Origin of the sequence: Stutzerimonas stutzeri, from assembly GCF_018138085.1 — a bacterium.
Lineage (GTDB): Bacteria > Pseudomonadota > Gammaproteobacteria > Pseudomonadales > Pseudomonadaceae > Stutzerimonas > Stutzerimonas stutzeri_AI.
Window position 1 is genome coordinate 3809228 of the sequence record NZ_CP073105.1, and the last position, 230191, is coordinate 4039418.

Annotated in this window: 197 protein-coding genes, 5 tRNA genes, 1 other RNA gene and 9 pseudogenes (2 of these 212 cut by a window edge); 101 read left to right on the plus strand and 111 right to left on the minus strand. The window is 61.8% G+C overall.

Annotated features, from left to right (window positions below; genetic code table 11):
* The 5 genes from KCX70_RS17575 to KCX70_RS17595 form a co-directional block, all read left to right on the plus strand.
* Window positions 1-880, plus strand: the 3' end of a protein-coding gene (locus KCX70_RS17575; RefSeq protein ID WP_212618291.1) for an FAD-binding and (Fe-S)-binding domain-containing protein. The gene continues 1955 nt to the left of window position 1, outside the view; the window shows 880 of its 2835 coding nt (coding positions 1956-2835); its start codon lies beyond the left edge, outside the window; its stop codon occupies window positions 878-880.
* A 162-nt stretch (window positions 881-1042) separates the two neighbouring features.
* Window positions 1043-1351 carry a hypothetical protein gene (locus tag KCX70_RS17580; protein ID WP_021209144.1) on the plus strand — a complete coding sequence of 103 codons (309 nt, stop codon included), beginning with the start codon at window positions 1043-1045 and terminating at the stop codon, window positions 1349-1351.
* A 169-nt stretch (window positions 1352-1520) separates the two neighbouring features.
* Window positions 1521-1899: a transfer-messenger RNA gene (gene ssrA / locus KCX70_RS17585) on the plus strand.
* Between the two features lie 98 nt (window positions 1900-1997).
* Window positions 1998-4439, plus strand: coding sequence for a site-specific integrase (locus KCX70_RS17590; protein WP_212618292.1), 2442 nt, complete (start codon window positions 1998-2000; stop codon window positions 4437-4439).
* A 163-nt stretch (window positions 4440-4602) separates the two neighbouring features.
* Window positions 4603-5862, plus strand: coding sequence for a site-specific integrase (locus KCX70_RS17595; protein ID WP_212618293.1), 1260 nt, complete (start codon window positions 4603-4605; stop codon window positions 5860-5862).
* Between the two features lie 1017 nt (window positions 5863-6879).
* On the opposite strand, the pseudogene KCX70_RS17600 reads toward KCX70_RS17595, so the two are convergent.
* Window positions 6880-7017, minus strand: a pseudogene (locus KCX70_RS17600) (IS3 family transposase); the annotation flags it as partial.
* Between the two features lie 269 nt (window positions 7018-7286).
* Here KCX70_RS17600 and KCX70_RS17605 point away from each other — a divergent pair.
* A protein-coding gene (locus KCX70_RS17605) for an IS3 family transposase (protein ID WP_085988587.1) occupies window positions 7287-8437 on the plus strand; the annotation gives its coding sequence in 2 pieces (ribosomal slippage) (window positions 7287-7524 and window positions 7524-8437; 1152 coding nt in all).
* A 59-nt stretch (window positions 8438-8496) separates the two neighbouring features.
* On the plus strand, window positions 8497-9390 hold the full coding sequence (locus KCX70_RS17610) for a site-specific integrase (protein WP_212618294.1): 894 nt from the start codon (window positions 8497-8499) through the stop codon (window positions 9388-9390).
* A 236-nt stretch (window positions 9391-9626) separates the two neighbouring features.
* Here the strand turns inward: KCX70_RS17610 and KCX70_RS17615 are convergent, their stop codons facing one another.
* Both KCX70_RS17615 and KCX70_RS17620 read right to left on the minus strand, forming a co-directional pair.
* A complete protein-coding gene (locus KCX70_RS17615; protein ID WP_212618295.1) occupies window positions 9627-10607 on the minus strand; it encodes an IS5-like element ISPa16 family transposase in 981 nt (326 codons plus the stop codon).
* A 211-nt stretch (window positions 10608-10818) separates the two neighbouring features.
* On the minus strand, window positions 10819-11808 hold the full coding sequence (locus KCX70_RS17620) for a zinc-dependent alcohol dehydrogenase family protein (protein ID WP_212620376.1): 990 nt from the start codon (window positions 11806-11808) through the stop codon (window positions 10819-10821).
* A 140-nt stretch (window positions 11809-11948) separates the two neighbouring features.
* Between KCX70_RS17620 and KCX70_RS17625 the strand changes: the two genes are divergently transcribed.
* Complete coding sequence (locus tag KCX70_RS17625) at window positions 11949-12845, plus strand: LysR family transcriptional regulator (protein ID WP_212618296.1); 897 nt, start codon at window positions 11949-11951, stop codon at window positions 12843-12845.
* A 143-nt stretch (window positions 12846-12988) separates the two neighbouring features.
* Window positions 12989-13219 (plus strand): hypothetical protein, encoded by a 231-nt coding sequence (locus tag KCX70_RS17630; protein WP_212618297.1) that lies wholly within the window; start codon window positions 12989-12991, stop codon window positions 13217-13219.
* A gap of 627 nt (window positions 13220-13846) precedes the next feature.
* On the opposite strand, the gene KCX70_RS17635 is transcribed toward KCX70_RS17630, so the two are convergent.
* A complete protein-coding gene (locus KCX70_RS17635) occupies window positions 13847-14149 on the minus strand; it encodes a putative quinol monooxygenase (RefSeq protein ID WP_007182542.1) in 303 nt (100 codons plus the stop codon).
* Between the two features lie 768 nt (window positions 14150-14917).
* Between KCX70_RS17635 and KCX70_RS23520 the strand changes: the two genes are divergently transcribed.
* The 3 genes from KCX70_RS23520 (at window position 14918) to KCX70_RS17650 (ending at window position 16673) form a co-directional block, all read left to right on the plus strand.
* Window positions 14918-15226: a helix-turn-helix domain-containing protein gene (locus KCX70_RS23520; RefSeq protein WP_371106407.1), complete on the plus strand. Its 309-nt coding sequence runs from the start codon at window positions 14918-14920 to the stop codon at window positions 15224-15226.
* A gap of 66 nt (window positions 15227-15292) precedes the next feature.
* Window positions 15293-15688, plus strand: coding sequence for a hypothetical protein (locus KCX70_RS17645; protein WP_212618298.1), 396 nt, complete (start codon window positions 15293-15295; stop codon window positions 15686-15688).
* Window position 15689: 1 nt separating this feature from the next.
* Window positions 15690-16673, plus strand: a complete 984-nt coding sequence (locus KCX70_RS17650; RefSeq protein WP_212618299.1) for an LLM class oxidoreductase — start codon at window positions 15690-15692, stop codon at window positions 16671-16673.
* A 55-nt stretch (window positions 16674-16728) separates the two neighbouring features.
* Here KCX70_RS17650 and KCX70_RS17655 read toward each other — a convergent pair whose 3' ends face one another.
* Window positions 16729-17037 (minus strand): putative quinol monooxygenase, encoded by a 309-nt coding sequence (locus tag KCX70_RS17655; RefSeq protein ID WP_068383095.1) that lies wholly within the window; start codon window positions 17035-17037, stop codon window positions 16729-16731.
* 84 nt (window positions 17038-17121) lie between these two features.
* The gene (locus tag KCX70_RS17660) at window positions 17122-18129 is read right to left on the minus strand and encodes a zinc-binding alcohol dehydrogenase family protein (RefSeq protein WP_212620377.1); all 1008 of its coding nucleotides are present in this window, start codon (window positions 18127-18129) and stop codon (window positions 17122-17124) included.
* A 109-nt stretch (window positions 18130-18238) separates the two neighbouring features.
* Between KCX70_RS17660 and KCX70_RS17665 the strand changes: the two genes are divergently transcribed.
* Entirely contained in the window at window positions 18239-19129 is an 891-nt protein-coding gene (locus KCX70_RS17665) for a LysR family transcriptional regulator (protein ID WP_131700619.1), read from the plus strand.
* 20 nt (window positions 19130-19149) lie between these two features.
* Here the strand turns inward: KCX70_RS17665 and KCX70_RS17670 are convergent.
* Window positions 19150-20356: pseudogene (locus KCX70_RS17670) on the minus strand (cation:proton antiporter); the annotation flags it as partial.
* On the opposite strand from KCX70_RS17670, the pseudogene mobH reads away from it, so the two are divergent.
* Window positions 20349-21869 (plus strand): annotated as a pseudogene (gene mobH, locus KCX70_RS17675) (MobH family relaxase); the annotation flags it as partial. The pseudogenes KCX70_RS17670 and mobH overlap by 8 nt on opposite strands.
* An 80-nt stretch (window positions 21870-21949) precedes the next feature.
* On the opposite strand, the gene KCX70_RS17680 reads toward mobH, so the two are convergent.
* The 7 genes and pseudogenes from KCX70_RS17680 to frmR all read right to left on the minus strand — a co-directional run bounded on the left by KCX70_RS17680 (window position 21950) and on the right by frmR (window position 30613).
* Entirely contained in the window at window positions 21950-24601 is a 2652-nt protein-coding gene (locus KCX70_RS17680; RefSeq protein WP_212618300.1) for an excinuclease ABC subunit UvrA, read from the minus strand.
* Between the two features lie 25 nt (window positions 24602-24626).
* Window positions 24627-26405, minus strand: a complete 1779-nt coding sequence (gene nhaA / locus KCX70_RS17685; RefSeq protein WP_249121659.1) for a Na+/H+ antiporter NhaA — start codon at window positions 26403-26405, stop codon at window positions 24627-24629.
* 143 nt (window positions 26406-26548) lie between these two features.
* Window positions 26549-27861: pseudogene (locus KCX70_RS17690) on the minus strand (replication-associated recombination protein A).
* Window positions 27862-28022: 161 nt separating this feature from the next.
* Window positions 28023-28544 (minus strand): annotated as a pseudogene (locus KCX70_RS17695) (DUF3422 family protein); the annotation flags it as partial.
* Between the two features lie 182 nt (window positions 28545-28726).
* Window positions 28727-29125, minus strand: coding sequence for a VOC family protein (locus tag KCX70_RS17700; protein WP_212618302.1), 399 nt, complete (start codon window positions 29123-29125; stop codon window positions 28727-28729).
* 43 nt (window positions 29126-29168) lie between these two features.
* Window positions 29169-30278 carry an S-(hydroxymethyl)glutathione dehydrogenase/class III alcohol dehydrogenase gene (locus KCX70_RS17705; RefSeq protein WP_212618303.1) on the minus strand — a complete coding sequence of 370 codons (1110 nt, stop codon included), beginning with the start codon at window positions 30276-30278 and terminating at the stop codon, window positions 29169-29171.
* A gap of 59 nt (window positions 30279-30337) precedes the next feature.
* On the minus strand, window positions 30338-30613 hold the full coding sequence (frmR, locus tag KCX70_RS17710; RefSeq protein WP_007182548.1) for a formaldehyde-responsive transcriptional repressor FrmR: 276 nt from the start codon (window positions 30611-30613) through the stop codon (window positions 30338-30340).
* Between the two features lie 428 nt (window positions 30614-31041).
* Between frmR and KCX70_RS17715 the strand changes: the two are divergent.
* The 3 genes and pseudogenes from KCX70_RS17715 to KCX70_RS23340 all read left to right on the plus strand — a co-directional run.
* Window positions 31042-32176, plus strand: a pseudogene (locus KCX70_RS17715) (IS3 family transposase).
* A gap of 53 nt (window positions 32177-32229) precedes the next feature.
* Window positions 32230-32370: a WYL domain-containing protein gene (locus tag KCX70_RS17720; RefSeq protein WP_080558873.1), complete on the plus strand. Its 141-nt coding sequence runs from the start codon at window positions 32230-32232 to the stop codon at window positions 32368-32370.
* Window positions 32371-32670: 300 nt separating this feature from the next.
* Window positions 32671-33078, plus strand: a pseudogene (locus KCX70_RS23340) (hypothetical protein); the annotation flags it as partial.
* A gap of 140 nt (window positions 33079-33218) precedes the next feature.
* On the opposite strand, the gene KCX70_RS17725 reads toward KCX70_RS23340, so the two are convergent.
* The 7 genes from KCX70_RS17725 to KCX70_RS23525 all read right to left on the minus strand — a co-directional run bounded on the left by KCX70_RS17725 (window position 33219) and on the right by KCX70_RS23525 (window position 41015).
* Window positions 33219-35438 carry a DEAD/DEAH box helicase gene (locus KCX70_RS17725; RefSeq protein WP_014597638.1) on the minus strand — a complete coding sequence of 740 codons (2220 nt, stop codon included), beginning with the start codon at window positions 35436-35438 and terminating at the stop codon, window positions 33219-33221.
* On the minus strand, window positions 35413-36708 hold the full coding sequence (locus tag KCX70_RS17730) for an ATP-binding protein (RefSeq protein ID WP_014597639.1): 1296 nt from the start codon (window positions 36706-36708) through the stop codon (window positions 35413-35415). The genes KCX70_RS17725 and KCX70_RS17730 overlap by 26 nt, the downstream gene beginning before the upstream one ends.
* Entirely contained in the window at window positions 36705-39188 is a 2484-nt protein-coding gene (locus KCX70_RS17735) for a TerB N-terminal domain-containing protein (RefSeq protein ID WP_212618304.1), read from the minus strand. Before KCX70_RS17735 ends, KCX70_RS17730 begins: the two co-directional genes overlap by 4 nt.
* A 209-nt stretch (window positions 39189-39397) precedes the next feature.
* Window positions 39398-40051: a 3'-5' exonuclease gene (locus KCX70_RS17740; RefSeq protein ID WP_011914492.1), complete on the minus strand. Its 654-nt coding sequence runs from the start codon at window positions 40049-40051 to the stop codon at window positions 39398-39400.
* Between the two features lie 94 nt (window positions 40052-40145).
* The gene (locus KCX70_RS17745) at window positions 40146-40520 is read right to left on the minus strand and encodes a hypothetical protein (protein ID WP_080505063.1); all 375 of its coding nucleotides are present in this window, start codon (window positions 40518-40520) and stop codon (window positions 40146-40148) included.
* A gap of 52 nt (window positions 40521-40572) precedes the next feature.
* Window positions 40573-40887: a hypothetical protein gene (locus KCX70_RS23345; protein ID WP_003291462.1), complete on the minus strand. Its 315-nt coding sequence runs from the start codon at window positions 40885-40887 to the stop codon at window positions 40573-40575.
* Window positions 40887-41015 carry a DUF6957 family protein gene (locus KCX70_RS23525; protein WP_423836252.1) on the minus strand — a complete coding sequence of 43 codons (129 nt, stop codon included), beginning with the start codon at window positions 41013-41015 and terminating at the stop codon, window positions 40887-40889. The genes KCX70_RS23345 and KCX70_RS23525 overlap by 1 nt, the downstream gene beginning before the upstream one ends.
* A 285-nt stretch (window positions 41016-41300) precedes the next feature.
* Here KCX70_RS23525 and KCX70_RS17750 point away from each other — a divergent pair, with 285 nt between their 5' ends.
* Window positions 41301-42305, plus strand: a complete 1005-nt coding sequence (locus tag KCX70_RS17750; RefSeq protein WP_212618305.1) for an IS5-like element ISPa16 family transposase — start codon at window positions 41301-41303, stop codon at window positions 42303-42305.
* On the opposite strand, the gene KCX70_RS17755 is transcribed toward KCX70_RS17750, so the two are convergent.
* Window positions 42302-43521 (minus strand): IS3 family transposase gene (locus KCX70_RS17755; protein WP_392602239.1). Its coding sequence is split into 2 segments (ribosomal slippage): window positions 42302-43176 and window positions 43176-43521, totalling 1221 coding nucleotides; the frame shifts between segments, so codons are not numbered across the junction. The genes KCX70_RS17750 and KCX70_RS17755 overlap by 4 nt on opposite strands.
* Before the next feature lie 1478 nt (window positions 43522-44999).
* Here KCX70_RS17755 and KCX70_RS17760 point away from each other — a divergent pair.
* On the plus strand, window positions 45000-45617 hold the full coding sequence (locus KCX70_RS17760) for an HAD family hydrolase (RefSeq protein WP_020306044.1): 618 nt from the start codon (window positions 45000-45002) through the stop codon (window positions 45615-45617).
* 510 nt (window positions 45618-46127) lie between these two features.
* Here the strand turns inward: KCX70_RS17760 and KCX70_RS17765 are convergent.
* From KCX70_RS17765 to KCX70_RS23530, 4 genes are all read right to left on the minus strand, one after another.
* A complete protein-coding gene (locus KCX70_RS17765) occupies window positions 46128-46457 on the minus strand; it encodes an XRE family transcriptional regulator (RefSeq protein WP_037038764.1) in 330 nt (109 codons plus the stop codon).
* A 3-nt stretch (window positions 46458-46460) separates the two neighbouring features.
* Window positions 46461-46814: a type II toxin-antitoxin system RelE/ParE family toxin gene (locus tag KCX70_RS17770; RefSeq protein ID WP_049340868.1), complete on the minus strand. Its 354-nt coding sequence runs from the start codon at window positions 46812-46814 to the stop codon at window positions 46461-46463.
* Between the two features lie 47 nt (window positions 46815-46861).
* Window positions 46862-47650 carry a phage integrase gene (locus tag KCX70_RS17775; RefSeq protein WP_212618306.1) on the minus strand — a complete coding sequence of 263 codons (789 nt, stop codon included), beginning with the start codon at window positions 47648-47650 and terminating at the stop codon, window positions 46862-46864.
* Between the two features lie 223 nt (window positions 47651-47873).
* Window positions 47874-48113 (minus strand): Sir2 family NAD-dependent protein deacetylase, encoded by a 240-nt coding sequence (locus tag KCX70_RS23530; RefSeq protein WP_423836253.1) that lies wholly within the window; start codon window positions 48111-48113, stop codon window positions 47874-47876.
* A 57-nt stretch (window positions 48114-48170) separates the two neighbouring features.
* On the opposite strand from KCX70_RS23530, the gene KCX70_RS17785 reads away from it, so the two are divergent.
* Both KCX70_RS17785 and KCX70_RS17790 read left to right on the plus strand, forming a co-directional pair.
* Window positions 48171-48803 carry a TetR/AcrR family transcriptional regulator gene (locus KCX70_RS17785; RefSeq protein WP_015275847.1) on the plus strand — a complete coding sequence of 211 codons (633 nt, stop codon included), beginning with the start codon at window positions 48171-48173 and terminating at the stop codon, window positions 48801-48803.
* Window positions 48804-48848: 45 nt separating this feature from the next.
* Window positions 48849-49829 (plus strand): MDR family oxidoreductase, encoded by a 981-nt coding sequence (locus tag KCX70_RS17790; RefSeq protein ID WP_212618308.1) that lies wholly within the window; start codon window positions 48849-48851, stop codon window positions 49827-49829.
* Between the two features lie 232 nt (window positions 49830-50061).
* Here the strand turns inward: KCX70_RS17790 and KCX70_RS17795 are convergent, their stop codons facing one another.
* The 4 genes from KCX70_RS17795 to KCX70_RS17810 form a co-directional block, all read right to left on the minus strand.
* Window positions 50062-50715, minus strand: a complete 654-nt coding sequence (locus KCX70_RS17795; protein WP_015275845.1) for an oxygen-insensitive NAD(P)H-dependent nitroreductase NfsB — start codon at window positions 50713-50715, stop codon at window positions 50062-50064.
* A 28-nt stretch (window positions 50716-50743) separates the two neighbouring features.
* Window positions 50744-51460: a glycine betaine ABC transporter substrate-binding protein gene (locus KCX70_RS17800; protein ID WP_212618309.1), complete on the minus strand. Its 717-nt coding sequence runs from the start codon at window positions 51458-51460 to the stop codon at window positions 50744-50746.
* A 148-nt stretch (window positions 51461-51608) separates the two neighbouring features.
* Complete coding sequence (locus KCX70_RS17805) at window positions 51609-52790, minus strand: major royal jelly family protein (protein ID WP_249121661.1); 1182 nt, start codon at window positions 52788-52790, stop codon at window positions 51609-51611.
* A gap of 44 nt (window positions 52791-52834) precedes the next feature.
* A complete protein-coding gene (locus tag KCX70_RS17810; RefSeq protein ID WP_212618310.1) occupies window positions 52835-53845 on the minus strand; it encodes a zinc-binding alcohol dehydrogenase family protein in 1011 nt (336 codons plus the stop codon).
* Between the two features lie 111 nt (window positions 53846-53956).
* Here KCX70_RS17810 and KCX70_RS17815 point away from each other — a divergent pair, with 111 nt between their 5' ends.
* Complete coding sequence (locus KCX70_RS17815) at window positions 53957-54883, plus strand: LysR family transcriptional regulator (protein ID WP_212618311.1); 927 nt, start codon at window positions 53957-53959, stop codon at window positions 54881-54883.
* A gap of 73 nt (window positions 54884-54956) precedes the next feature.
* Here the strand turns inward: KCX70_RS17815 and KCX70_RS17820 are convergent, their stop codons facing one another.
* Entirely contained in the window at window positions 54957-55247 is a 291-nt protein-coding gene (locus KCX70_RS17820) for a putative quinol monooxygenase (RefSeq protein WP_138300404.1), read from the minus strand.
* 42 nt (window positions 55248-55289) lie between these two features.
* Here KCX70_RS17820 and KCX70_RS17825 point away from each other — a divergent pair.
* Window positions 55290-55688 (plus strand): annotated as a pseudogene (locus tag KCX70_RS17825) (DDE-type integrase/transposase/recombinase); the annotation flags it as partial.
* A 30-nt stretch (window positions 55689-55718) separates the two neighbouring features.
* On the opposite strand, the gene KCX70_RS17830 reads toward KCX70_RS17825, so the two are convergent.
* Window positions 55719-56702 carry a zinc-dependent alcohol dehydrogenase family protein gene (locus KCX70_RS17830; protein WP_212620380.1) on the minus strand — a complete coding sequence of 328 codons (984 nt, stop codon included), beginning with the start codon at window positions 56700-56702 and terminating at the stop codon, window positions 55719-55721.
* Window positions 56703-56797: 95 nt separating this feature from the next.
* Complete coding sequence (locus KCX70_RS17835) at window positions 56798-57541, minus strand: SDR family oxidoreductase (RefSeq protein ID WP_212620381.1); 744 nt, start codon at window positions 57539-57541, stop codon at window positions 56798-56800.
* 143 nt (window positions 57542-57684) lie between these two features.
* Here KCX70_RS17835 and KCX70_RS17840 point away from each other — a divergent pair, with 143 nt between their 5' ends.
* The 6 genes from KCX70_RS17840 to KCX70_RS17865 all read left to right on the plus strand — a co-directional run bounded on the left by KCX70_RS17840 (window position 57685) and on the right by KCX70_RS17865 (window position 62475).
* Complete coding sequence (locus KCX70_RS17840) at window positions 57685-58599, plus strand: LysR family transcriptional regulator (protein ID WP_212618312.1); 915 nt, start codon at window positions 57685-57687, stop codon at window positions 58597-58599.
* A 107-nt stretch (window positions 58600-58706) separates the two neighbouring features.
* Window positions 58707-59105: a hypothetical protein gene (locus KCX70_RS23425; RefSeq protein ID WP_256437945.1), complete on the plus strand. Its 399-nt coding sequence runs from the start codon at window positions 58707-58709 to the stop codon at window positions 59103-59105.
* 180 nt (window positions 59106-59285) lie between these two features.
* Window positions 59286-60410, plus strand: coding sequence for an alkene reductase (locus KCX70_RS17850; RefSeq protein ID WP_212618313.1), 1125 nt, complete (start codon window positions 59286-59288; stop codon window positions 60408-60410).
* 66 nt (window positions 60411-60476) lie between these two features.
* Window positions 60477-61460, plus strand: coding sequence for an LLM class oxidoreductase (locus tag KCX70_RS17855; RefSeq protein WP_212618314.1), 984 nt, complete (start codon window positions 60477-60479; stop codon window positions 61458-61460).
* Between the two features lie 138 nt (window positions 61461-61598).
* Complete coding sequence (locus tag KCX70_RS17860; protein WP_212618315.1) at window positions 61599-61904, plus strand: ArsR/SmtB family transcription factor; 306 nt, start codon at window positions 61599-61601, stop codon at window positions 61902-61904.
* 283 nt (window positions 61905-62187) lie between these two features.
* Complete coding sequence (locus KCX70_RS17865) at window positions 62188-62475, plus strand: NTP transferase domain-containing protein (RefSeq protein ID WP_249121662.1); 288 nt, start codon at window positions 62188-62190, stop codon at window positions 62473-62475.
* 611 nt (window positions 62476-63086) lie between these two features.
* On the opposite strand, the gene KCX70_RS17870 is transcribed toward KCX70_RS17865, so the two are convergent.
* Complete coding sequence (locus tag KCX70_RS17870; RefSeq protein WP_212618316.1) at window positions 63087-63455, minus strand: hypothetical protein; 369 nt, start codon at window positions 63453-63455, stop codon at window positions 63087-63089.
* A gap of 392 nt (window positions 63456-63847) precedes the next feature.
* On the opposite strand from KCX70_RS17870, the gene KCX70_RS17875 reads away from it, so the two are divergent.
* The 3 genes from KCX70_RS17875 to KCX70_RS17885 all read left to right on the plus strand — a co-directional run bounded on the left by KCX70_RS17875 (window position 63848) and on the right by KCX70_RS17885 (window position 68349).
* Window positions 63848-65584: a tannase/feruloyl esterase family alpha/beta hydrolase gene (locus KCX70_RS17875; protein ID WP_212618317.1), complete on the plus strand. Its 1737-nt coding sequence runs from the start codon at window positions 63848-63850 to the stop codon at window positions 65582-65584.
* Between the two features lie 153 nt (window positions 65585-65737).
* A complete protein-coding gene (locus KCX70_RS17880; protein WP_212618318.1) occupies window positions 65738-67075 on the plus strand; it encodes an MFS transporter in 1338 nt (445 codons plus the stop codon).
* A gap of 17 nt (window positions 67076-67092) precedes the next feature.
* Complete coding sequence (locus KCX70_RS17885) at window positions 67093-68349, plus strand: gallate dioxygenase (protein ID WP_212618319.1); 1257 nt, start codon at window positions 67093-67095, stop codon at window positions 68347-68349.
* Between the two features lie 91 nt (window positions 68350-68440).
* On the opposite strand, the gene KCX70_RS17890 is transcribed toward KCX70_RS17885, so the two are convergent.
* The gene (locus tag KCX70_RS17890) at window positions 68441-69658 is read right to left on the minus strand and encodes a LysR family transcriptional regulator (protein ID WP_212618320.1); all 1218 of its coding nucleotides are present in this window, start codon (window positions 69656-69658) and stop codon (window positions 68441-68443) included.
* Between the two features lie 156 nt (window positions 69659-69814).
* On the opposite strand from KCX70_RS17890, the gene galB reads away from it, so the two are divergent.
* From galB to KCX70_RS17960, 14 genes are all read left to right on the plus strand, one after another.
* Entirely contained in the window at window positions 69815-70549 is a 735-nt protein-coding gene (gene galB / locus KCX70_RS17895) for a 4-oxalmesaconate hydratase (protein ID WP_212618321.1), read from the plus strand.
* Window positions 70546-71262: a 4-carboxy-4-hydroxy-2-oxoadipate aldolase/oxaloacetate decarboxylase gene (locus KCX70_RS17900; protein ID WP_212618322.1), complete on the plus strand. Its 717-nt coding sequence runs from the start codon at window positions 70546-70548 to the stop codon at window positions 71260-71262. The genes galB and KCX70_RS17900 overlap by 4 nt, the downstream gene beginning before the upstream one ends.
* A 1-nt stretch (window position 71263) precedes the next feature.
* Entirely contained in the window at window positions 71264-72358 is a 1095-nt protein-coding gene (locus tag KCX70_RS17905; protein ID WP_212618323.1) for a 4-oxalomesaconate tautomerase, read from the plus strand.
* A 23-nt stretch (window positions 72359-72381) separates the two neighbouring features.
* A complete protein-coding gene (locus KCX70_RS17910) occupies window positions 72382-73272 on the plus strand; it encodes an NAD(P)-dependent oxidoreductase (RefSeq protein WP_102846542.1) in 891 nt (296 codons plus the stop codon).
* 345 nt (window positions 73273-73617) lie between these two features.
* On the plus strand, window positions 73618-74664 hold the full coding sequence (locus tag KCX70_RS17915) for a TRAP transporter substrate-binding protein (RefSeq protein ID WP_102846543.1): 1047 nt from the start codon (window positions 73618-73620) through the stop codon (window positions 74662-74664).
* A 211-nt stretch (window positions 74665-74875) separates the two neighbouring features.
* Complete coding sequence (locus KCX70_RS17920) at window positions 74876-75937, plus strand: TRAP transporter substrate-binding protein (RefSeq protein WP_212618324.1); 1062 nt, start codon at window positions 74876-74878, stop codon at window positions 75935-75937.
* 49 nt (window positions 75938-75986) lie between these two features.
* Window positions 75987-76514 carry a TRAP transporter small permease gene (locus tag KCX70_RS17925; protein WP_212618325.1) on the plus strand — a complete coding sequence of 176 codons (528 nt, stop codon included), beginning with the start codon at window positions 75987-75989 and terminating at the stop codon, window positions 76512-76514.
* On the plus strand, window positions 76511-77833 hold the full coding sequence (locus KCX70_RS17930; protein ID WP_102846546.1) for a TRAP transporter large permease: 1323 nt from the start codon (window positions 76511-76513) through the stop codon (window positions 77831-77833). The genes KCX70_RS17925 and KCX70_RS17930 overlap by 4 nt, the downstream gene beginning before the upstream one ends.
* 111 nt (window positions 77834-77944) lie before the next feature.
* Window positions 77945-79210 carry an OprD family porin gene (locus KCX70_RS17935; RefSeq protein ID WP_102846547.1) on the plus strand — a complete coding sequence of 422 codons (1266 nt, stop codon included), beginning with the start codon at window positions 77945-77947 and terminating at the stop codon, window positions 79208-79210.
* 323 nt (window positions 79211-79533) lie between these two features.
* Window positions 79534-79980, plus strand: coding sequence for a type II 3-dehydroquinate dehydratase (gene aroQ / locus KCX70_RS17940; protein WP_102846548.1), 447 nt, complete (start codon window positions 79534-79536; stop codon window positions 79978-79980).
* Complete coding sequence (locus KCX70_RS17945) at window positions 79977-80834, plus strand: shikimate dehydrogenase (protein ID WP_102846549.1); 858 nt, start codon at window positions 79977-79979, stop codon at window positions 80832-80834. The genes aroQ and KCX70_RS17945 overlap by 4 nt, the downstream gene beginning before the upstream one ends.
* A 70-nt stretch (window positions 80835-80904) precedes the next feature.
* Window positions 80905-81447, plus strand: coding sequence for a TRAP transporter small permease (locus tag KCX70_RS17950; RefSeq protein ID WP_212618326.1), 543 nt, complete (start codon window positions 80905-80907; stop codon window positions 81445-81447).
* Complete coding sequence (locus KCX70_RS17955; protein WP_212618327.1) at window positions 81444-82724, plus strand: TRAP transporter large permease subunit; 1281 nt, start codon at window positions 81444-81446, stop codon at window positions 82722-82724. The genes KCX70_RS17950 and KCX70_RS17955 overlap by 4 nt, the downstream gene beginning before the upstream one ends.
* Window positions 82725-82768: 44 nt before the next feature.
* A complete protein-coding gene (locus tag KCX70_RS17960) occupies window positions 82769-83773 on the plus strand; it encodes a TRAP transporter substrate-binding protein (RefSeq protein ID WP_212618328.1) in 1005 nt (334 codons plus the stop codon).
* A gap of 93 nt (window positions 83774-83866) precedes the next feature.
* On the opposite strand, the gene KCX70_RS17965 is transcribed toward KCX70_RS17960, so the two are convergent.
* The 10 genes from KCX70_RS17965 to KCX70_RS18010 form a co-directional block, all read right to left on the minus strand.
* Window positions 83867-84526, minus strand: a complete 660-nt coding sequence (locus KCX70_RS17965; protein ID WP_102846731.1) for a TetR family transcriptional regulator — start codon at window positions 84524-84526, stop codon at window positions 83867-83869.
* A gap of 75 nt (window positions 84527-84601) precedes the next feature.
* Window positions 84602-86494: a 3-dehydroshikimate dehydratase QuiC gene (gene quiC, locus KCX70_RS17970; protein WP_212618329.1), complete on the minus strand. Its 1893-nt coding sequence runs from the start codon at window positions 86492-86494 to the stop codon at window positions 84602-84604.
* A gap of 256 nt (window positions 86495-86750) precedes the next feature.
* Window positions 86751-87149 carry a 4-carboxymuconolactone decarboxylase gene (gene pcaC / locus KCX70_RS17975; protein WP_102846554.1) on the minus strand — a complete coding sequence of 133 codons (399 nt, stop codon included), beginning with the start codon at window positions 87147-87149 and terminating at the stop codon, window positions 86751-86753.
* Window positions 87150-87186: 37 nt separating this feature from the next.
* Window positions 87187-88530, minus strand: coding sequence for a 3-carboxy-cis,cis-muconate cycloisomerase (locus tag KCX70_RS17980; RefSeq protein WP_212618330.1), 1344 nt, complete (start codon window positions 88528-88530; stop codon window positions 87187-87189).
* A gap of 79 nt (window positions 88531-88609) precedes the next feature.
* The gene (locus KCX70_RS17985) at window positions 88610-89539 is read right to left on the minus strand and encodes an AEC family transporter (protein WP_102846556.1); all 930 of its coding nucleotides are present in this window, start codon (window positions 89537-89539) and stop codon (window positions 88610-88612) included.
* On the minus strand, window positions 89540-90706 hold the full coding sequence (gene zapE, locus KCX70_RS17990; protein ID WP_212618331.1) for a cell division protein ZapE: 1167 nt from the start codon (window positions 90704-90706) through the stop codon (window positions 89540-89542).
* The gene (gene pcaG, locus KCX70_RS17995) at window positions 90636-91241 is read right to left on the minus strand and encodes a protocatechuate 3,4-dioxygenase subunit alpha (protein ID WP_212618332.1); all 606 of its coding nucleotides are present in this window, start codon (window positions 91239-91241) and stop codon (window positions 90636-90638) included. The genes zapE (KCX70_RS17990) and pcaG overlap by 71 nt, the downstream gene beginning before the upstream one ends.
* Before the next feature lie 13 nt (window positions 91242-91254).
* Window positions 91255-91971: a protocatechuate 3,4-dioxygenase subunit beta gene (gene pcaH / locus KCX70_RS18000; protein ID WP_212618333.1), complete on the minus strand. Its 717-nt coding sequence runs from the start codon at window positions 91969-91971 to the stop codon at window positions 91255-91257.
* A gap of 126 nt (window positions 91972-92097) precedes the next feature.
* Window positions 92098-93003, minus strand: a complete 906-nt coding sequence (gene pcaQ / locus KCX70_RS18005) for a pca operon transcription factor PcaQ (protein ID WP_212618334.1) — start codon at window positions 93001-93003, stop codon at window positions 92098-92100.
* A 22-nt stretch (window positions 93004-93025) separates the two neighbouring features.
* Window positions 93026-93481, minus strand: a complete 456-nt coding sequence (locus tag KCX70_RS18010; RefSeq protein ID WP_249121663.1) for a MarR family winged helix-turn-helix transcriptional regulator — start codon at window positions 93479-93481, stop codon at window positions 93026-93028.
* Window positions 93482-93534: 53 nt separating this feature from the next.
* Here KCX70_RS18010 and KCX70_RS18015 point away from each other — a divergent pair, with 53 nt between their 5' ends.
* The gene (locus KCX70_RS18015; protein ID WP_212618335.1) at window positions 93535-94272 is read left to right on the plus strand and encodes a siderophore-interacting protein; all 738 of its coding nucleotides are present in this window, start codon (window positions 93535-93537) and stop codon (window positions 94270-94272) included.
* A gap of 11 nt (window positions 94273-94283) precedes the next feature.
* Here KCX70_RS18015 and pobA read toward each other — a convergent pair whose 3' ends face one another.
* Window positions 94284-95468: a 4-hydroxybenzoate 3-monooxygenase gene (pobA, locus tag KCX70_RS18020; RefSeq protein WP_212618336.1), complete on the minus strand. Its 1185-nt coding sequence runs from the start codon at window positions 95466-95468 to the stop codon at window positions 94284-94286.
* A gap of 161 nt (window positions 95469-95629) precedes the next feature.
* On the opposite strand from pobA, the gene KCX70_RS18025 reads away from it, so the two are divergent.
* Window positions 95630-96571, plus strand: a complete 942-nt coding sequence (locus KCX70_RS18025) for a helix-turn-helix domain-containing protein (RefSeq protein WP_212618337.1) — start codon at window positions 95630-95632, stop codon at window positions 96569-96571.
* Window positions 96572-96629: 58 nt separating this feature from the next.
* Here the strand turns inward: KCX70_RS18025 and KCX70_RS18030 are convergent, their stop codons facing one another.
* Window positions 96630-97580: a PDR/VanB family oxidoreductase gene (locus KCX70_RS18030; protein WP_212618338.1), complete on the minus strand. Its 951-nt coding sequence runs from the start codon at window positions 97578-97580 to the stop codon at window positions 96630-96632.
* A complete protein-coding gene (locus KCX70_RS18035; RefSeq protein ID WP_102846565.1) occupies window positions 97577-98647 on the minus strand; it encodes an aromatic ring-hydroxylating oxygenase subunit alpha in 1071 nt (356 codons plus the stop codon). The genes KCX70_RS18030 and KCX70_RS18035 overlap by 4 nt, the downstream gene beginning before the upstream one ends.
* 160 nt (window positions 98648-98807) lie before the next feature.
* Here KCX70_RS18035 and KCX70_RS18040 point away from each other — a divergent pair, with 160 nt between their 5' ends.
* Entirely contained in the window at window positions 98808-99512 is a 705-nt protein-coding gene (locus KCX70_RS18040; RefSeq protein WP_212618339.1) for a GntR family transcriptional regulator, read from the plus strand.
* 191 nt (window positions 99513-99703) lie between these two features.
* Entirely contained in the window at window positions 99704-101044 is a 1341-nt protein-coding gene (locus KCX70_RS18045; protein WP_212618340.1) for an MFS transporter, read from the plus strand.
* A 101-nt stretch (window positions 101045-101145) separates the two neighbouring features.
* On the opposite strand, the gene KCX70_RS18050 is transcribed toward KCX70_RS18045, so the two are convergent.
* Window positions 101146-102039, minus strand: a complete 894-nt coding sequence (locus KCX70_RS18050; protein ID WP_212618341.1) for a LysR substrate-binding domain-containing protein — start codon at window positions 102037-102039, stop codon at window positions 101146-101148.
* Window positions 102040-102180: 141 nt separating this feature from the next.
* On the opposite strand from KCX70_RS18050, the gene ydiJ reads away from it, so the two are divergent.
* The 3 genes from ydiJ (at window position 102181) to KCX70_RS18065 (ending at window position 109888) form a co-directional block, all read left to right on the plus strand.
* On the plus strand, window positions 102181-105210 hold the full coding sequence (gene ydiJ / locus KCX70_RS18055; RefSeq protein ID WP_212618342.1) for a D-2-hydroxyglutarate dehydrogenase YdiJ: 3030 nt from the start codon (window positions 102181-102183) through the stop codon (window positions 105208-105210).
* Between the two features lie 551 nt (window positions 105211-105761).
* On the plus strand, window positions 105762-107468 hold the full coding sequence (locus KCX70_RS18060) for an amidase (protein ID WP_102853704.1): 1707 nt from the start codon (window positions 105762-105764) through the stop codon (window positions 107466-107468).
* Between the two features lie 191 nt (window positions 107469-107659).
* Window positions 107660-109888, plus strand: a complete 2229-nt coding sequence (locus tag KCX70_RS18065) for an esterase-like activity of phytase family protein (RefSeq protein WP_212618343.1) — start codon at window positions 107660-107662, stop codon at window positions 109886-109888.
* Window positions 109889-109928: 40 nt separating this feature from the next.
* Here KCX70_RS18065 and KCX70_RS18070 read toward each other — a convergent pair whose 3' ends face one another.
* Complete coding sequence (locus tag KCX70_RS18070; RefSeq protein WP_212618344.1) at window positions 109929-110954, minus strand: CNNM domain-containing protein; 1026 nt, start codon at window positions 110952-110954, stop codon at window positions 109929-109931.
* 288 nt (window positions 110955-111242) lie between these two features.
* Here KCX70_RS18070 and KCX70_RS18075 point away from each other — a divergent pair, with 288 nt between their 5' ends.
* Entirely contained in the window at window positions 111243-111698 is a 456-nt protein-coding gene (locus KCX70_RS18075) for a hypothetical protein (protein WP_212620382.1), read from the plus strand.
* A 39-nt stretch (window positions 111699-111737) separates the two neighbouring features.
* On the opposite strand, the gene KCX70_RS18080 is transcribed toward KCX70_RS18075, so the two are convergent.
* Window positions 111738-112196 carry a carboxymuconolactone decarboxylase family protein gene (locus tag KCX70_RS18080; protein ID WP_212618345.1) on the minus strand — a complete coding sequence of 153 codons (459 nt, stop codon included), beginning with the start codon at window positions 112194-112196 and terminating at the stop codon, window positions 111738-111740.
* Window positions 112197-112289: 93 nt separating this feature from the next.
* On the opposite strand from KCX70_RS18080, the gene KCX70_RS18085 reads away from it, so the two are divergent.
* Window positions 112290-113090: a helix-turn-helix transcriptional regulator gene (locus KCX70_RS18085; protein WP_212618346.1), complete on the plus strand. Its 801-nt coding sequence runs from the start codon at window positions 112290-112292 to the stop codon at window positions 113088-113090.
* 222 nt (window positions 113091-113312) lie between these two features.
* Here KCX70_RS18085 and KCX70_RS18090 read toward each other — a convergent pair whose 3' ends face one another.
* On the minus strand, window positions 113313-113933 hold the full coding sequence (locus KCX70_RS18090) for a LysE family translocator (protein WP_212620383.1): 621 nt from the start codon (window positions 113931-113933) through the stop codon (window positions 113313-113315).
* Between the two features lie 265 nt (window positions 113934-114198).
* Here KCX70_RS18090 and dksA point away from each other — a divergent pair, with 265 nt between their 5' ends.
* Genes dksA through KCX70_RS18105 form a run of 3 tightly spaced genes read left to right on the plus strand, consistent with a single transcriptional unit; the run spans window position 114199 to window position 116456 of the window.
* Window positions 114199-114603 carry an RNA polymerase-binding protein DksA gene (dksA, locus tag KCX70_RS18095; protein WP_212618347.1) on the plus strand — a complete coding sequence of 135 codons (405 nt, stop codon included), beginning with the start codon at window positions 114199-114201 and terminating at the stop codon, window positions 114601-114603.
* A gap of 9 nt (window positions 114604-114612) precedes the next feature.
* Window positions 114613-115815 (plus strand): zinc metallochaperone GTPase ZigA, encoded by a 1203-nt coding sequence (gene zigA, locus KCX70_RS18100; RefSeq protein ID WP_212618348.1) that lies wholly within the window; start codon window positions 114613-114615, stop codon window positions 115813-115815.
* Window positions 115815-116456 (plus strand): DUF1826 domain-containing protein, encoded by a 642-nt coding sequence (locus KCX70_RS18105; protein WP_212618349.1) that lies wholly within the window; start codon window positions 115815-115817, stop codon window positions 116454-116456. Before zigA ends, KCX70_RS18105 begins: the two co-directional genes overlap by 1 nt.
* 57 nt (window positions 116457-116513) lie before the next feature.
* On the opposite strand, the gene KCX70_RS18110 is transcribed toward KCX70_RS18105, so the two are convergent.
* Entirely contained in the window at window positions 116514-116843 is a 330-nt protein-coding gene (locus KCX70_RS18110) for a four-helix bundle copper-binding protein (RefSeq protein WP_102853713.1), read from the minus strand.
* 321 nt (window positions 116844-117164) lie between these two features.
* On the opposite strand from KCX70_RS18110, the gene KCX70_RS18115 reads away from it, so the two are divergent.
* From KCX70_RS18115 to KCX70_RS18125, 3 genes are all read left to right on the plus strand, one after another.
* Complete coding sequence (locus KCX70_RS18115; protein WP_212618350.1) at window positions 117165-117755, plus strand: IMPACT family protein; 591 nt, start codon at window positions 117165-117167, stop codon at window positions 117753-117755.
* A 145-nt stretch (window positions 117756-117900) separates the two neighbouring features.
* A complete protein-coding gene (locus KCX70_RS18120) occupies window positions 117901-118191 on the plus strand; it encodes a hypothetical protein (RefSeq protein ID WP_102853715.1) in 291 nt (96 codons plus the stop codon).
* Between the two features lie 502 nt (window positions 118192-118693).
* On the plus strand, window positions 118694-119644 hold the full coding sequence (locus KCX70_RS18125; RefSeq protein ID WP_212618351.1) for an adenosine deaminase: 951 nt from the start codon (window positions 118694-118696) through the stop codon (window positions 119642-119644).
* Window positions 119645-119677: 33 nt separating this feature from the next.
* Here the strand turns inward: KCX70_RS18125 and KCX70_RS18130 are convergent, their stop codons facing one another.
* Window positions 119678-120595 carry a LysR family transcriptional regulator gene (locus tag KCX70_RS18130; RefSeq protein WP_212618352.1) on the minus strand — a complete coding sequence of 306 codons (918 nt, stop codon included), beginning with the start codon at window positions 120593-120595 and terminating at the stop codon, window positions 119678-119680.
* 102 nt (window positions 120596-120697) lie between these two features.
* On the opposite strand from KCX70_RS18130, the gene KCX70_RS18135 reads away from it, so the two are divergent.
* Window positions 120698-121711 carry a zinc-binding alcohol dehydrogenase family protein gene (locus KCX70_RS18135; protein WP_212618353.1) on the plus strand — a complete coding sequence of 338 codons (1014 nt, stop codon included), beginning with the start codon at window positions 120698-120700 and terminating at the stop codon, window positions 121709-121711.
* A gap of 17 nt (window positions 121712-121728) precedes the next feature.
* Here KCX70_RS18135 and KCX70_RS18140 read toward each other — a convergent pair whose 3' ends face one another.
* On the minus strand, window positions 121729-122925 hold the full coding sequence (locus KCX70_RS18140) for a multidrug effflux MFS transporter (protein WP_212618354.1): 1197 nt from the start codon (window positions 122923-122925) through the stop codon (window positions 121729-121731).
* Window positions 122926-123128: 203 nt separating this feature from the next.
* Here KCX70_RS18140 and KCX70_RS18145 point away from each other — a divergent pair, with 203 nt between their 5' ends.
* Window positions 123129-123758, plus strand: coding sequence for a TetR family transcriptional regulator (locus KCX70_RS18145; RefSeq protein ID WP_102853720.1), 630 nt, complete (start codon window positions 123129-123131; stop codon window positions 123756-123758).
* A 36-nt stretch (window positions 123759-123794) separates the two neighbouring features.
* On the opposite strand, the gene KCX70_RS18150 is transcribed toward KCX70_RS18145, so the two are convergent.
* Window positions 123795-123986, minus strand: coding sequence for a heavy-metal-associated domain-containing protein (locus KCX70_RS18150; RefSeq protein ID WP_021206387.1), 192 nt, complete (start codon window positions 123984-123986; stop codon window positions 123795-123797).
* Window positions 123987-124138: 152 nt separating this feature from the next.
* On the opposite strand from KCX70_RS18150, the gene KCX70_RS18155 reads away from it, so the two are divergent.
* The 3 genes from KCX70_RS18155 (at window position 124139) to KCX70_RS18165 (ending at window position 129204) form a co-directional block, all read left to right on the plus strand.
* Complete coding sequence (locus KCX70_RS18155) at window positions 124139-126526, plus strand: heavy metal translocating P-type ATPase (RefSeq protein ID WP_212618355.1); 2388 nt, start codon at window positions 124139-124141, stop codon at window positions 126524-126526.
* Window positions 126523-126933: a Cu(I)-responsive transcriptional regulator gene (gene cueR / locus KCX70_RS18160; RefSeq protein WP_102853722.1), complete on the plus strand. Its 411-nt coding sequence runs from the start codon at window positions 126523-126525 to the stop codon at window positions 126931-126933. Before KCX70_RS18155 ends, cueR begins: the two co-directional genes overlap by 4 nt.
* Before the next feature lie 348 nt (window positions 126934-127281).
* Window positions 127282-129204, plus strand: coding sequence for a methyl-accepting chemotaxis protein (locus KCX70_RS18165; protein WP_212618356.1), 1923 nt, complete (start codon window positions 127282-127284; stop codon window positions 129202-129204).
* 47 nt (window positions 129205-129251) lie between these two features.
* Here the strand turns inward: KCX70_RS18165 and bfr are convergent, their stop codons facing one another.
* On the minus strand, window positions 129252-129719 hold the full coding sequence (gene bfr / locus KCX70_RS18170; RefSeq protein ID WP_102853724.1) for a bacterioferritin: 468 nt from the start codon (window positions 129717-129719) through the stop codon (window positions 129252-129254).
* A 224-nt stretch (window positions 129720-129943) separates the two neighbouring features.
* Here bfr and KCX70_RS18175 point away from each other — a divergent pair, with 224 nt between their 5' ends.
* The 3 genes from KCX70_RS18175 to KCX70_RS18185 are packed head-to-tail and all read left to right on the plus strand — an operon-like array spanning window position 129944 to window position 135577.
* Window positions 129944-131023: an efflux RND transporter periplasmic adaptor subunit gene (locus KCX70_RS18175; RefSeq protein WP_212618357.1), complete on the plus strand. Its 1080-nt coding sequence runs from the start codon at window positions 129944-129946 to the stop codon at window positions 131021-131023.
* Window positions 131024-131027: 4 nt separating this feature from the next.
* Complete coding sequence (locus tag KCX70_RS18180; RefSeq protein ID WP_212618358.1) at window positions 131028-134081, plus strand: efflux RND transporter permease subunit; 3054 nt, start codon at window positions 131028-131030, stop codon at window positions 134079-134081.
* Window positions 134081-135577, plus strand: a complete 1497-nt coding sequence (locus KCX70_RS18185; protein ID WP_212618359.1) for an efflux transporter outer membrane subunit — start codon at window positions 134081-134083, stop codon at window positions 135575-135577. The genes KCX70_RS18180 and KCX70_RS18185 overlap by 1 nt, the downstream gene beginning before the upstream one ends.
* A gap of 200 nt (window positions 135578-135777) precedes the next feature.
* Here the strand turns inward: KCX70_RS18185 and KCX70_RS18190 are convergent, their stop codons facing one another.
* Window positions 135778-136668 carry a PA4780 family RIO1-like protein kinase gene (locus tag KCX70_RS18190; RefSeq protein WP_021206379.1) on the minus strand — a complete coding sequence of 297 codons (891 nt, stop codon included), beginning with the start codon at window positions 136666-136668 and terminating at the stop codon, window positions 135778-135780.
* Window positions 136669-136825: 157 nt separating this feature from the next.
* Between KCX70_RS18190 and ada the strand changes: the two genes are divergently transcribed.
* From ada to KCX70_RS18205, 3 genes are read left to right on the plus strand one after another with little or no spacing between them, the layout of a single operon-like run.
* The gene (ada, locus tag KCX70_RS18195) at window positions 136826-137863 is read left to right on the plus strand and encodes a bifunctional DNA-binding transcriptional regulator/O6-methylguanine-DNA methyltransferase Ada (RefSeq protein ID WP_212618360.1); all 1038 of its coding nucleotides are present in this window, start codon (window positions 136826-136828) and stop codon (window positions 137861-137863) included.
* A 49-nt stretch (window positions 137864-137912) separates the two neighbouring features.
* Window positions 137913-138158 carry a hypothetical protein gene (locus KCX70_RS18200; RefSeq protein WP_102853727.1) on the plus strand — a complete coding sequence of 82 codons (246 nt, stop codon included), beginning with the start codon at window positions 137913-137915 and terminating at the stop codon, window positions 138156-138158.
* 42 nt (window positions 138159-138200) lie between these two features.
* Window positions 138201-138986 (plus strand): TatD family hydrolase, encoded by a 786-nt coding sequence (locus tag KCX70_RS18205; protein WP_212618361.1) that lies wholly within the window; start codon window positions 138201-138203, stop codon window positions 138984-138986.
* A 9-nt stretch (window positions 138987-138995) separates the two neighbouring features.
* Here the strand turns inward: KCX70_RS18205 and KCX70_RS18210 are convergent, their stop codons facing one another.
* The 4 genes from KCX70_RS18210 to nfi all read right to left on the minus strand — a co-directional run bounded on the left by KCX70_RS18210 (window position 138996) and on the right by nfi (window position 143491).
* A complete protein-coding gene (locus KCX70_RS18210) occupies window positions 138996-141026 on the minus strand; it encodes a methyl-accepting chemotaxis protein (RefSeq protein WP_212618362.1) in 2031 nt (676 codons plus the stop codon).
* Between the two features lie 250 nt (window positions 141027-141276).
* Window positions 141277-142110 (minus strand): regulatory signaling modulator protein AmpE, encoded by an 834-nt coding sequence (ampE, locus tag KCX70_RS18215; protein WP_212618363.1) that lies wholly within the window; start codon window positions 142108-142110, stop codon window positions 141277-141279.
* Window positions 142111-142137: 27 nt separating this feature from the next.
* The gene (gene ampD, locus KCX70_RS18220) at window positions 142138-142689 is read right to left on the minus strand and encodes a 1,6-anhydro-N-acetylmuramyl-L-alanine amidase AmpD (protein WP_021206373.1); all 552 of its coding nucleotides are present in this window, start codon (window positions 142687-142689) and stop codon (window positions 142138-142140) included.
* A gap of 73 nt (window positions 142690-142762) precedes the next feature.
* Window positions 142763-143491 (minus strand): deoxyribonuclease V, encoded by a 729-nt coding sequence (gene nfi / locus KCX70_RS18225; protein ID WP_212618364.1) that lies wholly within the window; start codon window positions 143489-143491, stop codon window positions 142763-142765.
* A 171-nt stretch (window positions 143492-143662) separates the two neighbouring features.
* Between nfi and KCX70_RS18230 the strand changes: the two genes are divergently transcribed.
* Window positions 143663-144655, plus strand: coding sequence for a GlxA family transcriptional regulator (locus KCX70_RS18230; protein WP_102846586.1), 993 nt, complete (start codon window positions 143663-143665; stop codon window positions 144653-144655).
* 151 nt (window positions 144656-144806) lie between these two features.
* Here KCX70_RS18230 and zapE (KCX70_RS18235) read toward each other — a convergent pair whose 3' ends face one another.
* From zapE (KCX70_RS18235) to KCX70_RS18245, 3 genes are all read right to left on the minus strand, one after another.
* A complete protein-coding gene (gene zapE, locus KCX70_RS18235; RefSeq protein ID WP_212618365.1) occupies window positions 144807-145901 on the minus strand; it encodes a cell division protein ZapE in 1095 nt (364 codons plus the stop codon).
* A 151-nt stretch (window positions 145902-146052) separates the two neighbouring features.
* Window positions 146053-147411 carry a tryptophan--tRNA ligase gene (locus KCX70_RS18240; protein WP_212618366.1) on the minus strand — a complete coding sequence of 453 codons (1359 nt, stop codon included), beginning with the start codon at window positions 147409-147411 and terminating at the stop codon, window positions 146053-146055.
* Between the two features lie 87 nt (window positions 147412-147498).
* Window positions 147499-148128 carry an alpha/beta hydrolase gene (locus KCX70_RS18245; RefSeq protein WP_021206368.1) on the minus strand — a complete coding sequence of 210 codons (630 nt, stop codon included), beginning with the start codon at window positions 148126-148128 and terminating at the stop codon, window positions 147499-147501.
* 249 nt (window positions 148129-148377) lie between these two features.
* Between KCX70_RS18245 and KCX70_RS18250 the strand changes: the two genes are divergently transcribed.
* On the plus strand, window positions 148378-148809 hold the full coding sequence (locus KCX70_RS18250) for a YhcB family protein (RefSeq protein ID WP_021206367.1): 432 nt from the start codon (window positions 148378-148380) through the stop codon (window positions 148807-148809).
* A 36-nt stretch (window positions 148810-148845) separates the two neighbouring features.
* Here the strand turns inward: KCX70_RS18250 and nadC are convergent, their stop codons facing one another.
* Window positions 148846-149694 carry a carboxylating nicotinate-nucleotide diphosphorylase gene (gene nadC / locus KCX70_RS18255; RefSeq protein ID WP_212618367.1) on the minus strand — a complete coding sequence of 283 codons (849 nt, stop codon included), beginning with the start codon at window positions 149692-149694 and terminating at the stop codon, window positions 148846-148848.
* Window positions 149695-150036: 342 nt separating this feature from the next.
* On the opposite strand from nadC, the gene KCX70_RS18260 reads away from it, so the two are divergent.
* The 3 genes from KCX70_RS18260 (at window position 150037) to KCX70_RS18270 (ending at window position 154026) form a co-directional block, all read left to right on the plus strand.
* Window positions 150037-152340, plus strand: a complete 2304-nt coding sequence (locus tag KCX70_RS18260; protein WP_212618368.1) for a DUF1631 domain-containing protein — start codon at window positions 150037-150039, stop codon at window positions 152338-152340.
* A gap of 156 nt (window positions 152341-152496) precedes the next feature.
* Window positions 152497-152670, plus strand: a complete 174-nt coding sequence (locus KCX70_RS18265; protein WP_021206364.1) for a DUF3094 family protein — start codon at window positions 152497-152499, stop codon at window positions 152668-152670.
* Between the two features lie 60 nt (window positions 152671-152730).
* Complete coding sequence (locus tag KCX70_RS18270; RefSeq protein WP_021206363.1) at window positions 152731-154026, plus strand: NAD(P)/FAD-dependent oxidoreductase; 1296 nt, start codon at window positions 152731-152733, stop codon at window positions 154024-154026.
* A 147-nt stretch (window positions 154027-154173) separates the two neighbouring features.
* Here KCX70_RS18270 and KCX70_RS18275 read toward each other — a convergent pair.
* The 7 genes from KCX70_RS18275 to KCX70_RS23430 form a co-directional block, all read right to left on the minus strand.
* Window positions 154174-154249, minus strand: a tRNA-Lys gene (locus KCX70_RS18275).
* Window positions 154250-154254: 5 nt separating this feature from the next.
* A tRNA-Pro gene (locus tag KCX70_RS18280) sits at window positions 154255-154331 on the minus strand.
* Window positions 154332-154340: 9 nt separating this feature from the next.
* Window positions 154341-154416 (minus strand) — tRNA-Asn (locus KCX70_RS18285).
* 183 nt (window positions 154417-154599) lie between these two features.
* Window positions 154600-157170: an ATP-dependent chaperone ClpB gene (gene clpB, locus KCX70_RS18290; RefSeq protein WP_212618369.1), complete on the minus strand. Its 2571-nt coding sequence runs from the start codon at window positions 157168-157170 to the stop codon at window positions 154600-154602.
* Window positions 157171-157429: 259 nt separating this feature from the next.
* Complete coding sequence (gene pgeF, locus KCX70_RS18295) at window positions 157430-158164, minus strand: peptidoglycan editing factor PgeF (protein ID WP_212618370.1); 735 nt, start codon at window positions 158162-158164, stop codon at window positions 157430-157432.
* On the minus strand, window positions 158161-159135 hold the full coding sequence (gene rluD, locus KCX70_RS18300) for a 23S rRNA pseudouridine(1911/1915/1917) synthase RluD (protein WP_212618371.1): 975 nt from the start codon (window positions 159133-159135) through the stop codon (window positions 158161-158163). The genes pgeF and rluD overlap by 4 nt, the downstream gene beginning before the upstream one ends.
* A gap of 13 nt (window positions 159136-159148) precedes the next feature.
* The gene (locus KCX70_RS23430; RefSeq protein WP_021206788.1) at window positions 159149-159277 is read right to left on the minus strand and encodes a hypothetical protein; all 129 of its coding nucleotides are present in this window, start codon (window positions 159275-159277) and stop codon (window positions 159149-159151) included.
* Window positions 159278-159429: 152 nt separating this feature from the next.
* On the opposite strand from KCX70_RS23430, the gene KCX70_RS18305 reads away from it, so the two are divergent.
* The 4 genes from KCX70_RS18305 (at window position 159430) to KCX70_RS18320 (ending at window position 163771) form a co-directional block, all read left to right on the plus strand.
* A complete protein-coding gene (locus KCX70_RS18305; RefSeq protein ID WP_102853740.1) occupies window positions 159430-160437 on the plus strand; it encodes an outer membrane protein assembly factor BamD in 1008 nt (335 codons plus the stop codon).
* Window positions 160438-160498: 61 nt separating this feature from the next.
* The gene (locus KCX70_RS18310; RefSeq protein WP_212618372.1) at window positions 160499-160735 is read left to right on the plus strand and encodes a PP0621 family protein; all 237 of its coding nucleotides are present in this window, start codon (window positions 160499-160501) and stop codon (window positions 160733-160735) included.
* Window positions 160725-162317 (plus strand): sensor histidine kinase, encoded by a 1593-nt coding sequence (locus KCX70_RS18315; RefSeq protein WP_021206785.1) that lies wholly within the window; start codon window positions 160725-160727, stop codon window positions 162315-162317. Before KCX70_RS18310 ends, KCX70_RS18315 begins: the two co-directional genes overlap by 11 nt.
* 113 nt (window positions 162318-162430) lie before the next feature.
* Window positions 162431-163771 carry a sigma-54-dependent transcriptional regulator gene (locus tag KCX70_RS18320; protein ID WP_102846589.1) on the plus strand — a complete coding sequence of 447 codons (1341 nt, stop codon included), beginning with the start codon at window positions 162431-162433 and terminating at the stop codon, window positions 163769-163771.
* A gap of 105 nt (window positions 163772-163876) precedes the next feature.
* On the opposite strand, the gene KCX70_RS18325 is transcribed toward KCX70_RS18320, so the two are convergent.
* Window positions 163877-164935 carry a DUF2333 family protein gene (locus KCX70_RS18325; RefSeq protein ID WP_102846734.1) on the minus strand — a complete coding sequence of 353 codons (1059 nt, stop codon included), beginning with the start codon at window positions 164933-164935 and terminating at the stop codon, window positions 163877-163879.
* Window positions 164936-165149: 214 nt separating this feature from the next.
* On the opposite strand from KCX70_RS18325, the gene KCX70_RS18330 reads away from it, so the two are divergent.
* Both KCX70_RS18330 and KCX70_RS18335 read left to right on the plus strand, forming a co-directional pair.
* The gene (locus KCX70_RS18330; RefSeq protein WP_212618374.1) at window positions 165150-166763 is read left to right on the plus strand and encodes a response regulator; all 1614 of its coding nucleotides are present in this window, start codon (window positions 165150-165152) and stop codon (window positions 166761-166763) included.
* A 48-nt stretch (window positions 166764-166811) separates the two neighbouring features.
* Entirely contained in the window at window positions 166812-168761 is a 1950-nt protein-coding gene (locus KCX70_RS18335; protein ID WP_212618375.1) for a methyl-accepting chemotaxis protein, read from the plus strand.
* Window positions 168762-168806: 45 nt separating this feature from the next.
* Here KCX70_RS18335 and KCX70_RS18340 read toward each other — a convergent pair whose 3' ends face one another.
* Complete coding sequence (locus tag KCX70_RS18340; RefSeq protein WP_031310733.1) at window positions 168807-171092, minus strand: YgiQ family radical SAM protein; 2286 nt, start codon at window positions 171090-171092, stop codon at window positions 168807-168809.
* A 165-nt stretch (window positions 171093-171257) separates the two neighbouring features.
* Here KCX70_RS18340 and KCX70_RS18345 point away from each other — a divergent pair.
* Window positions 171258-172875: pseudogene (locus KCX70_RS18345) on the plus strand (7TM diverse intracellular signaling domain-containing protein).
* Here KCX70_RS18345 and alr read toward each other — a convergent pair.
* Window positions 172863-173939 (minus strand): alanine racemase, encoded by a 1077-nt coding sequence (gene alr / locus KCX70_RS18350; protein ID WP_212618376.1) that lies wholly within the window; start codon window positions 173937-173939, stop codon window positions 172863-172865. The pseudogene KCX70_RS18345 and the gene alr overlap by 13 nt on opposite strands.
* Before the next feature lie 282 nt (window positions 173940-174221).
* Here alr and KCX70_RS18355 point away from each other — a divergent pair, with 282 nt between their 5' ends.
* Both KCX70_RS18355 and KCX70_RS18360 read left to right on the plus strand, forming a co-directional pair.
* Window positions 174222-174587: a VOC family protein gene (locus tag KCX70_RS18355; RefSeq protein ID WP_102846592.1), complete on the plus strand. Its 366-nt coding sequence runs from the start codon at window positions 174222-174224 to the stop codon at window positions 174585-174587.
* A 59-nt stretch (window positions 174588-174646) separates the two neighbouring features.
* Window positions 174647-175348, plus strand: a complete 702-nt coding sequence (locus KCX70_RS18360) for a helix-turn-helix transcriptional regulator (protein WP_212618377.1) — start codon at window positions 174647-174649, stop codon at window positions 175346-175348.
* A gap of 1 nt (window position 175349) precedes the next feature.
* Here KCX70_RS18360 and dnaB read toward each other — a convergent pair whose 3' ends face one another.
* From dnaB to rnr, 8 genes are all read right to left on the minus strand, one after another.
* Window positions 175350-176744 (minus strand): replicative DNA helicase, encoded by a 1395-nt coding sequence (dnaB, locus tag KCX70_RS18365; protein ID WP_021206775.1) that lies wholly within the window; start codon window positions 176742-176744, stop codon window positions 175350-175352.
* 110 nt (window positions 176745-176854) lie between these two features.
* Entirely contained in the window at window positions 176855-177301 is a 447-nt protein-coding gene (rplI, locus tag KCX70_RS18370; protein ID WP_021206774.1) for a 50S ribosomal protein L9, read from the minus strand.
* Window positions 177302-177321: 20 nt separating this feature from the next.
* Window positions 177322-178215 carry a hypothetical protein gene (locus tag KCX70_RS18375; RefSeq protein ID WP_021206773.1) on the minus strand — a complete coding sequence of 298 codons (894 nt, stop codon included), beginning with the start codon at window positions 178213-178215 and terminating at the stop codon, window positions 177322-177324.
* Between the two features lie 34 nt (window positions 178216-178249).
* A complete protein-coding gene (gene rpsR, locus KCX70_RS18380) occupies window positions 178250-178480 on the minus strand; it encodes a 30S ribosomal protein S18 (RefSeq protein ID WP_019340128.1) in 231 nt (76 codons plus the stop codon).
* A 28-nt stretch (window positions 178481-178508) separates the two neighbouring features.
* Complete coding sequence (rpsF, locus tag KCX70_RS18385; RefSeq protein ID WP_021206772.1) at window positions 178509-178931, minus strand: 30S ribosomal protein S6; 423 nt, start codon at window positions 178929-178931, stop codon at window positions 178509-178511.
* A gap of 175 nt (window positions 178932-179106) precedes the next feature.
* A complete protein-coding gene (locus KCX70_RS18390) occupies window positions 179107-181272 on the minus strand; it encodes a PAS domain-containing protein (RefSeq protein ID WP_212618378.1) in 2166 nt (721 codons plus the stop codon).
* Between the two features lie 192 nt (window positions 181273-181464).
* The gene (gene rlmB / locus KCX70_RS18395) at window positions 181465-182217 is read right to left on the minus strand and encodes a 23S rRNA (guanosine(2251)-2'-O)-methyltransferase RlmB (RefSeq protein WP_212618379.1); all 753 of its coding nucleotides are present in this window, start codon (window positions 182215-182217) and stop codon (window positions 181465-181467) included.
* Window positions 182214-184745, minus strand: a complete 2532-nt coding sequence (gene rnr / locus KCX70_RS18400) for a ribonuclease R (RefSeq protein ID WP_212618380.1) — start codon at window positions 184743-184745, stop codon at window positions 182214-182216. The genes rlmB and rnr overlap by 4 nt, the downstream gene beginning before the upstream one ends.
* A gap of 204 nt (window positions 184746-184949) precedes the next feature.
* On the opposite strand from rnr, the gene KCX70_RS18405 reads away from it, so the two are divergent.
* Both KCX70_RS18405 and KCX70_RS18410 read left to right on the plus strand, forming a co-directional pair.
* A tRNA-Leu gene (locus tag KCX70_RS18405) sits at window positions 184950-185036 on the plus strand.
* Between the two features lie 106 nt (window positions 185037-185142).
* A tRNA-Leu gene (locus KCX70_RS18410) sits at window positions 185143-185229 on the plus strand.
* A 276-nt stretch (window positions 185230-185505) separates the two neighbouring features.
* Here KCX70_RS18410 and KCX70_RS18415 read toward each other — a convergent pair.
* The 11 genes from KCX70_RS18415 to KCX70_RS18465 form a co-directional block, all read right to left on the minus strand.
* Entirely contained in the window at window positions 185506-186801 is a 1296-nt protein-coding gene (locus KCX70_RS18415) for an adenylosuccinate synthase (protein ID WP_212618381.1), read from the minus strand.
* Window positions 186802-186887: 86 nt separating this feature from the next.
* Window positions 186888-188075, minus strand: coding sequence for an ATP phosphoribosyltransferase regulatory subunit (locus KCX70_RS18420; RefSeq protein ID WP_212618382.1), 1188 nt, complete (start codon window positions 188073-188075; stop codon window positions 186888-186890).
* Between the two features lie 275 nt (window positions 188076-188350).
* The gene (gene hflC / locus KCX70_RS18425) at window positions 188351-189223 is read right to left on the minus strand and encodes a protease modulator HflC (protein WP_021206766.1); all 873 of its coding nucleotides are present in this window, start codon (window positions 189221-189223) and stop codon (window positions 188351-188353) included.
* A complete protein-coding gene (hflK, locus tag KCX70_RS18430; protein WP_212618383.1) occupies window positions 189223-190404 on the minus strand; it encodes an FtsH protease activity modulator HflK in 1182 nt (393 codons plus the stop codon). Before hflK ends, hflC begins: the two co-directional genes overlap by 1 nt.
* A 97-nt stretch (window positions 190405-190501) precedes the next feature.
* A complete protein-coding gene (gene hflX / locus KCX70_RS18435; RefSeq protein WP_212618384.1) occupies window positions 190502-191803 on the minus strand; it encodes a ribosome rescue GTPase HflX in 1302 nt (433 codons plus the stop codon).
* A 12-nt stretch (window positions 191804-191815) separates the two neighbouring features.
* The gene (gene hfq, locus KCX70_RS18440) at window positions 191816-192070 is read right to left on the minus strand and encodes an RNA chaperone Hfq (RefSeq protein ID WP_021206763.1); all 255 of its coding nucleotides are present in this window, start codon (window positions 192068-192070) and stop codon (window positions 191816-191818) included.
* A gap of 91 nt (window positions 192071-192161) precedes the next feature.
* Window positions 192162-193133, minus strand: coding sequence for a tRNA (adenosine(37)-N6)-dimethylallyltransferase MiaA (miaA, locus tag KCX70_RS18445; RefSeq protein WP_102853320.1), 972 nt, complete (start codon window positions 193131-193133; stop codon window positions 192162-192164).
* Between the two features lie 58 nt (window positions 193134-193191).
* The gene (mutL, locus tag KCX70_RS18450; RefSeq protein ID WP_212618385.1) at window positions 193192-195072 is read right to left on the minus strand and encodes a DNA mismatch repair endonuclease MutL; all 1881 of its coding nucleotides are present in this window, start codon (window positions 195070-195072) and stop codon (window positions 193192-193194) included.
* A complete protein-coding gene (locus KCX70_RS18455; RefSeq protein WP_212620384.1) occupies window positions 195069-196496 on the minus strand; it encodes an N-acetylmuramoyl-L-alanine amidase in 1428 nt (475 codons plus the stop codon). Before KCX70_RS18455 ends, mutL begins: the two co-directional genes overlap by 4 nt.
* A gap of 5 nt (window positions 196497-196501) precedes the next feature.
* Window positions 196502-196972, minus strand: a complete 471-nt coding sequence (tsaE, locus tag KCX70_RS18460) for a tRNA (adenosine(37)-N6)-threonylcarbamoyltransferase complex ATPase subunit type 1 TsaE (protein ID WP_021206759.1) — start codon at window positions 196970-196972, stop codon at window positions 196502-196504.
* Window positions 196960-198459, minus strand: coding sequence for an NAD(P)H-hydrate dehydratase (locus KCX70_RS18465; RefSeq protein ID WP_212618386.1), 1500 nt, complete (start codon window positions 198457-198459; stop codon window positions 196960-196962). The genes tsaE and KCX70_RS18465 overlap by 13 nt, the downstream gene beginning before the upstream one ends.
* Window positions 198460-198650: 191 nt before the next feature.
* Between KCX70_RS18465 and queG the strand changes: the two genes are divergently transcribed.
* Together queG and KCX70_RS18475 are read left to right on the plus strand one after the other, a co-directional pair.
* Window positions 198651-199724: a tRNA epoxyqueuosine(34) reductase QueG gene (gene queG / locus KCX70_RS18470; protein WP_102853316.1), complete on the plus strand. Its 1074-nt coding sequence runs from the start codon at window positions 198651-198653 to the stop codon at window positions 199722-199724.
* A gap of 176 nt (window positions 199725-199900) precedes the next feature.
* Window positions 199901-201049: an aldose epimerase family protein gene (locus KCX70_RS18475; RefSeq protein ID WP_212618387.1), complete on the plus strand. Its 1149-nt coding sequence runs from the start codon at window positions 199901-199903 to the stop codon at window positions 201047-201049.
* A gap of 74 nt (window positions 201050-201123) precedes the next feature.
* On the opposite strand, the gene dgoD is transcribed toward KCX70_RS18475, so the two are convergent.
* The 13 genes from dgoD to mpl all read right to left on the minus strand — a co-directional run bounded on the left by dgoD (window position 201124) and on the right by mpl (window position 215245).
* Window positions 201124-202272, minus strand: coding sequence for a galactonate dehydratase (dgoD, locus tag KCX70_RS18480; protein WP_212618388.1), 1149 nt, complete (start codon window positions 202270-202272; stop codon window positions 201124-201126).
* Window positions 202273-202296: 24 nt separating this feature from the next.
* Entirely contained in the window at window positions 202297-202920 is a 624-nt protein-coding gene (locus tag KCX70_RS18485; RefSeq protein ID WP_212618389.1) for a 2-dehydro-3-deoxy-6-phosphogalactonate aldolase, read from the minus strand.
* Window positions 202895-203869 carry a 2-dehydro-3-deoxygalactonokinase gene (locus KCX70_RS18490; protein WP_212618390.1) on the minus strand — a complete coding sequence of 325 codons (975 nt, stop codon included), beginning with the start codon at window positions 203867-203869 and terminating at the stop codon, window positions 202895-202897. The genes KCX70_RS18485 and KCX70_RS18490 overlap by 26 nt, the downstream gene beginning before the upstream one ends.
* Window positions 203870-203908: 39 nt before the next feature.
* The gene (gene araH / locus KCX70_RS18495; protein ID WP_021206751.1) at window positions 203909-204877 is read right to left on the minus strand and encodes an L-arabinose ABC transporter permease AraH; all 969 of its coding nucleotides are present in this window, start codon (window positions 204875-204877) and stop codon (window positions 203909-203911) included.
* 21 nt (window positions 204878-204898) lie between these two features.
* Window positions 204899-206413 (minus strand): L-arabinose ABC transporter ATP-binding protein AraG, encoded by a 1515-nt coding sequence (gene araG / locus KCX70_RS18500; RefSeq protein ID WP_212618391.1) that lies wholly within the window; start codon window positions 206411-206413, stop codon window positions 204899-204901.
* Window positions 206414-206498: 85 nt separating this feature from the next.
* Window positions 206499-207503, minus strand: coding sequence for a substrate-binding domain-containing protein (locus tag KCX70_RS18505; protein WP_212618392.1), 1005 nt, complete (start codon window positions 207501-207503; stop codon window positions 206499-206501).
* A gap of 138 nt (window positions 207504-207641) precedes the next feature.
* Window positions 207642-208460 (minus strand): SDR family oxidoreductase, encoded by an 819-nt coding sequence (locus KCX70_RS18510; protein ID WP_212618393.1) that lies wholly within the window; start codon window positions 208458-208460, stop codon window positions 207642-207644.
* A 51-nt stretch (window positions 208461-208511) separates the two neighbouring features.
* Entirely contained in the window at window positions 208512-209384 is an 873-nt protein-coding gene (locus tag KCX70_RS18515; protein WP_212618394.1) for an SMP-30/gluconolactonase/LRE family protein, read from the minus strand.
* Between the two features lie 24 nt (window positions 209385-209408).
* Window positions 209409-210134, minus strand: a complete 726-nt coding sequence (locus KCX70_RS18520) for a FadR/GntR family transcriptional regulator (protein WP_212618395.1) — start codon at window positions 210132-210134, stop codon at window positions 209409-209411.
* A gap of 609 nt (window positions 210135-210743) precedes the next feature.
* A complete protein-coding gene (ftsH, locus tag KCX70_RS18525) occupies window positions 210744-212585 on the minus strand; it encodes an ATP-dependent zinc metalloprotease FtsH (protein WP_212618396.1) in 1842 nt (613 codons plus the stop codon).
* Between the two features lie 117 nt (window positions 212586-212702).
* The gene (locus KCX70_RS18530; RefSeq protein ID WP_212620385.1) at window positions 212703-212987 is read right to left on the minus strand and encodes a YceK/YidQ family lipoprotein; all 285 of its coding nucleotides are present in this window, start codon (window positions 212985-212987) and stop codon (window positions 212703-212705) included.
* 82 nt (window positions 212988-213069) lie between these two features.
* Window positions 213070-213699 (minus strand): flavin prenyltransferase UbiX, encoded by a 630-nt coding sequence (gene ubiX, locus KCX70_RS18535; protein ID WP_212618397.1) that lies wholly within the window; start codon window positions 213697-213699, stop codon window positions 213070-213072.
* A gap of 196 nt (window positions 213700-213895) precedes the next feature.
* The gene (gene mpl, locus KCX70_RS18540) at window positions 213896-215245 is read right to left on the minus strand and encodes a UDP-N-acetylmuramate:L-alanyl-gamma-D-glutamyl-meso-diaminopimelate ligase (protein WP_212618398.1); all 1350 of its coding nucleotides are present in this window, start codon (window positions 215243-215245) and stop codon (window positions 213896-213898) included.
* A 205-nt stretch (window positions 215246-215450) separates the two neighbouring features.
* Here mpl and exaC point away from each other — a divergent pair, with 205 nt between their 5' ends.
* The 6 genes from exaC (at window position 215451) to ppa (ending at window position 222744) form a co-directional block, all read left to right on the plus strand.
* Window positions 215451-216971, plus strand: coding sequence for an acetaldehyde dehydrogenase ExaC (exaC, locus tag KCX70_RS18545; RefSeq protein ID WP_102853303.1), 1521 nt, complete (start codon window positions 215451-215453; stop codon window positions 216969-216971).
* Window positions 216972-217131: 160 nt separating this feature from the next.
* Entirely contained in the window at window positions 217132-218580 is a 1449-nt protein-coding gene (gene eat, locus KCX70_RS18550; RefSeq protein WP_212618399.1) for an ethanolamine permease, read from the plus strand.
* Window positions 218581-218593: 13 nt separating this feature from the next.
* Window positions 218594-219988 carry an ethanolamine ammonia-lyase subunit EutB gene (locus KCX70_RS18555; RefSeq protein ID WP_212618400.1) on the plus strand — a complete coding sequence of 465 codons (1395 nt, stop codon included), beginning with the start codon at window positions 218594-218596 and terminating at the stop codon, window positions 219986-219988.
* A gap of 136 nt (window positions 219989-220124) precedes the next feature.
* On the plus strand, window positions 220125-220919 hold the full coding sequence (eutC, locus tag KCX70_RS18560; RefSeq protein ID WP_212618401.1) for an ethanolamine ammonia-lyase subunit EutC: 795 nt from the start codon (window positions 220125-220127) through the stop codon (window positions 220917-220919).
* Between the two features lie 345 nt (window positions 220920-221264).
* On the plus strand, window positions 221265-222077 hold the full coding sequence (locus tag KCX70_RS18565; protein WP_212618402.1) for a zinc-dependent peptidase: 813 nt from the start codon (window positions 221265-221267) through the stop codon (window positions 222075-222077).
* Between the two features lie 139 nt (window positions 222078-222216).
* Complete coding sequence (gene ppa, locus KCX70_RS18570) at window positions 222217-222744, plus strand: inorganic diphosphatase (RefSeq protein WP_015275614.1); 528 nt, start codon at window positions 222217-222219, stop codon at window positions 222742-222744.
* 214 nt (window positions 222745-222958) lie between these two features.
* On the opposite strand, the gene KCX70_RS18575 is transcribed toward ppa, so the two are convergent.
* Both KCX70_RS18575 and KCX70_RS18580 read right to left on the minus strand, forming a co-directional pair.
* Entirely contained in the window at window positions 222959-223477 is a 519-nt protein-coding gene (locus tag KCX70_RS18575) for a carboxymuconolactone decarboxylase family protein (RefSeq protein WP_212618403.1), read from the minus strand.
* A gap of 293 nt (window positions 223478-223770) precedes the next feature.
* Complete coding sequence (locus KCX70_RS18580; RefSeq protein WP_212618404.1) at window positions 223771-224658, minus strand: manganese catalase family protein; 888 nt, start codon at window positions 224656-224658, stop codon at window positions 223771-223773.
* Window positions 224659-224935: 277 nt separating this feature from the next.
* Between KCX70_RS18580 and KCX70_RS18585 the strand changes: the two genes are divergently transcribed.
* The 3 genes from KCX70_RS18585 to KCX70_RS18595 all read left to right on the plus strand — a co-directional run bounded on the left by KCX70_RS18585 (window position 224936) and on the right by KCX70_RS18595 (window position 228161).
* Window positions 224936-225460, plus strand: a complete 525-nt coding sequence (locus KCX70_RS18585) for an ATP-dependent zinc protease (protein ID WP_212618405.1) — start codon at window positions 224936-224938, stop codon at window positions 225458-225460.
* Between the two features lie 210 nt (window positions 225461-225670).
* Window positions 225671-227131 carry a vitamin K epoxide reductase family protein gene (locus KCX70_RS18590; protein ID WP_249121664.1) on the plus strand — a complete coding sequence of 487 codons (1461 nt, stop codon included), beginning with the start codon at window positions 225671-225673 and terminating at the stop codon, window positions 227129-227131.
* Between the two features lie 31 nt (window positions 227132-227162).
* Window positions 227163-228161 (plus strand): SDR family oxidoreductase, encoded by a 999-nt coding sequence (locus tag KCX70_RS18595; RefSeq protein ID WP_212618406.1) that lies wholly within the window; start codon window positions 227163-227165, stop codon window positions 228159-228161.
* Between the two features lie 6 nt (window positions 228162-228167).
* Here KCX70_RS18595 and KCX70_RS18600 read toward each other — a convergent pair whose 3' ends face one another.
* Window positions 228168-228794: a cation transporter gene (locus KCX70_RS18600; RefSeq protein WP_212618407.1), complete on the minus strand. Its 627-nt coding sequence runs from the start codon at window positions 228792-228794 to the stop codon at window positions 228168-228170.
* A gap of 102 nt (window positions 228795-228896) precedes the next feature.
* On the opposite strand from KCX70_RS18600, the gene cadR reads away from it, so the two are divergent.
* The gene (cadR, locus tag KCX70_RS18605) at window positions 228897-229322 is read left to right on the plus strand and encodes a Cd(II)/Pb(II)-responsive transcriptional regulator (protein ID WP_021206716.1); all 426 of its coding nucleotides are present in this window, start codon (window positions 228897-228899) and stop codon (window positions 229320-229322) included.
* A 118-nt stretch (window positions 229323-229440) separates the two neighbouring features.
* Window positions 229441-230191 carry the 5' portion of a sulfite exporter TauE/SafE family protein gene (locus KCX70_RS18610; RefSeq protein ID WP_212618408.1) on the plus strand. The gene runs 20 nt beyond the window's last position, so the window shows 751 of its 771 coding nt (coding positions 1-751); its start codon is at window positions 229441-229443; its stop codon lies off the right edge, out of view.

Genomic DNA, 230191 nt, shown 5'->3' on the forward strand with positions numbered 1-230191 from the left:
CAACGGCGCGCACCTGATGATTGGCACGCGGCTGTTGAGCAAGACGTCCGCCGCGATCAGCAAGGCCAGCCACGGCCGCGTGCCGCAGTGGACGCCCGCCACGCCGCAGCCGCTGCAACGCCTGCATTTACCCAGCCCACCCGCTGGCGATCAGCGCCCGCGAGTGGTCTATCTCGCCGCCTGCGTGTCGCGCGCCATGGGCCCCGCCGCGCGCGACCAGGAGCAGGAACCGCTGCTCGATACCACTCGCGCGCTGCTGGAAAAGGCCGGCCTCCAGGTCGTCTTCCCCGACGACTTGAACAACCTCTGCTGCGGCCAGCCCTTCGCCTCCAAAGGCTATCCCGAACAGGCCGAGCGCAAGCGTCAGGAAGCGCTGGATGCGCTGCTCAAGGCCAGCCGTGGCGGCCTTGATCCGATCTATTGCGACACCAGCCCCTGCACCCTGCGCCTGGTCCAGGACCTGGGCGACACGCGCCTGCAGGTGTTCGATCCGGTGCGCTTCATCCGCACCCATTTGCTCGACCGGCTGGACTTCGAGCCGCAGGACAACCCCATCGCCGTCCATGTCACGTGCAGTACCCAGCACCTGGGCGAAGCGCAGGCCCTGATCGACATCGCCCGCCGCTGCGCCAAGAACGTGATCGTGCCTGAAGGCATCCACTGCTGCGGCTTCGCCGGTGACAAGGGCTTTACCACGCCCGAGCTCAACGCCCACGCGCTGCGCAGCCTGAAGGATGCGGTGCAGGTCTGCGACGAGGGCATCTCCACCAGCCGCACCTGCGAAATCGGCCTGTCGCGACATGGCGGCATCGACTACCACGGGCTGGTCTACCTGGTTAACCGCAACAGCCGAGCCAGAGCGGCTGCCCCTTTCAGCTGAGGCGTGGCCCGGCGCGCGCCCGGTCACGCCGATGAAACGCTCGAGCGCAGCCGCAGTCCGACATTATGAGCCCAGCATTCACAGAGGCTCATTCGCCTCGGCGCCGCCGCGCAACAGCCGCATTGGCAGGCCCGCCGGGAAGTCAACTCCCTGGAGGATCTCATGAAGAAATTTGCCCTATTTGCCGCAGCCGCCCTGATTGCCAGCCCCGCTGTATTCGCCGCTGACAAAAATCTCTGCCAGCTCAACCTGCAAGAGATCGAAGACAACATGGCCACCAACAAGGCCACTCTGGGCGATCCAGCTCGCGGCGAAGTCCAGGACCTGATCAAGAAGGCGCGCGACGCCAAGCAGTCCGGCGACACCGAGACCTGCATCGCGCAGTCGACCAAGGCGCTGCAAATGCTCGAAGGCCCTGGCAGCACCGGCAGCACCGGCTCGGCCGGAACCGGTTCGGGCGCCAGCAACTAAGCCCGGCCAGGCCACCCAGGCAAGGCCACCCCGCCGTGGTCCTTGCCGGATTTTTTCGCAGTGCTCCTTGAAACCCGATGAAACGACCCTACCTAACGTAAGCAAGTGTTCGACGCAGGCTGAGCTCTGGCGTACACTGCGCAGCACATGAGGCTGCGACACGCTTCATGGGGCCGATTAGGATTCGACGCCGGTAACAAAACTCTAGGTGCATGCCGAGTTGGTAACAGAACTCGTAAATCCACTGTTGCAAACTTATAGTTGCCAACGACGACAACTACGAAGGGTACGCGCTAGCCGCCTAACCTTCATCTGGTCGCTTCGGCGCCAGCGGTCACTAGGGGATGCCTGTAAACCCGAAATGACTGTCAGATAGAACAGGATCGCCGCCAAGTTCGCTGCAGACGTAACGGCTAAAACTCATGCAGCTCGCTCCAAGCACCCTGCCAATCGGGCGGCGCGGAGTTAACTCAATAGATTTGGCTACGCATGTAGTACCGACAGTGGAGAGCTGGCGGACGGGGGTTCAAATCCCCCCGGCTCCACCAATTCAACACTGAAACCCGTCTAGAACGCGGGTTTCAGACCAGATTTGATGGCATTGGATTACTCACAGTCCGTCTGTGAATCCAAAAGGTATGCCATCATGTCCAAGCGTCAAAGCAAAACAGGTGTCCCTCACCTGGTCTATCAAGCCAACACTGGCTTCCAGTACTACCTCACATTCCCGAAGCATTTCGCGGCCAACCCGAAACTGCCTGCGCAAATCCGGTGGTCGCTCAGCCACGACGAAGCGCTTGCCCGCGACCTTGCGAGGTATCTGAACACGGCTTTCGAGCAGTTCCTTGCCAAGGCAACAGAGCACTACGTCGAGCTCTTTTCTGACCGCCTGCTGGTTGACCTCCAAAGGTTTCACCTTGCGGTAGCGGAAGCACTCAAATTCGCCGACCGAGTTTGGAAAGTCCGCCCGTCGCCAATGAAGCTTGCGAACCAAGACCTTTCGGTCGCCCACGCTCGCATGATGAAAGAGAGTGCCGAGCGTGTAGTGCTCTATAGCCACGAGCCAGGGGGCGAAATTTTCTTCGCACTCACACCAACGCCCGCACTTGTAAAAGCGCTTGGGGTCGGGTTCGTACGCTTTGACTGGCCGCTCGGAACCAGCAACCAGAACGTGGCGAGCGACGCTGCCCGGTACATTTACGCCGCCCTTGATGTACTCGAGACCGTCCCACCCTCTCCAGGGCGCTATTCGAAAGAATCTCCTGCGTTTGCAGCGATGACGCTCTATGAATACCTGTGCCATGCCCGTCCAGACCAGGGTCGGAATCTCATGCACATCCCCTCAGCACTACCGCAGTCTCGGCAAGCTTTGCATTTTCATCTTCAGCAAGCCAACGCGATGCATTTGAAGCTGCGCATCATTGACCGTGCGCTCCTGGTGCAGGAAGAGTCCGGGCTTTATGTGATGCTTATCGAACTCGATCCGCTGTGCATGAAAGCGCATCTGAGAGAAAAGAAAAGCTTTCGGATTGAGCTGCTCACTAGCTCGATCATCATTGCGGTCCTCATGCTGACGTATACGCTGCAGAAGGTTGATAAGGTGCTGTTGCGTTACTTTCAGGAAGACGATCACGAAGATCCTTACGCCCAGGCGATGCAGGAGATCGGTGACCTCGTTCGGCGGATGTTGGGCTCTGCTGCAACCACCGAGCCTATGCAGACGATTCCGGAGCTGAACTCACCGACAGATGCTGTGGCACCGCCGCAGGATCCTGGCACGCTCGCGTTGCTGAATGCGCTCGGGAGCGTTCTGCCCGACTCGCAGAAAGCCAGGCTTGAAACCCTATTTACGCAGCCCTCTGTCAATGAACGCATTGTCTCGCCGGTGTGCGGTCCAAACGCAGGGTTGAGCCTCGCAGCTTTGGTAAAGGAATACGAAGAACGGCAAATTCGTGAAGGAGCCTGGGCTAATCCGCGGACTCGCATTACCGCTCGGGCCCGCCTGGAAGGGCTGTGCGAGCTGCTTGGCGGGCACCGGCAAGTCGAAACGCTGACTCGTGCTGAATTCAACACGCTACGCGATCATCTGCGCAGCTATCCGAAGAACCGGCACCGCCTTCGCGCCACCCGTAACCAGCCGCTGAGCAAGATCATCAGCGACGGGAAATTTGAGCCGATCAATCCGCGCACCGCGAAAAAGTTCTTTGAGCTGGCAAGGGCGCTTGTCACCTACGCACATGATCAAGGCCACATCACCGAAAACGTCGCGGCCGGATTGGCATTCAGCACCAAAGGTGCCGAGGCCCCGAGGAAGCGCACCTATAGCCCAAGCCAGATCGAGAAACTTCTTCACGGCCCGGCCTACACACTGACCCAGCCGCCTCGCTGGCGTCTGGACGACTACAAGTTTTGGTTGCCGCTGCTTGGCCTCTATACCGGCGCGAGGCTCAGCGAGCTGTGCCAGCTACGGCTCGAAGACATTCGGCAGGAGCTCGGCGTTTGGATCATCAGCATCAATCGGACAGGGTCGAAGCAACTCAAAACGTCCGACTCTGAACGGCTAGTTCCCATTCACAAGCAGCTGATCGAGACAGGCTTCCTCGAGTATCACCAAGCTCGCCTGGACATAGTAAAGCAGGATATGAAAGCTCCCCTTTTCGAAAACATCCGAGTCTATGGTGATCTTTCTCCTGGGCACGTTGCGAGTCGTTGGTACCTGGGCTCAAGCCAGAGCAGTCATGGCTACTTGGGGCTCTGCGGCCTCGGAGAGGAGGGCCTGACGTATCACGGCCTGCGCCACACCTTTATTAACCAATTCCGCAGACAGAACCTGGACCTCGCGAAAGCTAAAGCACTCGTGGGTCACGCTGATAAAAGTACAACTGGCGGCTATGGCGACTGTTATCCGTCAGACGTCCTTAAGGACGAGCTCGACAAAATCGATTTCGGGCTTGGCTTGGATCATATCCATTACCGGCACTATCAGGAGCTAAAAAAAGCACAAGGTGACTTCAAAGTTGGCCGGCCGGTTGGCACGCCATTTCCGAACGTGCGAGCTCTTAAGCGCCACTGGAAATCGTACGCATAAGGCCTAGCAAAACAGAGGCGGGAGCCCCGCTCCTGCCCTTTTACACATCCTTAATTATTGACAAATTGTCAACAAAAGCTATCGAAAGCAAGACCCCAATAGATTATCTTGACTGTTCATTTATACAGTAATAATCTCAAGCCTCACCCACTGTGAGGTATATATGAATGTAACGTCCCCCATCTCCATTCCTTTTTATAAGGGCCTGAGTCTGATCGTAGAGCCTGGCCATGAAGAGCACTTGCGAATCGCCTTGGCGAATATCTCTGCGGTAACGGACGCGATAAACCGCTTCCACTCTTCACCGTTACTGACTGAGTTCATGGACACTACGCTGTCCCGCTTCCTGCGAGAAAACACTTATGCAGGAAAGTCCGAGCATATGCTGCGGGCGCGGATGGAAAAGCTGAAGGTCATCCTGACCCGAGATAATCCTACACGCCGAGTCGCTGAGCTTGATCGAGCTGATGTGCAGCGTCTAAAAGATCAGCTGCCATTGTTACTGAAGCAGAACTCGGCTTCGGGTAGTAAAGGCGCAAACCTCACGACCTATTACCAGCTGTTCAATCGCATGCTGGACGAGGCGCTGGAGAGCAAGCTGATTACCGATGCGATCAAGGTTGCCACTTGCAGTACCAAACAGGCCGAGGTCACCAAGCCATTTCTGGATAGCAACCTGATTCAGATGCTCGCCGGCTGGCCTTACCAAAAGTACCTCGCGGGCACACTGCCCAAGGTCTACCAGGACGCCAAGCCGTATCGGTTCTGGTTGCTTCCTCTCGGGCTCTACACCGGCGCGCGGCTCAATGAACTCTGCCAGCTTCGTGTGCATGATGTGATCCGGGATGTCCATGGCGTAGAACTCATCGACATAAACGATAACGGCTACAGCAAGTCGCTGAAAACGGGCTCATCGGCACGGCAGATTCCGATCTGCACGAAGCTTGTGGAGATGGGTTTTATGAATTTCGTAGAGGAACGACGTCAGGCCGATGGCAACGATGCATTGCTTTTCGGCGAGCTGAGCTTCGATCCGAAGCACCTATACTCCAGAGATCCGAGTCGCTTTTTCTGCGGGCCATGCACGGGAACAGGCTATATTGGCCAGCATTGTCCACCGGCGGTTAATGGCGGGCTCAATTTTAAAAGTCTCCGTCGCTCGTTTGCCGTGCGGCTGGAACGGTCAGGCATATCTCCATCCACGATCGCCCATCTGCTGGGCCATGAGGGCGGTGCTCCGGAGGTCACAGCAGACCACTACTTGGAAAAGCCGCTGAGTTTGAGATTACTGGAGCAGATGGAGCGCGGCCTGACTTACAACATCCAGACCGACGAGATTCGCTGGGAACATTTTAAAATGCTGCTCCATAGCCAGGCGGGACGCGGAAAGCGCGGGAGGAAAAGTAAGCTGCAGCTTCACTAACGCATAGAGCGGGAACGATCATCGCTTGGAGATGGTTATGAGACAGGATGAATGAAAGGCCGCAGCTAATCTGCGGCCTTTTTGGTTCTCAACACAACAGGAAAGAAACCGAATATTCACGCAACTCCGGGCATCGCTTGCGGCGACGGTTGGCACACCCTATCGCGGAGCACACTCCACCATCGAAGAACTTGCATCCGCTGCGACGAGAATTCCGTGCAGTCAGCTGCTGCCACACAAATCGCACTTGAAGCGTGGGCGCTTTGGCATCAGACCGGACACCGCTTCATAACGCCACTGTGACAGACACACGGCACGGTCACCCGGCGCATCGACACTCACTAACTGCCGCAACCCCTACGAGTGACACGGCGAGACTGCAGCACTCGAGTCATGTGACATGGCGGTCGTAAGACAAGTGTGCCGCGGTGATCGGGCTTATGATTGAGGCCTGGGCGGCAGCGCCCGCGAATGGCGCAGATCACGTCTGTGCACAATCGCCATTTCGGCCAGGCAACGCCTGGCGGCTATGATTTGACAACAAAATTGCGGGGGCATACTTGAAGCAGCGAAGCGTTCCTTCAAGTATGCCCCCGCGCCCCATACTTGAAATCTTCAAGTATGGGGCAGTTGAGCATTTTGGGCGTTTGCAGGTAAGCGAAACGAATGTGGAGCGAGACCGAGCAATAAGACCAAAATGATCAACTGCCTTCGCGAAGCGGCTGCCATTGTTGTCAAAAAAGGCAGCTTTCTTCATTTGCCGCAGGTAAATGGCTAGCTCGAATTTCGATGCTATGCATGGCTACCTCTGCTAAAGCGGAAGAAGCCTGCTCACGTCCGCGCTTCCTCTACGGGATGCGCGACGTTTCTATGCAACGGCCGCCGCTTGGTCACCTACCATTCTGCGAACCCACCACTTCATATGTCAGGAAAGTACGCACATCTCTGGCTGACAAACACTCCGCAGCGCTATCCCTGCCAGCCTCTCGATCACTCGCGAAATCGGTCGGTCGGGTTCTACCCCGTTTCCACGGACGGTTTGAAAAGGGCTGAAAACTTCAGATCTTGCCTGGCGACTCTACGACGCATTCTTGGGTTATGAAACCGCTCGATGTAGTCGAATAAATCCGCCCGTGCTTCATCACGAGTTCGATACGGTCTATGTGCTGCTCCCGGCGGGTCGTCTTGTGGGATCAGGTAACATGGTGCGTCCTTGGCCAACGAACCAAAGTCCAGAATGCGATATAAAGATGATAGAAATTTTCCGCCTTTGCAATACTTAGCTTTTGTGTGATATAAAAAATAAGGTTTTGGTTGTTGATTTTATGTTTTCGTATTTGCAATAATTAATTGTGTGGCATGTGAATCGCCCCTAGTTTCGTAGACACCTCTAAGCCTCATAATGAGACCCAGCAGGAGGTGCCATGAGCAACCAGCGTTACCCCGAAGAATTCAAGATTGAAGCGGTCAAGCACATCACTGAACGCGGCTTGCGCGTTGCTGATGTAGCAGAGCGTCTAGGCGTGTCCGCGCACAGCCTGTACGCCTGGGTAAAGCGCTACAGCAAACCCCAAATACAGCGGCAGCAGGTAGATGATCAGCAGGCTGAGCTGCGTCGCTTGCGCGCGGAACTCAAGCGGGTGACCGAAGAGCGAGACATCCTAAAAAAGGCCGCCGCGTACTTTGCCAAGGAGTCCGGCTGAAGTACGCCGTTATCAGCAAACTGTCGGTGGAGTACCCGGTACGGCGTCTCTGCCAGACCCTCCAGGTACATCCCAGCGGTTACTACGCCTGGCTGGCCGAGCCGAAATCCGCGCGTGCCAAGGAAGATCAGCGTCTGCTCGGATTGATCAAGCATGCCTGGTTGGAAAGCGGCGGGGTCTACGGCTACCGCAAGATCCACGACGACCTGCGTGAGCTGGGCGAGTCCTGTGGCCGGCACCGTGTGGCTCGCCTGATGAGGAGAGAGGGGCTGCGCTCGCAGACCGGTTATCGCCGGCGCCCCGGGTACTACGGTGGCAAGCCGCCGGTGGCCTCGCCCAACCGTCTGGAGCGGCAGTTCAATGTCAGTGAACCGAACAAGGTCTGGGTCACCGACATCACTTACATCCGCACGTATGAGGGCTGGTTGTACTTGGCGGTGGTGCTGGATCTGTTTTCTCGCCAAGTGATCGGCTGGTCGATGAAGCCTCGGATGTGCAGCGATCTGGCCATCGATGCGTTGCTGATGGCGGTGTGGCGGCGCAAGCCCAAGCAGGAAGTGATGATCCATTCCGACCAGGGCAGCCAGTTCAGCAGCTCGGACTGGCAGAGTTTCCTCAAGGCCAACAACCTGATCAGCAGCATGAGTCGACGCGGTAACTGTCACGACAACGCGGTCGCGGAAAGCTTTTTCCAGTTGCTGAAGCGGGAACGCATCCGACGGAAAACCTACGGAACCCGCGAAGAAGCCCGCAGTGATGTGTTCGATTACATCGAGATGTTCTATAACCCCAAGCGCCGGCACAGCAGCGCTATGCAGCTATCGCCAGTGGAGTTTGAAAAGCGCTATTTCCAGAGCTTGGAGAGTGTCTAGGAAAGCTGGGGCGATTCAATGTGTCAGGAAATAATGATGATAATAATAAGAAGAATAGTATGAATGCAGAGACTCAAGGCGCCTACATCAGTTTGGCCAGTAACTTCTATGCGACTCGAATGCAGGGCGTTGAGCTTGATGAGCTCAATATTATTGGTGCTTTGCTTCGGGCGGCTCCTGATTACCGCCCGGACTATTATCGGCGCTTACGTAACGCTTTGGCGTATGATCAAAAGCGTCGAGGCAATTTCTGGGCTGCCCAAGAAATCAATCGGACGCTCAATCCGGTCACTGTGTTAAATCTGCCGCGAAAGAAAAAACAGCGACGTCCGCAGAAGCTTTCTGCCGCTGATTTCGAGACGTGGCTACGGTGCCTGGCTGAACGAGATATGCCTGTCGAAGCGGGAGCGTTAATGGTGATATCTCTTACCGGAGCGCGACCATGCGAGCTTAACGGAATCTCTATTGATGGCCGGCGCATCCATATATCTGGTGCAAAGCTTAGCCACAACGGTTTACGCGGCGCTAGCCGAACGCTTGAGGCTGATGGAGACGTCTGCAATATCTTGAGAAACGCTCTCGCTGCTTTTAAATGTCAGCCGCGCAGTATAGATTCAATACGCATTGCGCTTCACCAAGTCGCTACTGAGCTATTCGGTAGGAGGAAGGTGCCGAGTATGTACACACTTCGTCACCAGTTCGGCTCAAATCTGAAAGCCTCAGGCATGTCCGCAATAGAAATGGCATACGTCATGGGGCACCAGGCTACCGATTCGATTAGCCGCTATGGCGATAAAAGATTTGGACGTGCAGAAGCGGTTAAGGTTAAGCCTGCAAGCGATGCTGACTTTTCAAAGCTGAGAGAGACAGTGCCTGCTCGAATGCGTGCGGACGCGGTGGCCCTTAATGATCAGCGAGACTTGGATCGTAGGTCTGAGGTCGCTGACGGCTGAGGTGATGTGGTCATTTCAGCGGGCAATCAGAGGAATTCCTCAGGCCATAGAGCGTTTGTATCTAGCTTTGGTTTCGATAGCGGCTTCTAAGGAAGGTCTGAAGTAACCCTGTATTTCCGGTCGACTTCAGCCCTCGCTGCTTTTGAAAGCGGGCCGTCGATCAAAATCGACCAGGTAACCCGCTCAGTTCTCCGTTTTTGGCCGCCGCGAGCACCTCGCAGCAGCCATTTTCCGCATTACAGGTGCACCTTTCCTGCGGTAGTCAGCAAATGTCGGCGCGCCATCCATAGGTTCGACAGCGCGAACAGCGACACCAGCTGAGCGGTGTTCTTGGCCAGGCCACGGAAGCGCACCTTCACGTAACCGAACTGGCGCTTGATCACTCGAAACGGGTGCTCGACCTTCGCTCGCACTTGTGCCTTGGCCTTCTCGATCTTGCGCTTGGCTTTGTACAGGGCGCTGCGTTTATCGAGCTTCTTGTAGGTGCTGCGGCGTGCTGCGACCTGCCAGATCACTTCGCGGCCAGCATGTTCGAGGCGCTTTTCGACGCCGGTGTAGCCGGCATCGGCGCAGACGACGTTCTCGTCACCGTGCAGCAGTTTGTCGACCTGGGTGATATCCGCCACGTTGGCTGCCGTGCCTACCACGCTGTGTACCAGCCCCGACTCATCATCCACGCCGATGTGCGCCTTCATGCCAAAGTAATACTGGTTCCCTTTCTTGCTCTGGTGCATTTCCGGGTCGCGCTTGCCGTCCTGGTTCTTGGTCGAGCTGGGCGCGTGGATCAGTGTGGCATCGACGATAGTGCCCTGGCGCAGCGACAGGCCGCGATCCCCCAGGTAGCCATTGATTACGCCGAGGATGCCGGCTGCCAGCTCATGTTTCTCCAGCAAGCGACGGAAGTTGAGGATGGTGGTTTCGTCGGGAATGCGCTCCAGGCTCAGCCCGGCGAACTGACGCAGGATGGTCGTCTCGTAGAGCGCTTCTTCCATGGCCGGGTCGCTGTAGCCGAACCAGTTCTGCATCAGATGGATACGTAACATGGCCATCAGCGGATAGGCTGGACGACCACCTTCACCCTTTGGGTAGTGTGGCTCGATCAGGGCAATCAATCCCTTCCACGGCACCACCTGATCCATCTCGATCAGGAACAATTCCTTACGGGTCTGCTTGCGCTTGCCGGCGTACTCGGCGTCGGCGAAGGTCATCTGCTTCATGGAAAAACTCGGCTGGCGGGATCGGCGTATTTCACCAGATTCGGGAAGTCTTTTTCAGACCTTCCCTAACTTTACGTCGTGGATGCCCGGGTGTCTGTTATGTAATATTGCGCACATGGGTTGCTCACTGGCAGCTTGCGGCCAAAAGCGGTCATCAGGGCTGGCTTGAATCGGGGCCGAAGGATTACGCTCTCAGCCCCATAATTGCTGGTCAGACAGTTACCACGATCTTGCCGATCTGCTGATTGGCTTCAAGGAAACGATGGGCATCCTGGATGTCGCTAAGTGTGAATGTCTTTGCGATGATCGGGCGCAACGCACCGGACTTCAACCCTTGCAGAATAAAAGCCTTTGCTCTCTCTAGGGCTTCAGGGTCGGCCACAATCTCTGCGTAGAGATAGCCCTTCAAAGTCAGGCTTTTGCCCAGCACGGTAAACAGTGGGAATGGTGTCGGTTCAGAGCTAAGTGCGCCGTACTCCAGCAAAATTCCGCCCCGCGCCATGCTCTGCGTGAGAGGTTCAAAGGACGGCCCGCCTACAGGATCGAATACAACGCGAGCGCCTTGACCGGCAGTTATCGTCATAACACGCTCGACGATATCCTCTTCATCGCTGACGATGACATGCGCAGCGCCTGCATCAAGTAGGGCTTGCTTCTTCGCGTGAGTTCGAGTGATCGCAATCGATGTGGCGCCGACCATACGAGCCATTTGGAAGGCGGCCAAGCCAACACTGCTTGACGCGGCGGTAACGATGACAAAATCGCCCTGCCGTAGCTTCGCCTGTTCAATCAATGCCCCCCAGGCGGTGACGTACTGCATCCAAGACGCCGCAGCCTCTTCAAAGGACAAGTTCTCAGGGCTCTTTACCACCAGGTGGGCCGGTACATTGGCCAACTCGCCATAGGTGCCCCAGCGAGTAATATCCAGAGGTGGGATCAGAGCGACCGAGTCACCAATCGTGATCTCGGTTACGTCGCTCCCAACTGCCGTTACGATGCCTGCGGCCTCGTAGCCTAAGCGGCTGGGGAACTCCGCTTCTTGTAGGTATGCGTGATTGCGGAACATCACTTCGGCTCGGTTCAAGCCAATGGCTTTAACACTAATTTGCACCTCGTTTGCTGCTGGTGCCGATACTTCCAGATCTTCCAGCTTCAGAACGCTGGCGTCACCGTATTCATGAATTCTGACAATGCGTGCCATCATAGATATCTCGTTTATCAATGGGCCTCGAAGTACATCCGGAAGGTATCCGGGCACTCGAAAGGTGACGAAAATTTAGTCATTGGTTGGCGCTAGATAAAGGCCTACGATGGCGCATTACTAGAAACAGAGTGTTTATAATGGATCGCCTGACCCAGATGGCCACGTTCGTCAAAACAGTTGAGCTGAGTTCATTCAGCGCCGCTGCGGACGACCTGAATCTGTCCCCTCAATTGGTAGGGAAACAGGTGAAAATGCTCGAACAACATCTGGGTGTTTCCCTGCTGCACCGGACTACGCGCAGGCAAAGCCTCACCGACTTCGGCAGGGCGTTCTACCCGCGAGCAAAACTGATCCTTGCAGACATGCAGTCTGCCGAGAACCTGGCCGCCCTCACTCGGGGCACACCAAGCGGCCGCCTTCGCATCAACGCGCCGGTCACGTTCGGAATTCGCACGCTTTCGCCACGCCTGCTGGAATACATGGTTCGGTATCCTCAGGTGTCTGTTGACCTAACGTTATCGAACGAACTGGTCGATATCGTTGATGATGGTTACGACGCGGTATTTCGCATCGGCGAGCTGGTGAGCAGTGGGTTGAAGGCAGTGCCACTGGAGCCCTATCAGATGGTTTTATGCGCTGCGCCGTCCTATCTTGCACGTCGCCCTCCCATCATCAATCCGTGGGATCTACAGCAGCAGGAGTGTCTGGGGTTTACCTATTCTGATGGCCGCTCACACTGGAGCTTCGACAGCCCGGAGGGGCGTATAGATGTTCCTATTACAAGCAAATTAACGATCAATCAAGGTGATCCACTGCTGGCAGCGGCTGTAGCTGGTCTAGGTGTGGTTCTACAGCCGATAGAGTTGGTTAGCGATGCACTGCGCGATGGGACACTGGTGCGTCTGTTGCCGCAGTACCCAGTGCCGAATACCGCAATGCACATCCTCTATGCCCCTGACCGAAGAATGACTCCAAAGCTGCGCAGCTTCTTGGAGTTTGCGCGTGAGGCTTTTGGGCAGCGAGGCCCTCTCTAACGCACGAAAATCAATGTCTGCGCTATCCGGTATTCGTAAAGGACGACGATTACCGTGGCTCACCGGATATGACCAAGCACCCCTTGCTGAGGAAGTACCTGCTGTAGCACTTCGCGGCGGAAGTCGAAGAACTGAAAGATGCCATGTTCGTTGGCTTGGGGCCGCAGGTCCAGAGCGTGCTGGACCGCCTGATCCAGGAGCGGGTTCTGAATCCCGACCGGGTGATTGGCGGCATGCTGCACCCCTCCGGAAACTGCACCTACCGGATCAACTACCTCATCGGCGACAGAAGCGCGCTGGTCCCGCACGCCACCAGCCCTGTGCCTTACGACCAGGTCCGGCGAGCATTTCGGGAGCGGTTCGTCACCGCCTGATCGAACGTCGGATGAGTGGATGCGGACGCGGGTTCAATTCCGCAAACGGGAATAGAACTGGCGTCCTGTCTGATGCGCTCGGTTGGTGATCCGACCAGAGCAGAACTGGTAGGATTGCGGGCATCAAGGGCCGGATTCCGCACCTTTCCGCAGGAGTTTGCAGCGGTCGTAAGGCGCTGAGTTACATAGGTTTGGCGCAGGGTTCCACCCCACCGAGCCCCTGCAGGAGTTCGAATCGTTACGCACGCCCCCCCAGAAACCCTCACTAGCCCGCACGGCACGATGCTAGGTCGTTGATTTTCAAGAAATCGCTCGATCGATCCGCGCTTGCGGACTGCGGACTTCCAATGGGCCGGAAATCTGGCTCGCCCAGTCGGCTCTCGGTACCGACACGTTGCAAACAGTCGGTACTTCTCGATAACTACCCGACGAATCGGAACATCTCAGCTAGCCCTGATGTTGCCCCTGCTTGCTGACGCAGCTTGGAAGTTCTGGCTGCAATATTGCCCCCCCAATCGCTGTGGAAGGTAGCTCCCTGGGCAAGTGCAATCGAGGGGGGGGGATCGCTGCGTAGGGCCGTGTGACCCCCATCCTGCAGCGTGACCTGATTGGGTCAAGGCCGGGTTGTCATGCAGGCAGTTTGGCTGCAAGCAGTTCGACCTTCTCGATATTGGGCGGAGAACTGAGCAAGGTCGCGGCGTTGGCCATCAAGGCCGCGGCGATCTGGCCGTTCAGATGTGCTTGGCGACCTGCCTCATCGGCAAAGGCATCGAACACACCGAACGTCGAAGGGCCAAACTTCAATGCGAACCAGGCAGTGGTGCCGGACTCGGCGTTGGCGAGCGGCAGTGCGCTGGCCAGGAAGTCGGCAAGCGCAGCCTCCTGGCCGGGTTTGGCTTCGAGGCGAACAAACAGGGCGAGCTTGGTCATACTGTAATCCTTTGGGTAAATGGGTTAGGTGAATGGATCAACGAGCCTGCAGTCTAAGTCGTCATGACAGCCATCTCTATAGACAATAATGACAACATTGATATCATTGTTGCCATGAAACTCCACATCCTTGTTTGTGACGGCGTGTTTGATCTGGGGCTTGCGGCGCTCACCGACACAGTGGGCTTGGCCAATGCGATGGCGGGCTCGCTGCCACAGGCTCCCGCGCACATAGAGCTCACGCTGGTGGGCGTGCGGCGTCGCATCCGAACTGCGCAAGGCTTGACGGTCCCCGTGGTCCCTGCGCGTAGTGTGCCGGAACCAGACGTCGTGCTCGTGCCCGCGTTTGGCGACAAGATGCCTGACACGCTCTCGGCTCGGCTCACACGCCCCGATGTGCCCGACGCGGTCGCGGCGCTACAGCAGTGGTCCACCGCTGGCGCGCACCTAGGTGCCGCTTGCTCCGGTAGCTTCTTGATTGCAGAGAGCGGCCTGCTTGATGGGCATCGTGCGACGACGTCATGGTGGCTGGGGCCGATGTTTCGGCAGCGCTATCCGAACGTCAAGCTGGAAGAGTCACGCATGATCGTGAACTCGACACGCTTCACCACCGCTGGTGCCGCTTTGGCCCACGTCGACCTGGCCTTGCGCATCATCCGGGAGCGCAGTCCGGCGCTGGCGGCCCTGGTGGCACGCTATCTGCTGGTCGAGGCACGCAGTTCGCAAGCCGAGTTCGTTATTCCCGACCACCTTGCGCATGCCGACCCGATGGTGGAGCGCTTCGAGTGCTGGGCCAGAAGTCAGCTCGCGAAGGGGTTCTCGCTGGCCGAGGCGGCCAGCGCCGCGGGCACAAGCGAGCGCACCTTGGCGCGGCGGCTGCAAAGCGTTTTGGGCAAGACACCGTTGTCGTATTTCCAGGACCTGCGCGTGGAGCATGCCGTCCATCTCTTGCGCACCGGAAACGCGAGCGTCGACCAAGTCGCCGCACAGGTCGGGTACTCGGATGGGGTGAGCCTGCGGGCCCTGTTGCGCCGCAAGCTGGGCCGGGGTGTCAGAGAATTGCGACGCGGTGGATGACCAGAGGCGTTTGGTGTATACACGGCTGGAGACCGCCGAGAAACTGACGCAGGCCAAACGGCGCATTTGGACCTGACAAAACTACTGCCCGCCACGGCGCGCAAGCTCCAGTTTGACCCCGGACAAAGTTTTGCTGGCAATGTCGTGGTTGAGCAAATCAATACCTTGATTGAGCAACGCTGTGCACTGACGATTCGGCGGCTCACCGACCCCGCCGCCGACAATGACGCAGCCGCCGAGCCCACCGTTTGGGCTACCGTGCGGACACGGGTTCGATTCAGGGTTTGGGAATTGAACCTACATCCCATCGCAGACGAGTTTGATGCCCGTTTGCGGCGACCAGCATGGCTGAGAAACCTGCTTGCAGGTCTACAATCGGGCAGGCTTTACGATCGAGTTCGCAATGGTTCGCAGCAGCCCGTTGCACTTCTATTGCGTGGTTCTCCCATTGAGGAAGATTAGAATGTATCTGCCGAGCACGATTCCTTATCAGCAGCATCGAGGGTTCAGCCGAACCTTCACTCCGGGTCATTTGAGCCTGGGATTGTTCTTCCCTTTGGAGGCCTTCGGTGGGGACATTCCGAGCATGCTCAACCAGGTCGCATTGGCCAAACGAGCAGAGGAGCTGGGCTTCTCCGCGCTCTGGTTTCGCGACGTGCCTCTTCGGGACCCTAATTTCGGCGATGTCGGCCAAGTCTTCGATCCCTGGGTTTACCTGGGCTATATGGCGGCTCATACGTCAGAGATAGCGCTTGGCAGCGCATCCATTGCCATCCCTTTACACCATCCTCTGCACACGGCCAAGGCGTCAGCCAGCGTCGATCAGTTGAGCGCAGGTCGCTTGATTCTGGGCGTAGCCTCCGGCGATCGCCCAGTGGAGTTTTCAGCCTTTGACGTCGATCCCGAAAGGCGCGGAGAAGTCTTTCGAGAGCACTACGAGGTGATTCGCCGAGCCTACAGCACCAGCTTCGAACCCATCCGCTGGAGCGGTGGTGAGCTGCGCGGCGCAGACCTCATTCCGAAACCCACAACCCAAGTGATTCCGATGCTCGTGACCGGACATAGCCGCCAGTCACTGGATTGGATCGCGAGCGAAAGCGCCGGATGGATCAACTATCCACGCGCGCCGAAAATGCAGCGACTGATCGTGGAAGATTGGCGGATGGAGGTCATGAAGCAATGTGGTTCCGTCTATAAGCCCTTCACTCAGTCGCTTTACATCGACCTCAGTGAGAACCCGTCCACGCCGCCCACTCCCATTCATTTGGGGTTCAGGCTCGGACGCGACCACCTCCGGGCTTTGCTGGAGTCGCTTGAGGAAATCGGGGTGGACCACGTTATCCTCAATCTCAAGTACGGAAAGCGCCCTGCGGCGGACGTCATTGAGGAACTGGGCACTCACATCGTTGCGCAATTCGGAGTAAAGGCGCGTCCTGGAGCAAATTGATCCGCCGGCCGCGTCCAAGCCCGGCCGAGGTGGTGCGGCTCAACAGGCTGAATGATCAGGCCGATACCTGTTCAAGGAATATCAGTTGCAACGGCTCTTGCAGCAGATCATCTGCCGTGGCGGCAAAGCGCTGAAAGTAAGGCATCGAAAAATGCGCATCCAGCGCCGCCTGATCCCTGAAAGCCTCGCGCATGTAGAAAGTGCCCTGCTCGTCACGCTGCTCGAACAACACATAATCGAGATTGCCCGGCTCTGCGCGGGTCGGCTCTATCAGCGTCAGCAATTCTTCTTTCAATGCCTGTTCTTTGCCTGCCTTGGCCTTGAGCACGGCAATTGATACCAACTTGTTACTGGACGTATTCATCGTCAACTCTCCAACATAAAAAACGGCAAGTGATGCCGCAGGCGGTTCAACGGGCCCGCAGGCGAGCCCGTCTGATGAGTGAAATCAAAAACCTTCGAGAACGATCTTGCCCCGGGCCTTGCCGCTCTCGATCAGCGCATGGGCACGACGCATGTTTGCCGCATTGATCGCACCAAAGTGCTCGCCCACGGTAGTTTGCAGAACACCTTGGTCAATCAGAGCGCTGACCCGATTGAGCAGGTGATGCTGATTAATCATGTCCGGGGTTTCGTACAGCGAGCGGGTGAACATCAGCTCCCAATGCAATGACAGCGACTTGCGCTTGAGCGGCATCACATCGAGGGTTTCGGGATCGTCAATCACACCCAGACGCCCCTGTGGCTTGAGCACGTCGATCAGTTGTGCAAAGTGTTGTTCGGTGTGGGTTAGGCTGGCGACATAGTCGATCTCCGGCACACCGAGCGCTTGCAACTGTGCGAGCAGTGGCTGGCTGTGATCGATCACGTGATGCGCGCCCAACTGCCGCACCCAATCAGCGGTTTCCTGGCGTGAGGCGGTACCAATGACGGTAAGGCGGGTCAACTTTCGGGCCAGTTGCACCAGCATCGAACCGACGCCGCCAGCCGCTCCAGTGATCAACAGGCACTTGCCCTCCCCCGTACCCTCGACGACACCGAGCCGGTCAAACAACAATTCCCAGGCCGTGATCGAGGTCAATGGCAACGCTGCCGCATCGGCGGCACTCAATGAATGAGGCTTGTGCCCGACGATCCGCTCATCGACCAAATGGAATTCGCTGTAGCTGCCGGTGCGGGCAATCGAGCCGGCATAGAACACTTCATCGCCCGGCTGAAACAGCGTCACTTCAGCGCCGACCTCGCGGACAATGCCTGTGGCGTCCCAGCCGAGGATTTTCGGTTCTTTTGTGAAAGTTCCGGCGCGCACCTTGGTATCCACCGGATTCACTGATACCGCGCGAACTTCGACCAGCAGATCCCGAGGGCCAGGCGTGGGCCGCGGGAGACTGATGCCGATCAATGCTTGTGGATTGTCGATGGGCAACGCGTGCTGGGTAAAGCTGATGGCTTTCATGGAGACTCGCTGTCGAAGGGTTGATGCATTCACTTGCGGCAATCTTCGACTTCCCATGGACAAAGAAAAACAAGCAGAATGCGCCAACACTTTCACTTCAGGAGTGAAAATGATCCGCATCGATGATCTTGGTTTATTCATCCGCAGCGCCGCGCTGGGCAGTTTCACCGCAGCGGCGCTGGAGGCTGATCTGCTGCCTGGTCAGGTCGCTGCCGCCATCAAACGTCTGGAGCGCGAACTGGACGTGCGCCTATTCGCCCGTACGACGCGCAGCCTGCGATTGACTGCCGAGGGCGAGCAATATCTGCCCACCGCCCACTCAGTGCTAGAGACCCTGCAGCAAGGCAAGGAAAACCTGCGGGGTGAGAACGCCACGCTGCGGGGCGTGCTGCAAGTGACAGCGCCGTCCGATCTGGGGCGCAACATACTGCTGCCGTGGCTGACGCTGTTCCGCCGTCAGCATCCTGAATTGACGTTGCGTTTTTTCCTGTCGGACCAGATGGCCAATCTGTTTCGCGACCCGGTGGACGTGGCGATTCGCTACGGTCCAAATGAAGACGCCAACTACGTGGCACTGCCGCTTGCACCTCGGAACCAGCGGGTGCTGGTTGCCTCGCCGGAGTATGTGCAACGCTGCGGTTCTCCCCAAACACCGGATGACTTGAGCAAGCATGCCTGCCTTCTCTATCTTCAAAATAGCCGGGTCTACGACAAGTGGAACCTGGGCGGGCAAACCGTGCAGGTTTCGGGACCGTTGTTCAGCGATGACGCCGATGTCGTGCGGCGCTGGTCATTGGAGGGTGAAGGTATCGCCTACAAATCCTGGCTGGATGTCAGTGCAGATATCGCCGCAGAGCGTCTGCTTGTGCTGCTGCCGGATTATCCTGGCGAAGCGTCACCGTTGAGTCTGGTGTGCCCGCATCGCAAGCAGATCAGCCCTGCGGTTTCTCAGCTTCACACGTGGCTGAGTAGCCAGTTTTCTGCTCTGGAGCGCAGGTGAACCGATCCTGTGATTGATGCTCACTGAGCATCCCGCGCTTCATGGTTCGGCGGATCAATGCGTTCAATATTCCCCAGTACCAGCGCTCGCCCGGCAAACAGGCCGCCTGCTGTTTCCAAGGCAAAACGTTCGGCGTCGCGTTTGCGCACTTCCTCGATCACTGCGTCGGCTTCGTGCTCAGACGCACCCAGAGTCAGCACGGCCTGACCACCGAGCAGCAGGGCGGCCTCAAAGGTTTCCCGCACTATGTAGTCGGCATCGTGTTTGACCAATTCCAGCGCATGTTCGCGGTCAAAAGCGCGCACCACCAATTTCACCTGCGGGCAGTAGTGCCGCGTAGTTTCGACAATGCGTGTCGCGGCTTTCTTATCATCCACACAAATAATGATGGCGCGGGCGTGAAGGGCACCAGCAGCGTGCAATATTTCATGGCGGGCACCATCGCCGTAATAGACCTTGAATCCATAGGGTGTCACGGCGCGTGATGACCTCCGGATTTATATCAATGATGGAAATTTTCGCTCCCTGGGCGAGCGGTGCCTGGCAGGCAATCTGCCCCACTCGGCCAAAACCGATGATGAGTACATTGCCTTGCAGGTTGTGTGCGGCTTCCACACCGTCCATGGAAACGGTCTGCACGCGCGCAAAGCGTTTGTACAGCAATACAGTCACCGGCGTAATGGCCATGGAGAGCACCACAATAGCCGTCATATTGGCGCTGACTTCAGGACTGATGACCCTGAATTTGAGCGCTTCGGCAAACAGCACAAAAGCAAATTCGCCCCCCCCTGCGCCATAAGCACGGCGCGATCCAGTGCGTCGCTATGGCTGCTTTTCGCGAGGTCGGCGCGCGACCCCATAAATGCACAGCGCCTTGACCGTCATCAGCGCCAGCACACCAGAGGCGATGAGCATCCAGGCCTTGGCCACCACCTGCAGATCCAACGACATACCGACGCCGAGGAAAAACAGCCCCAGCAGCAGGCCGCGAAATGGCTCTATGTCGGCCTCCAACTGGTGGCGGAAGGTGGATTCCGACAGCAGCACACCAGCAACGAAAGCCCCCATCGCCATTGAAAGGCCGCCGATTTCCATCAGCAGCGCGGCACCCAACACAACCAGCAACGCAGCGGCAGTCATGACCTCGCGCGCTTTGGCTCGGGCCAATACCTGAAACAGAGGATTGAGCAGCCACAATCCAATCGCCACCAATGCGCCCAAGGACAATCTGCTGCCCATCGGTGCCAGTCCCGAAGACCAGGCGGCGCAGTCCGAAGCCTGGACCGCCGCCGTTGCCTATGCTGCGCTGCTCCACGATATTGGCAAGATCGCCGTCGATCTACACGTCGAACTGGCCGACGGCAGTACTTGGCATCCGTGGCATGGCCCGCTGCACCAGGCGTACCGATTTCGCTACCGTGACGACCGCGAATACCGCCTGCACAGCGCCGCAACAGGCTTGCTCTATCGTCAACTGCTCGACCGCCACGTCCTGGACTGGCTCAGCGACTATCCGGCTCTCTGGGCACCGCTGCTCTTTGTGCTGGCCGGTCAGTACGAACATGCCGGTGTACTGGGGGAACTCGTCGTGCAAGCAGACCGGGCGTCGGTGGCCCAGGAGCTGGGCGGCGATCCGGCGCGCGCCATGGCCGCGCCCAAGCATGCACTGCAACGCAAGCTGCTGGACGGGTTGCGCTACCTGCTCAAGGAACAGTTGAAGCTGAACCAGCCGGAAGCCTCCGATGGCTGGCTCACCGAGGATGGTTTGTGGCTGGTGAGCAAGACGGTTTCGGACAAACTGCGCGCACACCTCCTGTCTCAGGGGATCGATGGCATTCCTGCGAACAACACCGCCGTGTTCAACGTGCTGCAAGACCACGGCATGCTCCAGCCCACCTCGGACGGCAAAGCGGTCTGGCGCGCGACCGTGACCAGCACGACCGGCTGGTCCCATTCGTTCACCCTGTTGCGTCTCGCTCCCGCGCTGATCTGGGAGTCTGGCGAGCGACCAGCACCTTTCGCGGGCACGGTAGAGATCGACGCGACGCCCGCGGAAAACGACGCCAGCATGTCGGCTCCCGCACCGTCCGTCTCGGTGAACCCAGCGCAGGGAGGTCAAGAGCCTCCGATTTGGGAGGGCGACAGCACCACCATCGTTTCACCGCCCGCAGCCCAGCCCGTGCCCGACGTCATGGAGGATTTGCTCACGATGGTGGGCTTGGGTGAGTCGGCCGGCGTTGGCCAGGATGCCGAGGAGTTCCTCCACACCCCCGCGCCAGCAACAGCCGCGACGTCCATTCCATCGCCTGCACCTGCACCCGCGCCTACGCCTGGGTCATCGGCAACGAAGCCATCCGGGGAACAGTTCATGGTTTGGCTGAAGCAGGGAATCGCCTCACGACGGCTCATCATCAACGACGCGAGGGCACTCGTGCATGCGGTGAATGACACGGCCTACCTGGTCAGCCCGGGTGTGTTCCAACGCTATGCGCAGGAGCATCCCGAAGTGGCCGCACTCACCAAGCAGGAGAATCAACAGGATTGGCAGTGGGTGCAGAAGCGCTTCGAGAAGCTGCAGCTACATCGAAAGCAGCCCAATGGTCTGAACATTTGGACCTGTGAAGTCACGGGCCCGAGGAAGTCCCGCCGACTGCGTGGCTACCTCCTCGAAGATGGGTCCTTGGCACTCGCCGAAATACCGCCCAACAATCCCTATCTTGCTCTGACTCAGGAAGGATGACGCGATTCGGGCATTGATCGCCACCGTCGTGTGGCGACGATCAATGCCCCGCGAAAATTGGCAACATTTGGCGAACTGAGCTACTCGGCCCGCGCCAACTCCTGTGCAAGGAACGGAGCGGTTCTGCTGCCAGACGTTCGGGCCACCTGCTGAGGGGAGCCCGTAACCACGATGCTGCCGCCGGTAGCGCCTGCACCAGGCCCCACGTCGATCACCCAATCGGCCTGGGCCACCGCGCGCATATCGTGCTCGATCATCACCACGGTGTTGCCGGCATCGACCAGGCGCTGCAACTGGATCAGCAGCCGGTCGGCATCCGACGCATGCAGCCCGGTGGTCGGCTCGTCGAGCACGTACAGGCTTCGGCCGCGCTGGCTGCGCTGAAGCTCGGTCGCCAGCTTGATGCGCTGCGCCTCGCCACCGGAAAGCTCGGTGGCCGGTTGCCCCAGGCGCAGATAGCCCAGTCCGATATCGCGCAGCAGTTGCAGTGGCCTTGCCACAGCGTCTTCACCCGCGAAGAATTCGCTGGCTTCGTCCACGGTCATCTGCAGCACCTCGGCGATGTTGCGCGCGTTCCATTGCACCTTCAGCGTGGCCTCGTTGTAGCGTGCGCCATGGCACGTCGGGCACGGCGCGTACACGCTGGGCATGAACAGCAGTTCCACGCTGACGAAGCCCTCGCCCTCGCAGGTCTCGCAGCGCCCCTTGGCGACGTTGAACGAGAAACGGCCGGCGTCATAGCGGCGGCGGCGAGCGTCGGGCGTGGCGGCGAACAGCTTGCGCACGTGGTCGAACAGGCCGGTGTAGGTAGCCAGGTTCGAGCGCGGCGTGCGCCCGATCGGCTTCTGGTCCACCTGCACCAGGCGCTGTATGGCGTCCACGTCGCCCGCCAGATGGCCGCCGGTCGCTTCGATCACTGCCGGCCCTTCGCTGGTGGCGCTTTCGGCTACATCGTCTTCCGGCTCGTGGCCCAGGTGCAGCAGCACCAGCTCCGGCAGGGCCTGCGCGACGAGGCTGGACTTGCCCGAGCCGGAGATGCCGGTGACGGCCGTCAGCACGCCCAGCGGAATGCGCGCATTCACGCCATGCAGGTTGTGGCGGTGGATGCCCTGCAGTTCCAGCCAGCCGGTCGCTTCGCGTGCCCGGCTTCCCGGCGCGGGGATCTCCTCGAACAGATAGCGGGCGGTGCGCGATTCGGCAATCTTGCGCAGGCCATCCGGCTCGCCGCTGTAGAGCACGCGGCCGCCACGCTCTCCGGCATCCGGCCCGACATCCACCAGCCATTGCGCGCGGCGCATCAGGTCCAGGTCGTGCTCCACCACGAATACCGAGTTGCCGGCATCGCGCAGCCGGTCGAGCGCGTCGTATAGGGCCTGGCTGTCGGAGGGGTGCAGGCCCGCCGAGGGCTCGTCGAGCACGTACACGACACCGAACAGCAGGGAACTCAATTGCGTGGCCAGCCGCAGGCGCTGCAACTCGCCGGCCGAAAGCGTCGGCGTGGTCCGGTCCAGCGTCAGGTAGCCCAGGCCCAGCCCACGCAGTTGGCGCAGGCGTGCCATCACGCCACCGGCCAGGCGCTGCGCGGCGAGGCGCTTTTCTTCCGATAGCGCCGAGGTGCGGCGCACGTCGGGCGATACCGCATGGACGGCGCGCCCGGAGGCCGCGCGTTCGGCACGGTCGCGTCGGGTCGCTTCCTTGTCCGTAGCCGCCCCCGCTGCATGGGCGCGGAAATCGCCCTGGGCGATGGGTTCGAGCAAGGCCGCCAACTGGTCCAGCGGCATCTGCATGAACGCGCCGATGTCCACGCCGGCGAAGGTGACCGACAGCGCCTCGGACTTGAGCCGCTTGCCGTGGCAGGTGGGGCACGGTTTGCCCTCCATGAACCGGGACACGCGCTTTCTCATCAGCGCGCTCTGGGTGTTGGCAAAGGTGTGCATCACATACCGCCGGGCGCCGGTGAAGGTGCCCATGTAGCTCGGCTCCATCTTGCGCTTGAGCGCGGCGCGGGTTTCGGCGGGCGTGAAGCCGGCGTACACCGGCACCGTCGGTGTTTCCTCGGTGAACAGAATCCAGTCGCGATCCTTCTTCGGCAGGTCCTTCCACGGTCGGTCAACGTCGTAGCCCATGCTGACCAGGATGTCGCGCAGGTTCTGGCCTTGCCAGGCGGGGGGCCAGGAGGCGATCGCCCGCTCGCGGATGCTCAGGGAGGGATCGGGCACCATGATGGCCTCAGTCACCTCGTACACATGGCCCAGGCCGTGGCAGGTCGGGCACGCTCCCTGCGGCGTGTTGGGCGAAAAATCCTCGGCGTACAGCATGGGCTGGTTGGCTGGGTAGGCGCCAGCGCGCGAATACATCATCCGCACCAGGCTGGACAAGGTGGTCACACTGCCCACAGAGGAACGCGCGTTGCTGGAGCCCCGCTGCTGTTGCAGCGCCACCGCCGGCGGCAGGCCGTCGATCGCATCGACGTCCGGCACGCCGGCCTGTTCGATCAGTCGCCGCGCATAGGGGGCCACCGACTCGAAGTAGCGCCGCTGGGCCTCCGCATAGATGGTGCCAAAGGCCAGCGAGGACTTACCGGAGCCGGAGACACCCGAGAACACCACCAGCGCGTTACGCGGGATGGAGACGTCCACCTCCTTGAGGTTGTTCTCGCGCGCGCCACGCACCTGCACGAGGCCGCTGGCCGCAGCGGTACAAGAGGATTCACCGAAAGAATTGTTTGGCATGTTCTTATCCTGTAGTTCGTCCCGCTCAGGACGGGACTTCCTGAGTCCGGGGGCCGCGGCGACTGGCTTCGAGCGCTGCGGTGACAGTGCGGGCGTCGTAGCTACCGCGCAGGCGGCGACCCTCGACGAAGAACGTCGGCGTGACATGCGCACCGCTGGCGACCGCACTGGCGAGGTCGCGCTCGACACGCTCGATCACCGCAGGGCTGTCGAGATCCGCGATGAACCGATCGACGTCGAGCCCAAGCTCTACGGCGTAGCCGATCAGATCCTCGCGCTCCAGCGCGTGCTGACGGGTAAACACGAAGTCCAGCCACGGCCAGAACATCCCCTGATTCGATGCCGCCTCGGACGCACGCGCGGCGATCGGCCCATGCGGGTGGTGCGGCAAATGGCGCACCACATACCGCAGGTCGTCCCCGAAGTGGGCGCGCAGATCCTCCCAAGAACCGGTAGCGTGCGCACAGTACGCGCACTCGAAGTCCACGTACTCCACCAGCGTGAGCTGCGCGTCCTCTGGCCCGCGGATGTGATCGACCTCGGGATCGACCGGCGGCTCAAGCACCATCGGCAGATCGGCGGTCTCCTCACCCCACCTGCGTGCGGCAACCTTGAAGATGAGCCACCCGAGCAACGTGGCGAGCATCATCGACACGAGCACGCCGACCGTCGCCTGGCGGCCCAGGTCGGAGGTCGTGCCGAACGCGAGCCCGATGATGAGCAGCGACACGGTGAACCCGATCCCGGACAGTGCCGCACCACCGAACACGCTCCCCATTCCGACACCCGCCGGCAGGCGCCCCAAGCCGAGGCGGACCGCGGCGAGAGTGATGAGCCCGATGCCCAGGAGCTTGCCGAGCACGAGCCCCGCGATGACGCCCCAGGTCACGGGCGAGCCGAAGGCCTCCGCGAGCAGCCCACCACGCAGGTCCACCCCGGCGTTCGCCAAGGCGAACACCGGCACGATCAGCAGCGCTGTCGGCAGCCGCAGGAACTCGTGCAGCCGCTCATTCACCGAGATACCCTGGGACAGCCCGCAGTCCACTGCGCGAGCCGATGCGGCACTCGGAGACTGCCAGAAGTCACGGAACAACTGTCTTGCCGCGACGACCTTGTGACGTTGCGTTGCGTAGGCGGGGATCAGGAGCCCCGCGGCCATCCCGGCGAGGGAGGCATGAATGCCGGAGTACACGGTCGCGAGCCACAGCACGATCACGATCAGCACATACGGCGTTGCCCGCCACTGGCGGGTGCGCCCCAGCAACCACAACCCGACGAGACTGGCGAGGGCGATCAGCAACGGGACGACGCGGATCTCCTCGCTATAGACGATGCCGATGATGGACACGGCGAGGAAGTCATCGACCACGGTCAGGGTGAGCAAGAACACGCGCAACTGACCGGATAGCCGCGGGCCGACGATCGCCAGGGTGCCCAGCATGAACGCCGTATCGGTACCGACCACCGCCCCCCACCCGCGCAGGCCCTCACTTCCGGCCAGCCCCACGATCAGGACATACAGCAGCGCGGGCAGCACGACACCCGCGACCCCCGCGATCAGAGCGAGACGGGCACGGCTGCGGTCCCTGAGCGACCCGTGGGCGAATTCCTGACGCACCTCCAGGCCGATCAGGAAGAAGAAGACGACCATCAGGCCGTCGTTGACCCAGTGATGCAGATCCATGTGCAGGCCCAATGGCCCAAAGTTGAACCCGACGTCCAGGTGCCACAACTCGAAATAGGCATCGGATAGCGGCGAGTTCGCCCACGCCAGCGCCACAACCGTGACGATCACCAGCAGCACCGCAGCCCCAGACTCAGTGCGTAGATAGCGGGCAACTCGTCTCCGTCTGATATTCGCAGAGGATTCACCGAGAGAAGCGTCTGGCATGTTCTTATCCTGTAGTTCGTGAGGTAGCGATGGGCCGATTTCGGGGGGGATGTCGGTCAAGCGTCCGGGCTTGGCGGCGTCGCGTCATCGAGCGAGCGCAGCCAAGTAAGCCTTTCTCCCAGCCTTCGCTCGACGCCCCTGTCCGTTGGCTGGTACCAGCCCGGCCGCGCCACGCCCTCGGGAAAATAGGTTTGCCCAGCGGCATAGCCGTTGGGCTCATCATGCGCGTAGCGGTAGCCTTCGTGATAGCCCATCTGCTTCATCAGCTTCGTCGGCGCATTGCGAAGATGGAGCGGCACAGGCTGGGAGCCGCTGCGCTTGACGAATGCCTTGGCCTGATCCCAGGCCGCATAGGCGGCATTCGACTTGGGGGCCAGAGCGAGGTAAGTCACCGCCTGGGCCAGCGGTATCTCGCCTTCGGGCGAGCCCAGCCTGTCGTAGGCCAGCGCGGCATTGAGTGCCAGTTGCAGCGCCTGCGGGTCGGCATTGCCGATGTCTTCGCTGGCCATAACCACCATGCGGCGGGTCACCTGGCTCACGTCGCCGCTGCCGTCGAGGATGCGGGCCAGCCAATACAGGGCCGCATCGGGGTCGGAACCCCTCAGCGACTTGTGGAAGGCTGAGAGCTGCCAGTAGAACTCGTCGCCACCTTTGTCGAACCTGCGCAGCGATGGACTGGTGGACAGCCTGGCGAACTCGCCATCGACCACGACCTTGCCAGCGCCCGACGCAGCATTCGTCACCTGCTCAAGCAGATTGAGGAAGCGCCTGCCGTCGCCATCGGCAAAGCCCATTAGCAGGTCCAGCGCGTCCGCGTCCAGCGTGACGCCCTGGAGATGCGGCAGCGCGCGTTCATAGAGCTGGTTCAGTTCGTCGCTGGACAGCGGTTCGAGGGTATAGACCTGCGCGCGCGAGAGCAGTGCGGAATTGACCGCCAACCCCGGATGCTCGGTGGTCCCCCCCACCAGGGTCAGGAGACCGGACTCGACATGGGGCAGCAGGGCATCCTGCTGCGCCTTGTTGAAGCGATGGATTTCATCGACGAAAAGCACCGTCGATCGACCATGGTTGTCCAGTTCAGCCTGGGCCTCGTCGATGGCTTGCCGGATGTCCTTCACCCCGGCCAGCACGGCCGAGATGGCGATGAATCGGCTGTCGGTCGCACTAGCGGCCAGGCGCCCCAGGGTGGTCTTGCCCACGCCTGGCGGCCCCAGAGGATGAACGAGTGCAACTTGCCCGCCTCGAACGCGAGACGCAGCGGCTTACCGGGGCCGAGCAAGTGCCGTTGCCCGACTAATTCATCCAGCGTCTTGGGCCGCAGGAGTTCGGCCAAGGGAGGCTTGGGCTTTGTCGTGAATAGATCGGTCAAGTTGCTCTCCCTGGCATTTCTGATAGTTGACGTTCCGATAAGGTGGGCACCTCAATCCAGAGAGCCGGATTTATCCAACGCTGTGGGCTCTTTGTCGGCAATCGCATGCATGATGATGCGAGAGCCGCGGTAGCCGATGCTGTTCCATACCCAGCTCAACGCGACGCTGAGCCGTTCTCCACCAGCGAGTAGCACAGGCTGGCAGGATCGAAGCGATCGACCTCCTTCTCCGTTTCCGGCGTCCACGGAAGAAGTCTCAAACGGATGCCGGATACGACCGGGCCGGGAGGAACAAATCCATGCTTGAACGGATTTTCGCCGCACGGCTCTCCCGTCTCGGAATCCAGCGAAGCGCACCAGAGATACGTTGAGAACTCGGTGTGCTTTTCACAGTGCAGGTCTCCCTCATCCCATGTCACGCCGTGAAGCGGCGTAGCGTGGTCGGGCTCGGCAACGCCGAAGCGATGAGACAACTCACTCATCGCCATCTGATCCCTGGCCTGATCGCCTTCGGTCATGAAAGCGAGCTGCAATATGCCGCGGGGGGCCTGAATCAACAGATGCGGGCGCGCATGCACTTCACCCACGGCCGCAGCACGATCGGCATAGGCCGGCATGCCGTACACGGTGGCGGTCGGGGCGGGTTGTACGGTCGTCGTATTGATGTTGGCCGGCTCTTGCATAACGACCCCATTTCTCATTGGTTGAAAAACACGCTTCAAAGCAAATGCCCGCAGCCATGCGTTTCGCACATGGCTGCGGGCCGATCTTCATGAGCAGGCACCGCTCTACACGGTCCGTCTAATAGGCTCGCCGTATAGAGGCTTGTGCTGGCCCTTTCAGAACGCCCTCAGCTTCCTTGCTTTCAGACGAAGGTGTACGAGCAGACCTTGTTGCCCGCCGGATCACGCAGGTAGGCCGCATAGGCACCCGGCAGGTGACCACGCGGGCCAGGCTGGCCCTCGTCGGTGCCGCCTGCGGCAAGGCCGGCGGAGTGGAAGGCATCCACTTCGGCGGGAGTGGCGGCCGCAAAGCCGACCGTCACGCCGTTGCTGGAAGGCGCTTCATCATTGCCCGGACGGGCAATGATGAAAGCCGGCTTTTCGCGACCGAAAAGCACCCATCCGTTGCCGAAAGGACCAAGGTTCTTGATGCCTAGAGCACCCAGAGCGGCGTCGTAGAACGCGGCCGACTTCTGGACGTCGGCGGCGCCGACGAAGACGTGCGAGAAGATGCCGTCGCCGGAAATGACAGGATTGGACATGGTTAATTTCCTTGGTGGCTGGTGTTGAATGGATAGTGAGTGATCAGTAGTGGATCACCGTGCGAATCGACTTGCCTTCATGCATCAGGTCGAAGGCCTTGTTGATGTCGTCGAGGCCCATGGTGTGGGTGACGAACGGGGCGAGATCGATCTCGCCTTTCATTGCGTCTTCCACCATGCCGGGAAGCTGAGTGCGGCCCTTGACCCCACCGAAAGCCGAACCCTTCCAGGTGCGACCGGTGACCAACTGGAACGGGCGGGTCGAAATTTCCTTGCCAGCACCAGCCACGCCGATGACGATCGACTGGCCCCAGCCGCGGTGGGCAGCTTCCAGAGCCGAACGCATCACGTCGACGTTGCCGATGCACTCGAAGGTGTGATCGACACCCCAGCCGGTCATCTCGATCAGAACCTCGTGAATCGGCTTGTCGAAGTCCTTCGGATTGAGACATTCGGTCGCGCCGAAGGTACGAGCCAGTTCGAACTTCGCCGGATTGGTATCGATGGCGATGATGCGGCCCGCTTTGGCCTGGCGTGCACCTTGAATCGCAGCGAGACCGATGCCGCCGAGGCCGAAGATGGCCACCGAGTCGCCGGGCTGTACCTTGGCTGTGTTGTGCACGGCGCCGATGCCGGTGGTCACGCCGCAGCCCAGCAGGCAGACGTGCTCGGGATTGGCGTCCGGGTTGATCTTGGCCAGCGAGACTTCGGCGACGACCGTGTATTCGCTGAAGGTCGAGCAGCCCATGTAGTGGTAAAGCGGCTGACCGTTGTACGAGAAGCGAGTCGTACCATCGGGCATCAGCCCCTTACCCTGGGTTGCACGAACCGCGACACACAGGTTGGTCTTGCCGGACTTGCAGAACAGGCACTCGCCGCACTCGGCGGTATAGAGGGGAATGACGTGATCGCCAGGCTTCACGCTGGTCACACCTTCACCCACCTCCACGACGATACCCGCACCTTCATGACCCAGCACGACCGGGAAGAGACCTTCGGAGTCGTCGCCCGACAGGGTGAAGGCGTCGGTATGGCAAACGCCGGTGTTCGTGATCTTGATGAGCACCTCGCCCTTGCGCGGCGGCTCGACGTCGATCTCGACGATTTCCAGCGGCTTTCCTGGCCCGAAGGCAACTGCTGCACGTGATTTCATGATGCCGCTTCCTTTACTAGCTAACTAAATTTGCCCTCACCGAGGGCACCCTGGTGCCTCTACCGCAGATAGGAGCGGACGATAGAGATGGTCTCGTCAATGGACTTGTTCTGCGAATCGCTCCTGATTTCGCTACTGGGAAACTCTTCCCGCAGATAGCTCTCCAGAACCGTTGCCATCAATCCGTTGACTGCGCCACGAACGGCCGCAAGCTGCTGAAGAATTGCAGGACATTCCGCACCTGCATCAAGCGCTTGCTCAAGAGTCGCTACCTGACCTTTGATGCGCCTGATGCGCGTCAGTGCTTGCTTCTTTTCTTCCGGACTGTGTGGCATCGAACACCTCTCTACTTGGGTACACTGCCGCATTATACAATACTCCCCCATAGTATATGCGACCGAAAATCGACACAAAATCTGTGACGCTTCAAAATCGTAGACGTCAGCGGTCTTTACGGTGCCACTATGCCCCTCCCCGAACTCGTCACGGATAACCCCATGCTCCTGCATGAGGTGGCCGATCTCATGGAAATACACCCAGGTGATCGCAGCGACGAATAAATTATTGACGAGATCCTCGTCGGTGAAGCACTTAGGGAGCCACTGCAAAAATAGCCAACTGTGCCAGCCCTTGTCACACTGAACGCCCTCTCGACCATCTCCTTCAAACAATCCGAAACGCGCTATGCAGAAGACCTTTTCGGGTTCTACCCCATTAGCACGGACACTTTCGAGTAAGCTCATGCCGAGCTGAAGGAGTGTTCATGAAGCGCAAGAAATACAGCCCCGAGTTCAAGCGGGAAGCCATCGAGTTGGTTCGTCGTTCAGGGGCGAGCTGTCGACAGGTGGCCCTGGAGATTGGTGTGGCTCCGAACCTGCTCACACGCTGGGTTCGAGAGGCACAGCCAGGCGCAGAAAAGGCCTTTCCCGGAACAGGTAGTCCGCGAGATGAGGAGCTGGCCCGCCTCAAGCGTGAGTTGGCCCGGGTGACCAAGGAACGTGATTTTTTAAGAGACGCGGCAGCGTACTTTGCCAGGGAGTCATCGAGCGGTACACGGTGATCCAGCGCTGCCGCAACGAGTACCCGGTACGTCTGATGTGCCGTTGCCTAAAGGTTTCTGCCAGTGGCTATTACGCCGCCCGCGAACTCAAGAGAATGCACGTCTGGTCAGGCGCATTCGTGAGATTCATGAGGACAGCCGTGGCGTGATCGGCGCACCGCGCATGCATGAGGATTTGCTCGACGAGGGCGAAATCGTCAGCTTGAACCGCGTTGCTCGCCTGATGGCGGCTGAGCGAATTCAAGGCTGGCCACGCCGTAAGAGGCGTGGTTTTGGAAGAGTCGCCAGTGGCCGTCCAGCAGGCGTGAAAAACCTGCTGGAGCGCGATTTCACCGCGCAGGAGCCGGAGCGCAAGTGGGTCACGGACATCACGGAAATAGCCACACTGGAAGGCAAGCTTTTCCTATGCGTGGTGCTCGACTTGTACAGCAAGCTGGTGATCGGTTGGTCGATGCATCACCGCCAGGATCGGCAGATGGTGATTCGAGCAGTGGAGATGGCGATTTGGCAGCGCCAGGGTGACTGGTCCGTAATCCTGCATTCGGATCGCGGTAGCCAATTCACCAGCACCGACTACCAGCGCTTTCTGAATCGCAACACGCTGGTCTGCAGCATGAGTGCCGTCGGGCATTGCGGCGACAACGCAGCCTGTGAAGGCTTCTTCGGTCAGCTCAAACGGGAGCGCGTTGTCCATCAGTCGTATCGAACTCGTGAAGAAGCACGGGCGGATTTATTCGACTACATCGAGCGGTTTCATAACCCACGAATGCGTCGTAGAGTCGCCAGGCAAGATCTGAAGTTTTCAGCCCTTTTCAAACCGTCCGTGGAAACGGGGTAGAACCCCTCACTGCCGATCAACAGCTACAGCCCACCGCTGATGGCTGGTGGTTGATGACAGGCAGTCTGCCTCTTAGCCAAGGTCTCGAGTTATGGCTTTTGAGCCAAGGGGAGGAGCTGGAGGTTCTAGAGCCGGCTGAACTGAGGCAGCAAATCGCCTCGTCGGCACGTCGGATGGCCAGACTGTACGGTTGAATGCGACACAGGCTGTCGCATGCTGGGAGCATTCTGTCTCCGATTACCTGACCATGGAGACTCAGCTATGAAGACCTATTCCGCTTTCCTTCAGCGCGTAATCCCTAATGCGGGACCCCGCTCCAATTTCAAGACCACAGTGCAGGCCGTGAGTTCCGAAATGGCTCGCATCACAGCCGAAGCCCAATACCCGGGCTACAAATGCACCAACGCCCCCGTGCCGGTACGCTGAAGTGTCCAAGCCACACTTCGGCACATTGGGGCCTGGAGACCATCTTTATTACCAGTACCATTTGGTAAAGACGCCCCAACGATCAACATCATCCCAAACTCAGCCTACGACTACACCGAGCACTCAGTTAACTGAACCGAGCAAAACAAGCCGAAGACACTAAATGGCCGTTTCTTTTTTCTGTGGATCGCATTCAACGCTGCCTACGCCACCGATATCGTCGAGCAGCAGCGATTATCCGAGCGGGAAACCTTCAAAGCCTTTCTCGAAAAACCGTGTTCCTTGGTAACAACAAAAACATCGAGACTTCGTCTGGCCGGAGTTTCCCGGCAGCATTCGCGTACTACAGGACAACCCGTACACCCTGCGCAACCCAGCTCATTCATGGTGGAGCAACCTGGAATGGCAGAGTGAGTAGGGATTAGCTACGAGACTGCTGCTACCTGCTAGGAAAACTGATGCCCTTGATCATCTAGATCACGCTGGACAGCCCGGACACCTTATGGGGCGATGCCAAATACCCAGTGGCTGGCTGAGGATGGACACAGGTTCATGTTGACCAGATGAACCAAAGTCGGCTTTCAACAAAGCAGGCACCACACGAATAAGCTAGATATCAGGCCGTCTCCGCAGGCTGGCTCACTAGAGCCAATGCCAAGGCCTTTGCTCCACCCAAGTCCAAATGCATCGTGGCGTAAGACTGCATGAGTAATGCTGGCGGAAGCACCCAATCCCATTTTTCTTGAGCCATGTTCTGTACGTCCGCTAGAACAGCGGATTCATCAATACCGTCCCACTCGGCGATCTCACGCAGCTTGCGTTCAAGCGACGTCCGATCTCCCTCAACCTCGATGACCAACCCGCTGTTCTCACTGGCTAGTCCGGTGTGCGTCAACAAGATGGCTAGGGCATCGTTTGTCCAATCGCCTCGCCAGCTGAAAAGGTAAGTCTTACCTCCGCTTTCGGTCATGCTCGAATGTACCAATCCAAGGTCCGAGAAAGCGCTACGTGCCTGAGCTAGTAGCTCTTGTGCCGTAGTATCAAGATAGGGGTAGACGTCCGCCTCCAACAAGACGCTCCTCATCTCTTGCCGAACCCGATCATGTACACGGGCTCCAAGCCCGTCAAAGGACGGGGGAGCACCACCGGGATCGGATCTCACGACAACGACCCTGGCCTCAGTGTCCACGCTCGTTACCCGCCAGCGGCGCCCAGCAAAGATAATTCGCTGATCGACGGTCAATGGCCTGGAGACGGGCAATGCGCCAAGTAGTTTGCCATCGCATACCAGGCGGAACTCTTCATTACTGACAAATGCACTGTAGAAGTCGTAGTGGTTGATCAGGCGTTCCCCCACTACGCCGGGCAGCAGGAGCCCCGATGTTTCCTGGGTTATCAAATCGCGCTCACCGAGGGCACGAAGCAAACTGAGGAAGCTGCCCTGCTCCACCCCAGTGAACGGACCACTGCGTATCAAGGTGCTCCACAGCTCTGCAGCTGTAGCTCCTCCCCGCTGGGCTATCACCGAGAGGCACTGCTGTACCAGCGTCGATAAATGAAGGCCATGAACACGAGGAGGCTCGAACCAGCCCTGCATCAACAACCGGATCATCGCGATGCTTTGCAGCAAACCCTGGCGAAGTCGATCTGACAGGGGCGAGCCATCGTCTAGCTGACGCTCCTTGCAGTAACTTCGGAGAATGGCTGCCTCTCCCGGACGGCGTCCGGATCGCCCCAAGCGTTGACGCAAGCTAGCTACCGATGGCGGAGCCCCGATCTGCACTACCGTCTTGATGCTGCCGATATCGACCCCAAGCTCCAGCGTGGTAGTGCAGACTGCGGTGGCAGGCCGGTCACCGTCTTTCAGCGCTTTCTCAGTTTCCTCTCGAATGTCCTTCGCCAAACTGCCGTGATGCGGCCAGAACTCGTTCGGTACACCATCCTGCTCGCAACGGCGCCGCAGATTGTCAGCGAACCACTCAACCTGAGTTCGACTGTTGGGGAAGATCAGGTTATTGCTGCCGCGTAGCACCTGAAAGAGATGCTCTGCGATGGCATGGTCCGGAGAAAAAACATCGTCACCTTCAGGCTGTACCGGGAGCGCCTTCTTGGACTCCACATACCCTCTGATCTGAACCTTAAGTATCTGGCCACTACCCTTGGATTCGATCACCGACACATGATGAGGGGCATTGGGACGCAAGAAGGCAGCAGCCAACGTCATGTCGCCCAACGTGGCGGAAAGACCAACCCTGGGCAGGGGGCGATCAATGATTGTTTCAACACGATGCATGAGTGACTGCAGCTGCTTGCCTCGCTCACTGCCGATAAAGGCATGGAGCTCATCCACCACCAGGTACCGCAGGTTGGCAAACAATCCCGCCAGGCTGGTTCCCTTGTTCACGAACAGAGCTTCGAGCGACTCCGGCGTGATCAGCAGAATGCCTTCCGGGGACTTGAGGAAGCGATGCTTGCGGCTCGCTGAGATATCCCCATGCCAAGCAATGACAGGAAGCTCAAGCTCATCGCAAAGCCTCGCCAAACGATCCCACTGGTCATTGATGAGAGCCTTCAGCGGGCTGATGTAAAGCACCGCCCCAGGCTTTTCCGTGTCCTGCAGGAGATTGGTAAGGATGGGCAGAAACGCGGCTTCGGTTTTGCCTGCAGCTGTAGCCGCCGCGATGATGACATCCTGGTCGGCCCCCAAGAGCGCAGGGATAGCACGCTCCTGGGCATCGCGTAGGGAGGTCCAGCCCTCGGCCCATATCCAGCGCTGGATTCGCGGTTCAAGGAGATCGAAGCCAACCGATTCAGAGCTGGAAGGTGGCAAGCTCATCGTCCGCATCCACTTGGGTATCGGCCTCACCGCCTCGATCCGGTGCAATCTCCACGGCACCCAACAGCGTCCGCCAATCAGCGTCAGGATTCTGCTCCAACACCGCTAGCAGGCTGATGAATGCGGTAATGGTCGTCCGCGGGGTACGGAAGTAGGCCTCACCCATCCGCTGGTTGCAGTGGGCCATAAACAGCGGCAATGCTTCGTCGGGTAGCAGATAGCGCTCGCTCACGCCTGCCGCGTATACATGACGCAGTTTCTGCAGCAGCACGTAGAAATCCTCAGGCGTCAGACTAGTGAGGCGTATGACAGGGCCGGACAGATCTACCAGCCCGGACTTGGCGAAGTTATTTTCAGCCAGACGCGACTGCAGCGCCGGATAGCTGTAGAGGCCGCGGCGAGTATCCATGAGAAATTCGGGTGTACCGCCCAACACAAAACCAAGCCCCTCAGCAGAGCCCTGCAGGGAGTCATTGAGGATACGAAGAATCTGCTCGTAGTTAGCGTTACGAGCTTGGGTGTTGGAAAGTTTGTACAGGTTCACCAGCTCATCGAGACATACCATCAACCCGCTAAAGCCGGCCAACCGAACGAATCGCGCAAGCAGCTTGAGCTGATCGTAGACCGAAGCATCGTCGACGATGGTTCGCACCCCCAGTGCGGTGCGGGCATCTGTCTTGGTAGTGAACTCGCCACGCAACCAGCGGATAGCATCAGCCTTGAGCTGCTCGTTACCCTCTTCGAAGCCTTTGCAATAGGCCGCGATTACATCAGCAAAGTCATAGCCGTTGACCATCTCTGCCAGTTGGTCGAGATGCTCGCGAATCACGGCCTCACTGTCTTTGCCGGACGCTTTGGCTTCCGTTTTGGCCTGCGCCACGAATTTCTCGACTATTCCTTGCAGAGCGCCGCCATCAGGCTTAGTTCGGGTGGACATATTCTTGGCCAATTCGGCATACAGCGAGCGAGCCTGGCCACCAGTAGCATGGAGACGACGATCCGGGTTCAGATCGGCATGCATGGTGACGAGCTTGCGCTCCATCGCGATAGAGCGAACCAGGTTGAGGAAGAATGTCTTGCCTGCACCATACTCACCGATCACTACGCGGAACGCGGAACCGCTTTCCGCGAGGCGCTCCACATCACGGATGAGTGCTTCCAGCTCCCCGACACGCCCCACTTGAATCAGGTGCTGGCCTGCACGGGGGACGACGCCGGCGCGCAGGGACTGGATGACCGCATCGCGGTCCTTGGCTCTGATGCTGCTCATAGCGGTAGTTTGTCCATAATGTCAGGGTTAACTTCGAAGGGGTCTTCCCCTTCGGTGACTGGCATATCGAAATGCTCAAATGCCATGTCGTTGATCTGCTCCAATGCTCCGTCGAGCATGAGTTCCATATCGCTTGCTACGGCCCCCAACTCGTCACGAGACCACTCGGTACGGGATACGAGTACACGCAGGAAGGCTGAGTGATCGGCGTCTAAGCCACAAACGGAGGAAGTATCCTCAACAGTCTCTTCCACAACTACGTCATCTGGCTCAGCAGTCTTGTCGTCAACGAAAACCTGAGCCAGCAGCGCAGATACCTGTTCCGTTTCACGCTGCAACTGAGCGATGCGCTCTTTGTCCAGAGCAAATTCGCCAACAGGCTTGGACGGAGTTGCTCCGGGAATGGAAGGCGTTGTCTGCGATGAGCCTACGGCGCTGCCACTGGCGGCCACATGAAGGTCGCTGTAGAGCGATTGCGGATCCAGCTGCAGGGTCTTGTAGACGCGCTCCAGCAACTTCACCTCTGCGGGGCTAACCTCGCCGTCGACCTGCGCCAAGTGAGCGAGAAAAGCCGCCACAACCCTCTTCGCCGGCTCGGCCAGGGGTTCCAGTTTCTTCTTCAGGCTTTGCAGGGTTGGTGGCTGGTTAAGCTGCAGACGCAGGTGGGCCTTCAGGCGTTTCCGATGAGCACCGCTCAGGTGACACCAGGAGTCGATATGCTGGGATAGCAGCATAATTTCCTGCGGCGACGTGTCACCATCGGCCGCCGCCACAGCACAAGCAAGGTCCAACGTAACAGAGGCGGCGCTATACGCCGGCGAAGAACGCAGATCACCATCTTCAGCCTGGGTCGCAAAGAGCGCCACATTGTCCTCTGCCTTGGGTGTTCGGCTGCCTGTCAGCACATCCGGCTCGATACCGATGTGTAAAGACTCCAGAGCGCGGGCGAGCGTCAGAACCTTGTCTCGCGACAGGCTACCTGCACTCTGCAGTCGCCCTGCCAGCTCACCGAAGCTCATGACCACCATGCCATCGCCGATGCGTTGCTTTAGCTCGGCGAGCGCTGTTCGAGCTGCTGGCGGCCACAGGTTTACGGGCAGCTGTAACAGCCCTTCTAGTGCATCAGGAGTGCCGGGGTTGCGGCCGAGATAACGACTGTAGGGCTCCAACTGCACTGTGCATTCGTCAACCAACTGCTGCAGCTTCTTCCGAGCTGCGCTAGTCGCAGTGACATCAGGGATACCGGATAGGCCATCCAGCTCTTGGGGTGGTAGACCCGCAGAAGCGGTGTTGTATTGGAGTCTCAGACGGGTCTTGTTCTGAGGGAGCACCATACCGGCGCCATAACGTTCCTCGTAGCGCATGCAGAACAACTGGGCGAACGCTTCTTTACAGCGGGTTACGGGTGTCCGCTTCCCGATGCTGTGATCAGACAGCACCCAGGCCAACGCCCAGTCAGCCGGCATTGGTTGCTTGTCAGCCGCCAACTGACCCAGGCCAATACGCAGCTCTACAGGCATTTCGTAGCCGTAAGGTAACGGTGCCGGCGGCGCCTTTTGATAGCGCCTGGCGAGTATTTGGCCTTGGCGGAGGAAGTCTACGAAGCGACTGGCGTAGTTATTGAAGGAGTTATTCTTGCCATAGATCGAGAGCAACCGCTCCACCTCGGCAATTATGATAGGTATGTCGGCCGCCGCAGCCTGATCCGTCTTGGCGTCGACAAAAACCCTACGCTCAAGACCGTAGAAGAATAAGAACACGTAGCCGATGTTGGCATGCGGAGCCTTTCGACCACTGGATAGCCATTGCAAATATGCGCGGCGGGCCTCAGGAGAGATGCTGTCGTAACTGGGCCAGTAAGGGGTGAGACGCTCAGATATATCGACGATGCCCCGTGCGACCTTCAGTTTCGGGTTGATCAGTGACGGTTCCGAAGGTCCATTGCGCCTGTTTTTATCTTCGCCGACGTAGATCAGACCAATAGTGATATTTTCGCCCGCCACTTCGATGGTTTCGCCAGCAGAAAGCCACCGCACGTTGGCACTATTCAGGTTCGCCGGCGCGCTCGGAATTCGGTGGGAAGGCCGCTCAGTGGCCTCTAAAGTTACGGTAAAAAAGCCAGAGTCGTCTCGCTTTGCCGAAACCTGCCGGGGCGACGCCGAGACTTGCGCAGGAGCAGAGGGCTCACTTAGTGGCGAGACCTCATCCAATGAAAACGTCAGGCCGGTGCTTATGCCGAGGTCCGAGGAACTTGAACGAGCTCCCCCTTGGGGTGGCCGCATAGTTGTTGCCGAAGACATGACTGACGGTTTGCTGAAGGCCTTCATTACTAGCCACCCGCCTATGCCGACAATAAGTGCTCCGCCCAAGAAAACCCATACACCCTTGGGAACGGAAGCAAGCCCCCCAATCACTAGGGCACACAGAACCATCGCTCCAGATACACCAGACTTGCTGCTGCGCTTACGCTTCCCTGCCATCGCTTCGACTCCCTATACAAGCATGCTGGCCATTTAGCAGTATCGGCAATTCGGGTGCATCAGCCAATACCTCGCGCCAAGCTATGTGTTGAATCTCTTTATGATGTTATCCAGATGTGTTCCGTATGCACTGGTGAGATGGCGGCCAGATGCGAGCCGGGCGGTCACGGGGTTGAATTGATGAGCAGGCACAGCGCCGTCCGCCCCTACTACGTCGGTTGCCTCGCGCTGAGCAGTAACTGCGCTAACCGTGCCAGATTACGCGCATCGTCGATGGCCCTGTGATGCGCACCCTCCCACAAAAGGCCCATGCTTTCCACTGCACACTTCAGCCCTAGCGCACGGCAAGCGAAAATCTTCCAAAAGCACTTCTTTAGATTGATATGACGGGCCGGATCCAGCAATACATCTACCCCTGCTCTGAAAGCGTCCTCCTTCAGCTGGTTTCGGTCGTAATCGCCCCAAGAGCACCAGCGCCAGCCTTCTGTATTTCGCGGCCTCAGCCATTCACCAAGCTGATCTTGTACCTCCGCGAAACGCTTTGCAGTATCGACGTCAGATTGAGATATGCCGGTCAGCCCCGTGCAAAACTCAGTTAGCGTGGGGCGAAGTAGCGGCCGGACAAACTGTCCGAAATGATCGACAATCCTGTACTCCAACTGAACATCCAACAGCCCGATGCCAATTTCGATCGTCTCCATCTCGTCGCGCTGGACCTCCAATACGTGAGCGTTCCGGGCCGCCTCGTTTAGGTCGGCAGGGTAGTCATCGCAAGTCGCTTCCAGATCCACGCAAAGTAACCAGCGACTTTCGCCAAGTTGTTGACGAAGCGCATCAAGTTGTCCCCAACGCTTTACCTGCATGACACCCCGCCCTTCTTTTCCTCAGAGGATATAAACCTACGAGCATCAGCACGGACCGTGGGCTCCGTTTTATAGTAGTGACACGAGAAACGGATCACTGAATCGTTACCGGGGTTGCGTGTAAGCCTTTTGCCCTCTGTGCCAACAGCCAATCCAGTGACAGACGCCCGCCGTCTTCTTTGAAAGTCACAATAACGTACAAGCTGCCCGTGGCGGTAAACAGCGCCCAAAACCCGCCTTGCTCATGAGCTTTCAGTACATCGGAGGTCCGAACCCGGTGACCGTCCTGAAACCTTCCATACACATCCGCCCGCACGTGACGATGAACCACGCCGATACAACAGCCTGCGATTAAATAAGCGTCCGTGAGATACGCCGTAACTTCCCTACCAAAAGACATATCCATTGCTCGCGACAACGCGCCAGATACATCACGTGCTTGGTTGATACTTCGTTTAGTTGAACCCATCACGTCAGCACCCAAATTCGGATCAAAACTCGTTGCCTCCCCCCACTAACGGCTAGCTGTCCAACCAATAATCGTCTCGAGCAATACGCCCAAACTTGTAGTCTTCATGCTGCGGGGCGTCGCCAAACAAATGATGTATGCGTCGCTCCTGTCGCAAATACGCCAAGGTCATGAAGAAGCAGGTTTCACACATCCGTACGCGATAACGCTCACCGTCATGTCGCGCGCCGTATCCCCAGTGCGCTTGCAGCACACCGAACTGTTCGCCGTACCCAGGCACTCGCATGGAGGTACCACAGACGTCGCAAGGCACATCGGGGTGTCGGTTGTCTGGTACGTCCATGCCCGCCAATATCTGTCTACGCATCAAAAAATCTTCAACACAGTAGTGAGCTCGGCGCTTTTGCGAGCCCCTGGGCCAGCAAGCACATATCGCGTATTGCGCGTTCTGAAAATGCACCCATCGGCAAACTCAATCAGTTGTGTTGTACGCACCCAGTCACCCTCTTGGAAACGGTTGGCACTGTCGTACAGATCCAGTCACGCACAACACAGAAAGGCACCTCGTCATGCAACGCAGCCGCTGAACCACGCGCGCACGCTTCTGCTAACGACATCTCGATACCAGGCATTACCTCACCCGGGGCGTATAACAAATGAGATATTTTCTTTAAATCGTCCATACCGTCTCTCTATCTGAACCATAGATGTCTAGGGAAGGTCTGAAAAAGACTTCCCGAATCTGGTGAAATACGCCGATCCCGCCAGCCGAGTTTTTCCATGAAGCAGATGACCTTCGCCGACGCCGAGTACGCCGGCAAGCGCAAGCAGACCCGTAAGGAATTGTTCCTGATCGAGATGGATCAGGTGGTGCCGTGGAAGGGATTGATTGCCCTGATCGAGCCACACTACCCAAAGGGTGAAGGTGGTCGTCCAGCCTATCCGCTGATGGCCATGTTACGTATCCATCTGATGCAGAACTGGTTCGGCTACAGCGACCCGGCCATGGAAGAAGCGCTCTACGAGACGACCATCCTGCGTCAGTTCGCCGGGCTGAGCCTGGAGCGCATTCCCGACGAAACCACCATCCTCAACTTCCGTCGCTTGCTGGAGAAACATGAGCTGGCAGCCGGCATCCTCGGCGTAATCAATGGCTACCTGGGGGATCGCGGCCTGTCGCTGCGCCAGGGCACTATCGTCGATGCCACACTGATCCACGCGCCCAGCTCGACCAAGAACCAGGACGGCAAGCGCGACCCGGAAATGCACCAGAGCAAGAAAGGGAACCAGTATTACTTTGGCATGAAGGCGCACATCGGCGTGGATGATGAGTCGGGGCTGGTACACAGCGTGGTAGGCACGGCAGCCAACGTGGCGGATATCACCCAGGTCGACAAACTGCTGCACGGTGACGAGAACGTCGTCTGCGCCGATGCCGGCTACACCGGCGTCGAAAAGCGCCTCGAACATGCTGGCCGCGAAGTGATCTGGCAGGTCGCAGCACGCCGCAGCACCTACAAGAAGCTCGATAAACGCAGCGCCCTGTACAAAGCCAAGCGCAAGATCGAGAAGGCCAAGGCACAAGTGCGAGCGAAGGTCGAGCACCCGTTTCGAGTGATCAAGCGCCAGTTCGGTTACGTGAAGGTGCGCTTCCGTGGCCTGGCCAAGAACACCGCTCAGCTGGTGTCGCTGTTCGCGCTGTCGAACCTATGGATGGCGCGCCGACATTTGCTGACTACCGCAGTGGACTTGCCCCTACAAAACCGGACACCAACTCCCCGTTAAATTGATGCTGCTGCCAAGCGCCTGAACTCCCTCGGCGAGCGGTATTTCAAAGCGCTGTGCGGATGCTGCTCGTTGTAATGCTCGAAGGCAATTGCCAGGTTGCGCAGCGCCGTTTCTCGATCCGGTTTGGGCATGTGCGCCACGTAGTCACGCTTGATCGTCTTCACGAAGCTCTCAGCCATGCCGTTGCTTTGCGGGCTGCGAACTGGGGTGGTCACCGGCTGCAAGCCGATCTGTCGAGCAAACAGGCGTGTCTGTTCGGCGGTGTACGCCGAGCCGTTGTCGCTTAGCCATTGCACCGGCGTGGCGGGCAGTTGATCACCAAAGCGCTTCTCCACGCTTTCCAGCATCAAATCGCGGATATCATCGCCGCTGTACCCGGTCGGGCTCGCGACCCAGCCGATGGCTTCGCGATCACAGCAATCCAGGGCGAAGGTCACGCTCAGTTTGGCGCCGTCCTCGCAACGGAACTCAAAGCCGTCCGAGCACCAACGCGTATCGCTGGCTTCCACCGCAATACGGCCTTCGTGCCGACGCGGCACACCGGGCTGTTTGATGCGGCGCTCAAGCAGCAAGTTGTGATCACGCATGACCCGGTAAACCCGCTTCACATTGATCGCCGGTAGCGACTGGGTTTCACGGGCGCGACGCAGCAATCCCCAGACGCGGCGGTAGCCGTAGCTGGGAAGTTCGCTGACCTGTTGCTGGATTTCAACTACCAGATCAGCATCGTTCACAGGCCTGCTCCGCCGTACTTTGGGGGATGCCGATTGCTTGATTCGAACCGTTAATTGCGAGCGCGCCACACCGAGACATTCGCTGACCAGCTTCACTGGTCGTCCCCCGGCAACAAGGGTGAGTGCGCAATCCATTTTCGCGACCGGGCGATCTCCACGGCCTCTTTGAGGATTTCTGCTTCCATCGTTTTCTTGCCCAGCATCCGTTGCAGTTCACGGATCTGCTTGAGCGCATCGCTCAGCTCGGAGGCAGGTACCACGGCTTCGCCAGCACTGACCGCCGACAAACTGCCGTCTTGGTAAAGCTTGCGCCACAGGAATAGTTGGTTGGCATTGATGCCGTTACGCCGAGCCACCAACGAAACGCTCTGCCCGGGCTCAAGGCTCTCTCGAACCATGGTCAGCTTTTGCTCAGGGCTCCAGCGGCGCCGCCGCTCCCGACCCAAAAGCTCCCCACTCTTATCGTTGCTATTAGTCATAAACATAACCGTTTGCCTATCCCTTATCGTAAGGGGGAAACGGTGTCCTGTCTTTCAGGGGGCTCGTTCACGCAGGAAAGGTGCACCTGTAATGCGGAAAATGGCTGCTGCGAGGTGCTCGCGGCGGCCAAAAACGGAGAACTGAGCGGGTTACCTGGTCGATTTTGATCGACGGCCCGCTTTCAAAAGCAGCGAGGGCTGAAGTCGACCGGAAATACAGGGTTACTTCAGACCTTCCCTAGAGGCAGAATCTGGGCAAAACTTCCCTACCTTGACAAAACTACCAAGTATGAAAAGCTTGCTTCCCAATGAGCGTCAGTTCTGACTTTTAATATATGGCCTGAGTCTAAAAGGCGAACAGCGCAACCCCATCAACCTCCATTATTAAACTAAGTACTTTATTCATCAATGCAAGCCTATGGCGTCGCCCCACTACGCTCAGTATTGGACAAAAAACAGCAACCTGAAACCAATGCAATAAAATAATCCAGCTCCAACGACCGCCCGTCAAGCACTTTTAGAAAAGAAAAAGCCAACCACTGACCATCGGTATTTGTAATACGTATATATTGACAAGGATTGCCAGAACTCATGCACTAGAAGAGCAAGAAGATAATCCTTATCGGACTTACCCTGGGCGCGGTCAATGACTATTTGAGATCAAGACATATCTCCACGGACGATGCGAGGCTGATCCAACCGGCTCGGAGTCTTCTTTTCGAATTTTGAAATTTCGCACCGTTGGTAATCACCACAAGCGAGGCGCGTCGGTGACGCGGAAGGGTACCGCGACTCCTCGCGACTGCTTAAATTGCAAACGAAAGCGGATGATCTGAGTAATTTGTAGCGAGGGGCAGGTTCGAGAAAGTCTGCGTACGCTGAGATCTGCTCACTAACACCTAGCTACCCATCTAGTGCACGCACGAAGCGCGCCACGCGTCGAGCTGTACGGCGAGGCCACAAAATGATGAAAATTATGGCTCAGCAATAATTATGGCTGAGCCATAATTTCATATAACCGCAGCGTCACGGAAAAACCGCAATTATTTACAGCCTGCAATTGACCATGACAGCTGCCCCTCCAACGAGGGGATAGACTAAGTAGGTTAGCTAACTCGGGGCTGTGGAGATGATCGAGGATCGCGCCAATGAGCTGTTCATCAGCGCCGCTAGCAGCTGGAAAATCGGCCAAAAACGCGATGAGCAAAGCCAGCTTTCAGTTCGATTCAGGAGTACTAAGAAGGTCTCTTCTGGACGGCGACTACAAGGAGCTGTCCATGACCAGCCGACACGCCATTAAGGCTGCGGCCTCGCCTCTCCTTCACAGCGCCCATTTGATCGGATGCCCATTGGACAAGCAGCTTCGGAAGGCTTCATCCTAGTAACCAATAATCATGCTATAGCGAAGTATTCGGGGCCAATCAAGCACGTCGGTTGAATGCGCCAGCCTTCGATACCCTGTCGTGACGGGATGTCTAATGACCATACAAGCCGTCATTTTTGATGCTTTCGGGACACTGATAAAGATTCAAGATGGGTCGCATCCGTACCGACAGTTGATGAAGATCGGAAAGGCGCATGGTCGGCGCCCCCGCCCGGACGACGCGTCTTTCCTGATGAAATCTGCGATAACGTTGACGCAAGCCGCAGCGCATTTGGGGATCACTGCAAGCCCTGAACAATTGAGCACTCTGGAAACTGTCCTGGCAGAAGAGATCGCAGCCGTTGAGGCATATCCTGACGGGCTCGAAGCGGTGAAACTGCTCCAAGAGCAAGGCATTCGAATCGGTGTTTGCTCGAATTTGGCTTTCCCGTACCGGCAAGCCGTCCTGCGTTGCTACCCCATGCTAGACGCATATGCATTTAGCTGTGATTTAGGCGTAATGAAGCCCGAACCCACCATCTACAGTTGGATTTGCGATCAGCTTGGGGCGTCCCCGACCGCATCGTGGATGATCGGTGACTCCCAACGTTGCGACCGAGATGGGCCAACGGCAGTAGGCATCCGAGGCTTTTTTGTTGACCGAAACAGCACCAACGGTGACTGCCCTGAATTGGTTACGTTCGCTCGTAAGGTATTGGCAACCGCGCCTTGAGCGAGCGATGTCAGCCCCATCCATTTTCGCACTTCGCGATTGAAACCTGGAATCACACCAAGCAATCCTGCTCCATGAACCTCGAACCGCAGTCAAGATAAGACCGCAAATTGAGTTGAGGTGATTATGATCGGGGGCCAACGGGAACACCTTAGAAACCCAAGACGCCTCCCTAGATCATTGGTAACTTCAAACTCAGGAGTGTTTGGCTTCAACGCAGCCTAAACCCAACCGACTGCGGGCAGCTCTACTCGCCAACGCATGCACAGCCGCTCTCACAGATAAGTGAATGCGGCGCTTGACAAGACTCGAAAGGTTCATATACTCGCGCTCACTGTGAGCAATCCAACAAATCAAGGTTTCTTGCATAATGCGCTGAAGCCTTGGTTTGGCCGGGATATTGAAGTTTGGGATTCAAATCCCCCCGGCCCAATTAGAAGCACTTAAACCCCTGATTTTCCTAGAGAATTTCAGGGGTTTTTGCTTTCTGGCGTAGCGTGTGTCGAAGACTCACGCTTGCTGAGCGGCAGCTTCGATCTCGGCGAAGTTGCTGATCTTCACCGAACCATCCGGGAACCGGGCGATGACCTCGAGCTGCCCGCCCATTGCTTCGATGTGGCTACGCAGCGTGGAGATATACATGTCGGTGCGCTTTTCCATTTTCGCGATCGACGGCTGCTGTACGTGCAGTAGCTCAGCCAGCATCTTCTGCGACAAGCCACGTGCCTGGCGCAGTTCGTTCAGCGGCATTTCAGCAAGCAGCTCCTGGGCTTTGGCTTCCACGCGAGCCTGAGCCTCTGGCGACATCTTTGCGCGTAAGTCTGCGAATTTCTTGGCCATCGTTCAGCCCTCCTTCTCAAGCTGTTCCAGGTGCTCGTCATAGAGACGATCTGCCAACGGAACGTTGATTTCATACCAGCGGTTGTCGCCCGTCTTGTCTCCGCCAATCAGCAGGATCGCCGAGCGCCTGGGATCGAATGCATACAGCGTTCGTATCGGGCGCCCGTTGTGCTGGGTTCTCAGCTCTCGCATATGCCCATGACGTGCCCCATTGATAGCGCTGCTATGTGGGAATCCGAGCGAAGGCCCACGGTCTTCCAGCAAACGCACGGAGACCGCTATGGACTCCTGCTCCTCCGCAGTGAGTGACTCCCACCAGCCACCAAACTCATCGGTGTACTCAACGTCCCAAGTCATACGAAATATAGCCCCTATGGAATATTCCATCAATGGAATAATGACAACTAGGAAAAAGCCGGCCCTAACCGTACCGCATCCTGCAGATGATCCGGTGCCAGATGCGCATACCGCATCGTCATGGCCAAGCTCGAATGGCCCAGGATCTTCTGTAGCGTGAGGATGTTGCCGCCGTTCTGGATGAACTGGCTGGCGAAGGTGTGCCGGAGTGCATGAGCGGCCTGCCCTTTCGGTAACCTGATCGTGGTTCTTGCCAGCGCACGCCGGAACGAGGTTATCGCCGGGGTGAAATGCCCGTGACGCTTCCAGTGCTTCGTTATCTTCTTTTCCAGCTCCGGTGAGATCGGGACCGACCGAACCTTGCCGCTCTTAGTCCTGCTGAAGGTGATGACCCCGTTTCGGATAGATCCTGGCTGCAGCTTCTCGGCCTCAGACCATCGCGCCCCGGTTGCCAGACAGATCGTCGCGACCAGCTCGACATGCGGGTTATCGCAGCCGTTGCGGATCGACTCCAGCAGCTCGGCGATCTGCTCGTTCGTCAGCCATGAAAGCTCACGCTCCTGGATCTTCAACGGCTTCACCAGCGCCAACGGGTTTTCGTACTTGATGACGGCGAGGCCACGAAGCTCGTTGTACACCGCGCGCAGATAGCCCAGCTCATTGTTGAGCGTCTTCGGAGAAGCACCTGCCTGGCGATCATGCGCATAGGCTTGCGGATCGATCCGCGAGGCGATGGGATCCCGCAGCCGCTTGGCCAGAGCATCGAGCTTCTTGCGACGCCGCAGACCGTCCCTCAGCGAATGGCCGTGCAGGTTGATCGGATACGACGAGTTCATGCTTTTATCGCCGTGCCTGTAGTCGCTCGCGAACCGCAGCCTGCTGTCCTGTCACCGCCTGAATTTGAAAAGCGCTGGCAGCACCACGGATGCACGGCCAATCAACATCAACTCGTTGGCATTAACGAGGGAGACGTCCGCAAGACTGACATAGATCACGATAGCTCCCGCAGCGTGTGCCATTTCCGGGATGACCCTGCAGGCGTAACGATGCCGGAGGTATCTACAGAAACCAATACCTGGCACGTTTCACCATCTGCCTGGCTGCTTTCCAGGGAGCGCTGGGTATATCTTCTTTGAACCAGACGACAGCGGATCGCAATCTCCCATTGCAGATGCAGCGAGGGGGCTTTGCCTCCTGTCCATCACCATGTACCACTTGTTGATCCTCATTGAGTTCGGCACGCCGATGGCAGGCGAACAGTTTCGGCTGCGCAATACTCCCGTGAAGCCCCTTGCACATTTGAGCACCCAGTTGTTGCTGTCTTGATATTTGAGACGATCGGTCTATTATGCTGTCATGACTAGTGCAAAACCAGTAGCCCGTCGCGGCCGTCCCCCAAAGGTTCCTCGTGAGCGTGAAGACACCCACGACGCGCTGCTTCGGTGCGGGATGGAAGTGTTGAGCGAGCAGGGCTTTGCGGCGACAGGTATCGACAGCGTGTTGAAGCGGATCAATGTTCCCAAGGGCTCGTTCTATCACTACTTCAATAGTAAAGAAGCCTTTGGACAGGCGGTATTGGACCGCTATGCAAGCCGCTTTGCCCGGAAACTGGATCTGCTGCTGCTCAACGAGGCGGACCCACCGCTCCAGCGCATACGAAACTTCGTCGAGGATGCCAAGGAGGGTATGGCTAAGTACGAATTCCGCCGCGGTTGCCTGGTGGGCAACCTTGGACAGGAGATCATGGCCTTGCCTGAGAGCTTCCGTCTGGCGCTGGAGCATACGCTGATTGATTGGCAGGAACGTCTGGCTTGCTGTCTGCGTGAAGCCGCGAGCCAAGGACAGATAGACAGCGATAGCGACTGCGATTCTCTAGCCGCTTTTTTTTGGATTGGCTGGGAAGGCGCAGTGCTTCGCAGCAAATTGAGCCGCGATGTGCGCCCGCTGGAAATCTTCAGCGAAGGATTCTTTGCGGCGATTGGCCGTTAAATTTTTTGGGAATTAATAGACGATCGGTCTAAATAGGAGGTGAAGATGTTCAAGGCGATTCTTATTGAGAATACAGACGGATACCAAGCCCAGTTAGCTGATCTGCATGACGAGCAGCTCCCGGCTGGCGATGTTACCGTCCGCGTGAGCTACAGCACGCTCAACTACAAGGACGGCTTGGCTATCAGCGGCAAGAGCCCGGTCGTCCGCCAATTCCCGATGATCCCGGGCATTGACCTGGCCGGAACGGTTGAAACCAGCAATCACCCGCACTATCAGGTTGGTGACCGAGTTTTGCTAAACGGATGGGGCGTAGGTGAAAGCCACTGGGGAGGATTGGCCCAGAAAGCCAGGCTGCGGGGGGATTGGTTGATCCCGCTGCCGAAGGGTTTGAGCGAACGCCAGGCCATGGCAATAGGAACTGCAGGCTATACAGCGATGCTTTGTCTGTTAGCCCTCGAGCGTCATGGCCTGACGCCGGCGCGTGGCGAGGTACTCGTAACGGGGGCCAATGGCGGAGTTGGCAGCTTCGCCATTGCGCTGCTGGCGCGCCGAGGCTACCAGGTGATCGCCGCGACAGGCCGAATCGGCGAAACGGAATATCTCAAGCGCTTAGGCGCAGCTACCGTCATCGATCGCAACGAGCTGTCCAATCCCGGGCGAGCCCTTGCGAAAGAGCGATGGGCCGCGGCAATCGACTCGGTCGGTAGCCATACGCTTGCTAACGTATGCGCCGGTACGCACGCTGATGGGGTCGTTGCTGCTTGCGGCCTAGCTCAAGGGATGGAATTCCCAGCAACGGTGGCGCCCTTCATCTTGCGCGGTGTAAGTCTGCTTGGCATCAACAGCGTCACCCGTTCCTACAAGGAGCGTGTCGAGGCCTGGGAGCGTCTTTGCACTGACCTGGACCTCTCGCTACTCGATCAGATCACCCATGAGATTGGCCTGAGCGAGGCCATGTCGGTCGTCGAACAGTTACTTAATGGCAAGGTTCGCGGTCGCGTGGTGGTAGATGTGAATCGATGAGCGCAAGCGTCGCCTATAGGGCATCGCGAGGCGGCCCCTCATCATCGCCGCTTCGCGCGCCGCCCCCCCCGGCGTTTCCATAGGGCTGATCGGTACCATCCAGGGTTGCTTGGATCGATCAAGCCCTGTCGTAGCGGCTGCTCGTTGCTTCAGAAAAGAAGCCGCTGGCGAAACCCTGCCATCAGGAAGCCGAGTGGCGCCCGCTTGCTCGTCGATTCAGGGGGCCTGTTTCTTAAATATGAGTGAAAACCTGCTCCGCTGGCAGACGCGACTTTGGTAGACCGGCATTGAAATCGGTTTCGTCACGATAGCCAAGCGCGACCAGCACCAGACTGGTAAGGCCCTGTGCCCGCAGCCCCAGCTCCTCATCGAGCTTCTTGAAATCGAAGCCTTCCATTGGCGTAGCGTCCAGACCAAGCGCGGCAGCACCCAGCAGCAGGGTCCCCAGCGCAAGATAGGTCTGCTTTTCCATCCAATGCTGCAGGTCCTTCTGGTCATAGCGGTGCAGTGCTACGTAACCGCGGCGGGCATTGTCCTGCCCGACCCTGGCATCCTCGCTATGGAAACGGCCATCACGCGCTTCCTGATCTAGCAGCGCCTGCAGGTGTTCCTCGGTCATGTCGTTACGGCTGCACAACACGATCACATGCGAAGCCTTGAGGACCTTGGGTGCGTTGTAGGCAAAGCTACCCTCGGTTCCCTTGGCGATTCGCGCCTTGCCTTCGTCGGTAGATGCAATGACGAAGTGCCAGGGTTGCGAGTTCACCGAGGACGGACTGTGGCGCAGTTGTTCAAGCAACGCGTCGATGGACGCCTGCGGAATCTTGCGGCTGGCGTCAAAAGCCTTGGTGGTATAGCGACGTTTGGCGAGGCTGGCGAGTTCCATTGGTGGTTTCTCCTGTCAGATAGTGTTTTCAAAGGGCAACGCTGCGAGCCAGCCACGCGTCGGCGGCTTGCAGCGCTGACATCCCATCGCGGCAGATCGAGTGATCAAGTTCGCTAATGACTTCGTTGCCTGGACTGAGGCGGTTCAGTTCCTCGAGCAATGCCGCGGGCATATCGCGGGCAAATGGCTCGCTCACGATCAGCGTTGCGTCATCCTGGCCACCGAGCAGCCCCAGGGGTTCGTCCAAGGGGCGAATGTGGTGTGAGTGATGCAGGAACTGCGGATGCCAGAGTGGCACGACGCACCATTCGCGCCGTGCATGGGCTTGTTCGTAGCGCACGAAGCAATCGGCCTGAGTACCGTTCTCGAAGTGATATCCGAGCCGATCGAGGCCGTATTGCTGGACAATCGCCCTGGAGAAGCGGCTGATGCCGGCGCCGGGATTGATGCCCTGGATCAGCCGCGTCATTCGTGTAGCGACCTCGGGGCGAAGGAGATCCGCGACGCTCTGTATCGCGTCGACGGGAACATAGTCCGGCACGCCCCAGATGCAGTAAGGCCGGTACAGTACGCCGAGCGTGCGTGTTTGCGCGGCATAAGGCGCCAGGTAGTCTCCATGGCTCGCCGGCAGCCAGGCCGAGGCCAGCATGTCGACAGCGCCGGCACCATAGCGGCGGAACATGTCTTCATGTGGCGCGGCACTGACCATAACCTCATAGTCGTGGCGTTCAAGTACGCGCTGCACCAGCGCGGCACTCGCCGCATGAAAGTCAGGTCGATGTAACCGAGACGGATGATCGGTTTCATGGCTTCACCTCGCCCGCAGACGCGCGTCTCGGGCACAGTCCGAAGTCAACGTTTTTCCGATTGCAGCTGCGTAGGCGGAGGCCGTCTCAGTGCGTAGGTGCCGGCGCTGCATCGATTTTTACCCGCAACAGGCTGTAGGGCTTGCTACGCAGGTCCTGGCCACCGTTGAAGCCAGGTGAGCGATGCAGCTGGTTGGCGGTGAAATACAGGTAGCCGTCCGGGCCGATGGAAAGGGTGTCCGGCCAGAGCACCCGCGGGTCATGGACAATGGTTTGCCACGTGCCGTCAGGCAGGCGCTTGCGAATTCCGTTGTGTTCGTAGTCGGTGGCGTAAACGGCACCCTCGGCATCCGCCTCGAGGCCATCGGAGGCGCCCTTCTCACCCAGGTTACGCACGGCAACCTGCAGCTGTGCCTCGCTCACAGCTGGGTCGCGCAACAGTGCAGTTGACACGGCGTACAGGTGGCGACTGGACAACGGAGAGAAATAGAGGTCTTTTCCATCCGCGGATAAAGCGATGCCGTCGGAAGCCACCCCCAGCGCCTTCGGCTTGCCATCGGTGCCTTTGGTCAGTAGCGCCGGTCTGCCCTCCACGACCGGCACGAAGTCCGGGTCGACAGAGGTCTGTGCTGCGCCGCTCAACCGACGGCTGGCTTTACCACTGGCGATATCCATGACGATGATGCCGCCAGGGCCGGACACGGATGAATCGGTCACGTAAACCGTGCCTTGCTTGCCCACCCGGAAGTCGAAGCGCATGTCGTTGGCATAGGTGCTCGGCAGTATCACCTCAGGTGGAAAGACCAGGGTCTTGACCACCCGGTTGCTGGCCAGGTCGATGGCGACCAGCTTCGCACCGCCGGGACGCGGCGTGGAGAATTCCGGCGCAGCGGTGTCCAGCACCCAGATACGCCCCATGCCGTCGGCGACCACGCTTTGCACACTGATGAATCCCTTGGCCGGGTCGTCCGGATCGTCGGTATTGATGGCTGCATTGGGGTAAGGCTGGACCTTCCCGTCTCGAATTTCAGCAACGGTGAAAGGCACGGCGTCGCCCCAGCGCGGGAAGTTGACGAAGATACGCCCGGTCTCGCTGACGGTGACGCCGGTGGGCATGGCGTCATGGAATGCAAATACCTGGTCAATCACTCCAATCGGCCGAGCCGACGCAGCGCTCGCCGGCAGCGGCTGAAGTGGCGTGGCGAAGGTGACTGGACTGGCGAGCGCCAAGGCCAACAGTGTGTGGCGAAACCGTTTTTCGATGCGCATGATGAGTCTCCTGCCCGCGCGGCGGGCGCTGGTCCATGGATAAGTCAGAAGCCTTCCAGGACGATCTTGCCCATGGCTTTGCCGCTTTCGATCAGTGCATGGGCACGCCGCAGGTTGGCCGCCTCGATGCGGCCAAAATGCTCGCCTACAGTCGTCTTAAGCACACCAGCGTCGATCAGCTCCGCCACGCGGTTGAGCAACTGGTGCTGCTTAATCATGTCGTCCGTCCCGTACAGCGAGCGGGTGAACATCAGCTCCCAGTGCAGCGCCAGCGACTTGCGTTTGAGCGGTACTACATCGAGCACAGCCGGATCGTCGATCAGTGCCAGATGACCCTGGGGCCGCAACACCTCAATCAGTTGAGGAAGGTAGCTGTCGGTGTGGGTGAGGCTGATCACGTGATCCACCGCCTCGATACCAATGCCCTTTAGCTGCTCGGCCAGCGGCCGGCTGTGGTCGATCACATGATGCGCACCCAGGGCGCTGACCCATTCCCGGGTTTCCGGGCGCGAAGCGGTGCCGATCACCTGCAGGCCGGTCAACTGGCGGGCCAATTGCGTCAGGATCGAACCCACGCCGCCGCCGGCACCCAGGATCAGCAGACTCTGCCCTGCTCCACCGCCCCCGCTCATGCCGAGGCGGTCGAACAGCAGTTCCCAGGCAGTGATCGACGTCAGCGGCAAAGCGGCGGCACTGGCATCGTCCAGGCTGCGCGGCTTGCGCCCGACGATGCGTTCGTCGACCAGATGCAACTCGCTGTAGCTGCCTGGACGGTCGATGGCGCCGGCATAGAAGACTTCATCGCCGGGTTGGAACAGCGTTACGTCGGCGCCTACGGCACGCACTACGCCAACCGCGTCCCAGCCGAGCACCTTGGGCTGCTCGGTAGCACCCTTGCCAGAACGGACCTTGGTATCGACCGGGTTCACCGCGATGGCCCTGACCTGCACCAGCAGGTCGTGCGGCCCTGGGGTAGGTTCTGGCAGCTCACTGTCGAACAATGCTCGAGGGTCGTCGATTGGCAGGCCGTATTCGGTGAAGACGATAGCTTTCATGTGGGCAATCCTTGAAGGTCAGGTACAAGCGAAACGTAGGGGCATCTTCGTCTTCCCATACCCCTGGAAAAAGGCTCAAAATCAGCCAGCACTTTCACCCCAGGTGTGAAAATGGTTCGGTTCGAAGATCTTCAGCTTTTCGTGCGCACAGCCGCGCTGGGTAGCTTCTCCAACGTCGCTCGCGAGGTCGGCCTGCTTCCAGGCCAGGTGGCTGCGGCGATCAAACGCCTCGAGCGAGAGCTGGATATCCGTCTATTCGCTCGTTCTACGCGCAGCCTGCGGCTGACTGCCGAAGGAGAGCAGTACTTGCCGTTTGCCCGCGAGGCGCTATATACGTTGCACGAAGGTCAAGACCGGATACGCCGGGAAAGTACCCAGCTGCAGGGTTTGCTGCAGGTTTCGGCTCCATCAGATCTAGGGCGCAACCTGCTGTTGTTATGGCTTTCCGAGTTTCGCCGTCAGCATCCAGCGCTCAGTCTTCGTCTACTAATTTCCGATCAAGTGGCGGATGTTTTTCGAGATCCGGTCGACGTTGCCCTGCGCTACGGCGTGTTTGACGATGCGAGCTGGGTGGCATTGCCGCTAGCTCCCTGGAACCGCCGTGTTCTGGTGGGCGCTCCCGATTATCTAGAACGTAACGGCAGACCTCAAAAGCCCACCGATCTAGCCCAGCATCACTGTCTGCTGTATTCGCTCAATGGGCGTGCGCATGACTGCTGGCAGGTAGGTGATCAGACAGTGCAAGTCACCGGTCCACTTTTCAGCAACGATGCCGACATCGTGCGACGCTTGGCGGTAGCGGGGGAAGGACTGGCCTACAAATCCTGGCTGGACGTACACGATGACATTGAGGCGGGACGGCTGGAGATAGTGCTGGCCCACTACCAAGGCGAGCCCACACCGTTGAACTTGGTGTGCCCGCATCGCAAGCAATATTCGCCGGCCGTTCAGCAATTGCATGCACTGTTGCGCAGTCATCTCGATCCGCTGAAGCAGGAGCTGCCGCCTCTCGCGTCTGATCCTGGCCTGATCGCTTGAACGGCAATGCTAGATAGCAGCTGCCAGAACCAGTATCGCATCCCACGGTTCTGGCGGCCGAGACGCTACGGCTTCAAGCCAGCAACGACAGCTTCATCACGTCGAGCGTGATATGCGCTTCAAGCGTTTCGGCCAGCTCTCGAAAGACCGGCCCTTCAAGATGGTCTTGTAGCGCCGCCTCGTCTCGCCAACGCTCGATCATGACCAACCTGTCCGGCCGCTCGCTGTCTTCATGGAGCTGGTACTGGTCGCAGCCAGGTTCCTTGCGGCTTCGTGCGACAGCTTTGCGAAGCGCCGCTTCGGCCACTTCACGGCTGCCGGGCTGTAGCGTAATCGTGGCGACCACAATGATCGGGGTGTCCATGAATCAGTACTCCTAAGGGTTGATATTTCGGGGGCGAGCCTGATTGGCTGGTCGATGCACCATCGCCAGGATCGACAAATGGTAATCCGGGCAGTGGAAATGGCGATCTGGCAACGCCAGGGTGACTGGTCGGTGATTTTGCATTCAGATCGCGGGAGCCAGTTCACCAGCGGCGACTATCAACGCTTCCTGAGCCGGAACACGTTGGTGTGCAGTATGAGTGCTGTCGGCCATTGCGGTGATAACGCGGCCTGCGAAGGGTTTTTCGGAGTGCTCAAGCGGGAGCGTGTCGCTCACCAGTCCTATCGGACACGTGATGAGGCGCGAGCAGACTTGTTTGATTACATCGAACGGTTCCACAACCCAAGAATGCGCCGTAGAGTCGCCCGGCAAGATCAGAAGTTTTCAGCCCTTTCAAAACCGTCCGTGGAAATGGGGTAGAACCCATCTGCCTTACGGGCACGAAGGCCCTTAGTCGATATCAATGACGGCCTTACCTCGTACATCTCCGCGCTCAAGCATCTCATGTGCAGTCTGAGCTTGGCTTAAAGTAAAGCGGAACTCATCTACCAGCGGCTTCAACTGGCCCGCCTCTGCCAATTGGGCAGCCTTGCGTAGGATTTCGCCATGGTGAGAACGCCCTTTGCCAGAAAGCATTGGCAATAGGACAAATACCCCGGATAGGGTCATGCAGCGCAGGGAGCCCGGAGCTAGGTTATGGGAGGAAAAAGCAGCGCAACTGACGACGTGCCCATATGGGCGAATAGCCTGGAACGACCGATCCAAGGACTCGCCACCAACGGTGTCATAAATAATGTCGAAGCCATCCCCGTTAGTGTGCTGGGCCACATACTCATTGACGCCAACGCTTTGATAATCGATGGACGTTGCCCCGTAGGACTCGATGATTGATTGCTTCGCCGGGGACACGGTTGCATAAACATCCGCACCAAACACTTTGGCGAGTTGTACGGCCACATGCCCGACTCCGCCAGCGCCACCATGAACCAACACGCGGTCACCCGCTTTCACAGCTGCTTTATCTACTAGGCCTTCCCATGCAGTCAGCGTCACCAGTGGCAGAGCTGCCGCTTCGCGCATGCTTAGATTTCTGGGCTTGATGGCTAACAAATTTGCATCGACTGCCGCGTACTGGGCTAGAGACCCCTGCAATCCACGCACACCGCCAGTCAGACCATACACCTCATCCCCAACTTGGAATTGAGTAACGCCTTCGCCCACTGCCTCAACGACGCCAGCCAAATCAGTGCCAATGATCGCTGGTAACTCAGGCATCGCGTAAGGGGCCTGCCCCAGGCGAATTTTGTAGTCGATTGGGTTAACGCCGCTGGCTTTAATCTTTACCAGTACCTGCCCTTGTTGTGGCGAAGGCTTTGCGACTTCGACTTCAAGCAGGGTGCTCGCGTCATAGCTGTCTAGGCGCAAGGCCTTCATCAGTCCCCCACTCGAAAGCGATTCAGTTACGTTGCTCACAGCTTTTCACTCCATATAAGCGGGGCCTGACGCCGAAGCGGCAGGCCCTAAACTCATTAGAATTCCTGCACGGTTGGGCGCAGAACGATCTCGTTAATATCCACTTCAGCAGGCTGCTCAATTGCGAAGGCGATAGCCCGAGCGACGGATTGAGCGGGAATTGCTTGCTTGTAGAAGTCCACCACGAAATCGCGGCTCTGTTGGTGGGAGCTGCCGAATTTCAACTCGGAGTCCACGGCACCCGGTTCGATAGTCGTGGTGCGAATGCTGCCACCGACTTCGTGACGCAGTCCTTCGGAGATGGCCCGCACAGCAAACTTGGTGCCGCTGTACACCGTGCCGCCAGGGCTGAATACCTTCAGGCCTGCAACCGATGCGATGTTGATGAAGTGGCCACTGTTTTGTTTCTGGAAGACCGGCAATGCAGCCGCGACTCCGTACAGCAGCCCCTTGATGTTGATGTCGATCATGCGATCCCACTCGTCAGTGCGAGCATCACTGAGCGGTGCAATCGCCATCAGCCCGGCATTGTTGACCAGTACATCAATGCGCCCGTAGGTGTCCACGGCACCTTGAATGAGCGTTTTGACCTCTTCCTGAGAGGTGACATCGGTCTGATACGCGATTGCCTGACCACCTGCATTGGTCAGCTCAGTCACCAATGCGTCGAGTTTATCTTTGCGGCGTGCGGCCAGCACTACGCGCGCGCCAAGCGCAGCAAGGTGGCGTGCAGTCGCTTCACCCAAGCCACTGCTGGCGCCGGTGATAACGACAACTTTTCCAGAAATGTTATTACTCATGTTGAGAACCTCATCGGCGGGTTTGTACTTCGCCATGGCTGGTTAACCTGGCAGTGCGCAAACCTTAGTCCCATGATTGATCTCAATAAATGGAAATGATTGGATTAAGCTATTCCTGAATATGGAATAAATGGGAGGGCAACATGCTTAACCGCATGGAGATGGTCAGGATTTTTTGCACAGCAGCAGAGGCAGGTAGCTTCCGCGAAGCGGCAACCCGATTAGGTATCTCCCCGCAAGGGGTTACCCGAGCCATTCAAGCCCTGGAAACGGAGCTTGGCGAATCGCTGTTTCACCGTAATACCCGCCAGGTGAGCATCACTGCTTTCGGTCAGGATTACGCCAAAGATGCCAGATCAGCTCTGGAGCATTTCGACACGCTATTCCGGTCGCACAGGATGGAACCTGAGCTGTCAGGGAGGGTGGGAATCACGGCTCCACATGCTATTGGCAGGCGCTTCTTAATACCGTTTCTTCAGCCCTTGGCCTCAGCACATCCAGACCTGCAATTCGATCTCCGCCTGGAAGATCAGATGACCGATGCCGTTGAGGCGCATATCGATATTGGCATCAGGGTGGGTGTTATTCGCGACCGGCGCTACGTCGCACGGGCCTTAGCTCCCGTGCCGTTTTACGTTGTCGCAAGCCCGGCGCTAATAGAGCAAAAGACAATACCTAGATCTCTGGATGCCTTGGCTCAGCTGCCACTTTCAGTCCTGATCGACCAGAAAAATGGTCGCCCTTGGCCTTGGCTATTTGCCGACGGGCAAACATTCACGCCCAGGCAGCCAGCTCTTATCTGTGATGATCCTGACACGGAATTGGAAGCCACCCTGGCAGGCATGTGCTTTGGCCAAATTCCTACCTATCTGGCTGAGCCCCATCTGCGGTCAGGCAAGCTGATTTCTGTTTTGGCTGATCTCGCTCCAGCGCCATGGGATCTGTTCATATACCGCCCGCAGCAGGGCCCTGTATCGAAGCGGGTGCGATTGGTGTACGACCATCTTAAGCAGGCTTTTTCAAACCCCGAGCTATTTCCCCAAGGCCTGGGGACATAGCGATGCATACCTGCCAGCCAATCGTCCGCTATTGGCCCAGGCTGTGTAAAAACGTTGGCATCGACCTTGCTGTGATTTGAAGGATTCAGACTCAGCAGGGGCGGCCCATGAAGCGCTTTATCCAGGGAGTACATCGAGGCCAAAGCACGCTGCTGCCCGAGAGCCTGGATGACTACGTCGCGGACACCAACCCGGTGCGGGTGGTCGATGTGTTCGTCGATGCAACCAGCCTCCTTGATGAAAAAATCAAGGGAGCTGGCTGCATAGGCAACCCTGACGCGAAGCACGGCGCGCTCCCAGCTGATCCAGAAGTGAGCTGCAAGGGCGTGGAACCATGCGTACGTGCCGGAAGCAATATTAGTATATTGACATATATGAATATCGGGAATAGTCTACCCATAACCGCGCTAGAAACCCCAGGAGGTAGTCCCATGAAAGATTCCAGCGATACCCATCCGAATCACCTTCCCGACAGCAGCTACGGCCTGTTTATTGACAACCAGTGAGTTTCGGACGAATACGGTGAAGCCCTCGACATTATCAACGCCACAGCTGCCGACGTCGCCCGCGCGGTGCAGGGCGCACAGCGCGCCTTCGTGACCTGGACCGCTCGGACTCTTCCGACCTCGTTGATCCATATTTTTTGACCCATGACATCGACTATTTTAGATATGCAGGTAAACAAAATGGCACAATCAGAACTTTTCAAAACCACTCAGCTGGGCCCATACACCCTCAAGAACCGTATCGTTCTGCCGCCACTGACGCGTTCGCGCAGCTCCCAACCCGGCAATATTGCGAACGACCTGATGGCCACGTATTACCGTCAGCGCAGCGGTGCTGGCTTCATGGTGACCGAGGGCACACAAATCGAACCCCGAGGACAGGGTTATGCCTGGACACCCGGCATTCATAGCCCGGAACAGATACAAGGCTGGCGTAAGGTCACCGACGCTGTTCACGCCGAAGGGGGGGTCATCTTTGCTCAACTTTGGCATGTGGGTCGCGTGTCGCACACATCGCTGCAACCCGGTGGTGAAGCGCCCATCGCGCCATCAGCCATCCGCGCGGACAACGTCAAGGTGTTCATCGAAACTGGCCCCGGCACGGGTACACTGACCGACCCTTCGACCCCACGAGCTCTGTCCACCGAGGAGGTAAAGGAACTGGTTGCGCTCTACGCCCAAGCAGCCCGAAATGCTTTGGACGCAGGTTTTGACGGGGTGGAGCTTCACTGCGCGAACGGGTACCTGGTAAACCAGTTCATTTCGGCCCATACCAACCAGCGTGATGATGAATATGGCGGTTCGCTGCAGAACCGTCTTCGCTTCCTGCGCGAAATCACCCTCGCCGTTGCTGGTGTTGTCGGCAAGGAGCGCGTTGGCGTTCGCTTCGCCCCGCTGTTCGCGACCACAGACGAAGACCGCGTCTACCTTGGTCTGGTCGAAGAAGACCCTCATCAAACCTACATCAAGGCAGTGAAGATCCTCGAGGAAGTGGGCATTGCCTACCTGTCGCTCGCCGAAGCCGATTGGGAAAACGCACCCGAGCTGCCTGAGACGTTCCGGGAAGCTGTTCGTAAGACCTTCAGCGGCAAGATTATCTATGCCGGCAAGTACACCGCTGAACGAGGAAATCGCGTGATAAAAGCTGGCTGGGGCGACCTGATCGCTTTTGGCCGCCCCTTCATTGCGAACCCCGACCTGCCCGCTCGTATCGCCAACAACTGGCCGCTTAACCCAGTTGATCCAAGCAGCATGTACGGCGGTACCGATAAGGGCTACACCGACTACCCGACTTACAAATCCTAAACGCTCAGAGCCACGCCCCATAACTCAGGGGCGTGGCTCAGCGTTTGCTGACCGAGGAAGTTAAGCATGTACCAACCGAGCACGACTCCCTACCAAGAGCATAGGGGATTCAAACGGACCTTCAGGCAGGGTCATCTAAGCCTTGGGCTGTTCTTTCCCCTGGAGGCTTTCGAAGGTGATACACCGAGCATGCTAGATCAGGTCGCGCTGGCCAAACGTGCAGAGGCACTTGGTTTTTCGGCGCTCTGGTTTCGCGACGTCCCGCTCAGGGACCCAAGCTTCGGTGATGTCGGCCAGGTTTTCGACCCTTGGGTGTATCTGGGCTACATCGCAGCCCATACAACAAAAATCGCACTAGGCACCGCCTCCATCGCCCTTACTTTGCGTAATCCCTTGCACACGGCAAAGGCCGCAGCGAGCATTGATCAGTTGAGCGGAGGTCGCTTGCTCCTGGGAGTAGCCTCTGGCGATCGTCCCGTGGAGTTTCCCGCATTCAGCGTTGATCCAGAAAAGCGTGGCGAGACCTTTCAAGAAAACCTCAATGTGATACGCCAAGCCCATCGAACACACTTCGAGCCCATTCGCTGGAGTCACGGCGAGTTACTGGGGGCCGATCTCGTTCCCAAACCTACGACTCGGGAAATACCGCTATTCGTAACTGGACATAGCCGCCAGTCGCTCGATTGGATCGCGCGTGAAAGCCATGGATGGATCAACTATCCACGTCCGCCAAAAATACAGCGACTCATCGTGGAAGATTGGCGACAGGAAACGGCTAAACAATGTGGCACTATCTACAAGCCGTTCTTGCAATCGCTGTATATCGACCTGGACGAACACCCATCCACGCCACCCTCGCCTATCCATCTAGGATTCCGACTGGGACGTAACCACCTGCGGGCCTTGCTGGATACACTTCAGGAAATCGGTGTAGATCACGTCATCCTGAACCTCAAGTATGGTAAACGCCCCGCAGCAGAGGTTATCGAGGAACTTGGCAAACATATCGTCCCGCAATTCGGCGCACAGGTGCCCGATAGTCCTACCTGACAGGACAATAGGATTCCAGTCCAAACCAGCCCGTCATTGCGACGGGCTGGCGCGCAGAGATCATGGCGAAGCCTTCCAATTTGATGCGCGAATCAGGAAGATATCTAGATATCGGAAAAAACAGGTCTCAAAAAATTCATGACTATTGACGTCAACGAAGCCCTGAAAGCATTGGCGAACCCGACGCGCCTTGCCATCCTCAATTGGCTCAAGGATCCCAGGACAGTCTTTCCCGAGCAGCAAGTCGACCCAGAAACGGTAGGCGTGTGCGTCAGTATCATCCAAGAGCGCACGGGCCTCTCTCAGTCAACGACATCGCTTTATCTCGCAGCTCTACAGCGCGCGCAATTGGTGACATCGCAGCGGATCGGCCCCTGGACCTACTACAAACGCCACGATGAGAATATTGATGCCTTCTTCAAGGCGCTGCAAGAAAGAATCTAGGGCTGCACACCCTTGTATTTCTGATTGATTTCAGTCTTTGCCGATGTCAAAAACAGCAATCTGACTAAATAACGATCAGATCATCCGAAGCTTCGAGTGATCGAACAGCATTACCAGTGATGCGGTGCGCGGAAAGAAGGCTCCTATAGCAAAACTGCCACTTGACAACGCTGAAACCAGGGGCTGAATACGCAAAAGACAGCACACTCCAGAGAGGGACGCGAAGCCCTTCAAGTGCTCTTCTACGGCCAACCTTCTTTAGGGGGCAGCATAGATTTTCAACATGACAGAACCGCGCCATAACCCTGAGTGTATCGGCCTGGTACTCGCCGCCGGCACCGGGCAGCGCTTCGGCAGCGACAAACGCTGCGCCAAGCTGGCCGACGGCAACAGCCTGCTACGCGCAACAGTGCTGCGCACGCAAGAAGTCTTCAGCGATGTTCGAGTCGTGCTAAAAGCCGAGGACGATGTCCAGGCCCTACTCGCCAATGCATGCAAAACCGCTCTCACAGATAGGTTAATGCCATGCTTGACAAGACTCGAAAGGTTCATATACTCGCGCTCACTGTGAGCAATCCAACAAATCAAAATTTCTTGCACAATGCGCTGAAGCCTTGATTTGGCCGGGATATTGAAGTTTGGGATTCAAATCCCCCCGGCTCCACCAATTCGAAACACTTAAACCCCTGATTTTCCTAGTGAATTTCGGGGGTTTTTGCTTTCTGGGATAGCGGTGTCGAATGAGTACCGACGCTACGCTGTTTTGGGTCGAGCACCGGCCCGAAACGAATAGCCTCCTGATCCGGCGCCAGATGCGCATACCGCATCGTCATGACCAGGCTCGAATGGCCCAGGATTCTGCAGCGTCAGGATGTTCCCGCCGTTCTGGATGAAGTGGCTGCCGAAGAATGCCGCAGCGCATGGGCGGCCTGCCCTCTCGGTAGCCGGGTCGTTGTCCTGGCGAGCGCTCGGCGGAACGAGGTGATCGAATGCATGAACGGGCTATGCTCCCTCCAGTGCTTCACAATCCGCTTCTCCAGTTCGGCACAGATCGCACTTTTCGCTTTTTGTCCCGCTGAACGTGATGACCCATTACGAGCACTGGTCGGCTTCAACTTTTCCGCCTCGGACCATCGAGCATCGGTCGCCAAGCAAATCAGCACAACCGGTTCGACATGAGGGTTATCGCAGCCACTGCAGATCGAATCGAGCAGCTCGGCAATCTGGCAGTTCGTCAGCCAGGAAAGCTCTCTTTCCTGGATCTTCAATGGCTTTACTTTGACGCTTCAGCGCCGCCTCGGAGACGATCAGCATGGCGCTGGCGTCGCAGGTCTTGCTCGACACCGCTGCGGCCATACGGTCACAGCCGAACAGAACATCCCGTTCAGCCATCTTCGCCAGGGTCGTCGGGCGGTGTTTCGTCGTGCTCGACCCAGCCAGCGGTCGCGAGTGAAGCGGCCCTTGGCGATGGCCACGCAGGGCGCGCTGGTGCGACTCCAGCGCATAGGCCTCCAGCGCCTCGCGTGACAACAGCCAATTTCCGGCGATCATTTGTGCCGTCTTGAACTGGTTGGCGGCTGCGCGCCGTGGCGTCGCACCCAGCCCTCGGAGCCGAAGAACGGATCGGTGAAACCGAGCGGCTCGGCGGCAGTGATGCCGAAGAGATCGAAATCTGCGTCATGGTCTGCACCCCGCCAGAGACGCCGCTTGGCCGAGCCGGCGCCAAATTACAGAACCGCAATCTCCCCGGATGGTTGCGTTTTTTTGCCTCGCGCTCGCACGTATCGAGTACCGCCCCAAGGGCAACACGCCCCCCGACATTCGCACCTCACCTGCCTGGCTCGGCATAAACAGATCGGATATGCGCTTAACCATTTCCCAGCATCCGGCGATCCGTTACGACCTAAAGTGAGCCAACCCCAACAAGAAGAAGAGGTGGCGTTATGAGACTCCCACTGGTAAGCGGAGCGTTGCTACTAGCCCTGATCGCAGGCCCCGTGCTGGCTGCAGGACAAACGGATCTAAAACGGTCGGATTACCACGATAAACACGGACAGCCAGTACAGCCACAGGTAGTCGGGCCCGTCGCGTCCTGCTCATCACTGTCCGGGGTCGATCTGACATCGATCGGCGGCGCCGGCAGCCGAGTAGTGACGGCCAAACAGCAGGTGAACGATGACGGCGTCGCGGTCTGCGCAGTCGCGGGTGTGCTAGCACCGAGTATCGGCTTCCAGGTGGAGCTGCCAACTCGGACCTGGACCCAGCGTTACTTGCAGGTGGGCTGCGGTGGGTTGTGTGGAAGCATCTCGCTCGATGCGCCTGCCGCCAATGGCTGCGTCCCGCTGCACGACGGCCGTTTCGTCGTAGCGAGTACCGACATGGGCCACCAAGGCAACGGCGGCGCGTTTGGCAGCGATCCGCAAAAGCGCGCCGACTTCGCCTATCGTGGCGTACACCTGACAGCGTTGGCGTCGAAAGCGTTGATCGAAGCTTTCTACGGCCAGCAACCTGAATACTCGTATTTCTCCGGCTGCTCTGACGGCGGTCGCGAAGCGCTGGTGGAAGCCCAGCGCTATCCCGACGACTTCAACGGCATCGTCGCCGGTGCGCCGGCAATGAATTTTCAAGTGCAGAACTCCCTGCTTCACGGCTGGCAGGCGCAGGTCAACAAGGCGCCCGATGGCCGAGCCGTGCTGGTCGCCTCGCGCCTACCCGTGCTGCATAAGGCGGTGCTGGCCCAATGCGATGGATTGGACGGGCAAACCGATGGCCTGCTAAGCGATCCGCGAATCTGCGAATTCGACCCTGCCACGATCCAGTGCGCGTCGGATGAGGACAGCAGCCAATGCCTGACCACAGCGGAAGTCCGAACTGCTCGGCTTATCTACCAAGGGCCTCGGGATGCCGAGACCGGCGAACGACTCGCAGTTGGCGGACCACAGCCCGGCTCCGAGCTCGCCTGGTCTGGCGTGTTCGTCCCGGAGACCGTAGACGATCCGCTTTTCAGCGAAACCATTGCCCTCGACGCCCTTCGCTATCTTGTATTCGAAGCGGCACCGCAACCGGCTTATACCCTTGATCAATTGGCCTTCAATGCCGAAACCTTCGACCGGCTGCGTGCTCGCCATCCACTGTTCGACGCGACCAATCCCGACCTTTCAGCCTTCGCGCGCAAGGGCGGCAAGTTGATTCTGTGGCATGGCTGGTCGGACCAGCACATCTCGCCGATCAACACCATTGCCTACCACGAAGCCGTGCAACGCTACATGGGTGAACGTCAGGCCAATCGATTTGAGCGTCTTTATTTGGTGCCCGGGATGTACCACTGCAGCGGGGGCGAAGGCCCTAGCGAAATGGACCTGCTATCTCCCGTGATGCGGTGGGTCGAGTCCGGTTGGGCTCCTGACGAGATCATCGTCCACAAGGCTAGCGCTGAAGCTGATGAAGGTATGACCGCAGCCACGAGCGGCAAGAACGCCGGCGACAGGCACGGCAAAAAACCGGTGTCCGTTGCAGAAGGCATGCCGGTCTACCCGTATCCTTACGTGGCTCGCTACGCAGGTCGCGGCAACTCGCACAACGGCGGTGCCTACAAGCGTGGCGCGCCGCTGACCAACGCCCTGACACCGGACTGGCGAGGCACCGGTTTCTACGCGCCATACCAGCCGCGCGAGCTGTGAACCCACCCCGGTAATCCTATAAATAAAACGGATGCCCGCTTAACGATTTACCAGACGCATATTCACCTCGGTGCGCTTACAGTCAGGGCACCAAGAACGGGGGAGTCCGGAAACGGACTCCCTCTTTTTCTACAAAAATAAAAGGTGAGTGCTATGGGCAATACCACAGTCGATGTGAAGACGTGGATTGATGATCGACCCGTGTCCCGCTATCAATGGCTGATTCTCGGTCTATGTTTTCTGATCGTCGTGTTCGACGGTTTCGATGTCGCCGTAATGGGCTTCATTGCCCCCTCGCTGATGCAGGAGTGGGGCCTTTCACGCGCCGCGTTCGGTCCGGTAATGAGCGCCGGCATGGTCGGGCTGGCCATCGGCGCATTAGCCGCCGGTCCGTACGCCGACCGCTTCGGCCGCAAGACCGTGCTGCTGACTGCGGTCACGATCTTCAGTGTGCTCAGCTTGGCCTGCGCCTTTGCGCGCAACCCTTTCGAGCTGGCCGGCCTGCGGCTAGTCATTGGCATCGCGCTGGGCGCCGCACTGCCGAACACCACGACGCTGCTATCGGAGTACCTGCCGGCTGGCAAGCGCGCGCTGCTGATCACATTGATGTTTACCGGTTTCAATCTGGGTTCCGGCTGCGGCGGCTTTCTGGCGGCCTACCTGATTCCTCACCATGGCTGGCAAGCCGTTCTGGCCGCAGGCGGCGTTCTGCCGTTGCTGCTGTTGCCCTTGCTGTGGCTTTATCTGCCCGAATCGGCGCGTTTCCTCGCGTCGAAGCAAGCACCGGCACATCGTATCGCCGCGGTATTGAACAAGCTTGGCGGGCAATTCAGTGCCTCGACCCGCTTCATCACCACCGATTCCAACGCCCCGACTAAACAGCCGGTACGCATGCTGTTCAGCGAAAAATATCGTTTCGGCACTCTGGCGCTGTGGCTGACCTATTTCATGGGGCTGTTGGTCATTTACCTGATGATGGGCTGGCTACCGACCCTGCTGCGTGACGGCGGCGTCTCCATCGAACGCGCTGCGACCATCACTGGGCTGTTCCAGATCGGCGGCACCGTCGGTGCCCTGATGGTCGGCTGGCTGATGGACCGTCGCAACCCCAACCGCGTCATCGCCGGCTCCTATGCACTCGGCGGGGTGGCCATTCTGTTACTCGGCGCTTTCAGCCTGGAATCCAGCCTGTTGACCCTCGGCGTTATGGCCGCTGGCTTCTGTATGAGCGGTGCGCAGACCGGGCTCAACGCCTTCGCCCCGGCCTACTATCCGACCGCGTTCCGCGCTACCGGCGTGAGCTGGATGCTGGGGATCGGCCGATTTGGCGCAATTTTCGGTTCGCTCGTCGGCGGCATTGTCCTAAGCCTCGGCCTGGGCCTGCCCACCCTCTTCGCCCTGCTGGGACTGCCAGCATTCATCGCGGCCTTGGCGATCCTCGCCAACGGCCATGCCGCACGCCAAGCCAACCGCGCCGTTGCGGCGCACTGAAAACTAGGACCGACCTCATGGCACGCATCATCGGCGGACTCGCCGTCTCGCATACCCCCACCATTGGCTTCGCCGTGGATCATGACAAAAAGGAAGACGCGGCCTGGGCGCCTATCTTCGAGAGCTTCGAGCCGATCAAACAATGGCTGAGCGAGAAGAAGCCCGACGTCCTGTTCTACATCTTCAACGACCACGTCACTTCGTTCTTCTTCGACCACTATGGGGCCTTCTCCCTGGGCGTCGACGAGCACTACGATGTGGCCGACGAAGGTGGTCACGCTCGCGACCTCCCGGGCATTGGCGGTCACGCCGCGCTATCGCGACACATCGGCCACAGCCTGATGGCCGACGAATTCGACATGAGCTTCTTCCGCGACAAGCCGCTGGACCACGGTTTCTTCTCTCCAATGTCGGCGCTGCTGCCGCACGATGGCGGCTGGCCGGTGGAGATCGTCCCGCTGCAGGTCGGCGTGCTGCAATTCCCGATTCCCAGCGCGGCGCGCTGCTACAAGCTGGGCCTGGCGCTGCGCAAGGCCATCGAAAGCTACCCCGAAGACCTCAAAGTGGCGATCGTCGCCACCGGAGGCCAGTCGCATCAGGTGCATGGCGAGCGCTGCGGCTTCAACAACACCGAGTGGGACGCGCAGTTTACCGACCTGCTGATGAATGACCCGGTCAAGCTGACCGAGATGACCGTGGCCGAATACGCCACCCTCGGCGGACTGGAAGGGTCCGAGGTGATCACCTGGCTGATCATGCGCGGCGCGCTGTCGGCGCAGGTCAAGAAGCTGCACCACGGCTACTACTTGCCCTCAATGACCGCGATCTGCACGCTGCTGCTGGAAAACCAGGACCAGCCGCTGCCGGTCGCCGCCATCGAACGCCACCGGGCACACATGCAGTATCAACTAGCCGGTGTCGAACAGCTCGAAGGCACCTACCCCTTCGACCTCGCCCGCAGCGCCAAGGGCTACCGGCTGAACAAATTCCTGCGGCGGATGATCGAGCCGAGCTGGCGCGAGCGCTTCCTCAGCGAGCCCGAAGCCCTGTTCGAGGAAGCCGGCCTGACCGAGGAAGAACGCGACATGCTGCGCCGCCGCGACTGGCGTGCGCTGATCCAGTACGGCGCGATCTTCTTCGGGCTGGAAAAGCTCGGCGCCGTGGTCGGGATCTCCAACCTGCACATCTACTCCGCCATGCGCGGGCAGACGCTCGAAGAGTTCCAGAAGACCCGCAACCAGCAGGTCACCTACGGCGTCGCGCGCAAGCGTTGATCGTCGACCACGGCGCGGCCGTAGCCAGCCCAAGTTGTAAGCTGACTGACCGGGAAAATCATGGTTGCGCCAGCGACTCAGCCAGCCGGTGTTACGTCGGTACCTGGCGTTTCTGACTGTCGAGTATGACCTGGCGGATCTGCTCCATCAGCGCTGCCGCCGGTGGCGAATGCAGACCGCCGGCCCGGTAGATAAGGCCGATGGGACGGGTAGTGTGTCGCAGCGGCAGCGGCAACGGCTGCAGTTCGCCCGAATCGATTTCATGTTCGAGCTGGTGTGCCGATACCGCCGCAAGCATGTCCGACTGCAGCAGCAGCCCGCGAATCAGCGCCAAGTCACCCGTCTCTACCACCGGCTTGGGGGGGGCGATGCCCAGTTCGGCAAAACTGGCGTCCAGTTTGGCGCGCGCGGGAGTCGAAGCCCGCGGCAACACCCAGCGCGCCTGCGCTAGATCCTGCGCGGACAGTGGGTGCGCCGCCAGCGCGTGGTCTCGCCGCGCCAGCACCACCATGTCCTCGACGAGCAGCTGCTCACCATGCAGATCACTGGCGTAATTGGACGGACGCAAGGCGCCGAGCACGAAATCCAAATCGCCGGAGCGCAGCTCGGTGGCCAATAAATCGAACGGGCTTTCGTTGGTCACCACCTGCACGCCAGGGTGCGAAGCGGTAAGCCGGACAATAGCTTCGGGCAGGATGCGCGTGCGCCCCAGAGGCAGCGCGCCGACATGAATGGCGCCGTGCAACGCGCCGTGCAGGGCGGCGAGGTCGGCATCGATCCGTCGCAGTTCGTTCAGCGCCCGGCGCACCGGAAAAAGAATTTCGAGGCTGGCACGGGTTGGCTGCAGACCGCGTGGCGTGCGTTCGAAGAGCCGCCTGCCGCAGCCATCTTCGAGCACCTTGAGCGCAGCGCTTACCGCTGGCTGGCTGAGCCCGAACAGGTTGGCGACCGTTTGCATGTGGTGGGTTTCGCAGAGCTTGATAAAAAACTGCAGACGCCGCGTCTGGTAGAGATAAAGCGGCTCACTGGTCTGACTGGCGTCACGCCCGAGTAACAGCGGCACGCTTTCCAGCTCCGCCAGCACGCGCCGTGCGCGCGGTAATACACGAGCTCCGGGATCGGTCAAACGCATACCATTGGCATGCCTCTCGAACAGCGGCACGGCCAGTCGCTTCTCAAGGTCGGCGATGGCTCGGGTCACCACCGACTGCGCGCGATAGAGGATGGCTGAAGCCCTGGACACACTGCCTTCGTCGGCTACCCGCACAAAGGCGCGCATCTGCATAAGGTTCGGAAGATCGTGATTCATGGCACTCCAAGGTTCCAGGCCAACGGACTGCAGCACTATGGCCGTCATACCTGAACGGGGCAATAAGTAAAACGTATGGCGTGCGGGCTGGATTGCATTTCAAAGGGCAGACCGGCAAGTGACATCCTTTGCGCATCAAAAGAGGAGCCATTCAGCATGTCGCAACAACAAAAAACCGCCCTCGTCGTCAGCGCTCATTCGGCTGATTTCGTCTGGCGTGCCGGCGGCGCCATCGCCCAGCACGTCAAGCTGGGTTATGCGGTCCATATCGTCTGCCTGTCGTTCGGCGAGCGCGGCGAGTCGGCGAAGCTTTGGCGTAAGGGTGAGATGACCGAAGAGAAGGTCAAGACCGCTCGCCGCAGCGAAGCCGAGGCGGCCGCCGAAGTGCTGGGTGCCAGCGTGGAGTTCTTCGACATCGGTGACTACCCAATGCGCGCCGACACCGACACGCTGTTCCGCCTGGCCGACGTGTTCCGCCGCGTACAGCCGGAGTTCGTGCTCAGCCACTCGATCAAGGACCCGTACAACTACGATCACCCGCTGGCCATGAACCTGACCCAGGAGGCGCGCATCGTCGCCCAGGCCGAGGGGCACAAGCCGGGCGAGAAGATCGTCGGCGCGCCGCCGGTGTATGCCTTCGAGCCGCACCAGCCGGAGCAGTGCGAATGGCGTCCGGACACCTTCCTCGACATCACCGACGTCTGGGACAAGAAGTACGCCGCCATCCAGTGCATGGCCGGCCAGGAACACCTGTGGGAGTACTACACCCGTGTCGCCCTGCAGCGCGGTGTGCAGGCCAAGCGCAATATCGGCATTACCGCAAACAAGAACATCATTTACGCGGAAGGCTTCCAGAGCGTCTTCCCGCGCGTGACGGAGAACCTGGGATGAGCAGTTTCGTGGGCAAAACGGGCATCGTCGTGCGCAAGGTCGAGCGCGCCGAGCGCAACCTTATCGACGAGCTCGGCCGCTACGGTGTCGCCACCGTCCACGAGGCCCAGGGCCGAAAGGGCCTGCTCGCCTCGTACATTCGTCCGATCCAGCAGAGCGTTTCACTGGCCGGCTCGGCCATTACCGTACTGGTCGCACCCGGCGACAACTGGATGTTCCACGTCGCCGTCGAGCAGTGCCGCCCTGGCGACCTGCTGATCGTGGCGCCGAGTTCGCCGTGCACCGATGGCTACTTCGGTGATCTGCTGGCCACCTCGCTGAAAGCCCGCGCCGTCCGCGCCCTCGTCATCGACGCCGGCGTGCGCGACACCCATACCCTGCGCGAGATGGGCTTTCCCGTGTGGTCGGCGGCGGTTAACGCGCAGGGCACAGTCAAGGAAACCCTCGGCTCAGTGAACCTGCCGCTGATCTGCGGTGGCCAGTTGATCAACCCGGGGGACGTAGTGGTAGCCGACGATGACGGCGTGGTCGTGGTCCGCCGCGGCGAAGTCGCACAGGTGGTCGAGGCGACGCGCAAGCGCGCCGACGCCGAGGAAGCCAAGCGCATCCGCCTGTCCAAAGGCGAGCTCGGCCTGGACATTTACAACATGCGTCCGCGCCTGGCGGAAAAGGGCCTGCGCTATGTCGATTCCCTCGAAGAGCTGGACGACTGACATGCGTCAGACCCGCATCCCCTGTTTGCAGATGCGGGGAGGCACCTCCAAGGGTGCCTACTTCCTCGCATCCGACCTGCCAGAAGACGCGGCGCTGCGCGATGCCGTCCTGCTCGCGGTCATGGGTTCGCCCGACCCGCGGCAGATCGACGGCATCGGCGGCGCCGACTCGCTGACCAGCAAGGTCGCCATCATCCGCCCCTCCCGGCGCAACGACGCCGACGTCGACTACCTGTTCGCCCAGGTGGTGGTCGCCGAGCCGCGCGTGGACTACGGCCAGAACTGCGGCAACATTCTCGCCGGCGTCGGCCCCTTCGCCATAGAACGCGGCCTGGTTCCGGTGGGCGGCGACGAGACGCCGGTGCGCATCTTCATGGAAAACACCGGGCAGATCGCCGTGGCTTACGTGCCGACCCCGGACGGTACCGTGCGCTACGATGGCGATACCCGCATCGATGGCGTGCCTGGCTGCGCCGCGCCGCTGGTGATCGAGTTCGAGGATGTTGCCGGGGCCAGCTGCGGCGCCCTGCTCCCAACCGGCAACGCCACCGATACCTTCGACGGCGTCGAAGTGACCTGCATCGACAACGGCATGCCGGTGGTCCTGCTGCGTGCCGAAGACCTCGGCATCACCGGCTACGAGACGCCCGAGGCGCTGAACGCCAACGCCGAACTCAAGACCCGGCTGGAATCGATTCGCCTGCAGGCCGGCCCACGCATGAACCTGGGCGACGTGGCCGCGCGCACCGTACCGAAGATGTGCCTGATCGCGCCGCCACGCGAAGGCAGCGCGCTCAGCACCCGCACCTTTATCCCGCACCGCTGCCATGCTTCCATCGGCGTGTTCGGTGCAGTCAGCGCGGCCAGCGCCTGCCTCGTTGAGGGCTCGGTCACGGCAGGCCTGGCGCAGGTCGGCACCGGCGATGTGCAACGGCTCTCGGTCGAGCACCCCACCGGCGAATTTACCGTCGAACTGCGCCTGCAGGCAGGCCAACTGGCCGGCTGCGGCCTGATCCGCACCGCCCGGTTGCTGTTCGACGGTTTCGTCTACGTTCCGGGCGTAGTCTGGTCCGGCCCCGAACGCGCCGGTCGGTAACAAGTGAACTGAGGAGGCAGCGTATGCAGCTCCATACCATCGGCCTGATCGGCTTCGGCGAAGCCGGCGGCATTCTCGCCCAGGACCTGGCCGTGCAAGGCGTCGCGGTGCAGGTCTACGACAGCCTACTGGACGATCCGCACGGTCGCGCCTCGCTGCAGGCCAAGATAGCGGTCATGCCGACCCGGCTGTGCGAGAGCACCGCCGAGGCCGTGCGGGGCGTGCCGCTGGTGATCTCCGCGGTCACCGCTGGCAACGCCCTGGCCGTCGCGAAGGCCGCAGCCACGGCGATGCAACCAGGCCAGCTGTTCATGGACATCAACTCGGTCGCGCCGGGCACGAAGCAGGCCGCGTCCGAAGCCATCGTTGCCAGCGGTGCCAGCTACATTGATGCCGCGGTGATGGCACCGGTGCCGCCGCAGCGGCTTAAAACGCCGGTGTTGCTCGGCGGCAGCGCAGCCGTTGAGCTTTCGGCAGCACTCAACGCGCTCGGTTTCGCCACCCGCGTGGTGTCGGAACAGGTCGGCGTCGCTTCGGCGATCAAGATGTGCCGCAGCGTAATGATCAAGGGCCTCGAAGCGCTGACCACCGAAAGCCTGCGCACCGCGCGCCACTATGGTGCCGAGGCCGAAGTGCTGGCCTCGCTACACAAGAGCTTCCCGTCGATGGGCTGGGACGGCGAGCTGCCGCACTACCTGATCAGCCGTGTTGCCGAACATGGCGGCCGGCGCGCCGAGGAGATGGAAGAAGTGGCAGAAACCGTGCGTATGGCAGGCGTCGAGCCTGACATGAGCGCGGCAACCGTGCGCGTCCAGCGAGGCCTAGTCGACGCCATCGCCAAGCAGGGCCTGCGCTACGCCGATCTCGAGCCATTCAGCTGGCTGCAGCTGGCGGATCGTCTGCGCAACGACTAGCCAGCTTCTCCCCCGAGGCCATCCGATGACACCCGCGGTTCTCGCGGGTGTTCGCGCTTTCACCACCGACACAATCCCCGCCTGCCGAACCACGACGCTTGCGGATGCGCGAGCCGCTGCCGCTGCCGCTGCCGCCGCAACAAGCTGTCCATAAACAATACGCATGGCTCCGAAGCCCTAATGCATTGTTCGAGCGCAAAACCAGCGTGCCACCATCTGTCTCGACAAGGAGTGCCATGCCGGCCACTCCCGCAATAGGGACTGATAGCCAGACTCCTGCATAACTTGTCTGAAATGCGCACCTGCAGCTAGCACAGCTGACTACAACAACAAAAGGAAAACGCAATGACTAAATGGTCAAAAAGACTGCTCGCCCTGATTGTCATCGCCAGCCTGGATCAGGCCGTACAGGCTGCCGATGCGGAAGTCGTGCTCAAGGTCCATCACCAGCTTCCTGCCCATTCGGTGACCCAGGCCGACCTGCTCGAGCCGTGGGCGAAAAAGATCACGCAGGAATCCGATGGTCGCATACAGTTCCAGTTCTACCCCTCGATGCAGCTCGGCGGCACCCCACCGCAGCTGGTCGACCAGGTACGTGATGGCGTAGCCGACATCATCTGGGCCCTGCCCGGCTACAACAGCGGTCGCTTCCCGCTGATCTCGGCTTTCGAACAGCCCTTCATGAGCACCTCCGCCGAAGCCACCAGCCAGGCCATGTGGGCGTTCATCCAGAAGCACGGCCAGAAGGAATTCGACGGCATGCACCTGCTGGCCACCCACGTGACCGATGGCGCGCTGGTCCATACCACCGACAAGCCGATCAAGAAAATGTCGGATTTTCGCGGCAAGAAGATCCGCGCCGCCAACCGCACCTCGACCAAGCTGATCAGCCTCCTGGGCGGCACTCCGGTGGCGATGCCCGTCCCTCAGATCCCCGAAGCCTTGTCCAAGGGTGTGGTCGACGGAGCCATCGTGCCCTGGGACGTGGTGCCGGCGCTCAAGCTGCACGAGCTGGTCAACTACCACACCGAGATGGCGCCTGGTGAGCCTGCGCTGATGTATACCGCGGTGATCATTGCCATGAACTCGGCGACCTACGACAAGCTCCCGGCTGATCTGAAGAAGATCATCGATGACAACAGCGGCATGACGCTCTCGCGCCAGGCTGGGCACCTGTTCGATACCCAGGTCGTCGAAACCGGTCATGCGCTTGCGAAGAAGGAAGCCAACGAAATCTACGTGCTGCCGAAAGAAGAGCAGCAGAAGTGGATGAAGGTCGCCTCCCGACTGGACAAGGACTGGATCGAAGAAGTGGAAGACAAGGGCTACGACAACGGTGCCGCCCTGCTTGAGGACGCGCGCGAGCTGATCAAGAAATACAGCAAACCGTAAATCCCGAGGCAGGACGCCCCGTAATCACGCTGTGGCTTAAGCGAAGCGGCATGGATGCCGTTCGATAATCGCACAGTAAGCGGTGCAGCCGATTGATTGGGCGGGCCTTAGCTTGCACGATCCATCGGCGAAACGAACATCGGTCTCAGGCGAGCTCGGCCGCCTAAGACACGCCGTTCGACAATAACAATGAATAAGAAAGGACTACCCCATGCTCAAGCTCCCGAAGACCCTGCTGTCCGCCATTGCGCTCGGCTCCCTGTTGCTCAACGGTGCGGCACAGGCCGCCGAGCCGGTGGTCACCCTGAAACTGGCGCACTTTCTGCCCGCGCATTCGGTAACCCAGGCGCAGTTTCTCGAGCCTTGGGCAAAGCGCATCACCGCACAGTCCGATGGCCGCATCCAGTTCCAGTTCTATCCCTCGATGCAGCTCGGCGGCACCCCGCCGCAGCTGGTCGATCAGGTACGCGACGGCGTGGCCGACATCGTCTGGACGCTGCCGGGTTACAGCAGCGGCCGTTTCCCGCTGACCGCCGCGTTCGAGCTGCCCTTCATGAGCAGCTCCTCAGAGGCCAGCAGCCAGGCCATGTGGGACTTCATCCAGAAGCATGGACAGGAGGAATACGCCGACATGCATCTGCTGGCGGCGCATCTGACCGACGGCGCCCTGGTGCACACCACCGGCAAGCCGATCCACACGCTGAAGGACTTCCGCGGGCAGAAGCTGCGCGCAGCCAATCGCACAGCGGCCAAGACCATCGGCCTGCTTGGCGCCACACCTGTCGCCATGCCGGTTCCGCAGGTTCCGGAAGCCTTGTCCAAGGGCGTCGTGGATGGCGCGGTACTGCCCTGGGATGTCGTGCCCGCGCTGAAGCTGCACGAGCTGGTCAAGTACCACACCGAGACTGCGCCGGGTACGCCAGCGCTGATGCACACCGCGCTGATCGTGGCGATGAACAAAGACACCTACAACAACCTGCCCGATGACCTGAAAAAGATCATCGATGAGAACAGCGGCCGCGAGCTGTCGCGTGAAGCGGGGCATATCTGGGACAACCAGGTCGTCGAGACGGGCCACAAGCTCGCCCAATCGCGCAACAACGAAGTCTACGTACTGCCCGCCGAGGAACAGGCCAAATGGGTGAAAGCTACCAGCCGGGTCAGCGATGACTGGGTCAAGCAAGTCGAAGACAAGGGCTACGAGAACGGCGAAGCATTGCTCGAGGATGCCCGTCAGCTGATTGAGCACTACAACGCCCAGCTAAAGCGCTGAACGAAAAAACAGGCAGTACCGACCGCGGTGCTGCCCCGGAGATAAACCCATGAGTGAACCCGTAGTCCAGGCTGCCCAGGCGCCTGCGGATCCCCTTGGCCGATGGCTTGACCGACTGTCGCGCCTGCTGGCCATGATCGGTGGCCTGTTGCTGGTCGCAATGACCCTGATGGCCACCTACAGCATCGCTATGCGCGCCCTGTTCGACGAACCGCTGCTGGGCGACGTCGAGCTGGTGCAGATGGGCTGCGGTATCGCCATCGTGTTCTTCCTGCCGCTGTGCCAGCTGCGCCGAGGCAATGTCATTGTCGACGTCTTTACGCTGCATGCGCCCGAACGTGTACGTAATGGGCTTGATGCCCTCGGCGGCGTGCTGATGGCACTCGCCTCGGCGCTGCTGGCCTGGCGCTCGGCCGTCGGGACGGGAGATGCGTTCGGTACGGGCGAGGAGTCGATCATCATGGGGCTACCGATCTGGTGGTCGATGCTCGCCTTCGCCCCTGGTTTTGCGTTGCTTGCGTTGGTGTCGGTGTACACCGCCTGGCAGGATTTTCGTGGTGAGGGCAAGCCCGCATGAGCAGTGTTGAAATCGGCGGGCTGTTTCTCGCCATCCTGATTGTCTTGTTGGTGATACGCATACCAATCGCCATTGCCATGCTTTTGACCGGCGTTGGCGGCTATGTGGCGATCAGCGGTTGGGCACCCTTGCTCAGCTACATCAAGACCGTCGCCTACGGGCGCTTTACCGTCTATGACCTTTCGGTGATTCCGCTCTTTCTGTTGATGGGCCAATTCGCCTCTCGCGGCGGCTTGGCGGCGGGCCTGTTCCGCTCCGCAGCCGCGATGATCGGTCACTGGCGCGGCGGCCTGGCCATGGCGGCAGTTGGCTCCTGTGCTGCTTTCGGCGCGGTCTGCGGCTCTTCGATTGCCACCGCAGCCACCATGGGCCAAGTCGCTCTGCCCGAGCTGAAGAAGTACAACTACTCCGGCTCACTCGCGGTGGGCAGCCTGGCCGCGGGCGGCACCCTGGGCATCCTCATTCCGCCTTCGGTGGTACTGGTGATCTACGCCATCCTCGCCCAGGAAAACATCTCATCGCTGTTCATGGCCGCCTTCATTCCGGGCGTACTGGCGGCGGTCGGTTATATGGCCGCAATCGCCGTCTATGTCCGCATGCACCCCGATGCCGGTCCCGCGCAGCCGAAGATGACCTGGCGCGAGCGCCTCGTGGCGCAAAAAGGCGTGTGGCCGGTCTTCCTGATCTTTCTGCTGGTGCTGGGCGGCATCTACAGCGGCTGGTTCACACCGACCGAGGCCGCAGCCATTGGCACTGTGGGCACCGGCATCTTCGCCGTCGTGCTGGGTGGTCTACGTTGGGCCGGCTTCAAGGAAGTGTTGTATGGCACCGCGGTAACTACCGGCATGATCTTCATGATCCTGCTCGGCGCCGACATCATGAACTCCTTCCTGGCTGTCTCCCAGCTGCCGGTGGCGCTGGCTGAAGCGATCACCAACAGCGGCGTCGGCCCGTTCGTTGTGCTGGCCGGCATCCTCATCCTGTACCTGATCCTCGGCTGTGTGATGGACACCATGTCGATGATTCTGCTGACCATCCCGATTTTCTTCCCACTGATAATGGGCCTGGACTTCTACGGCCTGGACCAGACGGAAAAGGCCATCTGGTTCGGCGTGCTCGCCTTGATGGTCGTCGAGATCGGCATGATTACCCCGCCGGTGGGCATGAACGTCTACGTCATCAGCAGCATGGCCCGCGATGTGAGCCTGCGCGATGCCTTCCGCGGCGTGGTGCCCTTTCTGCTCTCCGATATCCTTCGCGTGGTGATCCTAGTGCTCTTCCCCTCCATCACGCTCTGCCTGGTGCGGTGGCTGTCATGACACCGACTGGCTAAACAGATTGCCGCCAGCGGCGGCTGTATCACTCCCCTCGTTTCAACGCATCCGCAAAGGCGGAGGGGAGCCCTCAACCTTGAAAAAGGAATAACAACAATGAAGCACGTTTTCCACAACACCCAGGCAAGCCGCATCCTCGTACCGACACTGCTCGCCGCGACCATCGCCGCTCTCGCCCCGCTGAGCGCCAGCGCTGGAGGCTTCGTCGACGACACCAAGATCACCGTTAATGCGCGCAACTTCTACATCAACCGTGAGTTCCGCGACGACTCGATCACCAATCGCAGCAAGGCCGAGGAATGGACCCAAAGCTTCATCCTCAATATCCAGTCCGGCTACACGCCCGGCCCGGTAGGCTTCGGCGTCGACGTGCTCGCCGGCCTGGCAATCAAGCTCGATGGCGGCCGCGGAACCTACGGCACCGGCCTGTTGCCGCGCCATAGCGATGGCCGGCCGGCCGACGACTTCGGCCGCCTGGGCGTCGCCGCGAAAGCCAAATTCTCGAACACCGAGCTAAAGATTGGCGAAATGATGCCGGTGCTGCCGATCCTGCGTTCGGACGATGGCCGCTCGCTGCCGCAGACCTTCGAAGGCGGCATGATTACCTCCCGCGAGATCGACGGCCTGACCCTCAGCGGCGGTCAGTTCCGCCAGAACAGCCCGCGCGACGACGCCAGCATGGAAGACATGAGCTTTGGCGGTGGCGTCTCCGACCGCTTCAACTACATCGGCGGCGAATACGCCTTCAACGAAAAGCGCACCACCATCGGTTTGTGGGCTGCCGAGCTGAAGGATGTCTACGAGCAGCAGTACGTGCAGCTGTTGCACACCCAGCCGCTGAGTGCCGATCTGGCCCTGACCGCCAACCTGGGTTATTTCCAGGGCGACGAAGAAGGCAGCGCTCGGGCTGGCAATCTGGACAACAAGACCTACTCCGGTCTGTTCGGCCTCAAGGCCGGCGGCAACACATTCTATATCGGTCTGCAGAAAGTCAGCGGCGATACCTGGATGCGCGTCAACGGCACCAGCGGCGGCACCCTGGCCAACGACAGTTTCAACAACAGCTACGACAACGCCGGCGAGCGTTCCTGGCAAGTGCGCCACGACTACAACTTCGCCGCCATGGGCGTACCGGGTCTGACCCTGATGAACCGCTACATCAGCGGCGACAACATCCACACCGCGACCTTGGACGACGGCAAGGAATGGGGCCGCGAAACAGAACTGGCCTACACCATTCAGAACGGCCCGGCGAAGAACCTGAACATCAAGTGGCGTAATTCGAGCTTCCGCTCCGAGGTCAACACCCGTGACCTCGACGAGAACCGCCTGATCTTCAACTACCCGTTGTCGATCCTGTAACGGCTACACCGAAACGCTCCCGTTGTACGCGCCTCTCCTCGCGCGATGCTCTTGGCCCGTCGATGACGGGCCTTTTTTTTGCGAGCCAAACATGGCTCCACAACGTCGCGCAGAACCACGCCGTATTAGCACGCCTGGCAATAAGCCAACCAGAAGATCGGAACTAGACGACGCTATCGAGGGGAATACCGCATTCATCGTCACCACCTTAGTAGCCGATAATCGCCCAATTATTCAGGGTTTCAGCGCGATCCGATGATGTCCCGGTGGACGCCTAGCAAATAGCTGTATTAACTAGATAGTACATTTCTAGGGTGATCCAAATGCCAACAACCATCCTTGTTTTGAACGGCCCGAACTTGAACCTGCTTGGCATGCGCGAGCCAGCCACTTATGGTCATGAGACGCTCGATGACGTCGCCCAGCGTTGCCATGAAACAGCGGCAGCATGCGGACTAGAGGTCGACTTCTTCCAGACCAACCACGAAGGCGAGATGATCGATCGTATTCACCTGGCACGGGGCACCTGCGCGGGTATTTTGATCAATCCTGCCGCATGGACCCATACGTCGGTGGCGATCCGCGATGCACTTGCCGCGGTTGAGCTACCCGTCATCGAAGTGCATTTGTCCAACGTTCACAAGCGTGAAACATTCCGCCATCACTCCTTCGTCTCGCCCATCGCGGTCGGCGTGATTTGTGGCTTGGGCAGTCACGGTTACCGACTTGGCCTGGACCACTTCGCTCATCTACTGGGAGCGAAACCATGAATAACGCCGCTACTGATACGGTCCTCGCCGGGCTGATCGGCTCGGGTATCAAGGCCTCTCGCTCCCCTGCCCTACATGAGCACGAAGGCGACGCACAGGGTATGCGATACCTGTATCGCATCATCGACTTGGACGTGCTGGGCCTCGACCTGTCTGCACTGCCGAGTCTACTGGTGGCCGCCGAGCGCATGGGCTACACCGGCCTTAACATTACCTATCCGTGCAAACAGGCTGTCATCCCGCTGCTTGACGAGTTGTCCGACGAAGCCGCAAGTATTGGGGCAGTCAATACCATCGTGTTGCGCGATGGTCGACGGGTCGGTCATAACACCGACGCACTTGGCTTCGGTGAAGGGTTCCGCCGCGGTTTGCCGGGTGCCGCTCGCCGGCATGTGGTGCAGATGGGTGCAGGCGGTGCCGGAGCGGCGGTGGCGTATGCATTGCTCAGCCAAGGCGTCGAGCAACTGACACTGTTCGAAGTTGACCCGGCACGTGCGCAAGCGTTGACGGACAATCTTTCGCGCCACTTCGGCAGCGGCCGCGCCATAGTCGGTGAAGATCTGCCGGCGGCGATGGCGCGAGCTGACGGGCTGGTCAATACCACCCCCGTGGGCATGACGAAACTACCCGGCACGCCCGTACCAGCTGGCTTGCTGAGACCGTCGCTTTGGGTTTCTGAAATCGTCTACTTCCCGCTCGAAACTCAGCTTCTAAACGATGCTCGTGCACTCGGTTGCAGGACATTGGACGGCGGCGTCATGGCTGTGTTCCAGGCGGTCAAAGCCTTTGAATTGTTCAGCGGTAGACGGGCGAATGCCAACCGTATGCTGGAGCACTTCGCGAGCTTTTTTTGAAAGGGCGATGATGTCTACCAGCCGGCGGCGACGATGTATCCGATATATAAAAACAAAAGGTGCGTGCGAGATGAAATTACTCGTCGAATGGTACTTCCGGCTTCTGAAGCTACTGGTAGTCGGATGCATGGCAATCATGGTTGCGATGGTGTTTGGCAACGTAGTGCTGCGCTATGCGTTCAACTCCGGCATCAGTGTCAGCGAAGAGCTGTCCCGCTGGTGCTTTGTCTGGATGGTTTTCCTGGGCGCATTAATTGCGTTGCGCGAGCACGCCCATCTCGGGCTCGACAGCCTGGTCAAAAGATTGCCAGCGATTGGCCAACGGATCTGTCTAGTGATCGGTCATCTGTTCATGCTTTTGATCTGCTGGCTAATTACCAAAGGCAGTTGGGCGCAGGCGGTCATCAATATCGATGTCACCGCTCCGGCGTCAGGCCTATCGATGGCCTGTTTCTACGCCGCTGGCGTCGTATTTGGGGTCAGTGCCAGCGTGATTTTGTTGGCCGAGCTGATCCAGACACTGCGCGGCAGACTCAACGGCGACGGTCAGCACGACGCGCCCGCCGAGACCGAACACATGGTGCCTGCCGCCGACGCGGGGACCCAACCATGACCTTGCTCGTATTTCTCGGATCATTGTTAGGTGGCATGGCATTAGGCATCCCTATCGCGTTCGCGCTGTTGCTGGTTGGCGTCGCGTTGATGCTCTACCTCGGCTTGTTCGACGCACAGATCATTGCGCAGAACCTGCTCAACGGCGCGGATAGCTTTCCGTTGATGGCCGTTCCGTTCTTCATGCTTGCTGGCGAGATCATGAACGCTGGCGGTTTGTCGCGGCGTATCGTCAATATTGCGATGGCGCTGGTTGGCCACAAACGCGGCGGGCTCGGCTACGTCGCGATCATCGCATCATGCCTGCTCGCATCACTCTCCGGTTCAGCGGTTGCCGACGCTGCCGCCCTCGCCGCGCTGCTCGTGCCCATGATGGTCTCAGCCGGGCATAGCCGGCACCGTTCGGCTGGATTGATAGCCGCAGGGGGCATAATCGCGCCGATCATCCCGCCCAGCATCGGCTTCATCGTGTTCGGTGTCGCATCGGGCGTTTCCATTTCCAAGCTGTTCCTTGCCGGCATCATTCCTGGGCTGATGCTCGGCGGGGCACTGGCGATCGCCTGGTGGATCGTCTCCCGTCGTGAAGTTGTTGAGACGCCCTCCAAGCGGAGCCGTAAGGAAGTGCTCAAGGCCGTTACCGAGGGCAGCTGGGCCATGGGCCTTCCGGTGATCATCATTGTAGGCCTCAAGTTCGGCATCTTTACCCCGACAGAAGCAGCAGTTGTCGCGGCTGTTTATGCCCTTTTCGTGGCGGTCGTGGTGTATCGCGAGTTGAAGCTGACGGACCTGTACAAGGTGACCTTGTCGGCGGCTAGAACCACGTCGGTGGTGATGTTGTTGGTCGCCGCAGCTATGGTCTCGTCATGGCTAGTGACCATCGCCGACCTCCCCGGGCAGCTGTCAGACCTGCTGGAGCCCCTGATGGACAGCCCTACCCTGCTCTTGATCGCAGTTATGCTGGTGATCATCGCGGTCGGCACGGTGATGGACATGACCCCCACCATCCTGATCCTGACGCCCGTTTTGATGCCCGCCATTAAGCAGGCTGGGATCGACCCGGTGTATTTCGGTGTTCTGTTCTTGATCAACACGTCCATTGGTCTTATCACGCCGCCGGTGGGCACCGTTCTGAATGTGGTCTGCGGCGTCTCGAAACTCAAAATCGAAGAGATCGTGCGCGGCGTCGGCCCATTTCTCCTCGCCCAGCTTTTCGTGCTTCTGCTGCTCGTGCTGTTTCCAATACTGGTCACTGGCCCGATGAAGTTCCTCGCCGGCTAGCCGGCATCCCTGTGCTTCGCCCAACAACAACAATGGAGAGCCACATGAACAACTGGTTAAAAGCCCTTGCCGTCGCAATTTGCGCCTCAGGCCTTTCTGTGGGCAGCTTGCAGGCCCAAGCTGCGGACTACCGTGACCAAACGCTGCGTTTTGCCTTTCAGAACGTGAAGGATCATCCACAAGGTATGGGGGCGCAAAAGTTTGCAGAACTTGTGAATGAGAAATCAGCCGGCAAGATGAAGGTCCGTCTGTTTCCGGGCGGCACATTAGGCGGTGATCTCCAGACGGTCTCAGCACTGCAGGGTGGTACGCTCGACGTGACCGTACTCAACTCCGGAATCCTGGCTGCCCAGGTACCGGATTTCGCCCTGTTCGACTTCCCATTTCTGTTCGAGAACAGTGAGCAGGCCTACACGGTGATGGACGGTCCCGTAGGTCAAGAACTAGGCAAACGCCTTGAAAGCAAAGGGTTGGTTAGCCTCGGCTATTGGGACCTCGGCTTCCGTCAGGTGACGAATAACAGCCGTCCCATCACGGGCCCCAAAGACTTGGAAGGGCTTAAGATTCGAGTTATCCAATCGCCTATTTACCTTGAAACCTTCAAGGCGCTCGGTGCAAACCCGGTCCCGATGCCCTTCCCCGAGGTTTACACCGGCCTTGAGCAACGCACCGTCGACGGCCAGGAAAACCCGTATACGGTGATCGAGGGTAATAAGTTCAACGAGGTGCAGAAGTTCGTCTCAGCAACCAATCACATCTACAATCCGCAGTCGCTGATCATCGGCCAAAAAACCTGGGATCGCCTGAATGCCGATGAACAAGCGGTAGTTCGAGAAGCCGCGAAAGAAGCAACTCAGTATCAGCGCAAGATTACTCAGGAACGCCAAGGCCAAGCGCTGGACACGTTGAAGGAGGCGATGGTATTCAATGAAGTGGACAAAGCGGCTGTTGCCGCCTTCCGCGAGAAGGTCAAACCGGTAATTGAGCAGTTTTCCAAAAACATCGATCCGCAACTGCTGAAGTCACTGAACGAGGCAGTGGGTCAGTAACAGCCTTCGGCAATAAAAAGACGGGCCGAGTCCCGTCTTTTCATTGTTTAACCAATAACCGATACGCTCACCGGTTGCCTCGCAATTTCCCAGCTACGCCAGCACGTAACGGAGAACCGCGTCGCCGATCATCCGTTTGTGGCGCTCAAAAACAGCCGTTTCTGACAGGTCGATCTGGTAGATCGTCGAGAACGTATGCCGGTTGGAAACGCGAAAGAAGCAGAACGAGCTTATCAGCATGTGCAAATCAAGCGGGTCGATGTCTTGACGGAAAAGCCCGCCAGCCACGCCTCGGTCCAGAATCGATGAGATCGACGTCAGGACGGACTTGTTCAGCGCCGCAATCACCCGTGACTTGGCGATATGCGCGCCTTTGTGGATATTTTCGATGCTCACCACACGGATGAAGTCCACGTTACGATTGTGATGCTCGAATGTGAACTCGACGAGCCGTCGAATCGCTTCGTCAGGTGCCAGTTCGTCAAGCTTCAGGTCTTCTTCGGTGGCGCGTATGTCGCCATACAGCTTCTCTAGCACCGCCAAATAGAGCTGCTCCTTGCTACCGAAGTAATAATAGATCATCCGCTTGGATGTGCGGGTACGCTCGGCGATCGCATCTACGCGGGCGCCACTGAGCCCCTGCTCAGCAAACTCGGTAACCGCGGCGAGGAGGATTTCCTGGCGCGTCTTTTCTGGATTGTTCTTGCGTGGCTGGCGGGTTGTCAGCGCAGCTTCGGTAGACATGTCCGACATGTAAGGCTCGGTCGCTCGGCGGTTGCCGGAATTATCACGGTCGGCCGGAGAAATGTCACCGGCCATGCGCTTCGCTCAGGGGCGTGAGGCACGTCCAGCACGAGCTTGAGCCATCGCGGCAAGTCGCACAGCAACGTTGGCTGCACCGTACCCCACGTAGTCCTTGCGTTGCAGGATCTCGAAGAAGAAGCGGTCTTCGAATGGTTCGGTATATACATGGAAGAATTCGCCGCCCTGGGCATCGCGATCGTACAACACGTTGTAATACGCGAGCTGGCTGAGGAAGTCATCGTTGAAATCAAACCTGGCTGCGAGATCGTCGTAGTAGTTCATGGGGATTTCCAGCAAAGGAACGCCCGCATCCTTGACTCGACTGACCGCGGCAAAGATGTCGTCACAAGTAAAAGCGATGTGGTGTACACCCGAACCACGGTAATGCGAAAGTGCATGTGAGATTGCAGTGTTGCGGTTTTCCGAAATATTCAGGGGCAACCGTACGGTCCCGCAGCGACTGCGGATGGCACGGCTTTTAACTAACCCGTAAGGATCAGGCAATACAACCTCATCATCTGCTTCGAAGTCCAGTACGGTTTTATAGAACAGCACCCAGCTATCCAAACTCTCTGCTGGTAGCGCCATAGCGAGGTGGTCGATACGCAACAGTGGCCCGGCGTCCACTATAGGGCTCAGTTCGAAATCGGTTTCGTAGATATTGCCTGTCTCTGGCCCATCGTCTACCAGATACAGCAGGCTTCCGTCTGGCGCCCGTACTGCCGGGATTTCCCGCTCGTTAGGGCCAACAAGGCCTCGGTAAGGCTGGCCTCCGTACTGACGCGCGCGCTCAAGTGCCTCGCCGCTATCGCGCACCTTGAGAGCGGTTGCACACAGTGATGGGCCGTGCGCTTCCAGAAAACCATGGGCAAACGAGTACGGCTCGCTGTTGAGCACCAGGTTGATATTACCCTGACGGAACAAGCTGACCGATTTGCTGCGGTGTCGTCCTGCTTGGGAAAATCCTAATTTGCCGAGCAGCAATGACAAGCGCGCGCCTAGGGGCTCGTCGACAGCAAACTCCAAAAATTCAACACCCTGCATCGGCCCAGCGGCCGGCGGGCTAAATAGCGGCTGAGTGACGTCTTGATGCTGTTGGCGAAGGAGGTCCGCCGTTTTCTCTTCCAGATAACGCAAAGAGCGCAGCCCATCGACCGCATTCTGGCGAGGGGGCGCCGCCCGGAAACCATCGTTGAATACTTCCAGCGAAATCGGGCCCCGATACCCTGCACGCAGAATCGGTGCTAGAAAGCCAGGCAAGTCGAACTCGCCCTGGCCGGGGAAGCAGCGAAAATGACGGCTCCACTCAAGTACATCCATCGCAAGCAGCGGCGCATCGGCGAGCTGTACAAAGAAGATCTTTTCACCTGGAATGTCAGCGATGCCGCTCGGATCATCCTTCAGCGAAAGAGTGTGAAAGCTGTCGAGAAGCACACCCAGGTTGGGGTGATCCGCCTCGCGCACGATATCCCAGACCTGCCGCCAGGTTTTCACATGGCGCCCCCAGGCGAGCGCTTCATAACCGATCCGTAAATCGCGTGCCGCAGCGCGCTCGGCAAGCTGTTGCAAGTCGTCGACTAGAATGCTCGTGTCGCCTATCGAGTCAACGGCAACGTTGCTGCATACGAGCACCAGGTCGGTCCCCAGCTCCTGCATGAGATCAAATTTGCGCTCGGCACGCTCAAGATTGCGGCCGAGCCGATCACGACGACATCCCTCAAAGTCGCGAAAGGGCTGAAATAGCGACACTTCGAGACCGAGCTCGCGCGTCATCCGACCAACCTCGCGTGGGCTGGCGCCGTGGTACAGGAGGTCATTTTCGAAGATCTCAACCCCCTCGAACCCCGCCGCCGCGATGGCCTCAAGCTTCTCGGGTAGCGTGCCGCTGAGCGAGACGGTGGCAATGGAGCGCTTCATGAGGACCTCCTATGGATTCGGACGTTCGCATGATTATTGGAGCAGCGTTCGCAACAGGCAAGAAAATGTACTAACCAGTTACTTTAATCGGGCGATTATCGCCCACCGAGTAGCGAACACGGAAATGTCTATCCGGGGGGATATGAAGGTAGCCGGTTCAGGATTGTGACAGCGTGCCAAGCAGTAAATGAGCGCAATGTGGAGCGCATGCAGCTGACGCAACCCCAAGCAACTGACCTAGCCTGCGATGCTTTTTCTATTCCTGCTGCAGCGACTCAACCCCCATCTCGTCATATATTTCTTCAGCTAGGTGAAAAGTGGCGTTGGCGGCAGGAATACCGCAGTAGATGGCGCTCTGCAGCAGCACTTCCTTTATTTCGTCGCGGGTCACGCCATTGTTCTTTGCTGCACGCAGGTGCAGCTTCAGTTCGCCCTCGCGGTTCATGCCGATGAGCATCGCGATGGTGATCAGGCTGCGGGTATGCCGTGGCAGGCCGGGACGGGTCCAGATATCACCCCAGGCGTGACGGGTGATCATCTCCTGAAACTCTTCATTGAACGGGGTGATGTTGTTCAGGCTGCGCTCCACATGCGCATCGCCCAGCACCGCGCGGCGTACCTGCATGCCCGCTTCGTAACGTTCTTTCTCATCCATCGTTTGAGCTCCTGTCGTTGATTTCGCCCACTGGGCATTAGAGGTTGCGGTGTTCAGCCACAGCCCGCTCGACCCAGCGCTTCGCCTGGCCCAGGTAGCTCGCCGGATCGAGCAGGCGGTCCAGTTCGGCATCGTTGAACTGCTGGCGTATCTCGGCGGTTTCGCCCAGCACGCCGCGAAGGTGGCGGCCGTCGGCAACGGCGCGTTTGCAGCACTGTTCAACCAGATGATGGGCGGCGTCGCGGCCGATCCGTTGAGCAAGGGCGATACTTACGGCCTCAGCCATGACCAGGCCACGGGTCTGTTCAAGATTGGCGACCATTCGCTCCGGATCCACCTCCAGCCCGTCAACCGCCAGCAGCGCCTGCGCCAGCGAACCGGAGACCAGACAGCACAGCTCCGGCAGTGTTTCCCACTCCGCGTGCCAGAGCCCGAGGCTGCGCTCGTGTTCCTGAGCCATGGCGCTGAGCAGCGTGGCGACTAGCCCGGGCGCGCGCGTTGCTGCGCTGATCATCACGGCACTGCCGACCGGGTTGCGTTTGTGCGGCATGGTGGACGAGCCGCCCTTGCCCGGCGCAGAGGGCTCGAAGACCTCGCCGACGTCGGTCTGCATCAACAGCGACAGGTCACGGCCCATCTTGCCGAGGCTGCCGGCGATCATGCCCAGCAGCCCGGCGAACTCCACCAGCCGGTCGCGCTGGGTGTGCCAGGGTTGTTCGGGCAGGTTCAGCCGAAGCTCCTCGGCCAATGCCTCACTGACAGGCCAGGCCTGCTCACCAAGTGCGGCCAGCGACCCGGACGCGCCGCCGAACTGCAGGCAGAGCAGACGCGGTTCGATTTCTCGCAAGCGTTGGCGGTGCCGATCGACCGCGCCGAGCCAGCCGGCGATTTTCATACCCAGGGTCACCGGCGTGGCGTGCTGCAGCCAGGTACGCCCGACCATGGGTGTGCCCGCGTGCCGTTCGGCCTGTAGCGCCAGGCTGTCGCCCAGCCGAGCAAGGTCCTTGTCCAGCAACCCAACCGCCTGGCGCAGCTGCAATACCAGGCCGGTATCCATGGCGTCCTGGCTGGTCGCACCGAGATGCACGAATTTTTCAGCTTCGACGCTCGTTGCGGCGACGCGCTTGCCCAACGCCTTGGCCAGCGGAATGGCGGAGTTGCCTGCCGTGGCGATGGCCTGCGCCAGTATGACCGGGTCGTACAGTCCAGCGTTGCAAGCGGTCTCGATGGGCGCCACCGCCGATTGCGGAACTAAGCCACAGCGCGCTTCGGCACGCGCCAGCGCCGCTTCGAAATCGAGCATGCCCTGAAGGCGGCCATGGTCTGAAAACACCTGGCGCATGGGTGCGCTGGTGAAGTAGGCGTCGAACAGTTGGTTCATGCGTTTACTCCTGTGCCAACCAACAATGGAAGCGGCTCTGAACGGCGCCCGTAGGGCGTCGGTTCGTGAAATTCCGCACTTAACCCAGCGCCCAGATAAAGGCGCTGACGGTCAGAAACGACACGATGGTCGCCACCACCAGCGCCGCCGCACTGCGCCCCTCGAACCCGTACCGGGCGCCAAGGATCGGGTAGATGCTCATCATCGGCGCGGCGGCCATTAACACGCCGGCCGAGACCAATACCGGATCGGAAATCGGCAGCAGACTCAGGCACAGCAACACCATGAGCGGATGCAGAATCAGCTTGCCGATGGCCATCTGGCCCACATCCAGCAGCAGCCCGCCCGGCTTCATTCCGTTAAGGCTGGCGCCGATGACGAACAGCGCCACCGGCGCGGACGCGGTTGCCAGCATATCGATAACCCGCATCGCCACGGGCGGCGGATGCAGATCCAGGATCGCCAGCAGCAGCGCTGCCGTGATCGCGATCAGGATGGGATGCCGGATGAGATTGCGCGCGGTTCCGCCGAGCGCTTGCCAGGCGCTACCGCCGCTCTGCCGGCCGAGCTCGGCGAGGGTCAGCGCCAGCGGGATCATCATCAGGTTTTCGATGATCATCCCCAATGCCAGCGCCACGCCAGCCGGCGCGCCGACAGCCATGACAACGATGGGATAGCCGACGAAGCCGCTGTTGGAAACCGACATCCCCAGGCCGACCAGTGCGGAGCCGCTCACGCTGTCCTTGCGCACCCGGCGGGAAAAGCCGTAGCCCAGGCCGAACACCAGCAGCGAGCCCAGGCCATAGGCGAGCAGGTAGTTCCAGTTCACGACCTCGGCCAAAGGCCGCTCGAGCAACGCACGGATTACCAGGGCCGGAAGCGCAAAGGTAATCACGAATCGCCCCATACCGGCGGTCTGGTCGCGGGTAATCATTCCGGCGCGGCAAGCAACGAAACCAATGGCAATCAGGATGAAAATCGGAGCGGTGATTCCCAGGATCGACAGCATCTAGGCGTGCGCTCCGGGACATTGCACCTCGACGATCCGCAACTGCTGCAGCCGGCTGCGCGTACGAGCAAAGTCGACATGCGCGCCGGCACTGAGTAGCGTCTTTACATCGCTCTGCGCGACCAGCAATAGCGCAATGCCGCTGTCGTAAAAAATGTCGATGAGATTGAGAAAGCGTTGCTGAACATCGATGCCTTCGCCGTCGAGCGGCGGCACTCCGGTTATCGCGACCTGCTCGAACGTTCGACTGAGCCAGAGGAAGTCGGCACTGGCGCGTGGCTGCCGGCACAGTCCGTCGAACGCGATCCAGGCGTTCGCCAGGTGACGCGCGGCAAGACAGAACGGGCGATGATTGACCTCCACCTGTACGTTGCGCTCGGCCGATGCAGGCAGCTGCGTGTGTCGCTGGACCCACTCGGTCTGAGCTGCCTCGGCAACCTGAGCGAACTCGCCCCAGACATAGCCGCCCTCGATGCGGTCCCGATAGTCCTCACCACCGTCCAGGTTGAAGATATCGAAGCGCCGCTCGATAAGCTCGATGGCCGGCATGAAGCGATCCCGGTAGAGCGGATTCGGGCACAAGGCGCGCGGCTCGTAATTGGACGTCGCAACGATCCCGACGCCCTGCTCGACAAGCTGGTGCAGCAGCCGGCCAAGCAGCATGGCATCGCCAATGTCGTGTACATGAAACTCGTCGAAGCACAGTAGGCGGGTTTTTGCGGCGACTTCAGCGGCAATCAGCGCCAGGGGATCGGGCCGACCGCTGATTTCTTTAAGGCGCTCCAGAACATCCTGGAGAAAGGCGTGGAAATGCACGCGGCGCTTATCGGCGACCGGGGCGGCAACATAGAACGCATCCATCACGAAACTCTTGCCGCGTCCAACACCTCCCCACAGATAAACCCCGCTTTTCGGCGCGCGCAGCCAACCCCGCCGGCCGCGCAGCCAGGCATCGAGCCATCGCGCGAGTCGCACGATGGCCTCACTCTGAGCCGGGTCGGCTTGATATCCGCGCGCCTGGAGCTGCGCCTCGAAGGCTTTCTCGACCTGTCGCGCCACGGGTTCGCCGTCCGCGTCAGGCCCCGTCCGTAGACCCTCAGAAATCAAAGAATACGGTCTCCCCCTCTCCCTGCAGGCGAATGTCGAAGCGGTAAGCTGGCTGCCCATCCACCTCACAACGCCGTGCGATCAGGGTTTCACGGCGCTGCGCCCACTCGATGGAATTGAGCACCGGGTCATTGGCGTTGGCCTCGGTTTCGTCGTCGAAGTAGATCCGCGTATGCAGGTGGATGTTAATGCCCCGCGCAAACAGCGAGACGTTGACGTGCGGCGCCATCAGTTCGCCCATACGGTTCTTCACTTGACCGGGTTTGACCGTCTTGATGGTCCAGTCACCCGCATCGAAGGTCGTCGCAGTGCGCCCGAAACTGTTGAACGATTGCTCCGGATCGAATCGGCTGTGGTACTCCCCGGCATGATCGGCCTGCCAGAACTCGAGAAACGAATCGCGCACCAGATGGCCCATGCCATCGAAGACCTGACCGACCAGCAAGATGTGCTCACCGGCAGCGTCCGGCTTGGCCATTTCGTTCCAGATTTCCAGCTCGCGGGCCGGGTTGCCCGCCGCAGCGAGTGCCAGACCGATATGCACATAGGGGCCAGCGGTCTGAGAAGGGGTTTCCGGCAGAAGTGTTACAGGCATCGTCGTCTCCTTCTCAGTGATTGGGGAAATGCGTCTTGCGCTGGCCGCGCAACACGATATCGAACCGGTAAGCCAGGCAATCCATCGGATTGGCCATGCCCATATCCAGTTTGGCAATCAGGCTCTGTACCGCTTCCTCGCTGATGGTTCGGGCGATCGGGCAGAGCGGAATCAGCGGATCGCCTTCGAAATACAGCTGCGTGATCAAGCGAGTCGCGATCGAAGGGCCACTGATGGAGACGTGGATGTGCGCCGGCCGCCATTCGTTGGGACCGTTGCGCCATGGATAGGGTCCCGGCTTGATCGTGCGGAATACGTAGTTGCCCTCGCTGTCGGTCAGAGTGCGACCGACACCGCCGAAGTTCGGATCCAGCGGCGCGATGTAGCGATCGTTCTTGTGGCGATAGCGACCGCCGGCGTTGGCTTGCCAGATTTCCACCAGCGTATGCGGGATCGGCTTGCCGTACTGATCCATGACCCGACCGGACAGCACGATGCGCTCGCCGATGGGCAGGCCGCCGTTGTTGAAGTTCAGCAGCAGGTCGTTGTCGTGCGCGCCAAATTTCAGATGGGAAAAGTCCGGGCCGGTATTCTCGGAGATGGACGGCGCGAGGGTGATCAACGCCTGCTGCGGTGAACGGGCAACAGAGGTCTTGTAATCGGGCGTCAGCGCTTTGGGGTGCCGGTTACGGTCGCGCGTGACGAACAGGCTGGTGTCCAGTTCGGACATGGCGAGCTCCTTTCTTGGAATTGGAATGGCGTCTGATCAGGCCAACCGAGTATGCGACAGGGCGCCACAGGGCTGAACTGAAAAAACCGATGCTATCCATAACCAGCAGGTTATGGGTAACCGCGTTTAGCGGTAGGCGGCCGCAGCGTCGCGCAACGCTTCGCAACACCACTGCATCGCCAGGCTCGCCGGCAACGTCGGGTTGGTGCAGATGCCAACCGAACCACCTGGCTCCTTGATACCCAGGTCCAACTCGCTCAGCTCGCCCGTGGCCAGGTCTTCACGCACCGCATCCAATGGCGCTACCCAGACCGCATCACTGAAGCGCACATAGTGTCGGCTGAGCGACACCGAGAGGGTTTCTAGCCGCCTGGGCGAGGGGCTGACTCCAAGCTGGATGAACAAGCTGTCGGCGTGTCGGCGGATGGTCGTCCCGCTTTGCGGAAGCACCAGCGGAAATCCGGCCAACCGGCTCGGATCGCTCAGCAATTCATGCCCCGGCCTGACCACCAGTGTCATGGATTCGCTGTAGAGATGCTCGAAGCTCAGCCCTTCGATTTGCGGCGCATCGGTCATGCGCCCCACTACCAGGTCGAGCTCACCACCGCGCAGTTGCCCCAGCAAATAAGCGCTCGGGCCCGTCACCACACTGACAATAAGAGCGGCATGCTGGGCATGAAGGCGCTGTACCACGTCGGGCAGCAAGGCACTTTCCACCGTCGACAACGCGCCAAGACGCACCACGCCGGCCTCATGCTCCCCGGCTCTCAGACTGCGCACACCCTCACGCAGCGCTTGCACACTCGGCCCGGCGTAGCGCAGGAAGGCCTGCCCCGCGGCCGTCAGTGTCACACCCTGCTTGCCGCGCTCGAACAGGCTGGCGTCGAGCACCGCCTCGAGCTCCTTGAGCGTCTTGGAGACAGCCGGCTGGCTGACCGACAACGCCTCGGCCGCGCGCATCAGGCTGCCCTGGCGGGCCACTTCGATGAAGCAGAGCAGGTGGCGGTATTTAATGCGGTTATCCATCGTCACGTTCTCGCCTGCGCTGGCTCGATCAGGAAGCGCGGTTCAGGTTGGCCCTGACGCGCTCGAGCAGCCCAACCAGACGCTGGCACTCCTCTTCGCTGAAACCTTCCACCGCAAGCGCATTGAGGTAGTGCGCCTGCTCCTCAAGCACGAGATGCACGGCGCGCGCCGCTTCGGTAAGCCGCAAACGCACGCTGCGGCGGTCGCTGGCGTCGGCTTCGCCTTCCAGCAGCCCCTTGTCGCGCAAGCCTTTGATCAACCGCGCAAGCTGCGCCTTGTCGCGTCCGGAGTGCTGTACCAGATCGCTCAGCGTCGCGCCCGGCTGTCGAGCAAAGAAGCCCAGCACCTTGTTCTCCATGTGGGTCAGAGCGTAAGGCCCATCGCGCAGCGCCCGGTACTGCTGGGCGCGGTATAGGTGCATCAGTGAATGGATCGACTCGAAAACCGCTTCGGCCTCACCTGAGCCAATGGTTGACCTTATCAACTTACTACTCCTAACATGGTTGTCATTGTCAACCAAATAGATCGAGGATACATATGGCTTCTCCAGAAACAGGTCGCCGGGTGGAACGCGTGCGCTACGAGCTCCGCCGCCGTGAGGTCGAAGTAGCACGGGTCGAAACCATCGGCGACAGCTTCGCCCGCATCGTCTTCTGCGGCGAAGATCTGGCTGACTTCCAATCGGCCGGCTTCGACGACCACATCAAATTCATCTTCGAAGATGACAACGGTGAGCTGGTGCGCCGGGACTATACCCCACGCGCCTTCGACCGCGACAAGCGGGAGCTGACACTTGAGTTTGCCCTGCATGGAGAGGGCCAGGCATGCGCCTGGGCGCGCACGGCCAAACCAGGACAACGAGCCGTGATCGGCGGCCCGCGCGGCTCGCGCGTCGTGCCGATGGACTACGACTGGCATCTGCTGATCGCTGACGACAGCGGTCTGCCCGCAGTCGCACGTCGCCTCGAGGAACTCCCAGCGAACGCGAACATCATGGTGATCGCCGTGGCTGACGCTGCTTATCAGACCCACCTCGCCAGTGCCACCACGGTACATGTGCAGTGGGTCGAACACGCCGACGCCCTCGCCCCTGCGGTCAGCCGTCTTGACCTACCGGGCGGCCAAGGCTTCGCCTGGGGCGCCGGCGAAGCAAACGCGATGAAGGCAGTGCGTCAGGTGCTGGTCGAGGAGAAACAGCACCCGACCGGCGCCATGCGCGTAGCCGCGTACTGGCGAAAAGGCGCGTCCGACTTTCATGAAGAACTCACCGAGTAAGATCACCCGCTCTATTCGATCGGCTCGTACGGCAAGCCGACGTAATTTTCGGCAATGGTGGTCAGGCCGGCCGGGGTACTGGTGAAGTAATCCTGTTCGCTCTGTTGAATACGCAGACCGAACGCATCGGTGTCGGGAAAGCGGTGTAGCAAGCTGGTCATCCACCAGGAAAACCGCTCGGCCTTCCAGACCCGCCGCAGGCAGATGGGCGAATAGCGCTCAAGCAAATCGGTGCGGCCTTCGCGATAAACCTTGAGCAGGATCCGGTGGAGCGTGCTCACATCGCTGGCCGCCAGGTTAAGCCCCTTGGCGCCCGTAGGCGGGACGATATGCGCCGCATCGCCGACGAGAAACAGATGGCCGTACTGCATGGGTTCGACAACGAAGCTGCGCAGCGGCGCAATGCTCTTTTCCAAGGACGGTCCGGTAATCAGGCGCGCCGCCACGTCCTCCGGTATGCGGCTTTTGAGTTCGTCCCAGAAGCGTTCATCGGACCAATCCTCCAGCTTCTCCTCCAGCCCAACCTGCACGTAATAACGCGACCGGGTCGGCGAGCGCATGCTGCACAGCGCGAAGCCGCGATCATGGCTAGCATAGATCAGCTCGTCGGCGACCGGTGGGGTATCCGCCAGCAGCCCGAGCCAGCCGAAGGGATACACGCGCTCGAACTCGCTCAGCGCATGTGTCGGTATGCTCTTGCGCGACACGCCGTGAAAACCGTCGCAACCAGCGATATGGTCGCAGTCCAGCCGCACCGTTTCGCCGTTCAGGGTAAAGCTGACCCAGGGCTTTTCGCCTTTCAGGCCGTGTAGCTCGACGTCCGGCACGTCATAGAAGCTCGTTGCGCCACTGGCCTCCCGCGCTGCCATCAAGTCGCGGGTGACCTCGGTCTGGCCATAGACCATCACGGTGTCCCCACCCGTCAGGGCTTTAAGGTCCACGCGAATGCGGCGGCCACTGAGCGCTAGCTCGACACCCTCATGCACCTGACCTTCCCGATCCATCCGCTCGGCCACACCGGCCTCGCGCAACAGGTCCACCATGCCCTGTTCCAGCACGCCGGCACGGATGCGGCCCAGCACGTAGTCGGGCGTCTGCCGTTCGATTATCACGTTGGGGATGCCTGCGTTATGCAGCAACTGGCCGAGCAACAGCCCGGACGGGCCGGCACCGACGATGGCGACGCCTGTTTTCATGGATGAGTCCTCGCTTGTTATTGTCGGGGGCGGCGGACTGCCACACCCTGTCGAGACGTCCCATGTTCGGCTCGCCGGGCCCCGCTGGTAATGGATGCAGCGACACACGACTTGGACTTTCATAAACTTCGTTCGATTAACGAACAGCACGAGCGTCAACCATGAAGGGCCACCCTTCCGATTCCTTCATCCCCGTTTTCAAGCTCTACGGCGCCGGTCTCGAGTGGCCCACGCCCGATCTGTTGCACTGCGAATCCATCGCCGACCGCAGCCGCTTGCACGACTGGGAGATTCGCCCGCATCGCCATGCCGACCTGACCCAGTTGCTCTATATCCGTCGCGGCTGGGCTGAGGTCGAGTTGGAAGGCGTGCGCACACGCATCGACGAAGCGGCCGTGCAGGTCGTGCCGCCGCTGTGCATTCACGGGTTTCGTTTTTCCGAGCGGGTCGAGGGTTATGTGCTGACGCTAGCCAATCCGCTCCTGGCTCAGCTGGAAACTGCCTTGGACGGCCAAGGAGCGGCGCTGGGCAGCGCCGGTCTGCATCGCGCGGGCCGGGACCGTCGCTTTCTGAACACACTGTTCGAAGCGATCGACCGCGAGTACCGCACCCCAGCGCCGGCGCGCGATCTGCTGTTGCAATCGCTGGTCGGCGTGCTGGCGGTGTGGGTCGGCCGCCAGATGCTGGTCGGCCAGGCGCAGCGACCAAGCCGCGCTCAGGAACTGCTGGCGGCATTCACTGACATGGTGGAGAAGGAGTTCGGCACCCAGCGCACGGTGGAAGGCTATGCCGCCCAGCTCGACATTACCCCGGCCTACCTGAACACCCTTGCGCGGCGCTTTACGGGCCACACCGCTCAGGGTGTGCTCCACCAGCGCCTGTTGCTGGAAGCCAAACGGCAACTAATCTACACCGCGATGAGTGTCAGCCAGATATCCGACGGGCTTGGATTTTCCGAACCGGCGTACTTCTCGCGTTTCTTTAAACGGCTCACCGGGCAATCGCCCAAGGCGTTTCGGGCAAGCCTGAACGCCATTTCGGGCGAACCGCCGAAGTCGGCTGATTCACCGCTACCCCTGCATCGAATGCCTGGCTCCGTTTGACATGCGCAAAGATACGACGCGGACAGCATCGAACTCCCGATGCCCACAAGCGCAGCGATTAAAGATCCAGCACCAACCGCGCACTTTTGGACCGTGAGCAGCATGGCGTGAACTGATCGTTCGCCGCCTGCTCCTGTTCGGTCATGAACAGATCGCGGTGGTCCGGCTCGCCGTCCAGGACACGGGTCAGGCAGGTGCCGCAGATGCCCTGTTCGCAAGACAGCGGCACGATGACCCCCGCCGCTTCCAGCACCTGCGCAACACTCTGATCGGCCGGCACCTGCAAAACCTGGCCACTGCTGCCCAGCTGAACCTCGAAACTGCCGTTGCCCGCCTGAGCAGTGGGGGCTGCGCTAAAGTATTCGCGGTGCAGATTCGCCTCGTCCCAGCCCTGTGCTTTCGCAGTGCCTAGGATATGTTCCATGAACCCACCCGGGCCGCACACATAGAGATGCGTTCCTTGCTCGGGCGCAGCCAGCACAGCTGCGGCGTTCAGAGGTCCGCCGCCGTTGCCATCGTCAAAATGCAGGTGCGCCCGGTTGCTGAACGGTGCTTCGCGCAGACGGCCGACGAAGGCCGCGCGGTCTGCGGAGCGCGCGCAGTAATGCACTTCGAACTCCGCGCCCATATGCGCCAGCCGCTCAGCCATGCAGAGAATCGGCGTGATTCCAATGCCGCCGGCGAACAACAGGCTTCGCTTCGCCTCGTGAACCAGCGGGAACAGGTTGCGCGGCTCACTGATCTGCAGCTCGGTGCCTTCGGTCAGCGCATGCACGGCTTCGGAGCCGCCTCGCGAGGCAGGATCCTTCAGCACCCCAATCTGGTAACGGTGGGACTCATCCGAGTGATTGCACAGCGAATACTGCCGAACCAGGCCGCCTGGTAGATACACGTCGATATGCGAACCGGCACTAAACGCCGGCAACGGCCCTCCATCAACGCGCACCAAATCGATGCCGACGATGCCCAGCGCTTCCTGTCGACGCGCGGCAACCTTGACGGTGATCATGCCGCACCTCCGCCCATGAGCTGTACGGGTATAGCGGCTGGCTCAGCCTCCCGAGCCATCAGTCGATCCAGAATCTTGCGCGCCTGAACGCCGCCTGCATCGATATTCAGCTTGAGCAGACTGCGGTCGGGATAAGCCAGCAGGTTGCGCTGCTGACGCTCTAGCATCTCAAGGTCCTCAGAAAAGATTTTGCCTTGCCCCTCGCGGATCGACTCGGTGAGCGCCTGATCCTGCGGATTGAAGTTGCGTGCCATGCCCCAGAAGTACCAGATAGACGTCTCGGTCTCGGGTGTGATGAAGTCCACGACGATACTCGACGCCTTGTATTTCGGATCGGCTTCGTACCCGCCATGTCCCGCATGCGCCACGCCGACTTCAATCAGCACATGGCTCGGTGGAGTGAAGCGGCAGATCTGCCAGCGATCCACCGGCACGTCGTCGGCCAGGTTGTTGCCGCGCAGTGCCATCTGCCAGAACGGCGGCGCCATGATGTTTTCCATGTGACGTGCGGTCGTGACCGTTTCGCCGTCGACGGTGGTCTTCGGTGCTGCCTCGTCGATTTCCTTCTGGCCAATGCTCGACGAATGAACATAGGTTTCGTGGGTCAGGTCCATAAGGTTGTCGATCATCAGGCGGTAATCGCAGCCGATGTGAAACAGCCCGCCGCCGTATGCCCAGTCGGAGCTGTCAGCCCATTCCAGATGGTGGATGGTGGCCGGGTCGGCCTTATCGAAGTCGCCAGGCCAAACCCAGACGAAGCCGTAGCGCTCTTGCACAGCGAAGCGCTTGTTGCATGGGAAACCGCGCACGCGCTGGCCAGGCATCGAAACTGTGCTGCCATCGCAGCCCATGACCAGGCCGTGATAACCACAAACGAGATTGCCATCCTCGACATACCCCAGCGACAGCGGCGCGCCACGATGCGGACAGAAATCCTCGACGGCGGCGACCTGCCCTTCCTGGCCTCGATAGAAAACGATGCGCTCGCCGCAGATCATCCGGCCGAGGGGTTTGGTGGCGATTTCATCGGGCGTACAGGCGACATACCAAGCGTTCTTCGGGAACATCACGGCCTCCTATGGGCGGTTATTATCGTTGTATTGGATCCAATTAAGCATTGCATCATTCTCAGCCGTCAACTCCCCGCGCCCTCGCTCATGGACGAGCGGCGCTGCTCAGCTGGGTTAGAATGCGACCCACCCCACACCGCAGGACAGACGCCACACCATGAGCAAGCCCGGCCAACATGTGCTGATTACCCTGCGCAAGATGATCGCTTCGGGCGAGCTGCCCGCCGGTGAGCGCCTAGCCGAAATACCGACGGCTGAAAGCCTCGGGGTTTCGCGGATGCCAGTTCGCATCGCATTCCGCACGCTCGAGCAAGAAGGTCTGCTCAGCAAGGCTGGCGCCCGTGGCTACGTGGTAAGGGCCGTCAGCCCTGACGAAATTGCCGGCGCGGTCGAGATACGCGGCGTGCTCGAAGGTCTGGCTGCGCGGCAGGCGGCCGAGCGAGGCTTGACCGAGATATGTCGCGCAGCCCTGCAGGAGTGCCTGGAGGCTGGTGATGCGCTGTTTGCCAAGGGCTACGTTACAGAGGAAGACTTGGAGGTCTACCACGACATAAACCTGCGCTTTCATCAGCTCGTGCTCGAAGCCAGCGGCAATCCGGCGATAGCCGTGACGCTGGCTCGAAACGAAAACCTGCCGTTCGCCTCAGTTAGCGCATTGGCGGTCAACCTGGGCGACCTGACCCGCGAATATCGCCGCTTCAATTTTGCGCATATGCAGCATCACACAGTGGTCGATGCGCTGATTCACGGGCAGAGCGCTCGAGCGGAACAGATCATGCGCGAACACGCCAACGTCACGTTGCGCTACCGTGAAATGCTCAGTGACGCCAACAAGGCCAGCGTCACTATCCTGCGCAAATGATCTGTTCGATTACCGAACAGATGTCTCGTCCGCTTATTGCTCATTGGATCCATCAGTGGAAAGTTAGCCTCGCATTACAAAAATAACTACGAGGACTGACCGCCATGCCTTGTCTTGCGCTTTGTTTCGACTTAACCCGCCACCGTTCTCCGCCTCGCTGTATCGACTCGACCCTCTGACGGAGAACTCCGATGAACAACCAACTGCGTCACGCTGTGGATGCCGGTTCGATGAATCGCTTTCAATGGACTGCCATTGGCGTCTGTATCGTGCTGAACATGATCGATGGTTTCGATGTGCTGGTGATGGCCTTTACCGCGGCATCGGTCTCTGCCGAGTGGGGCCTGAGCGGTTCTGAAATCGGCATGCTGTTGAGTGCCGGGCTGTTCGGCATGGCCGGTGGCTCGCTCTTTATTGCCCCGTGGGCAGACCGCTTTGGCCGTCGCCCCTTGATCCTGCTGTGTCTCACCGTATCCGGGGCTGGCATGATCCTCGCCGCGTACAGCCAAAGCCCAACTCAACTAGGCGTACTAAGGATGATCACCGGCCTGGGCATCGGCGGCATTCTCGCCAGCAGCAACGTTATCGCCAGCGAATACTCCAACAAGCGCTGGCGGGGCCTTGCAGTGAGCCTGCAATCTACCGGCTACGCCTTGGGCGCAACGTTTGGCGGCATGATCGCAATCTACCTGCTCGGCCAGTTCGGCTGGCGATCGGTGTTTCTATTCGGTGGCGCGGCTACGCTGGTTGCCATCCCGCTGACAATTCTTTGCCTGCCGGAATCCATCGACTATTTGATTTCGCGCCGCCCGCGCAACGCCCTGGATCGCCTCAACAAGCTGGCCGTTCGCCTTGGGCAATCCCAGCTCGGCTCAATGCCGGTCGTCAGCGGCACCAGCTCCAGCTCCAGCTCCAGCTCCGCCGGCGGGACTTTCAAGCGACTGTTTGCGCCAGAGCTTTTGGCGAAGACGCTGTTGCTGTGGCTCGCCTTTTTCCTGGTGATGTTCGGCTTCTACTTCGTCATGAGCTGGACGCCAAAGCTGCTTGTGACTGCCGGCCTTTCGGCGAAGCAGGGCGTCACCGGCGGCGTGTTGCTGAGCGTAGGCGGCATCTTCGGCTCGACATTGCTGGGCCTCGCCTCGTCGCGCTTCAGATTGCACTACATCCTTGCGCTGTTCATGATCGTGACTGCGATTCTACTGGCGGTGTTCGTCGGCACCACCTCCCACCTCACTACCGCCTTCATCACCGGCGCGCTAATCGGCCTTTTCGCCAATGGCTGCGTGGCCGGGCTGTACGCCACCTCTCCTCTCGTTTACGACGCCTCGGTCAGGGCCACTGGCGTAGGCTGGGGCATTGGCGTCGGCCGTATCGGCGCAATCCTCTCGCCGCTGGTCGCTGGTCACCTGATCGATACCAATTGGAGCCCGGACCAGTTGTACCTGTTGTACGCCGTGGTGTTCGTCGCCGCCGCCTGCGTGGTGTTGACGTTCCGCCTGCCTTCGTCCCGCCCCGCGGTTGCACTCGGCTAAACAACTGGCGATCCGCTGGTAGACGTGACAACAGCCGGCTCAAGCTTGGCATCCGTACGCGCTTCCAAGACCAGCCACCACTGCAGCCAACCAACCAACGATCACCGCTCGACCGGCATTGGCAGCAACCAGGACTTGAACGCCTCCAGGGACGGCAGCACTTCGTTGCGCGGCGGATAGACGAGGCAGTAGGTGCGCTGGCTGGGGATGGTTTCGCCGACTGTCACCAGGTGGCCTTGGCGCACCTCGTCCTCCACCAGCAGACGCGGGACCAGCCCGACACCGATGCCGGCGCGGACCGCCTGGATGAGGTGGGACGTCAGTTCGAAGTTGGGGCCGGCGCGCATCTGATCCGGGTTGAGCCCGTGCCGGGCAAACCAGTCCGCCCAGAGGGGCGGGTGGCTGGCGACCTGAAGCAGCAGCTGCCGGGCGATAGCCGCCGGATCGTCCCGTTCGTCATCGGCCAGCACGTCCGGGCTGGCGACGACGACCATCATTTCCTCCAACAGCGGATGCACCACGAGGCCCGGCTGATCGGCGCTGACCACGCTGATGGCCGCATCGATATCGCCCTCGTCGAAGTCCACCGCCTGGATCCTGGAATGGATATGCACCTGCACACCCGGATTGGTTGCGTAGAAATCGTTCAGCCGCGGCAGCAGCCACTTCGAGCCGAAGGTAGGCAGCAGCGCCAGCCGTAGCGTTCCGACGCCGGAACCGTAGGCCACCGCCTGCAGCGTCGCCTTGCGGATTTGCGTCAGCGCGCCCTCCAGTTCGCGCCGGTACAGGCGGCCCACGTCAGTCAGGACGATGTTGCGACCCTCCCGCCGGAACAGCGTGATCCCCAACAGCGCCTCCAGCGACTGCACCTGCCGGCTCACTGCGCTTTGGGTAAGGGCCAACTCCTGTGCGGCGCGGGTGTAGCTCTCATGACGCGCCGCCGCTTCGAAAGCCAGCAACAAGGACATCGAAGGCGTCAGGCGGCGATAATTCATTCATGAACCTCATGGGTTAACGACGAAAAATACCGTTGTAGCACGCTGAAACGCCCAGGAAAATGCGCGCAACCCATAAAGAGTCAGGCGCCAATCCTTCACTTGGCGAAGGTATCGCAGCCTACGCAGAGGTCAACGACCATGATTGCCCGCATCCCGACCGAGGCGCCCGCCGCGCCTTATATTGCTTTTCTCGACGCCCTGCGTGCGGCCGGTTTTCGTGGCGAGATCGCCCGTGACCATGCCAGCCGCACGGTGCTGGCGACAGACAATTCCATCTACCAGCGCTTTCCCCAGTCGGCGGTGTTCCCACTTGATGCGGACGACGTACAAACCCTCGCTCGCGTGGTCAGCGAACCGGCTCATCAAAGCGTCCGCCTGACCCCACGTGGCGGCGGCACCGGTACCAACGGGCAGTCACTCACCGACGGGGTGATCGTCGACCTGTCGCGGCACATGAACCGCATCATCGAGATCAATGCCGAACAGCGTTGGGTCCGCGTGCAGAGCGGCGTGGTCAAGGATCAGCTGAACGCAGCTTTGAAGCCCTACGGCCTGTTTTTCGCGCCGGAACTGTCCACATCCAACCGCGCCACCATCGGCGGCATGATCAATACCGACGCCAGCGGCCAGGGCAGTTGCACCTACGGCAAGACGCGCGACCACGTGCTTGAGCTGGACACCGTGCTGCTGGGCGGCGAGCGCCTGCACAATGGTCCGCTGGACGAACCGACACTCGAGAGACATCTCTCGCGGCAGGATCGCGTCGGTCACGTCTACCGCTGCGCCGAGCGCATCCAACGCGAGAAAGCCGAACTGATCGAGGCACGCTTTCCCAAGCTCAACCGCCGCTTGACCGGCTACGACCTGGCGCACCTGCGCGAACCCGATGGTCGCTTCAACCTCAACAGCGTGCTCTGCGGCGCCGAGGGCTCGCTCGGATTTGTCGTCGAAGCCAAGCTGAATGTGTTGCCGATTCCGAAATACTCGGTGCTGGTGAACATCCGCTACGCCGGCTTCATGGACGCCCTGCGCGACGCGCGCACGCTGATTACCATGAGCCCGCTGTCCATCGAGACGGTGGACTCCAAGGTGCTGCTGCTGGCGATGCAGGACATCGTCTGGCACGGCGTCGCAGAGTATTTCCCGCAGCAATCGCAGCGCCCGACGCTGGGCATCAACCTGGTGGAATTCAGCGGCGACGATCCCGAAGAAGTCGATGCGCGGGTCGCCTCGTTCATCGACTACCTGCAGCATGACACCCAGGTCGAGCGCCTCGGCCACACACTGGCTGTGGGCCAGGCCGCGGTCACGCGTATCTACGCGATGCGCAAGCGGGCGGTGGGACTGCTGGGCAATGTGGATGGCGAGGTTCGCCCGCAGCCCTTCGTCGAAGACACCGCCGTGCCACCGGAGAACCTGGCCGACTTCATCGCCGAGTTCCGCGATCTGCTCGACGGCCACGGCCTGGCCTACGGCATGTTCGGCCATGTCGATGCCGGCGTACTGCACGTTCGCCCGGCGTTGGACATGAAAGACCCGGCGCAAGCGGCGATGGTGCGACCGATCTCCGATGCGGTGGCCGAGCTCACCCAGCGCTATGGCGGCTTGCTCTGGGGTGAACACGGCAAAGGCGTGCGCTCGGAATACGCGCCCGCCTTCTTTGGCGAGCTGTACCCGTCGCTACAAGCGCTCAAGAGCGCATTCGACCCGCACAACCAGCTCAACCCCGGGAAGATCGCCACTCCGCTGGACAGCACCGAGCCACTGTTGAAGATCGACGAGGTGCCCATGCGTGGCGAGTTGGATCGGCAGATAGACGAACGCGTCTGGCAGAGCTACGGCACGGCGGTGCACTGCAACGGTAACGGCGCCTGCTACAACTACGACCCCGACGACGCCATGTGCCCGTCCTGGAAGGCCACCCGCGAGCGTGTCCATTCTCCCAAGGGCCGCGCGTCCCTGTTGCGCGAGTGGCTGCGCCTGCAAGCACAGGCCGGCGCCGACGTGCTGACCCCGGCCGTTGGCGGGCCGCTGAATTTCCTCCGCTCGCTGCCCACCCGCTGGTGCAATACGCGTGGCGGTGAAGGCGATTTTTCCCATGAGGTGTACGACGCCATGGCCGGCTGCCTGGCGTGCAAATCCTGCGCAGGCCAGTGTCCGGTGAAGGTCAACGTGCCGGAATTCCGCTCGCGCTTTCTCGAGCTGTACCACCGCCGCTACCTGCGTCCGCTGCGCGATTACCTGATCGGCTCGCTGGAATTCACCTTGCCGGTGTTCGCTCACGTGCCCTGGTTGTACAACGCGCCGATGGGTTCCTCCTGGATCAGCACATTGATGGCCGAGCACATCGGCATGGTCGACAGCCCACTGATCAGCGACTTCGATTTCAGCGGTACCTGCCGGCGCTGGAAGGTCATCACCGCAACGCCCAAGGCACTTGCCGAACTGACCGCCGACCAGCGCGCCAAGAGCGTGATCCTGCTGCAGGACGCCTTTACCCGCTACTTCGAGACGCCGGTGTTCGCCGCCTTCATCGAGCTGGCGAGCCGGGCGGGCTTTCAGGTCTACCTGGCGCCGTACTCGCCCAACGGCAAACCGCTGCACGTACAGGGCTTTCTCGGCGCCTTCACCCGTACCGCGAAGCGCAATGCCCGACGCTTGCAGGCACTGGCGGGCTTCGACATTCCTTTGGTGGGCCTGGATCCGGCGATGACCCTGGTCTACCGCCAGGAATACGCCAAGGTCTCAGGCTTGATCTGCCCTGAAGTGCTGCTGCCACAAGAGTGGCTGGTCAGGGCCCTGCCGGAACGAACCGCCGATGTCGCTACGCAATTGCCCTACCGGCTGCTGGCTCACTGCACCGAAAAGACCAATGCCGCACCGAGCGCCGCGCTGTGGAACCAGGTGTTCAAACAGGCCGGCCTCTCCCTGGAGACCCAGGCGACCGGCTGCTGCGGCATGTCCGGCACCTATGGTCACGAAGCACGCAACCTGGCGACGTCGAAGATGATCTTCGAACAGTCCTGGGCCCGCGCCATCGGCTCGGCCGACGAGGCCGAAGCATTGGCGACTGGCTATTCATGCCGCAGCCAGACCGCACGCTTCAACGACACCAAGCTGCGCCACCCGATCCAGGCATTGTTGGAGCACTTCAAGGTGGCACCCTGAGATAACGAGCGAACGGCCCGGATGACGGGCGTTCGGCTCGCCCTAGGTGCTAGGTGACGATCGCCTGGCGCCGCGGCGCCAGGCGAGAAGCAGGCACAGCGAACGGGAACTACCGCAGGATGGTTCAGAAAGCCTCGATGCTGCTTGCGTGGATACAAGGCACGTTTTCGCCGCTGCCGATTCAGCTCGGGGACTCGGCGATCTATGCTCCGGTGTCCATTAGTAGTCGAGTCACCTGCCCTGCCGGACGTGCCAAACCAGGGCCAGCAAACACCTCGACATGCGCCTGGCGCCTCGGCGGCCTTGAGCCCGCCCGGTCTGGAAGGCAGCATACCGCTGGCTCGTGAGATCGGCGAAGGCAACGCTGCGTCAATCGGCACCGGCGGCTGTCGCGGCGAACCGCAGCCCCAGTTCGGCTATCCTGATAGCCATAGTGGCTGCGCCATAATCGGCACAGGAACACCAGGCGGCACGGCAAGGATGACCAGGCAACCACATCACCGCTCACCTGCGCAGGTATCGACCCTGCGGACTCGCAACGGCAAATCATCATGATAGAAGTAACCGAATGCTCGATCGCCGAGCTGAGAAACGCGCTCGAAACCGGTCAGACGACCGCGACACAGCTGGTGCAAGCCTATCTGGCCAGGGTCAAGGCCTACGATGGCCCCGATACGGCCACCGCACTCAATGCGCTGGTCGTACCGAATCCCGATGCGCTGGCGGAGGCCGAGGCTTCCGATCGACGCCGCGCCAGCGGAACGAGCCTGGGTCCGCTGGATGGCATCCCCTACACGGCAAAAGACAGTTACCTGGTCAAAGGGCTGACCGCGGCCTCGGGAAGCCCGGCCTTCAAAGACCTGATCGCCTATCACGACGCGTTCACCATCGAGCGCCTGCGTGCCGCCGGGGCCATCTGCCTGGGCAAGACCAACATGCCACCGATGGCCAACGGCGGCATGCAGCGCGGCGTTTACGGTCGCGCCGAGAGCCCTTACAACGCGGACTACCTGACCGCGCCCTTCGCCTCGGGCTCCTCGAACGGCGCCGGCACCGCGACCGCGGCGAGCTACGCGGCCTTCGGCCTCGCCGAGGAAACCTGGTCGAGCGGCCGCGGGCCGGCGTCGAACAATGGCCTGTGCGCCTATACGCCGTCACGCGGCGTCATTTCCGTGCGGGGTAATTGGCCGCTCACCCCCACCATGGACGTGGTCGTGCCCTATGCGCGAACCATGGCCGATCTGCTGGAAGTGCTCGACGTGGTCGTCGCCGACGACCCGGACGTCGCCGGCGACCTGTGGCGCATGCAGCCCTGGGTACCGATTCCCGCCGCCTCGTCGATTCGCCCCGCTTCCTACCGCGAACTGTTGGCCGACACCGCCTCGCTGGCAGGCAAACGCTTCGGCGTACCGCGCATGTTCATCAACAAGGATCCCGAAGCGGGTACCAGCGAAAACCCCGGCATCGGCGGCCCCACCGGGCAGCGGATCATGACGCGCGAATCGGTGATCGAGCGTTGGGAAGAGGCGCGTCGTGCGCTGGAGGCCGCTGGCGCAACGGTGGTCGAAGTCGATTTTCCGCTGGTGTCGAACTGCGAAGGGGACCGCCCGGGCGCGCCCACCGTATACAACCGCGGCCTGGTTTCGGAGCAGTTCCTCCACGACGAGCTGTGGGACCTCTCGGCATGGGCCTTCGACCATTTCTTACGGACCAACAACGATCCGAAGCTCAACCGGCTCGCGGATGTCGACGGGCCGCTGATCTTTCCGCATGAACCCGGCACGCTGCCGAACCGCGAAGGCGACCTCGCCGCCAGCATGGCCGAATACGTGCGCATGGCCGAACGCGGCATCACGCCGTGGGACGAGATTGCCAGCCTCGAGCAAGGGCTGCGTGGCCTGGAGCAGACCCGCAAGCTGGATCTCGAAGACTGGATGGCCCAGCACGGGTTGGACGCCGTGGTCTTCCCGACGGTCGCCGATGTCGGCCCTGCGGATGCGGACGTCAACCCCGCTTCGGCGGACATCGCCTGGCGCAATGGCGTGTGGGTCGCCAACGGCAATCTCGCGATCCGCCACCTCGGGGTGCCGACGGTCACGGTTCCGATGGGCCTGATGTCGGACATCGGCATGCCCGTGGGCCTCACCTTTGCCGGCAGGGCCTACGACGATTCGAATTTGCTGCGGCTGGCCTCGGCATACGAATCGACCGGCTCGAGGCGCGTCGTTCCGCCGCGAACGCCTCCCTTGAGCAACTAGACGCAACACAGGTCCAGCGAACGCCGTGCCCCAGGGTGGCGCTCGCTGGACGGGCGCTTCGTTGCCAGCCTCGTCGGTGCCCTGACCGGTCGTGCCAGCGCAACGACTACGGCGTCACCCTCGGACATCGTTCTGTAAGAAAACCGGCCTAGCGTGGTTTGACTCAAAACAAACCGAACGCCGAGGCCCCCATGATCACGCCGACCCGCCTGACCCACACCGCGCTGTCCACTGCGCTGACACTGGCCCTGCTGCCACTGACTTCGCAGGCCGCACCCTCGCGCGCTGCGGCATATTTCGAGCGGGTCGCGACCTTCCCGGTGTACCGCAACCTCGGCGCCGATGAGGACGCATCCAAGCAGACCGTCGCCGAGATCACCGCCGTCAGTCGCGACGGTCGCACGCTGATCTATACCGACAGCCCGGGCGAGCGCATCGGCCTGGTGGACATCCGCGATCCGAAAAACCCGCAACCGGCGGGCTTCGTCCAGCTCGAAGGCGAACCGACGTCGGTTGCGGTGCACCTGCATTACGCACTGGTGGCGGTGAATACCTCGCTCAGCTTTGCCCAGCCGGACGGCGTGCTGGCGGTGTTCGACATCCGCAACCCCACGCAGCCCAAACGCGTCGCGACGCTGCCCATGGGTGGTCAGCCGGATTCCATCGCCATCAGCCCACGGGGCCGCTATGCCGCCGTGGCGATCGAGAACGAGCGGGACGAGGACCTTAACGACGGGCTACTGCCACAACTGCCGGCCGGCTATCTACGCATCGTCGACCTCAAGGGCCAGCCGTCACGCTGGCAGACGCGGGACGTCGATCTGACCGGCCTGGCGGACATCGCGCCGAACGATCCGGAGCCCGAATACGTCAGCATCAACGACCAGGACATCGCCGCCGTCACGCTGCAGGAGAACAACCACGTGGTGCTGGTCGACCTGCGTCGGGACCGCGTACTGCGTCACTTCAGCGCCGGCCAGGTCGATCTGGAAGGTGTGGACGTGGAGGAGAACGACCGCATCCAGCCCGTCGGCGTGCTCAAGGGCAAGCGTCGCGAACCGGATGCCATCGCCTGGGTCGGTCCGCTGGTGGCGACTGCCAACGAAGGCGACTACGAAGATGCCGATGGCGAAACCGGCGGCAGCCGCGGCTTTACCCTGTTCGACTACACCGGCCAGGTCTGGCATGACGCCGGCGTGTCGCTGGAGCACGCCTTCATCCGCGCCGGCCACTACCCCGAGAGCCGCTCGGAGAACAAGGGCATCGAGCCGGAGGGCATCGCCTCGGCGAGCTTCCGCCAACAGGATTTCCTCTTCGTCGGCAGCGAGCGCGGCAATGCGGTCGCGGTCTACGACGTCGCGCGCCCCTGGGCTCCAGTGATGCACCAGTTGTTGCCAACCGGCATGGGCCCCGAAGGCATCCTGCCGATCCCGTCGCGCAACCTGCTGGTAGTGAGCAGCGAGGAGGATTCGGCCGAGGACGGCTACCGTTCGACCCTGTCGATCTACCAGTACGGCGCCAGCAAGGCGAACTATCCGGAAATCCGCTCCACTGACCGCGACCTGATCCCTTGGGGCGCGCTCAGCGGCCTGGTGGCGGACCGCGCGCAAGCGGACCGTCTTTACGCCGTTCCGGACAGCTACTACAAGGCCTCGCGCATTTTCACTATCGACACGAGCAAGACGCCCGCCGTCATCGACGGGCAGATCGAACTGCGCAAGGCCGGCAAGACCGTCGACTACGACCTGGAGGGCATTGCCCAGGCCGGGAATGGCGACTTCTGGCTCGCGTCGGAAGGCAACGGCAAGGCCAAGCCGAACCTGCTGATTCGCGCCAGCGCGAACGGCGAGGTGCTGGCCGAATACGCGTTGCCGAAAGACGTCGCGGCGCAGCAGACCAGCAACGGCTTCGAGGGCGTATCGGTGGTCGGCGAAGGCACCAGCACCCGCGTGTATGTCGCCTTCCAGCGCGAATGGAAGAACGACCCGGCAGGCAAGGTACGCATCGGCGTGTTCAACCCGTCCAGCGGCGAGTGGGGCTTCGTCCACTACCCGCTCGACGCCGCGGCTGAGGGCGCCTGGGTCGGGTTGTCCGAACTCACCTCGATCGGCAATGGCCAGTTCCTGGTCATCGAGCGCGACAACCAGCAAGGCCCTGCCGCCGAAGTCAAACGCCTGTATCGCATCGACCTGAGCGGCATGCAGCCTGCTGCCGAAGGTCAGGCCTTCCCGCTGGTGAGCAAGCGCCTGGAGCGTGATCTTCTGCCCGAGCTGAAGCGCACCGGCGGCTGGGTGCTGGACAAGGTCGAAGGGGCTGCGGTCGACAAGCTGGGCCGCTTGTTCGTCGTCACCGACAACGACGGCGTGGAAGACGCCAGCGGTGAAACGCGCTTCATGCGGCTGGGTACCGTCAAACGCTGAGATCAGCCAGCGGAGCGGCAATCCCGCTCCGCTGGTGCGCTCAGCTCTCGCGAACGCGCTTGATGCGATGATCCCAGCGACGCTTGGCAAAGCGGCGCATGTTGGGGATGTCGTCGGTTTCGTCCATGATCGGTTGGCCGATGATGGTTTCCATGATGTCTTCCAGTGTCACCAGACCGCGCCAGCTGCCGAACTCGTCATAGACCAGGCACATGTGCTGGCGCTCGTGCAGCAGCTGGGTCATCAGGGTCTCGACGCTGGTCATCTCCGGCGCCACCCGCAGCGGCTTCATGATGGTCGACACTGGCGCTTCGTCATCGGTCGCTGACAGCGCGTCATAGCGGAACACGACGCCCAGCGGGCTCTCGTTGTCGCCGATCACCGGGTAGCGTGAGAACTGGCTGTCGGCGACCTGCGCCTTGAACGCGCCGATGCTGGTGTCCGGCGAGGTGTGATCGCAAACCGTACGTGGCGTCATCACGTCGCGCACCTTGATCTCATGCAGGTCGAGGATGTTGCGGATGACTCGCTGCTCGTCCTCGTCGAGGCTCTTGTTCTCGCGGCCAAGCACGGTCAGCGCCTTGATCTCCTGGCGGATGTCGTGCTCCGGCTCCTTGCCGCCGATAAGCCGCATGATGATGTCGGACAGGTAGATGAACGGCTTCAGCAGCAGGATCATGCCGTTCAGCAGTGGAGGCAGGAACGGCGCCAGCGTGCGCCAGTAACGCGCGCCGATAGTCTTGGGCAGGATTTCCGACAGCACCAGGATCAGCACCGTCATCACCGCCGAGGCGATGCCGACATAGCCGTTGCCGAACACCACGGTGACCTGCGCACCGACGCCGGTGGCGCCGACCGTGTGGGCGACGGTGTTGAGCGTCAGGATCGCCGCGAGCGGCTGGTCGACCTTGTCCTTCAGACGTTTCAGCCGCTCGTAGAGCTTAGGCCGGGAGGTTTTCTGGTGCGCGATAAAGCTCGGCGTCAGCGAGAGCAGTGCGGCTTCGAGGATCGAACAGATGAATGAAACGAGGACGGATAAGACAGCGAACGCTATCAGGAGGGTCATGTAGGGGGGATTCGTAGCCAATGGCAGCCTAATTTACAGCAAAGCCGTCGCCCATCAGTCGCATGCTACGCCGGGCTTGCAACATTTCATTTCCTCCTGAGCATCAGCGCCGAACGCGTCACTTTCGCCAGTCACCGCCTGGGGCGGAAGTCTGCGCTCGACACGACGGCCTGCGATCCGCGCTCCCTACGGCGCAGCTCCACGCTTGTCTCCCGCCCTGTCCTCCGCTAGGGTGCCGCCCTCGACGGAACGGCCCTTCAGGAGCATGGCAGCGTGATCAGATCAGGGATGTGGATGGCGGGTTGCCTGATGGCGCTGGCGACGCAGGCGGCCGAGCGGCAGGTCTATCTGGTGGCGACAGTTCAGCTGGACGGTTCCAGCCTGGCGCAGACCATCTTTCTCCACGAGCCGCAGATCACCGAGCTGGAAGGTTGCCGCGAAGCCGTGCGCGAGGGGCAGCGCGCGCGTGACTGGCCACGCTACCGGCACTTTTTCCGCAGCGATCGCTTCAAGGGATTCTCCGGGCATATGCGTTACCAGTGCGTCTACAGCGATCTGGACTTCAGCAGCTGGCATGACCGCCTGCGCTACAACCAGCCCTACCTGATCAGCGTGAACGACGACGCCCTCAGCGTGACTCGCACCCCGACCCAGGCGCAGTGCATGACGCAACTGCGCAGCTTGCCCGCGGGCAAACAAGCACAGAGTTTCTGCGCCATGGGCAACCAGCAGATCAAGCCCTGACCGCCCGACCTTCCAGCCGAGCGGCGGTAGGCATCCGCCCTACCCCGCCTGGTAGCTGCCCGGCACGGGCGCGAACGAAACGCCGAAGCGGTTCCAGGCGTTGATGGTGGCGATGGCCAGGGTCAAGTTGGCGAGCTGGGCCTCGGAAAAATGCTCACGCACCTCCTCGAACAGCTGCTGCGAAACGCCCTGGGGCAGCAGCGTGTTAGCCTCGGCCCAGGCCAGCGCGGCGCGTTCGCGGTCGGTGAAGAACGGCGTTTCGCGCCACGCGCTCAGTGCATAGATGCGCTGCTCGGTTTCCCCCAGGGCGCGGGCATCCTTGGTGTGCATGTCGAGGCAGTAGGCGCACTGGTTGATCTGCGAGACGCGAATTTTCACCAGCTCCATCAATGGTTTGTCGACGCCATCCTCGCGGCGGCTCTGCCGCGCCAGGTAGGTTTCCAGCCCGATCATGGCGGTCATCACGTCGGGTGCGGCGGCCTGGTAGTTCATGCGCATGGTGGTCACTCCTCGGTTTGAATGTGCAACCAAGGCTACGCAGCCGCCATGCTGCGCTATTGTAGATTTTCGACATCTTCCAAGCGGCCCATCATGACCGAGTCCCTTCACGACCGCTTGCCCTGCCTGCAGGGCTTCACAACCCGCCCGCCGAGCCCGGCGCTGGCGGCGTACGTGCAGCGTTTCTGGTGGATGGAGGGCGACGGTTTACAGACCTACGACGAGCAGATGCTGCACCCGGACGGCGGCAGTGGCGTCATCTTCAACTTTGCCGACCCGCTGAATTTCGATGGCACCCCGCGCGGGCCGCGAGCGCTGATCGCCGGGCCGCAGCTGGCCAGTACACGCCTGCAACTGGCCGGCCAGGTCAGCATGATGGGCGTGCGCTTCCATCCCGGCATGGGCGCTGCGGTGTTCGGCGTCGGTCTCGACGAGCTGGCCGGATTCCACGACGCCGACTGGCCCCGGCTTGGACTCGCGCATCTCGTGGATCAGTTGGCCGAGCTGGACCGCAGCGCGCAACAGGCCGTGGTCGAGCGCGAGTTGCTCAGTCGCCTGAAAGAAACCCAGGCACGTCGCGACCCGGTGCAACAGCTGTTAGCGCAGATCGCCGCCAACGGGGGCCGTTCGCGCCTGGCCGATCTGCTCCAGAGCGTGCCACTCGGCCAGCGCCAGCTCGAGCGCCTGTTCCGCCATCAGGTGGGAATGACACCCAAGCAGTTCAGCCGCATCCAGCGTGTAGCGCTGGTGCGCAACCAACTACGCACCGGCCAGCCGCTGCTCGACACCGCCCTGGTCTGCGGCTACAGCGACCAGGCGCACTTTATCCACGACTTCAAGACCGTGGTCGGCATGACGCCAGGGCAGTATCGCTTGCGGGCGAAGAGCAACTAAGCCCAAGGCACGATCGAAGCCGAACCGCCCGCTTGCCGAATCCGCGTATTCCACAAACCGGGGGTGCAGATCGGCGAGGCCTATCGGCAGCGGCAGCGGCAGCGGCAGCGGCAGCGGCAGGCGGCGTGACCTCTATGAGGGGCGGCGTGCCGGTCCAACCCGATCACCCAGCACGCCACTGCCGCTCGTTCTGCCGACAAGTCATCCTCATCGCACGCGAAATCAGTCCTTGCGCGCGAACAGCAGTCCAACCCCTGCACTGGCGAGCAGCCCCGCACACGTCCGGTTGAACACCCGCCGCATCGAAGGGCGGGAAAACCAATGTCTCAGCGCGCTACCGAAATACGCATAGCCGGCGATGGCCACCCACTCGAGGATCAGAAAGCAAACGCCGAGCACGAGGAACTGAAAGCCCATGTCACCCGAAGGATCGACGAACTGAGGCAGGAACGCCGTGAAGATCAATATGGCCTTGGGGTTGCCGGCCGCCAGCAGGAACTCCTGCTTTGCAAGCCCCAAGAGACTCTTGCGCGCCACCGGGCCACTGTCGCCATCCGAAGGGTCGGCGTGCCATAGCTGATACGCCAGCCAGAGCAGATAAAGGCCGCCGACCAGCTTGATCGCAAAGAACAACTTTTCGGACGCATAAAGAATCGATGCAAGCCCTGTCGCCGCGAGGCTGATCATGCCGGCGAATGCAATGAGCCGACCGATACCCGCGTAGCAGGCCACACGTACGCCGTAGCTCTTCGCATTAGCCATCGAAAGCAGATTGTTCGGCCCGGGCGCCATGTTCAGCGCGAAGCATGCAGGCAAAAAAAGCAGCAGTGTCGTCAAGTTCATGGCGTATCTCCGGCGGCCTCCGCATAAGCCGTTACAGCCCTCGCTGAGGGGTGACAAACAATCATAGGTGGGTTCTGGCCCGACAAAATCCTTTTTGCTTCGAATGCGATGGGCGCAAACGTCCGGCCCTGAAGCGTTGCCCTCACGACGGCTCGCTCGGATTTCGAGGTAGCCCAACCGTCGCCGTTGCCAGAATCAGCACTGACACTATTAGATAATTTTTGTTATGTTATAACCCTATGATTAAAACCCACACGTGCTGCCCATGACCGAAGCCGAACTCCTTGCCCAGCCCGCTGACGCCTACATGAACGAGGCCCAGCAAGCTTTTTTCCGCACCTTACTGCTAGGCCAGCGCGCCGAACTGCAGGCGCGTATCGCCGAGGAATTCCAGGCGCTGCGTGAGCAGGAGCCCAGCAGCGACCCATCCGACATCGGCACGGCCGAAGAGCAGCGTCACTGGCAGCTGCGGTTGCTGGAACGGGAGAAGAAGCTGCTCGACAAAATTGACGATTCTCTCGACAGCCTCGCCCGCGGCGAATACGGCTGGTGCGCCGAGACCGGCGAGCCCATCGGGCTGAAACGACTGCTGCTACGCCCCACCACCACGCTGTGCATCGAAGCCAAAGAGCGTCAAGAACAGCGCGAAAAACACCAACGAACCGCCTGAGAAACCACCATGAACCGCCTCCCTGTAACCGTGCTTTCCGGCTTTCTCGGTGCCGGCAAGAGCACCCTGCTCAACCACATCCTGAAAAATCGCGAAGGCCGCCGGGTGGCGGTCATCGTCAATGATATGAGCGAAATAAATATCGACGGCAGCGAGGTCCAGCGCGACGTCAGCCTCAACCGCGCCGAAGAAAAGCTGGTTGAAATGAGCAATGGCTGCATCTGCTGCACCTTGCGCGAAGACCTGCTCGAGGAGGTCGGCAAGTTGGCCCGCGAAGGCCGCTTCGACTATCTGTTGATCGAGTCCACCGGCATCTCCGAACCCTTGCCGGTCGCCGAAACTTTCACCTTTCGCGACGACCAGGGCCAGAGCCTGGCGGATCTGGCGCGGCTGGACACCATGGTGACGGTGGTCGACGGCGTGAATTTTCTGCAGGATTTTCACGCCGCAGAGAGCCTGGCGAGCCGCGGCGAAACCCTCGGTGAAGAGGACGAGCGCTCGATCACCGACCTGCTGATCGAGCAGATCGAATTCGCCGACGTCATCCTCATCAGCAAGATCGACCTGATTTCCAGCGCGGAACGCGAAGAGCTCACCGCCATCCTGGGTCGCTTGAATACCCAAGCCGAAATTCTGCCGATGAGCATGGGTCGCGTGCCGCTGGCGAAGATTCTCGACACCGGCCGTTTCGACTTCGAGCGTGCCGCCCAGGCGCCGGGCTGGCTCAAGGAAATGCGCGGCGAGCATGTGCCCGAAACCGAGGAATATGGCATCGCGTCCACGGCGTATCTGGCCCGCCGCCCCTTCCACCCGCAACGGTTCCATGACTTTCTCAATCGCGAATGGACCAATGGCCGTCTGCTGCGCTCCAAGGGCTACTTCTGGCTGGCCAGCCGCCCGCAGGAGGCCGGTGCCTGGTCTCAGGCCGGCGGGCTGATGCGCTACGAATATGCCGGACGCTGGTGGCGTTTCACGCCGGACGCGCAGTGGCCCGCCGATGATTACTCGCGTGCCGCCATCCGCCTGAAGTGGGACGACGACTGCGGGGACTGCCGCCAGGAACTGGTCTTTATCGGCCAGCGCATCGACTTCGATCGGCTGCGCACGGAGCTCGATGCGTGCCTGCTCAGCGACCTCGAATGGAACCTCGGCCCGGAGCACTGGTTGCGCATGCCCGACCCGTTCGGCCCCTGGCAGCAGGAAGTAGCGTGATGCTGACACGCCCACTCACCCAGCCGTACCCACAGCAACTATTCGGCGACGCGCCTGCAGTGCTGGGGGACGCGCTGCACGACGGCGTCAACCTCGCGGTGTGGCAGCGTTCATTGCCGCAGCCTGTCACTGACTTTGCGTGCGCGCTGTTGGCACTCGGCGAGCCGCTGGCCGAATCGCTGACACTCGAACCCGATGCCGACGACCTGCGGACGCCGCCCCTGGCGGAGGCCTATCAGGACATCGCCGGGCACGCCGGGTTTGTCGCCGACGTCACTTGGCTGGTGAGCGCATTTGCCTGCTTGATAGAGGCACGCCGCGTCGGGCTGCGGCTGCGCGTGCTGGACAAGGCGATGTGCCCGCGTTTTCACGTGGACCACGTGCCACTGCGGCTGATCACCACTTACGCGGGCGCCGGAAGCGAGTGGCTCCGCGAAGATGCCATGCCCCGCCAGCGCCTGGGCGAACCGGCCGCTGAACCAACCGATGTAACAGAAATCGGCCGCCTGCACGCGGGCGAGGTCGCGTTGTTCAAGGGCGAGAAATGGCAGGGTAACGAAGGGGCCGGAATCATCCACCGTTCGCCGCAGGTTGAGCCCTGCGAACGGAGACTGATCCTCACGCTGGATTGGCTGGCCTGAACCACAAAGGGCCGGCACCAATAAGTGGCCGGCCCTTGGGTCGCCGCGATCGTGCGATCAGGCCGCCATCTTCTCGCACGCTTCGGCGCACCTGCGGCACGCCTCGGCGCAGGCCTGGCAGTGATCCATCTGGTGTTTGCCGCACTCCTCGCCGCACTCACGGCAGGCTTGTGCGCAGATTCGGCACATTTCCTTGGCGAGGCCGCTGTCGCGAGTCATCAGCACCGCAGCCAGGGCACAGAGATCAGCGCAATCGCGGTCCAGTTGGATGCAGCGCGCCATCATCTTCACGTCGTCCTCGCGCAAGCAGGACGCGGCGCAGGTTTCGCAGGCGACGGCGCAATCGGTGCAGGCCTGGATGCAGGATTGGTAGGTAGAGTTGAGCATGAATGATCCTCCCGGAGTTGGTGGATACCGCAGGTTTTGAACGCCCTAGGTATCCGATCTTTTCGCTAACGGGTATGCGTAACGCCGAACATCCGCGGTCGACTTTTTTCACTAGCAGGCCGACCACTTGCCGGAACGAACAGGGCCTGACGCACACACCCGGACCGCGAAAACACTCGCGCCTGATCTGAACCAGCGGTCAGAGCGCACCTAGTTGTGTGTCGCGTCGTCAGTGGAAGTTCACCCCGCTGGCTGGACGGCACGAATGGCACACAGGGGCGGGCGACCCGTTACAATCACGCTTTTGCTGCTGTCGCGCCCATGCCTTTTACCCTCGCCACGCCCTGCGACTACCAGGAAGTGATCCGCAAGAGCCGCTTCATCGCCAAGGCCGCCCCGATCACCACACCGGACGAGGCCCAGGCATTCATCCAGGCGGTCAGCGACAGCACCGCCACGCATAACTGCTGGGCTTGGAAGGTCGGTCAGCAGTACCGCTTCAGCGACGACGGCGAACCCGGCGGCACGGCCGGTCGCCCCATGCTCACGGCGATCGAGGGCCAAGACTGCGATCAGGTAGTCGTGGTGGTGACTCGCTGGTTCGGCGGCATCCAGCTGGGGACAGGTGGGCTGGCGCGCGCCTATGGCGGCACTACAGCCAAATGTCTGCAGGGCGGAGAGCGGCTGGAGCTGATCGCCCGGATGCGTTGCCGCTGCCATTGCCGCTTCGCCGAGCTGGCGCTGATCAAGGCACGGCTGGGCGAGCATGACGCATTCATCGAGGCGGAAACATTCGACGCGCAAGGCGTGGCGCTGGTTCTGGCCGTGCCTGCCGAACAGCATGCGGCGCTACAGCACACCCTTGCTGGAATCAGTCGCGGGCGAATCGAATTGCGACCCGACGGGGCCTGAATGTCGCCGAGCTGAACTGCACCGCCCTCTCGAAGTCCCTATTACAACGGCGTTTGCCGTTGGGTCAGCCGTCTGAACTGCGCATGTCCCGCCGAATCCCTGGAAGGCGTCTCGGCGCATTCCGTTGCGATAGAGGAGACAATCTATGAAGAGCAATTACAAATGGCTCATCCCCGGAGCGCTGCTGGTAGCGTCCCTGGGCCTTGCCGGGTGCGATGTGGAAAAGACCGAAGAAGGCAAGATGCCTGACGTTGAAGTCGATGGCGGCAAGATGCCCAAGTACGATGTCGACGCGCCTGATGTCGACGTCGGTACCAAGGAGAAGACAGTCACCGTACCGGACGTCGATGTGACCATGCCGGAAGATGACGAGCCGGACGTAGGCGAGCCGGTCGAACCACGTGAGCCAGCTCCGGGCACCGCCCCTCAGAACTGAGCCACACCGGTACGTCTACGCGACGCACCAAGGGCCATGTCGACACGAGTCGTGCATGGCCTTTTTTATACGTCGGTTGCCCACCATTACTGTGCGCGCAATTGTGGATAACCTCTGGATGAGCCGCGGCAAGCCAGACGCTCCAAGGCTTCGCCGAGATTGGCCATTATTTAGCCAACTCGCGTCCTTTCGTTTCGTTTACGCCGCAACCGCTTGTTTTAATGGCGATTTTTCCCGTCTACCCGCGATGCTTCGGAATAACGGCAAAAAGCCACCCTGCGCTACGGGATTATGCCCATTTCCTGTGGAAAACTCTGTTGATAGGCTCTGCAAAGACGGCTGCGCCGCAGGCGGCACGGTGCCTTCCATCGACTGGTCACATCCTGTTCATCTGCCCGTGCTACGGCCCGGCAGCCGCCCATCATACCCGCCGCAAAATTGACCCTGGGGTCAATGCGGTCAGCTGGTTAGAATGACGCTTTCTCCGGACGGGATCACTCCTATGTACGACTGGCTCAACGCACTGCCCAAAGCCGAACTGCACCTGCACCTCGAAGGTTCTCTGGAGCCCGAGCTGCTGTTTCGCCTGGCCGAACGCAACAAGATCGCCCTGCCCTGGAACGACGTCGATGCGCTGCGCAGCGCCTACAATTTCGGCAACCTGCAGGAGTTTCTCGACCTCTACTATGCCGGCGCCGACGTGCTGCGCACCGAGCAGGATTTCTACGATCTGACCTGGGCTTACCTGCAGAAGTGCGAAGAGCAGAACGTGGTACATACCGAACCCTTCTACGATCCGCAGACCCATACCGATCGCGGCATTCCGTTCGAGGTGGCCATGCGCGGCATCAGCGGTGCGCTGGCTGACGGTCGCGAGCTGCTCGGCATCAGCAGCGGACTGATCCTGAGCTTCCTGCGGCACCTGCCTGAAGAAGCCGCTTTCAAGACGCTGGAGCAGGCGATGCCGTTCCGCGACGCCTTCTTCGCGGTCGGTCTGGACAGCTCGGAAATGGGTCATCCGCCGAGCAAGTTCGAACGCGTCTTCGCCAAGGCCCGTGCCGAGGGCTTCCTCGCCGTTGCCCATGCCGGAGAGGAAGGTCCGCCCGAATACATCTGGGAAGCGCTGGACCTGCTCAAGGTCAGCCGCATCGACCACGGTGTGCGCGCCGCCGAAGATCCCAAGCTGATCCAGCGCCTGATCGACGAGCAGATTCCGCTCACCGTGTGCCCGCTGTCGAACACCAAACTCTGCGTGTTCGATGACATGAGCCAGCACAATATCCTGCAAATGCTGGAACAGGGCGTGAAGGTCACGGTGAACTCGGATGATCCGGCCTACTTCGGCGGCTACGTGACGGAGAACTTCATGGCCCTGCATGAGAGCCTGGGCATGACAGAGGATCAGGCGCGACGCCTGGCGCAGAACAGCCTCGACGCGCGCCTGGCCAAATGACGGCTGGCGGGTCGCCCGGCGCGGCCCGTCCTCTCAGCCGGCAAACGGCGCCTGGTCGAGCAGCTCCCGACAGCGCTCGACCAGGTGCTCGCGCAGCAGGCGCAGCGTTTCACCCAGCTGAGCGCGGTGCGCGCAGATCAGATTCAGCGGCGCCGCCTCGCCGGTGAGCGCCGGCAACAGCACCACCAGGCGCCCCGCCTGCACATCCTGGGCGACATCCAGCCAGGATTTGTACACCACTCCTCGCCCGGCCAACGCCCAGCGGCGCACCACGTCGGCATCGTCGCTGACGCGATCACCGCTCACCAGTTGCGCCAGTTCGCGACGCCCCTCGTGAAAACACCAACGCTCATGCACTCGCCCGGCCAGCATGAAGCGCAGGCAGTTGTGCCCGGCGAGTTCGGCAAGGCTGCGCGGCGCACCATACACGGCCAGGTATTCAGGCGACGCGCAGAGCACCCGCCGATTGCCCGGCGCCACTGGCAGCGCCACCAGGCTGGAATCTTCCGGCTGGCCGTAGCGCAAGGCGATGTCCACCGGCAGCCGGAACAGATCGGCGTTGCGGTCGGCCAACAACAATCGCAGGCTCAACAACGGATGTTGCTGCTGGAACGCGTCCAGCCACGGCAGCAACACGTTGCGGCCGAAGTCAGAGGGCGCCGACAGCTGTAGCGGGCCACTGATCGTCGCCTTGCCACCAGCGAGCAATTGCTGGCCATCGAGCAGGCTCTGCAGGGCCGAGCGCGCGTGCGGCAGATATTGCTCACCCTCGCCCGTCAGCCGCAGGCTACGAGTCGAACGCACCAGTAGCCGGCAACCCAGTGCCGCCTCCAACCGCTTTAGCGCAGCGCTTGCCACGGCGGGCGACAACTCCAGTCGCCGGGCCGCAGCAGACAAGCTGCCCAGCTCGGCGGTCAGAACGAACATCTGCAGGTCATCGGTGCGTAGCATTTTCAATAATCCGTTGAAAGAGCCTCTGCGCAATATGCTGTTTTTCTTCATGGCACGAAAGCCGAACATGGCCCAACCCACTGACCAAGCATGGAGAACCTCATGAAAGCCATCGGCTACCAACGGTCCCTGACCATCGACGATCCGCGCTCGCTGCTCGACATCGAACTGCCCGACCCCACACCCGGCCCGCGCGACCTGCTGGTTGAGGTCCGCGCCATCTCGGTGAACCCGGTCGACACCAAGATTCGTCTGCGCATGCAACCGGAAGATGGCCAGTATCAGGTGCTCGGCTGGGACGTGGCCGGTGTGGTGCGCTCGGTCGGCAGTGAAGTCAGCGTGTTCAAGCCCGGCGATGAGGTGTTCTATGCCGGCGCACTGGATCGCCCGGGTGCCAACAGCGAACTGCACGTGGTGGATGAGCGCATCGTCGGGCGCAAGCCAGCCTCCCTTGGTTTTGCTGATGCGGCAGCCTTGCCGCTGACCTCGATCACCGCCTGGGAATTACTCTTCGAACGCTTGCAGATCAGCGAGGGGCGGGAAGACCGCGATCAGCGCCTGCTCATCGTCGGCGCAGCGGGTGGGGTCGGTTCGATTCTGACGCAACTGGCGCGGCAACTGACCGGGCTCAAGGTCATAGGCACCGCTTCGCGCAGCGATACCCAGGCCTGGGTCCGCGAACTGGGCGCTCATGAGGTAATCGATCACAGCCAGCCGCTGGCCGCCGAGCTGCAACGCCTGGGCATCGCTGACGTGACCCACGTTGCGAGCCTGACCCACACCGACGCGCATCTGCCACAGATCGTCGAAGCACTGCAGCCACAGGGCCGCCTGGCGCTGATCGACGACCCGGCGAGCCTGGACATCAGCCTGCTCAAGCGCAAAAGCCTGTCGCTGCACTGGGAGTTCATGTATACCCGCTCGATGTACCAGACGCCGGACATGATCGAGCAGCACAGGCTGCTCAACCGAGTCGCCGAGCTGATCGACAGCGGCGTGCTGAAGACGACGCTTGGCGAGCACTACGGAACCATCAACGCCGTGAACCTGCGCCGCGCCCATGCCTTCATCGAAAGCGGCAAAGCCAAGGGCAAGATCGTTCTCGAAGGGTTCTGAGCACGCCCGAGGCCGCCTCAGGACGAGGCGGCCTTGCGCCGTTGCGCGATATCGAACTGGCCGGTGTACCAGGCCAGGCACGCCGCCAGCAGTGCACAACTGGCGATGACCAACGCCATGGGCACAGCCGTGCCGTTGTGCAGCCACCCTACCGACGCCGAAGCGAACGCCGCGACGCAGAATTGCAGGCTGCCCATCAACGCCGAAGCCAGCCCCGCCTGACTGCCCTGCTTGGCCATGGCGCAGGCGGTGGCGTTGGGCAGAATGCTGCCAAGGCTGGCGAGCCCGGCGAACAGCGGAATCAGCAACGGCCAGAGCATGGCCGGCTTGCTCAGTGCAAGCATCAGCAAGATCGCGGCGCAGGCGAAATAGAACCAGACGAATCGCCGCAGCCAGAACCCCGGACCGCGCAGGCGCAGCAATCGCGCGTTGATCTGCGAAACGATGATAAAGCCCGCGGCGTTGCTGCCGAACAACCAGCCATACTGGTCGGCGGGCACACCGTAGAGCTCGATGAAGACGAACGGCGAGCCGGCGATGTAGCCGAACATTCCGGCCATGGCCACGCCGCCGGCCAGGGCGAAAGCGACGAACTCGGTATCACGAAGCAGCGCGACATAGCGTCCGAAGGTGCCGCGCAACGGTGGGCGAGGCGCGTCGGGCGCTAGCGTTTCCGGCAAGCGCAGCGCAACCGCAATGCCACAGAGCGCGCTGAACAGCGTCAGCGACACGAAGATCGCCTGCCAGCCGAAACTGTTGAGCAACAGCCCACCGGCAAGAGGCGCGAGAATTGGCGCTACGCCCATTACCAGCATCAGCTGGGAAAACACCTTGGCGCCCTGTACCGGATCGCAGCTGTCACGTACCAGGGCCCGAGTCACCACCATCCCCGCACAACCACCCAGCGCCTGAACGAAGCGTGCCGCGATCAGCCATTCCAGCGAAGGAGCGAAGGCACAGGCCAGCGACGCCAGGGTGAACAGCGTGACGCCCACCAGCAACGGCTTGCGGCGGCCGTAGCGATCCGCCACCGGCCCGTAGATCAGTTGACCGAGCGCAAGGCCGACGAAATAGGCGGCCAGTGACAGTTGCACATGTTCGACATCCGTGGCAAAAGCACGCGCCATCGTCGGGAAGGCAGGCAGATAAAAGTCGATAGCAAGCGGGCCGAAGGCGCTGAGCGCGCCCAGAATCAATAAAACAGGAAGCGGCATGGACTGAACTCGTGAAGCGCAAAAAACACGAAGGCCGCCCGCTGGCTAACCACGGCGGCGCTCGATCGTTTACAGAGAAGCTGAGATGCTGTTACATACACAGACGATTGTAAACAAGCAAAGTTGCAGAAGTTGAAGGATGAACTCCGCGCTGCCCGCCCTTACGGGGCCATTTGATCAGCCTAGAGCTGCCGTAGCCGACCATGCGAAGAACCAAAGAAGACGCCGAAAAGACCCGAATCGCCCTGCTCGCCTCCGCCGAGCGACTGTTTCTCGACAAGGGCGTGGCGCACACCAGCCTCGACCAGATCGCCCGTGACGCTGGCGTGACGCGTGGCGCGGTGTACTGGCATTTCCAGAACAAGGCTCACCTGTTCCACGAAATGCTCAACCAGGTGCGCCTGCCGCCGGAACAGATGGCCGAGCGGCTGTGCAGCTGCACCCAGCAACAACCGCTGAGGGCGCTGCGTGAGCTCTGCCTTGACGGTATCAGCGCACTCGGCCGGGACGAGCAGAAGCGCCGCGTGATGACCATCCTTCTGCATCGCTGCGAATTCACCGAAGAACTGCGCGAAGCCGAAGAGCGCCATCACGCATTCATCAACCTGTTCATCGAGTTGTGCGAAAAGATGCTGCAAAGCGCGGCGGACAGCCTCTACCCGGGCGTTACGCCGAGGCTGGCGGCGCGCACCCTGCACGCGCTGATCGTTGGTCTGTTCAGCGACTGGACGCGTGATTCGACCCTGTTCGACCCGGAACAGGACAGCGCCGCCCTGATCGATCCGCTATTCCGCGGCCTGGTCAAGAACTGGGACAGCGCCGCCTTTCAATAAGCCGGGCAGGCGACGGCAAAGGCTGTCGCCTGGCGCTTATTGCACCTCGTACCCTTCCTCTTCGATCGCCTCGCGGATCGTCGCCTCATCGAGGCGGCCATCGACCCGCACCACGCCTGCTCCCAGATCCACTTCAACCTTGGCATCTCCATCACGCGCCTGGATCGCCTGGGTTACGGCGCGCTCACAATGGGCGCAGGTCATGCCTTTCACCTGAAACGTTTGCATGCGGTTTCTCCTCTGAGCTTGGGTAGGCGCCATCCTTGAGCTTGCCACGCAGCAAGGTCAAGCGGTCGCCTGCGGCAATCCGCAGCTGGACTTGACCTTGCCATAAGGTAAAGGTTGACCATGCTTGCCAAAGGCTGATCTGGAGAACCCGCATGTCCACTGCCACCTACACCCTGCCGATTACCGGGATGACCTGCGCCAGCTGCGCCGGCCGGGTCGAGCGCGCCTTGCTGAAGGTGCCGGGCGTCGACACCGCCGCGGTGAACCTCGCCGCCGAACAGGTGCGGGTCGAGGCTCATGACGCCGACCTGACCGGACTGGTGGCTGCGGTGGAGAAAGCCGGTTACGGCGTGCCGGTACAGAGCCTGGAGCTGGCCATCGAGGGTATGACCTGCGCCAGCTGCGTCGGCCGCGTCGAGCGCGCCCTGCTCAAAGTGCCCGGCGTGCGCAGCGCCGCGGTGAACCTGGCCAACGAGCGCGCCCGCATCGAAGTGCTCGGCGCCGTCGATCCGTCGCTGCTGATCCAGGCGGTCGAGGCCGCTGGCTACCAGGCGCAGATCATCGGCGGTCAGCAGCCGGCGACCGACAACAGCGAGCGCCGTCTGCGCCGTGAACGCCTGGCCTTGATTGCCGCGCTGCTGCTGGCCGCGCCACTGGTGATCCCGATGTTCGGCGACCTGCTGGGCCTGCACTGGATGTTGCCGCCGTGGGCGCAGTTCCTGCTCGCCACGCCGGTGCAGTTCGTTCTCGGCGCGCGTTTTTACGTAGCGGGCTGGAAAGCCGTGCGTGCCGGCGCCGGCAACATGGATCTGCTGGTGGCGATCGGCACCAGCGCCGGCTATGGCCTGAGCCTCTACCAGTGGTGGGCCGCGCCGGCCGGTGCCATGCCGCACCTGTACTTCGAAGCTTCTGCGGTGGTTATCGCGCTGGTGTTGCTGGGCAAATATCTGGAGAGCCGCGCCAAGCGCCAGACCAGCGCTGCGATCCGCGCGCTCGAAGCACTCCGGCCCGATCGCGCGGTGCGTGTGGTCGACGACCATGAAGAGGAGGTCGCCATCGCCGCGCTGCGGCTGGACGACCTGGTGCTGGTCAAGCCCGGCGAGCGTTTTCCGGTGGACGGCGAAGTCGTCGAGGGCGAAAGCCAGGCCGACGAAGCGCTGATCAGCGGTGAAAGCCTGCCGGTGGCCAAGGCGCCCGGCGATCGCATTACCGGCGGCGCGATCAACGGCGAAGGCCGACTACTGGTGCGCACCACCGCGCTGGGCGGCGAAACCGTATTGGCGCGCATCATCCGTCTGGTCGAAGACGCCCAGGCGGCCAAGGCCCCGATCCAGAAACTGGTGGACAAGGTCAGCCAGGTCTTCGTCCCGGCGGTGCTGGTGATCGCCCTGTTGACCCTGGCCGGCTGGTGGTGGGCCGGTGCGCCGGTTGAAGTCGCGCTGATCAACGCGGTCGCCGTGCTGGTCATCGCCTGCCCCTGCGCCCTCGGCCTGGCCACGCCGGCGGCGATCATGGCCGGCACCGGCGTCGCGGCGCGTCACGGCATCCTGATCAAGGACGCCGAGGCGCTGGAAGTGGCACATGCGGTCACCGCGGTGGCCTTCGACAAGACCGGCACCCTGACCTCCGGCAAGCCACGCGTCGTCCACTTGCACGCGGTCGATGGCGACGAAGCAGCGCTGCTGCGTGCGGCCGGCGCGCTGCAGCGCGGCAGCGAGCATCCGCTGGCTCGAGCGGTGCTGGAGCGCTGCGAAGAAAACGGCCTGACGGTGCCCGATGTGGCGCGCAGCCAGTCGTTGACCGGGCGCGGCATTGCCGGCGACCTCGATGGCCGCTCGCTGGCCCTGGGCAATCGACGACTGCTCGACGAGCAAGGCCTGACCGCCGGAGACCTGGCCGATAAGGCCGGCGCCTGGGAAGGCGAAGGCCGCACCCTCTCCTGGCTGATTGAAACGACGCCGCAAGCACGCGTGCTCGGCCTGTTCGCCTTTGGCGACAGCCTCAAGGATGGCGCCGCCGAAGCCATCGCCGGCCTCAACGCGCGGCACATCCGCAGCCACCTGATCACCGGCGACAACCGCGGCAGCGCCCGTGTGGTCGCCGACGCCCTGCACATCGACAGCGTGCACGCCGAGGTGCTGCCGGCGGACAAGGCAGCGGTCGTCGCCGAGCTGAAACAGGGCGGCGCCGTGGTCGCCATGGTAGGCGACGGCATCAATGACGCCCCGGCGCTGGCCGCCGCCGACGTCGGCATCGCCATGGGCGGCGGCACAGACGTGGCCATGCACGCGGCGGGAATCACCCTGATGCGCGGCGACCCGCGCCTGGTGCCGGCGGCGCTTGAGATCAGCCGACGCACCTACCGCAAGATCCAGCAGAACCTGTTCTGGGCCTTCATCTACAACCTGGTGGGCATTCCGCTGGCCGCGCTGGGCTTTCTCAGCCCGGTGGTGGCCGGCGCGGCCATGGCGATGTCCAGCGTCAGCGTGGTCAGTAACGCCCTGCTGCTCAAGCGCTGGAAACCGGAGGATCGCTCATGAACATCGGACAGGCGGCAAAGAAATCCGGTCTTTCGGCCAAGATGATCCGCTACTACGAATCCATTGACCTGATCTCGCCTGCCGGGCGCAGCGCCAACGGCTATCGCCACTACGGCGAGGACGACCTGCACCGCCTGGCCTTTATCAAACGTTCGCGGGACATGGGCTTTTCGCTGGAGGAAGTGAGCCGGCTACTGACGCTCTGGCAGGACCGCCAGCGCGCCAGCGCCGACGTGAAGGCCCTGGCCGGCGCACATATCGAAGCCCTGGACCGCAAGATCGCCGAGCTGATGGGCCTGCGTGACACCCTGAAGAATCTGGTCGATAGCTGCCAGGGAGACGACCGCCCGGATTGTCCGATCCTCAAGGATCTCGAATCCGGGTGTCGCCACCGCGGCGGTGAATGAGGGATACCGGCTAAGCGCGCCCGAGCAGCGGCCCTCGTCCCGGAATCAGCCAACGAGCGGATACTTTCGATACGACCGATACGAACCCAGAGCGCAACGTAGCTCCTCGTAACGCAGCATGAGCCACTGCGATCACGCCGGCCGCCCGGTCGTCGTGCTTCATCCTCCGCGGACGGGTGTGACCTGACACCCGCTGCCCGCGTCGCAGCCCCCTCACCCTTACGCCTTATTTATGGCGTCATCTTTATGGCTAACCCTCAAGTCTGCGCGTCGCCCGCCGACAGCGGAGCAGCGCGTTGCCGCATCTAGCGGGCAACGTTTTTTGACCCCATTGCTATTGGTAACTGAATGAACAGATGGTTTGGAAACATCGGTGTCAGCCGTAAGCTCGCGCTGGGCTTCGGCGCCGTACTGGCACTTACCTTGATTCTGGCCTGGAGTGGCTGGGCCAGCCTGGGCGGTGTGATTCAGCGCAGCGGCTGGATGACCGAAATCTCGCTGCTGAACAACACCCTGACGAACCTGCGCATCGCGCGCCTGCAGTTCATGCTGGCCAACGGCGACGTCGAGTCCACCGAGCGCCTGGACAAGAATCTGCAGATCTACCTCGCTCAGCAGACCAAGCTGCTCAACACCTTCAAGAACCCGGTCAACGTGAGGATGCTCAAGGAGCAGGCCGGCTACAACGAGCAATACCAGCACTCGCTGAACGACATGCGCCAGGGGTATGCGCGTACCAACGAGTCACAACGCGTCATCGATGCCGCAGCCGCTCGTTTGGATACGCTCACGAGCGCCATCAATGCTCGGGTCTTGCAGCACACGGAGCAGGACGAACAACGCTTCGAGCAACTCGTCGCCATCACCCAGGTCCGCGAGGAGATCAAGCAGGCGCAATACCTGTTGCGCATCTACCTGGCAGCGCCCAATGCGCAGAGCGCTGTCGCCGTCTACAGCCAGCTCGATAGCGCCTTGGCAGCGCTGGAACAGCATCGCGGCATGATCGAGCAGAACAGCGATGATGTCGTCGACCAGGTTCGCGACGTGCTTGGCGAATACCGCACCGCCATCGAATCCCTGGAGGCGGCGACCCTCGCCATCGCCAAGGCCCGCCAGGAAATGACCGACCAGCAGAAGGAAATCGTCCGCATCAGCGATGCGCTGTACCAGTTCCAGCTGGATCGCCTCGATATCGAGAGCGTCGAAGCGCGCAGCGGCATGTTCGTCAGCACGGCCCTGGCGCTGCTGCTCGGCATCCTTGCGGCCTGGCTGATCACCCGCCAGATCATCCTGCCGCTGCGAACCACTCTGCGGGACGTGGAACGCATCGCCGCGGGCGACCTGACGGCGACAACCCAGATCACCCGCCGCGACGAGCTAGGTGTTCTGCAGCATGGCATACAGCAGATGGGCACGACACTGCGAGAACTGATCGGAGGCATTCGTGACGGCGTCAGTCAGATCAGCAGCGCCGCAGAAGAGCTCTCGGCGGTGACCATGCAGACCAGCGCAGGGGTCAACAGTCAGAAGGAAGAAACCGATCAGGTCGCGACGGCGATGCATGAAATGTCGGCCACCGTGCAGGAAGTGGCACGCAACGCCGAACAAGCCGCTCAGGCCGCCACCGAAGCGGATGAAGAAGCGCATGCAGGTGATCGCGTCGTCGCCGAAGTGATCGAGCAAATCGAGCGCATGGCTGGTGAAGTGATCCGCTCCTCCGAAGCGATGACAGCCCTGCAGAGTGACAGCGACAAGATCGGCAGCGTCATGAACGTGATCCGTGCCGTGGCCGAGCAGACCAACCTGCTGGCGCTGAACGCGGCCATCGAGGCCGCACGCGCAGGTGAAGCCGGGCGTGGCTTCGCCGTCGTCGCCGATGAAGTGCGCGGCTTGGCCCAGCGCACGCAGAAATCCACCGAGGAAATCGAGCAACTGGTCACTGCGCTGCAGAACGGCACTCAGCAGGTATCGGCCATCATGCAGAACAGCCGCAACCTCACCGAAAGCAGCGTGGCGCTGACGCGCCGGGCAGGCGCTTCATTGGCGCGCATCACCCACACGGTGTCCAACATCCAGGCCATGAACCAGCAGATCGCTACGGCAGCCGAAGAGCAAAGCGCGGTTGCCGAAGAGATCAGCCGGAGCGTAATAAACGTGCGGGATGTATCGGAGCAGACCGCCGCGGCCAGCGATGACACCGCCGCGTCGAGTGTGGAACTGGCGCGCCTGGGCAGCCAGCTGCAGGCGATGGTCAGTCGCTTCCGTATCTGACCGCCCCGCAACGACGAGGCCAGGCCTTGCGCCTGGCCTCGTGAGTATCAGTTTGCCTGGGACTGCAGATAGTTCTGCAGGCCGATCCGGTCGATCAGCCCCAACTGCTGCTCCAGCCAGTAGGCGTGGTCTTCTTCGGTGTCCATCAGCTGCAGTTCGAGGATGTCGCGTGTCGGGTAGTCGCCGTGCTGCTCGGCAAGCTCGATGCCCTTGGCCAGCGCTTCACGCACCTTGTACTCGAGCGCCAGGTCGCTGCGCAGCATATCCGGCACGTTGTGCCCGGGATGGATCGCATCCGGGGTCATGTCGGGCGTACCTTCGAGGAACAGAATGCGCTTGAGCAACGCATCGGCATGCTCGGTTTCTTCCTGCATTTCATGGTTGATCCGCTCGTAGAGCTTCTCGAAGCCCCAGTCGGCATACATCCGTGAGTGCAGGAAATACTGGTCGCGCGCCGCCAGCTCCCCACGCAGCAGTTCTTTGAGATATTCGATGACCTGTGGCTGACCTTGCATTGCGACCTTCTCCTGCACTGACCTTTGAAACGCCGCGCCATGATACGCCCATTCGACGCCCGACAGGCCGTCACCGAGCAGCTTGCCCGCAGGGCAGCGGGTACTGACCCATCGGTCACCTCAGCATAGGCCGAACTCCCGGTCCGGGGCGGGGTTCTATTGAGCTGGCACCGCTCTGCGCAGCGGTGCCGTGACCCTTCGCTCGATCCTTGCCGGGAGTACGGATGCCGCTGTCCATCAAGAAAGGCCTCGCCTGGCCTTGCCGCCTCACCCTGTCGCTCTGCGCGCTGCTAACGCTGGCCGGCTGCGCCGATGACCAGGAGCCGGTCGAGGTTCCGCCGCGCGTAGCTTTTGTCGAGCCAGTGCAGCGGGTCGATTCCGGACCCCAGGTGTTGCGCTATCCCGGCGTGGTGGACAGCGTCACCAGCACCCAGCTGGCCTTCCAGGTCGCCGGCCGCATCGAGCGCATCCTGGTCGACGAGGGCGAGCGCGTCGAACAGGGCCAGCCGCTGGCACGGATCGACAGCACCGATTACGCGCTGCAACTACGCGAGGCCGAGGCCCGGCTGAAGCAACTGGAGGCCGACCTGGCGCGCAAGCGTGACCTGCTGGCCGCAGGAATCCTCGCGCCTGCGGCCGTCGAACCGTTGCAGGCCAACGTCGTGGCGGCACGGGTTGCCCGTGACAGCGCCCGCCGCGATCTCAACCACAGCAGCCTGGAGGCCCCCTTCGACGGCGTCGTCGCGCGGCGCCTGGCCGAGCCGGACATGGTGGTTGCCATCGGCACGCCTGTGCTCGAACTACAGAACAACCAGCAGGTCGAGGTCAGCGTCGACCTGCCGGAGTCGGCCGCGCTGAGCCTGCCGCTGGACAGCTCCTTGAAGGCCGAAGGCGAGCTGGTGATTGCCGATCTGAGCTTGCCACTGACCTACAAGGAACACAGCACGCAACCGCGCCAGGGGTCGCGCACCTACCGCCTGACGCTCAAGGGCGAGCCGCCTGAGGGCTACAACCTGCTGCCGGGCATGGCCATGCGGGTGCGGCTGCAACGTCCGCCGACGTCGGACGAGGCGTCGCCCCGCTTCCGCTTGCCACTCAGCGCGGTGCAGACCGCGCCCGACGGCAGCCATTACCTTTGGCTGGCGGTCGATGGACACGCCCGGCGCCAGCCCGTGGCGCTCGAAGGCATTGAGCAGGACCACGCCGTGCTCGGAGGTGAGCTCGAGGATGGCATGCTTGCTGTGATCGCCGGTGGCAGCAAGCTGTCGGAGGACCAGCCGATCAATGCCGAACGGCGGAACTGAGCCAATGGATCTTGCTCGCTACGCCATCTGCAAATCGGTCAACGTCTGGGTCCTGGTGCTGATCTGCCTGGTCGGCGGTGTGCTCGCGTTCTTCGAGATGGGGCGCCTCGAAGACCCGGAATTCACCATCAAGGAAGCCATCGTCACGGTTCAGTACCCCGGCGCGACCGCGCTGGAGGTCGAGCAGGAGGTTACCGAGCCCTTGGAAAGCGCCATTCAGGAGCTGTCCGAGGTCAAGGAGATCCGCTCGCGCTCGATGATCGGGGCGGCCGAAATCCGTGTCGAAATCCAGGACCGCTATTCCGGCGACCAGCTCGATCAGATTTGGGACCAGCTGCGAAACAAGGTCGAGGATGCCCGGCAGAAATTGCCGCCAGGCCTTGATCCGCCGCTGGTCAACGACGACTTCGGCGATGTCTACGGCATTTTCTTCGCGCTGACCGGTGAAGGTTTGACCCTGGAAGAGCTGCACGAGGTCGCCAAGGATCTGCGACGCGGGCTGATCACCGCCGACGGCGTCGGCCAGGTGGAGATCGCCGGCGTGCGCGAGGAGCGCATTCTGGTACAGGTCGATCAGGCGCGCCTCGCCGCCTTGCGCCTGTCGCCGCGCGAGCTGGTCGCGGCCCTGAGCGATGCCGATGCCGCAGTGGAAGCCGGCGGCGTGCGCGCTGGCGAATACTTCGTGCACATCCGCCCGAGTGGTGCCTTCGATTCCCTCGACGCGCTGCGTGCCCTGCCAGTCGGCCAGGGCGAGCAGCGCGTCGACCTGGGCGCCATCGCCACGCTCACCCGTGACTATGCCGAACGGCCTCGGCAGATCATCCGTCACAATGGCGAACCGGCACTGACCCTCGGCATCAGCGGCATAGCCGGCAGCAACATCGTCGAGGTGGGGCACGCCGTCGAGGCCAAGCTCGAGTCGATGCAGCACCTGATGCCGTTGGGCGCCGAGCTGCACCCGCTCTACCAGCAGCACCGCATCGTCGACGACTCGGTCAACAGCTTCGCGCTCAACGTGTTTCTCTCGGTGGCCATCGTCGTCGGCGTGCTGTGCCTGGCCATGGGCCTGCGCGCCGGGCTGATCATCGGCGCGGTGCTGTTCCTGACCGTGCTTGGCACGCTGCTGGTGATGTGGCTGGGCGGCGTCGAGCTCGAACGCATCTCCCTTGGTGCGCTGATCATCGCCATGGGCATGCTGGTGGACAACGCGGTGGTCGTCTGCGACGGCATGCTGATCCAGCAACAGCGCGGCCTGAGCATCCTCGAGGCCTCACGCAAGACGCTGCAACAGACGCAATGGTCGCTGCTTGGCGCGACCCTCATTGGCATTCTGGCTTTCGCCGGGATCGGCCTGTCGCAGGACACCACCGGCGAATTTCTCTTCTCGCTGTTCTATGTCATCGCCACTTCGCTGCTCCTGAGTTGGCTGCTGGCGCTGCTGATCGTGCCGCTGTTCGGCCATTACCTGCTCGAACGCAAGGGCGATAAACAGGACGAGAGCGGCGACCCCGACGAGGCCTACAGCGGGCCGGTCTACGGCCGCTACCGAAGTATCGCCGGCGCGGTGCTCGCGCGGCCCTGGCTGACCTTGAGCGTGCTGGTGGTACTCACGGTACTCAGCGTGCTGGGTTTCAGCCGTGTGCCGCAGAGTTTCTTTCCACCGTCGAGCACGCCGATCTTCTACCTCAACCTGTTCCTGCCGCAGGGCACACACATCCGCGAAACCAGCCGCACCGCCGAGGACGTCGAGGGTTATCTGAAGCAGCTCGACGGCGTCACCGACGTGTCCACCTTCGTCGGTGCCGGTGCCTCGCGCTTCATGCTCACCTATGCGCCAGAACAGCCCAACCCGGCCCTGATGCATTTTCTCGTGCGGACAAAGAACGCGGATGTGATCGCCGGCCTGGTCCGGGAAATCAACCAGACGCTGCCGGGCCGCTACCCCTCGGCCGATGTCGCGGCCGCGCAGTTCATGTTCGGTCCCAACGCCGAGGCCAAGCTGGAAGCCCGCATCAGCGGCCCCGACCTGGACGAGCTGCGCCGGTTGTCAGCCGAGGGCCAGCGCCTCCTGCAGGAAAAGGGGCAGGTCTTCGACATCCGCGACGATTGGCGCCAGCCGGTCCCGGTGCTGCGCCCTCGCCTGGCCCTGGATCGCCTGGCCAGCGCCGGCCTGACCCGCCAGCAGGTGGCGCAGGCGCTGTCGGTCGCCAGCGAGGGGCAGCAGGTCAGCGTGTTCCGCGACAAGGACGAGCTGATCCCGATTCTCCTGCGCGCCACGCCAGAGGATCGTGTCGAGCCCGGCGACCTCTTGCAGCGTCTGGTCTGGAGCCCCGCCACCCAGCGCTACGTGCCGCTGGCGCAGGTGGCCGACGGCGTCGAAGCGACCACCGAGGAATCGATGATTCGCCGCTACGGACGTGAACGGACCATTGCCGTGCGTGCCGAACCGCGCGACGGGGAAAACACCAACGTCGCCTTCGAACGGATTCGCCCGCTGATCGAGGGGATCGAGCTGCCGACCGGCTATACGCTGGAATGGGGCGGCGACCATGAGCAGTCCTCCGACGCCCAGCAGGCGCTGGCCAGCACCCTCGCCGTCCCCTATCTGGCGATGGTGCTGGTCACGGTGCTGCTGTTTGCCAAGGTGCGCCAGCCGCTGATGATCTGGCTGGTGGTGCCGATGGCGCTGTGCGGCGTCACGCTCGGCCTGCTGATCACCGGTCAGCCATTCGGCTTCATGGCGCTGCTCGGGCTGCTGAGTCTGACCGGCATGCTGATCAAGAATGCCGTGGTGCTGGTGGACGAAATCGACCGGCAGATCGACGACGGCGTGCCGCGCCTGACCGCCATAGTCGAGGCATCGGCCTCGCGCCTGCGTCCGGTGATGATGGCTGCCGGCACCACCGTGCTGGGCATGGTGCCGCTGCTGTTCGATCCCTTCTTCGCCAACATGGCGGTGACCATCATGGGTGGGCTGGGCTTCGCCACCCTCCTTACCCTGCTCGCCGTGCCCTGCCTGTACCGGCTGTTCATGCGCGTCAAACCGGAGGAAACCTGATGCCCGGCCGCCTGCCTCGATCGCGCCTCGCCTGGGCCATGGCGCTGGCACTGACACTCGGAGCCTGCTCCAGCGTCCCGGAACGACCCGCGCCGGACGTTCCAGACGTCTGGTTTCACGCCGTGCGCCAGCAGCCCGCCGATACCCGCGCCCTGGCTGACTGGTGGCGCCAGTTCAATGACCCGGTGCTGACCCGCCTGGTCCGTCAGGCGCTGGAGCAGAACCGCGACGTTCGCCAGGCCATGCTGCGGGTCGACACGGCGCGCGCGCAGTTGCGCCAGGCCCGCGCTGGGCTTTTCCCGACGTTCGACGTGCCGGGCTCGGCCAGCCGCCAGTGGATCGAGAACGACCGCGAGCAGAACCCGAACAGCCCCATCGGCCAGTTCGTCCCGGACGATGACGTCATCACCTTCGACAACTGGGAGCTGGCGCTGCAGGCCAGTTGGGAGCTGGACATCTTCGGCGCCACCCGCGCCCGCACCGACAGCGCACGCCAGCAGATCCGTTCGGCCCGGGCGCAGGCCATCGCGGCGCGGCTCGCCGTGGCGTCGAACACGGCACAGGGCTACCTGCAACTGCGGGCGCTGGAGGGCCAACATAAGCTGCTGGTGGAGGGTATTGGGGTGGCCGCCGAGCTGGAGCGCATCGCCGGCAAGCTGTTCGAGGCGGGCGAGGTCACCCGGCTCGACGTCGAGGCCAGCGCCGCCGAGCGGGCCTCGCTGCAAGCCCAGCGTGACGAACTGCGGATCAACCTGGCCGAAGCACGCCTGGCACTGGACACCCTGCTGGCCGAGCCGCCAGGAACCGTCGAGCGGCAGCTCGAGGCTTCCGCCCGGGTACCGCTGGCCGAACGCCCGATCCCGCCCGGCCAGCCGCTGGATCTGTTGCGGAGACGCCCGGACCTGATCGCCGCCGCGGCGCAACTGCAGGCTGCGCAGTTGCAGTCGCTAGCGGCGCGCCGCGACCTGTTCCCGACCCTGGCGCTGCAGGCGGCGGTCGGCCGTTCCGGGCTGGCGCTGGGCGATGCGTTCTCCAGCGCTTCGAACTTCGCCCGGCTCGGCGCAACGTTCGGCCTGCCCTTTCTCGATTACCGTCGCCGCGGAGCAGCCATCGACCTGGCCGACGTGCAGGGCGACAGTGCCTATCTCGGATTCGAGCAGTCGCTAGCCGAAGCGCTGGAAGAGGTCGAGCGTTCGCTGGTGCGAATCGAGGGCCAGCAGCGTCGCCTGAACGCCCTACGCGACACCCTGGCGCATCGCGAGCGCGCCTATGCCCTGGCGCAGACCAGCTACCGCCTGGGCGAAGCCAACCTCAACGAAGTTCTCGACGCCCAGCGCGGCTCGCTACAAGCGCGGCAACAGGCGCTACAGGGCCGCACCGCGCTCGCCACCGCGCAGGTCGCGCTGTTCGTCGCACTCGGCGGCGGCTGGGAAATGGACCCGCAGGCCGTCGAGGATGCCGATGCGGGCACCGGCACAGGCACGGCGGCCAAATAAGCCGCAAGGAATTTACGGCATACAAACGCGCCGGACTTGCCGGAACAGAACGAAACAGCTTTTCCCCGAGGGCGGGCCCTCCTACAAAAAAGCAGTCGTGCACGCCGCTGCCCTTGTAGGAGGCGCGACCCGCGGCGAAGGCGGACTGCTAGGCCGCTCAGGAGCAAAAAGCTACGCTGTTCAGCACACCCGAAAGCGTGTCAGTGACGCATCCACGGCGGCGTGGGCGGTTCGTCGCTCGGTTCGTCGGTGGCGTTGCGCAGCGCTTCCTTGCGCGCCTGCTCGGCCAGGGTAGCGCGGATTTCGCGCATGACCGCATCGAGGTCGGCGGCATCCTCGGGCTCGGCGAACTCGCCGGTCAGCTCGGTTTCCGGCGTCAGCTTGCCTTCCTCGTACAACGCCCACATTTCCTTGGCGTAGCGGGTGTATTTGAGCTCCGGGGCGAACTGGCCGAAATAGGCCGCCATGTTGCCCACGTCGCGCTCGAGCATCTCGAAGGCGTGGTTATTGCCGGCGGCGTCCACCGCCTGCGGCAGATCGATGATCACCGGACCGTGCTCGTCGAGCAGCACGTTGAATTCGGACAGGTCACCGTGGACCAGGCCGGCACAGAGCATCTTGGCCACTTCGCCGATCATGAAGGCGTGGAACTCGCGGGCGTCGTCCGGGTGGAGATCGACGTCGTTGAGCCGCGGCGCAGCGTCGCCGTCCTCACCACTGATCATCTCCATCAGCAGCACGCCATCGAGAAAATCGTAAGGTTTGGGCACCCGAACGCCGGCCTGAGCCAGGCGGAACAGTGCCGCGACTTCGGCATTCTGCCAGTTCTCTTCCTTTTCCTTGCGCCCGTGCTTGGAACCCTTGGCCATGGCACGTGCATCGCGGCTGCTGCGCACCTTGCGCCCTTCCTGGTATTTCACCGCCTGGCGAAAACTGCGGTTGTTGGCCTCCTTGTAGACCTTCGCGCAGCGCAGCTCCTCGCCACAGCGCACCACATAAACCGCTGCTTCCTTGCCACTCATCAGCGGGCGCAGCACTTCGTCGATCAGGCCATCCTCGACCAACGGCTCGAGTCGTTTTGGCGTTTTCATCAGCGGTTTACAGACCCTTCATGGCTAGGCAGAACTGCAGGTTACGGCAATCGTCAACGGCCTTCCATGCTTGCCCGCAGTTTAAAAGCGAGTTGTGGATTGGCATCCGGCACGGGCTGGACGGACAATCGAAACCAAGCACCCAGGGAGCACAGACATGCTCGATTTCGACCACTGCTGGCAAGCACTCTGCGACCGAGACGAAGCGTACGACAATCGCTTCGTATTCGCCGTCCACTCGACCCGGATCTTCTGCCGCCCCAGTTGCCCGGCGCGCCGGCCGCGGCGCGACCGTGTCAGTTTCTTCAGTGATGCGGCGCAAGCTGAAGCCGCTGGTTACCGACCCTGCAGACGCTGCTCGCCGCAGGGGCAGAGCCCGGCCGAGCAGTTGGATGCCTTGATCGTCGCCGCCTGCCGTCTGCTCGATGAAAGCGCCGAGCCGTTGACGCTCGACCAGCTGGCCGCGCGCATCGGCCTGTCCTCGTCACACCTGGCCCGTGCGTTCAAACACCGCACCGGGCTCACGCCGCGAGCCTGGGCGGCCGCACGCCGACGCGAGCGACTGGAGACGCAGCTACCTGCCGCCGATTCGGTGCTGGGTGCGGCCCTGGAGGCAGGCTATGGCAGCACCCGTGGCGTCTACCTCGACACTGCGGCGCTGAGCCCGGCACAGCGTCGACGCAAGGGAGCCGGTGAGTCGCTGCGCTATGCGATCAGCCCATGCCCGCTGGGACTGCTGCTGGTCGCCGCCAGCGAGCGAGGGATTTGCGCGCTGCTGTTCGGGGACGATGAACAGGCGCTGCTCGGCGAACTGCAATCACGTTTCGCCGCTGCCGAGCTTTCGCGCGATCAGCACGGGCTGGGCAAGTGGTTGCAGCCGATTCTGGCGCAGCTGGATGAGCCGTCTCGGGCGGCGCGATTACCGCTCGATCTGCGTGGCAGTGCCTATCAGCAGCGTGTCTGGCAGGCGCTCCAGGCTATCCCGCCAGGTGAGACCCGGCGTTACGGCGAACTGGCCGAGAGTCTCGGCAGCCATGCGCGCGCCGTCGCTCGGGCCTGCGCGAGCAATCCAGTCGGCTTGCTGGTGCCCTGCCACCGTGTCGTCGGGGCCAACCAGTCGCTCACCGGCTATCGCTGGGGCATTGAACGCAAGGCGGCATTGCTCGAATCGGAGCGCAAGGACTCGGGAGCCTGACGGCGATTCGGCGGTCCGATATTCCACACACCTGGAGTCGAGAGCCGCCATGACCGAACTGAAACGCTACCGCATCCACTACCTGATCAACGGTAATCCGGCCTCGCTGACGCTCAGTTCCTTCGAGGAGCCGGACATGGAACAAGCCGAGCTGGAGATTCTCCTGCATCATGTCCGCGAGCCACGTGCGGCGACCGATGCGCCCTGGGAAACGCCGGTACGCCCCAGCGAACACAGCCGCATGGCAGAACTGGGTGTCAGCGAAATCCAGATCGAGGAGGAACCCAGCCACTGACCGTCACCACCTCTTCACACACTCGGACAGGAGAACGCTGTCGTGCCTCTGATCGACACCCACACCCACCTCGACTTCGACCCCTTCGATACCGATCGCGGCGAGGTACTGGCGCGCAGCCAGAGGGCCGGTGTCGAGCGCATTCTGGTACTGGGTGTGCATCAGGCCAACTGGGCCAGGGTCTGGCAGCTGGCGCAGGACGAACCTTGCGTCCATGCGGCGCTAGGGCTGCACCCGGTGTTTCTGCAAGATCACCGGGCGGAACACATCGACGCGCTGCGTGACTGGCTGTTGCGATTGCGCGGCGAGGACAAGCTCTGCGCCATCGGCGAGATCGGCTTGGACTACTACATCGAAGACCCGGCCAAGGAGCGCCAGCAGACCCTGCTCGAGGCGCAGCTGGAGTTGGCCAACGAATTCGAGCTGCCAGTGCTGCTACATGTGCGCCGCGCCCATGCCCAGATGATCGCCACGCTCAAGCGGCACAAGCTCAAGCGCACCGGCATCGCCCACGCCTTCAGCGGCAGTTGGGAAGAGGCCCGCGAGTACATCAGGCTCGACTACAAGCTCGGCCTCGGCGGCGCCGGCACCTGGCCACAGGCGCACCGCATGCACCGCGTGCTCAAGCAGCTGCCGCTCGAGAGCATCGTGCTGGAAACCGACGCCCCGGACATCGCCCCGCACAGCCACGCCGGCCAGCGCAACAGCCCGGAGTTTCTTCCCGACATCTGCCGTGAGCTAGCTGAGCTGCGTGGCATCAGCGCCGAAGAGCTGGCCGAGGCCAGCTACCGCAACAGCTGCGAGCTGCTTGGCTGGCCTGCAGGCTAGCCGCAAGGCCTAGACCCGGAACGCCCCGATCAGCTGCTGCAGCCGCCCGACCAGTTCGCTGAGTTCGCGGCTGGCCTGTTCGGTATGCCCGGCGCCTTCGGCTGTGCGTTGCCCGGCTTCATTGATGGCGACGATATTGCGATCGATATCATGGGCAACGGCGGTCTGTTCTTCGGCGGCCGCGGCGATTTGCTGGTTCTGGTCGACGATGACGCCCACCGCGCCAAGGATGTTCTCGAGCGCCTGCTGCACCTGCGCCGACTGACTGACCGTATCCTCGGCCATCGAATGGCTCGAATGCATGGTCTTCACCGCAGCGCCGACCCCGCCCTGCAGGCGACCGATCATCTGTTCGATTTCTTCGGTCGATCGCTGGGTACGCCTGGCCAGGCTACGCACCTCATCGGCGACCACCGCGAAACCGCGCCCTTGCTCGCCGGCCCGCGCAGCCTCGATCGCCGCGTTGAGCGCCAACAGGTTGGTCTGCTCGGCCACGCCCTTGATCACATCCAGCACCTGGCTGATGGCCTTGCTGTCGCTGGCCAGCTGATTGATCACTTCGACCGACTGCTCGATCTCGGCCGCCAGACGCCCAATGCCGGCGACCTGCGCTTCCACCAGGCTGCGCCCGCTGACCGTTTCGTCGTTGACGCTCTGGGCGCTGCCGACCGCCGCCTCCGCGCTGGTGGCGACTTCCTGAGCGGTCGCCGACATTTCGTTCATTGCCGTCGCGACCTGCTCGATCTGCCCGCGCTGCTCGGAAACCGTCTGGTTACTCTCGCCGGAGACGGTTTCGACGCGCGTCGCCTGACGCTCTACTTCGCCGACGGTCTGGCCGACACGCTCGATGAGCTCGCGAATCTTCGCCACGGTCTCGTTGAAGACCTGCCCCAGCTCACCCAGCTCGTCGCGACTCTGAACCTTGAAACGCGCCGTCATGTCGCCCGCCGCCACCCGATCCATGGTGGCACCGAGGCTGCGCAGCGAGGCACGGGTGGACATATAGAACGCGCTGTAGAGGTAGACGACCAGCAGGAAAACCAAAGCCAATGCGGCCAGCAGCAGGGTCATGAGCAGGCGTTTCTGCTCCAGACGCAGCGCCAGCTGATCGTCGAGAAAGCCAAGGACTGCGTCATTGAGCGCATAGGTCTTCGCCATCTCGGCGCTGATCAGGTCGTAGAACTGGTCCCAGGGGCTATCCAGCGCTTCGGCCATGATCACCTGATCCTGGAAAATATCGCTGCTGAGCTGCAAAGAGGCGTGGCTGGCTTCGGTATAGGTCTGCAGCTGGCGCTGGGCGGCGGCACTGCTGCCCAGCACGTCGTGCAGCTGGGCGCCGTACTGAGCCTGCTGCTTCTCCAGCTCGAGCAACAGGTTGTCCAGCTTGTTGCTGGCATCGGAATTCAGGTAGCCCTGACCAAAGGTATAGGAGCCAACCGCCCGGCCCTCGCCGAGCGCCGCGGTAATCGTGGGCGTGGCCGAGGTCAGCAGCTCCGCGAGCATGCGCACGTCCCGCTGGCTGTCCTGGCTCAGGCCCGACTGGCTGGCGATCAGCTTGATCATCACCTGCCCCTTGCCCAGCAACGCCCGGGCCAAGGCGGCTTTGGCCTGCAACGATTGCTGCGCCTGCGCCTCGCGCAGCGCCGCGTCGAGCTCGTCTCGACGGCTGGTGAACTCGGCTACCTGTTCGGGATCGTCGCTAACCGGAGCCAGACGTTGCATCTGCTCCGTCAGTGCGGCTTCGACCGTGGACAGCCGGGATACCAGCGCCTGCACTTCACCGGTCTGGCCGATGATGCCTTCGATTTCGATCAGGTCTTTCCAATCCTGCATCTCGCGGCGCAACTGTAGCGCCGTGCCGAGCAGTTCAAGGCTCTGCAATTCGGTGCGGGTGCCGACGAACTCGCGATACGAGTCGCGCACCAGATAGAAATTGGTCAGCAGCATGGGAACGAAGAAAAGCACGCTGATCAGGCTGAACTTCATGCCGAAACTCAGCCGATTCATCAATGCGATTGCGGGATACAACAGGCTTTTCAAAAGACGTCTCCCTATTTCTTGTTGTGTGGTCGACAGCATTCAGGGGCTGCGGACTCGTCGGAGCGTGACGCAAGAAAACTTATACGGGATATCGGTCGCCGCTAATGTAACTTAAGGTAATGGCAGGATGATGGCGCCACAACCGGCAGAAGTCCCGCCGATTCCGGCCTATCCATCGAACTTATCCGACGCCTGGTAGCCACCTCGACGAGACAGGATTGGCCGGTTTCATGGAGACCGGTGCAAGCCTCTAGCGAAGAAGGATCCAGAGGGCGATGGCGGCGTACCAGAGCATGCGGGTACGCACCAATAGAGCGGCCAGGCTGTCGAGCCGGGCGATCCCCGCCTCGCCTTCGACAGACCCGCCCAGATCAGCGGCCACCGGGCCGACCTCGGCCAACAGACGCGAAGCGGGGATGTCCCAATGCAGCAGATCATTGAGTAGCGCACGGTTGACCGCGACGAAATTGCCGACCAATCCGAAACTGGCCAGCAGCACCCGCACCGGCAGCCAGTCGAAGGCGTGTCGTAACTGCTCGGCCTGTTCACGCATGATCTGGTCCCGAGCATGGTCGAGGGTCAGCGCAAGCAGGCGGTAGGCCAGCGCGGCCACGGGCCCCAGCAGTACGTACCAGAAAATCACCGCAAAGAAACCCTGGTGGCTGCGCCACAGCAGTTGGGCCTCGACTGCATGCAGCAAGCTCGGCGCGTCGGCGGCGCTGAGCTTCAGGTCACGCTCGGCGACCAGCGCGGCCGCCTCCTCGTCGCCACGACGCCAGGCGTCACGGAATGCACCGAACTCGCGCTTTCCCTCCCCTCGGCCCAGGCTGTAGAGCAGCACCAGCACATGCAGCGGCAAGCTGAGCCAGCCATAGGCCAGCGGCTTGAGCGCGAGCAGCAGCAAACCGAGCACCAGCACTGGCAGGAGCACCGCTAACGCCAGCCCCAACCAGGGAATGCGGGAGCCCGAGCGCTGCTCGACGCGCCGCAGCCATTGCAGCCAGGGACCATCCTGTTGCACGTCACGCCGCCAGTCGGTGAGCTTGTCGATCAACAGTACCAGCAGCACTACGAGAAAAATCATGACGAAATCGTTCCTGTCAGGGCGGTCTCAGGCGGCGATGGCGGCTGCGCGCAAACGCTGCCAGTCGAAAGCCGGCCCCGGGTCTGTCTTGCGCCCCGGCGCAATATCGCTGTGCCCGCAGACCCGTTCCGGTGTGATTGCCGGATAGGCCTGCTGGAGCAGGTGGCACAGATGAATCAGGCTGTCGTATTGGGCATCGCTGAAGGGCACGTCGTCGGTACCTTCCAGCTCGATGCCAATGGAGAAATCGTTGCAGCTGTCACGCTCGCCGAATCGCGAAACGCCCGCATGCCATGCGCGATCCAGACAGGAGACGAACTGAGTGATCACCCCATCACGCTCGATGAGAAAATGCGCCGACACCTGCAGCGTCGCGATCTGCTCGAAGAAGGGGTGCTCGTCGCAGGCCAGGCCGTTCTGAAAGAATTCCTGAACCTTTCCGGTGCCGAAACAGCCCGGCGGCAAGCTGATGTTGTGGATCACCAGTAGCGAAATCTCACCATCCGGACGCTGGTTGTAATTGGGCGAAGGGCAATGGCGAATGCCTCGGCACCAACCTGTCGCGTGATCCAGCTGCATCGGGGCGAACCCTAGGTAACCTGCGGGGTTTGCAGGCTATCGCCTGGGACCCGCCGGCTGCAAGTCGGACGCGCTACTCCAGATCCATGCTCCGCTGGCTGCCAGCGCGCTTTTCATCACGACGCGAGGCCAGCCGATCGGCAAGCCGTGTGGGTTCCGGCAACCGGTAGCGGGTGACATAGCGCATCACCAGTTGCGGCGCGGTTTCCAGGCTGACCCGATTGCCCGGTGAGATGATCAGGGGGCGCACCTTGTCCTTGCTACGCAGCACGGTGCCGATTACATGGCCGGCCTTGTCGAACAGCTCGACCTGATCGCCACGCTGTTCGCCAAGGGCCTCGTGCTGGCCGGTCAGGATTTTCTTCGCCACACCGATGGTCGGCAGGCCGGTGATCACCCCCAGATGCGCGGCGATACCGAGGCCACGCGGATGCGCGATGCCGTGCCCGTCGGAAAAGATCAGATCAGGGACCTGCCCAAGCGAGTCGAGCGCCTGCAGTACCGCCGGCAATTCGCGAAAGGACAGCAGGCCGGGGATATAGGGCATGCAGGTCGGTACCCGCGCCACGGTCTGCGCCACTGGCTCGAGCGTATCGGCATCGAGCAGTACCACCGCCGCGCGGGTAATCTTGCCCGCCTCCTCAAACCCCACGTCGACGCCGGCTATCAGGCGCAACGGGCCGAAGTCGTCTTCCAGCACGACCTGGCCGGCCAGCTGTTTCTGCATCTCACGGGCATTGGCGGGGCTACCATCCCAGCCGCTGAAGGCTTCGGCTAAGGGTTGCGGTGTATTTGCGCGCATAAAAACCTCTCTGTCCTCATCTGACGGACCCTGGCCTGCGCGGTTCCTCTCAAAGAGGATCGACGTTTGACTGGACAGTCAGACCAAAAAATAAGACGCTCCCGCCGACCCACGGCAGTTTTACCCTGCTTTGTCCTTATAAAAACAAACGGAACCGGCAGAAGACAACGCATGCTCAGCGCCCAACCTTTGCGACGTATCAGCATTCTGGCAACCGATGGAGTTTTCGCATCCACTCTGCTGCATGCCAAGGATTTCTTTCACATGGCCAGCTTGCGGTATGGCAAGCAGCAGGGACTCGACCTTACTCCGGCGTTCGAAACCGTGCTGGTGAGCCCTGACGGACGTCCCGTCAGCACCTTCAGCGGCCCTCGTATCGAAGTGGACGGAGCGCTGGGCGAAGCCGATGCGGTCATCCTGCCGGCCTTCTGGGCGGATTTCGACGTGCTTTGCCAGCAGTACCCTCAAGTCGCGCCCTGGCTACAGGCGCGACACGCAGCGGGCAGCGCGATCTGCGGCGAAGCCTCGGGCGCGTTCTGGATGGCCGCCGCGGGATTGCTCGACGAGCGCGAAGCCACCACGCACTGGCGTTTCGCGCGGGAGTTCGCCGAGCGGTTCCCCAGGGTGTTGTTCGTCCAGGAAAAACACATGACCGACAGCGACAACCTGTATTGCGCAGGCGGCACGACCTCGGCCTGTGATCTGTACATGCATCTGGTCGAACGCTTCTGCGGCGCACACGTCGCGCAAGGCATGGCCCGAGACATTCTCTTCGAGGTGCAGCGCAACTACAGCCCTGGACGCATCGGTTTCGGCGGCCAGAAATTGCATCTGGACACTCGCGTCCTGCAGATTCAGGAATGGCTTGAAGAGCATTTCGCGGAGAAATTCCGCTTCGAGGACGTGGCGCGCGACCATGGCATGAGCATTCGCAACTTCATGCGGCGATTTCAGACGGCAACCGGCGACAAGCCGCTGCACTATCTGCAACGACTGCGCATCGAGACGGCGAAGACGCTGCTCTCCACCACCCGCAAGAGCATCAAGACCATCAGCTACGAAGTCGGCTACGACGATGCGAGCTTCTTCGCACGCTTGTTCCGCCAGCATACCGAGCTATCGCCGAACCAATACCGGCAGCAATATCGCTTGAAGAGCGGTTGAGGGCTGGAGGCTGGAGGCTGGAGGCTGGAGGCTGGATGAGTGTTGCGTAAGTCCTGGCGCTTTGCCCGGCGTCGAGAACGGGAGCGCCTTATTCGAGGCTGCCAGCTCGTTCAGCCTTTAGCCTCCAGCGCTCTCGCCGTCTTTTTTGCCGTCAGGGTTTGTGTGGGCGCGCCAGGTATTCATGCGACTGCATTTCCAGCAGGCGGCTCAGGGTGCGCTGGAATTCGAACTCCAGGCGGCCACCGGCGTAGAGGTCCTTCAGCTCGACCTCGGCGGAGAGGATCAGCTTGACGTTGCGGTCGTAGAACTCGTCAACCATGTTGATGAAGCGCCGCGCCATATCGTCCTTGGATACGTCCATCCGCTCGATGTTGGCCACCAGCACCGCATCGAAGATCTTGCCCAGTTCGATGTAATCGTTCTGGCTACGCGGACCGTCGCAGAGCTCGCGGAATTCGAACCAGCCGACGCCGCCCGCGGCCTTGCGCGCGATGATTTCGCGGTTTTCGATTATCAGCGCTTCGTTCTCCTGGACCCGGCATTGCTCCGGCAGCAAGCTGCGGAAGCTCTTCTCCAGGCTCTGCTCCGCCTCGGCATCCAGCGGGAAATGATAAAGCTCGGCCTGTTCCAGGGCGCGCAGGCGGTAATCAATGCCGCTGTCGACGTTGACGATCTCGGTGTGCTTCTTCAGTAGCTCGATCGCCGGCAGGAAGCGGGCGCGCTGCAAGCCGTCCTTGTACAGGCCGTCCGGGACGATGTTGGACGTCGCCACAAGGCTCACGCCGTTCTTGAACAGCTCCTCGAGCAGCGTCGCCAGGATCATCGCGTCGGTGATATCCGATACGAAGAACTCGTCGAAGCAGATCACTCGCGACTCGTCGGCAAAGCGCTTGCCGATGATGGTCAGCGGGTTCTTTTCGCCCTTGAGGGTGCGCATTTCCTCATGCACACGCTTCATGAAGCGGTGAAAGTGGGTGCGGGTTTTCTGCTCGAACGGCAGGGCATCGAAAAAGGTATCGACCAGATAAGTCTTGCCGCGGCCGACGCCGCCCCAAAAATAAATGCCCTTGACCGGTGCCGGCTGCTTCTTGCCGAACAGCTTGCCGAGCAGCCCGGACTTATGCCGATCTTCGGCCACCAGATCGTCGTACAGGCGCTGCAGATGACGCACCGCATTTTCCTGGGCGGCATCGTGAAAGAAATCGGGACGTTTCAGGTCTTCCTGATAGCGCTCAAGAGGGGTCATGGCGGGGTCTGGGTAGTGAAACGGGGCCGACACTTTAGCCGCGCCCTCGGTGGATGGCAATTTACGCAGGTCGTTCAAGCGCTTGAGCCTCAAGTGATACAGGGAATCGACGGCGGTTCGCCGCCAATGGCGACGGCGAACGCCGCAGGGGCTACACGCAGAGTGTCGCCAGTGCCTGGCGCAGGCGCAGCATGGCAGCGTCCAGCGCCTCTTCATCGGCGTAACCAGGGCTGTCGGCAATGCATTGCCCGTCCAGCCACAAGGTAAATTGATTACCTTCGTCGGCACGGAGTTCCAAGGCGTCCACGCCCTGGCCGATCAGGCGCTGAGTGATTCCGCCGATCGCCTTGGGATCGCCGAAGGGGCGTGACAGCAACAGCTCCTCGCCATCGGCCGCAAAAAAGCGGAAACGGAAGCTGCCGTCATCCTCGCGGAAGCTGGCGAAACGGGCCGCCTTGCCGCCTTTCTTCTTGGTCGGTGCGGCGCTGGTCACTTCGCTGCGGAAATTGCGCAGCCCGACCGCTTCGCGCAGCTCGCCCAGGAATGGCGTGGCCACCTTGCGCGCCTTGGCGGCACCCGCCTGCAGAATGTCCTCCAGCTCGCCGGGGCGCTGTATCAGCGCGTGATAACGCTCGCGCGCTTCGCCCAGTTCATCGTCGAGCAACTGGAACAGGCGCTGCTTGGCTTCGCCCCAAGCCAGCCCGTCGATCAACTCGGCACGGAACGCCGCCAGCTGCGTCGGCGTGGCGAACGCCTGGTAAATGGTGAACAGATGAGAATCGTCCGGGTCCTTGGGTTCGCCCGGCAGTTTCGAGTCGGTGACGATACGGGCGATGGTGCTTTTCAGCGCCTTGGGGCTGGCGAACAGCGGGATGGTGTTGTCGTAGCTCTTGGACATCTTGCGCCCGTCGAGTCCCGGCAGTGTCGCCACGCCCTCTTCGATCACGGCAGCGGGAAGGGTGAACAACTCCCTGCCTTTGCCGAACAGGTGGTTGAAGCGCTGGCCGATGTCGCGGGCCATTTCCACGTGCTGAATCTGGTCGCGGCCAACCGGGACCTTGTGGGCGTTGAACATGAGAATGTCGGCCGCCATCAGCACCGGGTAGCTGAACAGCCCCATGGTGATGCCGGCGTCCGGATCCTCGCCTAGCTCGACGTTCTTATCCACCGAAGCCTTGTAGGCATGGGCGCGGTTGAGCAGGCCCTTGCCGGCGACACAGGTCAACAACCAGGTCAGCTCGGGGATTTCCGGGATATCGGATTGGCGATAGAAGGTCACGCGCTCGGCATCCAGGCCGCAGGCCAGCCAGGTGGCGGCGATCTCCAGCCTCGATTGCTGGATGCGCACAGGGTCGTCGCATTTGATCAGCGCATGGTAGTCGGCGAGGAAGTAGAAGGAGTCGGCATCGGCCGCCCGGCTGGCCACGATTGCCGGCCGGATCGCCCCGGCATAGTTGCCCAGATGAGGCGTGCCGGTAGTGGTGATACCGGTAAGGATTCGGGTTTTCATACGATCATCTCGATTCAATCAGCGCTAGCGAGCCGCGAAGGGTCACACGATGGCTCGCCGGCAACCGTCCGGGCAATTGCCGACCTGCTAGGCCAGCCGTGGCGCCACCAGTTCTTTGAGGTCCACCAGCTTGCCGTGGAAAAAGTGGCCGCATTCTGCCACTTTCAGCAGTTCATGGGGACGGCCAAGCGCATCGGAGAATGCGTGCACCGAGGCGGGGTCGATCACCTCGTCGTCGTCCGGCTGGATGATGGTCAACGCGCACTGCTCGGCCAATGGCAAGCCGTCCAACCGCGAGACTGCCGGCGCGATCATGAAGAGGCGTTTCAGTGACTCGCCACGCGCCTCGAGCCGGCCGGCCAGCGCCGCCGCAACGAAACCACCGAAGGAAAAGCCCAGCAGCGTCAGCGGCAGCCCCGGGTGCCGGTCGCGCAGCCAGCGCAACGCCGCTTCGGCGTCGTCGACCTCTCCGGTATTCATATCATGATCTCCGGCGCTTGCCCCGACGCCGCGGAAATTGAAGCGCAGCGTGGCATACCCGGCGTCACGCGCCGTGCGCTGCAGTGTAGAGACCACCTTGTTGAGCATGGTCCCGCCCTTGACCGGGTTGGGATGGCAGATCAGCGCCAGGCCGCGCGCATCGGGCTGATCGAAATGCAGGCCTTCCAGCACGCCGGCGGGACCCTCGATGGAAATGGTGTTTTCACGTTTCAACAAAGTAACTCCGTGACCTTGGGGCTCGTCGACTCGTCTTGCTTACACGTCGCCTGAGGCCGCTTCGCAGTGCGTCGCGGTATACAGGGCAGGTACGAGACGTTAACGTATCAGGCCGTGGGAAAACCACTGCCCAGGGCGGTGCAGTACCCGGACATCAGCCGCGTTCTGGCCTGAAGCCACTGCGCCTGATCTCCACCACATGTTTTTTCACGGCCTGCATTGCAAGCCGTTCATATAGAGGAAGTACTCGTGGAACAGACCCTCGCGACCTGGTTGCTCCCCATCGTCGGTGTGATTGCCGGCATCGCTATCGGCTATCTGATTGCGCGAAACAGCGCACCGAACAGCACACAGCGTCAGGTGGATGAGCTGCAGGAGCGCTTCGATACCTACCAGAGCGAAGTGGTCACCCACTTCAATACGACCGCCAGCCTGTTGCGCAAGCTGACCAATAGCTATCAGGACATGCAGGATCATCTGTCCGAGGGCGCCGACAAACTCGCTCTCGATGAACAGACCCGTCAGCGTCTGCTCGCCGCGCTGCACAGCGAAGAAAGCCACGGCCATCGGGAACGCCTCAACTCGCCGACCTTCACCGAGCCGCCGAAGGACTACGCACCGAAAGATGCCGACGTACCGGGCACGCTGCATGAGAATTTCGGCCTGAAGAGCAAGCACTGAGCGAATCGGCGGCGCCTCCGCGCCGCCTTCCACGCATCACTGCCGTAGACGCATCGACAGATCGATCGCCCGAACATGCTTGGTCAGGGCGCCGATCGAAATGTAATCCACCCCGGTTTCGGCGATCGCACGCAGCGACTCGTCGTCGATCCCGCCCGACGCCTCCAGCTTCGCCCTTCCGGCCGCCATACCCACCGCGACTCGCATGTCGGCGAGACTCAGCTCGTCGAGCATGACCACATCGGCACCGGCCCGCAGGGCCTGCTCCAGCTCGTCAAGATTCTCCGCCTCGACTTCCACAGGCTTGCCAGGTGCAATCCGGTGAGCAGCCGCAACGGCCTCGCCGATTCCGCCGCTGGCGGCAATGTGATTTTCCTTGATCAGGAAGGCATCGTAGAGACCGATTCGATGGTTATGGCAGCCGCCGCAGGTGACGGCGTATTTCTGCGCCAGACGCAAACCGGGCAAGGTCTTGCGGGTGTCGAGCAGGCGCACGCCCGTACCTTCGACGAGATCGGCATAATGCCGGCAGCGCGTGGCGACGCCCGATAACGTCTGCAGGAAATTCAGCGCGGCGCGTTCTCCGCTGAGCAGTGCCCGCGCAGGCCCCTCGATATGAAACAGGACGCGATCGGCCATAACCCGCTCGCCATCGACGACCTGCCAATGCACGGCCACTCGCGGATCCAACTGCCGGAACACGGCATCCACCCACGCCGTGCCACTGATCACCGCCTGCTCGCGAGTGATGACCGCAGCATGCCCAAGCCGCTCGGCGGGGATCAGTTGCGCAGTGATGTCACCGGTTCCAACATCCTCGCTCAGCGCTTTACGTACATTGCTCTCAATTTCAGCGGACAGGTCCGCTAGAGTGATATTGGTCACGACGAGCTCCCTATGAAATCGGTAAGAGTATAAGGCGTAGGCTCGCCAGCGAGCAGCATGCCAGACCGTTGCCGACAACCGCTCTGACCGCCGTATTCGAGGCGCAGGAAGAAGCTGACCGTCTGTAGGAAATACCGCTGAGTATCTGTGAGCCGTGTCATATCCAAAACAAAACCGCGCTAGGCTAACGAATAAGATGCATATAATGCCGCTAGAAATTGACGCCACTGGAATGGCGGCTTCTCGCCATTAAATTCACATGCCGTTGCTCCCGTCTGTAATCAACGGCATGCTACCTGTTCATTGAGCGCGCTTGATCAGCTAGGCGACCGGAGAGTCTCGATGCGAACCGATGGGAAAGTGGTGCACCTGAAGGCCGCCCCTGAGCAAAAGCCGACCTCGACGGCAGGCAGATTGCCGGTCGCGCTTATCAGCGTGCGCGATAAAGCCGCGCAGCAGTTGCGGTTGGCGTTGCAAACGCTCTTCGACAATGCCGACGACTCGCTCTTCGAGATTGCCGATCGCGCCACCAGCAATGCCGAACAGAACGCTTTTTTCGAAGCCATGCGCGACCTGCGCATGAAGCGGCGCGGTATCGAACGCAGCTTCCTTCAGCAGGTTTTCGAATCCTTCGCCAAGCTCAACCAGTACGAAATCGGCAAGCCCGCCCAACAGGAGGCGTCGTTCGACAGCCTGGCCCTGGTACAGAACGACGAGCTGGAAGAGTCAGTCGCGATCGACACCATGGTCGCCAAGGTGATGAGCCGCGCCAGCCAGCCGCTTAGCCATCTGACCACTCGCATGAACGTGCTGGTCAGCCGAAAGCTCGATGACAAGAACAACCCGCTGGGTCCACAGCAGCTGTGTGAGTATTTTCTCGACGCCTGCCATAGCCTTGGCGTCGAGATCAAGGTCAAGCTGATCATCCTGAAGCTGTTCGAGCGCTACGTACTCGCCGACCTCGAACAGCTCTACGCCGAATCGAACCAGATCCTGGTCGCGGCTGGCATTCTGCCGGAACTGCAATCCATGCCACCGCGCCGCTCGACGAGCCGTCCAGGCGCGCCGGGCAGAGCCGCGCCGCGGTCCGCAGCGGGCGCTGGCGAAGCATCGCCGACCTATGCGAACGACGATGTCCAGGAAGCGTTCGGCAGCCTGCAAGCACTGCTCTCGGAGTTGCGCGGCAGTGCACTGCCGGCCCGAAACCTGCCGAGCGACGCCGTCCCGATATCCAGCAATGACCTGATGCGACTGCTCTCGCACCTGCAGTCGCGCGCCCCTCAACAGATCGACGAATATGACCTGCAAGCTCAGCTCGAGCAACTGCTGCACCGGGTCAGCGCCAAGAGCGGCAAGTCACGGGTGGTCGGCGAGGTCGACGAAGACGTCATCAACCTGGTGTCGATGCTGTTCGAATTCATTCTCGACGATCGCACCCTGCCGGACTCGCTCAAAGCACTGATCGGTCGCCTGCAGATCCCGGTCCTGAAAGTCGCGGTGCTGGACAAGACCTTCTTCAGCCGGGGCAGCCACCCGGCCCGACGCCTGCTCAACGAGATCGCCTCGGCCGCGATGGGCTGGGTCGACCAGGACGAGACTCAACGAGACAGCCTGTACCAGAAGATCGAGCAAGTCGTGTCCCGCCTGCTCAACGACTTCGTCGACGATCCGACGATCTTCTCCGAACTGCTTGCCGACTTCCTGGCCTTCACTGGCGACGAACGTCGTCGCAGCGAACTCCTCGAACAACGCACGCGGGACGCCGAGGAAGGCCGTGCCAAGGCGGAAATGGCGCGCAAGGAAGTCGAACATGCGCTCAATCAGCGCCTGCTGGGTAAGACCCTGCCGGAGGTGGTGGTCCGCCTGCTGCAAGAAGCCTGGAGCAAAGTCCTTCTGCTGACATGCCTCAAGCACGGCACCCAGTCGGAACAGTGGCAGGCCGCGCTGACCACCATGGACGATCTGATCTGGAGCGTGACACCGCACGAGGCGCCCGAAGCCCGGGCGCGGCTGCTGGAACTGGTTCCCAGCCTGCTGAAAAATCTGCGCGAGGGCTTGGCCAGCGCAGCGTTCGACCCCTTCTCCACCAGCGATTTCTTCACCCGGCTCGAAGCGTTGCACGTCCAAACGCTGCAGCAACTCAACCCGACCATCGAACCGGCGCCCGCAGCACTAGCCAGGGATACCGGCTCGCACGACAGGCTTTTCACCGAACAGAAACTGGAGCTGCCGCCGCGCGAAGAACCCGCCGAGGAGGCCGTCACCCTCGCCCCGATGGTCGAAGTCAACGAGGAGATCATCCTGTTGGCTCCTGGCGAAAGCCGCGAGCAGGAACCGGAGATCAATCTGGCCGACAACGACGAGGCGCTCACCCAGGTCGATAATCTGCGCGTCGGCAGTTGGGTGGAATTCCAGGAAGACGAGGATCACAAGCTTCGCTGCAAGCTTGCCGCAATCATCAAACCCACGGGGAAATATATCTTCGTCAACCGCACCGGGATGAAGGTGCTGGAAAAGACCCGAACGGGACTAGCCATCGAATTTCGTCGCGGTGCGATTCGCCTGCTCAATGATGCGTTGCTTTTCGACCGCGCGCTGGAATCGGTGATCGGCAACCTGCGCAGCCTGAAGCATAACGGGCGCTAGGCCGGCGATCGCCGCGCCCTCGGACCTGGCTCCGTCTGATTGACGGGGTCCGCATCCCGCAACGCTTTTGCACGCGAGCCAGCGCGCTCCACCGCCGCTGCGCTTGGCTTTTGTCGTCGCACCGCTAGAATGCCCGCATTCCCTTTCGAGGTGCCTATGCCCAGCCGCCTGAATCCAGAAGACCAGAAACGCGTCGATCAGTACCTCAGCGCGCCTCAGCACCAAGTCGAGCGCCGGCCATTCAGGCCCTGGCTGCTCCTGGTGCTGGTTCTGGTCGTAGTCGTTGGCCTGGGCCTGCTGAGCCGCCTCCTGAGCGGGCTGGTGACATGACCGTCGCCGCCCTGCCCCTCGCACTCGACCGAATTCCGCAAAGCCTTATGAGTTCATTCCATGACACATCGCATCGTAATCGTCGGCGGCGGCGCCGGCGGCCTGGAGCTTGCCACCCGCCTGGGTAGAACCCTGGGCAAGCGCGGCAAGGCCCGCATCACGCTGATTGACGCCAACCTGACGCACATCTGGAAGCCCCTTCTGCACGAGGTGGCCGCCGGCTCGCTGAATTCGTCCGCCGACGAACTCAATTACGTCGCCCAAGCCAAATGGAACCACTTCGAGTTCCAGATGGGCCGCATGTGCGGCCTGGAGCGCGAGCGCAAATGCGTTCACCTGGCCCCATCGTTCGACGAGCATGGCATCGAGCTGGTGCCGGCCCGCACACTCGCCTATGACACTCTGGTGATCGCCGTCGGTAGCACGACCAATGACTTCGGCACCAAGGGCGCCGCAGAGCACTGCATCTTCCTCGACACCCGTGAGCAGGCCGAGCGCTTTCATCGCCACCTGCTCAGCCACTACATGCGCGCCCACGCCAGCGAAGGCCGCCAAGGCACCATCAACATGGCCATCGTCGGTGCCGGCGCAACAGGGGTCGAGCTGGCTGCCGAACTGCACCATGCCGCACGCGAACTTGCCGCCTATGGACTGGACGGCATCAAGCCGGAAGACGTCCATATCACGCTCATCGAAGCCGGCCCACGCGTCCTGCCAGCGCTACCGGAGCGCATCAGCCAACCCGTGCACCAGACGCTTGGCAACCTGGGCGTCACCGTGCTCACCGACGCCGCGGTCAGCGAAGTGACCGAAGAAGGTCTGCACACAACGAACGGCGACTTCGTACCCGCGACATTGAAGGTATGGGCAGCGGGTATCCGGGCGCCGAGCTTCCTGCATGAACTGGACGGCCTGGAGACCAACCGGATCAACCAGCTGCAAGTGCTGCCGACGCTACAGACCACCCGAGACGAGGATATATTCGCCTTCGGCGACTGCGCCGCCTGCCCACAGCCAGACAGTGATCGCAACGTTCCGCCGCGAGCCCAGGCAGCGCACCAGCAGGCTTCGCTGCTGGTCAAATCGCTGTCCCGGCGTCTGCGTGGAGAGAGTCTGCCGAGCTATCGTTACCGCGACTACGGCTCGCTGATCTCGCTGTCGAGCTTTTCCGCAGTCGGCAACCTGATGGGCAACCTCACCGGCAACGTCATGCTGGAGGGGTGGCTGGCGAGGATGTTCTATGTTTCGCTGTACCGGATGCACCAGATCGCGCTGTATGGCGTCGCGCGCACGGGACTGATGATGATCGGCGACAAGCTCAGTACCAGCACCGTACCCCGCCTCAAGCTGCATTGAGATAGCCAGCGTGACAGCGCCTCCCCTTTCAGGAGGCGCTGGAAGCCTGGGCCTTCAAGGCAGGCGCCAGCCCCGAATGACAGGCAATAAAAAAACCGGAAGATCCGCTCGGGATCTTCCGGTTTCTTTGGCCTTGTTCAGGCGGTTTGGTGGGTCGTGTAGGATTCGAACCTACGACCAATTGGTTAAAAGCCAACTGCTCTACCAACTGAGCTAACGACCCAAAATTGGTCGGGGTAGGGGGATTCGAACTCCCGACATCCTGCTCCCAAAGCAGGCGCGCTACCGGACTGCGCTATACCCCGATTGGAAATTGGCTCCGCGACCAGGACTCGAACCTGGGACCCAATGATTAACAGTCATTTGCTCTACCGACTGAGCTATCGCGGAACTATCACTTCCAGCTCCTCGGATGGCTTGCTGTACTGCCTTGCAAACCCCCCTCAGAGGCGCGCCATTTTACGGTTCTCGACGCGCCTGTCAACAGAAAAAATGCGATTTACTACAATACGTTGCGAGCGACATCGGAGCGTCGGCAGAGCCGCCCTCCGCGGACGACTCTGCCGGCCCCACTCAGGCCTTGGCGAAATGTATTTCGTCGCCCTCCACCTTGCCGACGATCGACGAACCCGGCTCGAACGCACCAGACAGTATGTTCTGCGCCAGCGGGTTCTCGATCCAGCGCTGAATGGCGCGTTTCAGCGGCCGTGCGCCATAGACCGGGTCGTAGCCCACCGCGACCAGCTTGTCCATGGCCTCGTCACTGAACTCCAGGCTCAGATCACGCTCTGCCAGACGTTGCCGCAGGCGCCCCAGCTGGATCTGCGCAATGCCCGCTATTTGCTCTCGTGCCAGCGGATCGAACACCACCACTTCATCGATTCGGTTGATGAACTCCGGCCGGAAGTGGCTGCTCACCGCGTCCATGACGGCCGCGCGCTGTGCATCCGGATCGCCCACCAGTTCCTGGATCTGGCTCGAGCCCAGGTTCGAGGTCATCACGATCACCGTATTGCGGAAGTCCACCGTGCGGCCGTGACTGTCGGTCAGTCGCCCATCTTCGAGCACCTGCAGCAGGATGTTGAAGACATCTGGGTGCGCCTTCTCGACCTCGTCCAGCAGCACCACCGAATACGGCTTGCGGCGCACCGCCTCGGTCAGGTAACCGCCCTCCTCGTACCCCACGTAGCCCGGCGGGGCACCGATCAGACGCGCCACCGAATGCTTCTCCATGAACTCGGACATGTCGATGCGGATCATCGCCTCTTCGGTGTCGAAGAGGAATTCGGCCAGCGCCTTGCACAGTTCGGTCTTGCCCACGCCGGTCGGGCCGAGAAAGAGGAAGGAGCCGCTGGGGCGGTTCGGATCGGCCAATCCCGCACGCGAACGACGCACCGCATTGGCGACCGAGACTACCGCATCGTGCTGCCCGATCACGCGCTGGTGCAGCAGGTCTTCCATCTTCAGCAGCTTCTCGCGCTCGCCCTCGAGCATCTTCGACACTGGAATGCCGGTCCACTTCGACACGACTTCGGCGATTTCCTCGTCCGTCACGCGATTGCGCAACAGCTGGTTTTCCGTCTTGCCGTGCTGGTCGACCATCTGCAGGCTGCGTTCCAGGTCGGGGATGATGCCGTACTGCAACTCGGCCATCCGCGACAGGTCGCCCTTGCGCCGCGCAGCCTCGAGATCGGCCTTGGCCTGCTCGATCTTCTGCTGCATCTGAGCGGAGCCCTGCACTTCGGCCTTTTCGGACTTCCAAATTTCCTCGAGATCGGCGTACTCACGCTCCAGCTTGACGATTTCGTCGTCCAGCTTGGCCAGGCGCTTCTTGGTCGCTTCGTCGTCTTCGTTCTTCAGCGCCTCACGCTCGATCTTAAGCTGGATCAGACGCCGGTCCAGGCGATCCAGCTCCTCCGGTTTGGAGTCGATCTCCATGCGGATACGGCTGGCCGCCTCGTCGATCAGGTCGATGGCCTTGTCCGGCAATTGCCGGTCGGTGATGTAGCGATGCGAGAGCTTAGCCGCCGCGATGATCGCGCCGTCGGTAATGGAAACACCGTGGTGCACTTCGTAGCGTTCCTTCAGGCCGCGCAGAATGGCAATGGTGTCTTCCTCGCTTGGCTCGTCGACCTGCACACGCTGGAAACGCCGCTCCAGCGCCGCATCCTTCTCGATGTACTGGCGATATTCATCGAGCGTGGTCGCGCCGACGCAATGCAACTCACCCCGAGCCAGCGCTGGCTTGAGCATGTTGCCGGCGTCCATGGCGCCCTCGGCTTTGCCGGCGCCCACCATGGTGTGCAGCTCGTCGATGAACAGAATGACGCGCCCCTCCTGCTTGCTCAGCTCGTTGAGCACTGCCTTGAGGCGTTCTTCGAACTCGCCGCGGAACTTGGCGCCGGCGATCAGCGAGCCCATGTCCAGCGCCAGCAGGCGCTTGTCCTTGAGCCCATCGGGCACTTCGCCATTGACGATACGCTGGGCCAGCCCTTCGACGATGGCGGTCTTGCCGACGCCGGGTTCACCGATCAGCACGGGGTTGTTCTTGGTGCGCCGTTGCAGCACCTGAATGGTCCGCCGAATCTCGTCATCGCGGCCGATCACCGGATCGAGCTTGCCCTCCTCGGCGCGCTTGGTCATGTCGACGGTGTATTTATCCAGCGCCTGACGCGACTCTTCTGCATTGGGGTCGTTGACGGCATCGCCACCGCGCAGGTTGCTGATGGCATTCTCCAGCGCCTTCTTGCTCACGCCCTGAGCCAGCAAGAGCTTGCCCAGGCGGGTATTGCTATCGAGCGCCGCGAGCAGTACCAACTCGCTCGAGATGTACTGATCGCCTTTCTGTTGCGCCAGGCGGTCGGCCTGATTGAGCAGGCGCGCCAGATCTTGCGACATATTCATGTCGCCCGTCGGGTTCTGCAGTTTCGGCAGTTGGTCGAGCTCCTTGGTCAGCGCCTGGCGCAGGCCATTGATGTCGAAACCCACCTGCATCAACAGTGGCCGAATCGACCCGCCCTGCTGGTCGAGCAACGCCTGCATCAAATGCAGCGGCTCGATAGACGGATGATCGAGGCCGACCGCGATGGACTGAGCGTCGGAAAGCGCAAGCTGCAGCTTGCTGGTCAAACGATCGATACGCATGTCATCACCTTTTCTGGTTAGGCAGGCCGGCGCATTCAATCGCACCTCGACAAAAGCCTGCGAGATGGAACTTAGATAAGGTTGATTGTTGGAGATTCAAGCCAGGTGGCATTGATCCAAGTCAGCCCCGGCACTTGTTTCCGGGGCGGGCCAGCAGGCCGGACACTCACCCCAACCGCAGCCAGAGGCAGCTCCTACAAAAAGCACCGCAACCACCTGTAGGAGCAGGTTCTACCGGCGACAAAGCCGTCGCGACGATTCAGTCGAGCCAGATCAGACTGACGAAACGGCCGGTACGGGCTGCACGGCGATAGGAATAGAAGCGAGGGTCGCCCACGGTGCAGTAGCCACCACCGAAGACGGCGGTGACGCCGCAGGCAGCCAGATGCAGCCGGGCAAGCCGATAGATGTCAGCCATGTAACGGCCGGCATTGCAGCTGGCGGAAAAGGCATCGGCGGCCGCGGCATGCCGGGACACGAAGGCGTCGCGCACTTCCGGCCCCACCTCGAACGCATCGGGCCCGATTGCCGGACCGAGCCAGGCCAGCAGTTGGTCCCCAGGAATTGCCATTGCCGCCACGGTCGCCTCGAGCACCCCGCCGGCCAACCCGCGCCAGCCGGCATGCGCCGCGGCTACCCGGGAACCTGCGCGATCACTGAAGAGTACCGGCAGGCAATCGGCGGTCAGCACCGCACAGGCGATGCCGGCTTCACCCGTCCAGCTGGCATCGGCGGTGGGACGGTGTCGAGGATCGGCTTCGATTGCGGTACTCGAATGCACCTGATTCATCCAGGCAGGCTCGCAGCCGAGCACCCGCTGCAGCTGTTGCCGATTGGCGACCACGGCGTTCGGGGCATCGCCGACGTGGTCGCCGAGGTTGAAGCTGTCGAAAGGCGCCTGACTGACCCCGCCCCCACGCGTGGTGACACACGCCCGAACGCGCGACGGCGCTGGCCACTCGGGAAGAATCCAGTCGCCAGGCCTGTCGCTCATCCTACGAACGCCTCGCGGTCCTGCTGCAGCAAGGTCAACAACCAGACGAAATCATCGGGCAATGGCGATTCCCACTTCATCCGTTCACCACTGATCGGATGATCCAGTTCGAGAAAACGCGCATGCAGCGCCTGACGCGGAAAATCCTTCAGGGTCTGCACCATGGTCGGATTGGCTGCGGGAGGGATGCGGAAACGCCCGCTGTAGAGCGGGTCGCCTACCAACGGATAACCGATGTGCGTCATGTGTACGCGAATCTGGTGCGTACGCCCGGTTTCCAGCTTGACCCGGACATGGGTGTGCGAGCGGAAGCGCTCCAGCACACGATAATGGCTCACCGCGGGCTTACCGCCCTCGACCACCGCCATGCGCTGGCGCTGTTGGCCATGGCGTCCGATCGGTGCGTCAACGGTACCACCGGTAATGATCACGCCGATCACGATGGCCTCATAAATGCGGCTGACGCTGCGCGCCTGCATCTGCTCGACCAGGCGCGTCTGTGCCTGTAGCGTCTTGGCGACGACCATCAGCCCGGTGGTGTCCTTGTCCAATCGATGAACGATGCCTGCGCGCGGCACGTTGATGATGTCGGGCACATGATGCAGCAGCGCATTGAGCAGCGTGCCGTCGGCGTGTCCCGCTGCCGGATGCACCACGAGACCGGCCGGCTTGTTCAGCACGAGGATGTGCTCGTCCTCGAACACGATATCCAGTGCAATGTCCTGCGCCACCCATTCGCCCTGAGCCTGCTGCTCGGCAGACAGCTCCAGAATGGCACCTGCATGCACGGTGTCGCGAGGACGCAGCACGTCGCCGTCGACCGTGAGCCGTCCTTCCTTGATCCAGGCTGCCAGACGCGAGCGCGAATGCTCCGAGAACAGTTGCGCCGCAACCTGGTCGAGGCGCTGCCCGCCAAGGTCGAACGGCACCTCGGCACGAAGATGGATGGCCTGAGTGGAGAGCGTGGACATAATTAAGGGCGCTTCATAAGTAGGAAGAGGCAAAACGCTGCGGTTCGGCTAACGAAATGGCGATCAGGCAGTGGCTGGCAAACAGGAGCGCAATACCTGGGCGGCTGGCTTGCCGCGCGAAGGGCAGCTCGACGACGGGCATGCACGCTTCGTGCAGTGGCACGGGTGGAGCTTTTGGTTTCAGCCACAGGCTTGTGTTTAAATACGGCGTCTTTGTCCCGGCCAGCCGGGGCGCCCATCATAACAGGACGGCTCCGCGCGAGACAGCCAGCCGTCACAGGGACGCAAGCCGCCATGCAAGTGAAACACCTGCTGCTGATCGCCATTTTCGCCCTAAACGCTGCCTGTTCATCCAACGAAACCATTAGCGAAAACCTTGGCGAAGCGGAACTGTACCGGCAGGCACAGGCCGACCTGGACAGCAAGAGCTACACCAGCGCCATCAACAAGCTGAAGGCCCTGGAGTCACGCTACCCCTTCGGCCGCTTCGCCGAACAGGCGCAGCTGGAACTGATCTACGCCTACTACCGCAACACCGAACCGGAAGCCGCGCGTTCCTCCGCCGAGCGCTTCATCCGCCTGCACCCACAGCATCCCAGCGTCGACTACGCCTACTATCTGAAAGGATTGGCGTCCTTCGATCAGGATCGCGGACTGCTGGCGCGGTTCCTGCCGTTGGACATGACCAAGCGCGACCCGGGCGCTGCGCGTGACTCGTTCAACGAATTCGCACAACTGACCACACGCTATCCCAATAGCCGCTACGCGCCGGATGCCAAGGCTCGCATGATCTACCTGCGCAACCTGCTGGCCGCCAACGAGATCCATGTCGCCGACTACTACTTGCGCCGCCAGGCTTACGTAGCGGCCGCCAACCGAGGCCGTTACGTCGTGGAAAACTTCCAGGGTACCCCTTCGGTCGGCGACGGGCTGGCGGTGATGACCGAGGCCTATCAGCACATGGGGCTGAACGAGCTCGCCGATAGCAGCCTGGAAACCCTCAAGCTCAACTATCCGGACCATCCCAGCCTCGACGGCGGCGAGTTCGTACCGCGGGAAAAGGAGGAGGACAACCGCAGCTGGCTGTCCCGTGCAACCCTCGGGTTGATCGAGACCGAAACCAAGGCGCCAGACGTCTCCCAATCCAACCGCGACGTGGTGCGCCAGTATGAGAATGCCGCCCAGGATCTTCCTGATGAACTGCGCCCGGTATTGAAAGAAGCGGAAGCTGACGCGGCCAGCGAAGAGCAACGCAAGAGCCGCTCCTGGTGGAGCTACCTGACCTTTGGCCTGTTCGACTGATCGCCCTGTCGCAGCCTGCCGAATCCGGCAGGCCCTCACGGCTTAGCCAGGAAGTAGAAATATGGGGCTGTTTCGTCTGTTGTTCTGGATCATCCTGATCGCTGCCGCCATCTGGCTATGGCGTCGCCTGACCAACAAACCGACATCGACCGGCAAGACGCAACAGACCACCGTGACCATGGTCCGCTGTGCCGAATGCGGCGTGCACCTGCCTCGGGAACAGGCGCTGCAGCGTCATGACCACTGGTACTGCAGCCAGGCGCATCTGGACCAGGGCAGCGCTTCGGGTGGCCACTGAGAGCCTGACGTTTCTCGGTCACCAGGGCCGGCGAATCCTCCGGCTCTATCACCTCTATCGCGTCGCGATCGGCCTGGTGCTGGTACTGCTCATCAGCAGCGACCTGCACAACGACCTGATGCACATGAGCAACCCGGCGGCGTTTCACTACGGCGCCTGGCTGTACCTGATTCTCAACATCCTCGTCGCGGTACTGCTGCAGAATCCCAAGCGCGAACTACCGGTGCTGGCCCTTGCCCTGCTGGATGTGACCCTGCTGGCGGCCCTGTTCTATTTTGCCGGCGGCACGCCAAGCGGAATCGGCAACCTGCTGATTGTCGCAGTCGCCATTGCCAATATCCTGCTGCATGGCCGCATCGGCTTCTTCATCGCCGCAGTCGCCGCTACCGGCCTCATCTACCTGACGTTCTATCTCAACCTCAGCGATAGCGCCGCAAGCAGTCAGTATGTTCAGGCTGCGGCACTCGGCACGCTTTGCTTTGCCGCCGCGCTGCTGGTGCAAGGGCTGACGAGGCGACTACAGGTCAGCGAGAGCCTGGCACGTCAGCGCGCCGAGGAAGTCGCCAATCTCGAAGCCTTGAACGCTCAGATCCTGCAGCGAATGCGCACCGGAATCCTCGTGCTCGATCCGCAGGAACGCGTACTGCTTGCCAATCAGGGCGCGCTGGAATTGCTTGGTCAACAAGACCTGACCGGCGAACGCCTGGCCCCTCGCTGCCCCGACCTGCTCAAGGCCTTGCAGCAATGGCGCGATAACCCAACCCTGCGGCCACGCAACTTCAAGGCAATACCGGACGGCGCCACGCTGCAGCCGAGTTTCGCCATGCTGCAGCATGGCGTGAAGCAGGACACGCTGGTTTTCCTCGAGGACATCTCGCAGATCACGCAGAAGGCGCAGCAGCTCAAACTCGCGTCCCTCGGCCGACTGACCGCCAGCATCGCCCACGAGATCCGCAATCCCCTTGGCGCCATCAGCCACGCCGCGCAGCTTTTGCAGGAGTCCGAAGCACTGGACGCCGCTGACTTGCGCCTTACGCAAATCATCCAGGATCACTCGCGGCGCATGAATCTGGTCATCGAGAACGTGCTGCAGCTCTCGCGCCGTCGCCAGGCCGAACCACAACTACTCGACCTGAAATACTGGATTCATCGATTCGCCAGCGAGTTTCGCGAAAGCCTACCTGCCAATCAGCGCCTGCACGTGGAAACCCAGGGCAGCTCGCTGCAGACCCGCATGGACCCCAACCAGCTCATCCAGGTATTGACCAACCTGGTGCAGAACGGCCTGCGCTACAGCGGCCAGCAGCATCAGCAGGCTCAGGTATGGCTGCGCGTGTTTCGCGACGAGACCAGCGACCTGCCGGTGCTCGAGATACTCGACGACGGCCCGGGAGTGGCACCCGAACAACTGCAGAATATCTTCGAGCCATTCTTCACCACCGAAAGCAAGGGCACCGGCCTGGGCCTGTATATTTCCCGCGAGCTCTGCGAAAGCAATCAGGCGCGTCTGGACTATCGTCAACGAGATGAAGGCGGCAGTTGTTTCCGCATCGTCTTCGCTCACCCACGCAAGCTGGGCTGAGGCCAACCGAGGGGCAACAGGTCACACATCGACCACCGTGGCGGTACAAATCACGCCCGGCGGCGTTAACATTGCGGCCCGCGCCATCCATCGTCAGCTAAAAGACCAAGACCATGACCGCCCGCCAGAAAGCGTTGATTATCGATGACGAACCCGATATCAGGGAACTCCTGGAGATCACCCTCGGGCGCATGAAGCTCGACACCCGCAGCGCCCGCAACCTCAAGGAAGCACGCGAGTGTCTGGCGCGTGAGCACTACGATCTCTGCCTCACCGACATGCGCCTGCCCGATGGCTGCGGGCTGGAGCTGGTGCAATTCATCCAGCAGCAATACCCGCAATTGCCCGTAGCGATGATCACCGCCTACGGTAGCCTCGACACCGCGATCGGCGCGCTCAAGGCCGGTGCTTTCGATTTCCTGACCAAGCCGGTGGATCTGGGCCGTCTGCGCGAGCTGGTGAATACCGCGCTCCGGCTTCGCAGCCCGAACCCCAACGCGTTATCGGTCGACAACCGCTTGCTCGGCGCGTCGCCGCCGATGAACCTGCTGCGCAAACAGATCGGCAAACTGGCGCGCAGCCAGGCACCGGTCTATATCAGCGGCGAATCCGGCAGCGGCAAGGAGCTGGTGGCGCGACTGATCCACGAACAAGGGCCACGCCACGAGCGGCCCTTCGTTCCGGTCAACTGCGGCGCAATCCCTTCGGAGTTGATGGAAAGCGAGTTCTTCGGACACAAGAAGGGCAGTTTCACCGGTGCCATGGAAGACAAACCGGGACTGTTCCAGGCGGCCAACGGCGGCACCTTGTTCCTCGACGAAGTAGCCGACCTTCCCCTGCCGATGCAGGTCAAGTTGCTCCGAGCGATCCAGGAAAAGGCTGTGCGTGCGGTCGGGGGCGCCAAGGAGGTGGTGGTCGATGTGCGGATTCTCTGCGCCACCCACAAAGACCTCGCCAGCGAAGTCACCGCGGGCCGTTTTCGCCAGGACCTCTACTACCGCTTGAACGTCATCGAGCTGCGCGTGCCACCCCTGCGTGAACGTCGCGAAGACATCGCGCAGCTGGCCGACGTCATGCTTCATCGCCTCGCCAGCGATTGTGGCGATACCGCAGCGCGGCTGCATCCCGATGCGTTGGCGAAGCTGCAAAGCTACCGGTTCCCGGGCAACGTACGCGAGCTGGAAAACATGCTGGAGCGCGCCTACACGCTCTGCGAGGGTGAGGAGATCAAACCCAGCGACCTGCGCCTCTCTGACGCGCCGGGCATACCGGAGCATGGCGAAGCGAGTCTGGCGCAGATCGACAATCTGGAAGATCACCTCGAAGAGGTAGAGCGCAAGCTGATCATGCAGGCGCTGGAAGAAACACGCTGGAACCGCACCGCCGCCGCTCAGCGGCTGGGTCTGTCGTTCCGTTCCATGCGTTATCGCCTGAAGAAACTCGGGCTGGATTGAGCAAGGCTGGAGGCCGTCCAGTGTACGAGCCCCAGCCAGACGCTCTTCAAGCCGCCCTCACTCGCCCAGCTTTCCAGCCTTCAGCGCTTCGATCGTCTTCCCGTCTCACCCCTGCGTCAGCAGATTGCGCAAATCGATGATCGCCGCGTTGGCACGCGAAATGTAGTTGGCCATCACCAGCGAATGGTTGGCCAGCACGCCATAACCGCTGCCGTTCAGCACCATCGGGCTCCACAGGGGTTCCTGCGCCGCTTCAAGCTCGCGAATGATCTGCCGCACACTGATCGCCGCGTTCTTCTTCGCCAGCACGTCGGCGAAATCCACCTCGATCGCGCGCAACAGATGGGACAGGGCCCACGCTTGCCCTCGCGCTTCATAGAAGACGTTGTCGATCTGCAACCACGACGTCTCGACACGCTCCTCCTCGAGCACCTGCTGGCCGCGCTCTGGCGCCTGCTCCGGGGCTGCGCCCTGGGTATCCAGACGTACTCGGCCGACACTGGCCGACAGCCGCTGCGATAGCGAACCCAGCCGCGTACCCACATCACCCAACCAGTTATTGAGGTTGTCGGCGCGCGAGTAGAACTGCGCCTTGGGCGCCGGATCGCTCAAACGCGCGAGGTAACGATCCAGGTAGCGAATACCGTTACGGTATTCCGACTCACTGGCAGGCAATGCCCAGCTACGATTGTCGAAATTGAACAACGGCTCGGCTTTCGACAGATCGGCATCCTCGGTCGACTGCGACTGAGACCGGGCGAAATCCTTGCGCAGCGCACGGCTGAGATCGCGCACCTGAACCAGCACGCCGTATTCCCAGCTGGGCATGTTATCCAGCCACAGGCCGGGAGGAGCGACGTCATTGGTCAGATAGCCGCCCGGCTTGTCCAGCAGCGTGCTGGCCACGCGCTTGAGCGTCTCAACAGTCGTGTAACCGTTGACGATCTGCCGCTGCGAACCATCGGCCGCCTGGCGCACGTGCTGCTGAACAGCAAAGCGGTCTGGCTCGGAACTCCAATACCAGCCAATCAGCAGCGCCACCAGCAGATAGAGCCCGACCACCACAGCCAGCGCCAGTACCAGCGGATTGCGACCCGCCCCTTCCGCTCTGGCGGTGTTTCCCGACGAGCCGAGGCGGCCAAGGCGGTTCTTCCAATCCAACATGAGCATCAGTCCTTCTTTCGGAATTCAAGATTTCGACCACCGGCACTGAAAGGCGTCGCGGCCTGTGAACCACTATAACGCAGCTGGTCCTCGGCGAGCCTCATAATGAGAACCAGGCCGCCTATACAGTGCCTTCGCAACGGCCATAACAGTGGTAGCATGAGGCCACTACGCAGCCTCTGAACGCACTGTGCAGCGGGCCAGGGAACCGGACATGTCGGATCAGGAAGAACTGAAGCAACACTTCGCGCAAAGAGTCATTCACCAGGCACGTGAGGTGCTCGAGGTCTGGCAGCAGCTGCAACGCAGCGAGTGGAACGACAGCTATCGCACCGCGCTCGCCGATGCCAATCAGCGCTTGCGGCGCTTCGCCGAACGCTTCGACCAGGCCGAGCATCGGCAGCTCGCCATGGGCATCGACGACTGCCTGGTCGACATCAACGACAACCGCGGGCGCCTGTCGAGCCACACCATCGCCACGCTCAGCCAACTGGTCTACCGGCTCGCGCGCACCGGCCTCAATCATGGAGACCCGCGCGGGCAATCCGGTTACGTCCCGCCGCTGAGCAAACCCGTGTACATCGCGCTGCAAGACCATGAGCGAGCCAGCCACGTGGTGCGCCAGCTCGAATTCTTCAGCATGACGGCACGGGCATTCGCCACCGACAGCGAGTTCCGCGCGGCCATGTATGAACGCCACCCGGCCGCCCTGGTCATGGACGTAGATTTCAACGGTCCCGGTGAAGGCCTGAAACTCGCCGAACGCGTGCAGCAAGGACTCGAAGACAAGCTGCCGTTGATTTTCTTCAGCCATGCGGAGACGGACACGCCCATGCGCCTGGCCGCCGTACGGGCCGGAGGGCTGGAATTTTTCACCGGCGCGCTCGACGCATCCAGCCTGCTGGAGAAGATCGAAATCTTCACCCGCACCGCTCATTACGAGCCCTTTCGGGTGCTCATCATCGACGACTCGCGCGCCCAGGCGACGCATACCGAACGGGTCCTGAACAACGCCGGCATAATCACCCGGACGCTCAACGAGCCGATCCAGGCCATCACCTACCTGGCTGACTTCCAGCCGGACCTGATCATCCTCGACATGTACATGCCCGAGTGCATGGGCACCGAGCTGGCCAAGGTCATCCGCCAGCATGAGCGCTATGTGAGCGTACCGATCATCTATCTGTCGGCCGAGGACGACCTGGACAAACAGCTGGATGCGATGAACGAAGGGGGCGATGACTTCCTGACCAAGCCGATCAAGCCCAGCCACCTGATCGCCACGGTCCGCACCCGCGCCGAGCGAGCCCGCAACCTGAAGGCCAGAATCGTGCGCGATAGCCTCACGGGGCTCTACAACCATACGCACAGCCTGCAATTGCTCGAAGACGCCAGTTCGCGAGCACGCCGCGACGGCCGCTCTCTCTGTTTCGCCATGATCGATATCGATCACTTCAAAAAGGTCAACGACACCTACGGGCACCCCATGGGCGACCGCGTGATCAAAAGCCTCGCCCTATTCCTCAAGCAGCGCCTGCGCAAGACCGACCATATCGGCCGCTATGGCGGCGAGGAGTTCGCGGTGGTGCTGCCCGATACCTGTGCGCGAGATGCCGTGAAGGTCCTTGACGAAATACGCCAGCGCTTCGCCGAGATCCGCTATCCAGCGCAACCGGCCGATCTCTCCTGTACCTTCAGCTGCGGCATCGCCGAACTCGCCCCCGATACCGATATCAAGTCGCTGACCCAACAGGCAGACGAAGCGCTCTATCGCGCCAAGCACGGCGGCCGTAACCGCGTCGAGCGGTACACCCTGTCACAGGAGTGACATCAGATAGCCATATATTGCTGACCTCCACATTGCCCGGAGGTCAGGATGCGCCTGAAGTCGCTAACCACGCTCAACACCTTGCTGCTCGTGACCATCTGTCTCGCGCTCGGCGCCACGCTGTGGTGGTCGGAACAGGCGTTGGGGCGCCCCTATGCGCTGATGGAGCGTTACCTCAACCTCTCCCAACGCTTCCAAACCGAGGTCGCGAGCAATATCCAGGGCTATCTGAGCAGCGGCGATGCGCTGCAACACAAAGCGGCGGTGACAGCGCTCGAGCAGCTCGCCCCCAGCGTCCGCACACTGCCGGAGACCTTTGCCGAACGACTGCAGCCAAGCCTGGAACAACTCCAGCGGTTCACGGCAACCGAACTCCTGGCGGCAGGCAAACTGGCGGGCGATCCGACCGGCCTGCTGTCGCAAGCCGAGCGCGAGATGGCTGGAGCGCTGGAGCAACTCGACCAGTACGCCATGAGCAGCGACGATCCCGCAGCGGCCCGTTACCGGCAGCCGCTGTTCGAAGCGAGCCGCCAGCTGCTTCGCCTCAGCCACGCGCGAGCCAAACTGAGCGACGGTAGCAGCGACGCCGAGCTGGCGTTGCAGTCACTCGACAAAACCATGGCAACGCTGGATGCGCTGCCGCTGCTGGGCGTCATGAGCGAGCAGGCGTCCGGCGCCAGCACCTTCGCTGCCTTGCTGGACCTCGACACCTCGACGTCGGAACAGACAACGGAAGATAGAGGAACCGCACTCAAGCGCGAGCTCGCCAGCCTGATCAAGCGCTACCCCGGCGAACTCCAGCGCACACGCGCGCTGATCGAACAACGGGCACAGCTGATGCTAGCGACCGGCCAGCGAGTTGCCGCGCTGCAATCGGCGCTGGACGAGCTGGAACCCGAGATTCGCAAGGAGTACGGCCGAATCCAGGCGGAGGTGCGCCTGATCCAGGGGGCGATCATCGTTCTCATCCTGCTGATCGCATTGGCCATCGATCGCTTACAACGGCGACTGACCCGGTCACTGGGGCAACTGGTGCCCTCGCTTTGTACCTGGGCCAGCGGCGACTTTCGCGACCCCATCGTCCTGCGCACCAATACGCGGGAACTGACAGAAATCGAGGGCTCGCTCGGTCAGTTGCGCGGCTACTTGCTAACACTGGTCGGCACGCTGCGCCAGCACGCGGGGGCCGTCACCGGTAACAGCCGCAGCCTGGCCGAGCTGAGCGGCGATCTGCACCAGAGCGCCAGCGATCAGAGCAGCGATACCCGGCAGATTCGAGACGCCTTGGAAGAGCTGGAAGCGACCATCCGCGAAGTCGCCCGCGGCGCCGAACAGACAGCCGATGCCGGGCGCGCAGCGGGCCAGGCCGTCAATCAGGGGCAGGCGGTCATTCGCAACAGCCTGACCGGGCTGCATGACCTGGTCAGCGAAGTGCAGGACAACGCCTCGGCCATCGGTCGCCTGGCCGACGAGACGGGCACCATCGGCAAAGTCCTGACGGTGATTCGCTCGATCGCCGAGCAGACCAACCTGCTGGCCCTGAACGCCGCGATCGAAGCCGCCCGAGCAGGCGAGCAGGGCCGCGGCTTCGCCGTGGTCGCCGATGAGGTGCGCACGCTTGCTCAACGCACCAGTGGCGCCACCGAGGAGATTCAGTTACTGATCGGTGGGCTGCAATCCGCCGCGCAACAATCGGTACAGGCCATGCGCACCCAGGTCGTCCACGCCGAGGCGACCGCCGAGCTGGCCGAAACCGCCGATGCCGCACTCAACCAGATCGTCGTCACCATCGGCTCGATCGAACAGATGGCCGCGCAGATCGCGCTTGCCACCGCCCAACAGGGTGAGGCGGTAAGCGAGATCCGCGGCCACAGCGAACGTATCCATCAGCTCGGCGACCGCAACCTGAAGCACATCAGTCAAGGCCGCGCGCAAAGCGAACAGATGCTGCATCTGGCCGGCGAGCTGAATCAGGCCACCCAGGCCTTCCAGGGCTGAACACGCTCACGGCAGCCGCGCTCATAGCACGGCTGCCCGCCGGCATCAGCGCGGGACGGCGGGACGCTGCGACGGTTTGCGGTTCTTGCCGGACGGCTTGCCACCACCGGAAGCGGCCTTGCGCCGGGCTTCGGCCGCGGCCTTGGCCTGCTCGCGCTTGTCCCAGGCGTTACCGTCGTGGCTGCGTGGCGGCAGGCCGTTGTGCTGGGTGAGAATCTGCCCGCCCTGCCCGGCTTTCTTGCTGCCGGCCGGCGTCGAGTTCTTGCGACGCGCGCTCTGATAGCCATCGGTGGCTGGCTGATGCACCGGGATCAGCTGATGCTTGCCGCTGCCGATCAGGTCGGCGCGACCCATGCGGGTCAGCGCCTCACGCAGCAGCGGCCAACCCTTCGGGTCGTGATAGCGCAGGAAGGCTTTGTGCAGTCGGCGCTGCTCCTCGCTCTTGACCACAGTGACGCCTTCGCTCTTGTAGGTCACCTTGCGCAGCGGGTTCTTGCCGGTGTGGTACATGGCGGTGGCCGAGGCCATCGGCGACGGATAGAACGCCTGCACTTGGTCGGCGCGGAAACCGTTGGCCTTGAGCCACAGCGCGAGGTTCATCATGTCCTCGTCGGTGGTGCCAGGGTGAGCGGCGATGAAGTACGGAATCAGGTATTGCTCCTTGCCCGCCTCCTTCGAGTACTTCTCGAACATCCGCTTGAACCGATCGTAGCTGCCGATGCCCGGCTTCATCATCTTGTCCAGCGGGCCGCGCTCGGTGTGTTCCGGTGCGATCTTGAGATAGCCACCGACGTGGTGGGTGACCAGCTCCTTGACGTATTCCGGCGACTCCACGGCGAGGTCGTAGCGCAGGCCGGAAGCGATGAGGATCTTCTTGACGCCCGGCAGCGCACGCGCCTTGCGGTACAGCTCGATCAGCGAGCTGTGGTCGGTATCGAGGTTCTCGCAGATGCCGGGGAACACGCAGGACGGCTTGCGGCAGTGCTTCTCGATCTCATGGCTCTTGCAGGCCAGGCGATACATGTTGGCGGTCGGCCCACCGAGGTCGGAAACCACGCCGGTGAAGCCCGGCACGTTCTTCATTTCCTCGATCTCGTGCAGGATCGACTCGTGGGAACGACTCTGGATGATGCGGCCTTCATGTTCGGTGATCGAGCAGAAGGTGCAGCCACCAAAGCAGCCACGCATGATGTTCACCGAGAAGCGGATCATCTCGTATGCCGGGATTTTCGCGCCGTTGTAGGCCGGGTGCGGCACGCGCGCATAGGGCGCGGCGAACACATAGTCCATTTCCTCGGTGGTCAGCGGGATCGGCGGCGGGTTGAGCCACAGCTCGCGATCGTCGTGGCGCTGCACCAGCGCGCGCGCGTTGCCGGGGTTGGTTTCCAGATGAAGCACGCGGTTGGCGTGGGCATAGAGCGCCGGGTCATTGCGCACCTTTTCGAAGGACGGCAGGCGAATCACCGTACGATCGCGCTCCAGCCTCGGGTGCGGTAGCAGCTCGACAGGCTTGGCCTCGTTCGGGTCGTCCTGAGGACCTTTTTCCTTCTCGATAGCGCAGGCGGACATATCCTGCGTATTGACGTAGGGATTGATGATCTTGTCGATCTTGCCCGGACGGTCGATGCGCGTGGAATCGATCTCGAACCAGCCTTCGGGCGTGTCCTTGCGGATGAAAGCGGTGCCGCGCACATCGGTAATGGCCTCGATCGACTCGCCACGGGCCAGACGCTGCGCCACCTCGACGATGGCCCGCTCGGCGTTGCCGTAGAGCAGGATGTCGGCCGTGGCGTCCATCAGGATCGAGCGGCGCACCTTGTCCGACCAATAGTCGTAGTGAGCGATGCGGCGCAGCGAGGCTTCGATGCCGCCGAGCACCACCGGCACGTGCTTGTAGGCCTCCTTGCAGCGCTGGCTGTAGACCAGACTGGCGCGATCCGGACGCTTGCCAGCCAGGCCGCCTGCGGTGTAGGCGTCGTCCGAGCGAATCTTGCGGTCGGCGGTGTAGCGATTGATCATCGAATCCATGTTGCCGGCGGCGACACCGAAGAACAGGTTCGGCTCGCCGAGCTTCATGAAGTCGTCTTTGCTCTGCCAGTCCGGCTGGCTGATGATGCCCACGCGAAAGCCCTGGGCTTCCAGCAGACGGCCGATGATGGCCATGCCGAATGACGGATGGTCGACGTAGGCGTCCCCGGTGACGACGATGATGTCGCACGAATCCCAGCCGAGCTGATCCATCTCCTCCCTGCTCATCGGCAGGAATGGTGCCGGGCCGAAACACTCGGCCCAGTACTTGGGATAATCGAAAAGGGGCTTGGCTGCGTGCATGGCGAGAAACCGGGGCAACGAAAACGGGCGCGGAATATAGCACAAAAAATGATCAAGCCCGACCATTGCGCAAGGTCTTTCTCGTCCGGACGACAGGCGCGCACGTCAGCCGCTCAGCCCGTATACTCGCGCGACACAGACAACGCCTCGAGTCGGGAGTTCCCGGTGCGCGCAATTATTTCCGCCTTGCTCCTCAGCCTTTGTGGCATCGCCAGCGTTCAAGCCGAGACGATCAGCCTCGACGCCGAGGACAGCAGTCGCAGCCTCAACGCGCAGGTCGAACTGCTTGAGGATCCGGGCGCCCAGCTGAGCATCACAGACCTGCAGACGCCCGAAGCGCTGGCGCGTTTCCAGCCTTCCCAGGGCAAGGCCAGCGTCGGGCAAAGCCCGAACCCCTGGTGGATCCGGGTCAGCCTTCGGCGCACAAGCGATGCGCCGCGGCACTGGTGGCTGGAGGTCGGCTCGGTGACGCTGAAGGATCTTCGCATCTACCTGCCCGATGGCAGCGGCGGCTGGGTGGAGCGGCAGTCCGGTGAGCTGGTCGGTTTCAATGAAGGCCGTGACTACCCCTATCGGCGCATGCTTTTCCGGCTTCCGCCGCTCGACGACCAGCAGCCGCTGACCTTCTATCTGCGCAGCTACGACCCGGCGGGGAACTCCTTTCCGCTCAAGGTCTGGCAGCTCGATGCGCTGCAGGGACAGGCGGCGGGCGAGAACCTGTTTCTCGGCCTGATCTACGGCGTCATCCTGGCGATGTTGCTGTACAACCTGTTCATCTTCCTCAGCCTGCGCGACAGCGCCTATTTCTGGTACGTGGTGACCACTACCGGCGCGCTGCTGATGATCCTGGCGATGACCGGCCATGGATTCCAGTATCTCTGGCCGCAGGGTCCGGTGCCCTTCTGGCTCGACCGAATCAGCATCCCGGCGCTCTGGGGCTTCAGTGCCTGCCGCTTCACCCAGACGCTGTTGCAGACACGCCAGTTCGTGCCCTGGGCGCATCGCCTGCTGACCTTGGCCTTGATGCTCTATGCCACCGCCGTGCTGCTCAATGCCTTCGGCTGGCGTGCGTTCGGTGCCTGGGTATTCGTGGCGCTGGCACTTACCGCGATTCCCGCTTCGCTATGGGCGTCCTTCCGCCGCTGGCGTCAGGGTTACTTCCCGGCACTGCTCTATCTGCTCGGTTTCGGGGTAATCCTGGGCAGCGTCAATCTGCTGCTACTGCGCGCCACCGGCGTGGTTCAGCCTGCGGCCTGGAATGCCTATCTCTTTCCGTTGGCGGTGACGGCCGAATCCATCCTCTTCTCCTTCGCATTGGCCTACCGCATCCAGATCCTCAAGCAGGAACGAGCGGCAGCGCTGGAACATGCGGATCGATCTGGACCACTTCAAGCCCATAAACGACGGTCACGGCCACGATGCCGGCGACCTGCTGTTGCGTACACTCGGCCAGCGCCTGCGCGGCCTTGTACGCACCAGCGATATGGCCGCGCGGCTTGGAGGGGATGAGTTCGCGGTGCTGCTGACCGGCCCGACCGTCGAGCAGGACGTCGCCCAGATCGCCGAGCGGCTGCTGCATGAGCTTTCGAAGCCCGTGGCCTATGGTGAGATGAGCCTGGCCGTCACGGTCAGCGTCGGTGCTGCGTTCTTTCCACGCCACGCCGAAGAGTTCTCACAGCTCTACAAGGCGGCCGACGAGGCGCTCTACCGTGCCAAGCATCAAGGCCGCGCAAACTGGGTTCAGCAGGACGAGCAACGGCTGCCTGCCGGTCAATCGACGTAGCGCCGCGGCACCCGCCCGGTCACCTTGGTCAGCAGCTCGTAGCCGATGGTCCCACAGGCCTGGGCCAGCTCGTCGATTGGCATCTGCGCGCCCCACAACTCCACGGCATCGCCCACCTGCGCCTGCGGCAGATCGGTGAGATCCACTGCCAGCATGTCCATCGAGACCCGCCCGGCCAAAGGCACGCGCTGGCCGTGAATCACCACCGAGGTGCCCGAAGGCGCTGTACGTGGGTAACCATCGGCATAGCCGCAGCTGACGGTGCCGATCCGCGAGGCGCGTTGCGCGACCCAGTTGGCGCCATAGCCGACGCTTTCGCCTTGCGGCACATCGCGCACGGCGATCAGCGCACCGGTCAACGTCATCACCGGGCGCAAACCCAACTCCTGCGCGCTCAGTTCGGCAAAGGGCGTAGCGCCATAGAGCATGATGCCGGGGCGAATCCACGCCATGTGCGCCTGCGGCAGCGTCAGCACCGCGGCGGAGTTGGCCAGCGAGCAGTTGTCGAATTCTAGCGTCAGCAGCTCTGCGTAACGCTCCAGCTGCAACTCGGTCAACGAATGGCCGCGCTCGTCGGCGCAGGCGAAATGGCTGATCAGATTCAATTCGGCGACCTGTGCCGAACCTTTGATCCGGGCATGGCACTGCCGCAGGCTTTCCGCGGCGAAACCCAGCCGATGCATGCCCGAGTCCAGCTTCAGCCAGACGTTAAGCGGGCGGGGTAAATTGCAGGCGAGCAGCCAGTCGGCCTGGCGCTGATCCTGTATGGCCACATCCAGCCCCAACTCGGCGGCACGCAAATACTCCGCCGGTTCGAAACAGCCTTCGAGCAGTAAGATCCGCGCGTCCGGGGCGCTCAGGCGAATGTCTTCCGCTTCTTCCAGGCAGGCCACGGCGAAACCGTCGGCGATCTCGCGCAGGTGTGTCACCACCTCACGCGCGCCATGCCCGTAGGCGTTGGCCTTGACCACCGCGAAGGCGTGGCGACCGGGTGCGCAGCGTTTGGCCATGGTGTAGTTGTGACGAATCGCGGACAGGTCGACGGTTGCTACTAAGGGGCGCATGGAGCGGGCTCTGCGACAGATTGGAGCCGATCATCTTAACCCTCGCCCCGCAGGCTGCAAGCACCCGTATCGATCGATACGCGCTCCGAATGCGAAGAGTCCGAAGTCAGCCGCACGCCTAACAAGGGCGATCTCACTCACCTTTAGCAGCCACAGACAGCGCCCGTCGACGCTGCTGACACCAGGCTGTCAGTAGCCCTGGCCTAGAGTGGCCTGCGCAGGCCAAAGCGCGCCACCTACGGCGTCGGCCTGCTGACATTGCCCATTCCAAGGAGAGAGAAAATGAACGCGATCAACTGGTTCGAATTGTTCGTCAGCGACTTCGAGCGCGCCCGCCGCTTCTATGAGCAAGCCCTGGCAACCACGCTGGAAACCATCGACGGCATGGGCGGACGCATGGCGCTGTTCCCCTACGATCCGAACAGCGGCGTGGGCGGTTGCCTGAGCCACGCGCCCGAGCAGCAAAGCGGTATTGGCGGCACCCGGGTCTATCTTAACGTCGAAGGGCAACTGGCCGACGTGGTGAACCGAGTACCGGCAGCGGGCGGCGTGATCATCCAAGGCAAGATGTCCATCGCTCCCCATGGATACATCGCTGTGATAAAAGACAGCGAAGGCAACGAGGTGGGCCTGCACAGCATGTCCTGACCCCAGCCATCCTGGCCGAGCAGCCACTCACCGGGCCACCGCGACCGCCAAGGAAGAGCATGAGACGCGCCGACCGTCTGTTCCAGATCGTCCAGTTCCTGCGCAGCCGCCGGCTGACCACCGCACAGTGGCTGGCCGAGCGCCTGCAGGTCTCGGTGCGCACCATCTACCGCGACATCCAGGATCTGTCGCTCTCCGGCGTGCCGCTGGAGGGCGAAGCGGGGGTCGGCTATGTGCTGCGCCAACCCATGGACTTGCCGCCGCTGATGTTCGAGCGCGAAGAAATCGAAGCCCTGGTGGTCGGCGCGCGCATGGTCAATGCCTGGGCCGACCCCGACCTGCAACGGGCCGCCGAATCGGCTCTGGCGAAGATCCACAGCGTGCTGCCCACCACTCTGCGTGACGAACTCAACGGCAACCGCCTGTTCGCCCCGGAGGTGAACACATATCCGGTGCACTGGCTCGGTCAGCTGCGCCAGGCGATTCGCCAACGACGCAAACTGCAGCTGGGTTACCGCGACGAAAACGGGCAGGCCAGCCTGCGGTGCATCTGGCCGCTGGGGCTGTTCTTCTGGGGGCAGACCTGGACGCTGTGCAGCTGGTGCGAGTTGCGCAACGACTTCCGCAACTTCCGCATCGACCGGGTGGACAGCCTGGCCGAGCTCGACGAGACCTTTCAGACGGACCCCGGCCAACGACTGGAGGATTACCTCGCGCCCTATCTGCGTGGCGACGCCATGGCGCCGGTTTACAGGTCCTGAATCATTCGTCGTCGAACTGGTAGCTGCCGGGCGCCAGGTTCTCGAAGCGCGAGTATTTGCCGAGGAACGCCAGGCGTGTCGTGCCGATCGGACCATTCCGCTGCTTGCCGATAATGATTTCGGCGACGCCCTTGTATTCGGTCTCGGGGTGATAGACCTCGTCCCGGTAGACGAACATGATGATGTCGGCGTCCTGCTCGATCGCTCCGGATTCACGCAGGTCCGAGTTCACCGGACGCTTGTTGGGTCGCTGCTCGAGCGAGCGGTTGAGCTGCGACAGCGCAATAACCGGGCAGTTGAATTCCTTGGCCAGGCCCTTCAACGAGCGGGATATCTCGGAAATCTCGTTGGTGCGGTTGTCGCCGCTGGAGCCCGGAATCTGCATCAGCTGCAGGTAGTCGACCATGATCATGCCGATTTCGCCGTGCTCGCGTGCCAGGCGCCGGGTCCGGGCGCGCATTTCCGAAGGCGAGATGCCGGCGGTGTCGTCGATGAACAGCTTGCGGTCGTTGAGCAGATTCACCGCCGAGGTCAGTCGTGGCCAGTCGTCGTCGCTGAGCTTACCGGTCCGCACCTTGGTTTGGTCGATGCGACCGAGCGAGGCCAGCATACGGATGACGATGGAGTCGGCCGGCATCTCCAGCGAAAACACTAGAATCGCCTTGTCCGAACGCAGAACCGCGTTTTCCACCAGGTTCATGGCAAAGGTCGTCTTGCCCATCGAAGGACGGCCGGCCACGATGATCAGGTCCGCCGCCTGCAGGCCGCTCGTGGCCTCGTCCAGGTCGGTGAAACCGGTCGACAGGCCGGTGATCGCCTCGCCGGCGTTGAACAGCGAATCGATACGGTCGATCGCCTTGACCAGAATATCGTTGATCCCCATCGGCCCGCCCGTCTTGGGGCGCGCCTCGGCGATCTGGAAAATCAGCCGCTCGGCTTCGTCGAGGATCTCTTCGCCGGTGCGGCCCTGTGGCGCATAGGCGCTGTCGGCAATCTCATTGCTGATGCCGATCAACTGGCGCAACGTGGCGCGCTCGCGAATGATCTGCGCGTAGGCCTTGATGTTGGCGACCGACGGGGTGTTCTTCGCCAATTCACCGAGGTAAGCCAAACCGCCCACCTGCGAAAGATGGCCTTCCTTGTCCAGCTGCTCGGACAGGGTCACCACATCGAACGGCGAGTTGCGTTCGGCCAGGGTGAAAATGGCACGGAAAATCAGCCGATGGTCATGACGGTAAAAGTCGCCATCGGAAACCTGATCGAGTACCCGCTCCCAGGCGTTGTTGTCCAGCATCAGTCCGCCAAGCACGGCCTGTTCGGCCTCGATGGAATGCGGCGGCACCTTGAGCGCTGCAGTTTCCAGGTCGTACTGTTGGGGCACACTGATGTCGTTCATGGCACTCGTAATTCTTCAACGTTCACAAAAACAAAAGGCACGCTCCACTCGCGTGGAAACGTGCCCGATGTTACGCGTCAGGCACCAGGGGTGCCAGACGCCGACTGGTCTCAGCCGGCAATCACGATCAGCTTGACGGTCGCTTCGACGTCGGTGTGCAGGTGCACGGCCACGTCGTACTCACCAACCTGACGGATGGTGCCGTTCGGCAGACGGATTTCGCTCTTCGCGACTTCAACGCCAGAGGCGGTCAGTGCGTCGGCGATGTCGTGGGTACCGATCGAACCGAACAGTTTGCCTTCATCGCCTGCAGTTGCAGTGATGGTGACTTCCAGTTCAGCCAGCTGGGCAGCACGAGTTTCGGCAGAAGCCTTACGCTCGGCAGCAGCTTTTTCCAGCTCCGCACGGCGAGCTTCGAACTCGGCGATGTTGGCCGGGGTTGCAGCAGTAGCCTTGCGCTGCGGCAGCAGATAGTTGCGGCCGTAACCAGACTTGACGTTTACCTTGTCGCCCAGGTTGCCCAGGTTTGCGACTTTTTCCAGCAGGATGACTTCCATTTGAGTCTTACCTCTTTAACTTAACCTTCACCGTTCGCAGGTCCCGCATCGTCATCACGAGATGCCCGACCGCGAAAATCAAACAAGCTGTCGACAATGGCCAAGATGGCCAGTAACGGATAAATCAACTGCATGAACAGCGCCAGCGTGACATAAAGCCCAACCAGCCAGAATCGCGACATCCGATTCTGCGCCACCAGCCCGTGCACCAGCGCAATGCCGGCGAATACCAGCGGAACGCTGCACAGCGGAGCCAGCATTGCCGCCTGTACACCCAGGCTCGGCGCTAACAGCATGCCTGCCAGGAGCACCATCGCCGGCGCTGGCGAGAAACGCAGCGCACGAAACTCGAGGCCGAAGCCACCCGGGTTGTACAACAGCGCCTGCCAGTAACGTCCAAGCATCAGACTGAGCAGGGTGGTGATCTGCAGCAACGCCGCCAACAAGCCGGTCAACACCGGTATCAGCAACGCACCCAGCCGCGCTTGCTCTTCCACCGAAAGCTGCTGATAGGCGTCCGACAGCATGTCGGGCAACATCTTCTGCAACTCGGCGGCGAGCGCCGCAATCGGCTCGCCGAACACCATCCCAAGCGCCCAGGCGTACAACAGCCCGAGCCCCACACTGCACAGCATCACTCGGTGCCAGGCGTTCTGGTTGCGCAACAGCAGCGCCAACCCGAACGACCCCGACAGCACCAGCAACGTGCGCGGATCGCCGAAATACCACCAGGCCAGCGCTGGCAAAACCGCCCAGACCAACACACCCAGCGCATCATTCAACCCGCGACGCAACAACACCAGGCTGCCCGCGGCAGCGCACAGCCAGAACAACATTGGCAGTGCCGCAGCGCCCGCTACTACAACAATCGCTTGCATACGGCCGCGCATGATGAAGTCAGCCAGGGCGCGCATGCGATCTATCCTTTACGTTTGCCGAACAGTTCGATCAACGGCCGTGGCTGTCGGTGTAGGGCAGCAGGGCCAGGAAGCGGGCGCGCTTGATAGCGGTAGCCAGCTGGCGCTGATAGCGTGCTTTGGTTCCGGTGATACGGCTAGGAACGATCTTGCCGGTTTCGGAAATGTAGGCCTTCAGCGTGTTGAGATCCTTGTAGTCGATCTCTTTCACGTTTTCTGCGGTGAAACGGCAGAACTTACGACGGCGGAAAAAACGTGCCATGAAATAGGCTCCTCAATAAGTCCGTGGATTACTCGTCAGCGTTGTTGTCGCGGCTGTCGCTGTCATTGTCGTTTTCGTTGACATTGTCAGATTCAGGGCGATCACGACGCTCACGGCGCTCGCTACGGTTTTCCTCGGCCTTGAGCATCTCGGACTGCTCGGTCACGGCTTCGTCGCGACGGATGACCAGGTTACGGATGACAGCGTCGTTGTAGCGGAAGTTGTCTTCCAGCTCAGCCAGTGCCTTGCCGCTGCACTCGACGTTCAGCATCACGTAGTGAGCCTTGTGAACGTTGTTGATGGCGTAAGCCAGCTGACGACGACCCCAGTCTTCCAGACGATGGATTTTGCCACCGTCTTCTTCGATCAGCTTGGTGTAACGCTCCACCATGCCGCCAACCTGCTCGCTCTGGTCGGGGTGGACCAGAAAGATGATTTCGTAATGACGCATTGTTGCTCCTTACGGGTTGCAGCCTGCCGCACGAAACGGATCAGGCAAGGAGTGAATGAGTATGTTGTCTTGCCTGCCAGAGAGGCGCGCAAACGCCTGCCATCCGGGCAAGGGGCGCAATTCTAGAGAAGGCGCGCCAAGCACGCAAGGCGCATTGGTGAATATTTAACCAGCCTCAACTCGCCGAGCCAGCCTGGGCCCGCTCGGCCTGGATTTCTTCGAGCAAGGACCGGACCTGATGGATGTCGTAGGGCTTGAGCATGGTGCGCAAGTCCTCCAGCCCTTCATCACGCGCACTGATGGCATAACCGGACGCAATCACCACGCTCATCCCCGCATCGCGCGTCCTCGCCTGCCGTACCAGCTCGATACCACTCATGCCGGTCAGCCCTACGTCGGTCAACAGCACGTCGAAGCGGCGCTCATCGAGCAGCTCCAACGCCGCCTCGGCCGACTCGCAGAGACTGACATCATGCCCGAGCTCTTCCATTACCTCGCCGGTGAGCATGCGCAACGTCGGGTCGTCCTCGACGAAGAGAATAGCCAGGCCATCGGACGGCTCCTGCACCGCGTCGACGGTCAGCGAAGCGGCGCCGGTCGGATATTCGGCGCGCGACTCCCCGACTTCGCCCCGGCCTTCGCCAACGTTGCTGGGCAAATAAACCCGAACGGTCGTGCCACGACCTTCCTCGCTGTCGAGCACAACGAAACCGCCACTCTGCTTGACGAAGCCGTAAACCATGCTCAGCCCCAGACCTGACGCGTTGGCGGCCTGGCGCGTGGTGAAGAACGGTTCGAACACCCGCGACAAAACCTCGGGGCTCATCCCCTCGCCTTCATCGACGACGCTCAGCTCCACGAAGGGACCCGCGGCAAGATCCGGCTGCCCAGCAAGATGCTCGGCACCCAGCTCGCGGTTGCGCAGGCGCAGGGACAAAGCCCCTCCTCCCGCCATCGCGTCACGGGCGTTGACCGCCAGATTGAGGATCGCGGCCTGCAGATTGCCCACGTCAGCGTAAACCGACCAAAGGCCCGGCTGGGTATCGACATCGACTTGCACTGCCCGGCCCAGCGCGCCGCTCAGCAACTCGCTCATATCATCGAGCAGTTCGCCCAGGTCTACCGCCTGCGGCTGGAGTGGCTGACGACTGGCGAAAGCGAGCAACTGGGAGGCCAGGCGAGCCCCTTTTTCCACGCCGCCGACCGCCGAGTCGAGACGCCTTTGCGCCGTCTCGTCGGCGCCGATATTGCGGCGCAGCAACTGCAGGTTTCCACCGATGATCTGCAGCATATTGTTGAAGTCGTGGGCGATCCCGCCGGTCAGCTTGCCAACCGCCTCGAGTTTCTGCGACTGCATCAGTGCCGCTTCGGCAATCCGTCGCTCGGATTCGCTACGCGTCAACTCCTGCGTTCGTTCACGGACCAAATCCTCGAGTCGCTCGCGATGCGCCTGCAGTTCCAGTTGGTTGCGCCGTTGCTCGGTCACATCACTGCCCTGCACGAAAATACCCGAGACCTGCCCGCCACGCTCGAAGATCGGCTGGAATACGAAATCAACGAAAACCTCTTCGGGCGACGTGTCGGGACGCCGCTGCAGCAGCGCCCGCACTCCTCTTCCGATATAGGGCTCGCCGGATTGGTACACCTGGTCGAGCAAACCTACGAACGCCTGCCCCTCAAGCTCTGGCAAGCCATCGAGCACTCGTTTGCCGATCAGCTCGCGATGGCCGGTAAGCTGCTGATATGCCTCGTTGACCAGTTCGAAGACATGTTGCGGCCCGCGCAGGAAGCAGACGAAGCCCGGAGCCTGAGCGAACAACTGGCGCAGCTGATTCCCCTCATCCTGCATCGATCTGGCGCGAGAGATGATCGAGGCTTCTATCTGCTGCAACGGCTGACCGCCGATCTCCGTCGAGCGCAGAGACGCTTTCAGCGTTTGCAGCTCGGTGATGTCCACCGTGTGCTGCAAAATGGCGGTCACTTCGCCCCGTTCGTCAAGCACGGGCGTATGCGTAGCGCTCCAGTAGCGATCCTGGTGTGGCGCGTCGCCTGCGGGACTCACGGCGATCGAATAACGAATGATGGGCAACGTATCGGCAGCCTTGCTGCGCAGCACGCGCGCGAACGACTCCAGCAGCTCGTCGACGTGGCTTGTTTCCGTCGCCTGCGGATCGGCCGCGAATGCCTCATGGATGCGCTGGCCAACGATATCCTCGAGCGCACGCGACGTCAGCCGCAAGTACGCCTCGTTGGCATCCAGAATGACGAGATCTCGATCCAACAGGAGATAGGCGTTCGGAGACGACCTGAACAGTGTCTCGAACGGTGGGCGTTGCAGCATACAACCTCCATGATGCGAGCCGGGAGACGGTCGCGATCAACTGCCAGCGCCCGGTGCAAACCGGGACCAGCCAAACATTTAACCCGAGAGGCCGCCAGTCAGCCCCGGAACGGACAATTGACCCCGGCGGCGGCTATCCGTTTCGAAACGAACGGCATCAGGACGGGATCGATGCTCCGCCAAGCCACCACCTTATTGGCGGCTCGCCGAGCGACGCTGGCGCAGCGCCTCGAAAAGGCAAACGCCGGTGGCCACCGACACATTGAGACTACTGACGCTGCCGGCCATGGGCAGCCGGACCAGAAAGTCGCAATGCTCGCGAGTCAGGCGTCGCATGCCCTTGCCCTCCGCGCCCATCACCAAGACGATAGGGCCGCTGAGGTCCTGCGCGTAAATCTCCTGCTCGGCCTCACCCGCCGTACCGACGATCCACAAACCGCGTTGCTGGAGCTTTTCCAGCGTTCGCGCAAGGTTGGTAACGGCTACCAGCGGGATAACCTCGGCTGCACCGCAGGCCACCTTGCGCACCGTGGCATTCAGGGTCGCGGACTTATCCTTGGGGATGATGACCGCCAGCGCGCCGGCCGCATCGGCGGTGCGCAGGCAGGCACCGAGATTGTGCGGATCCGTGACGCCGTCGAGCACGAGCAGTAGCGGCGCGCCCTCGGTCCGGTCCAGCAGCTCCTCGAGCATCGCATCGCCCCAAACCTGACTGGGGCTCACCTCGGCGACCACGCCCTGATGCACGCCTTCGACCCAGGCATCCATCTCGCGGCGCTCGCACTGGCCAACGCGCACTTTCGCCTGAGCGGCCAACTGGATCAGCGATTGCGCGCGAGGGTCGTCGCGCCCTTCGGCCAACCAGACCTGCTTGACCCGCTTAGGATGATGACGCAGCAAGGCCTCCACGGCGTGCACGCCGTAGATCTTCTCCAGATCGCTCATGACTTGGCCTTACGCTTGCGCGGTGCGCTGCCATCGGGCTTGGCAGACGTCTTGCCCGACGCCTTGGGCTTTGCCGAACCGCGCTTTGGCTTGCTCTTCGCAGCGCTCCCCTTGGCATCGGCAAGCAAGGCCTTCTTGACCTCGCGACTCTTGCGGACTTCGGCGCTGACAGGCTCTTCGGATTTCGCAGAGGAGCCATCTGCACTCTTCTTGCTCCGTCCATCCTTGCGCGGCGCCCGATCACCGGCCGAGTCACGTCCGGCGCCAGTGCCCTTGCTACCACCGCTGATCAACTCGAAATCGATCTTGCGCTCATCGAGATCGACCCGCATCACCCGAACCTCGACGCTATCGCCGAGCCGGAAACTGCGCCCGCTGCGCTCTCCCGAGAGGCGATGGTGGAGCGGATCGAAATGATAGTAATCACCTGGCATCGCGGTGACATGTACCAGCCCTTCAACGTAGATATCGGTCAGCTCGACGAACAGACCGAACCCGGTTACCGCGGTGATGACACCCGGGAAGCTCTCGCCTACGCGATCTTTCATGAACTCGCATTTGAGCCAGTTGACCACGTCACGGGTGGCTTCGTCGGCACGGCGCTCTGTCATCGAGCACTGCTCGCCGAGTTGCTCCAATGCGGCTTCGTCATAAGGATAGATGCGCGCCTTGGGCATGCTGGTAGCGCCTGCACGGCGAACATGCGGCGTATCGCGCCTGGAACGGATCACACTACGAATCGCCCGATGGATCAGCAGGTCCGGATAGCGACGGATCGGCGAGGTGAAGTGTGCGTACGCTTCGTAGTTCAGGCCGAAATGACCGTGGTTGTCCGGGCTGTAGACCGCCTGACTGAGCGAGCGCAGCATCACGGTCTGAATCACATGGAAATCGGGACGTTCCTGGATACGCTCGAGCAGCGCCTGATAGTCCTTGGGGGTGGGCTCCTCCTTGCCCTTGTGCAAGGTCAGCCCCAACTCGCCGAGGAAGGCCCGCAGCTTCTCTTGTCGCTCCAACGGGGGGCCGTCATGGACGCGATACAAGCCCGGGATGTCGTGATCTTGCAGGAAGCGCGCCGTGGCCACGTTGGCGCACAGCATGCATTCCTCGATCAGCTTGTGGGCATCGTTGCGCTCGGTGGGCTTTATCGCCGCGATTTTGCGCTCCGCCCCGAAAACGATCCGGGTTTCCTGGGTTTCGAAATCGATCGCGCCGCGGGTGTGACGCGCTTTGAGCAAGACCTTGTACAGCGCATACAGCTGTTTGAGGTGCGGCAATACCTCACCGTACTCGCCGATCAGGCGCTTGCCCTCTGCCGACGACGGCTGTTCCAGCATGCTGCTGACCTTGTTGTAGGTCAGTCGCGCATGGGAGTGAATTACCGCTTCGTAGAACTGGTAGTCGGTCATCTTCCCCGACTTGCTCAGGGTGATTTCACAGACCATCGCCAGACGATCGACATGCGGGTTCAGCGAGCAGAGCCCGTTGGACAACTCTTCGGGCAGCATCGGCACCACCCGCTCAGGGAAGTACACGGAGGTGCCACGCACCTCGGCTTCCTGATCCAGCGGGGAGCCCACCCTCACATAGTGCGACACGTCGGCGATCGCAACGTACAGGCGGAAGCCTCCGGAAAACAGTTTCCAGCCGCTGAGTTTCTCGCAGTACACGGCGTCATCGAAATCACGCGCATCCTCGCCGTCGATGGTGACGAACGGGAGGTGGCGCAGGTCGACACGCTTTTGCTTGTCCTTTTCTTCGACTTCCGGCTTGAGCTTGGCCGCTTCGCGTTTCACCGCGTCCGGCCAGACATGCGGGATGTCGAAACTGCGCAGGGCGACGTCGATTTCCATGCCCGGGGCCATGTAATTACCGATCACCTCGACGACGTCGCCCTGCGGCTGGAAGCGCTGGGTCGGCCAATGAGTGATCTTGATCTCGACGAACTGACCCGGCTTGGCGTCCATGGAGCGCCCCGGCGTCACCAGGACTTCCTGCTGGATCTTGGGATTGTCGGCCATGACGAAACCGATACCGCTTTCTTCCTGGTAACGGCCGACGATCGTTTCGTGGGCGCGGCTGATCACTTCGACAATAGCGCCTTCACGGCGACCACGGCGATCGAGCCCGGCGACCCGCGCCAGGCAACGGTCGCCATCGAACACCAGGCGCATCTGCGCTGGGCTGAGGAACAGGTCGTCGCTGCCGTCGTCAGGAATCAGAAAACCGAAACCGTCACGATGGCCGCTGATGCGACCGCAAACCAGGTCCAGCTTGTCCACCGGGGCATAGGTGCCGCGCCGGGTATAGATCAGCTGACCGTCACGCTCCATCGCGCGCAACCGGCGGCGCAGAGCCTCAATATCATCTTCGGAGGATAATCCGAACTCTTCCACCAGCTGTTCACGGGCCGCTGGGGAGCCGCGTTCACTCAGATGCTGCAGAATCAGCTCGCGGCTAGGGATGGGATTTTCGTACTTTTCCGCTTCACGTGCGGCCTCGGGGTCGAGGGATTGCCAATCGGCCATTAAGAGATGTCACCTTTCATTCATGTATAGGGGCAGAACGCCCTGTCTCTATTGAAGCGCGAAACGCGTGCCGACGGCAGCTTTCGAGCGAATTATTTTTCCCAGACGGGGCTTTACAAGGCATAACCTCGCCCGTATAGTTCGCGCCCACAATGTCTGGTAGACGTTGTAACACGGAAACGGTGAAGTATCATCGTTTGCAGTGCCCAGGTGGCGGAATTGGTAGACGCACTAGGTTCAGGTCCTAGCGGTGGCAACACCGTGGAAGTTCGAGTCTTCTCCTGGGCACCATTTACACCGATGAAATTCCTGGCTTCGCCAAGAGTCTCATAAATACGAGGTTGTCGGCCTCGACCAGCAATCGACAAAAAAAGTCGATGAGCAATCATCGCAATGTGCCCAGGTGGCGGAATTGGTAGACGCACTAGGTTCAGGTCCTAGCGATGGCAACATCGTGGAAGTTCGAGTCTTCTCCTGGGCACCACTCTTCAGAAAAAACCGAGCCAATGGCTCGGTTTTTTCGTTTCTGTCTTAGCAATTGCCACTGCACTGCTTACAGCCCAGACCGAGCGGAAACGAAAAGGCCGCCCGAACAGGCCGCGTGAAAACGTAACGAGCGAAGGTCAAGCAAGGCAAAAACAGCCGAAAAAGCGCAGTTTACGTGCTGTAAATGAGCATTTTGAGGCTGTTTTTAACGCAGCATGACCGAGCGCAGCAGTTTTCACATGGTCTGCGAAGGCGGCCTTTCACTTGACCCTTATCAGGCGTACGGGTGGCGCAGCACGATCGTTTCGTTGCGGTCCGGCCCGGTCGAAATGATATCGATCGGCGCCTCGACCAGCTCCTCAAGCCGCTTGATATATGCGCGCGCATTGGCCGGCAATTCTTCAAGGGCCTTCAGGCCGACGGTGGACTCTGACCAGCCGGGCAGCTCTTCGTAGACAGGCTGCAGCCCCTGGTAGCTGTCCGCATCGGTCGGCGCGTCGACCAGAACGTCGCCGTTACGGTCCTTGTAGCCCACACAGATACGGATGGTTTCCAGCCCATCGAGCACATCGAGCTTGGTCAGGCAGATGCCGGAGACGCTGTTGATCTCGATGGCGCGACGCAGGATGACCGCATCGAACCAGCCGCAGCGACGTGCGCGACCGGTCGTCGAGCCAAACTCATGTCCACGCTCGGCAAGACGGGCACCGACGTCATCGAACAGTTCGGTTGGAAACGGACCGGAACCGACGCGCGTCGTGTAGGCCTTGGTGATGCCCAGCACGTAATCCAGATACAGCGGGCCGAAACCGGAGCCAGTCGAGGTACCACCGGCGGTGGTGCTGGAGCTGGTCACGTACGGGTAGGTGCCATGGTCAATGTCTAGCAACGAGCCCTGCGCGCCCTCGAACATGATACGTGCGCCCTGCTTGCGCAACTCATGCAAGCGCGCCGAGACGTCGATCATCATCGGCTTGAGGATTTCGGCGTAGCCCAGGGCCTCGTCGAGCGTCTTCTGGAAATCGACGGGCTCGACCTTGTAGAAATTCTGCAGGACGAAATTGTGGTATTCGAGCAGCTCGCGGAGCTTGACGGTGAAGCGCTCGGGGTTGAACAGATCACCGATGCGCAGACCACGACGCGCGACCTTGTCCTCATAGGCCGGACCGATACCACGACCCGTGGTGCCGATCTTGCCCTCGGAGCGGGAGGCTTCGCGCGCCTGATCCAGTGCCACGTGGTACGGCAGGATCAACGTACAGGCAGGGCTGATGCGCAGACGCTCGCGCACCGGAACGCCCTTCTCCTCGAGCTTGGTGATCTCACGCATCAGCGCATCCGGAGCGACGACGACCCCGTTGCCGATCAGGCACTCTACATTTTCACGCAGGATGCCGGACGGAATCAGGTGCAGTACGGTCTTCTCGCCATCGATGACCAGGGTGTGACCAGCGTTGTGGCCGCCCTGGAAACGCACCACGGCCGCCGCCTGGTCAGTCAGCAGATCGACGATCTTGCCCTTGCCCTCATCACCCCATTGGGTGCCCAGGACCACGACATTCTTACCCATAAACCTTGTCCTCTTGGCGAAGCATGCCGGTTACGACCGGCGGAAAAATCTGGAAAAAACGTCTGGCACGCTCAACACGGCCGGTATTAACGAGGCAGCGGCGTTACGACCCAGGAACCATCCCGCATCAGCAGTTGCCGATCGCAGCCAGCGCTCAGCGCGGCATCGTCCCGCTGCCCGTCGAGCGCCTGGACCACTCGATCACCCTGCGCACGCAGCCTGCAGATGGCTTGCCAGAGAGCAGGATCGGTAGAGTGCGGCGCCCAGATCCCCACCCGCGGGGCGACGAGCTCGGCATTGCCGAGACTGACCAAGGTTTTCAGATCCGTCGAAAAGCCCGTCGCCGGGCGCGCTCGTCCGAAGTCAGCGCCAATATCGTCATACCGCCCACCCTGGGCAATCGACTGACCGACGCCCGGCACGAACACCGCGAACACTACCCCGGTGTGATAGTGATAACCGCGCAGCTCGCCCAGATCGAAATACAACGGCAGGTCCGGATACCGCACCGCCAGCTGATCGGCAATACGGACCAGATCATCGAGCGATTCGAGCACCGCAGCAGGCGCACCAGCGAGCGACGAGCGCGCAGCGTCGAGGGTCTCACGACCGCCGCAGAGCCTGGCCAGCGCACGCAACATGCTCGCCAGCGCCGGTTCGACATCCGCCGTCAGCCTCGATATCTCGTCCATCGCCTTGCGCTGCAGCGCGTCGAACAGGCGCTGTTCGGCATCCCCGGAAAGCCCCGCCGCGCGCGCCAAGCCACGATAGATTCCTACATGCCCCAGATCCATGTGCACAGCGGGCACATCAGCCAAACCGAGGGTTTCAAGCATCAGGCTGATCACCTCCAGGTCGCTGGAGGTGCTGCTGTCACCATAGAGTTCAGCACCCAACTGGATCGGACTGCGCGACGTCGCGAGGGCTTGCGGCTTGGCATGCAGCACACTGCCGGCATAGCACAGGCGGCTCGGGCCTTCGCGACGCAAGGTGTGGGCGTCGACACGCGCCACTTGCGGCGTGATGTCGGCACGCAACCCCATCTGCCGACCAGACAGTGGATCGATGACCTTGAAGGTCTTGAGATCGAGATCCTGCCCCGCCCCGGTGAGCAGTGATTCCAGAAATTCTACATGGGGCGTGATGACCAGCTCATAGCCCCAGCACTGGAACAGATCCAGCACACGACGTCGTGCGGTCTCGATACGCGCCGCCTCGGGCGGCAGCACCTCTTCGATGCCATCTGGCAAGAGCCAGCGGTCTACCGTTGCCATTTCGCCAATCACCTCTCGATACGGCAAGCCTATTCAAGCAGACGAACACCGGGGTACGGCCTGAGCCGCCCATCGGTCGCGTGCGATGTGTTCGGATCACGGCGACAGCGCCATGCCCGCAAGGGCGATCAGCATGGCTGACCATACCCGGCCCCGCCTACTTCCACTGGGGCGCAGACGCAAAAAAGCCGGGCTTTTCCCGGCTCGCGGATCATAGCAATGTTTCGCCAACGGGTCACCCGGTGGACGGTATCGCCCACCGGGTGATCGCCCGATCATTGCGCCGTGGCAGACTCCAGATAGCGGAAAAAGTCGCTTTTGGGGTCCAGCACCAGCACATCGTCCTTGTTGGCAAAGCTTTCGCGATAAGCCTGCAGGCTGCGATGGAAGGAATAGAATTCCCGATCCTGGCCATAGGCCGCGGCGTAGATGGCAGCAGCTTGCGCATCGCCATCACCACGCAGTTCCTCGGCCTCACGGAACGCCTCGGCCAGCAGCACGCGACGCTGACGGTCGGCATCGGCGCGAATGCCTTCGGCCAGCTCTTTACCTTTCGCCCGATGCTCACGCGCTTCGCGCTCGCGCTCGGAACTCATCCGCTCGAACACGCTGCGATTCACCTCACGCGGCAGGTCGATCCCCTTGACGCGGACATCGACCACCTCGATACCGAGCTCCTGTTGTGCCGCCCGATTCAAGCTATTGGTCACCAACGCCATCAGCTCGTCGCGCTGCCCGGACACCGACTCGTGCAGGGTGCGCTTACCGAACTGATCTCGCAGCGCAGCTTCAAGGCGGCGCGCGAGACGCTCATCGGCAATCTGCTTTATGCCGGAGGTCGCGGTATAGAAGCGCTCAGCATCGTCCACTCGCCACTTGGCGTAGGAATCGACCATCAGCGCCTTCTTTTCCAGCGTCAGGAAGCGGGCCGTACTGGTGTCGAGCGTCATGAGACGCGCATCGAATTTGCGCACGCTGTTGACGTAGGGAATCTTCAGGTGAAGCCCCGGCTTGACGTCCGGCTCGACGATGCGACCGAAGCGCAACAGCACCGCGCGCTCGGTCTGCGAAACGATGTAGAAGCTGTTCCACAACACGATCGCCAGCACCACGCCGACAATCAGGGCGGTCAGGGATTTATTGCTCATTAGCGGACCTCCCTTGTACGCACTTCACGCGGATCGAGCTCCGGAGGCAGTCGCGTAGCCTGTGTCGATGCACCCGAGGCGGATGCCGCGGGCGTCCGCTCGGAGGCAGCACCACGGCTGTTGATCATCTTGTCCAGCGGCAGGTAGAGCAGGTTGTTCTGCCCCTTGTCGCCGGTCACGAGCACCTTGCTGGTGTTGCCCATGACTTCTTGCATGGTCTCGAGATACAGGCGTTCGCGCGTCACCTCCGGTGCCTTGCGGTATTCGGCGACCAACTTGGTGAAGCGATCCGCTTCACCCTGGGCACGCGAGATCACCGCATCACGATAGCCGCTCGCCTCTTCCAGCATGCGCTGGGCCTGGCCGCGGGCTTCAGGAATGACGCCGTTGGCGTAGGACTCGGCCTGATTCTTCTCGCGCTGCTCGTCTTCACGTGCACGAATCACGTCGTCGAAGGCTTCCTGCACCTCGCGCGGCGCCGCGGCGCTTTGCAGGTTGACCTGAGTGACGACGATTCCGGTGCCGTAGTTGTCGAGGAAACGCTGCAAGCGTTCCTTCACTTCGCCCGCCATCGCCTCGCGGCCCTCGGTCAGCACCTGGTCCATCGCCGTGGAGCCCACAACGTGACGCACGGCACTGTCGGTGGCGTGCTGCAGGGACGCCTCGGGATCCTCGACATTGAGCACGAAGGCCTGCAAGTCATTGATCTTGTACTGAACCGTCAGCGGCACTTCGATGATGTTCTCGTCCTCGGTCAGCATCTGCCCCTGCTTGCTGTAGGAGCGCTCACGGGTGACGTTAGCCTGGAACTTGCGATCGAATGGCGGGAAATAGATGTTCAAGCCCGGCCCCACGGTTTCGTGGTACTTGCCGAAGCGCAGTATCACCGCCTGCTCCTGCTCGTCGACGATGTAGATCGCGTTGAACAGCCAGACGGCCAGCAACAGCACCAGGCCGATCCAGACCAGCCCGAACCCACCACGACGACCGGCTCCGCCGCCCGACGAACCGCCACTACGCTTCTTGCCACCGAACATGCCATTGAGGCTGTCCTGCAATTTGCGGAAAGCCTCATCCAGGTCCGGCGGACCCTTCTGATCGCCGCCGCCACGACGGCCACCGCCGCCGCTACCCCAGGGATCCTGGTTGTTCGAGTTGCCACCCGGCTCATTCCAAGCCATAGCGCTCTCCATTCAGATAAAGCTAAAGGCGCGCCCGCGGCGCGCCCGCCAATGCTACCGAAAAGCCCGGAACGAACGGCCTAAAAGCCCCCGAGCTTTATTGCAAAGTGTGTTGTTCGAAGAATTGCTCCGCCTCGAATCCGGCGCGACTGATCAGGCGATGCAGCTCCACACGCTGCAATCGAACGCCGAGCAGGCTGCCGCCCTCTTCGTCATGCGCTTCCGACTGCACGGCACCCAGCTCGAACAGTTGCGCACGCAGGCGCCCCAGGGATTGAGGAAGCCGCAGCGTCCCCACGAACAGATCATTGCCCAGCAATTCGGCGATGGCCTGCTTCAACAGATCGAGGCCCAGACCCTGCTGCGCCGATATCCAGACGCGCTGCGGCACTCCATCGGCATTGCGCTGGATTTGCGGCTCGATGCCTTCCAGCAGGTCTACCTTGTTGTAGACCTCCAGTATCGGCAGCTCGTGCGCGCCGATTTCGGTGAGCACGGCCAGCACCTGCTCGATCTGCTGATCTCGCTCGGGCTCGTGCGCATCGATGACATGCAGCAGCAGATCGGCGTTGCTCGATTCTTCCAGCGTGGCGCGAAAGGACTCGACCAGCTTGTGCGGCAGGTGGCGAATGAAGCCCACCGTATCGGCGAGCACGACCGGCCCCAGATCACCGAGCTCCAGCCGGCGCAAGGTCGGGTCGAGCGTGGCGAACAACTGGTTGGCGGCATAGACGTCTGACTCGGTCAGTGCATTGAACAGGGTCGACTTGCCGGCGTTGGTGTAGCCCACCAGGGACACCAGCGGAATATCGGCACGGCGACGTCCACGACGCGCCTGCTCGCGCTGTCCGCGAACCTTCTCCAGCCGCTGCTTGATCTGACGGATACGTACGCGCAACAGGCGCCGGTCGGTTTCAAGCTGGGTTTCACCCGGGCCACGCAGGCCGATACCGCCTTTTTGTCGCTCGAGGTGAGTCCAGCCGCGCACCAGACGCGTGCTCATGTGCTCCAGCTGGGCCAGCTCGACCTGCAGCTTGCCCTCATGGGTGCGAGCACGCTGAGCGAAGATGTCCAGGATCAGACCGGTTCGATCGAGCACACGACATTCGAGCGCTCGCTCGAGGTTGCGCTCCTGGCTGGGTGTCAGAGTGTGATTGAAGATGACGAGCTCGACCTCGCCATCCTTGACGAGATCATGCAGCTCTTCGACCTTGCCGCTGCCAATCAGGAACCTGGCTGAGGGCTGATGCCTGGCCACATTGACGAAGCCAACGGTTTCCGCGCCAGCCGAACGCGCCAGCTCCCGAAACTCTTGAGGGTCCTCACGCGCCGCTGGATCCTGACCATCCAGATGAACCAGGATAGCCCGCTCACCACCACCGGGACGTTCGAAGAACAATGAAAGACCCCTTTAGTCGTTACCCGACTCGGACTGCTCCGCATCGCCAGCGGCAGGCAGGCGAACCGGACGGCCAGGAACGACCGTCGAGATGGCGTGTTTGTAGACCATCTGGCTGACGGTATTTTTCAACAGGATGACGAATTGGTCGAAAGACTCGATCTGGCCCTGAAGTTTGATGCCGTTGACCAGATAGATGGAAACCGGAACGCGTTCCTTACGCAGGGTGTTCAGGTAAGGGTCTTGTAGCGAATGCCCTTTTGACATGTGCCGCACTCCTTAAAGGATCTTTTCATTAATTTTTAGAAATCGAACTCGGCTGATCAGTGATTTGAGAATAGCCGGTCAAATTGCAGTGTCAGCTCAATATGGTGAGCCTCTCCAAGTATTTCAATGCTCGCGGCAGATTGTCGCAGGCCGAGCTATCCAGCCAGTGAACCCCCTCCCATCCCCGCAACCAGGTCAATTGACGCTTGGCCAGCTGTCGAGTAGCGATGATGCCGCGCTGAACCATCTCCTCTCGCGAGCAGGCACCGTCCAGGTAACTCCAGACCTGACGATAGCCCACAGCACGCATGGAAGGCAGTTCGGGATGCAAATCAGCGCGCCCGCGAAGATATTCGACCTCTTCGACAAAGCCCTGTTCAACCATCGCCACGAAGCGCTGTTCGATACGTTGGTGCAAGACCTGCCGCTGCGCGGGCGCGACGGACAACTGCGCGACAGTATAAGGCAAGACGCCGCCGTCTGGCGCGCCCGCTCCGGCTTTTTGCTGCCTTTGTCGGGCACGATGCTCGCTCATGCTGATGCCGCTGACACGATAGACCTCGAGCGCCCTGACCAGGCGCTGCGGATCGTTGGGGTGGATACGTGCGGCGGACTCCGGATCGACCTCGGCCAATTGCCGATGGAGCGCGGCGAGCCCTTCCGTTCTGGCCTGTGCCTCCAGCTCCGTGCGGACCTGCTGATCGGCGGCCGGCATCTGCGCAAGGCCTTCGCTCAGTGCCTTGAAGTAGAGCATGGTGCCCCCAACCAGCAGCGGTATGCGCCCGGCAGCCGTGCTTTCGGCCATTGCGGCAAGCGCATCGGAGGCGAACTCCGCTGCCGAGTAACTCTGCGCCGGGTCACGGATATCGATCAGACGGTGCGGAAACGCCTGCAGCACCTCTGCACTGGGTTTGGCGGTGCCGATATCCATTTCTCGATAGACCAGCGCCGAGTCGACGCTGATCAGGTCGCACGGCAGCACCTTTGCGAGCTCGATGGCCAGGTCGGTTTTACCGGCTGCGGTCGGGCCCATGAGGAAGATGGCGGGAGGTAATCGAGACATGTGGGCTCAAAACAGAGGCCTCGGGTCCGGCGGCCGCACCCGAGAGCGATAAAGAGGACTAGCGACCGCGGAGGAAAAGCTTGTCCAGGTCAGCCATGCCCATCTGCGTCCAGGTCGGGCGGCCGTGATTGCATTGACCACTGCGCTCGGTCTGCTCCATGTCGCGCAGCAGCCCGTTCATTTCCGGCACGGTAAGACGGCGGTTCGCGCGTACCGCGCCGTGACAGGCCATGGTGCCGAGCAGCTCGTTGAGATGCGCCTGGATGCGATCACTGGTGCCGTATTCGAGCAGGTCGGCGAGCACGTCCTGAACCAATTGCGAGGCCTCGGCCTGCTTGAGCAAGGACGGAATCTGGCGGATGGCGAGGCTCTCGGGGCCAAGTCGCTGCAGCTCGAAACCAAGCATCTGGAACCACCGGCCATGCTCTTCAGCGCAATCCGCCTCGCGCTGGCTCACGGCGATCGACTCCGGCACCAGCAACGGCTGGCCGCGCAGCCCTTCGCTGGCCATCGCGGTTTTCAGCCGCTCGTACATGATCCGTTCATGAGCGGCATGCATATCCACCAGCACCAGCCCCTGCGCGTTCTCAGCGAGGATGTAGATGCCCTTGAGCTGCGCCAGCGCATAGCCGAGCGGTGGTACGTCGTCCTGGCTCTCCGGCAAGGCCGCCGGACTCGCCTCGGCCAGCGGTGAAAAGAACGCCCGATAGGCGCCCTGCGCCTCCGCGACGTTTCCCGTCGGCTGCGGCCGGGGCGCCTGATAGCCAGCGCCCGCGCCCGCGCCGAGCCAGGCAGGCTGCGGCGCCTGGGGCTCGAGTACGCTGGCTGCGAGGCTCATCTCGTTCTGCCCCGCGAACTCCCCTGCTTCACGACCGCTAACCTGGGCAGCGGGCCCCGTGCTAGCAGGTGCCGCCAACTGGTCGTCCGGCCGCACATCCCCCAGTGCACGGTGCAGAGTGCCGTACAGGAAGTCGTGCACCATGCGGTTATCGCGGAAGCGCACCTCATGCTTGGTCGGATGGACGTTGACGTCGACAACCGCCGGATCGACATCCAGAAACAGCACGAAGGTCGGATGCCGACCGTTGAACAGCACGTCGCGATAGGCCTGCCTTACGGCGTGCGCGACCAGCTTGTCGCGCACCATGCGTCCGTTCACGTAGAAATACTGCAGGTCCGCCTGGCTGCGAGAGAAGGTAGGCAAGCCGACCCAACCCCACAGGTGCAGGCCGTTTCGCTCGATCTCGACCGGCAGTGCCTGCTCGAGAAACGCCGGACCACACACAGAGGCCACACGACGCCCACGCGACGCCGGGTCGTTGGCCGGATGCAGCGCCAGAATGGCCTTGCCGTTGTGCCGCAGGTGAAAGGCGACGTCGAAGCGCGCCAACGCCAGTCGCTTGATGACTTCCTGCAGGTGGTCGAACTCGGTCTTCTCGGTGCGCAGGAACTTGCGCCGCGCCGGCGTGTTGAAGAACAGATCGCGCACCTCGACCGAGGTGCCGACGGGATGCGCTGCCGGCTGGACGCGAGCGTCCATGTCCCGGCCTTCGGTTTCGACCTGCCAGGCCTCGGCAGCATCGGCCGTGCGCGAGGTAAGCGTCAGACGCGATACCGAACTGATCGACGCCAGCGCCTCGCCCCGAAACCCGAGGCTCATCACCCGCTCCAGGTCTTCCAGGTCGCGAATCTTGCTGGTGGCATGCCGCGCCAATGCCAACGGGAGATCATCGGCCGGAATGCCGCAACCGTCGTCACGCACGCGCAAGAGCTTCACGCCGCCCTGCTCGACATCCACCTCGATCCGCGTCGCGCCCGAATCGAGGCTGTTTTCCAGCAGCTCCTTGATCACCGAAGCAGGTCGCTCGACCACCTCACCCGCCGCGATCTGGTTCGCCAGTCGTGGGCTCAATAGCTGGATGCGTGCAGCTTCGGTCATGGCTGAGAAGCCAGTGTCGTGGCAGGAATGTTCAGGGTCTGGCCAACCTTGATCACGTCGCTCTTCAGGCTGTTGGCGCTACGCAAAGCCGGCAGACTGACCTGATAGCGCTCGGCCAACAGGGCCAGGCTTTCACCCGACCGCACCACATGTTCGCGCGGTGCGCTGGCGATCTTGCCGGAATCCCGCAGCCAGGCGACATAGGTGCCCGGTGGCGGATTTTCCTGGAAGAACTGCTTCACACCGCTGTGGATGGAACGCGCCAATGACTGCTGATGCGCCGCCGTTTGCAGCTTGCGGGCCTCGGACGGATTGGAGATGAAACCGGTCTCGACCAGGATCGACGGAATGTCCGGAGACTTCAGGACCATGAATCCGGCCTGCTCGACCCGGGACTTGTGCAGCGGCGTGATCCGGCCCATGTTGCTCAGCACCTTCTGCCCGACATTGAGGCTGGACGACAGGGAGGCGGTCATCGACAGGTCCAGCAAGACGCCCGCGAGCATCTGGTCCTTGTCGCCCAGGCTGACGTTTCCAGCGCCGCCGATCAGGTCCGAGCGGTTCTCGCTGTCGGCCAGCCAGCGCGCGGTTTCGGACGTGGCGCCACGGTCCGACAAGGCGAACACGGAGGCGCCATAAGCGGATGAACGGGGCGCGGCGTCCGCATGTATCGAGACGAACAGGTCGGCGCCCTTCTTACGGGCGATCTCGGTACGTTTGCGTAACGGAATGAAGTAGTCCCCGGTGCGCACGAGCTCGCCCCGGTAGCCTTTTTCCGCGTTGATCTGGCGCTGCAGCTCTTTGGCGATCTGCAACACCACATTTTTCTCGAAGGTCTTGCCGGGACCGATCGCCCCCGGGTCTTCGCCGCCATGGCCGGCATCGATGGCGACCACGATGTCGCGCTTGCTGGACGGCAGCGGTGGCAGCTTCAGCGCCGGCAGGGTCGGCGACACCGGCGCGGCAGGCTTGCTCGGCGTGGTGGTCGTCGGAACGCTGGCCGTGGTGGAAGGCTCGGCGCCCTCGTCGAACAGGTCGACGACCAGGCGGTCGCCGTACTGCTGGTTCGGCGGCAGCGTAAAGCTCTTCGGCGTGACTGACGCAGAGAGATCGATGACCACACGGAGCGTGTCGGCATCGAACTTCGCCGCACGCAAACCGGAAATGGGGGTGTTATCGAGGGGCAACTGATCGAACGGCTTGGGCAGGTTAGCGCCTTCGACGTCGATCACGATGCGATCAGGCGCCGAAAGCGTGAACACCTTGTGCTCTACCGGGCCGGAAAGATCGAAGACCAGACGGGTGTTGTCGGGTGCCCGCCACAATCGCACGCTCTGCACATCTGAGGCAGCCAGGACCTGAACGGCCGCTAGCATCAATGCCAAACCACTTACCAGCGCGCGCATGCGCATACCCAACCCCATGATGTTCATTGATTGCCGACGGTCAGGATGGAACACCAGCCTTCACCGCGCACGCCATGTGGCGTCAGGCGCAGCATACGGCCGGCCCCGTGGGGCGTAATGGTAATGTCCAGGTCGGCCTTTGGCAAAATGCCGGCGCCACGTTCCGGCCACTCCACCAGGCACAAGGCGTTACCTTCGAAATAGTCGCGGATGCCGAGAAACTCAAGCTCTTCCGGATCGACCAAGCGGTACAGATCGAAATGGAAGACACGCGCCGTGGGCGTTTCGTAGGGTTCGACCAGTGTGAATGTCGGGCTCTTGACCTTGCCCGCGTGCCCCAGGCCACGGATCAGCCCGCGTGACAGCGTGGTTTTGCCGGCGCCGAGATCGCCATGCAGATAGATCACGCCCCGACCACCGGTCGCCTGGGCGATGCGCGCCCCCAGAGAAAGCATGGCGTCTTCGTCGGCCGCCACCAGCGTCAGTTCAAGCATGGCGAATGCTCCTCGAGCAATTGGCGAACCACCGGAATCAGATCAGCCGCGGCAAGCCCCCTGCCCGCTGCGCCAAGCCGCTCTCCGGCCGAAGCATGCAGCCAGACCGACAGGCAGGCCGCTTCATAGGGTTCCAGCCCCTGTGCCAGTAGCGCACCCGCAACACCAGCGAGAACATCGCCCAGCCCCGCGCTGGCCATCGCCGGGTGGCCGCGATCGCACAGCGCCAGGCGGCCATCACGGTCGGCAATCAGGGTTCCGGCGCCCTTGAGCAGCACGGCACAGTCGAACCGGGCCGCCAGAGCACGGGCCGCTGCCGGACGATCAGCCTGTACTTCGGCCACCGGAATACCCAATAGCCGCGCCGCCTCGCCAGGGTGCGGCGTCAGCAGGCAGTTCGCCGGCAACTCGACTGCACCTGTCGCCAGCAGGTTCAGCGCATCGGCGTCCCACACTTGAGGGACGCGACACTGCGGCGCCAGCGACAGCAAACTGCGCCCCCACGGTGCTTGGCCCAGGCCCGGCCCGATCACCAGTACATCGGCGCGTTGAGTCAGCCCGGTCAGCGCATAGGTCGACTCGACACCGCTGCACATGATCTCCGGGCGTCGCATCAGCGAGGCGGTAACGTGCTCCGGGCGTGTGGCCAGGGTCACCATGCCGGCCCCGCAGCGCAGCGCCGCTTCGGCGGTCAGCAAGGCGGCACCACCGGTGCCAAGGTCGCCGCCGATAACCAGGACCTGACCGAAACTGCCTTTATGAGCCGTCGGGGAACGGGGCGCGAGCTTGGGCAGTATCGCCTCGGACATGCGCAGCGCGGCATATTCACTCTGCTCGACCACCTGCGCATCGGCTTGCAGATCGTCGAATACCAGCGCTCCGATCCGGGCCGGTCCCTCCCCCGTGAGCAGGCCGAGCTTGAGCCCGATGAATGTTACCGTCAGTTCGGCCTGCACCACCTCGCCCAACAGACACCCGGTATCGGCACAGAGTCCCGACGGCAAATCGACGGCAATGATCGGCAGAGTACTTTCGTTCATGGCGCGAATAGCGCTGGCGTAGGGCTCACGCACCTCGCCAGTGATACCGGTGCCAAGCAGCGCATCGACCAGCACGCCACGTAGCTCGGCAGAGGGCGACCAGGGCGTCATCTTGACGCCCGCTGCCTGCGCTTCACTGAATGCCTGGGCGGCATCACCCTGCAGCTGCCGGGGGTCACCCACGGTGATCACCTGAACCTGACGACCAGCACGCTGCGCCAAAGCGGCGATCAGGTAACCATCGCCGGCGTTATTGCCGCGCCCGGCCAGTACCGTGATCTCTTCGGCATCCGGCCAGCGCCGGCGCAGAGCGCGCCAGGCGGCATGGGCGGCGCGCTGCATCAGTTCGAAACCGGGCGTCCCGGCGGCGATCAGCCGAGCGTCGAGTTCACGCACCTGAGCGGCCGAGTAAAGACGGTTGGGGAGTGTATCGGTGGTCTGGGACATGAATCACCCGAGCGAATATCTGGCAGAATTATACGCATGCGTCTGCGTGACCGCCCGCAGCGCGTCGATGGCAGATCAACAGAAACATCGCCGCCTCAAGGCGGGCAGCGCGGCAGCTAGAACGGGCGCCGCGCGCCGCACCGAACATCAGCCCGCCCATCGCACGCCGCAACGCCCGACGACCCGAAGCCATGTCCAGCACCACCCTCGACCCCGCCGCACTTGCCGCCTCCATCAAGGAGTGGGGCCGCGAGCTCGGCTTCCAGCAGGTCGGCATCACCGGCGTCGACCTGGGCGAGCATGAGGCGCACCTCGAGCGCTGGCTGGCGGCCGGCTACCACGGCGAGATGGACTATATGGCTGCCCATGGCAGCAAACGTTCCCACCCGGAGCAGCTGGTGCCGGGCACGCTGCGGGTCGTGTCGCTGCGCATGGATTATTTGCCGGGCGATACGCGCATGGCCGCGCAACTGGCGCATCCGGAAAAAGCCTATGTGTCCCGCTACGCATTGGGCCGTGACTATCACAAGCTGATCCGCAAACGCCTGCAGCAACTGGCCGAGCGTATTCAGCAGGTGATCGGACCCTTCGGCTTCCGTGCGTTCGTCGACAGCGCACCGGTGCTGGAAAAAGCCGTGGCGCAACAGGCCGGCCTCGGCTGGATCGGCAAGAACACCCTGGTGCTCAATCGCAAGGCTGGCAGCTGGTTCTTCCTTGGCGAACTCTTCGTCGACATCGCCCTGCCGGTCGACGAGCCCACCGCGCGCGACCACTGCGGCAGTTGCCACGCCTGCCTGGACATCTGCCCGACCGAAGCCTTCGTCGGCGAACGCATGCTGGATGCGCGGCGCTGCATTTCCTACCTCACCATCGAGCTGAAAGGTTCGATTCCCGTCGAGCTGCGGTCGAAGATCGGCAATCGTGTGTTCGGCTGCGACGACTGCCAGATCGTCTGCCCCTGGAATCGCTTCGCCAAACCGACCGAGCAGAGCGACTTCCAGCCCCGTCACAGTCTCGACAATGCCGAGCTGGCCACGCTGTTTCGCTGGACCGAAGACGAGTTTCTCAGCCGTACCGAAGGCTCGCCGCTGCGGCGCACGGGCTATCAGAACTGGTTGCGCAACCTGGCGGTAGGCCTGGGCAACGCGCCCTCGAGCATTCCTGTGCTCGAAGCGCTGCAGGCGCGCCGCGACGATCCGTCCGAGCTGGTACGCGAACACGTCGAGTGGGCACTGGCGCAGCACACAACCCGCCAGCGCACCTGATCACCGCTCGCATCAACACGCGCAAGGCATATCGGTTTGCGTATCGTAAATGCCGTAATTCGTATTGGGAGGGAATGGCTCGGCTGTCTAGGCTTTAGCCGGCGCAACGTCGCCCACCCATACCATCCTGGCGGCGTGCGCTCACGCAAAAAACAACAACAATGCCAGGTGAAACCATGCAACCCAGACTGTTACTCAACGGAATTGCCCTGTCTCTCATGATCAGCACACTCGGCGCACAGGCCGCAGGCCTGTCCAACCAGCACGGCAGTTTCGGCAAGATGCCGGACGGCACGCCCATCGAGAAATACACCCTGAAGAACAGCCAGGGACTGGAAGCCGTCGTGATCACCTACGGCGGCGTGCTGCAGTCGTTACGGGTGCCGGACAAGAACGGCAAGTTCGAAGACATCGTGCTTGGCTTCGACGACGTCGATGGCTACATCAAGAACGGCAACGTGTATTTCGGCGCGACCATCGGCCGCTTCGGTAACCGCCTCGCCAATGGCCGCTTCGAACTCGACGGCAAGACCTATCAAGTCCCGCAGAATGACGGCAGCAACGCCCTGCACGGCGGGCCGGAGGGCTTCGACAAGCGGGTCTGGAAGGCCAAGCCTGCCGACGAGGACGGCAGCGTCGGCGTCGAGTTGAGCTACGTGTCGCCCGATGGCGAAATGGGTTTCCCCGGCACCATGACCACTCACGTGACCTACAGCCTCAACGACGACAATGAGCTACGCATCCAGTACCGCACCACCACTGACAAACCCACGGTGCTCAACCTGACCAACCACAGCTACTTCAACCTCGCCGGGGCGGGCAGCCCGAGTGTGCTCGATCAGGTCGCGACCCTGTACGCCTCGCGCTACACGCCGGTGACCGAAAAGCTGATCCCCACCGGCGAGCTGGCCGAGGTCAAAGGCACGCCGATGGACTTCCTCCAGCCGACCCCTTTCGGCGCGCATATCAAAGATGATCATCAGCAGCTGAAATTCGCCGAAGCCAAGGCCGGCGGCTTCGATTTCAACTGGGTGCTCGACACCGACGGAGACCTGAGCAAGCTGGCCGCCGAGGTGCTCGATCCCGAGTCCGGACGGCGGCTGCTGATGTACACCACCGAACCCGGCGTCCAGCTCTATACCGGCAACTTCCTCGACGGCAGCATCAACGGCAAAGGCGGCAAGGCCTATCCGCACTGGAGCGCCTTTACCCTCGAAACCCAGCACTACCCGGACGCGCCCAATCAGCCGAATTTCCCGAGCACTCGCCTCGATCCGGGCCAGACCTACACCCAGACCACGATCTACAAATTCCCCAAGCCCTGATGCGCAAAAGGCCCCGCACGGGGCCTTTTTCAAACACCTGCTCGGTGTGCCAACAACTCACCGCAAACTGGGGCTCACCACTCGGCGACGCTGCCGTCGGCGTGGCGCCAGATGGGGTTGCGCCAGCGATGGCCAATGCGCGCCTGCTCCAGCACGTAATCTTCATTGATCTCGATGCCCAGTCCTGGCCCGTTCGGTATCGCCACGAAGCCATCCTGATACTCGAACACCTCGCGATTGGAGATATAGTCGAGCAGGTCATTGCCCTGGTTGTAATGGATGCCCAGGCTCTGCTCTTGAATGAAGGCGTTGTAGCAGACGCCATCCAGCTGCAGGCACGCCGCCAGGGCAATCGGCCCGAGCGGGCAATGCAGTGCCAGCGCGACGTCGTAGGCCTCGGCCATGCTGGCAATCTTGCGCGTCTCGGTGATACCACCGGCGTGGGAGGTGTCGGGCTGGATGATGTCGACGTAGCCTTCGGCGAGGATGCGCTTGAAATCCCAGCGTGAGTACAACCGCTCGCCCAGGGCGATCGGCGCGCAGGACAGCGGTGCCAATTCCTTGAGCGCCTCGTAGTTGTCACTGAGCACCGGCTCCTCGATGAACATCGGTCGATAGGGCTCGAGCTCCTTGATCAGGATCTTCGCCATGGGCTTGTGCACGCGGCCGTGAAAATCCACGCCAATACCGATGTTCTTGCCCACCGCGTCGCGTACGGCCGCCATGTTCGCCAACACCGCATCGACCTTGGCGTGGCTGTCGACGAACTGTAGCTCCTCGCTGGCGTTCATCTTCACCGCGCTGAACCCCCGCGCCACCGCATCGCGGGCGGCGTTGGCGGTATCCGCCGGACGATCACCGCCGATCCAGGAATACACCCGGATACGCTCGCGCACCCGGCCACCGAGCAGGTCGCTGACCGAGACGCCCAATGCCTTGCCCTTGATGTCCCACAGCGCCTGATCGATGCCGGCGATGGCGCTCATGAGGATCGGCCCGCCGCGGTAGAAGCCGCCGCGGTACATGACCGTCCAGAGATCTTCGACGTTGCGCGGGTCGCGCCCCACAAGGTAGTCGGCCAACTCATCCACTGCCGCGGCGACGCTGTGCGCACGGCCTTCGACCACCGGCTCGCCCCAGCCGGTGATGCCTTCATCCGTTTCGATCTTGAGGAACAGCCAGCGTGGCGGCACGACCAGCGTGGTAAGGCGGGTAATCTTCATTTCTCGGTCTCTCGCAGAAAGTGGTCAGGCCATCGCCGCGCGGCGGGCCTGAATGAAGGCCTGAGCCCGGCGACCCACCTCGTCAGCGGGCAATCCCGGCGAATAAAGTGCTGAGCCCAGACCGAAGCCGGCCGCCCCCGCACGCAGATAAGGCGCCATGTTGTCCGGCGTGATGCCGCCTACCGGCAGCAGCGCCGTGCCGGGTGGCAGCACGGCCAGCCAGGCTTTCATCGCACCGATACCGACCTGCTCGGCGGGGAACAACTTGAGTGCGTCGGCGCCGGCGGCCAGCGCAGCAAAGGCCTCGCTCGGCGTGGCGACACCCGGCGCGAGGTAGAGACCCGCGTCCTTCGCGGCGCGCAGCACCTGAACGTCGCAGTGCGGCATGACGATCAACTGTCCGCCAGCCTCCTTCACGGCTCGCACCTGCTCGGCGGACAGCACGGTACCGGCACCGACCAGGCAATTCTCGGGCAGGGTTCGGCGCAGGATTTCGAGGCTGCGCAGCGGCTGCGGGGAATTGAGCGGTACCTCGATGATTCTGATACCGGCGGCATAGAGCGCGCTGCCGATCGACTCGGCTTCCTCGGGGCGCAGGCCCCGAAGAATCGCGATCAAGCCGTTAGTGGCGAGCGTACGGTTGAACATTCGGCTCTCCTGCTGTGTCGGTGGCGATCAGGCCGGCGCCTGCGGCAATTTTCCAAAGCCCGGCAGCCGTGGCCTCGGGCGCGAAGCGCAGCGATTCGAAGCCGCAATGCTCAAGCGCCCACAGGTAGCGGGCACAGAGCGTCGAGTTGCCGATGAGGACGATGGGTTGAGAGGGCGGCACTTGCAGCACCGAGGTCATGGCAGCCAGCTCGTGGCCGATCAACAGCCCGGAGAGGTAGTCGGCCTGGGCCGCGCCGTTGAGCTCGCCGGTCAGCACCAGCGTGCGGCTGCTGAAGATCGTCGACAGCGGACCGGCTTGCCCCTCGCTCGACCTCGCCACGCGCAGGCCGCGCTCGAAGGCCGCTGCATTGAAGCTCTCGCTGGTCACCGCCGTGCGGCCGAGGATCGTATGGCCGAGCAGCGCCTGATACACCTCCCCGGTCATGAAGGTCTGGAATCGGCTGAGCTGTCCGCCCTCCACCGTGACCCATTTGCTGTGGCTGCCCGGCAGGCCGATCAGCAACGGCTCAACCTGGTCGCCATCGCCATCGAGCAGGCCGAACACCTGGGTTTCTTCGCCACGCATGACGTTCGGGACGCTGCCGCGCTGAATCACGCCGGGCACCAGCCACAGCGGCATCCCGTGCGATCGCTCGATGGGCAACAACGTCAGCTCACCGGCCCCGAGCGGCGCTTCGACATAGCGGGCTTCACGCCAACCCTGGGCGCTGCCGACCATGCCACAGGCGATCATCGGCACCTCGGGGGCGGCCCGTTGCCAGTCGCCGCAGGCCTGTTCGAGTGCGCGTTCGAACTCCGCCTCGCTGCCGTCGAGCTGCATGACGCCCAGCGGCAAACCGCGCACCTCCAGCGTTTCGCCGGCCGCACCGAGTCGATAAGCGCGCAGTGAACTGGTCCCCCAGTCCAGCGCGATCAGCTGTGTATCCACGGGTTTTCTCCAGCGCGCCGGCAACCGGCGCGATTGGGATCAGCGCTGCTTCAGCCGATCGATGATCACCGCCAGCAACAGAATCGTGCCGCGGATGACGTACTGGTAGAAGGTGTCGATATTCTTCAGATTCATCGCGTTCTCGATGATCGCCAGAATCAGCACCCCCGCGATCACATGGCGGATCATGCCGATGCCACCGCTGAGCGAGACGCCCCCGAGCACGCAGGCGGAGATCACGGTCAGCTCGAAGCCCTGGCCGATCATCGGCTGCCCCGAGGTCATCCGCGACGCCAGCACCACGCCGGCCAGGGCACCGATCAGGCCGTGCACGGCGAAGATAATGATCTTGGTGCGGTCGACATGGACCCCGGCCAGCAGCGCCGCTTCCTGGTTGCCGCCAATGGCCATGGTGTTGCGGCCATAGGTGGTGTAGTTCAGCAGCCAGCCGAAGAAGGCGAAGCAGACAACGGTAATCAGGATCGGCACCGGCACGCCAAGCAGAGTGCCATTGCCGAACAGGAAGAAGTCTTCCTGCATCACCCCGACGGCCTTGCCGTTGGAGAATATGTAGGCCAGCCCGCGCACGATCTGCATGGTCGCCAGCGTCGCGATCAGCGCATTGATACGCAGCTTGGCGATCACGATGCCGTTGATCAGCCCGACCACCAGCCCCATCGCCAGCGCCGCCGAGACGCCGAGGAACACGCTTTCGGTATCGCGCATCACGACAGCCGCCACCACGCCCGCGCAGGCAATCACCGAGCCGACCGACAGGTCGAAGTGCCCGGATGCCAGGCAGAACAGCATGGTGCAAGCAGCGATGCCCACGGTGGAGATCGCCAGCCCGAGGCCGCGCATGTTCAACGGCGAGAGGAAGTTGTCGATGAAGATCGCCGACAACACGAAGATGCCGAGCGCCGCCAGCACCATGACCCAGTCATCGAGGAAGCGGCGCATGTTGAGACCCTGCCGCGGCGCGGCCAGAGCGTTTTGTTGAGCAGACATAGAGCACCTCATCATTGTTATTCAGCCGCGCGAGCGCGGAAGTGCCAGTTGCAGCAGGCGGGATTCTTCGGCCTGATCGCGGGTGACTTCGCCAGTGATCGCGCCCTCGCTCATCACCAGAATGCGGTCGGAGATGCCGATGACTTCCATCAGGTCGCTGGAGACGACGATCACCGCGATACCGCTCGCCGCGAGGTCATGGATGATCTGGTAGATCTCGGCCTTGGCGCCGATATCGATGCCGCGGGTGGGCTCGTCGAGCAGCAGCACCTTCATCGGCATCGATAGCCAGCGGCCGAGGATGACCTTCTGCTGGTTACCGCCGGAGAGAAATACGATCTGCTGGTCGGGCGATGGTGTCTTGATGTTCAGCGCACGGATCTGCCGGTCGGCGTTCTCGCGCTCCCAGCGGCCCTGCACCAGACAACCGAGGCGGGCATTGCGGCCACGCGCACCGATGTTGATGTTCTCCGCCACGCTACCCAGCGGCACGATGCCTTCTTTCTTACGGTCCTCGGGACAGAGCAGGATCCCCGAAGCGATGGCGTCGCGCGCCGACTTCAGTTGCAACGGCTGGCCATCGAGCTGCACCGTACCGGCGTTGTGCGGAGCCAATCCGGCGAGCAGGCGCAGCAGCTCGGTACGCCCGGCGCCGACCAGGCCGAAGAAACCGAGCACCTCGCCACGGCTGACCGAGAAATTCGCCGGCTCCTGCAAACCGTGGCCGAGCAGCCCTTCGACGCGCAGCGCCTCGCCTTGCTGCTCACGGGGACGGTAGTTGTAGATGTCCTGGATATCGCGGCCGACCATGCAGGTCACCAGCGCGTCATGGGTCAGCTCGCTCATGTCGTCGAAGGTGCAGACGAAACGGCCGTCCTTGAACACCGTAACCGCATCGCAGATGCGGAAGATCTCTTCCATCCGGTGCGATACGTAAAGCACCACCCGCCCCTCGTCGCGGAGCTTGGCGATGATGGCCATCAGGCGCTCGATTTCCCGCGCCGACAGGCTGCTGGTGGGTTCATCGAAGGCGATCACATGGGCGTTGCGCGACATTGCCTTGGCGATTTCCACCAGTTGGCGCTGCCCCAACGACAGGCTGCCCAGCCGTGCGGCGGGGTCGATCTCATCCGCCAGCCCTTTGAGCAGTTCCCGCGCCTGACGCAGCATCGCCCGGCGATTGACCAGCCCGAAGCGCGACGGCATGTGCCCGAGCATGAGGTTTTCGGCCACGCTCATCTCCGGCACCAGATGCAGCTCCTGGTGGATCACCGCGACGCCGCTGGCGATGCTTTCACCGGCTGAGCGAAACGCCAGATTGCGCCCACCGATCTGCAAATCGCCGCTGCTCGGCTGATAGGCGCCGCCGAGAATTTTCAGCAGCGTCGACTTGCCAGCGCCGTTCTCACCCATCAGGGCATGCACGGTGCCAGGACGCGCCTCGAAGCTGATCTCCGACAGCGCACGCACGCCCGGAAAGTTCTTGCCGATGCCGTTGAACCGCAGGCTATCGCCCGCATTGACTTGTTGAAGCATGGAGCGTCTCCACCCTCGCCCGTTCGACCGGGCGAGTTCGATACTGAAATCGGCCTGGAATCAGGCCTCCCGCGAATGGACCGGCCTATTTCCAGAGGCCGATCTTTTCCAGTTCTTCCTGGAAGTTCTCGCGGGTGATCAGGGTGACTTCGTCCATCGCCGTGTACTTCGGCGGTTCTTTGCCGGTGGTGACCCACTCGTACATCATCCGCGCGGTTTCGTAGCCTTCGATGTGCGGGCTGGGCAGCATCGAGCCATAGAAGCCGCTGTGGTCCTTCTTCAGTTCGCCGATGGCATCGGTGCCATTGATGCCGATGCCGATCACGTTGTCGGCGCTGAACCCGGCGCTCTCGGTGGCACGTACGCCGCCCAGAACGGTGTTGTCGTTCATGCCGCCGATGATCAGGTTCTTCGCGCCGCGCGGCAGCTTCACCAGCGCCGAGGTGGTGGCGTTCATGCTGCCGGGCACATCCAGGGTCTTCTGCGGGGTATAGAGAATGTGGTCTTCAGGAAAGCCGGCCTTCTTCAGCGCATCCACCGAGCCGTCAGTACGCTTCTTGCCGGTGTCGAGCTCGTTGTAGGTGTTGATCACCGCGTAGGTGTCGTTCCAGTCCCAGCCGCGTTTCTTGGCTTCCTCGGCCATGGCCGCGCCCTGCTTCTGGCCCACTTCGAAGGCAGCCATGCCGAGGTACGGCACCTCTTCCATGGGCTGGCCCTTGGCATCGACGAAGCGATCATCGACAGCCATGACCTTCAGGTCGTTGAACTTGGACTTGGCGACGATGGCCGGGCCGAGCGCCACATCGGGCGCGCAGATGACGAAGCCCTTGGCGCCGTTGGCCGCGAGGCTGTCGATGGCCGCGAGGGTCTTCTCACCGTCCGGCACGGCGATCTTCAGCAGGGTGAAGCCCTTGTCCTTGGCGGCCTTCTCGGCGAAGGCCCATTCGGTCTGGAACCAGGGCTCTTCAGGTTGCTTGACCAGAAAGCCGATCTTGACCTCGTCGTCGGCCAGGGTCGCACCGGCGAAACTCATTGCACCCACAGTTAACGCTGCACAGCAAAGCGAACGGATTCCGAAAGACCGGAACATAGCTACCTCCATTATTCTTATTGAATAGCTTTTATTGACTCGTCAGGCGTTCAGCCCTGATACGTCACCACCGAATGCGTTGCTGGCGGCTTGCCGCTGGGGCCACTGTCGGCCCCTTTAAACGAACCCATGTACTGCTCAATCGTGGTAAAGCACCGAGCGCCCGCCATCGATGGTGATGCAGGCAGCGTTGATGAACGGCGCCTCGTCGGTGGCGAGGAACAAAGCGGTCATCGCCACCTCGATCGGCTGGCCGATGCGCCGCGGCGGATGCATGTCGAAGGCGCGCTGACGCTCGGCGCGCGGGTCGGCGAAATCGTTCCAGTAGTCCACGTTGAGCTGCGTCTCGATGTAGCCCGGCGCGATGGCGTTGACGCGAATCCCCTTGGGCGCATATTCGATGCCTAACGCGCGGGTCAGCCCGAGCAGGCCGTGCTTGGCGACGGGGTATGGGAAGCAACCGGGAATGATGTTGGTCGAGTGCACCGAGGCGATGTTGATAATGTTGCCGACACCGCGCTGCACCATGTGCGGCAGGGCCGCCTTGCAACCGAACCAGACGCCGTCCAGGTCGATGGCGAAGCAGCGTCGCCAGTCTTCCTCGGTCATCTCCAGCGGGTCACGGAACACGTTGACCCCTGCGCAGTTGACCAGCACATCGACCTGGCCGTAGTGCTCCAGCGCCAGACCGACCAGCGCCTCCAGCTCGGCAGGCTTGGTGACGTCGGTTCTCAGCGCGCGCACCTCACCGCCCCGCTCGCGCCAGCCGGCGGCGACCCGCTCGGCCTTGTCGCCCTGAATGTCTCCGATGACCACCTTGGCCTGCTGCGCCTGGAAGCAGGCCACAATGGCCTCGCCAATGCCCTGGGCGCCGCCGGTGACGACCACGACTTTGCCTTTCAGGCGTTCGCCGCGTTGGGGTTCAGGTGTCGGCGGCAATGAAAGCGGTGAAGCCATGTGAACAACTCCTGAGCAGTTAAGTGGCCGCATGGCGGCCGGATAAACAGGTCAACCGGCGAAGCCTGTACAGGGCAGCCCGACGATGCCGACTTCGGCCATCAACACGGCGCCGTCCAGGTCGTTCGACGCGTCATCGGGCATGGCCGAGGTCACATACAAATGGGTCAGATCGGGGCCGCCGAACACGCAACTGGTGGGATGGCTGACAGGCAACTCGACGATGCGATCAAGGCAACCGTCCGGTGCGTAGCGCAGCAGGCAATGCCCGCCCCAGCGTGCATTCCAGACGTAGCCTGCCGAATCCATGGCCGAACCGTCGGGTACGCCACGCGGATGCGGACCGGCCCAGACCTTTCGGTCGACCAGACGCCCGTCGGCGGCGATGCGGTGGCTGTACAACGACTTATCCAGCGTGTCGCCGCAGATGACGCGATCACCCGCCTCGTTCCACAGCAGCGTATTGACGATGCCCAGATCGCTGAGCAGCTGCGTGACCGAGCCGTCCGGGTCGACTCGGAACAGCCCGCCGGAGCGCCGTGTAATCGGAATATCGCTGCCGTCTTCGGCGATGTTGTTCTGCATGGTGCCGAGCCAGAGCCGGCCCCGGGCGTCGCAGCGTGCTTCGTTGGCGCGGTTGCCGGAAGTGGCATCGGCGACGCAGAACCGCTTGAGGTCAGCTTCAGAAGCGTTGAGATCGAGGCGGTACACGCCGCTGGCCAGGGTCACCAGCGCATCGCCGTTGGCGCAGGGGATGACGGCCGATACCGGCTCGGCCAACTGCCATTGCCGATAGCCGTCCGGGCCCAGCCGGCAGGCCAGTCGACCGACGATGTCGGCCCAGTAAAGCGCCTGGTCCCGGGCATCCCAGAACGGGCCCTCGGCCAGTCTGTAGCGTTGTTGCGAGATGGGCAGCCATTGCATGGTCGCACTCCGCTTTCATTGTTTTTATGGCGCAGTCTGCTCGCCGCGTGACACCACGAGCTCCGGGTAATGACGTGAGATGGTCAGGGCCGCACGCTCGATCAGCGTCATGCACGCCCAGACCCCGCGCGCGCCATCGCGACTGGCGATGGCGTCGGCGATTTCCTTGTGCAACGGCAGGGTCAGTCCGAGTTCGTCAGGAACCGTCGAGGACACCTCGAACGACACCGCCAGCAAGGCGCCCAGCGCCGGCACCATGCGTTCGATGAACTGGTTGTGGCTGGCCGCCAGCACTGCCTCGTGGAAGAGTTTGTCAGCGCGGTTGTACTCGTCCTTGTCGCCCAGGGACGCGGCAAGCGCCTGGTAGGTCGCCTGGATTTCGGCGATCTGTTTCGGTGTTGCGCGCTCGCAGGCCCAGCGCACGGCGGTCGGCTCTATCGTCCGGCGCAAGTCGATCAGGTCCATCACGAAGCTTTCCGGCAGGCCGTTCTCGGCCAGCCAGCCGACGACCTGAACGTCGAACAGGTTCCAGGAGCGCACCGGCGTCACCCGCGTGCCCACCTTCGGGCCGACGTCGAGCATGCCCTTGGCCACCAGCGTCTTGATCGCCTCGCGGATCACGGTGCGACTCACGCCCAGCTCTTCGCAAAGGCCGGCCTCGACCTTCAGCGCCTCGCCCGGCTGGACCTTGCCCGAGGCGATCCAGGAACCCAGCCATTCCACCGTTGCGCTGTGATAGTTGTTCGACATGCGAGCCTCTGTGCGGCTGCCCTTGGGTCTACTGAACCCTATCATCATATGATTGGCTGTCAAATTCGGCCGGCCACTTTGTTTTCCAATTCGCCCGAACGATGTAGTGGCCACCGGCCCATCCACGCGATTTCGCCGCGCCACAGGCTGCCGAAGCGGATAAATCAGGCTAGAGAGATGGCGCAGGCGAGACTGGGCAAGGCGCGAGCGGCTGGGGCGCGCCGCTCCAGGCTCGGCAGGCATACCACAACTCAGATCATATGAATGGCAAACAGCAGGCGATTGAATGCGCCGCCCGCTCGCGATCAGGCCAGGCCTCATCGTCTTCCCTCGCTTTCTTGTTCTTCTTGGTGGCCATGCGGCCTTTGCATGGCAACACTCTAAGAACCACCAGGCGCGCTGCCTAATGACAGCCGCTGATCGAGCGATAACCTTTTCTTATCGGAGGCGAAGCGGCTGCTGGGGCGGGGCAGGCGTTGGGCTCGGAATGATGCGCGAGACGCTGCGGTAAGGCGCTGGCTCAAGTCGGCTGCAACGTGCGCGCGATATGCGACATAGCGTCAGCGCAACCCGTATTGCTCCTCCTGAGCCGTTCTTTTCCGTGCGCCTCTAGGGCGCGGCCTGTACCGGAAGGTCGCCCACGGCGGCGCTCAACTCGCGTAGCGCCTCCCCATCCAGGGTCTCCTGTTGCAGCAGCCGCTGAGCACTACGCTCCAACAGCGCCCGGCGCGCTTCGAGCAGTTCCAGACTGCGCTGGAAGGAGGACTGCACCAGCTCCTGCACCTCCTCGTCGATCGCCGCGGCAGTACTTTCCGCATAGTCATGCTGAGGTTTGAGACCGAGCATCGCCTCGTTGCCCAGAAAGGCGTTAGGCTCGCGCTCCAATGCCATATGGCCGAGGCGCCGCGACATGCCATAGCGGGTCACCATCGCCCGAGCTATATCGGTCACCTTGGCCAAGTCGTCTGCCGCGCCGGTGGACAGATGGCCAAACACCAGCCACTCCGCGGCACGTCCGCCGAGCAGCACGGCCATCTTGTTTTCCAGCTCGTCGCGGGTCATCAGGAATCGGTCCTCGATAGGCCGCTGGATGGTGTAACCCAGCGCACCCATGCCGCGCGGAATGATCGAGACCTTGTGCACCGGGTCTACGCCCGGCAGCGCCATGGCGACCAGTGCGTGACCCATCTCGTGATAGGCGACGATCTCGCGCTCACGCGGGTTGAGCAGGCGATTGCGCTTCTCAAGGCCGGCAATGATGCGTTCGATGGCGGTGGTGAAATCCTCCATCGCCACAGCCTCTGCGTTGCGCCGGGTTGCCAGCAGCGTCGCCTCGTTGACCAGGTTGGCCAGGTCGGCGCCGGTGAAACCCGGCGTCAGCGCGGCAATGGCCTGCGGGTCGACATCGGTGCCCAGCCGCGCCTTCTTCAGATGCACCTCGAGGATCTGTACTCGCCCGATCTTGTCCGGCCGGTCCACCAGCACCTGACGATCGAAACGGCCGGCGCGCAGCAGTGCCGGGTCGAGGATTTCGGGACGGTTGGTGGCGGCCAGCAGCACCAGACCGCTGGAGGTATCGAAACCGTCCATCTCCACCAGCAGCTGGTTGAGCGTCTGCTCCTTTTCATCATGGCCGCCGGATAGCGGCCCGGCACCGCGAGCACGGCCCAGGGCGTCCAGTTCATCGATGAAGATGATCGCCGGTGCCTGGGCGCGCGCCTGTTCGAACAGGTCGCGTACCCGCGCCGCGCCGACACCGACGAACATTTCCACGAACTCGGAGCCGGAAATGGAGAAGAACGGCACCTTCGCCTCGCCCGCCACGGCGCGCGCCAGGAGCGTCTTGCCTGTGCCGGGCGGGCCGACCAACAGGACGCCCTTGGGCATGCGCCCGCCGAGGCGGCCGTAGCTCTTTGGGTCACGCAGAAATTCGACGATTTCCTTGAGCTCGTCCTTGGCCTCGTCGACGCCGGCCACGTCGGCGAAGGTCACCTTCATGTCGGTCTCGACGTAGATCCGTGCCTTGCTCTTGCCGATCTGCATCATGCCGCCGCCACCCAGGCCGCCACCGATGCGCTTGAGCAGAAACAGCCAGATACCGAAGAACAGCGCCGCAGGAATGATCCACGACAGCAGGTCGCGCACCAGCGTGCTCTCGACCTTGCCGGTGTAGCGCACCGGATACTGCTGCAGGTGCTCGGCCAGCTGCGGTTCGACGCGGTTGGCGATGAAGCGCCGCTGGCCGCCGGCCAAGGGCTCCTTGAGCGTGCCCTCGATCCGCCGCTCGGTAATCGCCAGCTCTTCGACACGACCGTCCTTGAGGTGCTGCTCGAACTCGCTGTAGGGGATGGTCGCCACTTCCTGCTGCATCGACAGCAAATACTGCAAGCCGAGAAAAACCAGGATGGCGATCATCCAGTAATTGATGTGGAACTGGGCCCGGTCTTTCACATCGGCTCTCCTCGTGTCGGCGACCATGCGCAGCGCTATCGGTGAGCAAAATTATGTCAGCCGTAAAACCGCTCCGCCTGGATCCAGATCAGTTATGCCGCACGCAGCGGAGCGCGATCAGAGCCCGCCGCGGACACCGAGCCCGACGCCCAGCTCCGCCGCCAGGGCAAAGGGGAGCAGCAGCGTGTCCAACAAGGCGCTAGCGGGCAGATCGAGCGCCGCGTATTTCGGCGCCTCGGCACCAAACCGATCGAGAGGACAACAGCCACCGTTGAGGCTGTACCAGTCCAGACGGGTACCTGAATAGATGATCGGCGCACCGGGTTTGGCGGCATCCATGGTGCGTACCGTGGCGCAGCCGGACAGCAGCAGGATGGTCAGGAATGTCGAGCAGAGTTGCATGGCTGGTTGCTTCATGGACGCTCCGCTTGTGAGGTAATCCCGATGGTATCGCTGCGCTCAACCTATCCGTTCAAGGGCCGGCTCAATCATCGCTGACGATATGGTGCTCGCCCCAACGCGGCAGCATGTCTTGCGGGATGTTGAGCAGGTTGAGGATGCGCGCGACGACGAAATCGATCAGATCGTCGAGGGTCTGCGGTTGGTGATAGAAGCCGGGTGATGCCGGCAGGATAGTCACGCCGAGATTGGACAGCTTGAGCATGTTCTCCAGGTGGATGCTCGAATAGGGCGCTTCACGCGGGACCAAGATCAGCTGGCGACGCTCTTTCAACGCAACGTCCGCCGCGCGCTCGATCAGGTTGTTGCAGGCACCGGTCGCGATGGCCGACAGGGTCCCGGTCGAGCACGGCACCACCACCATCGCCGTCGGCGCGCCGGAGCCGGAAGCCGGCGGCGCCATCCAGTCTTCCTTGGCGAACACGCGGATCTGCCCAGCCGCCGCGCCCGTGTATTCGGAAAGGAATGCCTGCATGGCCTGCGGCTTGGCCGGCAGCACGACGTCGGTCTCGGTGGCCATCACCAGTTGCGCAGCCTTGGAAATCAGGAAGTGCACCTCACGGTCTTCCTGAATCAGGCAATCCAGCAGACGCAGACCGTACTGAGCGCCAGAGGCGCCGGTCATGGCCAAGGTGATGCGTTCCGGTCCGCTCATGAATTTGCTCCCAAAGCTGCTGCGCTTGCTTATGCTGCGTTGAAACCTTACTCGAAATGCTCACTCGCACCAGCAAGCTCCGCTTTCTCGCAAGGTTTCGCCTTGCCTAAGCTTCGCTCGCGACACTTTGAGAACAAATTCGCCCTATTCGCAAACTCGTAGGGTGGAAACCGCGAAGCGTTTCCACCTTGGGCGATCAGCTCAAAGCGGCGGCCAATTTGACGTGCAACCCGCCAAAGCCGCCGTTGCTCATTACCACCACCTGCGTGCCCGGCGTGGCGTCGGCCTTGACCTTGGTAATGATGGCTTCCAGCGAATCGCACACGGTCGTTTCGACCGGCGAGCCGGCGACGGTGGCCGCCAGGTCCCAGCCGAGATTCGGCGGCGCGTACCAGATCGCCTGATTGGCCAGCGCAACCGACTCAGCCAATCCCTCGCGATGGGCACCGAGCTTCATGGAGTTGGAACGCGGCTCGATCACCGCAATGATCGACGTATCGCCCACCCGCTTGCGCAAACCGTCGAGGGTCGTGGCGATGGCGGTCGGGTGATGGGCGAAATCATCGTAAATGGTCACGCCGTTGACCTCGGCGACCTTCTCCATCCGCCGTTTTACGCTGCGGAACTCGCTCAGCGCCTCGGCCCCCTGCTTTGGCAGCACGCCGACGTGACGCGCCGCGGCGAGGGTCGCCAGTGCGTTGTTGACGTTGTGCTGGCCAGTCAGCTCCCAGTCCACCACGCCCTGCACGGCACCCTCGAAAATCACCTCGAACCGTGAGCCGTCGGCGCGCAGCAGGTTCGCCTGCCACTGACCGTCTTCTCCAGTGGTCTGCACCGGCGTCCAGCAGCCCATGCCGATGACGCGCTTGAGTGCTTCTTCAGCCTGCGGATGAATGACCAGCCCTTCGCTAGGCACGGTGCGCACCAGATGATGGAACTGCCGTTCGATCGCCGCGAGATCCGGGAAGATGTCCGCATGGTCGAACTCGAGATTATTCAGGATCGCGGTGCGCGGGCGGTAATGGACGAACTTGCTGCGTTTGTCGAAGAAGGCGCTGTCGTACTCATCCGCCTCGACCACGAAAAACGGTGTGCCGCCCAGGCGCGCCGAGATACCGAAGTTCTGCGGCACGCCGCCGATGAGAAAGCCCGGGCTCATGCCCGCATGCTCCAACACCCAGGCCAGCATGCTGCTGGTGGTGGTCTTGCCATGGGTGCCGGCGGCGGCCAGTACCCAGCGGCCCTGGAGCACGTGATCGGCCAGCCATTGCGGACCGGAAACATAAGGCAGGCCCTTGTTCAGCACGTATTCCACCGCCGGGTTGCCGCGAGAGAGCGCATTGCCGATCACCACCAGATCCGGTGCCGGGTCGAGCTGGCTCGGCTCGTAGCCCTGGGTCAGCTCGATGCCCTGGGCCTCGAGCTGGGTGCTCATCGGGGGATAGACGTTGGCGTCGGAGCCGGTGACGCGATGGCCCAGTTCCTTGGCCAGCACTGCGAGCGAGCCCATGAAGGTGCCGCAGATGCCGAGAATGTGGATATGCATGGGTGACCTCTGAAAAATGCCACGCTGAGCCATCGGATCAGGCGACACAGCCGCGCCTGTCGGCGCCGAAAACTGCGGCGCAGATTAGCACAGCACCCGCCCCCTAGCCGCCGCACCGCACGTCGCCTCGCCAACCGACGAACGGGCTTTGTTCTACGCTGAATCACAGCAGTCCCAACACAATTACAAGTTCCGGAGACTCACCATGCGTTACGCCCATCCCGGCAGCGAAGGCGCTGTCGTTTCCTTCAAGTCCCGTTACGGCAACTTCATCAACGGCGAGTTCGTCGAGCCGGTCAACGGCCAATATTTCACCAACCTCTCTCCGGTCAACGGCCAGCCCATCGCCGAGTTTCCCCGCTCGGACGCCGCCGATATCGAGAAAGCCCTGGACGCCGCCCACGCCGCCGCCGATGCCTGGGGCAAGACCAGTGTGCAGGCGCGCTCGCTGATCCTGCTGAAGATCGCCGATCGCATCGAGCAGAACCTCGAAATGCTCGCCATCACCGAAACCTGGGACAACGGCAAGGCCGTGCGCGAGACGTTGAACGCCGACATCCCGCTGGCGGCCGATCACTTCCGCTATTTCGCCGGCTGCATCCGCGCCCAGGAAGGCACCAGCGCGGAGATCGACGAGCACACCGCGGCCTATCACTTCCACGAGCCGCTGGGTGTGGTCGGGCAGATCATCCCCTGGAACTTCCCGATTCTGATGGCCGCCTGGAAGCTCGCCCCGGCGCTGGCCGCCGGCAACTGCGTAGTCTTGAAGCCCGCCGAGCAGACGCCGCTGGGCATCGCCGTGCTGATGGAAGTGATCGGCGATCTGTTGCCGCCGGGCGTGCTAAACATCGTCCAGGGCTACGGCCGTGAAGCCGGCGAAGCCCTGGCGAGCAGCAAACGCATCGCCAAGATCGCTTTCACCGGCTCCACCCCGGTGGGCTCGCACATCATGAAGCGCGCCGCCGAGAGCATCATCCCGAGCACCGTCGAGCTGGGCGGCAAGAGCCCGAACATCTACTTCGAAGACATCATGCAGGCCGAGCCGACCTTCATCGAGAAAGCAGCTGAAGGCCTGGTGCTGGGCTTCTTCAACCAAGGCGAAGTCTGCACCTGCCCGTCGCGCGCGCTGGTGCAGGAATCCATCTACGGGCCCTTCATGGAAGCGGTGATGAAGAAGGTCTCGCAGATCAAGCGCGGCGACCCGCTGGACACCGACACCATGGTCGGCGCCCAGGCCAGCCAGCAGCAGTTCGACAAGATCATGTCCTATCTGGACATCGCCAAACAGGAAGGCGCCGAAGTGCTCACCGGTGGCGGCGTCGAGAAACTCGAAGGCAGCCTGGCGACCGGTTATTACATCCAGCCGACGCTGCTCAAGGGCACCAACAAGATGCGGGTGTTCCAGGAAGAAATCTTCGGCCCGGTGATCGGCGTGACCACCTTCAAGGACGAAGCCGAAGCGCTGGCGATCGCCAACGACACCGAGTACGGCCTGGGCGCGGGCGTCTGGACCCGTGACATCAACCGGGCCTACCGGATGGGCCGGGCGATCAAGGCCGGACGCGTATGGACCAACTGCTACCACCTCTACCCGGCGCATGCGGCATTCGGTGGCTACAAGAAGTCCGGCGTCGGTCGCGAAACCCACAAGATGATCCTCGACCACTACCAGCAGACCAAGAATCTGCTGGTGAGCTACGACATCAATCCACTGGGGTTCTTCTAGCGCTCTGAAAAAGTGCCCGCCCGCGCCGCAAGGTGTCGGGCTGGTGCGCCCTTGGCGGTGTTTCCCTTTCGAATATGCACAAATAGCGCTGAACAGCCCGAAGGCACAGCGCTTGCTTTAACGATCCTGCCGTACCCGAACCCATTGAAGGATGATCCCCATGGCTCTCGAACACAGCAGTGCGACACCCCCGACACACGCCATCGATTTCGAAGCAGTTGGCAGCACCTATTTCCAGGAACGCGAACTGAAGAAAGGCGCCGCCGGTTGGGTGCTGCTGGTGGGCCTGGGCGTGGCCTACGTGATTTCAGGTGATTACGCCGGCTGGAACTTCGGCCTGGCTCAGGGCGGCTGGGGCGGATTGTTCATCGCCACGCTGCTTATGGCCACCATGTACCTGTGCATGTGCTTTTCGCTGGCTGAACTGTCCTCGATGATTCCCACCGCGGGCGGCGGCTATGGCTTTGCCCGTAGCGCGTTCGGCCCGCTCGGTGGCTTTCTCACCGGTACGGCGATCCTCATCGAATACGCCATTGCCCCGGCCGCCATCGCCGTATTCATCGGCGCCTACTGCGAGTCGCTGTTCGGCATCGGCGGCTGGGCGATCTATCTGGCGTTCTACATCATCTTTATCGGCATCCATATCTTCGGCGTCGGCGAAGCGCTGAAGCTGATGTTCATCATCACCGCAGTCGCCGCGCTGGCGCTGGCGGTCTTCATCGTCGCGATGGTGCCGCACTTCTCCGTCGACAAACTGCTGGACATCGCACCGACTACCGCCGCGGGTGCCAGCAGCTTTCTGCCCTACGGCTACGTCGGTATCTGGGCGGCGATTCCCTACGCGATCTGGTTCTTCCTCGCGGTCGAAGGCGTACCGCTGGCCGCCGAGGAAACCAAGAACCCGCAGCGCGACATGCCCCGCGGGCTGATCGGCGCCATGCTGATCCTGGCTGCCTTCGCCGGCTTGATCCTCTTGGTCGGCCCTGGCGGTGCGGGCTCCAGTACGCTGGTCGAGTCCGGCAATCCGTTGGTCGAAGCACTGACCAGCGCCTATGGTTCCTCGACCTGGATGAGCGGCTTCGTCAACCTGGTCGGGCTGGCCGGTTTGATCGCCAGCTTCTTCTCGATCATCTACGCCTATTCGCGGCAGATCTTCGCGCTGTCGCGAGCCGGCTACCTGCCACGCAAACTGTCGCTGACCAACAAGAACAAGGCGCCGGTCATGGCATTGGTGATTCCCGGCATCATCGGCTTCCTGCTCTCGCTGACCGGCCAGGGCGACCTGTTGATTCTGGTAGCGGTGTTCGGCGCCACCATCTCCTACGTGCTGATGATGGCCTCGCACATCGTCCTGCGCATGCGCCGGCCGGATATGCACCGTCCGTACAAGACGCCCGGTGGCGTGCTGACTTCTGGCGTGGCGCTGGTGCTGGCATGCATCGCGGTGGTGGCCGGCTTCCTGGTCGATCCACGCGTGGTGATCGCCGCCGTGGTGATCTACGGCATCTTCATCGCCTACTTCGCCTTCTACTCCCGGCACCACCTGGTCGCCGGTACGCCGGAAGAAGAATTCGCGGCGATTGAGAACGCCGAGGCATCGTTGAACTAGCGGGAGATAAGCCATGGCGGCATACACCCACAGCGTAGGCGGCACCACTTGGCGCTTCGACAGCCTGCGCGAGGTCATGGCCAAGGCCAGCCCGGCGCGCTCCGGCGACTTTCTCGCCGAGGTCGCGGCGGGCAGCGATGCCGAGCGCGTCGCCGCGCAGATGTGCCTGGCGCAGATCCCGCTCAAGCGTTTTCTCGACGAAGCGCTGATCCCCTACGAAACGGATGAAGTCACCCGGCTGATCATCGACAGCCACGACGCCGACGCCTTCGCCCCGGTCAGCCACCTGACCGTCGGCGATTTCCGCAACTGGCTGCTGGGCGACGACGCCGACGAGGCGGCGCTCAAAGCTCTGGCGCCGGGGCTCACCCCAGAGATGGTCGCCGCGGTGTCGAAGATCATGCGCGTGCAGGACCTGATTCTGGTCGCGCAGAAAGTCCGCGTCGTCAGCCGCTTTCGCAACACCATCGGCCTGCGCGGGCGCATGTCCACCCGCCTGCAACCCAACCACCCGACCGACGAAGCCGCCGGCATCGCCGCCAGCATCGTCGACGGTCTGCTCTACGGCAACGGTGACGCGGTGATCGGCATCAACCCGGCCACCGACAGCACCAGCGGCATCTGCGAACTGCTGAAGATGCTCGACGCCATCATCCAGCGTTACGAGATCCCGACCCAGGGCTGCATCCTCACCCATGTCACCATGTCCATCGAGGCGATCAACCGTGGCGCGCCGCTGGACCTGGTGTTCCAGTCCATCGCCGGCACCGAAGCGGCCAACGCCAGCTTCGGCATCAACCTCGCGGTGCTGCAGGAAGGCTACGAAGCAGGCCTGTCGCAGAAGCGCGGCACGGTCGGCGACAACCTGATGTACTTCGAGACCGGTCAGGGCAGCGCCTTGTCAGCCAATGCCCACCACGGCGTCGACCAGCAGACCTGCGAAGCCCGCGCCTACGCCGTGGCCCGAAAATTCAAACCGCTGCTGGTCAATACCGTGGTCGGTTTCATCGGCCCGGAATACCTCTACAACGGCAAACAGATTATCCGCGCCGGACTGGAGGATCACTTCTGCGCCAAGCTGCTCGGCGTGCCCATGGGCTGCGACATTTGCTACACCAACCACGCCGAAGCCGATCAGGACGACATGGACGTGCTGCTGACCCTGCTCGGCACCGCCGGCATCAACTTCATCATGGGCATCCCCGGCTCCGACGACGTGATGCTCAACTACCAGACTACCTCCTTCCACGACGCGCTTTACCTGCGCCAGAGTCTCGGGCTCAGGCCCGCGCCGGAATTCGAGGAGTGGCTGGCAAAAATGGACATCCTGCGCCAGGACGGCGGGCGCCTGCAGATGAGCGAGCAACTTCCGCCTGCCTTTCGCCGGGCGTTGGAGAAAATGACATGAGGGGTCAACGCAGGTGTGCGAGCCGCCAACGAGCCACACACCCACACCGCCCCCGTGGGAGCGGTCTCGACCGCGAACGAGCCAAGCACAAGGCCGCTCTCACTGGAGCTACGTGCATTGACGATAGGGAGCCGCGATGAACCATGTGCCCAATCCCTGGCGAAACCTGCGCCAGCTCACCCCCGCGCGCATCGCCCTGGGCCGCGCCGGCGCCAGCCTGCCCACTGAAGCCCAGCTGGATTTCCAGTTTGCCCATGCCCAGGCGCGCGACGCCGTTCACCTCGCCCTCGACACCGACGAACTGGCTGCGCAACTGGAGCAGCGCGGCTATCGCTGCCTGCACTTGCGCAGCGCCGCCGGGGACCGCAACACCTACCTGCAGCGCCCTGACCTGGGGCGGCGATTGAGCGACGAGTCGGCCGAGCGACTGAACGATCATGCGCAGCAGCACCCGAGCGGCTATGACCTGGCGATCGTTGTCGCCGATGGGCTGTCCGCGCTGGCGGTTCAGCGTCATGTCCTGCCGTTGCTGCAGCGCATCGAGGAGCAGATTCAGAAAGACGGCTGGAGCCTCGCGCCACTCAGCCTGGTGCAACAAGGCCGCGTCGCGCTCGGCGACGAAGTGGGCGAAAGGCTGAAGGCAAAAATGGTGGTGATGCTGCTGGGCGAGCGCCCCGGCCTGAGTTCGCCGGACAGCCTCGGCCTGTATTTCACTTACGACCCGAAAGTCGGCCGCACGGATGCCGACCGCAATTGCATCTCCAATATTCGCCTGGAAGGCTTGAGCTACAACCTCGCCGCCCACCGCCTGATCCACCTGATGCGTGAAGCCTGTCGCCGGCAGCTCTCAGGCGTGAACCTGAAAGATGAAGCGGAAGTGCTCAGCCTCGACGACGGCACACCGAAAGCCGGTAACTTCCTGCTGAGTTGACATATGTGGAGCGTTTTCGGCTCGGTTCACCGCAGCCGTTCCGAGGTGAGACGCTGATACCCGTGGGAGCGGACTGGGATGCTTGGTCTTGACCGCGAAAAGCAACCCGCAAACCTCGCGACCAGTCCTCGGCCTCGTCGCTCTTTTACCGTGCTTGCCGGTACTCGACAGCCCGCTTAAGGTTGTCGGTGCGGTACATTCAGACGCCTGACATTCGCGGTCAAGACCGCTCCCACAAGCCAATGCGCGCGCCGTGGGAGCGGTCTTGACCGCGAAACTCTCGATCCACACGCACAACGGGCCACGGTCATTACCGAGACGGCGCCCCAGGCTGGAAGCTTTCCCATGTGGTCTTTTCGCGACTGGCGCCGCAAGCGCACCCTCGCCCGTCTCGCCATCGAGCCGGCGCTCTGGCAAAGCGTGCTGGACAGCCTGCCGATCCTCGACGGGCTGACCCGAGAGGACACCGAGCGCCTGCGTGAACGCAGCCTGCTGTTTCTGCACGCCAAGCGACTGACTGCCTTGCCCGGTGTCGAGCTAGAACTGGAAGACCGTCTGCGTCTGGCGGCTCAGGCTCAATTGCCCTTGCTGCACCTGGCCGACCTGAACTGGTATCAGGGCTTCCATGAAATCGTCATCTATCCCGGCGATTTCCATAGCCCGCAAAAGCACCGCGACTCGGCCGGTGTGGTGCATGAGTGGGACGGCGAACACAGCGGTGAAGCCTGGCTGCAGGGCCCGGTCATCCTGGCCCTGCCAGGCGTACAGGAAAGCGGCGGCTGGGAAGGCTACAACCTGGTAATCCACGAGCTGGCGCACAAGCTGGACATGCTCAACGGTGATGCCAACGGGCTGCCGCCACTGCACCGCAACATGCGCATCGACACCTGGGCCACGGTGATGCAGAGCGCTTACGACGCGCTCAACAGGACGCTGGATGCCAATCCCGACGCCCACACCCCGATCGATCCCTACGCCGCGGAGAACCCCGCCGAGTTCTTCGCCGTCACCAGCGAGTATTTCTTCAGCGCGCCGGACGTGCTGCACGAGGCCTTCCCCGATGTCCATGCGCAACTCGCCGCCTTCTATCGGCAGGATCCGCTGGTGCGCTTGAAGCAACTGCAACACAGCCACCCGCAGTACGCGGAACCTCACTGATTTCCGACCGTCGAATGCGCGCATTGCCCGGCCGCGAAGGTTCGCCACCGCTGGCATGGCAAAACGCCCGACACTGCGCCTATAATCGCACCCACTTTTTTCGCCCCAGGCCGCCTCGGCCGACCACGGAGCAATGTTCATGAGCTACAGCAAAGTCCCGGCCGGCAAAGACCTGCCAAACGACATCTACGTCGCCATCGAAATCCCGGCCAACCACGCGCCGATCAAATACGAAATCGATCACGACACCGACTGCCTGTTCGTCGACCGCTTCATGGCCACGCCGATGTTTTACCCGGCGAACTACGGCTTCATCCCGCACACCCTGGCCGACGACGGCGACCCGCTCGACGTGCTGGTTGTGACCCCCTACCCGGTCGCACCAGGCTCGGTCATCCGCTGCCGTCCAGTCGGCGTGCTGAACATGACCGACGAGGCCGGCGGCGACGCCAAGCTCATCGCCGTCCCGCACGACAAGCTGAGCCAGCTGTATGTGGACGTGAAGGAATACACCGACCTGCCGCCGCTGCTGATTGAGCAGATCAAGCACTTCTTCGAGAACTACAAGGATCTCGAGAAGGGCAAGTGGGTCAAGGTTGAAGGCTGGGAAGGCGCCGATGCCGCCCGCGCCGCCATCATCAAAGCTGCCGAGGCTTATCAGAAGTAAGCCGAAGCACTGAAGAAAAACCGGCCACAAGCCGGTTTTTTTATTTCCAGGGCACTGCCTCAAACGAGCGTGGTACTGGCTGACAGGCCTCCGCTGGGTGGCGTGCACACGCTTGTTCGAGCTCCACGGTCGAACCCCGACGCACAGCGCGCCACCGAGGTTGGGCCTGCCGCATCAGGCAAACCCATCCGGCACGAAGCGAATGCTCAACCCCTCAAACCGTGACAGCCGGAAAGTCCACTTCGGTGTCGGCCAGGTTGTTTAGGTAGTTGGTCAGCGTCAGCAGGCTGATATGGGCAACGACCTCGACGATCCGGCGATCATCCAGGCCGGCTGCTCGGGCGGCGGCGAGCTGTTCATCGCTCACCAGGCCACGACTGTCGGTGATCTGGCGCGCCAGGGTCGCTACGGCATCGAGACGACCATCCCGCGCCTGGCCGATAGCCGTGGCATCGAGTCCGGCCTTGCTGGCAAACAGGCTATGCGCGGCGAGGCAATAGCCGCAGCCGTTTACCTGCGACGTCGCCAGGGCGACAGTTTCACGCTCCCGGGCGGTCAAACTGCCGCGTCCGAGTGCCTGCGACAACGCCAAGTAACCACTCAAGGCTGACGGTGCATGGGCCAGGGTGAGGAATGCGTTGGGGACGAAGCCCAGTGCTTTGCCGATGCCCTCCAGTGCGGGACGGACGGATTCGGCGGTTTGTTCGATCGGCAGTGCGCTGACGCGGGTCATGGCTGTCTCCTTGGTTTAGTGAGCGGCCTGTGTCAGACCGTGGAGACAGGATGTACCGGCACACCGCCGCTTCGGATGCTAATCGTCGAAACAATGCTGCAGATCGTCCAGGTCGATACTAAGACTACGCATTGATCGAGCGAATCGAACCTTCATGATCGAGCCCCCCCCCGGCGGCAGGAGTCCACCTTGGCGCGACGATAAACATGTCGAATCAGGGGTGAATGACGTCAGTCGAGATAGCCGAAAAGCAGCCGGTGCGGTTGTATTCGCCGCACCGGCTGCCCGTGCCGTCAGGCCTTGCCTTTCTTGACGGCTGCACCCGAACCGAGGTCGGCTCCGGTCATGGGGTCGACGGAGACATCGGACTGGGTCCGCACCGCCATCTGTTGCACCACCTTCTGCTGATCCTTGCTCAGATCGACCGAAGGCTTGCCATCCCCACCGTCCACAGCCGGCTGCGGGTTCTCGACGAACTCCCACTCAGGCCCCTGGTTCCAGGGGCCGCGCAGGTCGCCTTCCCCCTGCGACATGTTGTAGTAGACGTTGGCGAATTGCGGTTCGCCCGGCAGCTTGCCCGGGGGGAAGTCCGGCTGAATCGAGTACAGCGCTTTCTCGAAAGACTTCTGGTGGGCGATTTCCCGGGTCATGAGGAATTTCAACGCATCCTTGATTCCCGGGTCATCGGTCACGTTGATCAGACGCTCGTAGACGATCTTGGCCCTGGCCTCAGCCGCGATATTGGAGCGCAGGTCCGCGGTCGGCTCGCCGATGGTATCGACGTAGGCCGCCGTCCAGGGGATTCCCCCGGAATTGGTCAGCGCCGGTCCGCCGCCGTACAGCAACGACGTGATGTGCGAATCATTGCCGCCGCCGGTCAGCGAGCGATACAGATCCGCTTCCTTCTCGACGCCCTCCGCCAGCTCGCCTTTGGCGCCCTTGTTGAGCATGCCGACAATGGAGCCGATCACCTCGAGGTGGCTCAATTCCTCGGTGGCGATGTCCATGAGCATGTCCTTACGACCTGGGTCATCCTCAGCTACGCCCTGGGTGAAATAGCGCATGGCGGCAGCGAGCTCGCCTTGCGGGCCGCCGAACTGCTCGAGCATCAGGTTGGCCAGCCCGGGATTCGGGCCCGCCACTCGCACGGTGTATTGAAGCCGTTTGTTGTGGACGAACATAGTTCACCTCTCAATTTGGACTTCCCTAGTGACTGCCTCCTTCGATTCGTTAAGCGGTCGCGGCGATTCAACACATATCGCAAGCGACCCTATGGATGGAGTACAGGCTGCGCCAGCCGTCCGATTGTTTTTTTCAATGAACCTGATGCGGCGAGTCCATGGATCGACTGCGCGATCATGCTGTCCACGCGCGACGGCACGCTTTCGCCCCGTCTGCTGAACGTATCCGGGGCCTGCGACTCTATCGTTGCCGTGGTGCCACGAATCGAGGTGAAAGATGCTCCGTACGAAAAGCTCCAGGCATATCAAAGCGCTCGGTTTGGCCGGGCTGGTGCTATCCGCCTGCGTCGCGCCTGCCATGGCTGATTCACCGCAAGTGCTCGGCTGGGTCGAGAAAGGCCTGATCCTTCCAGAAAAGATTGCCGTGAAATTCAAGCTCGACACCGGCGCGCTGACCTCCTCGATGCATGCCGAGAAAATCGACCGGCTCAAAAAGGATGGCAATGACTGGGTGCGCTTTACCCTCGAGCTCGAAGACGTCGATACCGACAAGAAAGTCGAGAAACGCATAGAGCGCGAGGTGGTACGGGACATCAAGGTACGCGGCGCCGGCGGTGCAGAGAAACGGCCCGTGGTGCTGATGAAAGTGTGCCTCGGCAAACAGATCTACGAAGAACAGTTCTCGCTGAACGACCGCGACAAGATGAATTATCCGGTGCTCATCGGGCGTCGTGCGCTGGAAGACATCGGGCTGGTGGATTCGTCCAAGACCTTCACCGTCGACCCGGACTGTTCGGCATAGCGGTCGCTGCGCAAGCCTCTACCTCGGCCCTGCCAACGAAACTGAAGGCAACGGCTACGGGCCTTGGGTGAACGGCCGGCACCTATTTTTCTGCAACTCCTCCTCGCCTCATCCGGTCAACAGACCAGCGGTTGATCAACAGCCGGTTGCGAAGACTCGCACCGGCCCAAACGCGACATGCAGCCATCACTTCGAAACGAGGAGAGGTACATGGAGCATCAAGGCGAATATTTGCGGCAATCAGCCATGCCTTCGGACATGGGCATGGAAGCACACATGCAGATGATGGAGCGCCGCCGCCTCGCCACGCTGTGGTGCCATTTTGCCAACGCCCTGCTTGGCTGCTGGTTTTTCAGCGCCCCGTTCATCTTCGGTTACTCGAATATTTCCAGCAGCGACCTGGACCTGGCCCGCCTGGCAGCCGAACGTGATGTGCCGGAGGTGGCCACCCGCGCGCTGCTGATGACCTGGAACGACGTCATCAGCGGCGTGCTGATCGTGCTGTTCTCGGTGCTTTCGCTGAAGCGAAAGGGTTGGGCGCAGTGGGCCAACACCGTCATGGGCCTCTGGCTGATGTTCGCCCCGCTGCTGTTCTGGACGCCGTCGCCGGCCAGCTATGGCAATGCCCTGTTGGTCGGCGGGCTGGTGATCGCCTTTTCGACATTGGTGCCGATGATGCCGGGCATGAGCATGTCCGGGATGATGCAGAAGGCCGCGGTCCCGCCGGGCTGGGACTACAACCCCTCGACCTGGCTGCAGCGATTGCCCATCGCCATCCTTGCGGTGATCGGCATCCTCTTGGCGCGCTATCTGGCGGCCTACCAACTCGGTCACACCGCCAACGCCTGGGATCCCTTCTTCGGCACCCAGCCCAACGGCACGGAAACCATCATCACCTCCGACATGTCCCGCGCCTGGCCGGTGTCCGACGCGGGGGTCGGTGTCATGGCCTACATGATCGAGCTGCTGATGGCGGTGATGGGCGATGCGCGACGCTGGCGGACCATGCCCTGGATGGTCGCGGCGTTCGGTGTGGTGGTGGTGCCGCTGGGCGCGGTGAGCATCTTCTTCATCATCGCCCAGCCGATCGTCATTAACACCTGGTGCACCCTGTGTCTGATTCAGGCATTGGCCATGCTGGTAATGATGCCCTACGCGCTGGATGAACTGGTCGCCATGGGGCAGTTCCTCAAGGACGCGCGGCGCCGCGGCAAGCCTTTCTGGAAGACGTTCTTTCAGGGCGACGCCATGGAGGGCGCGCGCGAGGACAATACGCCCGAGTTCGACGGCGCACTGTCGGCGATGGCGCTGAAGGGGCTTCGCGGGGTCAATCTGCCCTGGGGCTTGGCGCTGCTCTGCGTTCTCGGCGTCTGGTTGATGTGCACCCGGCTGATCTTCGGCACCGAAGGCGCGATGGCCAACAGCGACCACCTGATGGGCTCGTTGCTGATCACCGTCTCGGTGCTGGCGTTCGCCGAGGTCGCGCGGCCGCTGCGCTTTCTCAATCTGCCGATCGGAGCCTGGCTGCTCGCCTCCCCCGCCTTCCTCGACGGCGCCGGGTTCGCCGCCACCGTAGGCAGCCTGATCGCCGGCGCGCTGGTGATCGGCCTGAGCCTGCCGCGCGGTCCGATCAACCATCGTTATGCCGGCTGGAACGCACTGTTGCGATAGTGCCTGCCAGCCTCAGAAAAGGAGCCCGGAGATGACCGATCGCGAACAGACCGCCGTGATTTGTGGCGGCACCGCCGGCGTGGGGCGTGCAACGGCGCACGCGCTGGCCCAGGCTGGCTACCGCATCGCCGTGATTGCGCGTCGTGAACAGGGCCTGGCGGATACCAGCAGCGAGCTGGAAGCGGCCGGCGCGAAAGTCCTGGCGATCGCCGCGGATGTTGCCGATGCGGAGGCGATCGACCGCGCAGCCGAGCGGATCGAGAAGGAACTGGGGCCGATCGAGATCTGGGTCAACGCGGCGATGGCGACGGTGTTCGGCCCGGTGAACAAGATCAGCGCGGCGGAATTCAAACGCGTGACCGAAGTGACCTATCTAGGCTTCGTCCACGGCACCCTCGCGGCGCTGCGCCATATGGAGTCGCGCAACCGCGGCACCATCGTTCAGGTGGGTTCGGCATTGTCCTATCGGGCGATCCCGCTGCAGTCGGCCTACTGCGCCGCCAAGTTCGCCATCCGCGGCTTCACCGATTCGCTACGCTGCGAACTGATCCATACCAACAGCCGGGTGCGGCTGACCATGGTCCAGTTGCCGGCGCACAACACGCCGCAGTTCGACTGGTCACGCAACAAGATGCAGAAACGACCGCAGCCGGTCCCTCCGATCCACACGCCCGAGGTGGCAGCGCGTGCCATCGTCCGCGCCGCCACCGATGCGCCGCGCGAGCTGTGGCTCGGCCGCGCCTCGTTCCAGGCCATCATCGGCAATATGTTCATGCCCGGCCTGCTCGATCGGATGATGGCCAAGCAGGCCTGGAGCGGACAGATGACCGATGAGCCGTCAAGCGACGAGCAGCCCGACAATCTGTTCCAGCCGGTGGAGGGCCTGCATCGCATCGAAGGCCGCTTCAGCGATCAGGCCAAACACAAAGCGCTGGGTCTGAGTTCCGAGACGGTAGGCAAGCTGGCCGCAGCCGGACTGGCAGTGACGAGCGTGATCGTCATTGCGGTCGTGGCGGCCATCGCCGGCTGACCGACGTCAGGCCTGATGCTGCAGCGTGCCCAGTTCCTGCCGTGCCTGGCGCACCACGGAGAAGCCGGCAGACAGTGCCAGGCCGGCCATGATCAGCGCCACGGCGAGGTCAGGCCAACCGGAACCGGTGCCGAAAACCCCAGCCGCGGCGATCATCACCGCGATGTTGCCCAGGGCGTCGTTGCGGCTGCATAGCCAGACCGAGCGCATGTTCGAGTCGCCTTCACGGAAGGCATAGAGCATCAGCGCCACGACGACGTTGGCGACCAGCGCCAGCGTGCCGATGACGCCCATGGTCAACGGCTCCGGCACCACGCCGGCATAGACGGCCCAGCTGGCTCGGGCCAACACGAACATCCCGAAGGCCAGCATCGACAGCCCTTTGATCAGCGCGGCGCGCGAGCGCCAGACCAGCCCCATGGACAGCACCACCAGGGTGATGCCGTAGTTGGCGGCGTCACCGGCGAAGTCGATGGCATCGGCCAGCAGCGAGACCGAGCCGGACCGCAGGCCACTGATAATTTCCACCACGAACATGACCAGATTGATCGCCAGCGCGATCCATAACGCCCGGCGAAAGCCCCGGCTTACCGCCGGTGTTGAGCAGCCCGAATCACAGCATCTCGACGACATGGGATTGCCTCCTGAACTATATTCGGAGCCATTGCACACCCTGGAGCAGCTCCAGGGTCAAGCCCGTTTTCTTTGGGCGGCCACAGTGAGAAGGAGACCAGGATGCGCATAGGCGAACTGAGCACCGCGGCCGGCGTGGACGTCGAGACCATTCGCTACTACGAAAAGATCGGGCTGATGCCCGCGCCGGAGCGCGGCGCCAATGGTTACCGCGCCTACTCCTCCAGGCAGCTCGAGCACCTGGTGTTCATTCGCCACTGCCGGGCGCTGGACATCGGGCTGGCCGACATTCGCCGGCTGCTGGAATTTTCCAACCAGCCGGACGCCAACTGCGGCGATATCAACCTGCTGATCGATGAGCAACTCGAGCGCGTCCGGACGCGGCTGGAGAGCCTCCACGCCCTGGAGCATCAGTTGCAGGCGCTGCGCAGCTGCTGCAGCGGCAACCGTGCGACACAGGGCTGCGGAATCCTCAACGAGCTCACCAGCACGCGGCTAGACGACACGCGGCAGCCCGCCGAGCCCTGACACCCCGCCGTAATGCGCCAGCCAGCCGTACCCGCTGGGCACGGCGCATTTGCTGGACGCGCTTGGCGAAGCCCAGCGGCTAGGGATAATCTGCGTCCTTTTGCCGCGAGCCCGTCCGATGCCCCTGTTCGACATGCTGTTGCTCATTGCTGCCGGTTTTGCCGCCGGTGGCATGAATGCCTTGGCTGGCGGTGGCACCTTCTTTTCGTTCCCGGCGCTGCTGGCCACCGGCCTGCCACCGGTCACGGCCAACGCGACCAACGCCGTGGCGCTCTGGCCCGCCAGCCTCGCGGGCGCCTGGGCGGCGCGCTCGGCACTACGTCCGCTGGGTCGCTATCTGCTTCCGCTGTTGCTGGCAGGGCTGCTGGGCGGCCTGATCGGCGGCCTGCTACTGCTCGCCAGCGGTGACGATGTGTTCAGCCTGCTGATTCCCTGGCTGCTGCTCGTCGCCACCGCCCTGTTCGCCGCCAGCCCCTGGCTGAGCCGCTGGCTGGCGGCGCGGCGCAAGGACGACAGCGCGATACCGCCACATGCGCCGGCATCGCTGGCGGCGCATGGCCTGGTGTCCATCTACGGCGGCTACTTCGGCGCAGGCATGGGCATCCTGCAGCTGGCGGCGTTCTCCATCGAAGGTCATCAGCTGGTTCGCGCCAACGCATTGAAGAACCTCATCTCCGCAGTTATCTACAGCGTCGCCACGGCCACCTTCATCATCGCCGGTCGGGTGAGCCTGTACGAACTGGCGATCCTGCTGATCGGCACCACCCTCGGCGGCTATGCCGGTGGCGCGCTGAGCAAGAAGCTGCCGGCCAGTTGGCTGCGCGTCTTCGTCATCGTGGTCGGCGCCAGCATGACGCTCTATTACTTCC

Excerpts from the sequence above, each read along its gene's own strand:
- KCX70_RS18555 (WP_212618400.1), top strand. The coding sequence starts at position 218,594 with ATGGCGGCATACACCCACAGCGTAGGCGGCACCACTTGGCGCTTCGAC.
- KCX70_RS18200 (WP_102853727.1), top strand. The coding sequence starts at position 137,913 with ATGACCGAACTGAAACGCTACCGCATCCACTACCTGATCAACGGTAAT.
- KCX70_RS18475 (WP_212618387.1), top strand. The coding sequence starts at position 199,901 with ATGCAACCCAGACTGTTACTCAACGGAATTGCCCTGTCTCTCATGATC.
- pcaH (WP_212618333.1), bottom strand. The coding sequence starts at position 91,971 with ATGTCCGAACTGGACACCAGCCTGTTCGTCACGCGCGACCGTAACCGG.
- bfr (WP_102853724.1), bottom strand. The coding sequence starts at position 129,719 with ATGCAAGGTCAGCCACAGGTCATCGAATATCTCAAAGAACTGCTGCGT.
- ampD (WP_021206373.1), bottom strand. The coding sequence starts at position 142,689 with ATGCAGCTGGATCACGCGACAGGTTGGTGCCGAGGCATTCGCCATTGC.
- rnr (WP_212618380.1), bottom strand. The coding sequence starts at position 184,745 with ATGGCCGATTGGCAATCCCTCGACCCCGAGGCCGCACGTGAAGCGGAA.
- KCX70_RS18325 (WP_102846734.1), bottom strand. The coding sequence starts at position 164,935 with ATGTTGGATTGGAAGAACCGCCTTGGCCGCCTCGGCTCGTCGGGAAAC.
- pcaG (WP_212618332.1), bottom strand. The coding sequence starts at position 91,241 with ATGCCTGTAACACTTCTGCCGGAAACCCCTTCTCAGACCGCTGGCCCC.
- KCX70_RS17980 (WP_212618330.1), bottom strand. The coding sequence starts at position 88,530 with ATGAACCAACTGTTCGACGCCTACTTCACCAGCGCACCCATGCGCCAG.
- KCX70_RS17890 (WP_212618320.1), bottom strand. The coding sequence starts at position 69,658 with ATGAATCACGATCTTCCGAACCTTATGCAGATGCGCGCCTTTGTGCGG.
- KCX70_RS17625 (WP_212618296.1), top strand. The coding sequence starts at position 11,949 with ATGGATCGCCTGACCCAGATGGCCACGTTCGTCAAAACAGTTGAGCTG.
- KCX70_RS18110 (WP_102853713.1), bottom strand. The coding sequence starts at position 116,843 with ATGCTCAACTCTACCTACCAATCCTGCATCCAGGCCTGCACCGATTGC.
- KCX70_RS18310 (WP_212618372.1), top strand. The coding sequence starts at position 160,499 with ATGGGGCTGTTTCGTCTGTTGTTCTGGATCATCCTGATCGCTGCCGCC.
- KCX70_RS18600 (WP_212618407.1), bottom strand. The coding sequence starts at position 228,794 with ATGTCGTCGAGATGCTGTGATTCGGGCTGCTCAACACCGGCGGTAAGC.
- KCX70_RS18485 (WP_212618389.1), bottom strand. The coding sequence starts at position 202,920 with ATGTTCAACCGTACGCTCGCCACTAACGGCTTGATCGCGATTCTTCGG.
- KCX70_RS17630 (WP_212618297.1), top strand. The coding sequence starts at position 12,989 with ATGTTCGTTGGCTTGGGGCCGCAGGTCCAGAGCGTGCTGGACCGCCTG.
- ampE (WP_212618363.1), bottom strand. The coding sequence starts at position 142,110 with ATGATTTTTCTCGTAGTGCTGCTGGTACTGTTGATCGACAAGCTCACC.
- KCX70_RS18520 (WP_212618395.1), bottom strand. The coding sequence starts at position 210,134 with ATGTCGAACAACTATCACAGCGCAACGGTGGAATGGCTGGGTTCCTGG.
- hfq (WP_021206763.1), bottom strand. The coding sequence starts at position 192,070 with ATGTCAAAAGGGCATTCGCTACAAGACCCTTACCTGAACACCCTGCGT.
- KCX70_RS17805 (WP_249121661.1), bottom strand. The coding sequence starts at position 52,790 with ATGCGCATCGAAAAACGGTTTCGCCACACACTGTTGGCCTTGGCGCTC.
- KCX70_RS18115 (WP_212618350.1), top strand. The coding sequence starts at position 117,165 with ATGCCTTTTACCCTCGCCACGCCCTGCGACTACCAGGAAGTGATCCGC.
- KCX70_RS17855 (WP_212618314.1), top strand. The coding sequence starts at position 60,477 with ATGTACCAACCGAGCACGACTCCCTACCAAGAGCATAGGGGATTCAAA.
- KCX70_RS18140 (WP_212618354.1), bottom strand. The coding sequence starts at position 122,925 with ATGCCGCTTCCTGTTTTATTGATTCTGGGCGCGCTCAGCGCCTTCGGC.
- KCX70_RS18175 (WP_212618357.1), top strand. The coding sequence starts at position 129,944 with ATGCCGCTGTCCATCAAGAAAGGCCTCGCCTGGCCTTGCCGCCTCACC.
- KCX70_RS17835 (WP_212620381.1), bottom strand. The coding sequence starts at position 57,541 with ATGAGTAATAACATTTCTGGAAAAGTTGTCGTTATCACCGGCGCCAGC.
- KCX70_RS18185 (WP_212618359.1), top strand. The coding sequence starts at position 134,081 with ATGCCCGGCCGCCTGCCTCGATCGCGCCTCGCCTGGGCCATGGCGCTG.
- frmR (WP_007182548.1), bottom strand. The coding sequence starts at position 30,613 with ATGCCACACAGTCCGGAAGAAAAGAAGCAAGCACTGACGCGCATCAGG.
- KCX70_RS18455 (WP_212620384.1), bottom strand. The coding sequence starts at position 196,496 with ATGGGGTTGGGTATGCGCATGCGCGCGCTGGTAAGTGGTTTGGCATTG.
- dnaB (WP_021206775.1), bottom strand. The coding sequence starts at position 176,744 with ATGAACGACATCAGTGTGCCCCAACAGTACGACCTGGAAACTGCAGCG.
- KCX70_RS18260 (WP_212618368.1), top strand. The coding sequence starts at position 150,037 with ATGCGAACCGATGGGAAAGTGGTGCACCTGAAGGCCGCCCCTGAGCAA.
- KCX70_RS18565 (WP_212618402.1), top strand. The coding sequence starts at position 221,265 with ATGTGGTCTTTTCGCGACTGGCGCCGCAAGCGCACCCTCGCCCGTCTC.
- KCX70_RS17865 (WP_249121662.1), top strand. The coding sequence starts at position 62,188 with ATGACAGAACCGCGCCATAACCCTGAGTGTATCGGCCTGGTACTCGCC.
- KCX70_RS18515 (WP_212618394.1), bottom strand. The coding sequence starts at position 209,384 with ATGCAATGGCTGCCCATCTCGCAACAACGCTACAGACTGGCCGAGGGC.
- rpsF (WP_021206772.1), bottom strand. The coding sequence starts at position 178,931 with ATGCGTCATTACGAAATCATCTTTCTGGTCCACCCCGACCAGAGCGAG.
- pcaC (WP_102846554.1), bottom strand. The coding sequence starts at position 87,149 with ATGGATGAGAAAGAACGTTACGAAGCGGGCATGCAGGTACGCCGCGCG.
- KCX70_RS18135 (WP_212618353.1), top strand. The coding sequence starts at position 120,698 with ATGAAAGCCATCGGCTACCAACGGTCCCTGACCATCGACGATCCGCGC.
- KCX70_RS17965 (WP_102846731.1), bottom strand. The coding sequence starts at position 84,526 with ATGTCGGACATGTCTACCGAAGCTGCGCTGACAACCCGCCAGCCACGC.
- KCX70_RS18590 (WP_249121664.1), top strand. The coding sequence starts at position 225,671 with ATGGAGCATCAAGGCGAATATTTGCGGCAATCAGCCATGCCTTCGGAC.
- KCX70_RS17680 (WP_212618300.1), bottom strand. The coding sequence starts at position 24,601 with ATGCCAAACAATTCTTTCGGTGAATCCTCTTGTACCGCTGCGGCCAGC.
- KCX70_RS17935 (WP_102846547.1), top strand. The coding sequence starts at position 77,945 with ATGAAGCACGTTTTCCACAACACCCAGGCAAGCCGCATCCTCGTACCG.
- KCX70_RS17915 (WP_102846543.1), top strand. The coding sequence starts at position 73,618 with ATGACTAAATGGTCAAAAAGACTGCTCGCCCTGATTGTCATCGCCAGC.
- rplI (WP_021206774.1), bottom strand. The coding sequence starts at position 177,301 with ATGGAAGTCATCCTGCTGGAAAAAGTCGCAAACCTGGGCAACCTGGGC.
- KCX70_RS18085 (WP_212618346.1), top strand. The coding sequence starts at position 112,290 with ATGACCGAGTCCCTTCACGACCGCTTGCCCTGCCTGCAGGGCTTCACA.
- KCX70_RS18155 (WP_212618355.1), top strand. The coding sequence starts at position 124,139 with ATGTCCACTGCCACCTACACCCTGCCGATTACCGGGATGACCTGCGCC.
- KCX70_RS17810 (WP_212618310.1), bottom strand. The coding sequence starts at position 53,845 with ATGAAAGCTATCGTCTTCACCGAATACGGCCTGCCAATCGACGACCCT.
- KCX70_RS18415 (WP_212618381.1), bottom strand. The coding sequence starts at position 186,801 with ATGGGTAAGAATGTCGTGGTCCTGGGCACCCAATGGGGTGATGAGGGC.
- mutL (WP_212618385.1), bottom strand. The coding sequence starts at position 195,072 with ATGACCGAAGCTGCACGCATCCAGCTATTGAGCCCACGACTGGCGAAC.
- araH (WP_021206751.1), bottom strand. The coding sequence starts at position 204,877 with ATGTCTGCTCAACAAAACGCTCTGGCCGCGCCGCGGCAGGGTCTCAAC.
- hflC (WP_021206766.1), bottom strand. The coding sequence starts at position 189,223 with ATGAGCAATAAATCCCTGACCGCCCTGATTGTCGGCGTGGTGCTGGCG.
- KCX70_RS18180 (WP_212618358.1), top strand. The coding sequence starts at position 131,028 with ATGGATCTTGCTCGCTACGCCATCTGCAAATCGGTCAACGTCTGGGTC.
- queG (WP_102853316.1), top strand. The coding sequence starts at position 198,651 with ATGTCCAGCACCACCCTCGACCCCGCCGCACTTGCCGCCTCCATCAAG.
- rpsR (WP_019340128.1), bottom strand. The coding sequence starts at position 178,480 with ATGGCACGTTTTTTCCGCCGTCGTAAGTTCTGCCGTTTCACCGCAGAA.
- KCX70_RS17580 (WP_021209144.1), top strand. The coding sequence starts at position 1,043 with ATGAAGAAATTTGCCCTATTTGCCGCAGCCGCCCTGATTGCCAGCCCC.
- KCX70_RS17920 (WP_212618324.1), top strand. The coding sequence starts at position 74,876 with ATGCTCAAGCTCCCGAAGACCCTGCTGTCCGCCATTGCGCTCGGCTCC.
- KCX70_RS18025 (WP_212618337.1), top strand. The coding sequence starts at position 95,630 with ATGAAGGGCCACCCTTCCGATTCCTTCATCCCCGTTTTCAAGCTCTAC.
- galB (WP_212618321.1), top strand. The coding sequence starts at position 69,815 with ATGTCGCAACAACAAAAAACCGCCCTCGTCGTCAGCGCTCATTCGGCT.
- eat (WP_212618399.1), top strand. The coding sequence starts at position 217,132 with ATGGCTCTCGAACACAGCAGTGCGACACCCCCGACACACGCCATCGAT.
- KCX70_RS17665 (WP_131700619.1), top strand. The coding sequence starts at position 18,239 with ATGATCCGCATCGATGATCTTGGTTTATTCATCCGCAGCGCCGCGCTG.
- dgoD (WP_212618388.1), bottom strand. The coding sequence starts at position 202,272 with ATGAAGATTACCCGCCTTACCACGCTGGTCGTGCCGCCACGCTGGCTG.
- KCX70_RS17880 (WP_212618318.1), top strand. The coding sequence starts at position 65,738 with ATGGGCAATACCACAGTCGATGTGAAGACGTGGATTGATGATCGACCC.
- KCX70_RS18585 (WP_212618405.1), top strand. The coding sequence starts at position 224,936 with ATGCTCCGTACGAAAAGCTCCAGGCATATCAAAGCGCTCGGTTTGGCC.
- KCX70_RS18070 (WP_212618344.1), bottom strand. The coding sequence starts at position 110,954 with ATGACCCTCCTGATAGCGTTCGCTGTCTTATCCGTCCTCGTTTCATTC.
- KCX70_RS18390 (WP_212618378.1), bottom strand. The coding sequence starts at position 181,272 with ATGCTGCAACGCCCACCGTTCGAGACACTGTTCAGGTCGTCTCCGAAC.
- araG (WP_212618391.1), bottom strand. The coding sequence starts at position 206,413 with ATGCTTCAACAAGTCAATGCGGGCGATAGCCTGCGGTTCAACGGCATC.
- KCX70_RS18340 (WP_031310733.1), bottom strand. The coding sequence starts at position 171,092 with ATGCACGCAGCCAAGCCCCTTTTCGATTATCCCAAGTACTGGGCCGAG.
- KCX70_RS18270 (WP_021206363.1), top strand. The coding sequence starts at position 152,731 with ATGACACATCGCATCGTAATCGTCGGCGGCGGCGCCGGCGGCCTGGAG.
- KCX70_RS18125 (WP_212618351.1), top strand. The coding sequence starts at position 118,694 with ATGTACGACTGGCTCAACGCACTGCCCAAAGCCGAACTGCACCTGCAC.
- rlmB (WP_212618379.1), bottom strand. The coding sequence starts at position 182,217 with ATGAGCGATCTGGAGAAGATCTACGGCGTGCACGCCGTGGAGGCCTTG.
- KCX70_RS23530 (WP_423836253.1), bottom strand. The coding sequence starts at position 48,113 with ATGTGCAAGGGGCTTCACGGGAGTATTGCGCAGCCGAAACTGTTCGCC.
- KCX70_RS18335 (WP_212618375.1), top strand. The coding sequence starts at position 166,812 with ATGCGCCTGAAGTCGCTAACCACGCTCAACACCTTGCTGCTCGTGACC.
- KCX70_RS17905 (WP_212618323.1), top strand. The coding sequence starts at position 71,264 with ATGCGTCAGACCCGCATCCCCTGTTTGCAGATGCGGGGAGGCACCTCC.
- KCX70_RS17985 (WP_102846556.1), bottom strand. The coding sequence starts at position 89,539 with ATGCTGTCGATCCTGGGAATCACCGCTCCGATTTTCATCCTGATTGCC.
- KCX70_RS17840 (WP_212618312.1), top strand. The coding sequence starts at position 57,685 with ATGCTTAACCGCATGGAGATGGTCAGGATTTTTTGCACAGCAGCAGAG.
- KCX70_RS18530 (WP_212620385.1), bottom strand. The coding sequence starts at position 212,987 with ATGCAACTCTGCTCGACATTCCTGACCATCCTGCTGCTGTCCGGCTGC.
- KCX70_RS18595 (WP_212618406.1), top strand. The coding sequence starts at position 227,163 with ATGACCGATCGCGAACAGACCGCCGTGATTTGTGGCGGCACCGCCGGC.
- KCX70_RS18420 (WP_212618382.1), bottom strand. The coding sequence starts at position 188,075 with ATGGCAACGGTAGACCGCTGGCTCTTGCCAGATGGCATCGAAGAGGTG.
- cueR (WP_102853722.1), top strand. The coding sequence starts at position 126,523 with ATGAACATCGGACAGGCGGCAAAGAAATCCGGTCTTTCGGCCAAGATG.
- quiC (WP_212618329.1), bottom strand. The coding sequence starts at position 86,494 with ATGAAGCGCTCCATTGCCACCGTCTCGCTCAGCGGCACGCTACCCGAG.
- KCX70_RS17740 (WP_011914492.1), bottom strand. The coding sequence starts at position 40,051 with ATGCAGGTAAAGCGTTGGGGACAACTTGATGCGCTTCGTCAACAACTT.
- KCX70_RS17745 (WP_080505063.1), bottom strand. The coding sequence starts at position 40,520 with ATGGGTTCAACTAAACGAAGTATCAACCAAGCACGTGATGTATCTGGC.
- KCX70_RS18320 (WP_102846589.1), top strand. The coding sequence starts at position 162,431 with ATGACCGCCCGCCAGAAAGCGTTGATTATCGATGACGAACCCGATATC.
- miaA (WP_102853320.1), bottom strand. The coding sequence starts at position 193,133 with ATGTCTCGATTACCTCCCGCCATCTTCCTCATGGGCCCGACCGCAGCC.
- KCX70_RS18375 (WP_021206773.1), bottom strand. The coding sequence starts at position 178,215 with ATGCGCGCCCTGGCTGACTTCATCATGCGCGGCCGTATGCAAGCGATT.
- dksA (WP_212618347.1), top strand. The coding sequence starts at position 114,199 with ATGACCGAAGCCGAACTCCTTGCCCAGCCCGCTGACGCCTACATGAAC.
- KCX70_RS17830 (WP_212620380.1), bottom strand. The coding sequence starts at position 56,702 with ATGAAGGCCTTGCGCCTAGACAGCTATGACGCGAGCACCCTGCTTGAA.
- KCX70_RS17620 (WP_212620376.1), bottom strand. The coding sequence starts at position 11,808 with ATGGCACGCATTGTCAGAATTCATGAATACGGTGACGCCAGCGTTCTG.
- KCX70_RS18230 (WP_102846586.1), top strand. The coding sequence starts at position 143,663 with ATGCTCAGCGCCCAACCTTTGCGACGTATCAGCATTCTGGCAACCGAT.
- KCX70_RS18145 (WP_102853720.1), top strand. The coding sequence starts at position 123,129 with ATGCGAAGAACCAAAGAAGACGCCGAAAAGACCCGAATCGCCCTGCTC.
- KCX70_RS18165 (WP_212618356.1), top strand. The coding sequence starts at position 127,282 with ATGAACAGATGGTTTGGAAACATCGGTGTCAGCCGTAAGCTCGCGCTG.
- KCX70_RS18150 (WP_021206387.1), bottom strand. The coding sequence starts at position 123,986 with ATGCAAACGTTTCAGGTGAAAGGCATGACCTGCGCCCATTGTGAGCGC.
- KCX70_RS17820 (WP_138300404.1), bottom strand. The coding sequence starts at position 55,247 with ATGGACACCCCGATCATTGTGGTCGCCACGATTACGCTACAGCCCGGC.
- KCX70_RS18060 (WP_102853704.1), top strand. The coding sequence starts at position 105,762 with ATGATAGAAGTAACCGAATGCTCGATCGCCGAGCTGAGAAACGCGCTC.
- KCX70_RS23520 (WP_371106407.1), top strand. The coding sequence starts at position 14,918 with ATGGTGGAGCGCTTCGAGTGCTGGGCCAGAAGTCAGCTCGCGAAGGGG.
- KCX70_RS17735 (WP_212618304.1), bottom strand. The coding sequence starts at position 39,188 with ATGGCAGGGAAGCGTAAGCGCAGCAGCAAGTCTGGTGTATCTGGAGCG.
- KCX70_RS17850 (WP_212618313.1), top strand. The coding sequence starts at position 59,286 with ATGGCACAATCAGAACTTTTCAAAACCACTCAGCTGGGCCCATACACC.
- KCX70_RS23425 (WP_256437945.1), top strand. The coding sequence starts at position 58,707 with ATGAAGCGCTTTATCCAGGGAGTACATCGAGGCCAAAGCACGCTGCTG.
- KCX70_RS18505 (WP_212618392.1), bottom strand. The coding sequence starts at position 207,503 with ATGTTCCGGTCTTTCGGAATCCGTTCGCTTTGCTGTGCAGCGTTAACT.
- KCX70_RS18360 (WP_212618377.1), top strand. The coding sequence starts at position 174,647 with ATGAGACGCGCCGACCGTCTGTTCCAGATCGTCCAGTTCCTGCGCAGC.
- KCX70_RS17705 (WP_212618303.1), bottom strand. The coding sequence starts at position 30,278 with ATGAAATCACGTGCAGCAGTTGCCTTCGGGCCAGGAAAGCCGCTGGAA.
- KCX70_RS17945 (WP_102846549.1), top strand. The coding sequence starts at position 79,977 with ATGAATAACGCCGCTACTGATACGGTCCTCGCCGGGCTGATCGGCTCG.
- KCX70_RS18330 (WP_212618374.1), top strand. The coding sequence starts at position 165,150 with ATGTCGGATCAGGAAGAACTGAAGCAACACTTCGCGCAAAGAGTCATT.
- KCX70_RS17910 (WP_102846542.1), top strand. The coding sequence starts at position 72,382 with ATGCAGCTCCATACCATCGGCCTGATCGGCTTCGGCGAAGCCGGCGGC.
- ubiX (WP_212618397.1), bottom strand. The coding sequence starts at position 213,699 with ATGAGCGGACCGGAACGCATCACCTTGGCCATGACCGGCGCCTCTGGC.
- KCX70_RS18080 (WP_212618345.1), bottom strand. The coding sequence starts at position 112,196 with ATGCGCATGAACTACCAGGCCGCCGCACCCGACGTGATGACCGCCATG.
- KCX70_RS17760 (WP_020306044.1), top strand. The coding sequence starts at position 45,000 with ATGACCATACAAGCCGTCATTTTTGATGCTTTCGGGACACTGATAAAG.
- KCX70_RS18355 (WP_102846592.1), top strand. The coding sequence starts at position 174,222 with ATGAACGCGATCAACTGGTTCGAATTGTTCGTCAGCGACTTCGAGCGC.
- KCX70_RS17750 (WP_212618305.1), top strand. The coding sequence starts at position 41,301 with ATGAAGCAGATGACCTTCGCCGACGCCGAGTACGCCGGCAAGCGCAAG.
- KCX70_RS17785 (WP_015275847.1), top strand. The coding sequence starts at position 48,171 with ATGACTAGTGCAAAACCAGTAGCCCGTCGCGGCCGTCCCCCAAAGGTT.
- KCX70_RS17870 (WP_212618316.1), bottom strand. The coding sequence starts at position 63,455 with ATGATCGCCGGAAATTGGCTGTTGTCACGCGAGGCGCTGGAGGCCTAT.
- KCX70_RS18050 (WP_212618341.1), bottom strand. The coding sequence starts at position 102,039 with ATGAATTATCGCCGCCTGACGCCTTCGATGTCCTTGTTGCTGGCTTTC.
- rluD (WP_212618371.1), bottom strand. The coding sequence starts at position 159,135 with ATGTCCACGCTCTCCACTCAGGCCATCCATCTTCGTGCCGAGGTGCCG.
- KCX70_RS17960 (WP_212618328.1), top strand. The coding sequence starts at position 82,769 with ATGAACAACTGGTTAAAAGCCCTTGCCGTCGCAATTTGCGCCTCAGGC.
- KCX70_RS18035 (WP_102846565.1), bottom strand. The coding sequence starts at position 98,647 with ATGTTCCCGAAGAACGCTTGGTATGTCGCCTGTACGCCCGATGAAATC.
- KCX70_RS18065 (WP_212618343.1), top strand. The coding sequence starts at position 107,660 with ATGATCACGCCGACCCGCCTGACCCACACCGCGCTGTCCACTGCGCTG.
- KCX70_RS23430 (WP_021206788.1), bottom strand. The coding sequence starts at position 159,277 with ATGCCCGTCGTCGAGCTGCCCTTCGCGCGGCAAGCCAGCCGCCCAGGT.
- KCX70_RS17590 (WP_212618292.1), top strand. The coding sequence starts at position 1,998 with ATGTCCAAGCGTCAAAGCAAAACAGGTGTCCCTCACCTGGTCTATCAA.
- KCX70_RS18090 (WP_212620383.1), bottom strand. The coding sequence starts at position 113,933 with ATGAACTTGACGACACTGCTGCTTTTTTTGCCTGCATGCTTCGCGCTG.
- aroQ (WP_102846548.1), top strand. The coding sequence starts at position 79,534 with ATGCCAACAACCATCCTTGTTTTGAACGGCCCGAACTTGAACCTGCTT.
- KCX70_RS17730 (WP_014597639.1), bottom strand. The coding sequence starts at position 36,708 with ATGAGCAGCATCAGAGCCAAGGACCGCGATGCGGTCATCCAGTCCCTG.
- cadR (WP_021206716.1), top strand. The coding sequence starts at position 228,897 with ATGCGCATAGGCGAACTGAGCACCGCGGCCGGCGTGGACGTCGAGACC.
- KCX70_RS17660 (WP_212620377.1), bottom strand. The coding sequence starts at position 18,129 with ATGAAAGCCATCAGCTTTACCCAGCACGCGTTGCCCATCGACAATCCA.
- zapE (WP_212618331.1), bottom strand. The coding sequence starts at position 90,706 with ATGGGCAGCCAGCTTACCGCTTCGACATTCGCCTGCAGGGAGAGGGGG.
- KCX70_RS17765 (WP_037038764.1), bottom strand. The coding sequence starts at position 46,457 with ATGGCCAAGAAATTCGCAGACTTACGCGCAAAGATGTCGCCAGAGGCT.
- zapE (WP_212618365.1), bottom strand. The coding sequence starts at position 145,901 with ATGACCCCTCTTGAGCGCTATCAGGAAGACCTGAAACGTCCCGATTTC.
- KCX70_RS18075 (WP_212620382.1), top strand. The coding sequence starts at position 111,243 with ATGTGGATGGCGGGTTGCCTGATGGCGCTGGCGACGCAGGCGGCCGAG.
- zigA (WP_212618348.1), top strand. The coding sequence starts at position 114,613 with ATGAACCGCCTCCCTGTAACCGTGCTTTCCGGCTTTCTCGGTGCCGGC.
- KCX70_RS17725 (WP_014597638.1), bottom strand. The coding sequence starts at position 35,438 with ATGAGCTTGCCACCTTCCAGCTCTGAATCGGTTGGCTTCGATCTCCTT.
- KCX70_RS17720 (WP_080558873.1), top strand. The coding sequence starts at position 32,230 with ATGACAGGCAGTCTGCCTCTTAGCCAAGGTCTCGAGTTATGGCTTTTG.
- KCX70_RS17875 (WP_212618317.1), top strand. The coding sequence starts at position 63,848 with ATGAGACTCCCACTGGTAAGCGGAGCGTTGCTACTAGCCCTGATCGCA.
- pobA (WP_212618336.1), bottom strand. The coding sequence starts at position 95,468 with ATGAAAACAGGCGTCGCCATCGTCGGTGCCGGCCCGTCCGGGCTGTTG.
- exaC (WP_102853303.1), top strand. The coding sequence starts at position 215,451 with ATGCGTTACGCCCATCCCGGCAGCGAAGGCGCTGTCGTTTCCTTCAAG.
- ada (WP_212618360.1), top strand. The coding sequence starts at position 136,826 with ATGCTCGATTTCGACCACTGCTGGCAAGCACTCTGCGACCGAGACGAA.
- KCX70_RS18120 (WP_102853715.1), top strand. The coding sequence starts at position 117,901 with ATGAAGAGCAATTACAAATGGCTCATCCCCGGAGCGCTGCTGGTAGCG.
- KCX70_RS17655 (WP_068383095.1), bottom strand. The coding sequence starts at position 17,037 with ATGAATACGTCCAGTAACAAGTTGGTATCAATTGCCGTGCTCAAGGCC.
- KCX70_RS17700 (WP_212618302.1), bottom strand. The coding sequence starts at position 29,125 with ATGTCCAATCCTGTCATTTCCGGCGACGGCATCTTCTCGCACGTCTTC.
- KCX70_RS23345 (WP_003291462.1), bottom strand. The coding sequence starts at position 40,887 with ATGCGTAGACAGATATTGGCGGGCATGGACGTACCAGACAACCGACAC.
- KCX70_RS17790 (WP_212618308.1), top strand. The coding sequence starts at position 48,849 with ATGTTCAAGGCGATTCTTATTGAGAATACAGACGGATACCAAGCCCAG.
- KCX70_RS17930 (WP_102846546.1), top strand. The coding sequence starts at position 76,511 with ATGAGCAGTGTTGAAATCGGCGGGCTGTTTCTCGCCATCCTGATTGTC.
- KCX70_RS17615 (WP_212618295.1), bottom strand. The coding sequence starts at position 10,607 with ATGAAGCAGATGACCTTCGCCGACGCCGAGTACGCCGGCAAGCGCAAG.
- KCX70_RS18305 (WP_102853740.1), top strand. The coding sequence starts at position 159,430 with ATGCAAGTGAAACACCTGCTGCTGATCGCCATTTTCGCCCTAAACGCT.
- KCX70_RS17950 (WP_212618326.1), top strand. The coding sequence starts at position 80,905 with ATGAAATTACTCGTCGAATGGTACTTCCGGCTTCTGAAGCTACTGGTA.
- KCX70_RS18510 (WP_212618393.1), bottom strand. The coding sequence starts at position 208,460 with ATGGCTTCACCGCTTTCATTGCCGCCGACACCTGAACCCCAACGCGGC.
- KCX70_RS17795 (WP_015275845.1), bottom strand. The coding sequence starts at position 50,715 with ATGGAACTCGCCAGCCTCGCCAAACGTCGCTATACCACCAAGGCTTTT.
- KCX70_RS17635 (WP_007182542.1), bottom strand. The coding sequence starts at position 14,149 with ATGACCAAGCTCGCCCTGTTTGTTCGCCTCGAAGCCAAACCCGGCCAG.
- KCX70_RS18575 (WP_212618403.1), bottom strand. The coding sequence starts at position 223,477 with ATGACCCGCGTCAGCGCACTGCCGATCGAACAAACCGCCGAATCCGTC.
- KCX70_RS17885 (WP_212618319.1), top strand. The coding sequence starts at position 67,093 with ATGGCACGCATCATCGGCGGACTCGCCGTCTCGCATACCCCCACCATT.
- KCX70_RS17775 (WP_212618306.1), bottom strand. The coding sequence starts at position 47,650 with ATGAACTCGTCGTATCCGATCAACCTGCACGGCCATTCGCTGAGGGAC.
- KCX70_RS17860 (WP_212618315.1), top strand. The coding sequence starts at position 61,599 with ATGACTATTGACGTCAACGAAGCCCTGAAAGCATTGGCGAACCCGACG.
- KCX70_RS18265 (WP_021206364.1), top strand. The coding sequence starts at position 152,497 with ATGCCCAGCCGCCTGAATCCAGAAGACCAGAAACGCGTCGATCAGTAC.
- KCX70_RS17925 (WP_212618325.1), top strand. The coding sequence starts at position 75,987 with ATGAGTGAACCCGTAGTCCAGGCTGCCCAGGCGCCTGCGGATCCCCTT.
- KCX70_RS17650 (WP_212618299.1), top strand. The coding sequence starts at position 15,690 with ATGTATCTGCCGAGCACGATTCCTTATCAGCAGCATCGAGGGTTCAGC.
- clpB (WP_212618369.1), bottom strand. The coding sequence starts at position 157,170 with ATGCGTATCGATCGTTTGACCAGCAAGCTGCAGCTTGCGCTTTCCGAC.
- eutC (WP_212618401.1), top strand. The coding sequence starts at position 220,125 with ATGAACCATGTGCCCAATCCCTGGCGAAACCTGCGCCAGCTCACCCCC.
- KCX70_RS17900 (WP_212618322.1), top strand. The coding sequence starts at position 70,546 with ATGAGCAGTTTCGTGGGCAAAACGGGCATCGTCGTGCGCAAGGTCGAG.
- KCX70_RS18105 (WP_212618349.1), top strand. The coding sequence starts at position 115,815 with ATGCTGACACGCCCACTCACCCAGCCGTACCCACAGCAACTATTCGGC.
- ydiJ (WP_212618342.1), top strand. The coding sequence starts at position 102,181 with ATGATTGCCCGCATCCCGACCGAGGCGCCCGCCGCGCCTTATATTGCT.
- KCX70_RS18045 (WP_212618340.1), top strand. The coding sequence starts at position 99,704 with ATGAACAACCAACTGCGTCACGCTGTGGATGCCGGTTCGATGAATCGC.
- KCX70_RS17595 (WP_212618293.1), top strand. The coding sequence starts at position 4,603 with ATGAATGTAACGTCCCCCATCTCCATTCCTTTTTATAAGGGCCTGAGT.
- KCX70_RS17770 (WP_049340868.1), bottom strand. The coding sequence starts at position 46,814 with ATGACTTGGGACGTTGAGTACACCGATGAGTTTGGTGGCTGGTGGGAG.
- KCX70_RS17955 (WP_212618327.1), top strand. The coding sequence starts at position 81,444 with ATGACCTTGCTCGTATTTCTCGGATCATTGTTAGGTGGCATGGCATTA.
- KCX70_RS17610 (WP_212618294.1), top strand. The coding sequence starts at position 8,497 with ATGAATGCAGAGACTCAAGGCGCCTACATCAGTTTGGCCAGTAACTTC.
- KCX70_RS18465 (WP_212618386.1), bottom strand. The coding sequence starts at position 198,459 with ATGTCCCAGACCACCGATACACTCCCCAACCGTCTTTACTCGGCCGCT.
- KCX70_RS18030 (WP_212618338.1), bottom strand. The coding sequence starts at position 97,580 with ATGATCACCGTCAAGGTTGCCGCGCGTCGACAGGAAGCGCTGGGCATC.
- KCX70_RS18130 (WP_212618352.1), bottom strand. The coding sequence starts at position 120,595 with ATGCTACGCACCGATGACCTGCAGATGTTCGTTCTGACCGCCGAGCTG.
- KCX70_RS18580 (WP_212618404.1), bottom strand. The coding sequence starts at position 224,658 with ATGTTCGTCCACAACAAACGGCTTCAATACACCGTGCGAGTGGCGGGC.
- nfi (WP_212618364.1), bottom strand. The coding sequence starts at position 143,491 with ATGCGCGCAAATACACCGCAACCCTTAGCCGAAGCCTTCAGCGGCTGG.
- KCX70_RS18240 (WP_212618366.1), bottom strand. The coding sequence starts at position 147,411 with ATGAAAACCCGAATCCTTACCGGTATCACCACTACCGGCACGCCTCAT.
- mpl (WP_212618398.1), bottom strand. The coding sequence starts at position 215,245 with ATGCATATCCACATTCTCGGCATCTGCGGCACCTTCATGGGCTCGCTC.
- ppa (WP_015275614.1), top strand. The coding sequence starts at position 222,217 with ATGAGCTACAGCAAAGTCCCGGCCGGCAAAGACCTGCCAAACGACATC.
- tsaE (WP_021206759.1), bottom strand. The coding sequence starts at position 196,972 with ATGCTTGAACTGACGCTGGTGGCGGCCGACGAAGACGCCATGCTTTCT.
- KCX70_RS17815 (WP_212618311.1), top strand. The coding sequence starts at position 53,957 with ATGGTTCGGTTCGAAGATCTTCAGCTTTTCGTGCGCACAGCCGCGCTG.
- alr (WP_212618376.1), bottom strand. The coding sequence starts at position 173,939 with ATGCGCCCCTTAGTAGCAACCGTCGACCTGTCCGCGATTCGTCACAAC.
- KCX70_RS18040 (WP_212618339.1), top strand. The coding sequence starts at position 98,808 with ATGAGCAAGCCCGGCCAACATGTGCTGATTACCCTGCGCAAGATGATC.
- pgeF (WP_212618370.1), bottom strand. The coding sequence starts at position 158,164 with ATGAGCGACAGGCCTGGCGACTGGATTCTTCCCGAGTGGCCAGCGCCG.
- KCX70_RS18190 (WP_021206379.1), bottom strand. The coding sequence starts at position 136,668 with ATGAAAACGCCAAAACGACTCGAGCCGTTGGTCGAGGATGGCCTGATC.
- hflK (WP_212618383.1), bottom strand. The coding sequence starts at position 190,404 with ATGGCTTGGAATGAGCCGGGTGGCAACTCGAACAACCAGGATCCCTGG.
- KCX70_RS18015 (WP_212618335.1), top strand. The coding sequence starts at position 93,535 with ATGGCTTCTCCAGAAACAGGTCGCCGGGTGGAACGCGTGCGCTACGAG.